Consider the following 230,686-nt stretch of genomic DNA (forward strand, 5'->3'; position numbering starts at 1 on the left):
CTTTATTAAATGTACATCATAAACAAATTTTAACATATTTAAAAATTTCAGAATTGAAATTAGGTCTCTTAGTAAATTTTAACGTAGACGACATCACAAAAGGAATTTTTAGAAAAGTAAACGGATTATAGATGGTATTACATCAGCGACTATCAGCGGGGTAAAACAATAAAAATTCTTACAGATACCGCAGAGTTTCGCAGAACACAATTACAAACCATCTGCAGCTATCAGCGCCAATCAGCGGGATAAAAATATATATATCTAATATCATCTGAAGGAAACAAAGAAAATGAAACGGTTCATAGGCTTTATAAAAAAGGAATTCTACCATATTTTTAGGGATAGGCGCTCCCTGTTCATCCTTTTCGGGATGCCCATTGCCCAGATCTTACTGTTCGGTTTTGCCATTACCAATGAGATCAACAATGTGGATATTGCCATTTTGGATTCTTCCAAAGATGCCGTTACGGAAGAGATCATCCATAAAATATCCGCTTCAAAATACTTCAGTATCAAACAGTTTATTGAAAAGGAGTCGGATATTGAAGGCATTTTTAAACAGGGCAAGGTAAAGGCCATCTTGAATTTTGAAAAGGACTTTAGCAAGAACCTGGTCAAAGACCACAAGGCCACGATACAGATCATAACCGACGCCACCGACCCCAATACGGCTAACACCATTGCCAATTTTGTGAACGCCATTCTTCAGAAATACCAAAAATCCTTGAACGAGAATCTGGTGGTCGCCTATCAAATCGTGCCCGAATCGCGAATGGTCTATAATCCGGAATTAAAAAGCGTCTACATGTTCGTGCCCGGGGTAATGACCATTATTTTGATGCTGGTTTCCGCGATGATGACGTCCATTTCCATCACTAGGGAAAAGGAAATGGGAACTATGGAAATCCTCTTGGTCTCCCCTTTAAAACCTATTCAGGTGATTGTGGGCAAGGTGTTTCCCTATATTTTCCTATCGATAATCAATGCGGTCGTAATCGTGGTATTGAGTATTTTTATTTTTAAAATGCCGGTACAGGGAAGCCTGTTTTTATTGGCATTGGAGAGTATCTTGTTTATCGTATCGGCCTTGGCCTTGGGAATTTTGATCTCTACGGTTTCGGCCACGCAGCAAACGGCCATGATGATTTCCTTAATGGGACTCATGCTTCCGGTAATACTGTTATCGGGCTTTATCTTTCCCATTTCCAGTATGCCCGTACCGCTTCAACTGATCAGTAATATCATTCCCGCCAAATGGTTTATCATCATCATTAAGGGCATTATGCTCAAAGGGGTCGGCCTGGAGTTTATATGGAAGGAAACCTTGATCTTATTGGGCATGACCGTCTTCTTCATTGCCCTGAGCGTAAGGAAATATAAAATCAGGCTAGCGTAATGAAGACCATCCTATACATCATACAAAAAGAGTTCAAGCAAATCTTTAGGAACAAGGGGATGCTTCCCATCATTTTTGTCTTGCCCCTCCTCCAGCTCATTATTTTATCGAATGCGGCCACATTTGAAGTCCAACACATCAAATTCGGCTATATCGATGGCGACCACAGTGCTACATCCAGGGCCTTGGTCGAAAAGTTCGATGCCTCGTCCTATTTTGAGGTGTTGACCGATTTTCCTTCGGAGGTCCAGGCCAGTGCGGCCATGTTAAGGGGAGAGGTCGATGTTGTGCTAAACATCCCCCCCTATTTTGAACGCGATCTACAAAAGGACAAACACCAAAGCCTAGGGGTAACCATCAATGCCATCGACGGCGCTGCGGCCGGTGTCGAGAACGTATATGTTACCCAGATCATCCAAGGTTTCAATCAAGGGCTAAGGGTCGATTTACAACAAATTACGGACCAACAGGTACAGGCCATGGCCATTGAAACGATCCCCTTGTTCTGGTACAACGAGACCTTGAACTATAAAACCTTTATGGTACCGGGCATATTGGTCTTACTGGTCACCATGATTACGCTCTTTCTCTCGGGAATGAACATTGTACGGGAAAAGGAAATCGGTACATTGGAGCAAATCAATGTGACCCCGATCAAAAAAAGACAGTTTATCATTGGTAAGCTCTTTCCCTTTTGGGTGATAGGCATGGGCTTGTTGACCATTGGGTTGATCATCGCCAAACTTATTTTTGATGTGCCCATTCTAGGAAGTTTGCCCCTTATGTACCTCTATACCTCCATCTATATTTTGGTGGTGCTGGGGATCGGACTGTTCATTTCAAACTATACGGATACCCAACAACAGGCCATGTTTATCGCTTGGTTTTTTACGGTGATCTTTATTTTGATGAGCGGATTGTTTACGCCCATTGAAAGCATGCCGAAATGGGCCCAGGTGCTTACGGAGTTCAATCCCATCAAATACTTTGTGGAAGTTATGCGAATGGTGATGCTGAAGGGCTCGGGATTTATGGATATTCTTCCCCAATTATCAAAAACCCTGCTCTATGCCTTAATCATGAACGGATTGGCCGTTTGGAGCTATAGGAAAACATCGTGAATGGCTGCATGCCCAGGCTACAGTACCGTCTCATCGTTCAGCCAACGTTGCAAAAGGCCTTCGTTATGCGAAATGGCAACCAAGTAAAACGTATCGAATTTTTTAAATACCCGCGATTCTTTAAGGGGCTCCATACAGACCGATACCGGGGCCAGATAATTGGAATGGATCAGGAACAGCTCCCCTTCCTGTTTTAAGAGGTAGCCTACATGGCCCTCATCAAAACCTATAAAGTAGAGTCCCTCTTGGGTCAGGCGATTGATCTCTTCATGGGCTTCTTCCGGGGTTTCCTATACGATCTTGTCGATGGCCGAACCGCAACTGATCATTTTGGCCTCGTCAATAGGTGATTTTTAGCGACAATGTTATGGGTTTACCCCTCATTTTTCAAGATTGTGTTCACATTGAATGGGCCGGTTTACCCCGATACTTGTTTAGCGTGACGCTATTCGACATACGAATACCTACAAAGGTAGCACAAATTAGGAATGCTTCACCCTAGTACCATCAGTGGCTAGGAGTATAAAAGCGGACACCTTATGCATGGTACCGTACTATGGAAGGACAAAGATAGGAAAGAGGGACGGATGTAATCGGGGCTCCCATTCGGCGGTAAAAAATCCAGCCCCAGTATTCTTCGGGGCCGGATGTTAATAGACTTTTTAAATGGCTTCCTTGGCCGTAGGATGCCCTTGCAATGGTTTTTCCTTTGCCCGTTTTTCCAAGCGTAGCCCGAACAAGGGGCGTAAAACCGCAATTCTCCGGATCAAAAACTCGTATAGGATAAAACAGGTTATAAAGGTAAATACGGTAATGGCTATGAACTGTAAAAAGGGATGTATATCCAAGGGCAGTATCAGCCAAGCCCCCAAATACAGCACGAACATATGGATGATATATACCGGGTAGGCCGCCTTGCTCAAATAGGCCAACAGTCGGCTGGGCTTGTTAAGGTATTGGAACGCGAGTCCGAAAATACCAAATATCCAACAGCTCGATTCCAAGGCCATTAAATAGCCGGGGGCTTCCATAGCATATTCGATATAGCGTAGGGCATAGAGTGCGGTCGCGATGGCCAAATAGGCCCATTTCCATTTTTTAAGCGTAGTCCAGAACGGACCTCCGATATAAACGAACAGGTATCCGAAAAAGAAGGCCAGAGCCCCTAAAAAGAAACCGTGCCAGGTTTCGGCATAGAGGGAGTAGATCTGCGGCTTTACCCAAATCGCCTCCAACACAAAGAAAAGGGAGACGGTCAAAGGTCCGACCGCGGTACCCATCAACTTTTCCAATAGTTTTTTAAGTCTTGCCCCATGATGTTTCAATACAAGAAAAACAGGTAGAAAAATAAGGACATACGCAAAAATATTGCCCAAAAACCACAGGTGGCCCGTATGGGGGTAGTAAGTCAACGGCTGCTTGTAGAACGCTTGAAAAAGATACATGTGCAGGGGCGAAATGGCGATGATGCCGAACAGGAAAGGCACAAGGATGCGCTGGCTACGTTCCCCGATCAGTTGTTTCCAGTTGCGCTTCCGCATGGCGAAAAAGAGTCCCATTCCCGATACAAAAAATAGAATCGGAATGCGCCATACATTTAGCATGGTCATGGGAATCCACAATCCCTCAAGTGCATTTTCGCTGCGCACGAAGCCAACGAACATGGCCCAAGGCTGAAAAACGATGGCGATATGGTAGATCAATAGCAAGGCTATGGCAATGACCCGTAGCCAGTCTATATCGTAACGTCGAACTGTTTTCATGACTGTCGTTTTTTGAATTGTTATTTCTTATTGTAGCATTATGGCGATAACGGGACGAGCCTTTTCAACCTCGGCCAAGTTTAAATCCAATCCAATAGGCCCCAATTGCTGTTGCATCATTTCATAGATGGGCTTCATGTCCTCAAAAGGTCCGGAGACCGTTTCCCGGGCGGTGGCCCCATAGTTGTTCTTTACCGTTTTGTCGGCCTTGGCATCTATAAGTAATTGTACTAGTTCTACCCTGCCGAAAAATGCGGCTACATGAAGGGCGGTGGAACCGTCGTTGTTTTTTACTTCCAGATCGGCACCGGCATCGATAAGGGCCGCGGCAATCTCGGACTTATCAAAAGTTATGGCCGACATTAGAGGAGTAGCACCACTTAGGGCATCTTTTTCGTTAAGGTCGGTGCCGGCTTCAATATGCTGTTTAACGGCTTCGAGGTTACCGGTTACCACCGCTTGTGTTAGGGGAATCTCGGGTGCGCTTACTTGATTGTCGGTCTTCTGCTTTTGTTGTCCACAGGCGGTAAAGCATAGGGCAATAATAAGGAGTACATAGCTCATTTGTTTTGCGGGACGGTTTTCTTGTTTTCTCATGGTTTTACTTTTTTGTGTTTTGACTATTAATTTGATATTTCAAAGGTCCCCCGAAGGTTGACGCAGCACTAATCACCTATGGGGCAATCTATATAAGCCTTGCGGAGATGATAAAAATTATGGTGCAGGCATATAAATTATGACGCAACTCCCCTATTTTTATCTTGGGGAGTATTCGTTTATATTTGTTAAAACCAGTGGGCAGCCACCAAAAAAACACCATGCCGAACCCGTCAAAAGGAAGTCCGTTTACCGACCAGGCCGAAGCCTTGATCCTAGCCCATTTAAGCGATGAGCATTTTGGGGTATCGGAATTGGCAGGGGCCATGCACATGAGCCGCTCCAACCTTTTGCGGAAATGCAAAAAGCAGACCCAGCTTTCGGCGAGTCAGTTTATTCGACAGGTTCGCCTAAAACAGGCCATGGAGCTTTTAAAGGATTCCGATCTTACGGTTTCGGAGGTTTCCCACCAGGTAGGTTTTGGTAGCACCTCCTATTTTATTAAATGTTTTAGGGAACATTATGGGTATCCGCCCGGCGAAACGGGAAAACAAGTTGAGAAGGAGATGGAAGAAACTAAGCCCATTGTTCCCAAGGAAGCCACAGTAGAAACCCTTCCTTTTCCAAAACGCTACCAATGGCCCTTGGCGGTGGTGTTTTTGTTGTTGCTAATAGGTTTTTTTATTTGGAAGCCCTTCTCCCCTACTTCAAAGGCTCCCGAGAAAGCCGATATTGAAAAATCCATTGCGGTACTTCCCTTTAAAAATGAAAGCAACGACGCCACCAACCTCTATTTTGTAAACGGTTTGATGGAAGCGGCTTTGGGCAACCTTCAAAAAATTGAGGATTTAAGGGTCATCAGCCGTACTTCTGTAGAAAAATACAGGAACTCCGACAAGAACATACAGGAAATTGCGACCGATCTGGGTGTCAATTATATTGTGGAGGGAAGTGGACAGAAAGTGGGCGATCAGGTGCTGTTGAACATACAGTTGATAGATGCCGCTACCGATTCGCGTATCTGGGGACAGCAATTTAGCCACGAGGTATTGGATATCTTTGCCCTGCAAAACGAAGTGGCGAAGAAGATAGCCCATGCCGTTGAGGCCAATGTGACTCCTTCCGAATTGGAGCAAATAGACAAAAAACCTACCGATAACCTATTGGCCTATGATTACTACCTCAAGGCACAAGGGCCATTTTTGTCGAGAACGGAAGAAGGCTTGCAAGAAGCTATTCCATTATTCGAAAAAGCCCTGGAAGAGGATGCCGAATTTGCCTTGGTCTATGCCGATCTGGCCATTGCCTATTATTATTTGGACCTGTTCAAAAAGGAGAAAAAATACACGGAACAAATTAACAATTATGCCGATAAGGCCCTACTCTACGACCCTAAGCTTGCCGAGAGCCTTATGGCCAAAGCCCTTTACTATCAACATACCGGCGATTATCGTTTGGCTGTGCCCCACCTTCAAAAAGCCTTGGAATACAACCCGAATTCTTCATCGGTCGTACAAATGCTGGCACTTTTGTATTCCAATTTCATCCCGGATACCGGAAAGTACCTGGAGTATGCCTTAAAGGGGGTACAATTGGATATTGCCGCCAATGACTCCATAGCCAAGAGTTATATCTATTTAAATTTGGGCAATGCCTTTGTCCAATCGGGTTTTGTGGATGAAGCCCTGGGCTATATTGACAAGTCCCTTGAACTTGATCCACAGAATTACTACGCGCCCTACGTAAAGGCCTATATTCTGTATGCGAGGGATAAGGATTTGCAACAGACCTTGACCCGGATAAAAAGGGAATTGCAAAAAGATACTACCCGTCTTGATATCTTACAGGAAACCGCCAAATTGCATTACTTTAAAAGGGAATACGACAGTGCCTACCACTATTACAGACAATTTGATGAAATTAGAAGGACGAAGGGCTTGGAGGTCTATCCCCAAGAAGATATCAAACTTGCCTTGGTATACGAAAAGATGGGATTTTCCAAGGAGGCCGACCGCTTGTTCGCGTCGTATGCGGATTATTGCGAACGCGACCAATCCATATATAAACCGGCCAGTATGGCGGTAAAGTACGCCAATGAGGGAAAATTGGATCTGGCCATAGCACAATTAAAGGAATTTGCCACAAAGAACCATTTTCAGTATTGGATTCTCTTGTTCATGAAATTGGATCCGGCCATGGAGCCTTTGCAAAAACACCCTGAATTTGAGTCCGTGACACAAAAAATCGAGGACCGGTTTTGGGAAAACCACCACCGACTACAAGAAACCTTGGAGGAGAAGGATTTGCTTTAGGCCATAATTAGGATTTCCCATCGTGCCAATCATTAACCTTTAATGAAAAAAGATCGCAAAAAAGGATAGCAACTTGGTCTCTCAATCCGCCCTTGTTTGCTTTTAAGAGGATATTTTTTTCTACGGAGATCTTAAATTGCTAGGTAAGGAAGAAAAAAAATGAGACCGATGAAAGAAGGATCAAAACGGGTACTTTACACATTGAGCCGTACTATAAAGTACAAAGATAGGCAAGACCGAGGGTTTTTATTAGGGATGCTTTTTTGTGTTTAGTAAATAGGAACTTTTTAAAGTGGGATAAAACTGTTGGGTAAGTCAACATAGTTTTTTTATAGACTGCTCATTTTGGGATAAACGTAGAGCCCCTCATGGGGCTCTACGTTACTAATATACTTATAGTTTAGGTTAGATGGAAAAAGTTACCCTAATGTTGTATCTACTTAGGGCTTCTTCTGAATTATAGGTCATCGAAGCCAATAAACGGTTTGCTGCAGGTCTACTGAAGTCAACACGACGGGTCAATTTGATAGGGACTCTACGGACGCCGGTTACAGGAACGGTCTCGCCTGAGGCCGATATAGTGGTTCCGCCTTCCGAAAAGACCCTTGCAAATGGGGACGCCTCCTCGCTTATATTGTTAATAGGTCTAGCCCCCGAGATTTGCTCTCGATTTACAATAACCTCATCGTAGGCCAAAAGATCGGCATCGGCGATATGCCTAAAGGCCGCAATCAAAAAAGGAGATACGAAACCTAAGCCAATCGCAGTGTTGTCTTGGTTACCTTCACTATGAAAAGCAATGGATTGATTGCTTTCCCACGTCTTGTAATTTTTATCCGTGATTTTTTTCAATTGACGGACTCCATCTATTTCTAAAAGCATGATTCGGAGTTTTACCTCAGAGGAACTACTTTCCGTGGTACTTAAAAACAACTCATCGGGACGGAATACATCTCCACTATCAACTTCGCCCCTTACGTAATTAAAGGTGTCGATTAATTCTCCGGAAGCATTATCTATCACCGCAATTAGTAATTGAATCTCGTCTGAGTGACGCTTTCTTCTTAGCCTTCTCCTCCTTTTTGAAAATCCGGAAGTACTTTCTTCCTCACATCGTAATTCGCTTAATCTGATTCCAATTCCCATAACATATGATTTAGTTAAACATTATTTAGAGGTTTTATGGGAGGAAAGAAGAAAGGTTAACGTTGTTTTGTAAGAATATTCTTTTTTATTTAAAAGATAAAACTATTGTCTTAGGGAATGGGCTTCAAAGAAGGTAAGCTTCGATATTACGGGCTGTATGGTAATTTGTCTGTGTAATGGGCCTTGACGTGGCCCGCTTCTCCGTAGAAATAAGTAGTCGAGGCATTCCTTTCGTTTATGTAAAAGTCTATATGTTTTTCCCATATCTTCTTCATAGTCTATAATATTATTTATTTTTGCGGCTTGCAATGAAAAACATTAAGCACATTATTGCCCTATTTTATGTGGCCTTGATTCTTCTGTTCAAGGTAGCGGGCTTGCATGCGCTTACCCATCATATTGATGATTCCGATGCCCAACATTGTGAGGTGTGTCATATCACCTCAGCGGTCAATTTTACGCCTCTTATAGAAGCTGAACCTCCCGTTTTACCGCAGACGGAATTCTATCTGTTTGAAAAGAAACTTACGAACAAGGCACCAGACCTTGTTTTTAAAGACAGGCTCTTAGCCAGTAATCGCTTTACCAGGCCTCCTCCACGATTCTAGTCGTCCTTATTTTAACACTATTAGGTTTATAGGATACTTATGTCCTGTTGCTATATCGTTTCCGTTTTTTGCAATACGTCATTTGCAAAGGAAGATGGTACATAAGCTCATAATAGGAATTTAAAAATAGGGACTCCCCCCTATTCTAGGGTGGTTCTTCAACTATTGTAACAATGTCTGTTCTCTGTATCGATTACGGTAGAATACGCACGTGCGATAAATTTCAGCATCAATTTTTAATTCATATTACTTATGTTAAAAGCATTGAACATTACCAAATCCTACAACGAAAAAATGGCTTTAAAAGACGTTTCTTTTGAAGTTTCCAAAGGAGAAATATTCTGTCTCTTAGGTCAAAATGGCGCAGGGAAGACCACGACCATCAATATCTTTTTGGGCTTTATTAAAAAGGATGGTGGCAAGGCCTTTGTGGCCGATAAGGAGGTCGGCAAGGACGACACCAACCAACTCACGGCCTATATCCCCGAAACGGTACAGTTGTACGGTAACCTCAGCGGGGTAGAAAACCTGGATTTCTTTAGTCGTTTGGCCGGTTTTGAGTATACCACGGCCGAATTGGAAGCCTTTTTGTCCAAAACGGGATTGCAAGAAGATGCACAGCATAAACGGCTATCGTCTTACTCCAAAGGAATGCGGCAAAAAGTGGGTATTGCCATTGCACTGGCCAAAAATGCAGAGGTCATTTTTATGGACGAACCCACTTCGGGCCTAGACCCCAAAGCCACTGCGGAATTCACCAAAATCTGTAAGGAACTTGCCGCTATGGGCAAGGTCATCTTTATGGCGACCCACGATATTTTTAATGCCGTCGAATTGGGTAACACCATTGGCATTATGAAAGAAGGGGTCTTGGCCCAGCAACTAAAGGCCAGTGAAATCGACGCGAACGAATTAAAACAACTTTACCTAGAAACAATTTAGAATAGATGAACCACTATATAAAAATTATACTAACACTCTTACTGTGTAACACAACATTTGCCCAAATCTCCGTAAAGGGCAAAGTTGTTGATAGCCAGGGGATACCCGTTTACGGGGCCTCCATTTTATATTCCAATAGCACCGCGGCCAACAAGGATGGTGTTATCACCGAAGAAGAAGGGAATTTTACTTTAGAACTAGAGGAAACCGGCAACTATCAATTTACGGTAAGTTATATTGGTATGGAATCCATCACGTTTCAGAAATCCCTCGATCAGATAAAAGACTATGATTTAGGCGTGCTAAAACTGCAAGAGAAAGTAGAACGCCTGCAATCGGTCGAAGTTGTTGGTAGGGCGAGAACCGATTACACTAGCGACTATTCCTTTTCCGCAACTAAAATTGCTATTCTGAACAAGGATTTGCCCCAGGCTATTTCTTCGGTAACCAAAGAGCTTATTGCCGATAGGCAGGCTTTTAAACTAGCTGACGCCGTTAAAGTAGTGAGCGGGGTAACCCCTTCCAGTATTTACAACCAATACAATATTAGGGGGATTAGTCAGAATGAAGAAGGGCAGATCATTAACGGACTCCGGACTCGGCAGTTCTATTTTTTACAACCATTAACTTCAAATATTGAAAAGGTAGAGGTCATAAAAGGGCCCGCAAGTGCCAGTTTTGCCAGTGTAGACCCCGGCGGAAGTATAAATATGGTAACTAAAAAACCATTGAAAGAAAACAAAAAAGAGGTGTCTTTTGCCGTAAGCAGTTTTAGTACCCTTCGTGGAGCCTTAGATTTTACAGGACCGTTAAATGAAGACAAGACATTACTCTACCGCTTTAATGCGGCTTATGAAGAGGCCGGTTCTTACAGGGACTTGATAAAGAACAAGTCTATTTTAATTTCACCTTCTTTTAGCTATTTGCCCAATGATAAGACCGCCATTAACGTAGAGATGATCTACAATGATATGAACGGCTTTTTAGATCGTGGACAACCTATTTTTGGTGCTATTGATGGTGTTACTTCCTTGACCAGTACCCCTATTGGCCTCAACCTTGGGGCTACCAATGATTTTTTCAATTCGAAAGAATTGATCCTTACCGGAAATCTATCCCATAAATTCTCCGAAGCCATTAGTTTCAATACTTCCTATATGAAACAGACGTGGAAGGAAGATTTGGAGGAACACCGTACGATTTCAACCTTTGCCGTAGATATCGACAATAATACCATTCCTAGTTTGGCCGCCATGCGCTTTGTACAGCGAAAACAAGATTGGATGGTAGATAACCTGAACGCTTATTTCAATTTTGACTTTAAGACAGGGGATTTATCGCACAAATTGTTAGTGGGATACGATTTACATTACTGGAAAAAACAAGTGGGAGGGGGACAAAATTCCGCAAGGGGCTACCTCCTGAAAGACGGTACGATTACCAATTCTTTTGATGTAGGCAATGCCGAAGCCTACCAAACCATTACCTATAACGGACTGACCTTGCCAAAACCTAACGTAGCCCATTTTAACTTGGAAAATCCCGATTATGCTATCAAAATCACCGAGGATTACACGTTCAATTCCCGCTTTGCCATTCCTCCTGCGCTGACTACCAGCAACGCCGTTTATATTCAAGAGCAGCTAAAATGGAAAAGAATCAGCCTGATTCTTGGCTTACGGAACGAGTGGTTCGAAGATATTACCAATTACAATACGAATAAGGAACTGTCTTTTACCAATAATAAAGTGATTCCGAGAATAGGACTGACATACGAAGTAAACGATAATGTGAATGTTTACGGGACCTATTTGGAGGGGTTTCAGCCGCAATCCAATACAGTTACCCTACTGCCCAGTACGGGGCAGTTCTTTTGGGCGGATGAATCCGCTTCCCAATTCGACCCATTACTTTCCGACCTGACCGAATTTGGGATAAAGGCAGATTTATTCAAAAAGCGGATAAAGGTAAATATGGCGGTGTATGAAATCAACCAAAAGAATATTTTAATGAGCGCCAACGATCCTGAAAACCCGGATTTACTTACCCAACGTGGTGCGGACCGTAGCCGGGGATTTGAAATGGATATTGCGGGATATCTTTTGCCCAATTGGCAGATAAATGCTTCATACAGCTATATAGATGCTGAAATTGTTAGTGATGCCAATGCGGCGTTAATTGGTGAACGAAAAGAAAATACACCAAGAAACAGTGCCAACCTATGGACGCGTTACAACTTTGATCAAGGTAGTTTTTTTAATGATTGGGGCGTCGGTTTTGGCCTACAGTCCCAAGGCAGTAAAATACCTTGGTTTACTAGGGCTTTTGAAGTTCCGGGCTTTACCATTTTTGATGCGGCCATTTACTACACTCCTGCGGCCAGCAACCTACAGATCGCCTTGAATGCAGGAAATATTCTTGATAAGACCTATTGGCTGGGGGCGCAAACCTACTTAAGGTTGTTTCCCGGGGCTCCCCGTAATTTCACTTTGTCGGCAACTTATAAATTTTAAGTATGAGAAAAAATGTAATCTATTTATTGGCAGGCCAATTATGGAAAAATGCCTTTAGGTCAAAAGTGATGTTGATAGCATCGGTTTTAATAGGGATTCTGTTATTTTTTTCGGCCTATAGCGGTGGGGAAAATTATCACGACCAAAACGATACACGCGGATCGATGCAACACGAGGTTCAAGAGAGCTGGGAAAACAATCCCGACAAGCATCCGCACAGAATGGCCCATTACGGTTCTTTTGCCTTTAGGGTCAAACATATACTTAGTGTTTTCGACCTAGGCATGGAGAATTTTGTGGGCAATGCTGTTTTCTTGGAGGCCCATAAGCAAAACACCGTAAACTTTTCAGAGGCTAGTATGTCTACGGGTTTGTTACGGTTTGGAGAAGTCAGCTTGGCCATGTTGTTAAAAGTAATCGTACCGCTTTTGATTTTTTATTTGGGTTTTCATACCATAGCCCAAGAACGCGAAAACGGCACCTTAAAATTACTGATCGGCCAAGGTATTCGCAGAAAGGAAATTGTCTTTGGCAAATGGTTGGGCCTTTGGAGTTTGTCCATGATTTTTCTCATGGCTGTTTTTCTGGTATTGTTGTTTTTCGTCGTATTGGAATCGCACGATGGTCTTTCGGGCAATAGTTTGTACCGGTATCTCGTGCTCTTAATTTCCTATTCGTTGTTTTTTGCCATATTGTGCGCTATTACCATTTTGGTTTCCGCCTTTAGCAAGACGGCCAAGGGGGCATTGGTAAAACTCTTGGGCATTTGGTTGCTTTTTGTGATCATTGTTCCCAAATCTTTACAGGCCATGGGCTACTACCTCTACCCCACTCCTTCTAAAATAGAAATGGAAACGGCCGTAGAACAGGATTTAATAGAACTAGGGGATAGTCATAATCCTGACGACCCACATTTTAAGGCCTTAAAAGATTCTGTGCTCTTGGCCAATAAGGTAGACGATGTAGCGGATCTTCCCTTTAACTATGGCGGTTTTGTAATGGCCAAGGGTGAGGCTTTGAGTGCTGCAGTATATCAAAAGCATCAAAGACAACTGTATCGGGTGTACGGAAAACAGAACAACGTAGAACGATATTCCGCTTTCGTAAACCCGTACACCGCTATAAAAAACTTGTCCATGGCCTTTTCGGGAACCGATTTTCAATCCTTTCTTCATTTTAAAGGGCAAGCGGAAGCATATCGATACAAATTGGCCCAAGAGATGAACCGTTTGCAGATGGATCTAATTCCTAATAAAGGTAAAGCAGGGCCTGATACCATTTCCAGCGATTATTGGAAAAGTTTCCCCCCTTTCGAATACGATTTCTTAAGTATTCCCGAAGTGTTCAATAATGAATTGATTTCCTTGATGGCGCTACTATTGTGGGGTGTCTTGGCCATTTTCGGACTGTTGAGATTATCCACTAACTTAAAAGCCATCTAGATGTATAGTTTATTGTTTAAATCATTCTTTCGAACGAAAATATTCTTGGTAAGTCTGGTTTTGTTGATGACCGTAGGGCTCATTGGCATTTTAATAGGCAAGCAGTACTTGGTAAAACAAGAAAAAAGTATTGTTGCCGCCCAAAAATTTCAAGAAGAAAGTATTGCGAAAAATGTAGCTTACCATAGTGATGACCTTGGATTACTCTTGTATTACTTGCGGTTTACCTTGGTGAAGAAACCCGAGAATATAAACGCCATTTCCATTGGGCAGAGCGATGTAAACCCACTTTTACAGGCGGTAACCATTCGTGCTTTGGAAGGGCAGAAATACGACACCGATTTTGAAAACCCGTCTTTATTGATGTCGGGTAACCTGGATCTGGGATTTGTTATTATTTACCTCTTCCCCTTGGTTTTGATCGCTATGACCTTCAATTTGTATTCGGAAGAAAAAGAATTGGGGACATGGCGTATTTTAGCGGCACAAACTTCCGGGAAAGCGAGTTTTCTATTTAAAAAGCTCTTTGTAAGGGTGCTCTTTGTTTTTGCTATTTTAATACTTCTTATGTTTATGGCAAGCGCTATCTTACAAATACCAATGGACCAATATTTTTGGGCCCTATTTCTACAAAGTACCTTGTATTTGTTATTTTGGAGTGCGTTGTGTTTTTGGATGGTTTCCCTTTTAAAAAACTCTAGCTTCAACGCCCTGGCCTTGGTTTCCATTTGGGTGGTGCTTACCATTTTGTTTCCCGCGGTGGTCAACAACTATGTCATCAATAAATATCAGGTGCCGGAAGCATTGGATGCCATGGTGGAACAGCGGGATGGATATCATGAAAAATGGGATTTGGAAAAAAGCGCTACTATGGACGGTTTTTTTGAAGCCTATCCGCAGTTTAAGAAATACCCCGTTCCCGAAGATGAATTTTCGTGGCTTTGGTATTATGGCATGCAGCATATGGGCGATATGGCCGCAGGGGAAACTAGCAAGGAAATGACGGAAAAGGTGATGCTCCGAAACACTGTGAGCGAGAAAGTGGCCCTGTTCGTACCCACCATGCATGCCCAGTTAAGTTTTAATACTTTGGCAGGAACGGATATGGTTAGCCATTTGGGCTTCTTAAAAAAGCTTACGGAATTTCACGAAGATTTACGCTTGGATTTTTACCCCAAAATCTTTGGGAATAAACCCGCGGATCAGGTCGACTGGAAGAATTATCAGGTGAAGTTTTACACCTTGGAACGGGAAGTGGATTGGACCTACCTAATGCTTCCTACCCTGCTGATTACCTTGGTAATCGGGGGCTTTGGCGTTTTGAACCTTCGAAAACTTTAAAAAAAAAGGGCTGGAATTCACTTCCGGCCCTTCTTTTTTTACAGAGGTCTATTTCCTTATGAAAAGGCATTGTAGCCAACACTTTATAAGGTCAAACTTTATAAATCATCTTGGTAATCTTCCTCTTGTTCGATTCAATGACCATGATGTATGTTCCCGTATCGAGTTGGCCTAGGTCAATGCTCGGTGTTTTTGTACTGGTATCCGGCACCCAACTTTTAACGCGATATCCCATCATACTGTATATGGAAATGTTCTTGGTGCCAGCATCAATTCCTTCGAGGTACAAAATGTCGTCTAGCACCGGATTCGGATATACTTTAACCTCGGTATCACGGCTATCACTAGGGTTTTGAAGGCTTAGTTGTGCTTCGTTCGCCGAGGTACCGACCTGTTGGTGGTTTCCTGTTCCGGATGGGGTGCCTATTCGTTGGCTTGATACTTTAAAATCGTCAAAATAGGCGTAGACATCCTTTGTGGGCTGAAAGCTTTCATCAGAGCCCCCAAAGAAAGAAGACAAATAAAAGGAGTTTAAGCCTATATCGCCTTCCCCTACTTGTCGGAAATCTTCAACATTGGTTATCTCTAAAGCTAACTGTCCGTTTAACCAGCCTCGCATAATACCATCTTGCTTTCCGGGCGTGTTTAATTTGTAATACATTTCTATATGCTGCCAAGCGCCCTTCGTAAACCTGACCTGATCGGCTTGTGGCCCTCCATTAGGTTCCTCTATAGGGTCTGTTAGGCTCCAGTTAATGGAAGCCTTGTAGTCAGGTCGCGTCGGTTTTGTATTGTAGTGCACATAGGTTTCAACGAGTCCGTTTTTACGCCACATCAGTCGTAGGGACATATTCCTGTCTTTGGTTTGATATGATAGTCCCGGTAACTTCCCCCCGGCCCTAAATTCAAAATCCGACGGAAAATAGACCTTGTAACTCATATACAGTTCATCGTGAAACTGTCCGTCGTTGAAGTAGACCTTGGTATGGATACCGCTTTCACCGGTCTTTACCTGTCCTTTAGGGTATTTGACCTTTAGCGTTTTTCCCTGGTCGGGAAAACTTTCTATGGAAACACGACCTTCATCTGCGCCTTTGCAAAACGAAACCCCTAAGGCATCCTTCATTTGGTTTTTGTCATATGGCCCGGTGGGCAGTTCGTCAAAATTGAAATGATATACATCTGCTGTTTGGGCTTTTGTTTTTGTCACCGTGAATAGCACAAAAACAAAACATAGTGATACTATTGATAATTTTCTTTTCATAAGAATGTCATTATTATTTTAAGATTTGGGCCTATTTAACACTGAAGGGCATGGTTCTTACGGTCGAGCCATTCTCTACACGTAAGAAATAGATCCCTTGATCAATACCGCCAACATTAAATTTAAACGTGCTTCCCTCGATGCTCGCCTCTTCCTTTTTCAGGATAGTACCTTGGAGGTCCATTAGCGATATTACCGTTTGGTCGGAGTTTAGATTGGCAAGCGTCAATTCCCCATGGGTAACGGGGTTGGGATAGAGTTTTATGCTAGGGTCTGCATTTACGGTCTTACTGACCTGAACCTGATTTGCCGCACCACAACTTGGGGCTTGTTCTTCATTACTACAGTATATGGTATAGCTTCCGGATTTTGAGACCATTACAAAATTGCCCTGGTCATCGGCTACCCAATATTCCCCGTCGAGTCCGGGAAATCCCGAGCCTGAAATGCTAAGCTCGGGTCGCTCGCTGTTAAAGCTTGCCTTGCTCTTGTCCCTAAGGTCGATGTAAGAGGATGGCTGCCCGTTATGGGTATTCATTGAAAAAGCATAGAGCCCGTTGGCACTGGGTATCCATTTGATCTTAAGCTTTTTAATGTTCGAGGCGTCGGGGCCGCCCGAGCCTAAAACATAGACCTTGTTAAAGGTTATACCATCGTATTGGGGCAGGACATTGGGACTAGGGGTTCCAAAAGCGCAGTCGGCAAGACCGTCGGTATCACCGTCAATCACCACGAGCCGTACCGTTGACGATCTTGTGCTATTGTTCTCGTTATCGATCGCCACGGCCGTAAGATCATAAGTTCCCACGGCTATTTGGTTTATGGTGTAGTTGTAGGGAAAGGAAGGGTCTTCCCCTAGTTTAAGGCTACCGTTGTAAAACTCCACTTTGCTAATGGAGCCATCGGGGTCATTTGCCGACGCGCTGATCTGTAGATCGCTTCCCGCATTTGCCTGGGCATTATTGTTGGGAGAAGTAATGCTTACGGAAGGAGAGGTATGGCCCCCATCATCGGAACAGGGAACAATATTCCAGCTCGGACAAGATTGGGTTACAAACGCTAAGGTGCCATCCGAAACGGGAAAATCATCCGTGTTGGGGTTTCGGGTATTATTCCATACGTGGATTTCCGAAGGGGCGCCTTGTTTCTTTCTAACGGTATTGATACTGTTGCCCCTACTTCCCAAATTAAAAGTATTATTAAAAACGGCGTTTCTAAAACCTGTGTTGTAGCCGGTACCTCGATCTAGAAAATCAATACAGGCATTGATAAGCTCGGAGCCGTCTAGGTTGAAGGTGTTGTTATATACAAAGGCATAAGCGCCTTTTAAATCGATAAAGGCATCGGCACTATTACTGTCCTCCCCTGCTATTCCTTCCGCAGAAAAGGTGTTGTTTCGAATGATGGTGTTTTTTGTGCCTTCTTTTACGTCTACCCCTTCTGCCGCTACATTCGGACCTACGGTACAGAATTCTATGGTATTGTTATTACAATCGGGACTATAGGGCTTATTGGGTTGGTCCTCGGTTTTATGTTGGCTCTTGTCCGAACCGACATAAAGACCTTCCCCGAAGCCCGGTTTGTTAAGTCCGGTATTATAGACTTGACAGCCGGTGACCAAATTATTGCTCGAGCCGTCCCTCAGGTGAATACCTTCTTCGCCGATATCGTGTACCGAAACGTTTTCGATCCTACTATTGCTTGAGTGATCGAGGACCAATCCCTTGGAACCCTCTTCAAGTTCCAAATCCTTGATAATCCAATGGTCGCCCAAAATGCGCATGACATAGCCATCGTAAATACCGTTAGGTCCTTTGAGCACCGGCCTATTGCTGGCACTTGCCCCCCTAATGATTATAGGCTGCAAAGCCGTACCGTTGCGATCGGATGAAAACCTTGCGGCCTTTCCATCGCTACTTAAATCGAGTTTGTCTAAGGCGGTATACGTACCTGCGGCAATGACAATTTCATCTCCGGGCGATGCATTTGTCATCGCATTGAGAATGCAGTCGACCGTATTGCAGTGTATCACTTTAGAGGCCGTTTCAGGCGAGTTAAAGGAGTAGCTTGTTTGAGCAAAGAGGGCGAGTAAAAGGCAAAGTGCTTTTAAAAAATTTGAATAAGGTACATAAGTGTTCATAGAGTGTAGATTTGGGATAAAAACTAGTAGTGAATTTTTACAATAAGGTTATGGGATAAAATTCATATGTAATATAAAGCCTACAAATATAAAAGTTATTTCTTGTTTGGGAATAAGGTCTTAGAAAATTGAGAAGCGTTCGTACTTGAGATATCTGTACGAGAGTATCTTAGAAAATACATGGAAGGATATCTAAGGACTTTTCGCTGATAGCTCCTATAGGGAGCTCAAGGGAATTCGGTCTTAAGGGATGGACTAGTGTAAAGCAGGGAGAATGCTTGATCTATCTGTATTTTCGACCAACGAAAAAAGGCACAATAATGTGCCTTTGGTGTTTTTGTTTGAAGTTATCTTAGAACAGGATGGGGTTCTGATTTTACCCCATTACAGAAAATAGCGTAAGATGCCGTTTTCGATTTTGGCAACGACCACGTTGTCTTTGATATCTATTCGGTCAACACGGCTTCCGGCTTTTAGGTCTTCATTCCAGGTAAGTCCACCGTCAGTGGTCTTATAAATCGTATTTCCTGAAAACGACCATCCAATTTTAGTGTCTAAAAACACGAAGTTCGTGTTGGGCAGTAAAGTCTCTACGGTATCCCATGTAAATCCGCCATCGGTTGTTTTTCGCAAACGGAAGGGGGAATAGATATCGTAATAGGTTAACATAAATCCATTTTTAGAATCGATAAATTGAATTTTACGTACGGTGGTTTTTCCGTCTTCATCGAAAGTAAGTTCGAGGTCGTTCCATGTGGTACCACCATCGTGGGTAAACAACAATGAAGGTTTTAGTCCGTACGTAGTATTGCCGCCACCGGCCCAGAAATGCTCATCGTCTAAACGAAAACCGGTACGGATGGTCAGGTACTCATAATCGGGATCATAGACCACATCAAAGTTTTCCCCATCGGTAGTTTTATATACTGTTTTCGAGCCCGTTATAAACATTCCGGTCTGTAGGTCGTCGCTCACGCTTATTGCCGCTATATTGCTGTTTGATTTGTCGGTAGTGGTAAAGAGAACCTCTTCCTTTTCATTGACACTTCCACCAGCGGGTATTTTTAAAAGACGTAGGCTTTCGGCCCAGCCTTCATCGGTAGAGGTCGCTTGAAAGACATTGGAAAAACCTTGGTAGGCCCAGCGTTTAAATGTGAGTCCCCCATCTAGACTTCGCCATGTGGTTCTTGTGTTGTTGTTAGAACCACTTATGAGTCCGTAATATAATCTGTCGGGAGAAACCAATTGTGAGGTCCATATGGTTGCATTTGGCAAAGCTCCTTCTAATTTGGTCAGGGCCCATTCTCCGGGCACTTTGGCCAGTACGCCAATATTCCCTTCATAGGCATTGGCTACTTCTGAAACCACCTTGCGATCTTTCATATTGATCTCTAACTTGGGAATGCCATTTTCGACCAAAGGCAATTTGACCTGAATGGAGGTTTTACTGGTGGATACGATTTCTGAAGCTACACCATCAAAAAGAACTTCAACATCACTGCTGTTTTCAACAAAATTGCTTCCGGTGATCTCTACGATGTCGCCGTTATAACCAAAGTCTTGGGAATAAGATTGAACATTGGCAACTTCGAGCTCGGGATCGGTAGTCGGTTCATCTGTTGGCGAGTCGTTTTCAGAGCAGGCTAAAAGTGAAAGAAACAGGCTTACGGAAAAGAATAACTTGAAAGAATTATAATACATAGTACGGGGTTTAAGAGGGCTTAACGTCAAATCCAATGATTTCGTGTGCCTTCGCATTTGAAATTGCAGCCTTCCTTAAAACGAAAGAAAGGCCGCGCTAAGATTTTGATATAGGTTTTTTGAACAGACTTGCTTTTCTAGGAACAATCCATAGAAGGCTTTTATTTTTTCTTTTTCTTCTTTTTCTTCTCTGGGCTCAAGGTTTCTTGGCAGAGGGCGGTATCGATCTTTTCTCCGCTAGGCTTATAACAATGAACGGGTTTTTTGCGCTTTCCATAGCTGTCATAGAAAAACAGGATTCCCTTTTGGTATCCGGCCTTGCCCATATATTTTCCTGGAGGTATAATTGTTTTTCCTTCCATATCTATGATAGAACTGGTGCCATCGACATGACGAATCTTTCCGAATTTAGTCTCGTGTAATACGTAATAATCCCTAAAACCGGAGGCGATCACTTTTTTATGCTTTATAGAGAATAGCGCCATATCGTCTTTGCCCTCGGCATCTTTGCGCTTTAATAAATGGTTTTGGTTTCTATTGACGCTGTTATAGGTTTTGTATCCTTCCGATGGATCTACAATAAATGATTTGTGGGTATAATCATATATTCCGACCGACCCGTTGGAAACCAATACGGCCAATTCAGGATGGTCGTTATCAAAGTTTATTTGATCATAGAAATGGTCGAAAAGTTCTGTTTGTGCGGCTATATCAAAAAGGTTCATATGGCCATTTTCGTCATATACGATAAAGCTGGCGCCATTGTAATCTATTTTGGAATATTTAAGGGGAATAACGGTGGTGTTATTGGAATCTACGGCACCCCATTTTCCTTCTTTCTTAACAAAGAAGGTATCGGTAAACAAGATGTGTTTCGTGTGTTCTCCCAATTGCCTGAAAGTGTTGAATGGTTTTAGCGCTTCGTATGTTGCGGGGATACTCCATTTTTTGTTTGCCATATCGTAAACTCCCCATGTGTCGGTATCGGCATCGGTAGCAATGATCTTATCGTTAAAAGAGACAAAGGTGTTTACCTGTTGTACATTGGGTACTTCGTTATAGGGGAAAATACGACCGATTTTTGCGGGCAAGGTAGTCATATCCTTCACGTTCATTATTGATGTACTTCCATCTTCCTTTTTAAGAAGAAAATAATCGTTTGCTATTTGCCTTACGCTCTTGTATTTCGCTTTGAGTACAATATCACCCTTTCCGTTTATTAAACCTTCTTGTAAGGCGTATCCGCCACTTTTGCTGGCATCGGGCTTATCATAGTGAACGGTAAAATAGTCCGTATCGGTACTTAGGTAGTGATCGTAGACACGGGCCATGTTCGAGGAAAAGTAGTAATCGCCCGTGGCTCCTATCTCTGTTTGAACGGGCTCACCCATGGCATTAAAGGACTTAATGTTGATATACCTTTGTTCTTCTTTTTTACCGATATCATTTGTACCGGTCACGGGTTGGCCTATAAAGAATATTTTGGACGAGGACATATCGGTCTTAAAATCGTATAGCTGATCTAAGATGTTTCCGGAGGCATCCATAAAGGTTGACTTGTCATCTTTACTGACGTTCAAATAGCCATTTATAAAATAGAGTCCGTTGTTGTCAAAATTGTTGTCCTTTGCCTTTTGAAGCAATTCATCCGACGCCGTATCATAGGTTTTGTCGATAAGCACATACTCTTCTTGTGCAAAAATCGAATTTAGGAATAGGCACGAGGCAATAAGGGGGAGTAATTTCATTTTTTGTTGTTTAAAATTGATTTTCTTGTTTTTATAATAGATCAAGGCTTTTAGTGGCATAGGCGTTTTACGAAGCACGCCTTTTATGGCGCTGCCCTTAAATTCGTCAGGAATAAACTCGGAATTACGGTCTATATCGGTAAGCAGTGGGTGTGTTAAAAAAGGGAACGCTTGCTGTTAAAATCGCTAATTTTCTCATAATGTAAAGAGATAAAAGGTTGGGTTCCCAAGGCTGTAATTGAGAAATAGCATAACGTTAATGATACGACTATAGTATGGTCGAATGAGCTAGGACTATCGAAGTGCTATCCATCGCATATGGGGAAAAGTTTGTAAATAATTGGTTGTCTAGGCTTTAGGAATGGTTTAGGTATTTGTGGTCGTGGTCAGAGGTTTTATAAAAACCGAACCCAAGCTCTGGAAATTAACTTTTTTTTAGGGGGGCAACAGTTTTTATGACCTACTTTTGCCGGCTTAAATTAATTATCAAGAATCTCAAGAACGGAGATAGCAACCTGCATTAACGAGCAAGGTGCTAAAGAGATAAGCCAATTAGTTGGAACCAATGTTACCCCATACTTCTGCTTATCTAAAGCTGTTTCCTTTTTGAAAAGAATAAAGAGAAATGGCACATTCGAATAAGCTTACCCCCCAATTTTCGGCTTTGATCCCCTTGTTGGTCTTCGTTCTTACGTTTTTGGGCGTTGGCATCTACCAAAACGATTTCTATGCCTTACCGGCCCCGATAGCCGTTATTGCGGGCATTATCGTGGCGTTTCTTATGTTCGGCCCATCGATAAAATCAAAAATAGGCACCTTGTTAAAAGGCTGTGGCGATGAAAAAATACTGACCATGTGCCTGATCTATTTACTGGCCGGGGCTTTTGCCGCCCTTACTGAGCAAACCGGTAGTGTAGAGGTGATCGTAAACTTGGGATTGGATTTTATAGCCCTTCCGTATATCTATGTGGGGATTTTTATCATTGCCGGGTTTCTCTCGATCTCCACCGGTACTTCGGTCGGTTCCATCGTTGCCCTCGCCCCTATCGTGGTGGGTTTTGCCGAGGAAAGCAGTGCCGATCTGGCCCTTTTGTGCGGCGCCTTGTTAGGGGGGAGTATGTTCGGCGACAATTTATCGGTGATTTCGGATACGACCATTGCCGCTACACAATCCTTGGGCTGTAAGATGGGCGATAAGTTTAAACAGAACATTAAAATCGCCGTGCCCGCGGCCTTGTTCACTATCGGCATTTTACTCTTTCAAGGCTGGGATTTGGGGTCCGTAGAAACCGAAACGGCAGCCTACAGCTATTCGGTGGTTAAGATACTGCCCTATGTTTTGGTCATTGTCCTTTCCATTGCGGGCGTCAATGTTTTTGTGACCCTGCTTTTTGGGGCAATTGCAGCCGGATTTCTAGGGGTAGTTTATGGGGATTTTACCCTTATGGAATCGACAAAAATCGCCTACACCGGATTTACGAACATGACGGAAATTTTTCTATTGTCTTTGCTCACGGGAGGCTTGGCGGCCTTGGTCCAAAAAAACGGGGGAATCGATTTTCTATTGGTCCATATAAAACGGCGGATCAAAAACCAGAAAACGGCCCAACTGGGTATGGCGGCCCTAGTGGGTACGATCAATACGGCGATAGCCAATAATACCGTATCCATTATCATAGCCGGGCCCATTGCCAAATCGATTACGGATGAATACGGTTTGGACAAGAAAAAGACCGCTTCCATCTTAGATATTTTTGCCTGTATCTCACAAGGCTTCCTACCTTACGGTGCACAAGTCTTGATGATTTTAAGCTTTGCAAAAGGACAGATCGATTACCTAGACTTGGTTTTCAACACGTGGTACTTGTTACTCCTGCTTATTTATACCCTACTGTTCATCGGGCTTCTGTCTACAAGGCGTGGCTAGGCCTAGTAGATATTGGGTGATTTCCATTGAAGATTCCCCTCCTATTTTCCATTAAACTGACGTTTCATTACCATTTTCTACGAAATCGTTAGCAATAAAGAGGTGTAGGTGTTAAAACCCGTACCCCATAGCAAGAAATTTCTTTTAAAAAAGAATCTTTGTAGTACAGTTTAACCTGTGCTCTGCATGACTATGGAATGTTTTACCGTGTCGGGAAGGGGTAATTCCCATAAGCGGTAAAGGGAGATTCCAAAATATAGCTTCTGTAAGTCGGGGTTTTATAATTCTATTTAAAAACTTAAATCATTTCGTATGAAACATTTGATTACAGTATGTACAGCTGTTTTAACTAGCGCCTTATCTTTTGGACAAATGGAGGTCTCCTTAAGCTCTGGGTATGCTATCGGTAGTGCCACAATGAAACTGGGGGAACGGGTGAGTATGTCGGAAACGGAAAACTCGTACGGGAGTTACGGTGAAGGTGCCAACGTTCAAATAAGGGGAACTTACTTCTTTGACGATTCCTTTGGTGTGGATCTCGGTATTGGTTACTTGCAAGGAAGCGACCAAGACATATCCGTTGTCGATGTGTCCAATTTGCAAGTAGATGCGGTTGCCAGGGCCCGTGCCTTTGGTGCATCGGCGTCGGTAGTATACAAATTCACCAATAACGTTTATGGGCGTTTTGGGGCTTTGTTGAAATTAGGGGGGAAGACCGAAGGCGTGGTGTATCAAAAATCGGTTTTTAACAATGATGAAGCCAGTGCCCTAGGTGTACCGGAGGGTTCTTATTCCGAAACCAACTATAAAGAAGATTTTCACGGAAAATTCCCTTTAGGCTTTGTCGGTGCCCTTGGTTATAAGCATGACCTTGGCTCTAATTTCAGCATTTTTCTGGAAGCGGAGTATTACGGAATCAGTTTGAAGCGAAAGGATTCTGAAATTGCGGAATTCAATACGAACGTTGTACTTCCCGATGGTACCGTAGCGGTAGAAGGACTGTATACATTGGACAACTTGCCCGAGGGCTATAACCGTAAAACGACCTATGTAGATAATCTATCGAACACCAATACCGATACTTCAAAAGAGTTGTCGCAAAAAGTACCCTATTCTTCATTCGGACTTAATTTTGGGATTACCTATAAATTTAAAGGCGGTGGAAAAAAAGAATAGCCTTGCGCAATCTTGATTTTACCGCATTAGAATACAAGGGCCTCGTTGAAATACCACTATTTCAACGGGGCTTTTTGTTTTGTGGGCAAAGCACGGCGGTCAGAAAAAGAGTTGCTTCCCACTTAAAATCCCTTAACCGTCTCACGCTCCGAAACATACAAAATCAGATGTAAAATTGTGGATATCTATTCGATTTTTTGACTTTTCGGGCCGATGCTAAACCCTATATTTGGCCTCTTTAAAACAAAAAGATATGAGTGCAACCTGGTACGAATGCAAGATTAAATACAAAAAAATAGATGAAGCTTCAGGCATGCTAAAGATAAAAACGGAACCGTTTTTAGTGGATGCCATTTCGTATACCGAAGCAGAAAGTAGGATAACCGAGGAAATGTCGGCCTATTTGAGCGATAGCGAAGAAATCAAGATCACGAATATCAAAGTGGCCAATTATGCCGAAATACACCCTTTCGAGAATTCAGACCGTTGGTTTAAATCCAAGGTGTCTTTGGTAGCCTTTGACGAGGAAAGCGGTAAGGAACGCAAAACCAACATGTATCTCTTGGTACAGGCCAACGATGTAAAGGAAGCCTATGACAATACCGTTACGGTAATGAAGGATACTATGGGCGATTACACCATTCCCGCTATCTCAGAATCCCCTATTATGGACGTATTCCCCTATTTCTCTGGGGAAGAGGATGAAATGGACCGTTTGGAGAAATTTACCCAGTTGAAAAACTCCGTACCTGCGACCAATGAAATGGACGAGGAACTGGAGATGGCCGATGTGCTATCGAGCGAGGAAGAATAAGCCTCTATATACAATGCAACAAAGAGACCGCCTAAAGCTTTAGGACGGTCTTTTTGTTTTTATATTACCTTTCTACCATAGTGGCTAAGGTGATTGGTTGAATCCGTTTGACTAGATTTTAGTTTTTTAATTTTTCCATTAACCATAAAGGATTCTTGTTAAAAGCTTTCCAATGGTCATTTAGGGTATTGAACAAGGTATTTAGGTCTGTTCCATATGCATCGTATAGAACCGTATCTTCCTTAAGGGTAAGAATGTAATCCATAAGTTCGTAGCAGAGGGTAAACTGTCCACAGGCAATAAGGGTGTCCATTCTGTTTTTTGCCACATCTTCTTTGCTCCACCATAAGGTAGTCGGCATTTCGGAGGCCGTTAGGCTTACACTCTTTAATATATGGCTTGGTAAGGGTTTTATTTTTTTATTTAAACTTGAACAATCGTTATTATAGGGAGTTTTCTGGCCGTTTAGTTTATAGATTGTTGCGGTGATACGTTTGTTTTCTAACGAATCTTTTGAGTAGAAAAGATCATAGTTCAAACGCCGCATCTGCTTTAAGAACACCTCGTTGATCATTTTGGATGCAGAGCTGATCCGTTCAGACAGCATACGTTGTACCAAACTGATATCTAGTTTTTGAAAAGTGAGCACATCATCCAGTAGCGATTCTGGTACGTTTTTGTTGAATAGGGCTTTCAATCTTGAAAGCGTAAAGCTTTTGATTATAAAAGCCACAACCCCCAAAATACTCAGGGTTATTCCCATACCTAGAATGATACTTCCCAGGATATACATTCCGGTCCAGGCCCTTTCTTCAATTTGAAAAAAAGAGTTGGCCATAATCATTATAAGGCCTATTAAAAGTATGATCAGATAAAGGGGCTTAACTGTAAAATATTGCAAGACTTTGTTTATGGTCCGTTGTACCGTAGAACTTTTCCCTATTTCAGAGGTCTCTTGCTGCCATGGTGGCATCTTATAACTGCCTACATCGTTTACGATAATTAGGTTCAAGCTGTTTTTCATCCTCTCGTTTATAAGCATCATACTGCCGATACCTTGATTGTCTGCAATTCCTCCATCCATAATTCCGACCCCATCAATAAAGGTGTCTAAACCTTTTAGGTTTTTATATTTGGGGGAAGCATGGTCTTGAACATAGTCATCGGGAAAAACCATAGGTTCAAAGCCTACGGGAAAACAAGAGGAAGAGGCAATAACATCACCCAATACGATTTCGTTTCTCAGGGGATTGATTTGTTTTTGATATTTTTTATAAAGAGGGGTATTGCCAAAGTAACCTTCGTTCTGAAATCGATAGGTCAGTCCGAACGAAAAATCGGTGGCATTGAAGCAGACTTGGTCTAATTGTTTGATCTCTGACTTCTTGAAGAGTTTCATTGTTCCCTCGAATACCGGCATGTTGGCATAGGTGAGGGCAAAGGAATTAATTAGGGAGCGTTTTTTGTAAGGATTGGTTTTCCAAACCGTATCGTTTTCTAATTTTGCAACGGCATTTTCAAGTAGTTTGTCATTCTCGGGAATGAAAGTTTGGTAAAACCTGTTGAAAAAAGATTCGAACCTATAGTCGTCGTCTTGTAAGGCTTTAGAAAAACCCACACCCAATAAAGTGCCGCCACTTACCGTACTCAGAGCCTTGACCGATTCTAAGAGAGTTTTATGATTATAGGATACCTGTTCTAGATAAGAAACTATGCCAAGGGCAAAGAAGGTGGCCCTATAACCGCCTCCGCTAAAGCAAAGTCCGATGTTTTCAAAAGGTTTCAACTGTTTCGACATGTCAAGTGATTTGTGTAAATGGTTTTAAGGTGGCTGAGGGAAGCTAATACCTTTGTCTTAAAATTTGTCCGTCGTTTTTAAAATTACCTCTGGGCTATTTGTTTTGGGTAAATAAATAGTAAACCGAGATGTTTACATTAGTTATTGTTCATTTTAAGGTTTAGCAAGTATATATTTAAGTTCTATACCCTAGGGAACCATAGCCAAATTGGAGGGAATAAAAGGAGGGACATAGTCTGAGCGATGGTTAAAGATATAAAAAATGAATAGTTGTAGGAAAATAATGTGACCTTTTCGTGTGGCTAAAACGGATATTAGTAAGACTTTCATCTACCTATTTTATATAAAAAGAGTCCGCTGTATAAAATGAAATATACGGCGGACCCCTTAATTATGCCTGAAAGTTCTATTTTTTTATAAACCTACCGGAGTAACGTTGACCACCATCTTGTATGGTGTAAAAGTACACGACTTCCGATTTTAAATGCGATACATCTAACGGTGTATTTTTATAGATGGTATTCATTATTAATTGTCCATCTATGGTGTATATGGTCAAGTTATGGTTGTCATCCGAGAGATTTTTAAAAGACAAAGTCTCTTTAACGGGGTTGGGGTATACGGAAATGATATTTTCCTTACTTTCTTCTATCTGAAAAGTGGAAACGTCCGATGTTTTAGCGGAGTTGGGCTGTGGGTCTGTTGCTACATACCAACCACTACCTCGGGTAGATGCGTAATACTTTCCTGGAATGGTATAGTCTATAGCTATATCGTTAACCCGGTCCGATTGTCCATTCCCTTTGTTTATTTTTATCCACGTATTACCGCCATCTTTAGATAGGTAGGTCCCTGCATTTCTAAAGTCTACTTTTGAATTGGCCAAAGTAGAGAGCAAAATTACATCAGTGTTATATTTGGCAACCTCTACCCGGTTTACCCAAGGATAATCAAATTTTTTGGTCCAAGTCCTCATATTGTTAGTACTTACCCATAATCCTCCTTCATTGGCAGGAGAATTAATAAAACCGGCGGTTATGTATACTTTTCCATCTTTGTCAAAATGAATATCGTTTATTCCACTTGTACCTGAAATACTACTGGTAGAAGCCACTTTAGACCAAGACCTTCCTTTGTTTACGGTCTTGTAAAGCCCTCCGTTGTTACCAACTACCGTAGCATACAAGGTATTGGATGAATTAGGGTCGAACGCCAGTCTAGATACATCTAAACTCGCCGGAAGCCCATTGTTCACCTTAGACCACGTTTTTCCTTTATCGGTAGACTTATGAACTCCCCAACCCGTCACGCTATCGCCGACCCATTCTAATTTTGTGGATGAGCGCGGTACGCAAAAATACATAGTGTTAGGGTCGTTGGGGTCGAACAGTAAACTTAGTTGATGTACAGATTGGTCTCCTTTGGCAGGCGGCCAAGGTTTGGGAATAGGTGTGCCCCACTCTACAAAAGTAGCACCGTTATTGGTCGACCTATAGATTTTACCCCCACCGTGTTGCCTGAAGAAAAGGGCATAATGAATGTTGGTATTGGTAGGGTGTATGGCATAGCTACTTAAAGAAACTTCATTGGGGGGCAATAAGTTTTTGTACTTAGCAGCTTGGGCACCAGGTCTAATCGTAGCACCTCCATTGCTTGTGATCCATAAGCCGTTCTCTCCGCCGGCACAAAAGACCTTATTGGAAATCAGTGGATGTTGGTAGAATCCGTGTCCCGGAACATTACTGTTACCCGCACCGACAAAAGTGTTGGAATTCGTGCCTACTTCTTCATCGTCAATATCGACCCAAGTTTTTCCCTTATCATAAGACATTAACGATATCTTGGCGAGTTGGGTGTGCAAAATTGTGCCATTGGCATTGAACTTGATAAAATTGCACCCTTTGCGGTCGTAGGTGTCGCGGTTTTCCCAACGTTTCAAATACTTGAAATTAACATTGGTGCCCATAGGGTTTCCTCGTCTGGTCCAATAATTTACGTGGGGCCCTGAATTCCAGTTTTTACCATTCCTGAAAATCACATTCCAATTTTCTCCGCCATTGGAGGTGCTATAGATAGACCCTGGTTTAAAATTTATTTCAGAAAAGTTGGAATACTCATTGGCCAAATAGATATTATCGGGATTGTTGGGGTCTACCTCAATTTGATTGAACCGAATGGTTATACTTGTTGGCAAATCGGGGTATTTGGAAGCGGCCTCACTGTCGGAAATCCCAAAATAATGACCTACATTATGATAGAATTGCTTTTTTACTTGTGAATCGGAACCCAATACTTTCATATTGATAGCTAGATTTCCGTCAATATTTGTCCAGCTCTCTCCCCTATCGGTACTTTTAAAAACACCGCCTTTAGAATCTACTATCGATTTACCCGAACCGGATACTTTCCAAGTAACATTTACCAGAGCGTACAATGTTACTTTGTTATTCGATTTATTGTGGTGGATATCAAAAGATCGGAAAACATCATGGTCAAGGCCATTTGTTTTTTGAACCCAAGTATTACCTCCGTTTGTACTTTTATAAAAACCGTAATTGGTAGTGGCGTAGACAATATTCGTATTTACTGGGTCAACTACGATAGATTCAATTTCTGCCTTAGGGTTCAAACCCGAATTTTTGAGCTTCCAAGTAGCTCCCCTATCGGTACTTCTCCAAATTTTCCCTTGGCTATTTGCATCTACTAAGATACCGTGTGGTCGGGCTTTGGTAAAACTGATCCGACCCATATCCCGCATTCGACCACCCCCAACGTACCAAATTGCATCGTCTTTTGGGTTTACCGCAACACAGGAAAGATATGATCTTCCAAAAGTACTTAACGATGACTTTTGCTTGGTCCAGGTTTTTCCTTTGTCCCAAGTTTGAAATATTCCTAGGTTTTTCTTGTCCGTGCAAAAACCACGATTGGGTGATTGACGTGAAAAATCAAAGGAGGTAGCATCTAAAGGACCTCGCATACCCGTCTTGTGACCAGGACCGTCTTCGTCCATTATGGTTTCATAGGTAAGACCTTTATCGGTAGATCTATATGAATTACCCATATTCGGACCAATAAATAATACATTGGGATCGGTAGGGTGCCAAAAGGCTGATTTATTATTACCGCTCATACCGGGTCCAAATTGAATCCATTTGATACTGTTGTCGGAAACAATATCTTTTGTTTTGATGTCTTCAAAAAATGTGGATGAAGCAGCTGAACTTTTAAGGGCCTGATCTTCCTTTGTGGCTAGGCCTATTTCCTGCCCGTGGCAGAAAATGGTCGACACCAGGAATAGAACAGAATACAGATAAAATTTAATCATAGTAGGTATTAATTTAAGTGATAAATAAATATGGGGCTATCCCAAACTTTATTTTAAAATGATTGTGCTGGTTTTGAAATGGGATTGAGTAATAAATTTATTTGTAGTAAAAAACTTATTTATAATTAGGGGTAAACTTACAAATAAGTATTTATATATGAATATTTTTAAAGAAAATTTAAATTCTTGCCGCTATTTCTGAGATTCACAAGGAGTTGAAAGGTTGCTTCTAAAGAAAGAAAATCTCCATTATGCAGGTTGAAGCCATTTCGATTCTAAGCAAAACCTTACCTTCAGGCTATAGTGAAAATATAAATCGGATAAAATTGTCCTTTTTGTTATTTTGTATTACTTTCGTTCCGTAAATGAACGATATGTGTTTAATGTTTTCTACTGGTTTTTACAGGGGTTACAGGGTTAAACATATGATAAGCAGTGTTTTGCGTTGTGGTAGCCTCCTTTGTTTGACCTGTACCTACCCTAGCCAACCCGGTATTTTGTCGATAGGTTGTATTTTTTCTTTTTTTAGGAAACTACTAAATGTAGAATTGTGCGAATGGTATAATGCAAAAAGAGAGCATTTATCGACGGACTAGTTTGCTTGATTAAAATTTATATATAAAAAAGAGAAAAAGACCTTTTTGTAATTTTTAATGGAAAAAGAAGTAGATCTTTCAAATGTAAGTATCGGTATGGCAATGCAAATCGCTGATTATGAATCTCTCACAGCTTAAGAATATAAACATCGAAAGGCTTAGGACGCTAAGCTTATCACCTATCAATATATAGAACTATGAATAAAGCATCTTTAATCGAAAACATAAGCTATCAAGACCACCACAGTCCTACAGTAACGGTCTTACTTAAAACCCCTAGTACCAAAGAAGTTAGGATCCTTATGAAGAAGGGACAATTCATGAAGGAGCACAAGGCCCCCTACCCCATAGTCATAGAACTGTTTGAAGGGGAAGTCGACTTTGGCATTAAAGGCGAGAGGCAGCTCCTTAAACGGGGCGATATGATCGCATTGGACGCCAACGTACCCCATGATCTGGATTGTATTTCAGATTGCATCGTACGCTTGTCCATTTCGGTACTTGATACAGTAGAACGCGTTAATAAAGTTTCCCAATAAAATTTACACGATGAAAAAAGTTTGGATTGCATTTGCCAGTGTGGTAATACTCTCGTTTATAGTGCTTATTTGGGTAGGAACGGAAGTCTATCAAAAACAACCTCCCATACCGGAGTTGGTACGGGTGAAAGATACGGGCGAAACCGTATATACAAAGGAGGACATTCAGATCGGACAAAATGTTTGGGAGTCCATCGGCGGTATGGAAGTTGGCTCCATTTGGGGACACGGTAGTTATGTCGCCCCCGATTGGACGGCCGATTGGATACACAAAGAGGCGGTATTTTTACTGGAATACTGGTCCGAAACCGATTTTAACCGCCCCTATGACAGTTTGGATGTCGAGAACAAGGCGGCCATAAAAGCCCGTCTGATCAAAGATATCAAGACCAATACCTTTGATGAAGCCAACTATACCCTGACCCTATCAAAGGAGCGATGGGCGGCCATTAAGGCCAATGTGCAGCATTATACCGCTATTTTCTCCGAAGGAAAGGAAGAGTATGCCATCCCGAAAGGGGCCTTGACCGATCCGGTAAAATTGGAACAGTTGAACGCCTTTTTGTTCTGGACCTCTTGGGCGGCAAGTACCAACCGGCCGGGTAAGGATTACACTTATACCTCCAACTGGCCGCACGAACCCTTGATCGACAACCTTATTACCAAGGGCTCCCTGGTCTGGTCGGGACTATCTATTGTACTATTGCTCCTCTTCATCGGTATTCTTACCTACTACTATTTAAGAAACCATGAAAAAGGGGAGATCATCACCAAGCCCGACGGTGACCCCTTGACGGGAATGAAAATGTTTCCCTCGCAAAAGGCGGTACTCAAATACTTTATCGTGGTATCGCTCTTGATCGGCCTACAGGTGCTTCTGGGGATCTTAACCGTACATTATACGGTAGAGGGACAGGCCTTCTTCGGTTTTGACCTGGCCCATTATCTGCCCTATTCGATTACCCGTACCTGGCATACCCAATTGGCGGTGTTCTGGATAGCGGCCACTTGGTTGGCGACAGGATTGTTTTTGGCACCGATGATCTCGGGTAAGGAAATGAAATACCAGGTATTCGGTATCAATTTTCTGTTCATCGCCTTGCTTGTCATTGTTTTGGGGTCTATGCTGGGCGAATGGCTCGGGGTACACCAATTCCTGGACCTGACCACCAACTTCTTTTTTGGCCACCAAGGCTACGAATACATGGATCTTGGGCGCTTTTGGCAGATATTCTTGGGGATAGGACTCGTGCTTTGGGTCATTATGGTAAGTAGGCATATCGTATATGCCATCCGTAAGAACGACGCCTCAAAACACTTGTTGATCATTCTCTTACTCTCGGTAATGGCCATAGGTATGTTCTTTTTTTCCGGACTTATGTATGGGGAAAACAGCAGCCTACCGGTAATCAATTACTGGAGATGGTGGCTGGTCCACCTTTGGGTAGAGGGTTTCTTTGAGGTCTTTGCTACGGTGGTTATCGCCTTTATCTTTTCTAAGATGAAGATCATATCGGCAAAAACGGCAGGTCGGGTATCCGTAGCCTCGGCTTCCATTTTCTTGGCGGGAGGGATTATCGGAACCCTACATCACCTCTATTATTCGGGTACGCCTATTCAGGCCATTGCCTTGGGAGCGACCTTTAGTGCGCTTGAGGTGGTTCCCCTGACCCTAATGGGCTTTGAAATACGGGAAAACTGGAACATTCTAAAAAGCAGGTCTTGGATGCAAAAATACAAATGGCCCATATTCTTCTTTATCGCCGTGGCCTTTTGGAACTTTATCGGGGCCGGTGTTTTCGGCTTCCTTATCAACCCGCCGATTGCCCTGTACTATATCCAAGGGCTGAATACGACGGCCGTACACGCCCATACCGCCTTGTTCGGCGTATACGGTATGTTGGGCATGGGCTTCATCTTGATCTGCCTGCGGTTTTATTCCGACCGGGCCTGGGAAAGCAAAAAACTGACCCGCGCCTTCTGGCTCCTCAATATTGGATTGGTGGCCATGGTGCTTTTTAGCTTGCTTCCCATAGGGGTCATTCAGGCCTACACCTCCATAACCGAGGGCTATTCCTTTGCCCGTGATTCGGAATTGTTGTACTCACCGACCGTACAGACCTTGAAATGGTTACGAATGATCGGCGATATTATTTTCTCTGGGGGAATATTCTATTTCTGTTGGTTTACCATCTCTGAAACCCTATATAGCTTTAGAAGGAAATTGAAAAGCGAATAAGTAGGCCCATATGCTATGGTAGGCGTCCCCAAAAAAAAGCAGAAGGTCTTATCGGCCTTCTGCTTCTCTATTTTACGATAGTTTGGATGGTTATGGCGAAAGATTTCAATCTACCTTGATGATCTGTTCGGTAACGACCTTTCGGCTGGTCAGGTCACGTACCGATACCACGTAGACCCCAGAGGAGAATTGGGCCATATCGAGTTCGTAGCTGCCCTTGTCGGTAGTAAGGCTTTGTATCAGTTTCCCGCCCATATCGTTTATCTGTATGATCGATTTTGAACCGAGTCCCTCTATATAGAGTATTCCTTTGGTCGGGTTGGGGTACATTGAAATTTCGACGGCGTCAATGGGCCGGTTTTCGGTCAATACTTCGCCATTGGTATTGTAGACGACGATAACGGGAGGCCTGGCATAGGTGCCTTGCTCGGTGTCTCCGCTCTGAACGGACAGATAGAGGTTTCCGGTACTGGGGTCAAAGGCGCCCCCACCGATTTTTTTTGAGCCATTGGCCTGAAACGGGGTATTAAAAAAACCGTGATCGTAAGGTTGGGCCTCGTAGGGTTTTAAGGTGCCGTTTTTTATGGCGATCAAATCGTTCATGTCCCACAGCCAGTAATATTGGTAATTGTCCTTGGCCTCTGGGGTACAATAGCCGCCGCAAAGGTTGCCGTTGTCCTGTACGCATTTATAGCAAACACCGCTTTCGTGTCCCCCACTGCTGCCAATGGTCAAATAGGTTCGGGTGCCGGGTATGATAAAGCCATAGGTGGCCCTAGACAGGTGCGTCCATATGTCATTGGTCTTCGATTCGTTGCTGAGGTCGCTGTGCAAGGGATTCGATAAGCTAAAATCCAATAAGGTCGTCGTCTTGATCGTGCTGCTGGTGTTCAGGGCATCGGTTATATCAAAAGCAAAGGCGGAGGGCCCTACACTGGCCCTTGATATGATCGGAATGCCGCTCGAGTGCCCGGTAATATGGTCACCGCCCAAAGCTTCTTGGTAGTCTTCCGGGATTGGCGATATCCAGCCCGAGCTATGGGCAGGGGGGCTGCCTTCAAAGCGGTAATACCCGCTGACCGATGAGGTTTCCAAGGCATTGGCATCGTTTACGACCAAGGTACTTAGAGTATTGTCGGCAGGGGCGTCGTAATATTCGTAGGCATTGACGATCAGTTTGGCCTGGCCGCCCTGGTTTACGTAGTAAAGGCCTCCTACCCTATCTATTTTTTCGGGATTTCCTTCCGAGGCCTTCGATAGTACCGGGCTAAAAACCTGAATAGGCTGCTCTACCATGTTCAGCTCCGAAAGCGATTCGCTTTTTACGATTTCCGGAATAGCGTATTCGGCTACGGCCTGTTGGTGGGCATGACCGACGATAAAAAGGGAATGGTTTTCATAATTGTAGGCAATGGGCCCTTGGGAATAGTTGAGGTCCGATACACCATTGGTACTGGCCTTTATACGAAAAGCACCCTCATAGGTCAATTGTGAGATGTCGAATAAGGGAAGTTCTTCTAGGCTTTGTCCATAGCTAGGAAATAGAGAGGCGGCCAGAAGCACCCAAAAAAAACATATGGTCTTCATCTTTTTTATGGTTTTAATGAATTGGACTTAAAAAAGAGCCTCCAACTAGGGGAAACATTAAGATAACGCAAAGGATAACCGAATGTTGTTCGTGAGGTTAAGAGGATAGTATAGAGGGTATTGTGAAGTGGCGGAGGAAGGTCTTTCTGTAAACTATTAAGGGGCACTTCGGTCAAGGGCCTAAAAAAAAGCTTCCTGATATTTCAGGAAGCCAATGGCTGTTATAGATGGTGTATTTTTACAATTAAGTCTCTAAAAAAAACAGTCCTTTGTGGTTTTACAAGAGAAAGTTTATTTACCATCTTTGGGAGCATCAATACCGGTTAGTTTGCCACTATTTTGCTTCCATTCTACTTTAAAGTTTTTATTGAACTCCATAAAGATTTCCGGTTTTACCGTGCCGTGAAACTTATGGTCCGTAATTTCTACCGCATGGGTGCCGACAGATGTTACCAACTGGGCCCTCATTTTTCCCTCAGGTTGAATGATAGTAGCCTTTATCTTTCCGTTTTCGGTTACCCTTGAACGTACGTTTTCAACTGATAGTTCCGAAGGTATAAGACTGTAATAATGCGGTAAAAAGACCCAAGGATGTGCGGTTACGTTAACCTGTACACTTATTAAATTTACCCGGGTATAGTCGCTATGCGTAAGCCACCAGTTGTGCGTGGCCCCTACCTCTAGATAATCTCCTGAATAATCCATTTTGTGAAATTCCGTTTTTGCCATGATATCTTGTTTTAAGTGATTTTTAGATATAACCCATAGGGAGCGGCGGTACGGGGATGAACCTGGGCATTGTTCAAAACTCATACTGAATGTAAAAATTAATTCTTTGAAACGGACCTAGATATGTGTTAATGGTAAATTACACTGTATGAGAGGTTTATTGTAGGGGGCAAGGGGCGCTGAAATGCATATGAGCGTATGTGCGGCCTCTTTATGTGATTTATACATTCAAGATGTTTAGCTGTGTAATTTTTCTTACATATTATACATTAATGAACTTAATGTGTTGTATTTCAGCATATTTTTATACCCTAATCTTTCCCTCGGCAATTATTTTATAACCTTATAAAACACGTATTATGGAAAAGAATGTATTCAAACTAATTGGTGGGGTACTTTTAATGGTCATGTATCAGAGTTGTTGCACCCCTAGTGCCACAATCGGAAGTGTAAACAACACTTTAAGGCCACAAGAGACCAGAAATTGGTGTTGGGCCGCGGTAACGCAGATGATTGCGCAGAACGAAGGAAAAATCGTGAGCCAATGTGATTTGGCGAATCATAGGTTTAGTATGACCAATTGTTGCGATTTTGAAAATACTGGCGAAAGTTGCCCTAAAACAAACGATTGTAACAGGCCGGGATGGCTTGAACTTACCTTTGCGGGAGTAAAGTATAGTGAAGACACCACCGCTTTGAGTTGGGATAAACTGAAAAAAAGTATCTATTGCAACAAAGATGTTCTTGGTTATGCCTATGGAACACCGGGTGTAGTGGGCCATGTAGTGGCCGTGCGGGGCTATGTGAGTATAGCTGGTACCAATTATGTAGTACTCAACGATCCTTGGTCACCCTGTAATGGGACAGAACGAATGATTACCTATGAAGAATATGTAAATCCTTCAGGTACGGCCACCCATTGGAGAACTTGGTACGGTATCAGTAAAATTTGAAAACATAAAATCTAGAAAGAATGAAAACTTTAAGAACGATTATAGGTGTGGCACTGCTCTTTTTTATGGGGCAAGCTGTAGCCCAAAGCAATGATAATCTTGAACAGACGCTTGAAAAAGGAAAATCCGATTTGGTGGAAGCGCTGAAGCAAACGGGCGAGCAATTCGATTTCGGAATAGATCCAGAAGCTGTGAAAAATGCCCGGGCCGCCAGGCCCTTGGCATTCCACGAGGTAAGTTTTGACCAATTGTTGGAGTATAACCAAAACGGTATTGCGAGCGTATTAAAACCGGAACATAAAAAAATCGTTCCCTTAATGTCAAATAATATGGTAGTAACGACCATATCGATATCAAATAAGGAAGGTAAATATCAGGTAACGGATCTGATCAACCATCAATATGAGAACGATTTGAACCAATTGCCCGCCGAATTAAGGGAGAATAATTTTGAAAATCTAAAGGTGGTTTATGTACCCAACCTGAATACCACGGTCTATTCCATAAACGGAAAGAGCTATACCGATTATGGCGATCGTAGTTTACGGCAAGGTATGGATAGTGAAGTGCTGATGCAGGAACTTAAGGTGGATGCCAAAAAATTCCAAGAGGCATATGGTACTCCCGCCAAACAAGGTAAGTTACTGAATTAACTAGGGTATAAGGCCTTCATCGAATTGAATCCCTTGAACGATGTTTTGAGGGATTTTTTGGTTTCAAGAAAGTCCCTAATGGAAATAAATACAAAAGCCTTTTAAAAAAACCAATAACTTTGTAGGTAAAACCTAGTTCAAAAAAGCCTTCAAACCATGTCGCCTAAACCCCATATTTCAGTTAACGGCCATACGCATATTCTATATCAAGAAAATGCCCTATCACAAGAAGAATTGATAAAACAGAGCCAGGCTTTCTATTCCTATCTGAACCAGAGAAGGTCGATCAGGGAATATGCAGATACCCCTGTACCCAAGGAAGTTATAGAGACCTTGATCAAGACGGCCTCTACGGCCCCATCGGGAGCGCATAAGCAACCGTGGACGTTTTGTGCGGTATCGAACCCCGATTTAAAAACAAAGATACGGGCAGCGGCCGAGGCGGAAGAAAAGGAGAGCTATGAGAGTCGAATGAGTGAGCGTTGGAAAAAGGACCTAGAACCTTTGGGAACGGATATGCACAAGCCTTTTTTGGAAGTAGCCCCATGGCTGATTATCGTTTTTAAAAAGGTACACGACTTAGATAAAAACGGTGGAAAAGTAAACAATTACTACGTAAACGAATCTGTGGGTATTGCCTGTGGCATGTTGATTACGGCCATACACAATGCTGGTTTGGTCACCTTGACCCACACCCCTAGCCCTATGAATTTTCTGGCCAAGTTGCTGAACCGCCCCAGTAATGAAAGGGCATTTTTATTGTTACCCGTAGGCTATCCAAAATCGCCTACCTATGTACCGGATATTGAACGGAAACCTTTGGATGAGGTGGCGGAGTTTTATGAGTAGTAATTTAACACAGCATAAAAAACACTGTTAATCAGTCGCCTATGATTTATGCACCACTGTTATTTAATTTTACTTTAAAAAAATCAAAAATATAATCACTTAAATTTTCAAAACTAACGCAGGGTATTTTCCCAAATACTAAGGACTTTTCTTTGAGCTCATCTACCGTAGTGCCTGCCGAATAATATACCATAGGAATATTTTTACATTCAGGTGTTGAATCTATTACTGCTACCATTATCAGTAATTCTGATTACAGCATCCGAAGAATTTAAGTTTTCAAACTCAATAAGAACTTTACTGGCATGGGCATCATAAGAATTTTTAACAAGTTCAAAAATGGCAATAAAATCATCAGTTATTAGGTCACGACCTATAATATTTTTTAAGCCAGAGCTTATTCTAAATTGTAGTTCATTGTCCATTACTTCAAAAATCTAATTTGCAAATTCAATTTGAAATAAAATTCCCCATTTTCTTGATAGATTTCACCAAATTCATGTCGAGAAGAACTTGCCGTATCAAGTTTGGTGTTATTCAGTAAATAGTCTTCAAATTCGTTTCTGTTATAAATGTGATAACACAAAACGTCTCCATTCTCTTTTACGATCAAATAACCACCAGTTGCATCATATTGGCCGGCCCATACTTTTGATGGCATCATCCCTAGTGCAACATCAGTTAGAAAACGCTTTATTTTATAATCGTAAAATTTATGTTCATTTTCAATATCGTAATTCAAAGGGTTTTTTCTGGAGATATTGTTTACTAAATCGGTTAAACGTGAATGATTTCCAGAATAAAAGTCAAAAACTATTTGTGAAAGAATATCGGGTAGTAAGCTGTCGATAAGGACAAGGTTATTTGAAAATATTTGTCGTTCTGTTTTAATAAACTCAAAGAACCCACCTTTATCATTTACTTTGGCTATTCTGTCCATTATTTTACTACGACTTGAAATAGAATTGATATATTCTATTTCATGTTCGGTAAAGGAAGTTCCTTTAATTTGAAAAACAAAATTCGTTGTTTTACCTGCGTTAAGAAGGGTGGAAGGATTTCCAAGTTGAGATTTTATGCTAAACCCTAAGGTTGGTTGTTGGTTTGTTCTTTGATCATGAATTACAATAGTAATATCTGTTTTTGCAGATGAACATGCTTTTAAAGAAATACAATTTATTTTTTGCATAAATCTCTCAATTTCAGGGACAGAAAAAGTTCTTTCTTTGTTTTCTTTAATAGCGTATAATAGATAAAGGGCTTTCTCTTTAAACTTTGAAATAGGAATTTTCAAAGTTTCTCTATTTCCCGAAACTAAGATTATTTCATCTTGAATTGAATATTCAAATTTCGCGTTGTTTTCGAATCTTAATATTTTAATAATTGGATAAACTAAGCCTTCTAATTTTTCAATGTCTTTGTCTCCTAAGAATAATTGTTTGTCTCCTAATAATTTAAAAAGAGCATAAATCTCGCTCCATTCTCCTTTGTTGCCAGTTATCATTTGAAATTAAGTTTTTCAACGATTTTTTTCGCCGTGGCTTGTATAGCTGGCACAGCAACAGAGTTGCCGAATTGTTTGTAAGCTTGAGCATCTGAAACAACTATTTTAAATTTCTCAGGAAATCCTTGTAGTCTTGCCCATTCTCTTGGTGTCATTTTTCTGATTCCTTCACGATTAACTTCTCCTGAAATATTTGTTACGGGGGTGAAATTTGTAAGTTTGTTATCAAGAATGAGGTTTCTTTCCCTGCCCATTCCGCCACAAACTACTGCATTGGCAGTGCCGTCATGTGGAATGATTTCAAAACCAAAACCATTACCCTTGCTTTCATGCCGTGCTCTATGAGCACGCAGTGTATTCATATACACATCAGATAAATAATATTTTACAGAGACTTCTTCTGGTTCAAGAATGTCTTTTATCACCTTCGTTTTATCCGTTGCTTTAGGATACTTAAATTCTTTAACATCTAAGTCACTTCTAAAACCTACGATGAAAATTCGTTCTCTATTTTGTGGAACGCCAAAATTCTTGGCATTTACGATTTCAGGTTCAGGTATGTAATAATTTAAGTCGTTTCTTAAAACATTTAGTATAGTAGCCAAGGTTCTACCTTTGTCATGACTTCTAAGTCCTTTTACATTTTCGAGAAAAATTGCTTTTGGCCTTTTCTTTCTAATGATTTCTGCAACATCATAAAACAAAGTTCCTCTTGTATCTTCAAAACCACCTCTTTTACCCGCTATAGAAAAAGCTTGGCAAGGAAACCCTGCACAAAGAATATCGAAATCACCAGGTATATAATTTTTTGTTTCCTCTTTGGTTATATCCCCAAAGGGAACCTCTCCAAAGTTGGCTTCATAAGTGATTTTTGAATATCTATCCCATTCACTAGTAAAGACACATTTGCCTCCCAAATTTTGAAGAGCTAACCTAAATCCACCTATACCTGCAAACAAATCAATAAATTTAAATTTTGGTTTCTTAGGTTCAGGAAAGGGCACATCATTCTTAAAATCGAAAAGATAATATTGAAGTGCTTCTTCAGCAACTTTGTCGGTTATCTCCTCCTTGGAGGTTTTAAGTAAAAGTATATCTTTTACAAATTCGATGGCGTCATTCTTATAAAACTGCGAAACACCGTTTTTAGAATTGTGCAAATAGTGTGTAAACGCAGCTCTTTTTGGACTTTCAGACTCTACAAGTCTTATTCGGAAGCTCTTTCCATTGACGTCTTCTGTTGTAATTCGCTCTTTAAGTTTCATTTAGAATTCAGGTATTCTTAAGTATTATGCAAATTAATAAGTTTATTATAATATATGGCAGGAGTTGGAATTTAAGTTTCAACAAAAGCATCAACAACTTCATTCTAGATATTTTTTATAAAATATAGTAATATAGCCTTAAGAAAATGTTGTTAAAGAGATTTGGCTACAGTTTCCATCTATCATTGTTTCCTTTGTCTCAAATTTCATGAATTTTGTCTACAATAATATGTAGGCTTAGGAAGTATTTGTCCAAAGGTAAAATGTTCGGGTTGAATCATGGAAATACATCTTTGTAGTGAATATATATAATTTGATAAGGAAATGATTATGGAAAGACGTAACGGAATCTAGAAAACGAGCTCATCTCTACTTCATGGGAGACCTGAGATTTGAATGGTCCGATACTTTCCCCATATTTAATCACCGCATCCTTTTTTTCCTTCGGTCGGAACGTTTTTTTTCTTTTTTAAATTCCCTCCCCATCCATAGAAATCAAACCCTAAAAAACCAATATCTTCGCGCGCTGTATGTGGATGTATCTCGGACTTTTAGCGGCCCTATTTTTAGGCTTGCACAACCTGTTGAAAAAGCATGCTGTTCAGGGCAATGAGGTTTTTCCGGTGCTCTTAGGTACCATCTCTTCGGGGTTTTTACTGCTGCTTCCTTTTTACGTGGGGTCTAAGCTGGCCCCTGGGTATATGGCCGAGATCCAATTCTTTATTACCGACATCCCTTGGAAAACCCACGGCTTTATCCTTATAAAATCCGCTATCATGGCGGCTTCATGGTTGTTGGCCTACCAAGCCTTAAAGCATTTGCCCATTACCATTGTTACGCCCATACGCTCGGCCGGTCCCTTTTTTACCTTTATCGGTGCCATTACCATTTACCAAGAAAAGCCCAACGGATGGCAATGGATCGGATTCTTTCTGATTATCTTTTCGGTATTGCTGTATTCTAGGATTGGTAAAAAGGAAGGTATCCACTTTAAAAGGAACAAATGGATATTCGCTATTATTGGCGCTACCTTTTTAGGGGCTTCCAGCGGACTGTACGATAAGTTTCTCATTCAGAGTCTCACTTTGAATCCGCAGACCCTACAGTTCTGGTTTTGTTTTTATACCATTCTTATTCTCTTGCTCATTCTGAGTATCACTTGGTTTCCGCATGCGGAAAAACGAAAGGCTTTTAAATGGCGTTGGTCTATTCCCTTGGTCGGTATGCTCTTGCAAATAGCCGATTACTTCTATTTTAAAGCCTTACAGGACCCTGATGCCTTGATTATGTTACTTTCGGCCATCAAACGGAGTCAGATCATCATTGCCGTGGTGGTAGGCGGACTCATCTTTAAAGAGCAAAACAAACGCAAGAAACTGGTGCCCCTAGCGGGTATTATGATCGGGGTTTTCTTGATTTTGTATTCGTAGCGGCATAAGCTATACGCTCAGGTGGTGGCCAAGGCCTTCCTAAGGGTCCTAAGGGTCGCCTTCAGCTTCAATTTGGCGTAAACGATACCGGCGGTTTTTCCCAAAAGGGCCGCAATGGCCAATACGGCGATTCCCTTCCACCAAGTATCGAAAAACTGTCTGTCCGTAACAAAGTAGGCGGTGGCCAAACCTATCATACTGGCAAATACGGCCATAGAACCTTCTTGGCAACCACAGGCGTAGTAGTACTTGTTCAGTTGCTTGGAATACTGTGTTGAAAGCGGCAGGTTTTCGTCCAATTGTATTTTTCTGTAAACCTGTTTTAAATTGGGATTGGTTTTCAGTTCTTCCAAACTCGCTAAGTCTTTTACGATATAGATCATCTTCTCAAGGTTATGGCAGTATGCTGTCTCTTGCCTGTTGGGTGGTGGTAATGTAGTTCCATGTAGCCTCGGCATCGTCAAGGGTAAAATTGGCCTCTCCAGATAAGAGCAGATATTCCGGTATGGCCTTGACAATTCCTCCGCCCTCTTTGGGAGTCCACATGATTAAGGCCGGGTTGTCATGGGCTTCATGGTTTAACCCGTAATAGTGACCTATTTCATGAATGGGAACGAACCTTAGGGCCACTTCGGGAAAACGGGTTCTAAAAGTAACCCCGGACGGACTAAATTCTTCCAGCTCAGGCCTGTACCAAGAGGTTAGCCCGTTAAGGCTAAGATCTCGATACCCGAAGACGGCTACGGTGGGAACGGTGCTCAAATCTTCATTTTCGACGGGCCTTCCCATTAAGGCAAATAACTCGCGTTGGGCCGTATCATCGGTGGTGTCGGATTGTAATGGAACGTGTTGCAGGGAGCTTACGACCAAATCTTTAATCGAAGGCCATGTAAAGTTCAGGCCGATTTGATACCCTTTTCTTTTAGCCAGGTCGAGATATCTTCTAAACATAGCTTTCTTAATGGGATAAACGGTAAAGGAAGGTACCGAATTGGGCCCACGACTTATAAAGTCATCGAGATCGCTCTGGCTAACTTTGGTTGATGTGCCCGTATATACGACCTCTCCATCAAAAGCCGAATAAATAAACTTACCGCTACAAATAGAGACCCTTCCTGCCAAGGCGTGTAAATTTAAAATGCCTTCATTGTGCAAGCGTCTTAAAAAATCGGAGCTTCTGATGGCCAAACGACGGGGGTCTATTGTAATGGGCACCCCAATGGGGTCGCCCCCCAAACGCGCCCTTTTCTTTGAGCGTTCCAATCTTTCAGGGTCATCTGAAAAAACTTCTTCAAGGGCCGTTTCGATTATAGTTTCAATATTGGCTTTTTCTACGAGTCCCTTAGGGCCTACGTAGAACGCCTGGCCGAGTAAGCGGGTGACCGAAGGAATCAACCTGAAAATGTTTAAAATACCAAGTCCCCCTTGTATTTTACACCAATTAAAAGTTAACAGGCCAACGATTAAATCTTTTAGTCCTTCTAAGGTGTCGGCTAGAATATCGACGATATCCTCGAGCCAATCGAATAGGCCGCTGAAAAAACCGAAAATAGCGGTAAATATCGAGCACAGCACCTTCCCGAATATACAGAACGTCCGTCCTAGCCCTTCCAATAATCGGCCTATGTCAGAAAGCATGCCTTTTAGGTCCTGCAACAATACCCCTATGAAATCAATGATATCTTCAATGGTGTCGACAATATCGTTCCAAAGGTCCCACAAGGTTTTGAAGGCCTGAAGCGGATCGGTAAAAATACATACCAGAAAGGTCACCAATCTATGAATGATTTTAAGGACGAGTTCTATCACGATTCCTATTACATGGGTCACTATTTGGCATACCAAGGTGACCACCCATTTTGTAACGGTCACCACGACCCAAGTAACCACCTTGACTACGACGACCACAATCCAACAAAACCACTTGTTACAACAGGCACACCACCATTTGCACTTTTGTCTTTTACATTTGCGCTCTTCTTGGCTCACCCATTCTTCAATGGGTTGGTTCACCTGCTCCTCTACCCATTGCCCTATGTTTTCACATACTTCCTTGGCTTCGGTAATGAATCGGGAAACCGGGGTTAAAACATTTTCGGTAATCCATGTTGATACGCTTCTACATGCCATGATCTATAATTTTTTAAGATGAATAAAATCAACAAAGCGGGAACACTTTTGTCAAACTATATGGTCAGGGGAGAAATTGGAGGGAATGGGGTGGTATCGAGCATAAACAAATCAGCTGGCCCAAACCATCAATACAAATGTATCTTGGAAGGCTATGTGGTGGTCATACAATTGTATAATCGGTAAGGTTTTGTGTCTGTTCTGTAAAATTTGGGAATTGGACGAATAGGCCACCGATAAGGGTAAATTCTATTTTAATAAGAATGCCGAAGGGTTTGAATTACAGCCTATTTTATAAATTGGGCATGAAAGGAATTTTGTGGGCCATTACGCCGAAAGAGGCGAATTCGGAAGTATTATAGAGACGCTCGTCCCTTTCTCCGGCGTACTCTCTATACTTAACCTGCCCTTGTTTTTCTTTAGGTAATCTATAGAAGCCTTTAGCCCGAACCCGGTTCCTTTTTCTTCTGATGTACCCAATTGGGTAAAGAGCTTTTCACCTTCGAATATGGTATCTATTTCTACTTTGGAAAGTCCCACTCCAGAATCTTTGATTATGGTATGTACCTCATGGCCTTCCGTTTTTAGGCAAATATTTATGCTACCTTTTTTCGGGGTGAACTTAATGGCGTTGTGCAAAACATTTCGAACAACAAAAGCATAGTTCCGCGGGTCGGCATATATGGTGCCGTTCAAATCGCCCAGGGTAAAATCTATTTGTTTTTCGAGTAGCATCGCTTCGAAGACCCCCGCGATTTGGACAATGGTTTCCTTGCCCTTGAACAGGGAAGATTTTACGGGTTTGCCTTTTATTTGGTCTTGTGACCATTGTAATAAATCGGTTAAAAATAGATCAAGGTTCGCAATGTGTTTTGACAGGCGCCCCAAATACTCTTTTTCCGTTTCCCTATCGAAGTCATTGAACGCCATAGAGTCGACCAAACCCTTTAAGGTGGCCATGGGACTCCTAATATCATGTGATATTAACGTAAACAGCTTTTTGTTAAGGATGTCTAATTCAGCGAGTTCCTGCTTCTGTTTTTTAATCTTCTTGGTATAACCTATAACCACCAAGGATATGGGGTAAGATATAATTATTGGCATTACCAGGGAAAGTGTAAGGCCATAGGCAAAATTGGCCACCTTAATAAAACATGCGGATAGCAAAAATAAAAAAACGGAAAAAAGTACACAGACAACAACTATTCTATGCGGCTTACTTAATAAGTTCTCTAATTTTTCTATCGGTCTTGACATTCTGGCATAAATTATTCACGGGCCGCTATTCTTTTATTTGGGGCTTCCCTTTTTTTTCCTCCGTCAACGAACAATTTATTCACAGGTGACCAAAGAAATATATTGAATATATAAAACGCCAAAAATGATACAATATTGGACGAAAAAATCGCATGTCTTGTAAACGGTTCATTCCCCGATTTGTAGCACAGCTTTTATACAAATTTAGGTTTCAATCGGAAAAAAAATGAGCGAAGACAAAAAAAACTGATGCGTTTGTCTATGGTTAGTAGGAAGTCCATTTGTGAAAACAAGCTCAAGTTGCTGCAAACGGTTATTTACTTTTGTAATACAATTAATTTGAGTGACGTATTTATATCATCATTATCTTCAAACTAAATGTTTTTTGATATTTCAGCATATTGCATTCCTCGTTTCTTTGGTCTTACATCAACCCCCATTTTTCTATAAAACCCAATTAAGACTTCTGGTGGAGAATAATAAGGGCTGTTAGTTAGCTCACCAAATATTTTTTTAAAACCGTTTTTCTTTGAACATAATTCAAATTCAGTTAGAACATTTGTTCCTAAGCCTTCCCTTTTTCTAAATACCCTAAAATCATAAATTTTAATACTGGTTTCTTCAAAAATGCCGTAATTCAGCAAAAATGCCCTAGATCCGTCTGAAAAATATCCGCTCACCTCTATTTTTTCTTGTTTAATGAAACGTTTAAACGTTCATTGTTATGTATAATATTTTCTATCATTTAATTGTAACCTTTTTTCTGCATAGTTATTTTTTCGTCTGCTTTTGGATCCAATCCATAAGTTCATCTTTATTTATGGCATTCCAAGTTGATTGAGTATTCTTTTTTTCTGATGGATTTTCTTCGGGTTGAAAAATAATTAATTCTGTGTTTTTATTTCCATCCAGTTCCAATTTAGCTAAAAATCCAACCATGTCTGTCGCATTATTCTCGTATAAGGTTCTTGGCGTTCTCTGGCATGCTCCTGAAAGACGGTAATTACGTTTTTTTAAGGCCGATCTTCAATTTAAAATAAGTTGTCGCCCATATTTCACTTTCCCCAATGCTTGTCCCTATCTTTGCGTTTTGGAACACATCGGATTTAGAACCTCAATTTTAGTAGATAAAGCGTATGCCCTTTAGAAAATTACATCCCCACTTGCTTGAGAATTTAGAGCGTCTGGAAATTGAAACCCCAACGCCCTTTCAAAAAAGTAGCATTCCCGTAATCAAAAGTGGTATAAATGTCTTTGCCTTCGCCAAGGAAGGCAGCGGGAAAACGACCACCTTGGTGTTGACCACCTTGCAGAAGCTAAAATGTGAGGCTGTAGGAGACGCCCCAAGGGCGGTGGTTATGGTAGAGAACAAAGAGAAGGTGTTGGAACTGTACCAAACCTTTATAGAATACACCAAATACAGCTCATTACGGGTGTATGCCAGTTACGAGCAGCTGCATATAGATGTGCAGAAGTCCGAAATATACTTGGGTATCGATATTTTGATTACCACGCCCAAAACACTTCACAACCTGTTTTTGACCAATGGGGTTAGTATTTCCGAATTGAAGATCATAAGTGTCGACGATGCCGAATTTCTATCGAACAAAAAGGAAGCTACAGGCCTGATCGCCATGGCGGCAAGCATTAAGAAAAGTCAGTTTGTAATCTATGCCGAAAAAGCCCATCCGCAGTTGAAGCGCCTAGAAAATCACTTTATGGAATACTCCCGTACCGTCACGGCCTAGACGCCAAGCTTGTTACTACCAAGAAATCGGGAAGTAGTCCTTTAGGAACTTTCCGCACCAATGCTTACCGGTATTGATACCATCAAAAAGAGGATCTACTACCCTAGCGGCGCCGTCAACAATATCCAATGGGGGTTGAAAATCATGGACTTCCTGCTTTCTTTTGGCCAATTCCGCAGGGTCTTCGTCGGTCACCCATCCCGTATCCACCGCATTCATATAAATACCGAATTTGGCCAGGTCGCCCGAAGCTGTATGGGTAAGCATGTTCAGGGCCGCTTTTGCCATATTGGTGTGGGGGTGTCGCGATTCTTTAAAAAACCGGTGGAACTTACCTTCCATGGCCGATACGTTTATAATGTGTTTTTGCCCGGTATTTTCCTTTTTCATGATTTCCGAAAGTCGGTTGCACAAGACGAAGGGCGCAACGGAATTTACCAATTGTACCTCTACCATTTCAGTAGTTTCAATAGCTCCCAATTTTAGGCGCCAGCTATTGGTCTTACGCAGGTCTACTTGTTGTAAATCGGCATCCAGTTCACTTTCGGGGAAGACCTCCTTGGTCACTAGGCTTGCGTCAAAACTATAGGGAATCTGCGACAATCTCGCGGAAGAGCGTAAACCGATGCCGGGTTCCGGACCGTGCCATGAAACGGGCATGTTCTTGTTGGAGGAAGCCGCGGAAGTAAGTTCGGTAAGTTCGCCCAGGCAACTCATATGGTCGGCCAGCACATCTTGTGCAAATTGGGGCAAGCTCTCAAAGGGCCTTTCTTCATTTAGCATAAGATGGGCATAGAAACCTGCCGGACGTCGGACGGTTTGGGCCGCATTGTTGATGAGAATATCCAGTTTTTCATAGTTCTGCTCAATGTAGTTGCAGAAGATTTCCACACTGGGGATATGCCTTAGGTCGAGTCCGTGTATTTTAAGACGATGGCCCCATTCCATAAAATCGGCCTCTTTGGAAAAACGTAAAGCAGAATCCACAGGGAAACGGGTGGTAGCGATAACGGTGGCCCCTCCACGCAAGAGCATCAGGCTGATATGGTAGCCGATCTTTAGGCGTGAACCTGTAATCACCGCCACTTGGCCCTTTACGTCGGCCGTTTGAAAGCGTTTGGCATAGTTTAGGTCTCCGCATTCGGTACACATGGTATCGTAGAAATGGTGGAGCTTGGTAAATTTGGCCTTACAGACGTAGCAATCGCGGGGCGATTCCAATTCCGGAGTATCCTTTGCCGCTAGGTCGGCCGCAGCCAGTAATTTTGGCGCCACAAACACCGAGGCCTCACGGGCGTGGCGAATACCGGTCTGGTTACGGGCGCTTTTGTCTTTGGCCGCTTGCTTGCGCTTGGCCGCTTTTTTGGCGTCTTTTTTTCTTCTGGAGAACTCTTCCCTACTCGGCCGGGATAGTTGTCCCGATACCTTTATGAGGGTGGTTCTTTGTTCTTTTGGGATTTCAAATATTTGATCGGTGTCGGCCACCAATCGTTCTAGAACGGCAATACATTTCTCTACTTCCTCTAAGCTTACTTCTGGGCTTTTTTCCAACGCTTCACTCATCCTTCCTCCTGTTTTTATCGGAATAACTGTACTCCGTAATCCTAAAATTTTATGCCGCGCGAAACTACATCTTTATTTTGAAGGCTTTATCCAAAACGCGTCTTTTATTTTATGGAGATGGAGGTGAATTCCCCGTGATGCCCCTTAATCGATGAGATAGGGGTTTTACTTTGCCGAGCCAATAAAAAAGGGCCGCTACCCTTTCATCGGTAGCCGCCCATTTAATTGCATACAGGTGTTTTATACTTACTCCATATCTATGATACCCACCACTTCATAGGCCCTCGTGCCATTTACCTGTATTTTTTCATAAAGGATGTTGGCGAACTCAAAATAGGTTTGTCCGTCTATATTTACTTTTTCATATCCATCGGGAAGCTCATATACTATGGTGCCTACTTCAGGTTCTACCACCTCGTACTCTGAATTTACTTCGGTATAAAAGGTTCCGCCCACATAAAAATATACCCGATTGTTAAAACGAATTCTTCTATAGTCTGAAGGAAGGGTTTTTATTCTAAAGCCAATTTTAGGGGCTATTACAATGTATCGTCCTCTTGATACGGTGTAAAATTTATTGTTGGAATAGTAATAGTTATTGCCCTTGTGCTTAATAACCGTTCTGTTGGGCACGGTTCTTACCGATACCACCTTCTTTTTTGGGGTTTTGTAGACCACTCTTCTGCTCGATACCCTGTTTGGGGTCGTCTTCACTACAGTTTTGGTAGTTGTGACCTTTGTTGCGGTACGCTTGCGGGTTTGTGCCGTAGCCGAAACGGTACAAGCGATTAAAAATAAAGAAGCTACTACGTATGTTTTAATGTTTGTTTTCATGATGCATAAGATTTAAAAAGTTAAACTTTTAGTATTGCGATCACTACTTTGACACTTATTTTTCTCCCTGGTTTAATTTCACATGGCTGTTTTTACCGTAAACTAGACGAAGGGATGTTTTCAATCTACGAATTGGGGGATTCTATAGATATGGAAAAACACGGTATTTTAAATTTAGGGTAGAAAAAAGGCGTATTCGAATAGAACACGCCTAGTTATACGATACTTTTCCTTCCTATTATTTCAGCAAAGCAAGAAGGCCTTGTAGTTCGGTAAGGTTAAGACTTGAATTGTTATCCGTATCCAATTGCGCAAAATTCTCTGAAACCGAACCGATAGCTTCCGTTGAGCTTATGGCTTCGTTCTTATCCGTATCCAATAGGCTAAATAAGCTGGCCACTTGTTGAACGGTCGAGTTTGAGCTCAATGAACCCAGCAGTGTCGCGGCATCCGCTACATTAGACGTGTTTACGTTCTTTACACTATTACAACTGGATAGGGCGGCCACGAGGGCTATCGATGCTATTACTTTTTTCATCATTTATGTTTAGTATTTGTTTATAGAGCCGCAAAGGTAGTCTTATAAGTTGAAGGTGAAGAAGTATATAGACCAACACCGCATTTATATCTATACAACTCTTAAAATTATAGACGAATGGGGTGTTTGCACGTATTAAATTTATAATGGTTTTGGAGTTGATTTTGGTTCTTGGCCGGCCTAGTGGAAGCCGCCATAACAAAGGCACAGTGTATGTCGGGAAGCTATTCGGGCAAAATATAGGCACAAAAAAAAGCCCATCGATTAAGATGGGCTTTTGTAAAACTTAAAGTATATGTATTAGATAACTTTTACGTTCACTGCGTTCAAACCTTTGTTGCCTTCTTGTAGATCGAATTCAACTTCATCGCCTTCGCGAATTTCGTCAACTAATCCTGAAATGTGTACAAAGTGATCTTTTTCAACGCCTTCTTCAGTGATAAAACCAAATCCTTTTGTATCATTGAAAAATTTTACTGTTCCTTTACTCATTGTAATGTAATTAAAAATTTATAGTACTTATTATTTTGCAAAGATGGCGCCAATTTTCCAACATTCAACATTTTAATTTACTTATTTTCAACTTCTTACAAAATCTATTTTTAAGTATTCATTTAATTTTGCCCCGTTTGGCTTGAATATGGACTCATTATGCCTTGATTATGGGCGGTATTCTGTGGTAAGTTGTGTTTTTGGGGAGATATCCGTAAAGTGAACTCGGTTACAATTAGGCGGTTTTTATGCCTTATCGATGACTTTTTTTCCTTCCAAAAGGAGGTTTTAGCCCTATTTCGGAAGGAAAATTTTAAAGAAAGAGGCACATCGGTGATAAATCATCAGGGCCGGAGCTTAAGTTTTATATGGAAATCGAAGGGTAATTATCGTCGTTTTACAAAATGGAAATGCGAACTTTCTTATTTTTTAGGCGGGAGTTGTTCAATGTTCCGACCAACTGATCGGCAATCGACAAGGGAACGGCTACAAAGGCACAATCTTGTTTAAGCTCGATAACACCCAACTGGTCTTTTTTGATGCCGCCTTGTTTAAAGAAGAGTCCGGCAATATCCCCTTTTGAGATCTTATCCTTTCTACCGCCAGAAATAAACAGGGTTTCCCATAATTGGGGTTTACGGGCCGCTTTTTCGCCAATAGCTATACTTTCGGTACCTTTGATGAACTCGGGTACATCTTCGTTTTTGTATTGCAAGACATAGGCCGTTCCTTTCGCATCTACACGGGCCGTTCTGCCATTACGGTGGGTAAATTCTTCCATGGCCCTTGGAAGCTCGTAATGAACGATATACTTCAACTCGGGAATATCTATTCCCCTTGCCGCCAGATCCGTAGCGATCAATATTCGGCTAGTGCCATTTCTGAACTTGATCAAAGAACGCTCCCTGTCCCTCTGTTCCATCCCCCCTGAAAAACAGGTGTATTGGATCTTATGTTTATCTAAAAACCCGCTGACACGTTCGATGCTCTCCCTAAAATTGCAAAAGATGATCCCGGGTTGGTCGCCAAGGTGCAGCAGTAGTTCGGCCAAGGTCCTCAATTTATCCTTATCCGGCGAAACCACCGTTTTAATGGTCAGTTTCGATTCTTTTTTGGCCGCTAGGTAATCAATGGTCACGGCTTGGTCCAACCGAACGAATTTAGGAATTTCAACCCCCTGTGTAGCGGAAGTAAGGATACGCTTGTTCAGATGGGGCAATTGCTTGATGATCGTACTCATTTCACCTTCAAATCCCGTTTCTAGCGATTTATCGAACTCATCCAAGACCAAGGTCTTGATATCCGTTTTAGAAAAACGGTCGCCACCAAAATGGTCGGCAATTCTTCCCGGTGTACCTATGAGGATCGCCGGTGTATGTTTTAATTCAATTTTATCCTTGGAAATAGGTCGACCGCCGTATACCGCATTCACCTTAAAACCGGAGCCCATATCACGGACTACTTGTTCGATCTGTATGGCCAGCTCGCGTGAAGGTACCAAGATCAAGGCCTGGATTTCGGTACATTCGGGATCTAGGCTGTCGATAAGGGGCAAAAGAAAGGCCAAGGTCTTGCCGGTGCCCGTTGGCGAAAGCAAAATCGTGTTGGTTGTTTTTGCAATGGTCTCTAGGGCTTCCTCTTGCATGGGGTTCAATGCGGAAATCTTGAGTTTCGCTAAAATATCCTGTTGATTACGAATGTTGTTGGCCATGGATCAGTGTTTTGAAGACGCCTCTATTTTTTGGTTGGCCGTGGTGTGGTGCATCACATGGTCGGCCAGTACTTTTTCTATCAATTCTTCCTTGGTCAAATGATGGAAAATGGTCTTTATTTTTTCTTTGGCTTCCGGGGAAACGTTTCGGTTCGGTTTGGTCTTGAAAATTTTCTTGGCCCAGAGTACCAAATTGGTTTCTTCCCTATCCTCGGCACCTTGTTTTTTAAGCTCCTTGAAAACGAGTCCCAATTCCTTTTCAAATTCCGGAATGTCTTCCCGTTCCTCTTCTTGGATAATGGTTAATGAAAGTCCCTTTGCCCCTGCCCTGGCCGTACGGCCGCTTCGGTGTACATAGGCTTCATAGGTGTCGGGCAAGTGGTAATTCACCACATAGGATATTTCCTTAACGTCAATACCACGGGCGGCCAAATCCGTCGCCACAAGAATATCGATAAACCCTTCCCTGAACTGTCCCATGATCCGATCTCGGATTCCTTGGGTGAGACTACCGTGAATTGACCCGGAAGAAAATTTATTGATGGCCAGTTTCTTCGCCAGTTTATTCACTGCCGCTTTGGTCTTGCAGAAGATGATTCCGCGCTCCCCTTCTTTGCTATTTAAAAAGTGGAGCAGCACCTCAAGTTTTTCAATAGGTTCGACTACCATATATTTATGGTCGATGCCTTGGTGGCCCATTTGTACCATATCGGCCTCTAGGTGCACTACGTGCTTCGACATATAGTTCTGTACCAATTGCTTTACCGTTCCCGGCATGGTAGCGGTAAAGAGCAATGTCCGTCTCGATTTGGGCATCTCTGCGTCTAGGGTGTCCAAGTCCGTTTTCAAGGCGGTTACCATCTCGTCGGCCTCATCTAAGACCAAGTACCTTAGTTTTTTTAGGCTAACGGCCTTCCGTTGGATCAAGTCGATCAATCGGCCAGGTGTAGCTACGACAATATGCGTTGTCTCCTTTAACCGTTCTATTTGGGGTTTTATGGGAATGCCGCCACAAACGGAAGCAATGGAGATAGCCGGACTATGGGCCGCAAAGGAAACCAGGTTCTCATAGATCTGTTGCCCCAATTCCCGTGTTGGCGATAGAATAACGGCCTGTACCTCCGTTTTATCGGTATGGATCAATTGAAGCAAGGGCAAGCCAAAAGCCGCGGTCTTACCGCTTCCCGTCTTGGCCAAGGCCACTACATCATCCTTTTGCTTTAACAGGATGGGAATGGTTTTCTTTTGGATATCGGTGGGAACGGAAATTTTTAGGTCGGCTAAACTCTCTAGCAGTTGTTCGTTGATCCCTAAAGCTGAAAATGATTTTGACATATGATAAATTTTGGCAAAGATAGGCAGGGGCGTCCGTGAATTGTGTAAAATGACGGACTATGTAATTGAAAAAAAGGGACTTAAAAGAATTAGCCCCTTTTGTAATGGTATTAAAAACAAACGCTTAAGCTTCTTGGAGCGTACGTTTAGATTTTCTGTAAATGTAGTTTGGGTAAATGCTACGTTTCGCAAAACGGTTCAATTTATGGGAATTGACCATTTTCATATAAACGGGCTTGGTAACGCCAAAGTACTCATAGGTAGTACCGTCTAAAAAGGTAATTTCCAAAACCATACCCTTGTGTATGTAATCGGCAATACCCGAATTGTTGATCGTTTCGGTATAGGCCTCTAAATTCGCCGCTATGGTCTCGGGGGCGATACTCACCAAAAAGTGGTATCCGTCGATGATAGCTCGGCTATTGACTTCGGCCTCTTCGCGTTTGGCGTCACCTTCTTGAAATTTATCCGGATGCCATTCCTTGACCAAATTGCGGTAGGTTGACTTAAGTGCCTTAAGTTCAATCTCCTTTTCAATTCCAAATAACTTCTTATACTGACCGATACGCTTCATAGACTTTTTTTTGAAGCGGCAAAGCTACGCCTTTATTTTATACCACTTAGGCTTATTCTGGCTTTTATATTTTAGTGGAAATCGACCTTTTTCCTTTTAAAAAAAAATATAGATAGAGACTAGGACGATAATGGAAGAAGTTAGGTGTTCAATGAATTGTCATTGATAAACTCCAAAAACTTGGGCTTGTACTGCTCCGAAACCGTAATCCGCTGCTCGTTGATAAGGATTTGGCTTCGTTCAATGACTTCAATATTTTTTAAGGATACAATAAATGACCGGTGTACTCTCATAAATTGGGATTTGGGTAGTTCTTCTTCGAGATTTTTTAGGCTCATCAAGGTGAGCACCGGTTTGGGGTTGTCTTTCAGCCATATCTTGATATAGTCCTTTAAGCCTTCAAAATACAGTACATCGGAGAGTTTAATGCGCAACTGCTTGTATTCCGATTTTACAAAGAGAAATTCCTTTTTATCGGAAACCGAGGTTTTGTTTTGGCCTCGAAGCAGGGTAAACCATTCCAAGGCTTTGTTCGAAGCGGTCAAAAACTCGGCATAGTCGAAAGGTTTCAGCAAATAATCCAAGGCTTCTACCTTAAAGCCTTCCAAGGCATATTGGTCAAAGGCCGTGGTAAAAATGACCCGGGTGTGTTTGGGTAGCATTTTAGAAAATTCAAGTCCTGTAAGATCCGGCATCTGTATGTCTAAAAAGAGCAGGTCTATCGTTTCGTTACGGATATATTCAACAGCTTCAATGGCGCTATTGCATTTCTTTTTCAGTAATAGATAGGGCGTTTTTTCTACATAACTCTCCACTAGGTTCAGGGCCATGGGCTCGTCGTCTACGATCATGCACTTCAGTTGTATTGCTTCCATTTAGGTTTCTATTTTTAGATGAACCCTATAAACCCCCGTTTTGAGTTCTTTTTCAAAGGTATATTTATTGGGATATAATAACTGCAAACGTTTTTCAAGATTTTGCAAACCGATGCCCGAACCACTTTTATCATTGTCCTCTTTGGGGAAATTGTGGTTCTCTATAGTAAAGTTCACCGTGTTTTTTTGTGTCGTCATATCAATCGATATGATGCTTTCCTTATTGGCGGAAACCCCGTGTTTAAAAGCATTTTCTATCAAGGATATAAATAATAGCGGGGCTATTTTTATAGGGGGGGCGCCAACGGGGAAACTCGATTCCACCTCGGTCTTGTCCGAAATCCTCAATTTCATAAGGTCGATATACTTTCTCATGAATTCAATTTCCTTGGAAAGGGGCACCAATTCCGTATTGGTTTCGTACAAAAGGTAGCGCATGAGCTTCCCTAGGCTATGAATGGTAGATTTGGCCTTTTCGGGGGAAATATCGACCAATGAATAGATATTGTTCAGCGAATTAAAAAAGAAATGTGGCTGTAATTGATAGCGCAAGTGCTGCAATTCGGTCTGTAGTTTGAAATTAATGGCCTCTTTGCGTTCCGCTTCCGTCCTCATCCATTGCTTCGTGGTTTTTATCGCAATGGAAAAAAGCACGGGCGCCGCATAGGAAATCATCTGTACATAGAGGAATAATTTTATGGGAGGTCCTTCCTTAGTGTTATCGTTCGATGGTCTTCGCGCCAGGTCCTGAAAAAAGATATCCTCTATCTGCTCCTTCAAAAACATGAAGAAGGCAATGGCCACAAGGTTGATAAGGATGAACCTAAGGGTTTTCTTGGGAAACAGGAACTTATCTATCAGAAGGAAAAAATTGAGATAGAAAATAATCGCATAAAACAACATCGGAACCAAAAAGTGGGCAATAAGCCTGTTGATATCCGGATCTTGCCCGTATGACAATATATAGGGCATACTAAACAGGACAAGCCATATCAGTAGATGCTGAAAGAATATTATTTTTTTGTTTTTATACATAACTGTTTTATTCATAGCGCAATGCGGTAATCGGGTCTAAGACCGAAGCTTTTCTTGCGGGGTACCATCCAAAAAATATACCTGTAACCGCACATACGGCAAAGGATATGATTATGGAATACAAGGCCACACTGGTGGGCCAATGTAAGAACTTTTCAATAAAAACCGTGGCCCCCAATCCTAAGATGACCCCAAGGACACCGCCGGTAATGCTGATAAGGATGGCCTCGATCAAAAATTGCATCAAAATATCGGAACCCTTACCTCCTACGGCCATTCTCAGACCGATTTCCTTGGTTCTTTCCTTTACCGATACATACATTATGTTCATAATGCCTATGCCGCCGATCAGCAATGAAATACCCGCTACGGCCACCAAAAGAATGGTCAACATTTCACTGGTGGAGCTAAAGGTAGAAATTAATTCTTCCATAGAACGTACATAAAAATCATCGTCTTCAGTGGCGGAAAGTTTGTGCTGGGCGCGTAAAATTTCGGTCACTTCCCCAACGGCATTCGGGGCGTCTTCCTCACTGATGGAAGAAGCTATGATCTGGTTTAAATGGTCAATGGCCAGAATACGCTTTTGAACCGTGGTATAAGGGGCAATGACCACATCGTCTTGATCTTGGCCAAAGGTGTTTTCGCCTTTTTCCTCCAGTACCCCGATAACCATAAAGGGAATGTTGTTAAAGCGGATCATTTGCCCGACCGGGTCGGTTCCATCTGAAAAGATGTTGTCTACTACCGTTTGCCCGATTACCGCTACTTTAGAGGCCGACTTTACTTCGGGATCGGTAAACATGCTTCCGCTTTGCAAGCCGACCACCTTAATGTCTAAATACTCGGGGTTTACCCCGTAAATTGTCGAAGGCCAGTTGTTCGATCCGTTTATGACCTGACCGCCCCCATCGACCAGGGGGGAAACATAAGTCAACAATTCGGCCTTCTCTTTAATGGCGTAATAATCATCTAGGGTAAGTGATTCCATGGCACTGGCATCTTGTCTGACCCCTCCCCGTACATCTTCTCCCGGCCGTATCGTGATCATGTTCGAGCCCATACTTGAAATCGTACTCCGAATACTTTCCTTGGAGCCTTCGCCAATGGCCAACATGGCAATTACCGAAGCCACACCAATTATGATTCCCAACATGGTCAATAAGGTCCTTAACTTGTTAAGAACAATCGCCTTATAGGCTATTTTTAATAGGTTTAATATTCTCATGATCAATGGTCTTCTTTAGGTAATTTTGCTAATTCTTCTGCTGCCGATTGTATGTTGTCGTTCAAATAATCTTGAATGATATTACCATCTTTCAATACGATAGTTCTACTACTGAAGGTGGCAATATCGGGCTCGTGGGTCACAAAGGTGATGGTGATTCCCTGCTTGTTCAGTTCTTGAAAAAGCGACATGATTTCGTAAGATGTACGGGTGTCTAAGTTTCCCGTAGCCTCATCCGCCAAGATCATGACCGGATTATTGACCAAGGAACGGGCAATGGCCACACGCTGTTGTTGTCCGCCAGAAAGCTGTGAAGGGGTATGGTGTAGCCGGTCGGCCAAACCTACCATTTCCAATGCCTTTATGGCGCGTTCACGACGTTCTTCGGTAGAGACTTTGCTATTGTACAAAAGGGGAAGTTCTACGTTCTCAATGGCCGAAGTACGCGCCAAAAGGTTGTACGATTGAAAAATAAAACCGATTTTTTCGTTACGGATGGTGGCCAGCTCGTTTCGGCTCAGGTCCTTTACTTTTACCCCGTCAATTTCATACGTACCCGATGTAGGTTGATCCAAACAGCCCAAAATATTGAGCATGGTACTTTTTCCAGAACCGCTGGACCCCATAATGGTCACGAACTCCCCTTCATTGATCGTGCACGAAATACCCTTTAAGGCATGAACCGTTTCGGTTCCCATGGTAAAGTCGCGTTTTAAATCTTGTATTTTAATGATTTCTTTGCTCATGGTTATTTCTTTTTGCCTCCTGGGCGTTTGGGCATAAATGGACTCTCTTCTGTGCCGCCTGCTGCAACACTAGACTGGGTAGTTTCAGATTTTAAACTATATACCAATTTGTCACCTTCATTGATACCACTTAAAATTTGAACGTTTACTCCGTCACTTGCACCTAGTTTCACTTCTTTTGGAGTAATAGCTCCATTAGATTCTAAAACCCAAACTTTAGTAACACCCTCTTCATCGGTTGTTCTTGGTCCATTATTGGGACGCTCTACCGTTAACTTCTCCTGCTTGTTATATGCCATCATTTCTTGTGGTGTAGGTTTAAAATTGATGGCCTTGGCTTCGACCGATAGTACATTTTTCAATTCTAAGGTGTATATGGAAATGGTGGCTGTCAGTCCCGGTTTAAGCTTCAAGTCGGGGTTGTCGGCTTTAATGACCACGGTGTAGGTAACTACATTTGAGGTTACCGTGGGGTTGAGCCTTACCTGTGTCACGATTCCGGAAAAAATTTCCCCCTGATACGCATCTACCGTAAAACTTACGCGTTGGCCTTCTTGAACCTGGCCTATATCGGCCTCGTCTACATCGGCTTCTACTTGCATTTCCCTTAGGTCTTGTGCAATGGTAAAAAGCGTGGGCGTACTATAACTTGCCGCTACCGTTTGGCCTTCGTCAATATCCCTTGACAGGACGACCCCGTCTATGGGAGAATAGATATTGGCGTATTCTAGATTGGTCTTGGCCTTTTGTAGATCCGATAAACGTTGGGTTACGTTACCTTTTGCCGTTTCGTAATTGTATACCGCATCATCGAAATCCGATTGACTAATAACCTGGTTTTCGAACAAAGTCTTTTGTCTTTCGTAGATGGTCTTGGTATAGTTTCTCTGACTGATCGCATTGTCATAGGCCGCTTGTGCCTGTACGCTAGCTGCCTTGAGATTGGTTTTGTCCAGCTCGGCAATCAGTTGTCCTTCGGTAACCACACTGTTGTAATCGACATAGATCTTTTCTACGACCCCCGATACCTGGGTACCTACTTCCACTTGGGTGATGGGTTCAATGGTACCGGTTGCCGTAACCATGGTCGTTACATCGCCTTTTTGGGCCGCTACCGTTTTTGCTTCAATTTTTACGCTATCACTCCCGTTTAGCAAGTTATATGCGACAAGGGCTATGAGAACGAAGGCAACACCGCCTATTGTGATTTTTCTTTTATTTTTCATTTGAGTTAAAGTTTAATTTCGTTTCCTTGATAGAATTGTAAGAGTTGATGGTAAAGAATATTTAGATATTTGGCCTGTAAATAGTTCTGTTGGGCATTGGTGTAGGTGTTTTGGCTGATGACCAGGTCCGTGGTGCTTAGGGCACCCAATTCGTATTTTTTCTGGGCCAAATTATAAGACTGCTCCGCCGCTTCTAAAGAGGCTTGGGCCGCAATAAGTTGCTCTTGTGACGACACGGCATTTTCATAGGCCGTTTCTACTTTTTTAATGACTTCTTTCTCTACACTTTGCTTTTGTAATTGGGCCCTTTCAATATTTATCGTAGCGGTTTTTACCGCGGCCTTGGTTTGGTTTCTATTGAAGATGGGAATGCTTAGGCTTAATCCTAATTTCTGGTTGAAGTTGACATCTAACTGATCACCAAAGGTGTTGTCGTTCAGGCTGGTGTATCCCGTTCCGAGGCTACCGACCAAGGATAAGGTGGGCAAGTAGCCCCCTTTTGCAATATCCAGTTCCTTTTCGTTTATGGCGATGTCCGCCTGACTAGCTTCCACTTCGGGTAAATACGCTAAGGCATTGGTATAAATGATCTCTTTGTTGAGTTCTAGGTTGATCAGGTCGGAGTTTTCGGCCATGGTCTCTATTTCCATAGTATCCAAAGGCGATAGTTCCAACAGTTGTTTCAGGGTTATGATGTGCTGTGCATAGTCGTTCTTTGCGGCGATCAACTGATATTTGTTGGTGGCGGCCTGACTTTGGGCCTCGGTGTAGTCGCTCAATGCGATGGAACCGGCATCTAAACGTGATTTGGCCCTTAGGACTTCTTTTTCCGATGCCTCAAGATTGTTCTCGGCAATGGTGATTCCTTCTTTACTGTAAAGTGTTTGCAAGTAGGTTTCCAAGATGCTGATTACGATACTGTTTTTGGCTTCCTCTTCCAATAGGCTACTTTGCTCCAGAAGCAATTTGTTCTGTTGGATCTGGTTATTGATCTGGTTGCCTTGGAATAAGGTCACGGAACTATTGATTCCCAAATTGGTGTTGTGGATCTGGTCAGACACATAATCACTGGTAATCGGGTCTATGGTCGTTCCGTTCGAAAATCCTTGTGAGGCGCTACCGAAAAGATTGGGCAATCGCGATGCTTTGGCCTTGCTGTAGTCTACTTCGGAAATGTTCTTGCTCAAGGTGGCATCCTTTACCGTGATATTGTTCTCTAAGGCATAGGAGATACAATCTTGTAAAGACCATACTTTGGGGGCCGTAGAAGTATCCATTTCTTGGGCAAAAGTGATCTGGGCGACTAAAAAGCTTGCCATTAGTATATATAGTTTCATTTAAGCGTGTTTTTAATTAACACTTCAAAGGTGAAACTATAAGGCTACACTATAAAAAGGAATAGAAGTCTGACCCTTTTGACTATACGAAAGCCCGAATTTTATCGATGGAATTTTTGTGATGACATCAGAAATGGAATTTAGAGTGAAGCCGGGGCTTTCTTCTTCCATGGAAAGCCCCACTGTTAAACTTCTATCAAAAAATAGTCCTTCTCCAAACCCGATGTAGTCTATTTCCTATATTTGAAGAAAGGTGTGCTAAAAGCTATATTCATGCGGAATCTGGTATTTATAATTTTCGGTTTCTATTTTTCTTCCTCCCTATATGGTCAGATAACAAGCAAAGAACAGGTTTCCCTAGATTCTTTGTTGATCACCAATTTATCGCAATACCGATTTGAGACTCCCGTGAGTATAAACGGTGAAGTTTTTAAGACAGGTTATTTTGATTACCAGTTATCTGAAAAGTTCAGCGCCGGTCTAGAACGCAATTACGCCAAGTTTGGAACGCATGAGCAAATTACGCCTTCCCTGGTTTTTAAATACGATGTAAACGAGAAGACCTATTTGTTTACGCGGGTGGGAAAGACCTACGACATCGATCAAGATAGCGGGAATTCGGAGGGGGGCTTAATCAACGTGAATTTGGGCGTTGGTTATAGAATGAAGAAAAAAAGGGTCTTGGAAGTAGGGATATTTGCCGGACAAACGAGTATACCGAGGCTTCCCCCAATAAACCAGTTTTCCTTGTCGATTCGGTTTAGGTTCTGAACCATGGTGATATAAAAAATCCGGTTACCCATGGCCACCGGATTCTCCCCTCTAGAATTATATCGGCATCATCACACTACATCGAGATGATTAATTCAAATAATTATCCACGGCCGTTGCCCTTTCCGACACATGGCTGTTCAATTCACTTATGGCCGCCTGAAAATCGGCGCTTGAATTCAAGAAACTGTATCCTTCGACTTCAGCGGTAGCATAGGGCTCTACCAAGGTGGCATAGGTTGAATATTTGGCCTGCATATTACTTACGCTAAAGATATTGTTGGCCACTTCGCGAACATAGTCGTCGTACTTGGCCTTGTAGGTGTCATCTTCGTAGAGATAACCGATCAAGGGCCATTCCGTTTCATTTAGGTCGGAGAAATCCAAGGCCAAGGCGCCTTCTTGATTTCCTCTTTGTAGGGCTTCGTTATTGTCCCACGGAATCCATGCCAGTTTTTCGGTATCGGGATTGTTGTAAAGAAAGTAGTTATGTGTCATTCTACCGTAGGTATCCCAGTTTTGAATAACCGTATTCACCGCCAGATAGTTTAAGAAGGTATCGGTGTCAAATACAGTCTCCAAATTGGCTCGCCAGGCTTCGGGGTCGCTTGTTCGGTTATCGGCGTGTAACGCGGCAAAAAGGCTTTGGATGTCGGAATAATCAGCTTCGTCTTCATTGGTTTTCTTGACAAAGACCTCTTCGGAGAAAGTGCCTTCGGCAAAACTCGCCCCATCGCCGTCAGGTTTGTACAGGTTACCGTCATTATCGCTAAACTGGGTATCGATTACGGTATCGTCTACTTCCTCTACCATGGTATATACACCAAAGTAAACAGGACCGTCGCCATGGTCAACGTATACCTCATAAATAGCGGCATGCGAACTGGCCAAACCCGCTTCCCTGAATACATCGGTAGCCACTTTTTCGCGTAACATCGATTTGTCGTTATAGTTGTTTTTAAGGCTTAGCTTTTTAAAACCGTAGAATCTTTGGTTGTCAATTTGTGGGTACTCATCTTCAAATTCGTCAAAATCGAGTTTGAACGATAGTTTTAAGATACCGTTTGACCAGCTTGATTGTAGACTTGAATTCCCTTTAAAGCGAAGGCCTACGCGATACCATTCCTTTCCATTATAGAAAACCTCGCCGGGCACGAAAATCGGGTCCTCGTCGATTTCTACCAGTCCTCCCCCACCGGGTCCTCCAGCAGGTGGGCCATTTCCGGCACCGGAGTCACCCCCAAACGCACCGTATAGGGACGTCATATCGTCAAGCATGCTTTGCCAACGTTCTTCGGTAATCACTAGGTCTAAACGTTTTACGACATTGTCGGCAAAGACTTCCTCAAAATCAGGGTCGGCCGATTTGCTGTGTGTTGCGTCGGTCCAATCCGTGGCCTCAAAATCGGTATCGGCATATTGTTCAACGTAGGCGTCTTCATCCCCTGTTTTGTCGTTGATATCTTCGGTAGTCTCCGAATCGCCGTTTGTATGGGTGACATCATCGTCTGAACAGGAAACGATAAAGGTAAGTTGCATTGCCAGTACGAGCAATAGGCTTATTTTTTTCATTTTAAATGGGTTTGAGAATTAGTATTAGGGTTCAAAGGTGCGGATTAGTAGGACTCCTATTTTCAAGATTCAGTGAATAGGCGGTTCTTTTCAGTGAATGGCAATAGAGAACCGGTAACCCATTTGAAGGAAGTGGAATTTAGGGCCGATCGGCCCGTGCAATTGAAAAAAAAAGGGACCGATTAAGGTCCCCTTGATTGTCGCTAGGTTATGGTTTCAGGGAATTATCACTCCCCTTTTGACAACGTATTTGATGTCTAGGGTGTTTTCAATGTTTTCTAGGGGATCTGTATTAAGAATGACGAGATTGGCGAGTTTTCCGCTTTCTATGGTGCCGATCTGTTTTTCCTCTCCCAAACCTTCGGCATTGACGATTGTGGCCGCCCTTAAGGCGTCTATGTTCGAGAGTCCCGCCGTGGTCAAGAGTTTGAGTTCGGTATGTAGGTTTAGGGTGCCATCTTCCGAGATCATATGGTCGGATCCTGCCCCTATTTTTACGCCCATGTCGTAGGCTATGGTAACCGCACGGAAAGCATCGACTTGGCGTAAAGCATCTTCCTCCATGTTTTTCAGGTCCTCCTTGAAGTAATAATAGACAAAGAGCGTGGCATCCAATATGCTATGGTTCTTTTTCATGGCCTCGAAAAGTTGAACCACTTCCGGAGTGTTTTCGTCCCATTTAACGGCATCTAACTTGGCTTTCCATTCCGCAGCCTTTTCGCGCGATTCAAAATCATGTCGGCCTTTGATCGGTCCTTTGGCCATTTGATATTGTATAAGCGATCCTGCGTGTGACATTACGTTGGCTCCTCCCTTCGTGATGTCCAATGGTTTTGTAGGAGGGACTACCCCATGTGCCCACACCTTTAAGTGTTGTCGCTTGGCTTCTGCAGCTACTTTTTTAAATAGATGCTTGTCTATATTCAGGTATACTTTGATTGCCGTAGCCCCTAGGCCTTTGGCTTCGGCAATCACTTGCCTTAAATCGGTGGTGTCGGTTATGGCCTTTACCCAAGGAACCTGCCCGGCAATGGCCCCTTTGGCCACATCTTGGGGACGTGGGTCTTTTGCAAAGAATTCAGGGCCTGCGATTATGGTCGAAAAGAATACGTCGGGGCCCATGTCCTCCCCTATTTTCGTATTCTTTTGTAATAGGGTGAGCATTCGTCCATCGCCCCCCATGTCGCGTACCCCGGTTATACCCGCTTTAAGGGCCTTTTGCAATTGGTCTTGGGCTTCTTTTAGCGTTCCGTGGGTGATGTGAACGTGGGCATCGATCAAACCGGGAATGATGTACTTGCCTTCTAGGTCATACACCACAGCTCCCTTTGGGGGTGTTATGGGGCGATCGTACGATAGGGCTTCTATGCGTTCACCCTTGATAAGTAAGCTGCCTTTTTTGCCGGTGTCGGAAACGGCATCGATAAGGGTCGCATTTTTTAAAACCACATACGAAACCTCTGAAGTGTCGGCTGTAGCCGGGTTTTGGGAATAGGCTATTGTCGATAGAACGAGGAAGGCGAATAAGGAGACTGTTTTTCTCATTGTAGTTGTACTAAGGTTTAATGTTTGAATATTTGGGTGAGCGCACGTTTAAAATTATCGCCCAAAACCATTTTTATATGTTCGTCTTTATAGCCTTTTTTAATAAGCCCTTCGGCAATGTCATAGATTCGAAAGGGGTGGTTCAATTTTTCAATGGTCAACAGGTAGTTTTCATTGGTGTGGCATTGATATTTGGTCGGCGCATTGTTCAAAGTGTCCTTTCGCAATTGTAGGTCACCGTAATCTTCCGTATAGAGGGCTTGGTCGCTACCTATACCTACATGTTCTATACCTACGAGCTGTGCCACATGGTCGATATGGTTCAAGAAATGCTCTATGTAGACCGGTTCCTTTTCGCTTATCATAAAACGTAAGATGGGGATGCCTATAACCCCGCCTGTTTTGGCCATGGCCTTTATAGCTTCGTCGGTTTTTGCCCTGGCCAGTCCCTTGGCAAGGGCGCGGCATGAAGCATGGGTGATAAGGGCCGGGACCCCTTCACAAGCCTCGATACCGCCAAGGGTCGTCTTGTCACCACAATGCGATAGGTCTACCCCCATTCCCACTTGGTTCATTCGACGGACGATTTGTTTTCCAAAAGAGGAAATACCACTGTCGCTATCTTCAAAAGCGCCATAGCCTAATCTGTTTTTTCCGTTATAGGTCAATTGCGATACACGTTGGCCCAGACCATAGAAGAGGTCTACATCGTCGACCGACCTAAAATGGCTGCTTTCTTGATTGGTGATCAGTAGGCCTATTTTATTTGAAGAGGAAAGCTTTTCTAGTTTTGACTTGGTGTCGATACGTTCAAAATAGTGTGGATTTGACGCGATAATACCGTTTTGGATCGCCATGAACTTGAGCATATCGTCATAGGTAGGAATCATATTGCCCCAGCCAAAAACAGTTACGCCCGCATCGCGTACAAATTGGTAATCTTCATGGGTAAACGAAGCGGGAACACTTTGCCAAAGAGTGGTCAACGATTTCCCATCTCGCTTATGGTAGTCGTCGCCAAAGGTGCTGAGCATATCTATACATGCCGTTTCTTTGATCAATCGCCTCGCCTTGACCGAATAGGCCTTGCGTTCTTTTCCTTCTTTTATGGGAAGGTAGTTTTGCTTAGGGTCGGCGGATGGGCTTGCGCTAAGGGGCAGTACCGTCATACCGGCTACAGTGGCCCCGAGATGCTTTATAAAAGTTCTGCGTTTTGATGTCATTTGGTGCTGTTTTGAGATTTTACGGCAAAATAACCTAGCATGATGCCCAAGGCGATATTCCATAAGGAAAGGAGTCCGATCTGTAGGTGCTTGGGCAATATGAAAACGGTGGTCATGGCCGGAATCCAAAACCAAACCAGCGACCACCACGCTTTTTGAAGGCTGTTCCAATCCATCTCCTTCCCCTCTATTTTGTTATCGGTAAACCTATGGAAGGTTACGAATACCGGACCGTAGATGATGTTGGCAAAGAAAGAGACCGACAGGGCATAAAAGAAACTGCCCTTGGTAATTTGAAACCACCATCCTTTTTCGATGATGGTATCAACATAGGCGAAGAAGCCAGTAAAGGCATATTTAAAAGTAATGCCAAGAAAGGCCCATACCAACACTTTTAAGAGCAGTCGCCCCGGACCGGGGCCAAAAATGTACCATTGTTTCATTCGGATGCGAACGGCGATCAGTTCACCTATCGTACCGAGAATACCGATCTGTACCGCACTGGAAAGCAGCGGATAGTTTTTTACGAAGTTCAGGTAAGTTTCAATCATATTATTAGTTGTTAAATGCAACTATTTGTGCTGTAGGGATTATCCCTTCAATTTTGTATAGCAAAGGAGTCCCGCAGCCAAGTCCTCAGAAGCGATACCCAGTGACTTGAACACCGTTTTTCTGGATGCATCGTACCGGCTGGAATCTTTCAATAGTTCCGATATATCGGCTTTTACGAAGTCAAGGGCATCATGACCGTTTTCCTTGGCCGGAAGCAACAGTTCCCCTGCCTCATTGGCCGCAGAAACCCGGTTATCTACATACACATCAGAGGTATTGATGATTTCTGAGGCAAGTTCCCTGGTGGTTGCCGTACAGGCCCCTACGGCATTAATGTGAACATGGGGTTTTAGGTAGGCGTTTTCCAATATAGGTTTCTTAGCGGCGGTAACCGTACAGATAATATCGGCGTCCATGGCCGCTTCCCTTACGGTGTCGCAGACCTTAAAATCAATTCCCTCGTATTGCTCCATATCGCCGGCAAGTCGTTCCGCACTACTCTTGTTCAGGCTCCATAGGGTAATCTTTTCGATATCGCGGATTTCAAGCATGGCCTCAATATGCTTTCTTGCCTGTACCCCACTACCAAGAATACATAAAGCCTTGGCATTAGGAATTGCCAAGTGCTTTGTGGCCAAAGCGCTTACGGCCGCTGTTCTGATTCCCGTAATACCATCGGCATCCAAACTTGTCATTAACTGTCCCGTACGCGTTTCGTAGAGATGGATAATCCCTTGGTGCGAACTGAGTCCCTTTTTATAGTTATCGGGAAAAATACTCAACACTTTGATTCCCATAACCTCATACGGGCGTATGTAGGCGGGCATCACGCCCATAACTCCACGGCTGTCATTATGTAAGGGCATGGTCGAGCGAAGCGGATTGACGATATCCGTTTCGGCATTTAAGAGAAATAATGCCTGCATAACCTCAATACACTCCGACATGGGTAAAAGCTTCTCTATTTGATCGTTGTCTATAAACATCTATTCTAAGTTCTCTATAATTTTGTGCAAAACCTGTTTAAACTGTGCCAATTCATCGGGGGCGATACCATTTTCAGATAGTTCCGTTATCGTATTGGCAATGCTTAAGGCCTTGTTTTCAAGGGCCTTTCCTTGTTTTGTCAAAAATATTTGTTTGTTGCGCTTGTCCTCATCGAGGCAGCGTCTTATGAGCAATCCTTTTTTTTCCAAAGTATCCAGCTGGCGGGTCATGGTACTTTTTTCTTTCTTTGACCGTTTGGCCAGCTCCTGTTGGTTGATACCATCCTCTTTCCATAAATAGAATAAAATCCGCCATTGTTCAATGGTGATTCCAACGCCGTTTTCCTGAAAGGCGCGTTGTAAATGCGCCGATAGAAGGCGTTCTGTGGCACTTATGAGTCGCGAGGAGGAGTTGAACTGTTCCGTTTTGATGACTTTTAAATTTGATTAATTGCAATATGCAACTATTTTTTTGAAATAGCCAAGAATTTGGGTCCGCTTTTGCTAGCTTCAAGCTTAAAAGGATTTGGAGAAATAGAGTCCTAGTGTCCTATCAGTATAACGAGGAATAAGGCTTACCTTTTTCCATTTTAAAAAGGGATTCCATTGAAAGAGATAATCAAAATGATAAACGAGTCGGGTTACTAGAATACCAATTCCCGCCCCGGCCAATACATCCGATAGGTAATGTTTGTTATTGGCCAATCGTAAACCTCCCGTAAGGCTAGCAAATCCATAGCCACTATAGGCCAGGTATCGATTGGTGTCTTTGTATTCTTCGTAGACTGCCGCACCTGAGGCAAAGGAGATGGAGGTATGTCCGGAAGGAAAGGCATTTTCGTTGGAACCATCGGGTCTGAGTTTGTACACCGAATTTTTTATGGCCCTGGTGAACACATCGGTCAAAATCATGGAAACGGCCAGGTTTTTGGCCTGGTCGAACCAGTGGTGCCTCGCCTTGACGCCGGCTACGTTCGCAATAACCAGTGTAGCTACGGGGGCATATCTCGAAAAATCGTCAATATGCGTGCGAAAGTCGTTACCTACCCCATCAACGATGGTGGTGTTCAGGCTTTGCTCCCATCCGCTATCGGATAAGAGGATACCGGTAGTAAGAAGCGATAGGGGTAAAATACTTTTTTTGACCAGGTTTGTTCGGGGGCGTATCTCGGTACTATCACTTTGTGCGAACAGGTTACCCAAGGTAAAACATATAAGGATCAGGCTTATTCTTTTTATCATATTCCGATGTTGTTCGGCCAACTGTTTTATCCTTCCGAAAATAAAATCCCATTAAGGCCAAACACTTCAGCTGCATTACAATATAGTAAATGTTTTGATGTAGTTGGAATTTGCTTTCGCGGGATGTCTCCTGATCAGGCAGTTTTCAACGGCTTAGGATGCCCCCTTCATAAGGTGCGATCCATCGAAAAATGGAAAATATACATACTATTCATTTTAAAAAGGAGTTTCCATTGGTGTAAACCGCTATTTTCTATATACATGAGAAACCTGACAACTTACCTGCTGCTTTTCGTGGTACTTTCACTGGCCGGATGTAAAAAAGATGTTCTAGACCTAGGAGGAGCGACTTCCAATTATGGGGCCGATTCCGAGGATTTAGACGACCAAGGCCTGCCCAAGCTAACATTCAAAGTTGAATTGCCGCGTATTGCCGACACCAAGGAATATACGATAGACTTGGAGCAGTGGGATATTCCAAATGACGGAACCGCCCCCCTTAAAACCACGGCAAATCTGCAGGCCGCTATCGATTGGGCACACGACGAAGGATATGGTCGCGTAATCTTGCCTAAAGGCCACTATCTGGTCGGGGAAGAGAAAAACGATATATACCAAGGCGGAATTGAAATTCATGGGAACACGGAGTTCGTATTTAGTGAAGGTGCCATTTTGGAAATCGATACCAATGACAAGTGGAACTATTGTGTAATTAGTTTAGATGGCGATAATATAATAATCAGGGACGGTATTGTTCAAGGAGACCGGGATACCCATGTTTTTACCCCACGGGAGAGCGACGGAAATACTGCTCATGACGAGGGCCACGGTATTTGTGTTTGGAACGACAGTAATATTGTTCTTGTAGATCATATGATTATCAGAAATACCACAGGCGACGGTTCCCTAGTATTGGAGGCTACCGATGTTACATTTACCAACAATGATATTTATAATAACAGAAGGCAGGGAATTTCTATTGTGGGCGGTACACGCGTTACGATTAGCGACAATGAAATTCATCATATAAAGGGAACGAGCCCGCAATTTGGTATCGATATTGAAGGTGCCGGCCGTGTAGATGAAGATATCTTGATCCAAAACAACTATTTCCATCATAATACGGGAGGTGATATTGTAAATACAAGTGGCAAAAATGTCTATATATTGGATAACGTTATGGAGCAAGGGGAAGGAAGCACCTATGTAGACGGCCCCATTGTAAGCTGGCACAAAACGCATAATATCATAGCCCGAAATACCATTACCATGGTCGATGGCTCGGTCAATGGCCGCTTGGGCTATATACAGTATTCAGGTGGCGGGGACAAAGGGCATAACCGTGCGACCTATGTTCATGACAATGTTTGTAACAGCTGTGGAATGTATATGTACAAAAGTTCGGATGCCGATGTAAGGCGCAATAAATTCTACGGTTATTTTATGTCGTTTACCGATTTTGACAATGCGATATTGGTCGATAATTTAGTGACCTACTCCGAAGCGCATCCCAACCTCAGGTACTGCTGGTCTTACCGTTTTAACAATGTTACGGGTATGGCCGAAGGCAATTACTTGGGCGATGAGCTTCAAGACCTTCCCCTATCGAAGACCGAACCCTATACCATGCAGTGTGTATTGGACGGTTGGTAAAAAAAATAAGGCAAAAACGTATTGTTATTGCCCTATTCAACTAAACAACTCACTATTATGAATAGTTATTCCTCTACCAATTGATAGGTGTGTATCCAGTCTATTTTCATGGTGTTGATATTGTTGTTCGACAGGTGTTCCTTTTTAGCAAGTCCCCCTAGCCAATCGGCATCAACCGTCCATAGGTCCCATATGATATTTAGCTCACGGGTAAAATCACGCGCCGAAACCACGCTTCCGGCCGGTTCGCCATCTAAATAAAACTGAATGTGCGTGGCGTCTTTCCACCAAACGCCAAAGGTGTGGTATTCCTCGTTCCAAGCTACACCCTTAAGGGGGTTGGCATCGGAGAGTTCTCGATTGTCAAAATTGCCCTTATTACGCTTGGTATCATCATTGATTACGTGAAAATATTGCGAGTTCATTTGCCAAGGGAAATCGGGCTGACAGTTACATGAAGGGTTGGAGTTATTTTCTATAACGTCAATTTCATTACGGTTGGAAATATTCCCGTTGTTCAACCAAAAGGTGTTATAAGCCGAAATATGGGCCCCTTTAATACGGCTTACGGTATACATGGGGTAATTGATTTGGGCCTTCGACTTAACGCGAGAGGTTTCGAACCAACGCTCGGGGTCGTTGCCCAAGGTGGCTTTGATCCATAGTTTACCCTCGCTAACCCCGGAGTTTTCAGCCTTCATTTGTACGGGTACACCATAGTTCCAAAGCGATTTGGTCCATTTGGTAGTGTCGAAACCATCGTTGAACTCATCGGAAAGTTGTGATATTTTTACCCATTTCATGCCTTGGGGTGCCGGAGGTGGGGTTTTTCCGGTAAAATCATAGGCCACGTCCGTAGTAATAGTTTCTTCCTTGTCCGTTTCTTCATCGGGGTCGGTCGGGGTCAATTCTTCTTCGTTCGGCAGTTTTCCTTCCGACTTTTGAATTTCAGATTCCGGTATGGATTCTTTTTCCAGTTCGGTGTCTATATCGTTCTTACAGGCGAGACAAAATAGACTTGCTGTGAAAACAGCCATTTTAGTTAAGTTCATGGGGGTGAATTTTATAGGTTCATCCTGCAAAACTAAAATTTGTAAGGTTTTTATTGCAAAAACAGGACTCACAAAAAACTTGACAAGCGCAGAAAATGACTCTACATTATCTCTATGTTGGTTTGTAAAATATAGGTTTTCTGCAAGTTCACTTCAGCCTATCGACCTGTCTAAAATTTTTGAAATGGTATCCCTTGATTTTTTGGGTTTTACTATTCCATTCTTGTTAAGTAAGTTTTTTTGTGAAAACCACTTTTCCCTCCCTTTGTGTATGTGTCTTAAATATAGTGGGTTACTATGGTTTTGGTATAATTCTAGTTTAATAAAGCATTTCTTCTTTTTTGACTTACATTTTATTAACCTCTTAAATTTTTGGGGCTTGTGAATTCTAATATGTTTGTTATCAGAAGTTTATGAGAAAGAGGAGGAACGGTATAGGAGTGTTACTTGGAATTGACCCCTATCGGAAAGGGATGTTAAAGGTAAAATAATGCATAAGTGTATTAATTAACTTCTATATAAGTAAGAAAATACTCTATAGATTGCGGAATTATTAACCTTAAATTCTTACAATGAAATTACAATTTAAACCTGTTTATTTAGCGTTAATTGCCATTATGGCGATAGGATGCACCAAAGAAGTAACGGAAAACGAAACCTCCGAAATATCGGAAGTTCCTACTGAATTGAGGGCTGCTGCCTCTTCATTTTACACCCCACCGGGTCCGAATGTGCGCGCCCATAAAAAAAACTTGGTCACGGATTACGGTGTGAACCACCGTGATCAAAACGATGATAGCAGCAAACTAAACCTTGCCATCAAAGATTTATCCGATACCGGTGGTATATTGACCCTTCCTAAGGGGAAGTACTATTTGACCAAAATTAGAATGCGATCTAATGTCCATCTTGAAATAGAAAAGGGAACGGTAATCTATCCGAGCAAGGGATTGGCTTCCGCCAAAAACCACAGAATCTTTGATTTTGCCAGCAAAACGGGAGAGAAAATTGAAAACGCCAGCGTTAGTGGTAAAGGCGGTAAGTTTATAGTGGACTTAAGAGGAAACAGTTCTAAAAACCAGATTGTAGCCGATGTTGGTAACGTAACCAACTTTAAGCTATCAGATTTTACGATCAAGGATGAAAAAACCGTCTTTGCCTCGATATTGGTCAGCTTTACCGGTAAAGCAGGCAATGCTTGGCCCCATAAGGGCATTATTCAGAATATAAATCAGACAAATGCCCATACGGGATATGGACTCATACAGGCGTACGCGGCCGATAATATAATGTTTAACAACCTAAGTTGCACGGGAGGGGTGACCTTGCGTTTGGAAACCGATAACCTTGCTATGAAAACCGCTAAAAAAGGAGGGGTAAGGGATATTTTCGCCACAAAGATCAAGAATACCAATGGCTTGACCCCGGTAATGTTCTCTCCCCATTTTATGGAAAACGGTAAAGTGACCATAGATGACGTAACTGCCATCGGTTGTGCATATGCCGTACGTGTTGAGCACGGTTTTATAGAGATTTTTGATAAGGAAAACAGGGCAAGTGCCGACGCTTTCAAGAACTATATTGAAGGTATTCTAGGTGCCGGGTCGGTAGAAGTCGTTTATCGACGTAATAACGGGCGAACATGGGCCGCACGTATAGCGAACGAATTTAACGAAGCGGCGTACAACCACTCCAATCCTGCGGTTAGCGGTATCAAACCTGGGAAATTCGCCACTTCTAAGGTAAGCAATGTTAAGGTGACCTATAGGAGGACCGGTGCTAAACTTAAACAGGCATTTTTAGCCTATTTACCCTGCTCGGAACGTTCTAAGGTTTGTCGGCCAGGTCCAGGTGGTTTTGAGTATAATGGACCTTCCTTGGGAGTTACCATCGATAACACGAAAAGGGATAACAGCCTTGGCAATTATAACGTCAATGTGAGCACCTCCAGTGTTCAGGGTTTTCCTAATAACTACGTTTTAAACGTAAAGTATAATACCCCTAAAGTATGTAGCCAAAATCTAGGCGGTATTACTTCGTGTAACTGATTGCGTAAATAGGTGTAAAAAAAAAGCAGCTGTCCCTTACTACGGGCAGTTGCTTTTGTGTTTTTAAGAAGTTATGCCGTGATTTATTGGCGACTTTTGATAAAGGCTTGTATTTCTTTCGGGGTAAATATCGGATTGGCCCCTTCCCTACCGGCTACCATAGCTCCTATGGCACAGGCGAAATCTATGGTCTTTTGTGGGTCTTCCGCTTTTATTAAGCCATTGGTCAATGATGCCAAAAAAGAATCGCCGGCCCCTACGGTATCCACAACTTCTATGGGGTAGCCCTTATTCTCGTAAAAGTTATCCCCGTAGTACAAAATAGCTCCATGCGCCCCACGTGTTACACAGATAGATTTTGTATCGGTAAGTTCTGCTATAAAACTAATGTTCCCTTCCAAAGAATTTGATTTGGAGCCGAGTTCTTGACCGATTTCCAAAATCTCATCGTCGTTGAATTTAATAAAATCGGCCTCTTTCATCAAGTGGCCCAGAACTTCCATGTTATAATAGGGTGCCCTGAGGTTTACATCAAAAATCTTATACTTTGCTAATTTTAATAACTCGTAAAGTGTATGTTTAGATCCTTCGTCACGAGCTACTAAACTCCCATAAATAAAGGCATCGGCCTTTTGGGTCGCTTTTATCGCCCTGTCATCTATTTGGATATGGTCCCAAGCCCTGGGAAATGCAATGTCATAGGAAGCGGAACCGTTTTGGGACAAGGTTACCTGTACTATTCCGGTGTTCAATTCTCGATCTACTTGTAAGTTTTCGGTGTTGATCCCTTTTTCTATGATACTTTTCTCTATCTCCTTGCCTTTTTTGTCCTCACCTATCCTACTGATGATCGACACCTGGTTATCTAAGGAATGCAAGCGTAACGCTACGTTCAAGGGGGCTCCCCCTATTTTTTCGTGTGTGGGAAAAACATCCCATAAAACTTCGCCAAAACAGACTATATTTTTCATTTAATTGTTGTTCTCATGGTTATAGTTTATAGCGATCACACATTTTTCCACACCTTGGTCTATGATGTTTTTATAGGCCTGGGTGTATGCCACTACAAAGTTTGAATCATTTTTAAGTTTTCCGAATACCGATTCTATTTCCAAAAAGGCTTTCGGGTTTTCTATCGCGGCCGTGGCTTTTTCACTTAGCAAGGAAGCCATGGCGTCCTTGATATTCAAGGTATGGCCTTGTTCATCTTTCCCCAAGCTATAGATTGCCCAAGCCGCAATGACAAAGGCAGCGAGCTTTACGGGGCCGTTTTCCGCTAATTGGGCATTTACGGTAGGTAAAATAAATATAGGTATCTTGGCGGAACTTTCAGAGCAGATTCTATCGATTTGATCCTTTATATTGATATTTCCAAACCTTTCCAACAAGGATTGCTTGTAGTCATTTAAATCGATGCCTTCCAAATCGCCTAAAACGGGACTCACTTCGACATCCATATAGTGGTTTAAAAAGCTTCTTACGTTCGGGTTGTTCACCGCTTCATCTATGGTGTCATACCCTAGTAGCGCACCTAGAATGCCCAGTACGGAATGCCCGGCGTTCAGAAGGCTCAGTTTCATTTTTTCGTAAGGTTCGACATTGCTTACAAATTGCGCCCCTACGGTTTCCCATGCCGGCCTTCCCTCAATAAAATTATCTTCTATGACCCATTGTTTAAAAGGTTCACATACTACGGGCCAGGCATCTTCAACACCGGTAGTTTCCCTTAAGTTTATAATATCGGCTTTTGAGGTCGCCGGGGTTATTCTGTCGACCATGGCATTTGGAAAAGACACATGGCTTTCTATCCATGCCACCAAATCAGGTGCTGCGATGGAAACATAACTGAGTAACATTCTTTTGGACATATGGCCATTTCCCTGAATGTTGTCACAAGATTGAATGGTGCATCCTTTGAGACCTCTATCCTTTCTAAGCTTTAAAGCTTGGGTGAGGTAACCAAAAATGGTCTTAGGCTTGTTGGGATGTTTTAGGTCGTGCTGGATCAAGGGGTTGTCAAAGTCGAAGTCCTTCGTGGCCTCGTTATAGTTATACCCCCCTTCGGTAATGGTCAAGGTGATAATTTTTACATCGGCACTAGCCATTTTTTCAATAACCTTTAAGGGGGCTTCCGGAGCGAACAAATATTCAACGATGGAGCCGATGACCTGTGGGGTGTGGGTGCCGTCCAGTTCCTTGACGATCAGGGTATACAAGCCGTCCTGTTCTTTTAGGGTATTGTAGATCTTAGCGTCGAAATCCAAAAGGGCTATGCCGCATATCCCCCAATCCGTGACGGATTCGTCATGTAGTAGTTGATCGGTATAAAAAGCTTCATGCGCCCGGTGAAACCCACCGATACCCACGTGTACGATGCCCGTTTTAAGCTTAGATCGGTTGTATTGTGGAATTGAAACGCTTTCTGAAATGTGGGAAAGATTACTACTGTTTAATTTATAATTTTTCATGGAAGGTCTTTGTTTATTTATTCTCAAATCGTTGAAGCAATACGGCGAAAATGATAATCCCTCCTTTTACGACTTGCTGTGGATATGAAGGCACGTTTAAAAGATTTAGGATGTTACTGATCAAGCCTAAGATCAATACCCCCATCAAGGTATTGATGGCCGTACCCCTACCGCCATTTAAACTGGCGCCGCCAATTACTACGGCCGCAATGGCATCCAGTTCCCAGGCCATGCCCATATTGGGTGAGCCTAGATTGGTTCTCGAAGCTACTATGATGGCCGAAATGGCCGCCAAGGCCCCGGAAATGGCATAGACCAAAAATTTGTACTTATTTACCTTGATTCCCGAGAGTCGCGAGGCTTCCTCGTTGCTTCCTATGGCAATGACGATTCTTCCAAAAACATTGTGACGGAGCATGACCATGGCCAAAATCACGATTATAAAGAACACGATGGCAATATTGGGTATGCCCAAAAAGGAATTATTGGCAAAATCCGACATAAACAAACCGCCATAGGTCTTGAAAGTTACGGGAGAGCCTTTAGAGTAAATAAAGCCCATTCCCCGTGCTACGGTCATTAAAGCCAAGGTTGCGATAAAGGGCGCCATTTTTTGATAAGCCACCAAATAGCCGGAAACACTGCCCAGGCCAAATCCGATGGCTATGGTAATAAGAATGGCCAAGGGCAGGGCGAAAATATTAACGAGAATGGCAAACGTCACCGCCAATAGGGCCACCATGGAACCTACGGACAAATCTATTCCGCCGGTCAAGATGACGATCAACATGCCGATACTTATAATGCCGATACCCGATACCTGCTTTAAAAGGTTACTTAGGTTCACCGAGGTAAAGAACACATCTGAAATAATCGCGGAAAACAGCACCAACAACAAGAAGATGAATATGGTGTTGTATTTTATTAAGAACTTAAGCACACCGCCCGGGCTGCTCAGTTGTTGTTTTAAAGTTAAAGCCATCGTTTAAGTTTTTTGAGTTAATTTTTTAGTGGTTTTCCAATTGCGTAACGAAGTATGTTTTCTTCGGAAAATTTCTCTTTGGGCAGTTCCCCATAGATCGTTCCTTTGTACATCACCAAAATTCTATCGGCAATACCCATTATTTCGGGCATATCCGATGAGATGACCACAACGCCGACGCCTCTTTTGGCCACTTCGTTGATCAGGTTGTAGATTTCTACTTTCGCACCAACATCGACGCCTCGGGTAGGCTCATCTATGATGATAACCTTGCTGTCTATACTCAGCCACTTGGCCAAGGCCACTTTTTGTTGGTTTCCCCCACTTAGGTTTTCGACCGGTACCCCAGAATTAGGCGTTTTGATGTTGAGTTTTTCTATTAACTCCTGAACCTTGGCGTATTCTTTTTCGACATTGATAAAGCCGAACCGGTTTGAAATGGACTTAAAATTGGTCACACTGATGTTCTTTCGGATGGAAAGCGGTAAGAACACGCCCTCTTCCTTTCTGTCTTCACAGACTAGGCCTATTTCTTGTTTGACCGCATCGGCAGGGGATTTGGTTTGAATTTCCTTTCCGTTCAAAAAGATGCTTCCGGATTTCTTTTTGTCCGCTCCGAAGATCAATTTTGCGGTTTCTGTCCTTCCGCTTCCCCCTAGTCCTGCAATACCTAGTACTTCTCCAGGCTTTACGGAAAAGGAAACATTGTGTACTAGGGTGTTTTTCGCCGTCAAACCCTTGACCTCAAAAATGGCTTCGTCCCCTACCCTTATGTCCCTTGGCGGGAACATATCTTTTAATTCCCTACCGATCATCAATCGAATTACGGCATCGGCATCGGTTTCGGAAACGGGCATACTTCCCGTATCTACACCATCCTTAAGCACGGTTACGGTGTCGGCTATTTTAAAAATCTCTTCAAGGTGATGCGAAATGTAAATGATGGAAATGCCCCGCTCCCTAAGCTTGAACAAATTGTCAAAGAGCTTTTGGGTGTCGGTGGGATCAAATACCGTGGTGGGCTCATCTAAAACCAAAACCTTGGTGTCTTCTGAAATTGCCTTGGCGATCTCTACCACTTGTTTTTGTACAATACTCAAGTTTCTTACCGTGGCCGAGGCATCGATATCAAAACCTAAGGAGTTAATCAATTCTTGGGCATCCTTGGTTATTTCCTTCCAGTTCATCCAAAATTTACTGGCCCCCAGCTTATGCAGGTATATGTTTTCCGCAACGGAGAGGTCGTTGATCAACGATAGTTCTTGATAGACCACGCTAATACCCATGACCCGGCCTTCATGGGTGTTTTTAGGATGTATTTCCTCGCCATTGAGCAATACGCGACCGGTATCCCTTTGGTGTACCCCGCTTAATATTTTCATCAAAGTGGATTTCCCCGCTCCGTTTTCGCCAAGTAAGGCATGGATTTCACCATGCTTTACCCTTAAATTCACGTCCTTCAGCACTGAAACGATTCCGAAACTTTTGGATATTCCGGTCATTTCAAGTCTATACTCGCTTTGTGTATTTTGCATATCGGCCATTATAAGGGGTTAAAACAACGCATCTGGATTGTAATACTGTGCAGCGTTTTCTTTGGTGATAAGCAAAGGGGCGGTAAACGATGTTTTAGAAAAGTCACGCTTACCGTTCATGTATTGGATCGCATAAGTGACGGCGTTTTTTCCTATTTGAACAGGACTGTTCATAGCGGTACAGCCATAGAAGTCGGTATCCATGATGTACTTAATGGCCTCTTTTTGTCCGTCGGCACCGGCAACAATTAGGATGTCATCTGTTTTTCCTGCCTGGGCAATGGCTTTTATAGCACCGAGTACACAAACATCTGACTCGGTAATAACCACATTGATGTCTGGGTGGGCCACCAAAATATCTTCCATGGCCTTTAGCCCTCCTGCATAAGACCATTCCGTATACATTTGGGTTTTAACGTTTAAATCGATGTAGCCCAAACTTCTTAGCTGTTCTTCGGCTATACCTTGTAAGAGTCCTTGTTTTCGCGTTCTTCCTACCGGATTTCCGGCGTTGCCGCTAAGTAGGGCAATGTTCATTTTTTTACTCCCGAATTTTTTGGCCAACCACTCTCCCGCTAGGGCACCGTTCGCCAAATTATTGGACTGGATCGTGGTCACATATTCGGCGGAAGGGTCGATTGAGCTATCTATTATAAAAACGGGGATGCCGGCGGCCTTCGCCAATTTGGTGACCCCTACCAAGGCATCGGGGTCTTTAGGGTTCAAGAGCAAGGCGTCTACCCCCTTTGTAATCAAATCTTCCACGGCCGATACCTGTTTGCTGATATCGTCTTGCCCGTCGGCGGACAAAAAGGTCATTCCGTTTTTTTCCGTGGTTTCTTGAATGCTCTTTAAGAGGGCCTGATAGTAAGGCGCATTTAAAGTAGGACTGCAATAGCCAATGGTTTTTCCCGAAAGATCGATGGCACTTTCTATCAGTCCATCTTCGTTCAATTCACCCTTTGGGGTGTTATCGGACTTTTCAATGGGTTCGGCGCAAGCCAGGGCATTGAGTAAAATGCTAGATGCCACAAATAACCTTAGCAGGTGTTTTATGGGCAGATGTTTGTTGAGTTTCATTTGGATTTAAGTTTTCGTTGCGTAAAGTTTTCTGATAGCTATAGGGTCATAATGTCTAATTGTAAAACGGTTAGTTCCTTTTCAGGATTCCACATGGCCATTACTTCAATGGGCAGCGCATACGTACCAAAGGCAAGTGTTCTAGTAAAGGTAGCCCCTACGTTTATGATATTGCCCGAATTTGTAGTGTAAAATGTCTTGTTGGTAAGGAAGGACCATGCCCCACCGGCAAAAAGGGATAAAGAGGAATTTTTGTTTTCCCACACCTTACCGCTAACTTCAAAATAGTGGGTCCACGAATTTTTTAGGGTTCCTTCGTTCTGCAGTTCGTAATCTCCGGAGCCCCCGTTGATAATGGTCGCAAAATAGAATAAGGCGTCCGGAATCGGATGGTACCCCAAGCTTAGGTCTACGAAATTGTAACCTTGGGTTTTGCCATACCCCCAATAGTGCGGGTCATCGCCCCTCTCCTCTACTTCCGTATAGTTGTTGTGCGATACCGCTTTAACAAAAAACGAATCGGAAAAGCGATACTTTGAATAAATCGAAGCCTCCTTGTAATAGGCGGGCACATTTTCTTCCGTATCGGTATGGATTACATCGACCGTTGAAAAACTGGCCCCTCCCCATAAACCGAAAGTAAATTTTGTGTTTTCGGAGTTGTACTCGATGTGGCTCGCCAGTACGGCACCCGGATGAACCACGGAGCCATGCCAGGTATGCATATTTTTTAAATGCGCCCCGATATGGAAGGGTTTGTATTCGACTTCCCTTATTTCTTCCTGTGCGGAAGTTGTATTCAGCACTCCAAAAACAAAACAGCTATACAAACATAAATCCTGAAAACAGCCTCTTTGTTTTTTAGAAGGTAGATCCGTGCGATACTTCTGTATGGGGTTTTTGGTTTTTTTCAAGATCACAGTTTTTAAATGCTCTGAAATAAACAAACGTCATTTGTACGTTTAATTTTTCAAATGTAAATAAATAGATTTATAACATCCTAATGTTTTGTCAAAAAAAACTTGTAAAACATTGTTATTTCAGCGTGTTAGGAGGTTTTTTTATGCGTATTTGGAAAAACGAATAGATGTTGTTTTATAACGTATGAAGTACGTTTATGCTTAATTTTCTTATATTCACCCCAAATATTGTAAATACCTATTTTCGTAATTGGACATACTTATGGAACCCGAAAAAATATTGAATATATCCGTTGATTGTGTGGTTTTCGGATATGATATAAACACCAAATCCTTAAATGTTTTATTGATCAAACGATTTTTGGAACGGAACGAAGAGGTTTTGGTAAACGATTATGTGCTGACGGGCTATCACGTGTATCAAAATGAAACCCTTGATGAAACGGCAACTAGGGTTTTAAAGGAATTGACTGGTTTGACCGACCAGTACAAAAAGCAGTTTAAGGCCTTTGGAAACCCAGATCGATTAACGAACGAGAAAGACCTTGTCTGGATTCAGAATGAAGGATTCCATTCAAGAACCATTACCATTGCGTATTACTTTTTGTTGAAAACGGACGATGTTGACCTAAAGAACAATAAATACCAGGCCAAGTGGTTTCCTGTCAACGATTTGCCCCAACTCGGATTTGATCACGAAAAAATCATATTGGAGGCTTACGAAGACCTTAAGACAAAATGCCTGTCGGAGCCTATTATATTTAAGCTCCTCCCCGATAAGTTTACCATTAACGAGGTTCAGGACCTCTACCAATCGATATTGGGGATAGAAATCGATAATAGAAATTTCAGAAGGAAGCTAATTAAGAAAAAATACATCATAGCCCTAGACGAAAAGCAGGTTGGGGTTTCTAAAAGACCTGCCCAACTGTACATGTTCAGCCTAGATCTGTACGAAAAGATGTTCAAGAAGAATTACCTGATAAATATTTAATTCCAGTACCTATATCCTTTTTGGGAATTTCAGAGTTTTTGAACCTGTATCTGGTATGATTCTTTGGCCCAAGACACAAAATCGTTTGCATTTTCGAAGATCGAACCGGGTACGGTGTAGTACGAGGGTAATGGGGTGTTGGTTTTAAATATGGTAATGGGAGCTTCTCCCGCCGCTATATATTTTGACTGGTTGCTAGGGGCTACTTTAAGGGCCACGGTATTGTTATAGACCAGGCCGAACATGAGGCCTTCGTAAAATAAGCCCACACCACCGAACATTCTTTTGGTGTAGACGCCTTCCCATTGGGCCAATTGGTCTAAAACATAGGCTAAGAAGCCTTCGGTTACCTTCATGTGAAAAAAATTATGTATCTGGGTTTTCCAGGGCGACCCTGATCTGTTCACTATCCCAGTGGCTATCGAACTCGACAATCCCACGTTTAAAGTCCTGTTCCAATAATTTTTCTTGTTGTTCGAGTTCTTTCCGCGCCTTGAAAATATAATTATCGTCGCCTATTTGACCTTCTTTGGCCAGACGCCTCAGGCTATCTTCGTCATATTTGATAAAGTTCTGGGCTTGGCGTTGTAAGGTGTATTTTCTAAAGCCCATTTGACTAAGGACCTCACTTGCCAATTTTAGGGAAGTTTCAAGCGACTCCCTATAAATATGATCTATTTCCATATTTAGAAACTCGTAGGCTACGTATCTGTTTTTAGCGCGGACCATGATTTTTACCTGTGGATATTTGTCCTTTACCGTCTTGGCCAATTGTTTGATGACATCGGGGTTGTCCATGGCACAAATTAGAATATTGGCCTCGGCTATACCGGCAGATTCAAGTAGGTCGGTTCTAGTGGCATCGCCGTAATAGACCTCAAAACCCATTTTACGCAAAAAATCGACACGATTGGAGTCGTGGTCCAAGATAGTGGCCTCTACGCCATGGGTACGCAGAAATCGACCCACAGTGCTTCCAAAATGTCCGAACCCTACTAAAATTACTTTTTGCGATTTGGCAATGTGGTCCATAGGCCTTTTGATGGATTCCTTGGTGCCCAAACGCGGTAACAGCAGACGTTCGTTTACCATACCAATGATCGGGGTAAAGGTCATGGTCAATGCCGTAACCACCAACATCATATCCATTTGGTCCTGTTCCAAAATGTTCAATTGAAATGCGAAGGATAGCAGAACAAAGGCGAACTCTCCTATTTGAGCGAGTCCGAAAGTCAACAGTAATTTCTGGTTCAATTTTAATTTGAATACCGAGCCCGTAATAAAGAGCACCAATGCTTTTAGCACTATAACGGCGAGTAAAATGCCCCCAACGGTCAATGGGCTGTTCGCAATCACGATAAAATTAATGGAAGCGCCTACGGCCATAAAGAACAGTCCTAAGAGCAGGTTTTTAAAAGGTTCGAGGGTGCTTTCCAATTCGTGTTTGAATTCACTGTTCGACAAGACTACTCCACCAAGGAAGGCCCCTAGGGCAGGACTCAAGCCGACCAGTTCCATTAAAAAGGAAATACCGAAGACGATAAGCAGGGCGGCGGCAATCAATAATTCCCTAACACCTGTCTTGGCTACTTTTCGCAACATAGGTACTATAAGGTACTTTCCCGCCACCACAATGACTACTACCGATACCAAAATCGCGAGGGTCTGTAGGCCCAGAGGGAGGTTTTGAAGCAGATTGGCGTGTTCATTACCGTGTTCAATCGCGGGTTCATCCGTATTGGCCAACAAGGGTAAGGCCCCGAGCATGAAAATCACGATAATATCCTGGAACAACAATATGGAAAATGAAGATTGTCCGAAATTGGTATTCAGCAGGCCTTTTTCCTTTATGGTCTGTAGGGCAATGGCGGTGGAGGACAAGGCCGTGGCCATTGCCAATGTCAAGGCCACGGTTTTATCGAATCCAAATAGAATAAAAAGAAAATAAGAAAGCAGCATGGTGGCCGCTACCTGAAGCCCTCCCATACCGACTATGGTTTTTCGCATTTTCCAGAAATTCTTGGGTTCAATTTCCAGACCGATCAAGAACAACATCATCACTACGCCAAATTCGGCAAAGTGAAGAATGTCATCGCCTTCGTTCCCAATAAATCCCAATACATAGGGACCGATCAATACCCCGGCCAACAAATAGCCTAATACCGAACTAAGTCCCAGTCGTTTGGCGATAGAAACACAAATAATAGCGCCCAATAAAAAGACTATGGCTTCAAAAAGAATACTTCCTGTCATATCTTATCTGTTGTTTGTAATTGGGGAATATCGTTTATAAAGGAAAAGCCTCGAACATCGGTCCGCTTTAGATTTTGTTGCAATACATCCAATAAGCTATCGTATTGCTCGGCATAGGTGTGTAACTCTTCAATTTCTATTTTATGTGTGCCCATAACGGCAAAAGGTGGAAGATACTGCATACCGCACAAATTAGCCGTTTGTTCAAAAGGTCGCAAGAACTCGGTTACCGAATAACTGTTGCTTCCTTGTGAGCAGTAAAGTTCCCTGCTGCCTCCGGTAGTAATAACGTTCAAGCATTTTTTAGACTGTAGGGCCGTGCCATTTGGCCCGTAGGCCCATCCGAATTCCAAGACCACATCTATCCATTGCTTCATTAAAGGTGGGCAACTGTACCAATAAAATGGGTGATGGAAGATAATTATATCGTGTGCACTCATCAGCGCTTTTTCGGCCTCTACATCTATATTAAAGTCGGGGTAGCGTTCATATAAGTCGTGAAACGTTACCCCCTCTTTATCTTTAATCTTATCGACTAAAATGGCATTCGCCCTAGATTTTTCAAACTTAGGGTGAGAAAATAAAACCAATATATTTTTCATATTGCGAATTTAGTCGAAAGTACCATGCAATTAAAAGTTGTCATTTTTTTTTACACAAAAAATACATTCTATTTTAGGTGTAAACGATTCTATTTTAGTACTATCGAGCTACTTAATTCAATTAATTTTTCAATTTTTTTTGCATCATATGCATCGGGGTGTGCTTGTGCATAACTGCCTTTGTCATTATCGAAATAGGACTTGGTCTTAGCCCTGTCCGTCATCGCCAGATCGTATAGGATATTGACACCTTTTTCTGCGGGCGACCAGTGTTGTCCGTAGGCTTCGTTCGCCATTTTGGTATTTAGCAAAGAACCTGGATTCACCGCTACCACAAGAATATTTGGCTCTTTTTGGGCTAAATCAAAACTCCACATGGTCAATGCCAACTTGCTCTGGGCATAGGCTTCATTGGTTCCTAGGTTATCTCGACCCTGCAAGGCTTCCAAGGAAACGGAAGTTTGGGCGGCGGAACTCAGGTTTACAATTCTAGGTGCATCTGCTTTTTTTAATAATGGCAAAACTGCATTGGTGAATTGATACGGGGCTAAATAATTAACGACTAATCGAACATCTACTCCGTTTTCAGCGGTATCCGTATGAGTTTTTAATAGACCTGCATTGTTCACTAAAACATCGATTTTCGGCATTTGTTCGGTGACTTTCGATGCCATTTTTTTTACATCGGCTAAATCTGAAAAATCCGCTAGAAAACCCATGATATTTTCATTGCCCGATTCCTCTTTTATTTCAGTTAAAACGGCATTTAATTTTGCTTCGCTTCTACCATGAACGGCTACAAAATGTCCTTCCTTTGCCAAACGCAAGGCTAGTAATTTTCCTATACCATCTGTACTTCCTGTTATTAAAATATGTTTCATTGTATTTTTTTTTATGTTGATGAAAACTGGCAACACCAATATTGCCAGTTTTTTAATTTTATTGGCACCACCAAGGGTATAATACTCCGAGGCTTGCCTCGAATTTAATAGTTTGTTTCCTTTGAATTCCTTATGGGCTTGACCTGAGGTGTTTTACTTTTTGTCTTAAATAAATAATAAGCTACGCTTACTGTTTTAAAACGGCGCAACGGTATCTTTAGGACCATCAGGCAAGCTCCAGCGTTGGCGAGGCGTAACACTTTCAAAAGCATCATTTTTGATGGTGTCACCGCTACTATTTCCGTAACTACTTGTATTACCACGTGGTATTTGCATACGGTCTCCGTATAACCAAACCACTAAGTTACTACGTTGTCCGCTTGTAATTGGGTGTGTTGCGTGGGGTACATTGCCTCTGTGAATTATGGCCTTTCCTGGTTCAAAAATAGCTTGTACCGTTTTTCCTGAAGCTTTATCATAAAAATCAACCTCAGATCCTGTAAACTTTTCATCTGGTAAGTTGATGTTGATATTTAAGGTAGCTGCCGAGGCATCCGTATGGGCATGCAAATCCTTGTCTTTATCTGGATTGTACTGGATTGAGAAACCAAAAGTCTGATTGTCATAACCATAAGTTCCTAATAACAAACGAGCTATCGGACGCATATAACGATCCATGATGTCATTATAAAAAGCCTGAAAGTTAGGTGCTGCAAGGTGCCCTTCCGAACGTGGATCTAACATCATTCCGTAACGGTTTAACTGTATACCGTAAGGCGCACGTTTTGGTACTCTTGAATTTGCAACAGCTTCTAAATAGTTGCGAAAATCCGTTAAGCGATCCAAATCAAAAAACTGGGCGGAGTATACACCAGGAATTATTTCTTCCCATAAATCGGCAACGGCGGATTCTTTTTCCGGGTTTTCCCATGCCTCGTTGACCGCTTGTCGCAAACGGGGATCAAGAAGCGTTTCATTAAGAATTGGTAAATTATCCTTGTTTTCCATTTCCCATTCAACCCATGCTTCTTCGAGTAAATTTCGGTTACTGTTCCAGAATTGTGAGACAGAGGCTTCACGTATTAAGGAAGCTTCACGGGAAGGTAAAGTAAGTGCACGGGCTTGTGCGAGTGCATTTTTATCTGTTGTTGTTTTCATTGTTTATTTTTTTAGCTTGATACTTGTATTGTACTTGTTATTAAAACAAAATTAAGTGCAGACACCGCTTGACCTTTGGTAACAAAAAAGGTAGTTTCAGTAAAAAACAAGGCCGATCGACTGGATATGAAGAATACCGCAAAAGAGGTATTCAACACTACCGACCAATAGTAAGGGTGCATTGCAAATCCCTATTGTTTTCAGTTTTCCACTACTATTTTACCAATAGCTTTGCCACTTTGTAAATGTGCGTAAGCCTCACCCACTTGTTCCAATGAAAATCGGTTTTCATCGACTATCGGGGTTAAATGTCCCTCGTTGGAAATTTCGGCCAAACGTTGTAAAACATCCCCGTGTACGTCCCTTTTAAAGTTGTGCAACATGGGGATCAGCATAAACACTACGTGCAATGTTGCCCCTTTAAAGTGAAGCGGCGTTAAATCTAGCTCACATAAGGAAACCGTAGTGGAAATATGTCCGTTTAGGGCAACCGCCTCAATGGAATTGGTAAGGTTTGCGCCACCGACCGTATCAAAAACCACATCAAAACCACCATCGGTGTATTTAGCCGTATAATCCGTTACTTTTTCCGTAGTAAAATCAATAAAGGTCGCTCCAAATTTTTCAACGATCGCTTTTTGCCTGTCTCCGGTACCTGTCGCATATACTTCCGCTCCAAAATATTTGGCCAATTGCATGGCCAAGTGACCGACACCGCCGGAACCACCGTGAACCAATACTTTCTGACCGGCCTTTACCCCTGCCCTTGTCAATCCTTCGTAAGCGGTAATCGCTACCAAGGGCAAGGCTGCCGTTTCACGCATACTCAGTCTTTTTGGTTTGTGACCGATTAAATTGCTATCGGCAAGAATATATTCGGTCAAGCTTCCTGGTAAATCGGCCAATCCACCTGCGCAACCATAGACTTCATCACCTACTTTAAAACCTTCGACCCCATCGCCGACGGCGGCTACGGTTCCTGCAAAATCCATTCCCAATAAAGCGGGTATAGCGGGAGACAATGGCAAATCGGAGCCCATGTTCTTAATCATCGTGTCTATCGTATTTACACTAGATGCCGCTATCTTTACCAATACGTGGTTGGCCTTTACTTCCGGTTTATCAATTTCCGAAACCTCGAATTTTGCATTTTCTCCATAATTGTTCAATAACATTGCTTTCATATCAATCTCTATTTTTATTTAATTGTTATTCTTGTTCTATTAATTTACTTCTTGAATATCCATCACCATTTGTTCCCAGTTCTTTTGGTTGTTATGGTCAAACTGAGCGCCATTTTCATCGGCATAGGTGAATCTTTTTATTGCAGGCGTTTTGCTTGTTGTTTGAAACAATTGGTAGGCTTCCTCTTTTAAAGCCTCTTTGATCGGTAAGTCTATGGATGCATAAACCGCACGTTTGCTAGCTGCAATAGAATCTGCCGGAAATTTAGAAATGCGTTCAGCCAAGGCATCTACATAAGGTCCTATTTCATCTGCATTCAATGCCTTGTTAATGGTTCCGAATTTTTCAGCTTCGTCCGCATCCCAATCTTTGGCACCTAAAATAATTTCCAGTGCTTTGCCTAAACCGGTTTGTCTAGCCATACGGGAGGCGCCACCACCACAGGGTAAAATGCCCATGCCTACTTCCATTTGCATAAACTTGGTTTTTCCCCTCGCAGCAAAACGCATGTCCAATGCCAATGCCATTTCGTGTCCGCCACCACGTGCAAAACCTTCAATTTTTGCGATGGTTGCTTGCGGAACCTTGCTCAATCTTTCTAAAACAGACTGTAGGTCCAAAAGCTGTACTTCCTTTCTTGGTACGGCTTCTGTAGACATGTCCCTAAGCAAGTTGGTATCGTAATGACACACCCAATATCCTGGATTTGAAGATTCAAAAACGACTACTTTTATGCTTCTATCACGTTCTAAGCGTAAGCAAAGACTGCTTAAGTCTGCCAGCATTTCTTGCCCTTGTACGTTTACAGGACCATAGTTTATGCTCACTGTTAAAATTCCGTCTTTTTGTTCTGCCGTAAATGTTTGAAAATTCTTGTAGTCCATCATCTTGGGTTTTAGGTTATCTAGTGTTCTGTTATAATTACAGGACAAAGTTACCTAGGTACCCAAGCTTTATTTTGGTAGAAAAACCAGAGGTATTGGTAAAAAATAAGGTTTTTGGTAATAACTTAGGCTAGATGGGCTTTAAATGCACTCAAACTGATGCCTTTGTAGGTTTTAAAGATTTTGTTTAAATGGCTAGAATCTGTAAAACCAAGATCGATAGCAATTTCCGAATCTTGTGCATCGGTGTACTTTAATCGGGTCTCTACCAATTTTAATTTGTAGTTGATGATGTACTTTTTTAAGGATACATCCGTATGTTTTTTAAAGTATTCGCTGATGTAATTGTCGGCCATGTGAAATTCTTCGGCCAAGCTCTTGGTAGTGAGTAATTCGGAATGGTAAATATTAGTGTGAATGTAGTTGATGATTTGCTGAATCTTGGATGATTTTACTGCTTTTACGGTCTCCGAAGTATTGATAAACTGAATGTTTCGAGCAATAAGATGCAGTATGACGGACAAGGAATTTTGAATGATAAAATTATCGAAGGTCTGCTCTCTCATATATTCAATGGCAACCATATTGATTAAGGATACCAAGTGCGACCTGTCCGATTCGGTTTCGAACTGCATTTCACGCAGTTCGTGACTTTCGCTATTGAGGATTTCCTCGATTTTTCGAAACCAATTGTTAACGGGCAGTGTTTCGTTCCGAGTAGATGTATTTCTAAAGAAGCTTTTTAAAAACTTAACAGCAATAGTAGTAGTGGCGGTTTCAGGGGTAACGATATAAATATCGTCAGGTATAAAAACAAATACACTATTGGCGGTGTAGGGCACGGTTTTACCATTGATTTTTATAGTTCCCGTTCCCTTTTCAAAATATAGGATTTCAAAAAAACGAATGGTCGTGTATTTGCAAAATTCAAAGAAAGTCTGTTCTTCGTATTTTGCAATTACAATATTTTCAATGATAGTACGTGCCATAATCGATTCTTTTCAGTGCATTGTAAAGCGCGACTAATCTTCCGGCGGATGACCGTGAATTTGTTCAAATACGGTATCAAAATGTTCTCGAAGATAGGCATTAAGCTTTTTCTGATAATCTAGTTTTAGCCAACTTATAAAATTATAGGTACTTTTACTGATACACTTGCCATAGACTTGTATCCTATTGTCAATATCTTCTTTCAGTAACTTTGCCAACGCAAGGGCATCATACACATCTTCACTGTTTTCTATGCAAATATAGGCATGTTGTTCAATGGATTTTTCCAATACCACTTTAGACGATTCCCCGCTAAAGGTTGCTTCCTTGTATATAGCTTTAATATCCAGATAAGTATCCTTAGATTTAGAGAACTCAGACCGAATGTCCTCGGCCAACTCATGCTTAAAGGTACTTTCGATATCTTCATCGTCTTTAATACGGTCTATGTAGAAATTCGGGGATTTGAAAATCGCCTCCCAATCTAAGTCCGCTCCCCAAGGACCAAAACGATAGATGTTATTGCCAAGATCGATAACGGTAAATTTAGATTTGTTGTTCAAGACCCGTGATCCCCTACCGATCATTTGGTAGTACAAGGTCAAGGACTTTGTGGCCCGGTTCAGGATGATGGTATCTATGGTGGGTTCATCAAAACCGGTGGTCAGGATACTTACCGAGGTGAGTATGGCGTCCGGAGTTTCATGAAACCACTTTAAAATATGTTTTCGTTGTTTTTTTGTAGCGGTATTGTCTAAATGCATAATGGGCAAGCCTGCACTGTTAAAGGTGTGGTACACCTGGATAGACGTTTCTATACCGTTGTTGAATATCAGTGTTTTTTTGCCCTTGGAATGTGTCGTATAAGCTTCCAGTAACTTATTTAACATGGACGGACTGGTATACAGGTCCGAAGAAGATTTAACCGTATAATCCCCATTGGAACCTACCTCCAAAGAAGTTAGCCCCATATCATACTGGTAGGTTTCGGCTCTGGCCAGAAAATCATTTTTTATTAAATTCTCTATGGATTCCCCAGGAATCAACTCATCGTAGTTGCGGTTCATGGGTAAGTCCTTATTGGAACTTAAGGGGGTGGCGGTAACTCCAAGAATAAAGGAGTTTTCGAAAAACTTGAACAGTTTTGTAAAGGAATTGTAATGGGCCTCATCTATAATGACCAAACCAACGTCGGAGATATCCAATATACCATCATTAAGCCTGTTGTTCAGTGTTTCTACCATGGCCACATAGCAACTGTAGCGTTCATGGTCATCTAAATTAGCTTTGCTATCGACTACTTTATTGACCACCCCAAAACTGGTAAGCATTTTAGAAGTCTGGTTGCAGAGCTCTACTCGGTGTGTCATGACCAAGACCTTTTTCGAATGGTTTTTAAGGTATTGCCGGACTATTTCAGAAAAAATTACGGTCTTTCCGCCACCAGTCGGTAATTGGTATAATAAGTGGTAGTCATCTCTTTCATTGTCGAACTTTTCAAATATTTGATTAATGGCCCCTTGCTGGTAGCTGTAAAGTTCTTTGTCCGTTTTCTTTTCTTGTAGTTCAAATTGAGTCTCTGGCATGTTATCTTTTTCTGTAATCTGCAAAGGTAATACCTTCAATAAGTTATTACTAATGTATTGAAAGGCTTTCCGGAATAATTCCTCTCGATTTTTTACAAATGATATCCATTGCGGGATATTTATCGTAGCACATTCAAGGACTTACCCACAAAAATATGCGTTTCCTCGGTAGTGGGATACTTGCACTGGATGATCTTACTTAAAACAGAAGAAACCACAACATATTGTGGCCTCTTCCTTATACTGAACCGATAACAACCGAATAAATGCTATTTACCAATATTTCTAAATAATCCTTTGTTTTTGTTTTCAGTGGGAAGCTGTTTACACTTCCTTTTGGCAGAACATTTTTAGTATTATTGGAGACTGTGAATTTATCGAAAAGAAACACCCGTTGCTAAAGGTTTAAACCTGAAAATATAAAAGGGCCGGGTCGCTATGCTTGTCCCCTTATTAAAAGCGGCGCCTCTATTTACCTGTGCAGCGGATACGTACATATATCCATCTACATGGTTGTAGCTTACGCCATCGGGCCATACCATATTTTCGTCCTGTATCATGGTTTTTACACTACGGTCTTTGGCCATGACCACGGCAACACTTTTGGTTTCCAGCGCAGTTAAATAAAGGTTTCCTTCTTTGTCGATGGACATTCCGCCATTGTTGGGTTTGTCGGAATAGGTTTCTATTCTACTGTTCAAATCGGCATCGGTCAGGGCTTCGTTGACCAAATCCACGGTTTTGATACGGTAGATTTTTGGTCCGTTCAAAGGTCCGTAGTAGATATATTCAAAGTTAGCATCGGCAGTAATTCCGTCATTTCCAATCAACAAATCCTTTCCATTTACTGCCAGATGCTTGCCATTGATTACGGTAGGCGTATTTTCAGGTTTCGTGGTACGCGTACCCTCGAGAACACGACGTGTCTTTCCGGTCTTCATATCAACAATAATAAAGGCAGCTTTGCTCCCATCACCCCCATTGCCAATACCTTCATCGGCGATGATAAAATAACCGTGCTTGGTATCCACTACCATATCGTTGGGTTGCGAAATGGATGGTACACTGGATTTTGGCAGGTAGTAAATGCGCTCCAAGGCATCGGTTTTGGTGTTCCAGCCTACAATTTTTGGCGTTACATTGTCGCGTTGGGCCATATCGATCATCCAAACAACCCCGTTTTCATCATTACGGATACCCAAAACATTGCTCAAATAATTGTCATCCGTAGCTCTTGGGGTGTTCCATTCCAAATTTGGGAAGGCTGTGGTCGTATTTGTATTTTTATCGAACTTGACCACTCGAATTTCTGGTGCAAAAAAGGGGTGGTGACTGTATACCAATTGCCCATCGTGGGTAAAGGCAATATTGCCTACCGCTTGGTCTACCGTGGCATAGGTTTCCGCATCTGCCAAGGTTTTTTGGGCTTGCACGACCATGACCGAAGTAAATAAACTCAATAGTAAACTTGTCTTTTTCATCTTACTTTACCTCAAAATTACCATTACTTCGTATGTAAATAACCGTTTCCTTAGTTGTGGAAATGAAGGCCTTGGCATTTTCTTCAGCCCCGAAATAAGAACCTGGTTCTAAGACATTTTCAGCATCCTTTTTGGAAAATTGATGTGTTACCTTGCCAGAGATAACCACCGCCCTGAAATTCGGACTCAAGTTTTTTATGCTTCCGTTAAAACCGGCCGGTAGTTTTAAAAGTGTCGCACGCAATTGGTTTTCATCGTGACTCCCCCATAAAAAGGCGGTTTCTACATTGCTCTTATCTGCCACCCATTCAATATCGTTGGCATGTAACCAAACCATATTCGATTGATCTACATTCACGGAGCGTTCCCCATTGTCAAAAGCTTCTGAAGTCGGTTTTACTAAATAGGGCCCCTCTTGAATGTCTAAGAACGCCATATTCTCCTCCCCATCAGCCGCGGTGATATGTGCTTCGCCTGCAGGTTGTTGCCAATACGAACCCGCTGGCAACCATTGTTTTTCGGCTTTTTCATCATCGTTATGCAACAATCCTTGTATAACCACACCACGATAAGTAATGTTGTGAATGTGCGGTGGCGACGAAAATCCTTTGTTGAATTTTACTAAAAATCCTGCGGGTTCGTTTTTGGTACGGTCGCCCCAAAGTTTTCCTGCGGCCGGACTTTGATCACCTCGTAGCGGATTTAACCATCCCCATTCTACTTTGTCCGCCGTAACCACCTCGTTTTGCGATTTTACAGGGTCAGTGGTCGGTGTTTGGGCGCTTGTATAGGCTGTTGTTGCTATGGCCCATGCCAGTAGTAGTTGTTTTTTCATTTTGATTTTTTTACTATTCTAACTAGTTCTCTGTTTATATGCCAGTCCTATTCGCTTTTCTTTAAATAATCGGGTAATTCCTTACTCAGCCAATCTTGACGTACCGGAACGTGAACATCTAAGTCCACCGTCTTTTCCAATGCCCAAAATTCATGTGGAACGTTTTCTGGAAAGACAATAACCTCTCCACCGGAAACAATAACAAATTTCTCTTTGCCGTCTATTATGGTCTTGATTTTTACCTTTCCGGACATGATATAGGTGATCTGCTCATTAGGGTGTTGGTGCCAAGGAATATGCGCGCCTTCTTCTAAATCGAAAATGGTCATTTGTCCTTTTTCGCCGTGAAACCACTTGCGCTTTATTCCCTCGCCAATAGTCTCCGATTCCATTTCATCAAAATTGAAATGTTGCACTTTTGAAGTGGCCACGGAATCAATGGTGTTTACTTGGGCATATACTGTGTTGCTTGCAAATAGGGCGATTACAGCAAGTGCTGTTAGTGTATTTTTCATTCTAGATATTGATTAAATTAAAATTGTCAATTAAAGTGATATTTGTTGTTTTACTATGTTCACTTAAATCAACATCTTTATAGTATGTCATTTGATTTAAAATCCTTCCAAAACAATCTTCCCCTTTGCTTTTCCCGTTTCCAGGAAGGCGTGGGCCTTTCTGAGGTTCTCGGCATTTATGGTTCCGAAATTCTCCCCTAAAGTGGTCTTAATCGTTTTGCTATCGATCAACTCGGAAACCTTGTTAAGAATGTTGTGTTGCTCGATCATATCCTCTGTCTGGAACATAGAGCGGGTAAACATTAACTCAATGTGAGTCGACACGGCCTTACCTTTAAAAGGCATTACGTTCAATGATTTCGGGTCATCAATAAACCCGAATTTCCCTTGGGGCTTGATCAACTTGGCAATTTCCTCAACATGTTGTTCCGTCGCATTTAGACTCACAACATATTCTGGTGCAGGTAGACCGTATTTCTCGAACTCTTCACTTAATTTATTCCTATGGTTAATAACCGAGTCGGCACCCAATTCCTTTAACCAAGCCGTAGTTTCCTCACGGGAAGCCGTAGCAATGATATTCAGTTTGGTCAATTTTTTGGCCAATTGCACCAAAATGGACCCCACACCACCGGCAGCACCTATGACTAAAATGGACTCGCTAGCATCGTTTTTGGCGACTTCCAATCTATCGAACAACATTTCCCAGGCCGTAAGCGAAGTCAAGGGTAAGGCAGCTGCTTCCGCATAAGACAAGCTCGCTGGTTTTTTGCCCACGATACGCTCATCTACCACTTGAAACTGCGCATAGCTTCCTTGTCTTGTAAAATCGCCTGCATACCAAACTTCATCACCAATCTTAAAGAGGCTAACATCCTCTCCTACCTCTTTAACGACACCGGCGGCATCCCAACCGATAACCTTCCAATCATCACCTTGTACAGGCATTCCGGCCCGTACTTTGTAATCGGCTGGGTTTACCGAAATTGCTTTTATCTCCACCAATATATCTTTGCCAGTAACCTTGGGCATGGCCAATTCTACGTCTTGTAATGATTTTACATCCTCAATGGGGAGGTTCTCTTTGTATCCTATTGCTTTCATTTTATATTTTTTTAAGGATGATAGAATTACTTCCAAGTAACGATATCATCAAAATTTCTTCTCGATTTTTTAAATTCCGGATCGGCTTTTCTATAACCGAAAGCGACCATAAATGATAGACCGTATTTATCGGTATCCACACCAAATTTTTCTTTTAATAAAGCCTCTGCTTTTTCTTGGTGGAAACCTTCTATAGGGCAACTGTCTATACCCGTTAAGGCGGCGGAAGTCATCATATTTCCCAAGGCGATATAGGTTTGCTTCGAGGCCCAGTCAAACAACTTTTTATCGTTGTCAAGATTAAAATCCCGCTCCTGAAATTCCCTATACAACCTATCATACGTCTCGATTACATCCTCGGGCAGTTGCTTTACATCTTTCATCATGTGCGTAATGTATTCCGAATCGTGCTTTACCATAGGGGCCTTCATGGCCAAACCCAATACAAAGTGGCTGGCGGTATCTAATTTTAGGGGGGCTCCCCAGGCTACGGGTTTTAATAGCTCCCGTAATTCCTTGTCTTGAACGACTATAAAATGCCAAGGTTCAAAACCAAAGGAACTTGGTGATAAATGTGCGGTCTCCAAGATGAATTTCATATCCTCTTCCGAAATGGTTTTGGTAGGGTCGAACTCCTTGGTAGCATGCCTATATTTAAATGCATTGATAATTTCTTCCTTTGCGATGTTCGGTGTATTCATTTGTATGTCTTTAAAAAGTTATTTTCTTAAGTTGGGACAAAGGTAGGTGTACAGCTAGGCTGCTTTAGGGTAAGAAAAAAGGAGATATAGGTACAAATAGAGGTTTTTTAGCTTTGAATCCTCGTTTTTTACCTGTTCTCGCTAAAAAAACGGAAGATTGTTCCTTCTTTGGAACGGAAAAGAAGGTCTTAGGCCTTTATAAGTACAAAACGAAGGGTTAGCCAACCCATCTAAATGTGAGATTGATCCTAGGTGGGATTTGTCGTGAGGTTTTTGGGACTTTGTGTTTCCAGTTTTCTTGCGTTGCTCCCTGCATGAGAAGTAGGCTTCCATGGGCCAAGGGTATATCGAGGCGTTTGAAGTCTTTTTGGGTAGTATGTTTTAGTTGGAAAGGCCTTGTGGCTCCAAAAGTAACGGAAGCAATGACGGTGTTTTTACGTTGGGCACCTTTATAATCTTGGTGCCAGTCTACACTGTCTTTACCATCTCTGTAGTAATTCAGTAGGCAACGTGTAAAATTTACATGAACTTCCTGCTCTATGCGCTCTTTAATAAAAAGCAAATCAGCATTCCATACATGCATTTTACTTTTTGTATTCGTGTACTGAATATCCTTGCTGACGTCACCATACCAAGCGGTCAATCGAGGGTAGTCTACATTTTTACCATGAATGGTAATTTGCTCTTGTTGCCAAGGAGTGTGTTTTAATAAGTTGTTGAATAGCCTATTGCTTTCTTCTAAACTGAAGAAATTCTCGAATAGAATAACATCGGCTCCTGGTAGATCAAATTCCGTTTTACGGACTTCATTTGTTGAAAATAAGTCCCCTTGATTAAATAAATCCATCTCTTCCTTCTTAAACCATTCTTATTTAAACCAAACTAAGAACCCAGATCTACCAGCAGCTTTTTATGTTAGCCACTGCTTTACAGAATAGACCGGATCAACCCGCCTTCAACCCTAATGGATGCCCCATTGGTGGCCGAGGCCAAATCACTGCAATAATAGGCTATGGTATTGGCGACTTCATCGACCGAGGCAAAGCGTCCGATCAAGGATGTTGGGCGCATGTTTTTAAAGAAGTTTTCTTCGACCACTTCCTCCGAAACATTCTCGGCCTTGGCCAAATCTTGGATAAAACCACTCACACCCTTTGATTTTGTTGGTCCCGGCAAAATGGAATTCACCGTAACATTAGTGCCTTTGGTCAATTCCGCCAATCCCCTACTAACGGCCAATTGCGCCGTTTTTGTCATACCGTAGTGAATCATTTCATCGGGAATGAATACCGCCGATTCGCTGGAAATAAAAATAACCCTGCCCCAGTTTTTCTTCAGCATTTTCGGAAAATAATGACGCGCCAAACGGATGCCGCTCATGACATTGACCTCAAAAAAACGAAACCAGTCCTCATCGGGAATATCGGCAAATGCCTTAGGTTCAAAAATACCTGTGTTGTTTATAAGGATATCCACTTCGGGAACTTCCTTTAGCAGTCTGTCAATATCCTCAACTTTAGAAAAATCCGCTGCAACCCCGGATACGTTATTGTTTTGGGTACTTGCCTTTAATTTTTTTACCGTGGCATCTACCGTTTCTTGTTTTCTTCCGTTTATGATTATGGTAGCTCCTTCCTTTAAGAGCTGCTCCGCTGTTGCATAGCCAATACCAGCCGTAGAACCGCTGATAAAGGCAGTCTTATCTTTAATTTTTAAATCCATTTCTCTTCTCTTTTAAAAATTATTTACTGGCTGTTTCAAGTAATTCCAGGTCTTCAGCATCCAAATTCAATTTAGGCGCATCGAACAAGGTTTGTAATTGGGCTTTACTTGTGGCACTTACGATGGGTGCTGCAACATGTGGTTGGGCCATTAGCCAGGCCAAGGCTACCGTTGCCGGCTTGCTGTTGTGTTTTTCCGAAACGGTATCGAGGGCCTTGATGATTTCCATACCTTTTGGGGTTAAATATTGCTTTACACTACCCCCGCGAACACTCTTGTTCAAATCATCTTCGGAACGGTATTTACCGGTCAAGAATCCACTTGCCAAAGAAAAATAGGTCATTACACTTAGTCCGTGTTCTTCAACAACACCGGCATATTTGGTTTCGTAACCTTCGCGCTCCACCAAGTTGTAATGCGGTTGCAAGGCCACGTATTTGGGAAGGTTGTTCACTTCTGAAACCTTAAGGGACTCAAGCAATCTTTCGGGCGATAGATTGGAGGCTGCAATATGGCGTACTTTGCCTGCCTTTATGATTTCGTCGTAGGCGGACAGCGTTTCTTCCACAGGGGTAACATCATCGTCAAAATGGGTGTAGTACAAGTCTATATAATCGGTCTGAAGGCGTTGTAAGGACTCGTCCACCGATTTTAAAATGTGTTTTTTACTAATATCGTTGGGATGTTCCTTGGTCTCGGAACCTACTTTGGTGGCGATGACCAGCTGGTCACGGTTGCTACGGGATTTCATCCATTTTCCGATTATGGTTTCGGACTGGCCTCCTACCTCGTTCACCCACCAGCTGTAGGTATCCGCGGTGTCGATAAAATTAAAGCCCGCATCGGTAAAGGCATCTAAAATTTCAAAGGATTGCTTTTCGTCCAATGTCCAACCAAAGACATTGCCACCAAAATTGATGCGGGCCACTTCTAGGTCGGTATTTCCTATATTTACTTTTTTCATTTTTTTTGATTTACTTTAAATGTGACCGTAAGAACCAAGCTGTTTTTTCGTGGTCTTCCAATAACCCAGTGATAAAATCGCTTGTTCCCAAATCTTTGTACTTATCGGCAAAGGGAACAATGTTTTCCCGTAAGTGAATACATAGGGTTTCGTGGTCTTCAAGCAGTTCCTTGATAAAACCTAGGGGGCTATTGTCATTATGGTTTTTTTCGGTCAAATGGGTCAAGGCCAAAAAATCCTTTAGGGTGGCCGGGGCATAATGTCCCAAACTGCGTATACGTTCGGCTACGCGATCTATGGTTTCCGACAGCTGCTCGTACTGTCCTTCAAAAAACTTATGTTTATCGTAAAAATCCGCCCCTTCTACGTTCCAATGCGCGTTTCTGGTTTTGGTGTACAATACGTATTCGTCCGCCAGCAGTTTGGTCAATTCATCGGCTACGGCCTGTCTGTTTTCTTCTGAAATACCGATATTCGTTTTCATGTCCTTAATATTCTATGGTGTTAAAAAAAACACACGCATGGGCTGCGTGTGCTGTTTGTTATCAGTTTATTATTTCTGTCATTTCGTTCAAGGTGAATTCTTCTATTTTGCCTTCGGTGACCTTTAGGTAATGAGCCAATTGTTCATTTTCCATATGGGCCTGCCACAACTCGCGGTTTACCCATCTTTCAAAAAACAGAAAGAAATCGGGGTTTTCGTTGTCTTGGTGTAGGTCGTAACAGATATTACCTTCTTCTGCCCTCGTGCTGTCCAATAACTTTAGCAATTCGGCCTTTACAAATTCCCTGTGCCCTTCTTTTACCACAATTTTGGCGACTATGGTCAAATACGATTTTTTCATGTTGTTTTTCTTTAGTGATATGTATAGTTGTTAATTCGGTTTTGCCTACATATACAGGCTCGTTTTTTTTTGATATTCAAGATTTAGAGGGCCCTGCGTAATACATAAACCGTTCCTTTTTGATTTGCTGCCATTCCGTCTGAACATAGCTTTAAACGGTACTCGTCTATGTCGTCTTTATAAAAACTTCCGGTTCATATCGTATTGATTGGTAAAAGAAATTTTTAAAAGCTAAGCTCGGCACTGACTTTATGCCATACAAAGATAAGGTAGGCTTATAGCACGTTTGGTGTATAAAAAATGGATGTTTTTGTACAAATGAAGGTTTGTGAAAAGAAAAAGCCCAAAACAGAAATGATCTGTTTTGGGCCATAGGTATGAAATAGGGAGATTTACTCCGAGATAACGATTTTTTGTTTTACCGTCTCACCGCTTGCTTTGGTGATTTCCAATATATAGATGCCCTTTTTTAGGGAAGAAACATCGATTTTTTGATCGATCACATCCTTTCTTAACATAACCCAACCTTTTAGGTTGTACACTCTGGCCTCAACATAATCGGATTGCGAGATATTCAATACATCCGTTGCAGGAATGGGATAGACCTGTAGTTTTTCCGTAGCTTGGTCTTGACGCTCATAACTAGCGGGTTTTTCTACTGATGATGTAGTTTCTGCACTATTGGCGGCACTTGCGTTCACCGGTTTGTAAACCCGGATCCAGTCTACCAATAAGTTGTTGTTATAAAAATCGGACAGCTCTTCGGTTGTGGCAGATCGGTAAGCCTCAGCCTGCCAACTTTGGTCTTCTACATTAATGATGATATCCATCTCTTTATTAAATTTCCTACCATTGTTCAAGTAGTTAAAGGGGTCGATAACGCTAATGTTCGACTTGTTTTTGGCGTCGCTTAAGCTAGATGCTATTTTCATTTTTTGATAGCCATTTTCCTTGATCAGCTGGCCGTTTATCCCTGTACTCGTAACACCGGCCGGGTAAGTGTATTGCCATGTACCATCTGGCAACCTTGTCTGTATGGCGTCATTGTCCAATACCCGTACCATTTGTCCGTCTACAAAATACTCCAGTCGCGTTGGGGATACCCAGTTCACCCCGATCCTGATGGTTTTACCTCCCCATTGGGTCACGCCGTTTTTGCTCCACCAGCTATTAAGGTCGGCGGGTTGATAATCCTTAAAATTAGGAGGTCTTATAAAAACATGGTGGCTCAAGTGGATCTTAGACGCAAAATAACTGTTCCTGTCGTCGTTTCCAGGGCCTCCATAGCATTCTATAATATCGATTTCCTGGGTGTCATCAGGACTCAATAGCCAAATATCTGAGGCCAGGGTAGAATTCATGACTTTCACCCTTGCCTCTACGAATACTGGGTATTTTACCCGAGTTTTATTGGTAATACAACCAGCCCTGGTCTCGGGTCTGCTTATGGTAGTATTGTTCGATCCGGTAAAGGATTTCGTAGCTCCCGGAACCCTAGATGCCCAAATGTTCAAGTTTCCTCCAGAAACGGCTACATGGTTTTGCATCCATTTGGTCGGACCGGGGCCTTCAAAATTATTGGGCTGCCCATTGGGTAGGTTGTGATATTTGTTATACCATTTCATGTTTCCATTGGGCCCAAAATCCACCACATTGTTGGTAGGATTAAAGGTGTAATTGAAATCGTCACTGGCGGCAGTTTGCAGTTTCCATGTTTTGCCGGCCCCTGCATTGGCCGGTACGGGTATGTTGTCCCAGTCATACTGTCCGTGGGACGTAAAAAATTGTAAAAATGCAAAAATTGCAAGTAGGATACTTCTTTTCATTTGAATTTGATTTTAGGGTTCTTAAAAAAATTAACACGTCCAAATTAATCTTTAGGACGTATAATTAAATGAATGCGACTTGACAAAAACTAAACATGGCTTTTGTGGTCGATAAACAGAAGTTGCATTTTATCGATGGGTCGATGAATTATATAGGCTTAACACGGGAAATGAGAAAATAATTATTTTACATTAATATTTTAATTCCTACAATTAAAAACGTTTTTACCTATAAAATAACAAAATTTAGTTTTATGCTTTTAGATTCTTTTTGGGGTGAAAAAGCCGTAAAAAAGGGGTGAAAATGACCTAAATAAGCATCATTTTGGTGTAGCTGTTAAGCCCATAATCTCGAGGTAGTTTTAATGGGGATTTCAGAAAAAAAATCTAGAGATGGAAATTCGTTTTGCTGTTTCGTCTTAGCTATTTATTGTATGAAAATAGGATGTTTATGTATAATAAGAGGTTTTTGGGCTTGAATACGCCGCTTATACTATTATTTTTTTTAATTTTACCGAATGATTTTGAATAAATCAAACAGATATGCAAGTTTTAGAAGCACATAAACCTTTTGAAATACAAGAAATAGAATTGACGGATTGGAAGCAGCGTCCTGTCAAGAACAATTTTTTTGAATTGGTCTTGATTAAGGAAGGTTCGGGTACCCAGTGTATCAATTACAATCACTATCCTTATACAAAGGACAGTGTCTTTTTGCTTCCTCCTTTAAAGTGTCATTCTTTTGCTATTACTAGGCCGACGCGATTTGTTTTTTTAAAATTCACCGATTCTTTCTTTAAAAAGGGAAGTCGTGGTATGCATATTGACCGGAACGAGTGGTTTAATGAGGCCGCCTATATTCTTTCGAACTACAATCAATTGCCTGGTGATATCATAAAGACCGATCTCGACCGACAGCACCTTCAGAACCTGGTAACCATGATTTTACAAGAATCGCGGAGCTATGAACGGGAATCGGTTCAGCTTATAACCAGTCTTATGACCAGTATATTGGAGCTTTTGATCCGCAACATTAAAAAGGGGAGTTATTTCGAGATGGCGCAAAAGGTGAGCGACGAGCGCATCACCAAAATGTTGGCCTATATCAATGAGCATATCGATAAGCCGGAACTATTGAAAATCGACAACCTGGCGAAGACTTTTATGATGTCGCCCACCTATGTGAGCGAATATTTTAGGAAGCAAGTAAAAATATCCCTCCGCGAGTATATTATCAAGGCTAAGCTTAAGTTGGTGGAAATACGCTTATTGAACTCCGATTTCACCCTCTCCGAGATTGCCGACGACCTAGGGTTTACCGATGTAAGCCACCTGTCGAAAACCTTTAAGCGTTATGCGGGTACTTCGATTCGGGAATTCAAGAACAATGGGGAATATATGGTCTTAAAGAGAAACTCCTGTGCAGCTCCAGCTCAGGTGTAGTTCAAAATGAACTTTCAGCGGAAGTCATTCTTTTTGTTCATATAGCTTTTTTTCCAAATGATGCTGGAACCCATGCTGGGGTATTGGTTAGAATCGACTTCTTTGCCTTCTATCAGGCTGTCAAGGGCATTACATAAATCTTGGCCCGTGGCTTTTGCAATGCAGGGACGGGTCATGTCGAACCTTCCCGAGTAGGCGCATTCCATGTTGTGGTCGAAAACAAAAAAATCAGGGGTGCTCTGTGCTTCGTAGGTAAGGGCGGCATTCTGGTGCTCGTCGTAAAGGTAGGGAAAAGGGTAACTGTGGTATTCCGCAATTTGCTTCATAAATACCGGGGCGTCTTTAGGGCTTTGTTCAACGTCATTACTGCTGATCGCAATAAATGTAACGCCTAATTCTTGGTATTTGTTGGCGATTTCTACCAATTTCGGATTGATGTGTTGTACAAAGGGGCAATGGTTACAAAGAAAAACAATGACCGTGGCTATGTCGGATTTGATGTCGCACAGGCTTATAAAATTATTGGAAACGGTATCGCGCAACCTAAAATTAGGGGCTTTCGTACCTAATTCCATCATACTTGATAGTACAAATGCCATAAATATAATTTACCATCGTCCTTGTTGGTGGCAAGCACGAATATTTAAACTTCTAGAACTACTCTTCTCTCGTCAATATTTCTGTAAGATTGCTTATTTACCGCGTAATCTATCTCCCTTTCATTGCTTGTTTAAAACAGGGGGTTGTTTGCTGGTAAAGCAATAATGTCACTACAGTAAATTAAAAGGATTTTATGGTAACAAAAAAGGAATTTTCATTAAAATTTTAAGTATTCTATGCTATTCTACCGCTATTTATGCGCAAAAAGGACAAATAAATACACATATTTATTATAAATACAATTATTTGTCCTTTTTTTATACAAAAAAATAACAATATTAACATTTTTGACTAAATAGAGTAAACAATGTATATTTCTTACTCTATTTTACAAGGTATTTTCTTGCGGATTTTCCTTGTCCTTCCACTGAGATCTATATTTTTTTAAGAATTCTTTTTGCCTGTTTTCCATTTGTTTGTGCCAGGTATCTAAATCGAAAAAGTCTTTGCCAAAGGGACTTTCAAAAAAGTCGTCGTTAAAAAAATGCTTGGTAAACAATGAGTCCGGTCCGAAAACATCTTCAAAGCCCTTTTTATTAAAATGTGAAAATCTACTGTAGAATTTTGAGCGCATTTGTTGAAGGGTACTATCCTTGTCAAGGTCCGCCAAGTCTTCAAAATTTCCGGAAGACCATGAGTAGATGGAGTCGAAACGGATCAGGTTGCCGTTTTCGTCAAATTCCTTGTTCACTTTCCATGTGCCCTTGGGCTCCTCGTTTATTTGTTTTTCCACTTCTTTGTGTTCCGCGATGTCCTTGCTTTCTTGGGCATTACAACCTAGGTTCAAGAGGGACAATAGCAAGAAAAAAGGTAATGTTCTCATGACTTATTAATTTAAGGTTTTGTATTCGGAAAATAAGCGGACCATGGTTTAGGTCCGCTTACATCATTATTTTTCTGTTCTATGCAATAGCAATACGTTTTGGCGGTTTCTTCTTGGCCTCTTCTTTTTTCGGCAAGTATACGCTGAGTATACCTTCTTGGTAGTTGGCCTTTATTTTGCTATCGTCAACCGTTTCAGGAAGCGTAAAGCTCCGTTTGAAAGATGAATAGCCAAATTCCCTTCGGGTGTACTTTTCGTCCTTGGCTTCATTCTCTTCGGTAATCTCCGCTGAAATGGACAATACCTGGTTGTCTAGGTCAATATGGAAATTCGATTTATTGAGTCCGGGTACGGCCATGTCCACCGAAAAGGCATCGGGGGTCTCCTTGATGTTTACCATAGGCAAGCTTATTCCCGTGTTGAAGTTTTGTGAAAATACCGATGGCCAATCTCGCGTGAACAGATCGTCTACCCAAGATGAGAGCATGGGGTAAGTTGATAAACTAGTTGAATTTGTCCTTGTCAAACCTCCTTTTTCAGGAGCATTTTTAACCAAAGTGCTCATAATAAATTAGATTTAAGTTAAACAATAAATTCACCGAAATGCCCGCAAAAAAAATACCACAATACGCCTTAAAACCTACTGTGGTATACTTTTAAAACTTTTTAAGAAAAAGGGTTAAAAAAGCGTTAGGAAAACACATCTGAAAATGTCATTTTGGCAATGTAAATTGACACTTTTTCAAGGGGTTAGCACTGTGGTAGACTGTCATCTTTTCAGTGTGTTTCTCCCTTTAGGGGGCTTACATGGTTTACTTGGTGTAGAATTTGAAACAACTTGGGGTGTTCAAACTCTAATTTAGGGTTCCATATCATGGTCAATTGGGCCTTTTGAGGTGTATCGGACAATTCGTGAAAGTCTATGGGTAAATGGAGTCCCCTTATCGATGACATAGGCTCCAACGACACCCCCATGCCTGCTTCGATCAATCGAATACTGGTACTTACCGAATCGGTTTCATGCACTACATTGGGTATAAAACCTGCACCGGTGCAAATCGACTCTATAATATTTACATAGTTGGGGCCATCGGTCTTTGAAGGAAAGATAAAAGGCTCTTTGGTGAATGTGGCAAAGCCATTCTTTTGCAATCGCTCCATATCAAAGCCCTTGGGTACCAACACGGCATAATTATCGATATGTAATACCTTGCTTTTTAATCCCACCGGCACCAAGGGGTTGGTGGCAAAACCGATATCGAGTTCCCCCGATTGTAGGCGTATATATTGGTCGCGGTTGTTGAGTTCCTTTAAAATGGTCTTGATGTTCGGAAGGTTTTGACGGATGTCTATTAGGATTTCGGGGAGTATGGACTGCATTACCGAATGGGTAAAGCCAATTTTCAGTTCCCCGGCTTCCCCCTTGTGGATTTGGTTCGTTCTCTTAATGATAAATTCATACTGAAGTAGGAGCTTTTCCATTTCCGGAATAAAATACCTTCCGGCCTCCGTCAACTCAACATTCCGCTTGTTCCGTTTGAACAAGGGGGTGTTGATGCCTTCTTCCAATTGCTTGATCTTACGGCTAAGGGCCGGTTGTACAATATGTAAGGCCTCGGCGGTTTTAGTGAAATTCAGTTTTTTTGAAAGCAATATGGCACTACGTATGTGTTGCAGATCCATTTTAGTAATACATATTTGTTATTAGTTTATCAAAATTAAGTATTTATTTTTATTAATAAGGATGTCTAGCTTTGTGATGCTTAGGAAGATGTAGAATTTAAAAAAGCACCCCATGAAGAAAGACAATAGAATATCCAAGGTTTACGAAGCGGAACGATTTAGGGAAATGGGGAAAGAACTTATCGATGTTCTGGCCGACCATTTGGGAGGCCTTCATAACCAAGATACCAAAACTGTTTACCCCGATAATGCTCCCGAAGACGAGCTGCAGTTTTGGGAAAGGGATCTAGGGCGTCCATCGGATCCTATGTCGACCCTCAAAACGATTATCGATCGCTCGCAACAAACCCAGCACCCCAAGTATATGGGGCACCAAACAGCGGTTCCGGCACCAATAACAGCCCTTACGGGTATGGTAACCGACCTTTTGAACAATAGTTCGGGGGTTTATGAAATGGGACCGGTTTCCAATGCCATGGAGCGCGTCGTTACGGACTTTACCGCAAATAAAGTGGGGTATCCCAAGACGGCATCGGGCCTTATGACCTCGGGAGGAAGCCTAGGGAACCTTACCGCCCTATTAGCTGCCAGAAAAGACCGGGCGCCCCACAATGTTTGGGAAGAAGGCCACAACGGAAAATTAGCGGTAATGGTCTCCGAAGAGGCCCATTATTGTATTGACAGGGCCGCCCGAATTATGGGGCTAGGCAATAAGGGAATTATTAAAGTGCCGGTAGATGATCGGTTTAAGATCCGCACCGACCTACTCCCCCACTATTTGGAAAAGGCCAAGGAGGACGGACTCCATGTGTTTTGCATTATTGGCTGCGCTGGCTCTACGGCTACGGGTTCTTACGATGATCTTGAGGCCTTGGCGGAATTTAGCCGAGCCCATAAACTCTGGTTACATGTTGATGGGGCCCATGGAGGGGCGGTGGTGTTTTCCGATAAATACAAGTCCTTGGTCAGGGGAATCGAAAAAGCGGACTCCGTAGTCATTGATTTCCATAAGATGTTGATGACCCCTGTTCTGAGTACGGCCCTCTTATTTAAGGAGGGAAATAAAATTTATAGGACCTTTATGCAAAGGGCGCAATATTTATGGGATTCACCGGAATCTGAAGAATGGTACAATTCGGCGAAAAGGACTTTTGAATGTAGCAAGCCGTTTCTCTCGGCAAAGGTTTATATGATTCTAAAGACCTGTGGCAACGATATTTTTGAAAAAAATGTAGACCGCCTCTACGATTCGGCCCAGCTATTGGCACAAATGGTCAAGGAGAAATTTGGGATGGAGCTGCTGCACGAACCTGAATCGAATATTGTCAATTTTAGGTATACGCCCCATAAGAATATGCCTACCGATAAATTGAACCAGTTGAATACCGAAATCAGGAAGCGTTTGGTGTCCTCTGGAAATTTTTATATCGTGCAGACGACCATAGGGGGTCAACGGACCCTAAGGTGCTCTATTATGAACCCTTTGACCACGCAGGCGGATTTTGTGGACTTGCTCGATGAGATTGAAAAACAAGGGGCTTCCATCTTGGGTGCGGAGCTGGTCTTGGGCCCATAGGGACGCTTTTCTAACCGCTATAAATAGAGTGGTCGGTCGATTTATGTACAAATCGGTAAAGTGTAGCGAAATTCAACTTGGAATATGATAGTTTTGCAGCCTGACAAAATCGCTTGCCGCATGAAACTAGCATTAATCATAGGTGCCGCCCTCCTTTTCTTTAGTGTTTCCAACGCCCAGTTGGTGAATATTGAGTCCAAACGTATGCAAAAAGACTCGGTGCGTTTTGCCCTGAAAAGCGACCTGCTCTTTAATTATACGGACAATAATGGGGCCTATATCCTTCAGATAGGATCCAATCTTACCACCCAATTGAAATCTAGGGATTTGAAAAAAATCCTTTTCTTCATCGGGAACTACAACCTTATACGGAGTAAGGACGAGGATTTTCAGAATTCCTATTTCTTCCACCTACGGTATAACCATAAACTGACCGATTTGTTTAGGCTCGAAGGTTTTGTCCAAAACCAAAACAATACCTTGTTATCTATACGGAACAGAAACCTGGTCGGTGCCGGGCTTCGTTTAAAATTAATTTCGAAAGAAAATGCAAAGGTCTATTTTGGTAATGCCTATATGTACGAAATAGAAGTGCAAAAAGATACGGACGAACAATTCTATAACCATAGGAACAGCAGCTACCTATCGGCTACCTACGCCTTTTCGAAGACGCGTTTGGATTTTACAGGGACCGTATACTTCCAGCCCTTGTATCGCTATATAGCCAACCATCGTATACTTGGTCAACTAAAGGCGGAAATGCCCCTAACGGGTCATCTTAGCCTTTCTGCCTTGTACAACTATTCCTTTAGTAGTTTTTCTGCCTCTTCGCAAAGCGATCGTTCGTCCAATCTGAAATTAGGACTTACCTTTTCCATTTAAAGAAACAAGAAATTTATCGCGTGGCCAGTACCCTGCTCATCTCTTCCCCTATCTTAAGAAGGCCGTTACGCTCTTCTTCCGTAAAATCATAGGGTACGGGCTTGGCAATACCCAAGGTGCCGTATAACTTCCCGTCCAATAACATAGGGGCGGCAATGGAACCTTCTACTTTGGTTTCTTTGGCGGCAGGACGCGCTACGCCTGAGCTATCGGTCTGTAAATTGCACATCTCTACGGCCTCCTTGCGCTCCGCTGCAATACCGGCCATACCTTTTCCGATCGGAATGGTGGATAACTTGGGTATCAAAAAGGGAGGAATGCCCTTATGGGCCTGCAATTGCAATAAAGAAGTGTCTTGGTCTAAAAAGTGAATGGTTCCCGTAGTGCAGTCAAAACCGCTGATAATGTCTTCCAAAAGTTGCTGCCAATTAGGCTCGGGCTGTTTCAATTTTTCTAAAACGGTGGCTAGGGTCAATCCTTCCTTATGTTCCATAGTAATAGTATTTACGGTATAAAATCGGTTAGGTCTAATGTGAATACGGGCTTCCAGATATATGGATCGTCCCTATACCTACAAATTTACTAAAGTAATCGGTAGTTAGGCCTACTCTATTCCGACAGAAAAACTAAACCTTTGTTAAAAAAGAATGAACGTTCATTTTTTGTCTTTACCTTTGTATCATAATTTAGGACCATGACAACATTAACAAAGAGTCAAATTAAAAGAAAGGCGTTGGTAGAAGCCACCATTGAACTGGTGAACAATAGTGGTTTCCACGCGGCGCCCATGTCGAAAATAGCAAAAATGGCCAATGTGTCCCCTGCTACTATTTACCTCTATTTTGAGAACAAGCAAGATTTGGTCAATAAGGTGTATATAGAAGTAAAGGCGGCCTTTACGGAATATGCCTTTGCTACCTACGACCCCAAAATGGATGTTGAAAAGGGCTTTGAGATCATTTGGAAACGCATAGCCGATTTTAAACTTAAGGAATGCGAGGAAGCCATGTTCTTGGCACAGTGTGATAATACCCCCATCATTGACGAACCGAGCCGTCAGGAAGGTATTAAACATTTACAGCCCCTATTGGACCTATGGGAACGCGGAAGGAAAGAGGGAAGGATAAAACCATTGTCCGATTACATATTGTACGCCTATGCCATTAACCCCCTATCCTTTTTAATGATCATGCAAAAAAGGGGGGCGTTTCAATTGGACGAAGACCATTTGGAAGAAGCCTACCAATCGGCTTGGAGCAGTATTAAAAAATAAACAGATCATCATTAAGCAATAAATATATATGGAATTACTCGATAAATTAAACTGGAGATACGCAGCTAAGGCGATGAATGGAGAGACCGTACCACAGGAGAAAGTGGACCGTATACTTGAGGCGGCCCGCCTCGCTCCTACCTCTAGTGGTTTGCAACCTTTTGAAATCATAGTGGTTACGAATCAAGAATTAAAGGAAAAGATAAAAGCGGTAGCATGGAACCAGTCGGTGGTCACCGATTCATCCCATTTGTTGGTTTTTGCGGCCTGGGACAACTATACCGAAGAGCGCATCAATAAAATGTTCGACCTTACCAATGAGATTCGTGGCTTTACGAACGAAGGTTGGGAAAATTATAGACAACAATTATTGGGGATGTATCCACAGCGTGATCCCGAGGTAAACTTTCAACATGCCGCACGCCAAGCCTACATCGCATTTTCACAAGCGATTGCCGCTGCCGCCTTTGAAGGGGTAGATTCTACACCGATGGAAGGTTTTGACCCAGATGCGGTAGATGAAATCCTCGATTTAAGATCAAAAGGCTTACGCAGTTGTGTGTTATTGCCTATCGGTTATAGGGATACAAATAACGATTGGTTGGTAAACTTGGTAAAAGTGAGGAAAAGTACTGAAGACCTGGTTACCGTACTCGATTAAAAAAAACAAGAAAATGAAAACAATCCTATTAAAGAACAGGCCTAAGGGAAGACCAAGGGTCTCCGATTTTGAGTTTATTGAAAGTGAGGCCCCTTCGGAAATAAAAGAGGGCCAAATGCTTTTGGAAACCGCTTATGTTTCCGTAGATCCATATTTAAGGGGAAAGATGAACGATGTAAAGTCGTACACCCCTCCTTTTGAATTGAACAAGCCCATTCATTCAGGAATTGTAGCCAAGGTAGTGGCCTCTAAACATGCCGATTACAAACCAGGGGATTATGTAGCGGGAATGTTGGATTGGAAAACCCAGCAAGTTTCCAATGGTGAAGGTTTGACCAAAGTAGACGAGACCAAGGCGCCCCTAAGTGCATACTTGGGCATTTTGGGGATGACGGGACTTACCGCTTATTTGGGACTTACCGAAATAGGGAAACCCAAGAAGGGTGAAACCTTGGTGGTTTCCGGGGCTGCAGGTGCCGTAGGAAGCGTTGTTGGTCAAATTGGTAAGATACTCGGACTTAAGGTTATTGGTATTGCCGGCAGTGATGAAAAGGTAGACTTGCTAAAATCGAAATTCGGTTTTGACGAGGGAATCAATTATAACACTACCGATGATATGACGGCAGCTATTAAAAAAGCGGCGCCGAAGGGGGTTGATATTTACTTTGACAACGTGGGCGGACCTATTTCAGATGCGGTCTTGTTCAACATCAACCAGTTTGCGCGACTGATCATTTGCGGGGCCATTTCAGTGTATAACAATACCGAACTGCCCAAGAGTGTAAGTGTTCAGCCGTTTTTGGTCAAGAACAGTGCCTTAATGCAAGGTTTTATCGTCTTTAATTACCATGAAAAATATCCTGAAGCCCTAAAACAATTATCTGCTTGGTTGGCCGAAGGAAAACTGACCTATAGCGAAACTATAGTAGAAGGTTTTGAAAACATTCCCCAAGCATTTATCGACTTGTTCGATGGAAAGAATAAAGGAAAGATGGTCGTTAAAATCTAACGATCGCAAACCACAAAAGTAAAAACGCTATGAACAATTTTAAATTTAAAAATCCTACCAAAATTATATTTGGGAAAGATACGATCCATAAAATAACAGAGGAAATTCCTTCCGAAGCCAAAATATTAATGCTCTATGGCGGGGGGAGCATCAAAAAGAACGGGGTTTACGAACAGGTGAAGACGGCCTTGGCCAAGGCGGATGTCGTTGAGTTCGGTGGTATTCCTGCCAACCCTGAGTACGCCGTACTTATGGATGCCTTAAAGGTAATCAAGGAAGAAAACATTACATACCTACTAGCTGTCGGCGGAGGTTCGGTTATTGACGGAACCAAGTTTTTATCTGCTGCAGCAGTGTATGAAGGCGAAGAGCCATGGGACTTTGTAAGGAAAAGAGAGCCTATTCAAAAAGGAATGCCTTTTGGTACGGTGTTGACCCTGCCGGCTACCGGTTCGGAAATGAACTCGGGAACGGTAATCTCTAGAAAGGAAACCCAAGAGAAGTTGTCTTTTGGTGGTCCTGCCCTATTCCCACAGTTTTCGGTATTGGATCCACAGGTAATTACCTCCATTCCACAAAGACAATTGGTAAACGGTATTACCGATGCCCTTACCCATGTTCTCGAGCAGTATATGACCTATCCTGCAGGGGGACTTCTACAAGACCGTTTCGCGGAAAGTATCTTGCAGACCTTGATCGAGATTGCTCCTAGGGTAATTAAAGACCCGAGTGATTACGAGGCCGCGGCCAACTTTATGTGGAGCTGTACCATGGCGCTTAACGGACTTATTCAACAAGGGGTTCCCGGTGACTGGGCGGTACATATGATGGGGCACGAGCTTACGGCAATGTACGGCATCGATCACGCGAGGACGTTAGCGGTTGTAGCCCCAAGTCATTATAAGTACAACTTTGAGGCCAAGAAGGAAAAATTGGCCCAATATGGTGAGCGTGTTTGGAACATCACCGAAGGTAGTATCGATGATAAGGCCTATGCGGCCATAGAAAAAACCGAAGCCTTCTTTAAGGGCTTGGGTATCGATACCAAATTATCGGACTATACTTCTGAATACGAAGGTACGGCCGAAACAATAGCACAACGTTTTACCGATCGCGGATGGAAAGGTCTTGGCGAACGTCAGGCCTTGACACCTCAAGATGCTGAGAAGATCGTAAAAATGGCATATTAACCCTAAAAATTAAAAGATGAAAATATTATTTGTTTTAACCTCTCATGACAAATTGGGAGACACAGGAAAAAAAACAGGATTTTGGGTAGAGGAATTCGCAAATCCATATTACACCTTGCTTGACAAAGGGGCCGATATTACGCTGGCGAGCCCTAAGGGCGGTGCCGCCCCAATTGACCCGAGCAGCGACACGCCCGATGCCAGTACCAAGGATACCGAACGCTTTAATAATGATCCGGTAGCCCAGGAAAAAATCAAAAACACAAAAGTATTGGCCGATATGAAGACCGACGATTTCGATGCGGTTTTTTATCCTGGAGGTCACGGTCCGTTATGGGATTTGGCTACCGATGCAAATTCCAAGGCCTTGATCGAGAAGTTCAATGCACAGAACAAGCCTATAGCCTTCGTATGTCACGCCCCCGCCGCCTTAAAAGAGGTAAAGGGTACGGATGGAAACTTCTTGGTAAAAGGCAAAACGGTCACAGGATTTTCCAATACCGAAGAAGAAGCCGTACAATTGACGAATGTAGTGCCATTTTTGGTCGAAGATGCCTTAAAGGCCAACGGAGGAATATATTCTAGAGGGGAAGATTGGACCGCCTATGCTTTGCAAGACGGAAACCTGATTACAGGGCAAAACCCTGCCTCATCGGAATTGGTGGCCGAAAAACTATTGGCCAGTATTAACTAATTGTAGTTCCCCCTTTTTTGCAAAAGGCTTACCATTTTTACTGGTAGGCCTTTTTTTATCTTTAATACTTACCTTATTTGATGACGGTTGCTTCCAATTCGATTTTTAAGGTTTCAAACAGGCGTTTTACTTCCAAAACAGTACTTGCTTGTTGTATGTTATGCCTTGTAATCCAATTTTGAAATATATCAAAGCAGCTAAAAAATTGATCGGTAGATGTAGTGTAGATATTTAATCTAACGATGTTCTTACATTCAAATCCGGCCTCTTCTACGATTTTTTCCAAATTTTGAATCGCCTTTATCAATTGGGTTTCCATATTCCCGGTACTGGATTTCCCGTGGGCGTCAATTGCGGTCTGGCCCGATATATAAAGCGTTGCGCTTGGATGGATGACTTCAACGGCCTGTACATAACTCCTGTCGTTTTGCCATTGCCATGGGTTGATACTGTTTTTTTCCATTTGTTTTTGATGTTGTGCAACTATTGACATGAGAGCCGATAGCGCGATGGTTAAGATTCTTTTTTATAAGTCACAGGTTCTATTCGAACGTGTCTTACAAAGGTTTGAACTTTAGCATCGTTTAGTGTGTGACAAACATCACAGTTATGAAAAATCACAAAACGGTTAAGATGACAATCTGCTTAGGGTTTCCCGAGATACGCCCAAGTAGGAAGCCAAAAGGGTTTTAGGTAGCCGCTGAAACAAAGACGGATGTTCTTTTAAGAGCTGCTCGTATCTTTCTTTGGCGCTTGAAGTTAGAAAGGATAAAATCCTTTTTTGGGAAGCGATATGGCCCGCATTGGATTTCTTAAGAAAGAAATGTTCCATTTTGGAAAAATCGGCGGCGAGTTTGTTGTAGTTTTCGAGTGAAATGCCAAGTACATGGGTGTCTTCGATACATTGTAATGATAGCTGTGCCTTGCTCTGGGCAAAGTAGGCGGCAAAATCGCTTTCCCACCAATTTTCCATGGCAAAGGAGGCTATATGTTGCTTTCCGTCGGCATCATCATAAATCAATTTTAGAAGTCCGGAAATAACAAAATAGCAATACTTTACCGGCTCTCCCCTTCGGATAAGAAAATCATGTTTTCTATAGGCCTTTTTAGAAAAGTGTGACAGCACAAAGGCGTACTCCTCATCGTTTAAGGCAACCACTTCCTCTATATGTTTTCTAAGCTGATGACTCATCCAATCGTTTTTATAGCCTTATAGGGCGGCGAAAAATCCGTTAACTTTTTGAAATCGATTTTTTACACCTTATTAAAAACATAGGCTGATTTTCATCTACAGCAACAATTTCTGTGAGTCCAAATTCGGCAAATTCGGTTTCTACGGCTTCCCTATCGTAATAATATATACGGACACCTCGGTGAAACTCAAATCGGTCTTTCCCTACTTTTTTTCCTTTTCCGTAATTGGGTGCTTCTTTGGTGATGGCCGTGAAGACCATCGTTCCGTTATCGCTCAGTTGCCCATAGCAATCTTGAATAAGTTTGGCCCGTTCATTTGCGTTTAATAAATGGATCAGGGCATGACAAAAAATGCCGTCATACTTTAGGTCGTCAAAAGGCATGTCGCTTACGGAACCGTGATATATGGGCATTGTTTCGCCGTAGTGCTTCCTGGCCAATTCAATAGCGGTTTTCGATATTTCTATGCCAGTGACCTGTATACCTTTCGATTTGAAAATTTCCGCATTCCGACCATAACCGATACCCGGGATGAGTACATTTTTAACCGATGGCCCTTTAAAAAAATCTAGGGCCAACAAAGCGGACTTAGCAGGTTCAAAGCCCCACATTTCTTGTTTGTCTAAAAAATTATCTTCCCAAAACTCAGACATAGTTTTTCCCTTTTTTATCTACAAATGTTATCCCTGATAGGTTCGCAAAGAATACCCTCGTTTCTAATTACATCCATTATTTGCTCCGTACGTATAGGGCTTCCTTCAAAGCGAAGAACGGTATGCCCGCAGGGATAAGACCGTCCCGTTTCATCCATGTCATAATGGATTTTTAAATGCTCAAATTCCCTTTTAAGCCGTTTTACCGTTCTTTTGGCCTGTAAACTTTTTTCAATATTCGTAATTAAGACTTCAACCACAGCATCTTATTTTAATTTATTTAAAAATCTCTCTTCCCTTGGCTCCAAGTTTGCCATGGCTCCGGCCATGATTCCTGTAGCAACCGCACTGGCAATGGAGCGTATTTGTGTACTATTGTCCCCACAGGCGAACAATCCATTGGACTTAGTTTTTTGCATGGCATCTACTTGTATTAAACCTTGTTCGCTAATCGATCCGTTCAATTGGGCGGGTATATCGGAATGTTGTGTGAATGGGAGACAGGCATGGATAGCGTCAAAATTTTCGGCTGATTTATTTCCCTTTAGGGCTACATCATTAATAAAGGAAACGGTCTCGTACCCTAATACTTGCGATTTGGCCTTTTTCAGTATTTCACTTGGCTTTATGCCATTAGGCGTTATAAAGTAATGGGCATGCGGTGTTTGCCTATTGTACGGAAGACCTCCGTCAATAATAAGCATACGTCGCAATGAAGGTCCTAAAGTTATGGTTGCTAGAAGCCCGGCATAACTTCCTCCTATTATTACATCAAAAATTTCCTGTTTATCCATAAGGGCCTATATTAATGCGATTATATCGCATTAATCGCGTTTTGCAAATATAGAAGATTTTTGTATTATTGCAATTAAATCGCATTAATTTTTCTGGTGTGATGCTAAACGATATGAAAAGAAGAAATACTCCCACGAAGCAAGCGGTACTTTCGGTTTTGAGCTCCAGTACCAAGGCCATGAGTCCTGATGCCATTAAGAAGAAAATAGATGTTTCCATCGATAGGGCCACTATTTATCGGGTATTGAACCGTTTTTGTGACGACGGGGTCTTACATCGGGTCGTAGCCGACGATGGAAAGCAATATTTCGCCATGTGCCAAAAGTGTGATGAAAATGAAAAACCTTTGCAGCATTTTCACTTTAGGTGTACCCATTGCGAGACCATAGAATGCTTGCCCCTTCCCGTAAACTACACCATAGCCAAGGGCTATGAAGTAAAAAATGTGAATTGTGTACTTATTGGGGTTTGTAAAGATTGCGCTTAAATTTTAAGAGTGTATTCCCTTCCTTCGAAGTTTCCTTTTGAGTCGTATGATGCCCCCTGCAATAAGTGCCGGTACACCAGTAAGTACGGTAACCTTGACCAAGGGCAATACATATCTCATCCAACTCATTCCCGGTCCTCCGGGCTCTTGTCCTGAGTTGTTTTCCGCACTTGTCCTTAAACCTTCGGCCCATTGGCTGAATTCAAATAGATATACTGTTAAAGACAGAACAACACTTAGACTGATCAAGAGGAGCAGCTGGAGCATGCGTTTTGATATGATGGCCCCCACTTCGGTCAAATGGTGTAAATCGGACTTGAATTTAAACTTGCTGAGAGCGCCGAGGATCCATCGCCAGTGTAAGGCGATATGAACACCGAAGACAAGCATAAAGAGGGTGGCGCTAAGGTTGTGGATCTTGGTCCAAAACGGGTCGGCTTCAAAATGGATTCCAAAAACGGGCAAAGCGGCCTCTGAAATAACGATACCGGAAACCGTAATGACAATCATAAAGACATAGAGGGTCCAGTTTAGGATATAATCGAATCGGGTTTTATTGGATTCCCTTTGAAAGAATTTTTTAGAATTCGTAGCGATCCAATCCCAATTAATAATGAGGTGTATAAAAAATGGGAGGATGATGATAAAACTGGCCCATTCATGAATGGCTATTCCGGTAGTTTGGGGAATAAGGACCAAGACCATTAATATAAAGAAGAACAAATCGACATAAATCCGCACCTTCGATGTTTTCTTATTTTTGGGGACTTCACTCATCTGTCTGTCGTTAAAACTTGATGTTAAAAAATTAAGGGGGCTTATTCCAGTCCCTTTTTGTCGGGGTTCCAAAAAGGTTTGGTCTTGATTAGCTTCGTATCCCAATTCAATTCCTTTCTAAAGTATTGGTTCAAGGCGACACACAGCCTACTGTCGCCCGCAATATAGACCATCTTTCTGCCCTGCATTTTTTTTAGTAAGGGCCTTAGTTCGGTCAAGACCTCTTCTACGGGATTTTCGGGCATTTCGTAAAAGCCAAAGGGCGTACTTCCATCAATATCGGGAAACATCTCGCCCGGGTCGTGATTATAAATAATGCTTTCCACTTGCTTTTCCTCGGGCAAATGTCGTTTTATCACATAGAGATGCGATAAAGCCGATAGATCGCCGATCATCAAGTAACTGTCGGCACTATCGTCTAAAAGAAAATTTCCCTTTTTCCACTTGAAGTGCACCTCGGTATCCGTTTGGCAAGTTTCCGCCCACATAGCCCCTATGCCCTTGCTATGGGTGGCAATGGCCAAGTCTATGGTCTCGTTTTCCCTGTCAATGGCCCAAACGCTATAACTTCTTACCTTATCCTTTAAGGCAATTTCCTCTTGGCCGATACCGACCCCTAGCCTTATAAAATATCCGGGGGTAAAATCAACGTCTTTAATGTGTTTGCTTTTTATTCGGATTTTATAAACCGATTCGGAGAGCTTCGATTTTTCTACAACCTTTCCTTTCTCCAGTATTTTTTTGATGAGGGTCTCAACTATTCCCATTTGGTTCTTTTTCTAAATTAAATACGCAGAGGTAAATCACTTTATTACAGCTTTTTAAGGCTTTTTTTTGGTGATTTACTCCTGCCAACTAGCTGCGAACTTCCTTTAAAAGTCCTAAAAAGACCGATGCGGCCTCCTCTATTGGACGGTATTTTAAGGTTAAAGTTTAATCGGCCACCCCTAATTTTCAGATGGGTTTCGTTTTAAAACCGGAATGCCCATGAGAGAGGACTCCCTGACCTTCGCTATGGGTTAGGCTATTCTTTGTAAGTTACGCTTTGCCATATGAAATCAACGATAGGCGAAGGATTTTTTAAGGAATGGGGATGATGGCCTACCCCTTTTTTTTCGATGAGTTCAATTTGGCCACCTGCTTCTTTGAAGTTCTTGGCAAGCAGGGCCGTATTTTCTTCGAAAGGCACTACTACATCGGCATCTCCATAGACATGCAATACCGGAATACCTGCTTTGGCCACCTTTACACTATTGTTTATGGGGATATCATCAAAGTCTTTGATCGAATCGGCATCGAGGCCATAGGCTTCCAGACAGCGTTTCCAGGCTTGGGGACTCCCCTCTCCGCTAAACATGCCTCCTGGCCAGCTTTTGATATCGCAGACCGGGGCATCGGCGTAAATGGCGAATACCTTGTCGGTGTTTTGAGAGGCCCAATTATAGACGATCAATCCCCCTCGGCTCATTCCCTCTAAAACCACCTTTTTATGGAGTCCGTATTCCGAAGTGCAAAACGTATAGAAGTCGTTCCACAGGTCCACGGCCGTCTTGCTCCCAAATAAATCGGACACATCAACATATACCACGTGAAAGCCTTTTTCCAAAAGGGCTTTGTCTACTTGCGGTTCATGGCCCCAGAACCTTGCTCTCCAAATCCAATAACGGTTGGTGTTTCCCGTGTTGGGAAAGACTATTTTGGCCTCGTGCCCTTGAAACGAGAATTCCTTGACCTTGTATTCCGTAAAAATGGGATCTTGGCCATATGTACTTAAGGAAAGGAATAGGCTAATGAATATTAGGATCTGGCTTAGGCTGTTTTTCATCTATCTTGGTTTTGGTATATGCGCCCGTGCGGTTAAACGTCTTAGGTGCTCCGTCTGTTTCCTTCGTAGGGCTATGGGTACAAGTTAAATAAATTGTTGGGATCTTAGCCACTTGGAATTTAAAATACAGCTTATAAGGCAGGGAAGGCTATTCAAATAAAAGGCCCCGAAATGGGACCTTTATCTATGTTTTAAGATAGATTAAATGTATTAAGTGTGGCTGTCTTTACCTAGGTTTTGCCCCGCCCCTATTCACAATGGGCGCTCCTTGGGTTTTTTAATGAGGCACATTTGAACAAATATTTGGACTGCGGGTAACCTGGGGTGGGATTATCGGTTACGGCCAAGGGTTCCAATGCTTGCCCCTCGTAACTGGGCATGGTTATTTGCTCTGAGGAGCCGTTGCCCAGGGCGACTTTCTTTCCTTCTGGGTTTCCGTTAAAGCTGTAATCGATCATAGCATCTAAAAGCCTGTAAATGCCATAATAATCATAGGCATCATAGGCCGACTTCGTATTGGGCAGATTGTGTTCGGCCGAATAGGTGTAGTCGTTCAAAACACTGCTTTTGATCAAGATAAAGTCCTTTTCCGAATCGGCTATGTTGATGTTCTTGAAAATATCAATGGCCATTCTATGGTCGTTGGTTACATCATCGTCATAGACCTGTGTAATGAGTTTTGTGTTCGATGGAAAATTGTCTAGCTGGGTATCGGAGAGTTGGTAGGAAAACCATTGGGCCATGGCAAAAATAAACCTGCCGTTTTCGCCCCAGCCTTCTTCTACAAAACCTTTGTAGGCCAGGCTAAATGATGCGCCCCCGCCAAAGGAGTGTCCCATAAAACCGACTTTTTCCGTATCGATAATATCGGGATAATCGGTTGCGGCCTTTTTAAAACTTTCCCATAAGGTCTCATAGCGTTCGTCTACCGATACCCCGGTCGTAGGATAGGGAGCGAAGACCACGGCATATCCCTTTTTGGCTATAAACTCATAAAGTCCGATGTTGTATTCACTTTCCTCACCTCCGTAAGGGTGCGAATAGAAGATGGTAGGTAAAGCTTCAGTGGCTTCTTGGGGATAGAATATTTCTACATTTTTTCCTTCGTAGAGGGGACTTTCAAATGAGGTTTTTATCACGGTATAAGAGCCATCACTCCCATAGCCGTCCAAAGGTTTGGCGATGGGGCCTTGAAGTTCGTTTTCAACAGTTGGTAAGGTTGGAAGGGAATCTTCAATGGCATCTTCGGAACAAGCGGTCACGATTAATAAGGCGAATAAGGCCTGGGCAATGGCTTTCATGTACAATTTTTATAAATGATTGGATTATTGCCAACGTTTTAGCGAGGGTAATTATTATGTAGACGGATAGGAATCCCATGTCTCTGACTCCATAATAGAAAAGTGTAGGAAGTACGAAGGTAAGGGGTGAGATCCCCCGCCCTACGGCTCCTTCTTCTAAGAGGGATTTATTTTTGGCGGTTTTTTAAATGATACACTCGTGTTAGTTGGCAAGTGGGGCACATTAATCCCTAATCCTAACCAATAAGATGGCGTCTTTGTCGATTTCGTTGACCGCTTGTTCAAAGGTCTTTATTTCCGAACGCTGTTTTTCGAAAAGGTTTTCATTTAATTGATGTAAGTTGTCGGTATCGGCCTTGCGCAGGTCTTCGTCTGTAATATTCAGGTGTTTTAATTGCTCTGCGAGTTTCTTGGCGGTCGGGTAATTGATCAAAATAGGATGTTCGTCCCGTGTCCCGAATTTTTGGCGGGCCTCTTCGGTCAAACTATTCGTTATGTGTATTCCTTTTTGCTTGAGAAAATTTTGAAGGTCATCGAACATTAAAAAGGCTCGATCGTTCAATGCGCCGACCAAGCTTGTTTTCGAATTCAAGAAATCTTTATAATTATCGACAACAATTTCCTCATTAACTGTCCAAAACAATTTCTTCTTCTTTTTTGTAACCACCTTGTATTCGGCAGCTTCTACAAGCTCGTTCAGGTAGGAACTGTGAAGAAGTCTAAACTCGGCCGAAGGGTCGGCGGCTTTAGCGGGTTTGTTGGTGGCGGACTTTGGTCGGGCGTACTTTTTTGCTTCGTAGTTTTGCGCAAACTTTCCTGATGTTCTTCTAATCATAACAAAGGGCGTTTCTATCGTAAATTAGATTTATTTTCGGAAATCACCATCGCTATACCCTAGGTTTTTTCAACAGGAAAAAAGGAATTTACGAAAATCATCCCTCGAATATGATTGATGCGATAAGTAGAGGGCTCACCATGGCGGGCCATCTTCCACCTTGCCCCTCCTCCGAAATGGGTACGGGACGCTCGCTCCAGCTGAAGATGTGATTTACCTTTGCTAGCTGTGCTTGTTATTCCCGTAGTTTATTTTTAATACTTTCTGAAATGTCTTTTAATTTATATATGGGTAGTATTTCGCTTTTGTGTTCGGAGTATATATTTGAGACTTTTTCAACATCTATACAACCAATGATTTTGGCAAAATCGTATTCGCCAAGTGCCGTCTCTGCAATTCTAATGATAGAAGATTTAAAAGCATCATCATTGATAAATTTTTTATCGCTTACATAGAACATGGTTTCCAAATAAGAGCCATTTCCACCACATGGATTTTCCATGTAGGTAAAAAATACATCTTTTTCGGTAAGTACAAAATCGTCAAGTCTGTAGTTAAATTTAGAAATGTCCCGAGCTTGTATAAAGGGTATAATTTTCCAGTTTTCTATCGTATGGGCGCTATTTACCAGGGCGATTACAGCGTCAAATTCTTCTATATTCCCTTCAGCCGTTATTAATAGATCATATGGTTTTTCTCCCCCCATTCTAAACCAAATGTTTTCATTGTATACGTGCAATTTTTCCTCAAAAACGTTCATTGCTTCATCAATTTCGCTTTGATGTAGTGAATTCAAATTGGCCAAAGTATACTCGTATTTCGCTTTGTTGCTATTGAACCAATTCCAAAATTGAGATGATCTGTTGTCTATATTCATTGCATTTTTTATCATGACGGCCAAGCCTTACATACCATTGGGGGCGATATTGTTTCCCCTTAAAACGACCAAGATAATAAATCCCTAATGTTTTATATGATGCGTGATTCTAGGGAAGATATCCCTTACTCTTCGGACAAGTCCTTTCAAGGGGCGGTATGATTGCTTATAATCCCAAAGAACGAATTTGTGGAAAGGATTATTGCACCATTAAGGGCGAAATAAGACAGAGCATATATAGGTTGGTTTGCTTTGTTATGGAGGAGGGCATATAAGGCCAGGTATCCATTAGGGAGCTATGACTTATGTACCGTGTGACCAAGCAATGGATGGGTTATTGCCCACAAGGACTAAGATGGGAAATCACCTATTTGTTAGTTGGTTTCGTAGAACTTCCGTCGTGTTATGATTCTTTTATACTATCAGATCAAGCCTAGATAAATCGCATGTTTTGTGAGTCCCGCAAGGTTTTTGGCATCTAATTTTAACAATAAGTTTTTGCGATAAGTCTCAACGGTGTGTTTGCTTATAAAGAGTTTATCGGCAATTTCATTAGTAGTGTATTCTCGGGCTATCAATTTTAAAACCTGTAATTCTCTTGTACTTAAATGCGACTGCTTGGTTTCTTGTACGGTAAATAGGCTTTCTTTGTAGGCTTTGACTATGGAGTCGGAAAAATAGCTTTTACCCTCTAGGATTGTTTTTACAGCTTTTAACAGTTCGGCCTTTGAAGCATTTTTTTGTACATAGCCGTCTACTCCATTTTGTTTGAGTTGATGAAACATACTCGGATTATTGTGCATGCTTACCATAAGCATTTTGACCTGTGGAAAATCTTTTTTGATACAACGACTCAATTCGATGCCATTCATTTCTGGCATGGTTATATCTGAAATCATTAAATCGATATGGTCGGTGTGTTTTAAAAATTTTAGAACCGTTTTAGGCTTGTCGGTTTTTAGAACAATATCAATAGAATTTATATCTTCAAAAATACTCGTTAAACCGTCAATAAACATTTTGTGGTCATCAACTATGATTATCTTATGTGTCATGCAGCAGTTTTTTTTATGGGAATTATGATGTTCACAAGCATACCGTGGTTGTGCTGGGAGTCTATTGTGGTGGTGCCCCCTAGTGAGTTGACACGCTCGTTTATATTACGCAGCCCGATGCCGTTTTTGTTTTGGTCATAGACAAAACCTCTGCCATTATCTTCAAATAAGAGATTGATCATATCGGCATGCGCGTTTAATTGAATTTCAATAGATGAAGCCTCGGCGTGTTTTATGGTGTTGTTGATCAGTTCTTGGAGTATTTTGTAAAGATTTGTTTGTATGACATTGCTTACCTCATTAATTAAGGTTTCGTTGAAAAAGGAAATATCAATATTTATATGGGTAGAAGTGGCTATCTTTTTAAGGTAGTTTTTAACCAACTGAACAAACTCGTCGTTCTCAATTTTTTCTAAAAGTAAATCATGGGAAATATGACGTACCTGGTTGTAGGTCTCGTCCAGATGATGCACGATGCTTAAAAGTTTTGGTTCCTTTGAGGAAAGATGGTCTAATTGCAGTTTTATTCCTGCCAAACTTCCTCCTACGGCATCGTGCAATTCTTGGGCGATACGCTTTCTTTCCTTTTCCTGGCCTTCTATGGAAGCTCGAATGCTTTTTAATTCTTGTTCCTTTTTAAGGGTCAGGATTTGTTTGGCGTTTAATTCTTCTTGTTTTTTGGCCAGGGCCCTTTGGGTTTTTAGTTTTTGATAATATACTATGAGTAAAATGCCCAGGGGAATACTGAAAACGATAAATCCTATGAGGTAGGCATTTTTTAGTTGTTGCGATTTACTGGCTTCCGCTTCGGCAAGTTCCCTGCTTTTCTTTAATAAGATGATTTTGTTTTCGTTTTCACTTCTATCTTTTTGTAATTGAAGAATGGTGTTTTGATGTTGTGAGGCCTCAAGCTCTTTTTCTAGGTTCAAGGCCTTTAAGGCCTTTTCCTTTTGGGAAATTTCCAATTCGTTCTTTTTCTTTTGAAGTTTTAAAAATTCGATTTCCTGTTGTTTCTCTTTGGTCTCATAGGCGATTTTTAATTCTTCGAACTGCTTGTTTTTTTCGATATTGAAAACACTGTCCTTAAAGGCGTTAACTTTCTTTAGATAGATAATACTTTTTTCATAATTGCCCATGTTTTCATAAACCGAGGCATAGGTGTCGTATAAGCTTAATTGGTAGTTGACCGAAGGCTCCTTATTTAAAAAAACGGCCGCTTGATCCAAATAAGGTAAGGCCTTAAAGGCCTGTTTTGTTTTATTATAGGCAATGGCCAAATACAATAAAGACGAGGTAGTGAGAAATTGGGCGCCTATTTCTTCAGAAAGCTCGATTGTTTTTTCATAATATTCTATGGCCTTTTTATAGTTGTTCGCTTCAAAAAAAATATTGGCATAACCGATATAGATATGGCATAAAGCCATATTGTTCTTATTTTTTAGAGCTAGTTTTTCGGCTTTATCATATTGTTGTTTCGCTTGGGTGTTTCTATCGGTCTCTAAATATACCTCCCCAAGATTAATGTACTTGCCCAACTGTAAATGCTCGTTCAAATATTGATCGGTGGTTTGGTGGAAGTATTTTTCAGCTTCAAGATAATTTCTTTTTTCCATTAGTAACACACCTATTTGGTGGAGTACGGTCGCTTTACTTCTTGCCGAGTATTTTTCGGAAAAACTTAGTGCCTTTTGATAGTTTTTCATGGCAAGCAAAGATTTCCCCTTGCCTTTATAGACATCTCCCAAAACACGATAATTATTGGCGTGAAATTTAATTTTGGTTGTGTCGTCGCAGGTTTCGATCAGGGGGATGTTTTCTTCTAAAACGGCGACTGCTTTCGATAGGTTGCCCTGACTGTTTAAGGCTACACCTTTGGCATATTTGATCTGTATGAGCAGTTCCTTTTCGGGATGTAGGGCAGCCGCGGAATCAAGGGCCTTTATACCATCGTCGTAGTTTTGTTCCTTGTCGATTAGGGTAAGTCCTTTTTTAAACCAGGTTAGCGCCTCTGTAGGTTCTTGTGCCCAACAAAGTTGTACCAATAAAAGCATTAGTAGGGTTAAGCGTATATTTTTAAATGGTTGTAACAAGAAATGGGAGGGTTTTTATAACATCCTTTATATAATAAAACACCAAAATATAAAAAATGTTATTATTCATTTGAGGTATAGGCTCTTTCAGCTTTAAAGGTATGTTGGGACGAAACTTTCGTTATAGCCGGTTATTTTTTTAGGTAGGACCTTTACCGCGATTTTTACGATTATCGGAGGAGGTATCCGATTCCATATGTTCGATTAAATTTAGAATCTCCAAATTGTTTTCATGATTGAGTTTTCCGTAGAAGCGCATTTCGTCCTTTCTGTTTTCTGGTCGATATAGCAGAGTTTTGCGGTCTATTCGTTTTAATTTCGTAAAGGGAATTACCTCCTTGCTAGAAGTTGGGACAATGTTGATTATAGAATCCTCTTCCATCCATTTGATCTCAAAATAGCGGTTTGTGGCTTTGTTTTGAATGTGGCCTGTACCATTTTTGTTGAGATGCAATATCACTTGCGTTATCGCCCCTTCCATATAATTATATGTCGTGTACGTAATCTGCTTTTCCGCCGCTTGTATTTGACTTATCAGGTCATTTTCTTTTGTGTAACTTTCATGTTGTTCGGGAGAAAGACCTTCTTGCCTATGGGATGTATTTAGGTTAGTTTGACCTTGTAGAAAAGAAAATCGTTTACAGGAAGCAAGTACCGTGAAGCAGAGAACCGTGAAGCAGAGAACCGTGATATGTAAATGAAGTACTTTCAAATGTATTTTACTTTTTATAAATGCTTTATGATACCAATAGCGGAACAACCCTTATACAGAACAAAAGGGTCGGCGAAATGGTCAAATTTATATCGACCATTTCCTTTGTTTCAGTAGTGTTGGAATTGTTTCGGTCCCATATGGGATGAACGCAACAAATCGGAAAAAGCCAAGAACTACTAGTTTACTCAGGGGCTTCATTGGATTGTTTTTTTACAAAATTAGGCTGGTTTGCAAGATGGGAAATCCCTGTTTTCAGGTATTTTTTAATGTGGTTTAAAGGACTTTACTGGGGGTTTCCAATGGCCCATTGGGCTTTTTCAATCCATGAATTGTAGTCGTGTACGGACTTTTTAGGAATACTAAAGCTGGGGTTTCCTTTCGTTTTTGTAATGCCCCTACCCTGTTTATAGTTTACGATGTACCGTGTGCATTTGTAGACTGTATCCAGTTTTTTATAATTTAAGCCAGTTGGGCTCTGGGAGAAGTTTTCTTCAACCTCAATAATTTTAATGGGTACTAAGTTTTCCAAATATAAGGTGGTTTTGATACGGCCATAAGAAAGTCCCATTTCTTCCACAATTTTAACGATATCATTTTGTCGGTGCCAAACCTTTAAACCATAGCCGCCATCTAAATTTCCTTTAGATCCATTAGAAATTGTTATTGTTAATGTGGTGTCGGTTTTTATACGATTGACTTTCTTATTGATTTCCTCTAACATCACGTCTTGCCCCAAAGCGCTAATGCTCGTAAGAAGTATCAAGGCGCTAAAAATTTTATTTATCATTATTAAAATAGGCTTTCCATTAATAAAAAAACGCCCCTGTATAGGTGAGATTCGACCTGTCTATTTTCCCTAAAAGGTGTTGGTCGCAAACTTAGTTTGGGGCCGAATATAAAATATCCCTGTTTTTGGGGAATTTATCCTATAAATAAGACAGGATATTTGGCATTCATTTAAACTCGGAATTTTATTAAAAATCCAACTAATGAATACACTTTATATCATATTTGTTTCCATAGGGCTACTATACTCTTTATACAGTGCCATTATTTACAATAAACGAAGGTTGGAAGATAAAAAAACGACAAAAGAAGCCTTGGCCACCCTGGTTTACCATAGGGAATTGACAGAGGAAGAACGCAGTCTTTTAGATGAGTTACGAAAAGAAGAAGAATTTAAAAAAACACATAAGCGAATAGATGATAAAGTCTATTTGATCAAGGGAGCGTATAAAAGACACGGTATCGAAACACGCTATAATACTATGAAAAGCTAATTCCTATCATAAAATAAAACCGGTCTAGACCTATTAAATTTTTTGACTCTTAATTAAATATTATGAATATAGATAAAAGAAAGCGATTACACGACAAAAAATATAGCATAATTGGTAAACTAACTTATGAAGAGATAATTAACTATTTTATAGAAAGTGAGAATGAAGCTCTTAAATATCAATTTCAAGGTCATTTTTACCCGATGTGGCATTATGAAATTAAAGATGTGTTATCAAAGGCTTTAAAAGGTATGGAAGCCGAAAAAATGATTGATGCTTACTTTCATTTAACGAGATTAAATAAATTTATAAAAGTGAAAGAAAAAAACTACTCTTATTTATTAAAGGGTGTTGAGAAGGGCTTACATTTATTAGGGAAAGGGTATTATATAAGCGAATCAGACCCAAGTGCTTTATTTCTTCTATTTGGAGTTATGAATAGTAATGATTCAGCTAAATTATATGATACAAGCCACACCGAGTATTTGAATGCTTTTCGGTTTTATAGAAAAATTAATTCGTACATGTGTTACCATAGTTTGCGAAAAAAGTTAAAACCTGAATTATACTTAAAAGATTCACTACTCTTAAAAAGAGCGCAAAAAATGACTTCTTTTTTTAATAATTTTGATTTTAATACCGCGGGAGTATTGGTGTTATTATTAGCCGATACTTCAATGTCATCAAAACAAGCGCTTTTAAAGTATCATACTACAGATTTAGATAGAAATATTGTTTGGCTTCTTGGAAGTTTTTATAAAGATTTTAATACTACCAAAGCCAATAAACAACTTTTAAAGGACTTGTATGATCATTATCCTTCAGAATGGGTAGATGACTATGAATATCATTACTAAAAGAATGATATAGATATTCAATTATTCACCAAAAATAAAGAGACGTGTGAAAGTCAAACAATATATGGTATAATTTATAAAACGTCTGTACGCTTTTTTTTGTAATAAGAGTAAAAACATGTACTATTAATTGAACTTCAAAGAAGTTTATAATGGCATTGATATTCTCTAGCCAATAGCTTCTAGTAAACATAGATAAGTCACTTAATTCCATTTCTGGTTTAGTAAAAAAAAAAAATCCTGATATAGGGCGAATTACATTAAAATTAATAAAGAAACGAAAACTAAAACCCCTGAAAACAGGGAGTGCCCCTCTCTTTAACATTTATAAGTTTGTGCTAATAACACAAACCTACATCTAATGAAGAAACTAAACACATTAATTTATGTTGCTTTGGCAATTCACCTTGTTTTATTACTTCTTATTGGTATTGAAGGAAGTAACGATGAAGGTGCAATAAAATTTTTAGCAATATTTATTTCAATTCCTGTCTCTATAAATTGTATTGGCTTTTGTTTACTGCAATTTACCAGTAACTCTAAGTTAGGAGCCAATGTTTTTATGTACTCAAGCTACGTTTTTGTGCCAATAGGGTTAATTGGGGTAGCAGGAGCAAAAAAAATATTGGACGATATAAACAAAAAATCAATTACCAATGAAAACCTATAAGATCAAAGAAAAATTGCAAAAAAAACTCTATGGTAGCTATTATTGTTATAGGAGGCATTTTATTGATGTTTTTTATAGCTACAGGCTACATATTATTGCCTATTGTACCTTTATTTATACTATTGATTTTTTTATATTACTGGCATAGAAAAAATGATGTTCTTACTTTTGATACACACCACCTAGAATTTAAATTTACCCCACTTCAAAGTAAAAGGTTCGTAAAATATAAAACGATAATAGACCTTAAATATAACTCCAAAAAAAAAGTAGTACTTCTTATTACTGAAAAGAAAAAAGTGAAGCTTCCTGTAGGTGGCATAGAAGATCAAGATGCAGAAGAAATTATCTCCTTTTTAAAAAAACAAGTGCAGCAAAATAATATAGCCGTTTAAAAAAAATCTATGAAAAAATTATTTTTAGTATCCATTGTAATGTGCTTTTTTTTAGTGTCACAAGCACAAATCAATGAAATTGGTAAACACGACTTGGAAGAACTTACAGAAAAAATTTTTAAAAAGCATTATAAAGAAAACTATACTGCTCATCAAGTGAGAAAATCTAAAAGTCTTTTAGATAGTATCTTTCTTCATACAAACACTTCTCATAGTATAGAAATAAAAGCAGACTACACAACTAAGACACCAAGTATTAAAACGGTAGTTTCTAAAGATAGTAATGTACGGGTAGTTACGGCCTACCCAAGCAACCTACCCGAAATAAAGATTGTTCAATATTCGAAGAACAAAAAACAGTTGTTTCTTTTTTCAGATTATGTAGTACAATTAAAATTAGAAGGTGAGGTAAGAATACAAATTGATGCTATTTACAATTTAAGTGACGATACATATTTATTTAGCTGTACCCGTTTTGGGTTTTGGACCAATTCAGAAGATGTGCATGCTTTTACGGTTAATCTAATATCAGGTAGTTTTAATTCAAATACCAACATGGTTTTTTCTGAAAAATTGGAAACGTTTTACCCTCAACTTCCTCCTGAAATTGATACCAAACCTTATTTTAAAATAATCTTCAATAAAGAAGATAAGATACTTACAACCCCTATTCATAAAGATGGAGAAATAAAGGGAATACATCTATACAAATACGACAATGTAAAAAAAGAATTTACATCATTGGGCAAAGAAGAAGCTCCCTTAACGCAAAAATAATGTAAAACAGTTATGAAATCATTTTCCTTAAGCTGTCTATTTTTAGTTTTAACTCTTGTGGGATGTAAAAAGACAGTCCCTGTTGATGAGTATTCAAAATTATATAAGGAAGCAACACATAAATTTCCCAATACGGTAACTAAAAAGGAACATGCTACGGGATTGGAATTAAACATCCCTTTTCATTACAATATTGAAAATGTAACTGCTCAGTTTAAAGAAGAGTTAAGAACAAACATCACGCCTTCTGAAATTTTTAAATTAGAATCAAACCTAACAAACTTTAACGGTTTTGGTGGACGTGTTTATTTAATTGAAAACAGTCAAGCCGATGTAGTTTCAATGGATAAAATATTGAAAAAATATTCATCCCAAATAAAACATATAGTATATCAAGATGCGGAAAGTATCATTTTTTATGATCGATATATGGTCTATACAACGGTCTTTTTTCATTATATAGAAAAAGAAAGGGTTCACATTATTTTTGAAAGTACCAATGTTAGTCAGGGAAATAGTGTATATATTGACGAAAAAGGTGATTCACCATTGTTGTCACAAGCAATGTACGATTTACAGGTTGCTAAAACACTGGTAGAAGAAAGACCTAAGATAAAATTAGATACGGTATCCTGGAAAACATTTAAAAACAACCTAACAGGTAAGCAACGTCAGGCATATAAAGATGTAGCCTCACAAATAATAAAAGTTGCTGATACCATAGCTTTAAATACGGCTGATGAAAGTCCTTATGGCGAGATCCTTCCTTATGTAGGAATAATCAAGGTTCAAGACAAAAGCCCTTTGCTAACAATTTTCAATACAACAAGCTCTGAAAAAGAGATAACCCGATTACTTTCAAAAGAGATTGAAGCTATTGATCATTATACAACTAGAGAATATAAGGTGTTGTTGTTGAATAGAGATAAAAATGCCTTGGTTTTGGCTTTAGAACCCATCTATTTAACAGCACAAAGTGATTACGTTCACGTTTCTATTAATTTGTATACCAATAAGAAAGGAGAGCAATTTTTATTATATGTTTTTCCTGAAGATGAAGCCATGGCTTATTTCTATTCAAAATTTTTAGCTACAATCAAAAATACGAGTGAAGAAGTATGATCAGCACTGTTTGATATAGAGTACAAAGTTACCAATGAAGTGAAATAATATAATAGCCAACTTCATTATAAAATGAATACAAAGAAAATAGACCTAAACTAATCGTCACAAAAGCTATAATTTTTTTGGGTGGATTAACAGGGTTTAGAAACGATTGTATTTGTTTTCTACGAGCTCTTGCTTTTTGAATTTGTTGTTTACGATTTTTTTCTTGCTAGATAATGTCATTTTTTCTGTATCAATTTCTAACTGTGTTAAATGTCTGTTATCTATTCTGCCACAGCTGTTTTAATAGCTTTTGGAGTGTATTTGGGTTTTTCGTGAAGTATGGTTATTAGTTCTCTATTAGAGTACTCTTTATATAACTTTTGTAATTCATTCATAACTATTTAATATAAAAGCTTATTTAAAACTCTTTGGGTAGCGATTAATTTGTAGGTCGTTAATGGTAGCATTTTCCCATTGCTTGATATTTAACCCTAAAGCGGTGTTAATTTGTTTTAGCTTTTCGAGTCCTTCCATTTGATTGTCCTTAGGGCAAGGAAACCCGAACTCGAATACCAATTGTCCTTGTTGGTAAAACCCAAAGAGATACATGGTGTGATTGGAATTTACCCAGTAAACCACCGCTTTGTATTGGTCATTTTTTTCATATAAACGGGTTTCATATAAGTAGGCCCTATAGGTTTCGTTTAAGGCGTCAGCACCGGAGAAAATTACATTGCCGCTCTCCCTATAATAATCTTTTAAGAACAATTCCTGTGGTTGATACAATAGCATGCCGTACATAAAGGATTCTCCCCAAACGGAATCTTTGAATATTACGGATTGCTCATCGTATACAGGAGGGTTTTCTTCGTTTGTTTTTTTAAAATCCTTGAATTTTCCCATAAAGGGAAAAACTTGGTCTAGATTGGTAAAAACATAGGCATCGTCATCGTTATCAATACTCCATTCGTTATCAAAAGGCGCTTTTCGCAACCACGCTTTTAAGTTTTTATTGGTAAGTTGGGCCACATCATCGTCCCATTCCAAAGGTTTCTTGGGGTTACATGAGATAAAGGAAAGCGTTGTAACAAATAGGAAGAAAAACATTTTGGTTTTCATGGGTAGGTATTTTTATTCGTTAATAAATTAGGGTCTCGGAGCCCCCTTTTTATTTATAGGAAATTGGCTTTCATGTTTTTTAGGAAGTGGTTTTTAATAGCTCTTCCTTGATGGCGCGTCTGTCGTTTTTATGGAATTCCTTAAGGGGAAGCTTGATTGTTTTAGAGGTTTTCGTAGTAAAAACAAATTTTTTGCCCTTTTCCGTAAAATAGGTATCCTTTAAATCGCTATACCGCACCATACGCTTGGCCTGTATGGGGCTCAGGCTAAATTCTAAATGATCTTCGTCCAGAATTAAGGCCTTATGATTCTGTTGCCAAAAATATCTAAAGATTAAAACCAGAAGCGGCGGAATCAGTATAGGGTTGATGCTTCCGGTCTTTTTAAAAAACATAAACGAGATACCTATAACGACTACAATGGCAACAAGTATGATTTTGTTGGTGTTCGGGTTGAGTTTATATACTTTCATTATAATTTGTGGTTTGTTCGATAAGTTTATTGGATGCCAAAATTCCGATTAGCCCGGCGGGGATAAATAATTTTTTTAATTGTCATGGTATTCTAGTTTTTGGTGAACCCAGTTTTTAAAGTGCGAATCGTTGACATTCATAATTTCGCTTCCGGTTTTGGGTATGGTGACATGAAATGTAGCGCTTACCCATTTTTGAAAATCGGGGTTTATACTTTCATCATCGTCATCACTGTTCCATTCCTCAGCCGTTTTTGTCATATCTGCACTGCCTATTTCCGAATAGCCTATGGCCAGCATACGCAAAAAATCGACAAAAGAATCGGCCAATATGTAGAGGGCATCTCCTTCGGAGCCTAGATGCACAATTTTTTGATGGCCATCGTCATCTGCCCATAAGGCGTAGAGCGAACCATCGGGTCCTGTTCCAAAAACACCGAATCGGTCAGATACATCTTCGGAATCGAACCACGAACCTATACTCTCGCCATCATCTGCCATTAACTCAAAGCCACCGCTGATGGGATAATCGTTTTCATCGATCCAGTCGCATAATAGTTTTAATGCTTTTGGCACTGATAGGGTTTTGGGAATGCCATTTTTAATTTCTGAAAAAGTTCTCATGTCATTAATTTGAATTGTGAAGAGCCAAAATTATGAGCGGACAAGATGGTATTTATCCCCAAAAACAGGGATTTCGTTGAAGTGGTTGTTGTAAAAGAAAAAGAGGGTTATAGTACTTGATACCGTTGAAAGCGGCTTTGTAAATAGTTTTTTGTTTCCCGGTCTCTATACAATCATCAATTTTTATGGAAGTTAGTAGCACAGGATATTTGATTTATAGTTCAGAAAGTAAATGGTCTACAATGTTCTTTATATTTGGATCTTTATATGAGTGCAATTAAACTAGCGTACTCATGATTTTTGTATAACTTATATTTGAAGCATCACCTAAACAGAATTTTCCATGTACCCATCGTAGGGTGTTATAATCGTTTTGCCCTAACCAAAGTTCACCGTCTTCCCACCATTCAAAAATACTATCATCAGTACAGGAATGAAATTCTAAAACGGCTTCATATCTAAAATTATTAGCTACAGTATATAGATCTAGTAATTCGTTAATAATCATTTTATTAACTCCAAAAGCAATTGCGCGATATTTGAGAGCTTCTAACTCTTTTTGTGTAGCTGGAATCAAGGCGCTTCTGTGTTTTTTAGGAAGTGTGTGCAACAATGCCTTTATTTCATCTTGGTTGTTAGTCGTTTTCATAACTCATGTGTTCGCCAAAAGTGTCAGCACAGGGTTTTAACCATTGCTGCATTTTAGAGTTCTTTTTTAAATACTGTTTTGGTTCTATTCCTATTGTGCTTATATCAATATGGCGTATAAATTTTACATCGAGTGCTGATTCTAAAGCAGGGATTATAAGCGGAAATTTAGTATAAGATGCTAGTTTTGGCCACGGTATTAGTCTGCGATATTTAAGCTGTTGTGATTCTACCGTTAGTCCACTTTGTCGCCATTGCGCTATAAAAAGTCGGTCTTTTCGTTCTAGTTGTGCTATCCAATCTCCTGTAATGCGCATGCTTAATGTAAGTTTTAAATCTTCAGGTTTTAATTGGTTACGGCTGTAAAGCCAATGTTCTATATTTACCGTGCTCATGGTGAGTGTCATGCCCCAATATTCCTTACTGTATTTAAGGTTTAAGGATGAAAGCCAGTTTTTTAAAGATTCTTTATTCATTAGTTCTATAGTTTATTTTTTTCTTTAAATATATGGTGTCAAGATTACGGGAAGCACCTTTTTTAGTGCCGCCACCTCGGGGATTGATAAATGAAATATAGGTGGTTTTATAGCCTTCTTTTTTTACAGGGATGTTATATGCAATAGGAGGAGCTTCCATAATGAATAATTCTGAAAGTAAAAATTGGTTGTAGCGTTTTTCTGGAAGATAAAAATACCCACTACTATCGGTTGTTGTTTCCCCAATGGAACAATTTACAATAGGGTGTTTTTGGATATTGACTACGGTTCCATAGAGTGCATGTTGTTCTAATCTAGATATGCAACTAGAGAGTGTTACTAAAAGTACGGCTATGGTGATTGTTTTGTTGCTAGTCATTTGTCACAGTTGTTATTTTCGAGGGTTCTAATCACTATTATCTAAAAATACCTTTATCAGCCTCTATATAGTTGCATATTTTTTCAAAGTTTGGCCACTGTTGCACTTTACCCTCATTATCCGTCATGCTTTCTATCAATTCGGGTTGAATGACCTCCGAATAGGGAAAGGCCTTTTGGTCTTGCCAATGGCAGTTTTTGTCCACTTTATATTCGGGTATTTCAAATCCCCAATAATCATGGGTAAGCAACAAATGGGCGAATTGTTTTTGGGCCCTTATGCGCCCGTGATTGTAGTGGGCTATAAAGCTATTGGCTACGTGAATGGTTTTGGCTACATAAATGTCGCTACCGGAACAAATGAAATTTTCCACCTCTAGGTTTCCCATTACGACCAAGGAAGTGTTGATATCTATTTCTGCATCTATGATCAAATGGTCTACGCTAAGGTTACCCTTGACCACCATGCTGTTTTCCGAAATAGAAGACAGGTCCAGTTGCTCTAAATTCAGATCGTGATCGTAATAGAGTGCCGTGGGTTCGGGCACTTGAAACGCTTGCTCACTTGTGGGCATTGTTTCTAGGTATGCCTCGGGAAGCAAGCCCTTCAATTCACCGAGCATATCTTCTTGCTCCTTTTTTGCTTTAGGGCTATTGCTGTATTTGTACTCTTCAATTAACCTGAGTGTGGGGAAGTCGGGAATCTCCTCCGATAGTTTTATAAGGCTCTTTGTTGTCATGGGCGGTATGGGGTATACGTTTTTCGATTCGTTTAATTAGAGCAGTTACCATCGATTATATCCTGTAAGATGGGATTGTATGCGTTCCCTTGGGTAATAAAACTAATGGTTTCGACATTTTCGGCAAGGCAATTGCCCAAGGCACAAAAGTCGCTTAAATTGGAATTGAGATATATTTTGATTTCAGAACTATGGGAAAGGCCTTCAAGGGCACTAATATCCGTTAGGCTGTTATTGTTCGTGAGTAAGAGCTCTTGGACTTTATTTAAGCTGTTGAATCCCTCTAAATTCCCCAGCGCAGGGTTGTTCATTACAGACAGTTGTACACCCACCGTTTCTAAATTTAACAGACCTGATAGGTCATTAAGAGTGGGGTTATCGTTAATGTTTAAAGCTTCCGAAAGTTCGGTTAAATTTTCAAGTCCGTTTAAAGAGGTCAACTCGGGGTTATTGCTAATTTGCAAATTATTTAGGCTTGCAATGCGCTCCAATCCCTCAAGGGAGGTCAACACATCGTTATAACTGATAAGGATGCTGCCCTCTACTTCTTTTAGATGGGCCAATGCGCTTAAATCTTCAACATTTTCCGTATAATGAACGACCAGATTACCACCTATTGTTTTGTAATTCTGTATGCTGGGGTCATCCAAATCCGCTTGGGAACGAATCTCCAAATCCCCGTCTAAAAAGGTGCTTTCAGCAGTGGTATCATCGTCCGTATTACAAGAAAGGAAAGTGAAAATGGTTACCAGTAAAAGTCGGGACTTTGTCATTTTTATGGTTTTTGGTTTTTTCAAAAGTAATGTGGCCGTATGGCGCAAAGCTCCCTGAAAACAGGGATATTGCTTTTTTGGGCAATGCCCGATGCCATGACGCTTTGCGGACTATCGATTATCGAATAAATCAATTTGTAAAAGATCACTTCCCCTTACTTTTAAATCATAGCCCAGTCTATAAGACAAAATACGTTCGCCATAATCTTTGTACAGTTTTGGAACAATCTCGGCACCAAATAAAAGTTCCTGATTTTCGTTGTAGGCTTTTAAGGTAACGGTACCGTTCTGTTTACTTAATTGGGCATATTTCTCCGAAGGAAACCTACGGGAGGTTTTTAGCCAAACGGTGCCCTCTTGCAACTCACCATTATTGAAAACGGCTTTGTACTTGGGCTTGTTGTTGCTATACTGCACCACTTCGCCCTGCAATTCGCGGTATGCCTCAGTGTAGGTAAGCAGGCGTTTACCCTCTAGATCAAAAACCTCTTTCTTTTGGGTGTGTTCATTGAGATAGGTGGTAACGGTTTTAATGTTTTGGTAATTGTTTTGAAACTTAATTTCGGTCAGCCTGGTGTCTTTAACGATGCTTCCGTCTTTATATATTTTTTCGTTGCCATACGAGTCGACCAAAACACCGTCGTAGGGCTCGTTGTTTTTATATAGCAGACGATAGGTTTTACCGGTATTTTTATCGTAAGATGTGGCATAGCCTTCGCGTTTGCCATCCTTATACAAGACTTTCGATATCTCCTTTCCGGTTTTGTCATATGTAATGGTATAGCCATCTTTTACACCATTTTTGTAGTTCTTCTCTAAGGTCTTGGTATTCTTTGCCTCGTAGGATGTACGGATGCCCGTCCATTTTATAAAGGTACCGTGCTTTTTATCGTTGAGATACTGTCCTTCTTCCTTAATGGTTGTTCCATTCCCGGCGTAACGTATATACTTCCCGTGTCTTTTTCCCTCTTTAACCTCGTATTTTCTATAGCTGTTCTTGTCGTACACTACACCAGACCACGGTTTTCCGTTTTTAAAAACAGCCTTGCCGATCAGGGTGCCTTGTTCAGAGTAAAATGCCGATTCGCCATTGGCATTGATAACTTCGCGAAGCACGTTCTTATGGCCTTTTATGCTCCTGTCATACTCCATCCGGTAGTCTTTACGGCTTACGAGTTCGCCATTTTTTTGGGTGGATATTTCCTTAATCGCATCGGATTGGGAATGATACTCATAAAAAGTACCTGTCTGGGTCGTATAATCGAACTCTGAAATTTGTTCGCCTTTTTCGTTGAAGAAGACACCCTTTTCCTTCTCTTCGGTTTCCGGATTATAGAATAGCTCGGATCGTTTGTTTCCGTTGCTAAAATAGAAGGTGTGCTTTATGGGTTTTTCCTTTTCATTGTATATAATGTCTTGCCTGAAGCAATTGTCATCCCTATAATTAAATAAGGTTTTTTTGGTCTTTTTGTAGTTGTTGAAGGTGGTCTTCTCCTCGATTCTGTTTTTATGGTCGTGGAACAACATGGTCCCTTCCACGGGAATCGGGCGATATGACCCATTCTCCAGTTTGTCTGGAACCCCCATATCTTTGCTAGTGGCTACCTTTAATGTTGCAATCGGTTTTCCTATGGTATCGTAGTATGTGATGATAGAGTCTTTTAATGCGGCAAATGTCTTTTTGGAATTAAGGTAAGGATAAAGGGCTTTTGTAATAATGCTGTTTTTATAGGAGACAATTTGGTTCCTATCATTTCGAAGTGTACCATTTAACACCCCGTTTTTTTGGGTAAACTCCCCTAGTTTTTTACCATCATCGGTATAGGAGACGGTTTTTACAATTTTATTATGGTCGTAAAATCGCTCACGTATGAGAATGGAGTACGTATTGAAATCTTTACTATTGACCAGGTTCTCGGCCTCGTAAGTTTCAATTCTTTTAACGGTTCTTTCGTCGGTGTAAAATTTAAAGAGCTTACCGTGGTATATCGATAATTGATCAAGTTCGCCCTTATACTGCAAGGTCCCTATCACTTTGCCCTTTTCGTCAAAGTAGGTCTTCATTTTTTGTATAGTATCAAAACTACTACGTTGTTGTCCGTTGGGGTAATAGGCGTAAGCATACCATTCAAAGCCATCTTTGATTCTCGCAATTCGCTTAGGGCGCATGGGCATCTTGTAATAGCTTACCGAGGTGCCGTAGTCATTGCCAAAGTCCAATGCATGGTAGGTACCCAATAACTTTCCTTCGGTATCATAGAACAGCTTTTTGTAAACGCTGCCCTGCTTATAGAAATATTCCTCGCGGGCACCCTTTTTGTCGGTATCGTAAATAATTTCCTTTATTGGGGAATTGTCCTTGTAGGCAACTTCCCGTATATGGTAGATGCAATTTTCTTTTGGTGTTTCTTTGGTTTCGGGGATGTCTTTTTTATGGGTATTCTTTTTACATGTATCGTACTTATAGTAAGTACATAGGCCGTTTAATTTATTGTTTGTATAAGTTTCGGTTTGCATTGCTTTACCATCCCTACGGTACCAAGTGGCCTTTCCTTCGAGGATCACGCTGTCCTTAAATTTGGAAAGACCGGTCATTTGCAGGGTACCGTTCAGGTAATAGTCGTTAATGCGATAAAGGCTAGAGGTTTCCTTCTTAACCGGCGGCCTGTAATAATGTGCGTTGTCTTTGGTGGTTTTGTTCCAATTATGGTCAAACCATAGGGTGTCTTGTTGGGCCAAAGCGTTTATGGAAAAAGACGCTATTAAAAGAAGCGTTGTATATAATTTCATGGAGTTGGTATTAATGGTATTCGTTTTTTATAAACTATCATCTGGGTATAGGGCATCGTACAGTTCGTTAAAGAGGTGTACGGACCAAAAATAACGTTCGGGCTGATTGCCTAGAATAAGTTCCATTTCTTCATTTTCTTTAGAAAAGTAGACCAAGTAGTCTTTCTGATACGATTTATAATAAAATATATCCAGTCCTACTTTTATACCAAGCATAGGCAATATCTCCTGTTTAAGGTTTTCTTGATTTATATGGCGCACATGGTACACAAAGGGTTTTGTGGGAAAGGGGTGCTCGTCATCATAAGAAGAAGAACTAAAACGCATGTCGCTTACAATTTGACGTAATTTTTTATAGTCTATCTGTGGGAAATAAAACATTGTGTTCTCAATACTGCTCAAGGTGCGTTCCCATAGCTTCTGTAAAGGGTCATCGGGTTTTAAAAGCAGGGTGTCGTTTGTGCTGTTATTTAAAAAATAATCTCGGGTATTTAGTGGTTTTGATTTATAATGGATATAAAGTTGTTCCGGGGCTGTATCGTTCCACAAAAAAGAGCATTCTTCATCAGGGTTGTTTATTGCTATCAAGTAATTTTGTGTTTTTTTCCCAAAAAGACGTTTAAGGATATTTTTATGTTCATCTTTTTTCTCTTTAAGAATCTCTACATATTCTTCCAGATTATTGTAAAGCCAATAGGTGGTGCAGTCCTGTAACAAGTCGCTGTTCAATATCTTAAAAAAGTTCTTGGAATTTATGTAGCGGTCTGTAAAACAAACAGGGGTTTCAGGTCTTTTTTTTCGTATAGCAAAGGGAGCAGTTCAAAAGCATCCTTTATAGGTATGCTGGGGTCTGCAATAGTATCGGAAACCTTAAAATAAGAATTGTTCAAGCATAGTTTTTGTAATTCTTTAAGGTCGTTGAATGCTACTGGCAAGAACACTAGGTTATCGCCGTCGATATCGATAATCAAAACCTTTTGTTGGTGTTTTTCAAATAGCCCATTAAGATAATTATAACGCGCTACTTCGTCGGTTTCGAGTTCTTCGTTGGTGTGGTCATAGGGAACTTCAATGTGATGGAAAAATTTATAAATGTCCAAAGCATCATACATATCAAAACAATAGTCGTTCACATATACCAACTCCAATTCGTCTAGTTTATCGATGATGAAAAGGGTGATTCTGTCTTGAGGGGTTAGTTTTTTCTCAGGATACAGCTTTTCAAAGTCAATTTTTTTTTCAAGATAAAAGACGTCTTCGAGTTCGGCTTTTAATTCGGGGTTAAAATGTGATTTAAAAAGTAGTTCACAGATGCGTGTTAATGTGTTTAACGACTGCTCTTTGAGGTTCATATGAGTAGGTGTTGTTAATTTGAACCACAAAAATGATATATAGGCCAAGAGGATTTATCCCTATTTTCAGGGAAATATCAGCCTTTTATGAGGTAGATTGGCAATTGGGGCAGTATGGGATAAATCCTGGGTGCGCCCCTCATGGGGGGGGTATTGGGGGACGTTTTCATGTGATCGGTACGAGCAGTACGCCCCAGTCAGTTTGGGGATGTGTTGGAATTGGGAACGTCCCCACCCTGCCCCCTTCAAAGGAGGGATTGTTGTGAGACCTTTTTATGTATGGTTAGCCAACATATTTTTTTAGTATAAGGGCAGCACAATGTCCTCCAAATCCAAAACTGTTACTCAAGGCGTAATTAATATCTTTAGATGTTTTTTTACCGAGGGATAAGTTCAGTTTTTTTGATATGTTTTCATCTACTTCGGTGGTGTTTATCGTCGGGGGAATCAAAGCTTTTTTTACCGATAAACAAGTGGAAATGGCCTCTATAGCCCCTGTTCCCCCCAATAAATGTCCTGTCATAGATTTAGTCGCACTAATTTGAATTTTATCGAGATTTGAATCAAATAGCCTTTCGATGGCTTTAATTTCAGACAAGTCTCCTAAACCTGTAGATGTGGCGTGCGCATTTATATAATTAATTTCTTTTGGCGTAATATTCGCTTCGCTTATTCCGTTTTGCATGGCTAAAAATCCTCCAAGTCCTTCAGGGTGTGTGCCGGTAATATGATAGGCATCTGAACTTTCCCCACCTCCAACAACTTCGGCATAAATTTTGGCATTTCTCCTTATCGCGGAATCCAAACTTTCTATGATTAAGGCTCCAGCTCCTTCACCAACAACAAAGCCATCCCTCTTTTTATCAAATGGTTTTGAGGCGGAACTATAATCTTCATTGTTGGTGGACATGGCCTTCATTGCGTTGAACCCTCCAATTGAAGCCTCTGTAATTGGAGCTTCCGAGCCACCTGCGATAATGATATCTGCCTTTCCTAATCGGATATAGTTAAAAGCTTGAATTATACTTTGAGTTGATGAAGCACAGGCCGTTACCGGACAATAGTTTACACCTCTTAATCCGTTATTGATTGAAATGGTTCCCGATAAACCATTAGAAATTATTTTGGTTATAAAAAATGGATTAAACCGAGGGGTAAAATGGTTATTGGTATAATCGATTATTTCCTTTTCAAAAGTTTCAAAGCCACCGATTCCGCTAGAGAATATCACACCAATTCTATTCGTGTCCAATTTTGAAAATTCCAGTTCAGCATCTTTGATAGCCTCTTCTGACGCGATTAGTCCGTATTGACTAAACCTATCGAGCTTTCTAGCTTCCTTGCGGTCAAAATAGTTCAAAGCATCATAGTCCTTTATTTCACAAGCAAATTGGGTTTTGAATTTGTTCGCATCGAAACGTGTTATTTTGTTCGCCCCTGAAACCCCTTTCAATAAATTATCCCAATACTCTTTTACGTTTTTACCAATAGGCGTAATGGCTCCCAGTCCTGTTATTACTACTCTTTTCATCATTGTATATTTTGCATATACCGTAAGGTATATGACGGGTTAAATTTTTTTTACTCTTGTTTTAATTGAAGAATTTCTGTTTCGAGATATTCTATATTGTTTAATAATATTTCTGGTTTGTCCAGTGTTTTGGCCAGTAAGATGCTACCCTCGATCATAGAAATCATTCGGTATGAAAATTGGTTGGCGTCTATTTCTTTAAGTTCCTTTTTATTGATTCCATCCTCTAAAATGGAAGTGACGTTATGGTGCCAATTGTGAATGGTTTTTACGACTTCCTTATTCAATAGATCATTTCCGTCATCTGAATCTACAGCCGTATTCAATATGGCACAACCACCGTTTTTAAAAATCGGTTTAAAGGCTGTTTTGTAATGGTTTAAGAAAGCGATTAATTTATCTGTCGCCTTGTTTTCTTGTTCAATTTTATCTAGTATTTGTCTCGTCTGGAATTTATAGTTGTACCGAAAAGCTTCTAGCGCAACCTCGTTCTTATCTTTAAAGTTACCGTAAATACTGCCCTTTGTTAATCCCGTAGCTTTGGTTAAATCGGACAAATACGTTCCCGTATATCCCTTTTTATTGAATATAGAGGCGGTTTTCTCAATTATTAATTGCCGGGTTTTTTCCGATCGTACCATATTGCTAATATACTCTACGGTATATGGATAGGCAAATTTTTATTTCGATTTTGTTTCTTCAGCTTTTGAGGGACGTGTTTTTTGTCCCTGTTGGCTAAGGGCCTAATTAACGGTTTATGCTTTTTTAGAGATTATCTATTTTTTTGTTCAGCAGTTCAAAATCAGGTTCTAAGAAAGGAAGGGCGAATAGATTTATAGAGAACATCTTGTTCTTCTTGTGGAATAAGATAAAGTAACCAAATTTGCGGTTATCCGAAAAAATTTCATAGGTCACATAATTTGTAGAATTTATGGTAATGTTATCGACTTTAGTATAATCTAGTTCCTTAGAATCTAATAACTCTACGGTTTGGTCCATAACAAAAGCCATAAAATGATTTTCTTCTACATCTAAAGGAAAGGCCGTGGTTTTATTATATAAGCCTAAGACGCCTTTATTCGTTATCTGTTCTGCCTGTAACTCGTAAGTAATTATATCATCATCTTCAACAAACTTTTTAAATTCAGATTTGACCTCTGTAAAATATTGGTCAATTTGTTCTTCGGTGTAGAGATCGCTTAACCGTATGACTTGGTCGATATCTTTTTCGGTTGTGGGTATTTCTTTCTTTTCCGCATGGCAAGAAATCAGAAGTAGGACCACAAAAATCAGCGGGTATATGTTTATTATATGTTTTTTCAATGTGTGTAGACCTATGGTGATATCGAGGGCCGGACCAAAGGAAAGTGTATCTGACCTCTATGGTTCTTAAACGTTTTATATTTTTCCTTTCAAGGACTTCAGCCGGTTCAATTCGTCAAATTCCGCTACAACCACTTTACCATTTCTCATTCCTTCAACCTTATCTTCTGAAATAGCTAATTGAAACTCTCGGTCGATCAGATAATTCATAAAGGCGCTTTTATGGTTCAATTCCATTCCACTTATTAATTGAGGGAAGCAGCTCATTATTTTTTCAAAATTGTTTTTGTCAATACCGGGTATTTTATCGTCATCTATGGTTACAACAAGGCTTCCTTGCCCATAATTGGCACAGTAATAGCTTTTTGAGCCAAACAAGCCACAAACCATCATACCAATTTTGTGTTCAAAGCCTTCCTCCACATTAAAATGGGGATCGGTCAATTCTTTAATATGCTTCTCTTCCCCTATGGCCTTAAGCTGCTTGGATTGAATTAACAGGTTTTCAGGCATTCCGCTTTGTGTATTGGCCCAAGCCCACATCCAAGAGTTATCGTTAAAAGAAAGCGAACCGATTATTTGAATGGGAAAAGCTAGGGAATCAAACATGATTTTTCCCTTTCCCATATCAAGCTCCCAAGCTTTTGAACCGATTACATCTCCGAAAATCATTTGTTTTTCAAAGGATAGTCCCGCATTTTGACCAACAGCTTCCTCAAAATTTTTGTAATCGTTTTTTTTAAGTACTTTGAATGTGGAAGAATCAATTTTAGGATTCCCTTTCTGTTTCTTTCCTCCAAAGAGGTTGTCTAATATTCCCATAGCGAAAGCTTTCTGTTTGTTTTATTAACCCAAGGTGCTTTGGATTTATTGTTCCGGTATCAAGCTCTCTATTAAATATTTTGGTTTAAACTCAGATAAACTCATGAAATTTTCAAATGTCAAAGTTTGGTAATCCTTAATCCCTGTTTTTTATCGGAATTGATAGCGAAAACTTTTGAGCGGCATTTTGGACAATAGATATCTTGAGTAAAATAGGAATCAGGATTTTGCCTGTCCGCAACGAGTCCGATCAACCTTTGAATAGTAGGGCCTGTTTTTAGTGTTTTATCTTTTTCATTCGCTTCGGATACTATTTCGGCTATAGGCTTCCAGGCTTCGTTTTGTAAGCCACAAAAATATGTGACTACCATACCATCGTTTGAACTGTAAATATATTCCCCATAGTTGAAATCCGATAATAACGGGGCATCAAATTTATGTCCTTAACCAGGTTGGGTGCAATTTGCCTCAAATGTAGCTATATACTAAAACCGCTGGCAATTTTACGATAATTCGCTTAATGTTGTAAGATTTTATTTAAATAAAAAACAGCTGTTCAATCCAGCTATTCTATTCTATATCACTAATTTTCATTACCTTAAGTAAAAATTATATAAAATTTGAATGATTGGGTGTAGCTAAAAACAATTCGAAGTCACAGAAAGAGTATCAGAAAATGTTCATAGACCAGGCCTCTACTGCAATGGCTATGGTCGATAATGACATGTGCTACATTGCAGCGTCTCGATCATGGATAAAAGATTATGGCTTGGAAGGAATTGAAATAATAGGCCGTTCGCACTATGAAATCTTTCCTGAAATAGGTGAAGACTGGAAAGCTATACACAAAAGATGCCTAAACGGTGCTACGGATATTTGTGAAGAAACGGCTTTTAAGCGTAAAAATGGTTCCATACAATGGATCTATTGGGATGTTCGCCCTTGGTTTATATCAGAGGACAAAATTGGCGGAATTTTAATACATACCGGCGATGTTACACGTCGAAAGGAAAAAGAGCTGGAAAAAGCCAGAATTGATGACATACTTGAAAAAACAAATGAAATTGCGCGAATCGGGGCTTGGGAGCTAAACCTTGTAACAAAAGAGGTGTATTGGAATAAGATAACTCGTGAAATACACGAGGTTTCAGAAGATTTTACACCCATTTTTGATAGTGGGGTCAATTTTTTTAAGGAAGGAGAGAGTAGGGATAAATTACTAAAAGCGTTTGAACGTGCCGAGGAAGACGGCACTCATTTTAATCTAGAATTAGAAATTATTACCGCCAAGGGAAATGTATGTTGGACTAGGGTGGTAGGAAGGGCAGAATACTTGAATGGAAAACGGACCAGGCTTTTTGGAATAATACAAGACATTAATAAAACCAAACTTGCCGAACAGCAATTAAACAAGGCCCATTCTGAATTGCAGGCTATATTCGATTCTAAATCGATTATGATCGTATCAACGGATAAGGATGGTGTTATTAACCGTTTTAATCAGGGTGCCGAGGCTTTATTGGGCTATTCTGCGGCTGAAATGGCAGGAAAAGAAAAGCCTAGATTATACATTAACGAAGAAGAAATCATAAAATTCAAAAATGATATTGCAGTACTTAATGGAAGGGACCCGGCCACCTTTGATCATTATGTGAATTTTTCTAAAATAGAGTTGAACGACACTCGTGAATGGACCTATTATAAAAAAGATGGTTCGCCCGTTTACGTAATCTCTACGATTACGGGTATTAAAAATAACGCGAATGCGAATGAAGGATTTATTGCAATCTCAAAAGATATTTCTAAAATAAAGTACGTTGAGAATGAATTACTGAAAAAAAATCAGCTGTTAAATTTTGCGGAACAGATTTCAATGATGGCCAGTTGGAAATGGGATACAGTTGCCGATAAAGTGAAATGGTCACAAAATTTCTATAAAATTTTAGAGCTTGATGAAGACATATCCGACCTTAATTTTAATTCGTATTACAGGTTTGTTCATCCTGAGGATATAAAAATTGTCGATCAACATTTTGAGAACGTAGAAAACGATAAAAAGTGGGAAAGTTTTACACATCGTATAATAACAAGCTCGGGTAAGGTCAAAACCATTCAGCTTTTTGGGGAAGTTTTTACAAACAAAAAGGGGCAGATTATTGAAATGATCGGCACTTGCCAAGATGTTACCGAAATTAAAATGGAGGAAAAGAAGTTCAGAGGGCTTCTAGAATCGGCTCCTGACGCCATGGTTATCGTAAATGACAAGGGGGTAATACAACTGATCAATAAACAATCGGAAAAATTATTCGGATATACCCCGGCTGAATTAGTTGATAAACCCGTAGAAATCTTAATACCCACTAGATTTTATCATAAACATTTAGACCACAGAAATAGTTTTTTCCATTCCCCGATATCTCGAGAAATGGGGCATGGCAAAGAGTTGTACGCCTTAAAAAAAAATGGGGAAGAAATACCCATTCAAATAAGTTTGAGTCCACTTCACACAGAAGAGGGTTTGTTGGTTTCTGCTGCTATACGTGATATTACAAAGCAGAAATTAGCCGAACAAAAAATTAATGACGCAAAAAATAATTTAGAACTCGTAGCTCAAACACTGTCCGATCAAAACAAGCAGCTTGCAGATTTCACCCATATAACCTCGCACAATTTAAGGGCTCCGGTGGCCAACCTTAACGCCTTACTTCAAATATATGATAAGTCAGAAAATGTAGCGGACCGTAAAGATATATTTAGCAAGTTTAAAATAGTTGTTCAGCATCTTACCTTAACGCTTGATACCTTGGTCGATGCATTAAAAACAAAGATTAGTGATTCTGGGGAAGATCTTGAAGATATCGATTTTGCCGAGGTGCTATTAAATACCAAAGAAATACTTAGTGGAGCCATATTAAAGTCCGGCGCCATAATCAAAGGCAACTTTTCCAAGGTTTCTACCATTCCCTATAAGAGAATTTACATGGAAAGCATTTTCCTGAATTTGATCGGAAATGCGATCAAATATAAATCTGAAGACCGCCTACCGGAAATACGTATCACAACAGGGATTGAAAACGGAAAAACCATACTTAAGTTCCATGACAACGGGCTCGGTATTGATTTAGAGCAACACGGGCATAAATTATTTGGATTGAATAAGGTTTTTCACAGGCACCCTGATGCAAAAGGTGTAGGCTTGTTTTTGACAAGAACGCAGATTGAAGCCATGGGCGGCGTTATCTCCGCATCTAGTACGGTTGATGTAGGAACAACGTTCACTATACATTTCAAATAGTTTTTGCCCCTAACACGGTCTTTCTAGCAAAGGCTGCTTCGGCTTTAAGCGGAACTTCCATAGATGCCGCCTTCATCAACATGGGGACGGGGTTCATTTCCCCTGAAAATATTTTAAACAAATTACCGTTTATAGCCTCATAAAGTAATCCTTGGTTTTTTGTAAATGTTATATCCGTTCTGTGCCCATATTCCCTATAGTGCGTAACTAAGCTTGAGTTAAAGCATAGGCCTTATGGGATCCGGGGTGAACATCTTTTTTCCCACTAAAATTAGAGGATTGGTTTAGGCTGGTAAATTAATTATAAGATTAAAAGAAAAATCCTATTTCACATATTGCCATCAAGTTTCGTATAAATATGCATTGCCAAGGGGGCGACACTGGCCCTAGCGGGTGAACCATTTCTCGATTCCCCCCGCTTTTTTTAGCTGCGGAAAAAGGAAGCAAGTCTACCCGTCCCCCCTACCCGCCTTTACCGTGTCTCCTATCTATTAACGCCTAAATTTGCTATGTGCGGTGCCATTTCCGCCTAATTAAAATAAAATCATGAACACAAAATACTACACCCTTTGCCTTTTAGTTTTTACCCTATTCTTTCAAACCGAAATAAACGCCCAAAATGATACCATCTATTACGATCACAATTGGGGCGAAACCACAAAATCAAATGCCAGTTTCTACAGGCCCTTGCCCTTAAAGCAAGACGGGAATAGATATTTGGTAAAGGACTATTATATCGATGGCACCTTGCAATTTGAGGGATGGGAGCTAAGGATGGATTCTACGGAAACGGCCGCTTTGGGCGCCAATACTTATTACGATGGCACCGTAGTGTGGTATTATCCCAATGGTCATAAAAAAGCAATGATTACCTATAAAAACCAAAAAGAGAACGGAGCGATCATCTCTTATTATAAAAATGATGCCGTAAAAAGGGATGTCGAAGTTTTGAACGGCGAATGGCAATCCTCCAAATCCTATGATAAAGAAGGTAAATTATTGACCACATTGCACTATAAAGATGGCAGGCCAAACGAAGGGGTCAGTGAGTGTTTTATAAGTTATAAGGAGGGAAATAGAACAGGAGAACAATTGTATTATGAAAATACCAAAATACTGGCCTATGAACGCATTTGCCCGGAAAAAGGTTGTTATGATGAAAACACAGAGATCTTTTACGACAAAGCCGGAAGGGTGATCCAAAAAAACAACTGCATGGACGAAGAAGTTGTGGATGGCGCGGTCATAAGCTTTTTCAAAGGAGATCGGTGTGGATATGTAAAAGGGATACAATCCATTACAAAAGTTGAATATGGAGGCTTTAACGGCCCCTATACGCGGTATGACAACAATGGTGAAGTAATGTATTCCGGAGTCTACAAAGACAACCAACCTTACGAAGGTACTTTTGAGACGGAAGACGAGGACAATCTTACCTATGTCACAACCTATACCCAGGGGACCAAAAATGGAAAGGAATCGGTATGGAACAAGGGAAAGAAAATTGCCGAAGGATTTTATAAAGAAGGCCTAAAACAGGACGGGACTTTCGTTGAAAAAAGACAGTTTACCGGTTGGTCTAAAATCCCCATTATTGTGAATTTAAAAGAGGGCAAGGAAGAAGGTCAACAAAAATTCTATAATGTCGCCAGGGATATGACCATAGGGTACTACCATGCCAAAGCGGGAATAAAAGAGGGGGCCTATGCCGCTTTTTATTATGACGGGGAAGTACTTGCAGAGGCTACCTATAAAGACGGAAAACCATTTGAAGGTACAGTCTTGTTCAATGACGAATACCGTGCTTATAAAAATGGGGTACGGATTAGGGAAAATGTAGTGATAGACAGTGAAGAACAAGAGCGCTTACAAGCCTTTTCTAAAGGTTCCGATACGGTGGAAGGCGGGTATAACATGGGCGGTTTTGAAATGGCAAGTTCCATTGTCTTTTTAGACACCCACCAGTTTTTCTTCTCACTAAGTGTGGGCAGTATGGATCTGGTTATGTACGGAGCCTATCATTTAAAGAACGGATCCTTGAAACTACAGGTGCCCCAAGAACAAAAACAGGCCTTCGCAGTCTATGGCAGAAAAGATGAGACCCTAAAAGACACCATTCACATTCAGTATTACAATTACAATTCTCCCAGTAAACCCTTACTGCAATTGAACAAGCAATGGTATGCCTTGGACGATGAGCCCCAGGAAGCAATGGAAAACTATTCCCATAGTTATGAAACTTTTCAGGTAGACGTAAAGAAACCCACCTCCTTAAAATTAGGTATCAAAACCAGGGATGGTCAGTCCAACATACTGCATAGCATACTTGAAGCTGAAACCCTTCCCGCGTACAACGATTTTATCATAGCCTATAATGTAACTAGCGATGAAATCAGGAAATTTGAGAACGCTGAATTTACCTTCAAGGGCGAAAACTTAATCGTTGAAGGTAAGGAAAAAAAGAAACTGCTCCTTAGCCCCGAAGATAAAGAAGATGTGTTGGACTATATTATAGAGAACAGGGGCTTTCCGGCTGCCATAAAGAACAATACCTATAAAAAAATAAAGCTGAAGGATAAAATCGTTGACAAAAAAATAAAAAAGTACACCAACCTCATTAAAATCGAAGAATAGGTTTCGTATATAGTTCGCTCTATGTTCATTCCCCAATAAGTAGTTTAGCCTTTATACATATCTCGGTTAATTGATGCTACTTTTCGAAACATGTCCATCGGACTATTATAAGCTATGGATTCATATCTTTTTTCCTTATTGTAATATTCAAAATACTTCGCCAATAGTAGGGACAGTTCCAGTCCTTCATTTGGCGAGTTCGGATACCTTCCCATATTTGACACTTCTCCACAGGCGTCTATGAAGCCCTTGCCTATTAGGGTGTAATATTGATAAAATAGCTTCAAAAGCCTACTACATCGATAAGATTATTCTTTAATAATACTGTGGGAAAATATATACAAATAACAGCTTTGTTCAGTTTTTGTTGAGCTGGCAAAACCAAGAAAACAGACACGGAATTATATATTTGGCGGTGATTCATCTTTTTGTTTGTTGAATTCATTTTTATTAACCCCTAAAATCATATTATCATGAAAAAAAATTATTTTTTATTGTATTTTATTTTTCTTTTGTGTGGCTCTATCGCTGCACAGGACTGGAACGGAATTCCTGTACCTGCCAATCCCGGAAATGGTATGACTTGGCAATTACAGGATAATGTTTCGGATAGTTTTAATTACGTAAGTAGTGAAGGAAATAGGCCTGCTGCCTTTACTAGTAAATGGAAACCTTCCTATATCAATGGATGGACTGGCCCTGGATCAACAATTTTTAATGCACCGCAGGCATGGACCAATGGTTCTCAATTGGCCATTCAAGCACAACCAGCAGGGAATGGAAAATCTTACAACGGAATTATCAGCTCCAAAAATAAGATTCAGTACCCGGTATATATGGAAATTAAGGCCAAGATAATGGACCAGGTACTAGCAAATGCTTTCTGGACCTTGACTGACGACGAGACTCAGGAAATTGATATTATGGAAGGCTATGGCAGTGATCGGGGGGGTACTTGGTTCGCCCAAAGAATGCATTTGAGCCACCATACATTTATTCGTAACCCCTTTACGGATTATCAGCCTATGGGAGACGCTACATGGTATTACAACGGAGGTACACCATGGCGTTCAGCATATCACCGTTATGGATGTTATTGGAAAGATCCATTTACATTGGAATATTATATTGACGGGGTAAAGGTTAGAACGGTCACAAGAGACGAAATAGATCCTAACAATCATCTCGGTGGAACAGGGTTAAATCAGGCAACAAATATTATTATTGATTGCGAAAATCAAACAGATTGGAGGCCTGCGGCTACTCAAGAAGAACTGGCCGATGATAGCAAAAATATCTTCTGGGTCGATTGGATACGTGTGTACAAGCCTGTTGCGGTAAGTGGAGGTGGAAACAACGGTAACGACAGTGCCACTGAATTTCAATATGATTTAGGAACGGACACCTCGGCTGTATGGCCAGGGTATACACGGGTTTCCAACACCACTAGGGCTGGTAATTTTGGATGGGCGAACACCAATGACATCGGATCAAGAGATCGTGGGGCTTCTAACGGAAGGAATAATATAAACCGTGATATTAATTTTAGTTCACAAACGAGGTTCTTCACTCAAGACCTATCCAATGGCACTTATAACGTATTGATCACTTTTGGGGACACCTATGCCCGAAAAAATATGAATGTCGCGGCCGAAGGGCAAAATAAATTAACAAACATAAACACCAATGCTGGGCAATATGTTAATAGGTCATTTGACGTAAATGTCAACGACGGAAAACTAGATTTGCGATTTTCAGTTGGTAATGGCGGCGATGTGTGGTCTATTACAAGAATCTGGATTAGAAAAGTGACGAGCAACAGCGCTAATTTGTTAGCGGCAAAAGGATTAACATTGGAAGACCCTGTGGAAACTACCGAAGTTTTATATCCTAACCCCGCAAAAACAGATGATTTTGTGACTGTTCCTAATAGTGAAATTGGAAGTAGTATAATCATCTATAATAGTGTAGGTCAAGTGGTTAAAAAAGTAAGTGTGGTTTCCGAAAATCAGAAAATATCACTAGAAGGATTTGCTAAAGGAATGTACTTTATCAATTCCAATGGTCAGAGTACAAAACTTATTGTCCAATAAACACAATAACAATTGTCAATTAAACGACAAAGGCGCTCTGATGATACAGAAAGGCCTTTGTCGTTTTTTAAGTTACTTTAGAAACCAAGATAAATTTTTAGGTGCTATTGTTAGCTTTCCCTAACTAGAATATAATCTGTGTTTCTAGGCTTCTTTCACCCGCTGTAAACCGCTTCTTTTTTGTGCTATGTCGGCACATGGTTTATGCCTTGTTTACCGGGTAAATTATGTACTTTTCTTTTTGAAGCTTACTTTTAGTACGGTATACTGTTCGTGAAATAAGAATATAGACACCAGAAGAAAAGGTAGCCCGGACCAGAAGGCCCATTTATGAAAATCGGTATGAGGTAGACTGGGATATGCCAAGTATCTAAATGAAAGATAGAGTAAAAGCACACCCAAAATACCAATTGTGTTTTTGGCAATGGTCTTTTTAATTACGAGACGTAACACGATAAGTAACTTGCCTAAAATAGCGGTTATTGTAGCCATCAGTAAGATATGGGAAAAAGCATCCGAAAACTTATTACCCATGGAGACCCCCCACCCTCTATCCTAATAAAGTCGATTTTTCGTCAGTTATTGATTTACCAAAGTAAAGGCTCCATTCTTCACATGAGGGTTGCTTCACGAATAATCATTTTCAGTTTTTCCATAATTTGATATTTTATCAATTCTACAAGCACTATTGCTAATGCGAAGAACAGAAACTTACTGAGGTCAAACAGATAGCTGGTTACTACATCTACTTTGTTACATAGGCTCTTAGATATTTTTAGAAAGGCAAATCTTCCCAATCTGCCGATTCAGTTTCTTCTTTTTTATTTTCTTGTTTTAAAGTCTTTTCAACGGATTCGATAAATTTTATCGAGTTAGTTACGTTGTTAAAAATCAAGACACTTTCAGAATAATTGAGAATTGAATTATCGTGTGCAAAACTTTTATTATTCCTTATGTCATTAAATGCTTCAATGACGTGAATTGAATACTTTAGAATTCTCTCAGTCATCTTAGATTCAATTTTGTCGTGTGAAACAATAAATTTTACATATTTTCCAAAAATTGCGTTTAAAGATTCATCTTTTTTAATCTCAATTGTATGGTTCTCGCAAAGCTGTCTTATGTATTTCATAACATAAGTATGCAACCTGTCTAAAGCTGCTTCGGGTTCATTTTTATCAATACTTTCTCGGATTGATTTTGCAAGCAAAGAGAAATCTTTGTCATTTTCTTTCTCCTTAATAACTTCAATTTCTTCAACTATTTTTTCTTCTTTCAGTCTTTTAGCAATCTTTAAACACTCTGTATATATATTTTTGTCTCGTTCAAAATCAAATCCATTCTCATTTGCTATTGCTTTTGTGTGCCAATAGTCCAAAAGAGCAGTTAGCAATTGTCCAACTTTATAGCTTGGTTCTTCTGTGAAAAAAGCTCTTAATCTATTTGCTTTTGAGCCACTTGCATAAAAATACTTGTCGTCATAAATATTTACTTTAATACTGTCATAAATAAATGATTGGAAAGTATTATTGGAAAAATCCATTACGTAGCCGGTTGGCATATCAAATAATTTTTCAATTAGAAACTTCTCTTTGTAATCTAATTCAGCCAATATTTATTCGTTTTTTTAAATTACACCCAACAATGGGATAGAGTCATTAATGCTATCCTTCTTATAGCACGCGCGCAACTATATCTTTTTTCTAAACCTCTAATTTAACATCTTTGCGAATACCTGCCTTACAGATTTACGTAATGCAATGGTTATTATTGTTATAAGCAGGGGTTTATCATTTATTTTCTTTTCCGTCAATAAAAATTGAGATTATTAATCCTAATCCTATAATCACGTCTACCACATTCCAAATTTGTCTACCTAATGCAATTTTAAAAAATGGTTGAAAAAGTAAAGCCAAAGCACCAAAAATATACATCTCTTTTTCCTTCCCATTTCGATGTGATTCATAAGCTAAATATCCAAAACCAACAAGACCTGCGAACCTAACAAATTGATAATAACCATAGGGTAAATCAGCAAGACAGGTGAATAATAAAATTGATAAAATTATTTTTATAGTGTTTGACATTAATTTTTTTTTAAGTATTTACCTGCGACTATTTCCTCCACCAAGAATACCAAACCCTATAAAAATAAAACTAATCCACCACCAAATACTGTATGCTGTCGTTGAATTCGGTGCTTTACAATACACATCATCAGCAAACCAACTTACGACCCAATTCGGAATAACAAAGATTCCGTGCCAAATTCCAGAATACCAAGAATAGGTTTTCTCTGGATCAATATTGCATATTTTAGTTGCTAATAAACAGAATGTCAAGAATATTCCAAGGTAGAAAACAATGGAACCAATTGTCATTAACAGGCTCAAATTTTCTTCCTTTTCTTCAAACATTTCTATTCCTGCTCCAACTGATAAGGAAGCAGCAAATCCGATTGTCAAACAAGTGAGTAAAATAGCGAATAATACTCCAAAATTATCTTCGTAGGCGTCAGTCAGTGTCCAATAGTAAAGAATTTTTGAAATCCCCAAAAGAACGCTTATTGTCAAAATAGAATAAAAAGCAAAATTTCTACTTGGTGATATTTTAGCAGATAACCAAGTAATTCCTCCCGGTAATAATTGGAATAATCCGACAGTCATACCACCAAAAAATATCAATAAGATAATTATCCAAAATTTACTTAGACTCATTAATCCAAATAATGAAATTGGTATTAATGAATAAACTAAAAAAATAATCAGATAAATTATTGGAATGAAAATGATATACCTTATTGCTTTCATATTTGAGTTTGGTTCAAATTGTAATCTAAAAAAGTATATACGATGTTTCTATAACTTTGTAAAGAATGTTTCTATATCGTACCTACTTGTGGCTAACAACGGGATATAGCTATTAATGCTATCCTTCTTATAGCACTCGCGCAACTATATCTTTTTTCTAAACCTCTAATTTAACATCTTTGCGAATACCTGCCTTACGGATTTACGTAAGGTTTTTTAGAAAGTTTTTGACAAGTTATTCGTAAGTCTGCGTAGGGTCTGTGTTTTGGGGCTTCTTGTACTTGCTGTAAACCGTTTCTTTTCTCTGCTATGTCGGCACATCCCCATGATAAGAAATTCCTCACCTTTGAATGGGTTTGTTGGCCTGGAAAGGACATCCCCTACCCTGGGCGCCCTTCAAAGCCTAGTACTGAGCCTTCCGCAGTGGAAATTTATTGCAAGGCATTTTTATTTACGCGGAGCGAACAGCAGGCTTGTACCGGTTGGGTCGGTGTGTGGGCACTGTCGATTTCCACCCCATCGCATACGGAGCTATTTCAGGACTTATTTTTTCTGGTAGTAATACAAACGAGTGAGCCCGCTAATCCAGCCGGCAGGGTGGTGAATTCCGCCTTCATCGCCGAAAACCGTAGGTAGATCGGTTTCTTTTTTAGGTTTACTCAGTTTAAACTGACCATCGGCCTCAAAGCCGTTGGTTATGGTGCCGGTCATGGCATCCCAATCCGCTTTGGAACGGTTTCCTATTCCAACGATCATACTTGCCGAAAAGTCTTCCGTATTATCATGGAAGCCCGAATGAAGTCCCGTTATCCACTGTAAATTACCAAGGGCGATTTCAATAAACCTATCGTCGTCATATAGGTTATAAAACTCCATGGCGAGGCCTGCGGCATAGCCGAAGATTTTATTATGTCCGTGGTACCATCCGCTCCAGTTCAATAATCCCTCGTTTTTGTAGTATCCGGCGGGGAGTATTTTAAAAGGGTTTTGATGGGTGGCCGGCAGAAAGTAGTTAAAAGCGAAACTATCGACACAGGTTTTCCAACTCACCGCATTCGGGTGATCGCCCCATAGATCCATCATCTCTATTAACGGAATCAAGTAATGGGGAAAGTGTCCGCCTTGGTTATAGGCCTTATAATTGGCATTCCATGCACCGCAGTGTATATCGGCTTTTTCGGTAAAATCATAGGAGTCGTAGGTGTAGAAATGACCGTAAAGGCCATCTTCGGCCCGGTCTTTCGGCACTTGTCTTTTTATGATTTTTGAAGCATAGTCAACGGCTTTGTCTTTATACTCCGATTCTCCGCACTTGTATAGTTCGAGCGAGGCCCACATCATCATGACCAAATCCCTGGTCATCCATTCCTTGGGCGGTCTTTTCATGCCGTAAGGCGCGCCGTGGGTGATGGCGAAATTATCGGTATTGTCCCAATGAAGCACGGGGCCATACTCTGAAATCCATTGATATGATTTTAAGGAGCGGGCTTTATATGCATTGGCAAGCGAAGGGTTTTTAGCCCGTATCAAACGCGATATTTTGGCCAATATCATGGCCGTTTTGGCCACATTTCCGGTCACGACCTTTAAATTCTCCCGGGCTTCATGAATGACGGCACCTTCCTTGAAGCCCAGCTCTTGCGCCTTGTCTTGACACAGGGCAACGTAATTCGCCCCCACTATCAATTGTTCGTGTATTTCCGCTTTGTGCGCCTGGGATAGGTGGCCTTTGTCCAATTCCAATAGGTCACATAAGGCGTTTAACATAATGATATGGCTGCTTACCTCTTGTAAGGGACTGCCACAATCTTTCCACCCCCCTTCAGGTTGATAGCTCAGGCTATCGCGTATATGTAAGTGCGATAACGCGGTTGCATACCAAGTTTCGTCCCAGAGCTGTTTTTTGCCTATGGTAATGGGTAATTCCTTTTTACTTTCGAATATAGGTTTATTATGGTCCCTAATTTCCAAAACATAGGCACCGGCCGTTTTACAAGCTGAAAAATCGACTTTCCACCAGAATTTATTCCACTTTTTGGTAGATTTCCCAATCTTGCCTTTAAGCACCTTTTTATGGTCTGAGGCCCTTTTTAATATAAAGGTGGCATCGGCACTCAAAAATGTAGAATCGGTATTTTGAATCATGGCATTTTTGGGCATATGGCTGTCGTATCCTACCTGCGAATAGGTTAATAAGGTGTAATCGTATGGCTTTTGGGAAAAACCAAAAATCGATATCAATAAAAAAAGGAGGCTGAGTATGTACTTCATTTTCAATTTGTATTCGGGCATTACGCCCTTGTGGGTTGTTATTTTTTGGTCCGAAATGATGCGGTCTTGTATATGGGCCTACTATGGGAGGGGACTGTAAATTACATTTCGGCGTCGGCCAACTTCTTGGTATCGACATACTGTTGAAAGGCGGTAATCTTTCCTTTATCGTTAAGTGTCCATAAATGTGCGGCCTGGGCATTATAGCTTTTTCCACTAGCCTTTACCTTGGCGTCGTACCTTAAAATAGCTAAGGCCCTGTTATCGCTGATACCATGGATTTTTACGAAGTGCTCGTGCTTGGCTCCAAGGCGTGCAAATACGCCTTCTAAGATCGAATCTGGACCTATATAGGGGTTTCCGTCCGCAAGTGCATTGCCCTCGGCTTCCTTCCATTCGATTTTTGCGTGCATCAAGCCCGGAACAGTGGGCATATCGCCGGTAGCAAAAGCCTTGTACAAGGTGTCAATGGTTTGAATGTTCTGTTTTGTTCCCATATTTTTGGTTTTAGTTGGTCTTAATTTTAAGATAAGTGAGCTTGAACAATGAAAGTCAACAATGAAAAATGGGTATCGCTACTATATAGTTATAGGCGCTAAAGCAATAAATCCCCTAAAGGAAGCTGGCCAAGGGGTATCTCTTTTAGAGGAAAGATTATGGATTCTAAGTTTCGGCATTCGCTCCCACTATTTTCTTCTATAAGGATGTTATATGGTACGGGGTGCCTATGTGTTCAACTTGCTTTTTAATCGCGATTTTCCATTTTCATCCCATTCGTTTTTTAGAATGCTCAATAAAACGGAGTCGGTTCGTCCTATTCCGTTCGTTGCCGGAAAAATTCCCCGCATGATGCCTTCCTTTTTACAGCCTACGCTTTCCATTGCCGCAATGCTTATTTTGTTTTCGATATAGGCTCCTAGCCCAATTCTCTCAGCTCCCATTTTTTCAAAGGCGAATTCAAACAACAGATATTTGCAATGTTTGTTTAGACCCGTTCCCCTGAACGCTTTTCCGTACCAAGTATAACCTAACCGGATGGCTTTCAGACTAGGGCTTATTTCACAATATCTGGTGCTTCCGGCAAATTGATTCGCGATTTTGTCAAAAACGATAAAAGGGTACTCCTTCCCTATCTTTCGGTTGTCAATGGCCGATTGGATGTATTGGGTCAGGTTTTCAATTCCGTCCCCTTTTACGAAAGAGTATTTCCAAATATCGGCTTCGTTGGCGATCTCAATTAAGTCGTTGACGTGCTCGGTCTTAAGGGGACTTAATTTGACAAAGTCGTCTTCTAAAATGTAGTTGTCCTTACAGTCGAAATTCAGCATTTGCTTTATTTTTATTCATTGTGGCCATGGCCTAATTATCATGTGCCGCTTTTTTTATTTTGTATTCAAATTGTAAAACCCTCAAATTCCACAAGGTCAAGGTCTGGGTAGCGGTAATTCTTTGATGTTCACTTCGTACTACAAGCTTGTCTTTAAATGAGGAAATGAACTTGGTCCATAATTGTCCCTTTGCGTCTTCCAGCAAAAAGTAAAATCCGCTATCCCCTATTCGATGTCCGGCGGAATCGAGTATGAGTTCACCGTTTCTTCCGACCTTAGGGGTTAAAATGACGGTAGCATTGCCATTGGGTAAAGGAAAAACCGCCTTGATGCCTGTCTGCCCCGATGGTAGGGTACAGGTTTCATAAACCCCCGAATACACGATTTGATCTGTTGACTTAAAGGTTCGGAGCCAGACCGTTCTTTTGACTTCATTTGTTTTGGGGTCTACTAGTTGAATTATTTCACTTGTCAATCCTGAGGGGTCCTTTATGTTTTTTATCGGGATGTTTAGTTGTTCTATCCTTTTGCTGAACAGTATGTTTAGTAAAACGCCGAAGCCCTTAAAAAACGGATTCCATTTTACTTTTAACCGAAGGTCGTAATCAGATGTATTTTGATAAAAGTCAATCACATCTTTAGATAAGGCGTTTAATTCATTGGAAGACAGCTTGAGTTGGTCGATCGATTGAATCAATCCCTTATTTCTTTTCCCATGATCCACATGTAAACCTTCTTTTTGGGCCAGGTAGTCGATAAATTTTAAACCAATACCATTGGTGCCGCCAAAAGGACCTAAGAGCCATTGGTGTTCGGTCGTATCTATTTTCTTTCCAAAAAGAATAACCCACTGCTGCGTGATTCGATCTTGTAGACTTTGTTTTTTATGTGCTATTCCCATATCTACCGAAACCCTTATGCGATGGGAATAAAATTTGATTGCCCTTTCCACTCGCCGAATTCGGCCAAAGGCTTAAACCTTAAAGTAGTAAACTCATAATGAAAGTTCTTTCTTTCTCTTTCTTTCATGGCGGCGGAATGTCTTTGAGGTTTTTCTACCGCACTATGACCATGGACCATATCGGTCATTTCTTTTTCCGTTTTCCAAATCGAAAAAGTCGAGACGGTATTGGGAAAATTGATAGACGCTAATGAAAGTACCGTACCCGGGTGGTCTCTCACCAGTTTTTCTACAGGTCTTCCCCAATGAATGAACCTCGGAAGCGCCAATGGCTTCATTCGTGCTATGGTGACTGCGACTACGGGCGCATTAGAACTCTTTAGTTGCGCTCTGTGCTTTGGTATTTCAAACCCGCTAAACTTCCCCCACTCCCTAATAAAGGACAGGCGCACGTGCCAAGCTTTAGCGAGCCTACGTCCAAAACGGTCTTCTTTCAAATAGTTTTCAAGGGCCCTTTCGTTTTCCCATTGCATAAAAACGGCCACTTGCCCGGGTAAGATTCGAGATGTGGATAAGATAGGAGCGCCCAGGGTCATTGCCGTCATGTATTCCGAGTGGATCAGCCCTTTCGTATTCTTGGCAATCGGATTCGAGAATATGCCTTTCATCGCATCGAAAAAGGGAAGTTTTACTAAATGATACGAGAATAGGCTCACTTTGACTTTATTTGAATTCGTAGTTCTATGCTGTTTTCAAATCACATACCAGGGGGTATAGTCATTGATGCTATTCTACTTATAGCAACTAAGGTAGTAAATCTCTCCTAACCTATAGCTGGCATTGGGATACTTGTGTGTATGTCCCCTTCAAAGGGGGATTTTATTTGGGTTTTGTAGGGCTTTGATTCTTTCTGCTCAGGATGCCTATTTGGTGTGGGACCAACGTTCCCCATCGAAGCCGGAATGCCTTATTTTTTATTGGACATTGTCATTTGATAAAGGTCAAAGCCTTTTGCCCAAAAATCCTTTTCGGTTTTTTCAAGTTCGAATCCCATTTTTTCGTAAAACTTATGGGCCAATTGCGTGGTTCGAACGACGACTAGTTCAATATTTCCCCTCTCTTTTAAATGATGGAGCCGGTGCTGTGTCAGCTTTCTTCCTACTCCTTTTCCTTGGGAGTTTGGGGCGATGATATCCCACGAAATTCGGGCAAGTTTTAATTTGGGGAAGTAATTGATTCCTCCCGCTCCAATAATGCGGGCATCCTCTTCATAGACAAAGTAATCTTCCACTTCGTAGTCAAGATAGTTTACGAAATCAGCTTCTTCGGAAGGAGCAAAATAAGCAGGCGTATTCTTTCGCAGTAATTCGATGATTTTCGGTTTATCCTTATTTGAATATTTCCTGATCATTATGTACGTTGTCGTTTGTTCAAATGACTGCAGCAATACTATACGATTTCGTCGCGTTGAAGTGAAAATATGTTTTCCCCTATTTCGTTAAACTTCTCAATCACCGAATCACTGCCATGGTCCATAATTTCTTTTCTTTCCCTTTCGGATATGGGAACCATCCATAGGAAATTGATTTTTGAGCCACGATAGTCCTCTAGTTCTGTTTTGGGGAGGATATCCAATCTATTGGTGAGCCAAACAAAATTGAATATTGATGAATTAAAAGACTTAAAATTGATGGTATGTCCTTCACCTAAAAACGTAATGTGGTCCCAAGGGATTGAAGATTGGGCACTTATCCACCGGGCTATTTCCTGCAATTCATCATTGGAAAAACCGGAATTCAATATAATTCCGAGTTCGATGCGATTCGACTCAAATCGGTCTTCAAAGTACATCTCGACCAAGGGCATGGGAACTAAGGAAAGTCCGACTGTCGCAAAGACCGTTTTTGACTCGCCTGCTCTTAAATAGAGTCCCTTAGGCGGCCATTCGTTACCATCTATGGCGTAATACTTGTCGTGCTTCCCAAACGATTCGTCGTAGGAGCCCAATATCAAGGGTTGTTGAATTTGAAAAGGATTCAATTCATTGCTCCAAGAATCCCAATAGGCCTTAGATCGTTGTATTCTGTCTAAAAATTCATTTGATTTTGTCAACTCCCAAGCCAAATCCCCTTGTCCGATACAATCCCTTGCATATCCATAAAAGCCATTTTGTCCTCCCCAACTTGGGATGATGGCAATTACTTCGCCATTAGCTAAAAGACTTGCGGCATCCCCCTCTTCCGTCCAAATAATTTCTAGATCATTTGGGTTCAATTTCCCCTGTCCTTCCTTGAACTTACAAAATTGTTCGGGCAGCATGGGGGGAATGCCCTTATCCATTAATTTTTCTTCCAATTCCGCCGGGGCTTTTTTTAGATTTCTAACCCAGCAAGATTTTACCCCAAAATTTGTTTTTTCATCTCCCCATAAATAAAAGTAGACGACTCGGTTGTCTTGTTCCACAAATGCCTTGATTGGGCAAGAAGGTGATGCTTCCTCGATAAGGACTTCTGCTTCTTGAAATTCTTCTTCTTCGGATGAGAACATATTTTTTAGGAAACCCATGTTTTAGTGTTTTGGTCGAGTTGGTTAAAGAAAGGATAGGATTATCGATGCCATCCTAAATTGATAACGTCAAAAATACGCATCTCATATATCGCTGTGCGGATACCATGAGTATGAGCCTTGCCTTAATCGGGGAATACCTATCCCGCCCTAGGGGCATCCCCCTTCAAAAAGGGGGATTTTATCGGGAGTTGAACTACTCGGCACTTGCGAGTTGTCCGCTATCCCCGGCATAGGTCACCCTATAAATGGCATCGCCAAAATCATCGGAAATCAGAAGGGAGCCGTCTTTAAGGAACAGTACATCTACGGGCCTTCCGAAGGCTTCTTGGCTTTCTTCGTCCAACCAGCCGTCTATAAAGGTTTCATAAGCTACCGCCTCATTGTTTTCGATTTTTACCAAAGAAATCCTATAGCCAGATTTTTTAGAGCGGTTCCACGAACCGTGTTCGGCGATAAAGGCGTATTTCTTATATTTTTCGGGAAACATATCGCCGGTATAAAACTTTATGCCCAAGGGGGCAACATGGGCTCCTAAGGTCTGAACGGGCGCTACAAAATCGGAGCACGGGCGTTGGTCTCCGAACTCGGGGTCCTTGATGGTGCCACCATGGCAAAACGGATAGCCGTAGTGCTGTCCGGCCTCCGTGACCCGGTTCAATTCACAGGGAGGGATATCATCGCCCATCATATCCCTGCCATTATCGGTAAAATACATTTCCTTGGTCTCTGGGTGCCACGTAAAACCTACGGTATTACGAACGCCCCTGGCATAGATCTCGCGGTTGCTTCCATCGGGGTCCATACGGCTAATGGTGGCAAAACGCTCATCGACCATGGTAGAATCACAAATGTTACAGGGAGCGCCTACAGGAACGTACAACTTGTCATCGGGACCGAAGGCGATGTACTTCCATCCGTGATGAAAGGCGCCGGGAAAATCGTCGTATACGAGCTTGGGTTCGGGCACACTGTCTAAATTGGCCTCAATATTGTCATAACGGAAGAGTTTGCTCACATCGGCCACATAAAGCGAGCCATTTCTAAAAGCGATTCCGTTGGGTGAATCAAAAATGGTATCCAGCTCAATCACTCTGTCCGCCTTAAAATCCTTATCACGGTCTTGAATGGCATATACCCTTTTGTCGTTTCGAGTGCCTACGAACAGGGTTCCGTCATCACCCATGGCCATAGAGCGTGCACCATCGATACTGTCGGCGAATACCTCTATCTTAAATCCGTCGGGTAAGTTCAGGCGGTCAATGGGGAGTTGTGACTTGGCTTCGTCGTAGCTTACCGCCGGTTCTTTTTCTTCGGTTTTTTCCTTTTTGTCGTTACAGGCCGTAAAGCCAACCCATATCAGGGTGGCTGCAATTGTTTTTAGGGTAAGGTTTTTCATGTGTTTGTCGTTAGAGGTATTTTTGTAAATTTTCTTTAAAGAACGTAGCACTATCGGCAATACTCTGCATATCGTTGCGGGCAAAGTTCCCGCCTTGCTCAATATAATAATACGCTAGGGCATCATGGTCGATTTGCGACAGCATTTTTACGTAGTCAATGGAGCCATTGCCCAGTTCGGTATAGTCTCGGTTCACTTTATCCATATCCTTGATATGCCACATGGCATAGCGCCCCGGGTGTTTGGCAATAAGCTCTTGTGGGGTGCTGTTTGACGAATGTACCACCCAATACATATCCATCTGCAACTTGACCAAATCAGGATCGGTTTCCCTTAAGATAATATCATAAACGGTTTGTCCGTTGTGGTCGGTAAATTCAAAATCGTGATTGTGATAGGCAAAGCCCAAGCCTGCCGCCTTCACCTGTTCTCCCATCCAGTTCAGTTTGCCGCTTAGTGCCTTAAAATTTTCAAGGGTCCTAAACTCGGGAGCCAACCAAGGCCAGGTAATATAGGGTTTGTTCAGGATCTGGGCCCCTTGGATACAGGCGTCTAAATAGGCTTTTAGTTCGTCATCGGGTTTGTCAAAATAAGACGAAAAATTATAATGCCCGCTAGAGACGGTCAGGTCAAGATCATCCAAAATCTGTTTGAACTCCCCTGCCCTATACCCGTAATACCCGATTCGGTCTGGGTCAAAACCATAGATCTCAAGGTCTTCATAGCCCATGGCCTTTGCTTTTTTAAGGCTCTCTATAGGGGCTTTCGCCATGGCATCGCGAATGGTAAACAGCTGTAGGCCCATTTTGAACTTGGGTTCACGGGCCAAGGGAAATTTGGTAATGGGCAGTAGGGTTGCAGCCGATGCCCATGTACTCTGTTTAATAAAATCTCTTCGTTCCATTATTGGCGATATCTCATTCAAAAAAAAGGGTCTGCCCGCTAAGGCAAACCCGAATATATTACAAACTTTTGGGACAACGAAAATTTATACGATTTATGAAACCGATTCCAGTGCTTTCCCGATTAGGGTATCGCCTTCGAGAATTTCAATGGTGGCATTGGTAAGGTCGTCATCGTGAAGGGCACGGACCAAGGTCTGGGCTACGTCGTCCCTGCTAATGGAGCCGGATTGGCCTAAGCTCGACGCGGCCTTGATCTTTCCACTTCCCTTGTCATTGGTCAGAGAACCGGGGCGTACGATGGCATAGGTAAGCTTGCTTTCCTTTAAATACGCATCGGCGTTGTGCTTGGCCTTAAGGTATTCCTTGAGGTCGCTTGCCTGTTCGGGCTTATCGGCTCCCATGGAGCTCAACATCACGAATTTTTTCAAATGGACGGATTTTGAGGCATCTACCAGTTTGTTGGCACCCTCTTCGTCCACTTCCTTGACTTTCTTCCCCCCTGAGCCGGCGGCGAATATTATCTTATCGATATCCTTTACCGTATGCGATATGTCGCCTTCCAAGTCGCCCAAGACCGTGGCAATGTTGTCTTGTTCAAATTGAACCTGTTGCGATGCCTTCCGCACCATGGCCACTGGGGTAAAATATTGTGATTCGTTGAGTAAGGCTACTATCTTTTTTCCTGTGGTACCGTTGGCACCCGCTACTAATACATTTTCCATTTCATCGTTTTTTTCTTCCTACGAATTTACGCCTAAGCCATGGTGCGGCTTGATCCAGAATGATTCCTTTTTGCCTCAAAAGCATATCCGATGTGCTTCCTTACCTTTGCGGCATAATTTTTTTTTGAATGGCCCATCAACATTATAAGATATATAAGCCGTTCGGACTCATCAGTCAGATGGGGTCGAACAATGTAAGGGAGAAACGTAGCAAGCGCTTTATAAGCGAACTGTATGATTTTGTAGAAGGAAGTATGGCCATAGGACGGTTGGACGAAAAATCGGAGGGACTTCTTTTAATGACTACGGACGGAAAATTGAGCGATACGGTGAACCGGTCGGGAATAGAAAAGGAATATTATGCCCAATTGGACGGTCGCATTAGTCCGGAAGCCATAGAAAAACTTCAGCAAGGCGTCGAAATCGGTATTGCGGGTAAAAAATACCGTACTAAACCCTGTGCGGCGCGATTGATAAACGAGGATCCTGGATTTCCTAAGGCCCACCCCTTATTGCGTGTGGGGACGCATCGGCCTAATTCTTGGTTGTCGGTGACCTTAACGGAAGGTAAATTTCGGCAAGTACGAAAAATGACGGCAGCGGTAGGCTTTCCTACCTTGCGATTGGTGCGGGTGCGTATCGGGTCGGTGACCTTGGAAGGGATGAATCCGTCCGACGTTATCGATTTTCCGGATATGCCTGCGGCATTACATCTCAAATGATCGAATTACTCGGTCAGTTTCTGAATTGGGGTAAGTGCCACTTTTCTAAATTCTACCTCAGAACCTTCGGCCTGTAGGGCAATTTGTCCACTCTGGGCGGTAGCGTCATAGCCATGGTTGACCATATCGCCGTTTACCCAAACCTTGATTTCGTTTTTTAGGCATTCTATGGTCATATGGTTCCACTCCCCTACGGGTTTTTCCGAACCATCGGTCAGGTTGACAATGCGTCGTTTCTTTCCTTCGGTAATACCCCACTCTTCTTTTGGTCCGCGTCGGGCCACCATATCATCTACCTCGATATCTTCTACAATACACCAAAAATCACCGGCATTCTCGTGCATCATCTGCACCTCAATGGATTTGGGGAACATCTTATAAAGGGAGCGTGGCGTAGAGGCAAAGACCAAGACACCACAATTGCCCGGTTCCCCCGCAAAACGATACTCAAGGTCAAGGCGGAAGTCCTCGTACGAAGCATCCGTAATAATATGGCCTGCGGGCGTTCCCAAACTGACCAACATGCCGTCCCTCACAATAAAGGGGTTTCTGGCATCGGTGCTGTCCATGGCCGGTACATCAATGTGCCATCCGCTTAAGTCCTTGCCATTGAACAGGTTCTTGGCAGAGGGCGTACATGAACATAGGGTAGCAAAAGCTAGAGAAAAAACTAAAATGAATTTTTTCATAGACGTAGAAAACGGACATAGCATGCTGCCCTAGTTATTAAGATTGTATTATTTGAAAACGGCCGTTTAAATTTTCTTTACGCGAACGGCGTTCATGCCCTTCATTCCCTTTTCAAGTTCAAAGGCTACCTTATCGTTCTCATCGATTTCATCGATAAGGCCACTAACGTGAACAAAGTATTTTTCTTGATTTTCAGAATCGATAATAAAACCGAAGCCTTTGGAGAAATCGAAATAAGAAACCTTTCCGTTACGAACGGGGTCAAATTCCTCTTCTTCACCTTCCACTTTCTTGGGAATGCCCAATACGATATCTTCGGCATCGACCTGAACTTTTTGGGATGGGTCTGGTGGAGTATCTACAAGGTTACCATTATGGTCAACGTAGGCAAAAGGAATTCCTTCGCCTCCTTCTTTAGCAGCAGCTTTTCGAGCTTCTTTCTTCTTTTGTTTTTCTTCTCGTCTTTTTAGACGTTTCTTCTCTTTTTCAGTCTTATTATAGGTTTGCTGCGATTTTGCCATTCGGTATTTTTCTTGTTTTAAAATTAGGAGGATAAGATAGGCATTTATTTTGATTTTATTATGATTTTAGGGCAAAGAAATTCCATCGCCGGAGATGCTCGCCCCATTTTATATTTTAGAAGGTAATGTATTTGTTTACAGGGTTGTACGTAAAATTATTCTACAAATAGAAATGGTATTTTCATTCTGGTTTTCTCATGAATGAAAACTAAGGGGCCATATTTGCTGGGAAAGAGGTCAAAACCCGAAAGCCTTGGCTTAAGATTCGTTCATTGTAATGGATAAAAAGGACTCCTTTCCGGGGTTGTGGGGTTTTGTGGTTTTCCAAAAGGGATAAAAGCAACTTTAGTTCCCTTTGTATATATCTTTTAGCTACATCCTTAATTGGGTTTTGTTTCCATAGGGAAGCAAAAGAAAAGCCCTTATCCGAAAAAGATAAGGGCTTTTTTATAGCTCTATTTGTGAGTATTAATCTTTTAATGAAATGGTTTCCTTGGTACCATCGGGATAAATGAGTTCACCTACATCATCACATTCACCGTTACCGAAATCAACATCTACGGTCAATCCATTTTTTGTTAGCTCCATAAGACCTTTTCCTATGTAATCACATCCAAACTCGGCTTCAAGGTCAGAGGTGATATTAACGGAATAGGTATTGCCATCGGCTTTTACGACCCATTCCCCATCAATTGTAAGTTTTCCGGTTCCGAATTCCTCTCCCAATATGATGGTGGATATCTTGTTTCCTTTTTCGCTAATTACAGAATCGTCGGCCAGGGTCAATGACATATCGCTCACCACATTGAATACAATTGTATTTTCTTCCTCGGCATCAAGGGAGATACTTCGGGTACCATCTAATTCGATGTCACCGACAATCAAATTATCATAGCTTACGCTATAGGTATAGGAGTCGTCTTGTCCGCCATAGGTTACGGTCAATGAACCACTAAGCACTTCCCCGTCGTCTTCAACCTTACATTGGTCAAAGGAGACCGTAAAGCCTGTGTTGGTATACTCGGCTTCATAGCAGCTGTTGTCTTTGGCCGATTTTCCCGATTGGCGATTCGTAAAAAGGTCTTGTATCACGGTATCCGCAGCGCTGGTCATTTGATCGGTTTCCAGAACGGTCTTGATTTCGGTCTGATCTACCTTTTGGTCTTGTTCGTCATTTAGTGTGCCTTCATCATCATTAGAACAACTAAAGGCCAAAAAGGCAACGGCGCCATATAAGGCGAAAGGTTTCATTTTATTGAATAAATAACTCATGTTCATAATTTTTGGGTTACGCACTAAAAACGCAATCTTCTGTGTTTTAGTATGATTCCGGCCGTTTTTCAGATGAAAGGCCAAAAAAATAGTGTCAACTGTATCCTTCATTAGTTTTAACGGAAGCTGGGAATCGAAGCCTGTATTTATTCTTAGTAAAATAATTGAAAAATCGTATACGATTCCTATATTTACGGAATGGGAATGAGCATTATACTACGTGATAAGGTAAGGGAACATCTTTTAAGGCAAATGCAAAAGGGCCACTTGCAGCCCGGACAAGGGATCAACCTGGCCGCCTTGGCGCGAAAACTCAAGGTGAGCGTAACCCCTATTCGCGAGGCCTTGACCCAATTACAGCAATCGCATATCGTACGGGCCATTCCCAACCGCGGATTCGTAATTGCGGCCGTAAACCCCGAAGAGGCCAAGAACCTTTACGAGCTGGTTGCCCATTTGGAAGTTCTTGCCTTGGAAGAGTCGACCTTTGACGAAGCCGCAATTTCCAAACTCAAAAAGCAAAGGGACCTTATCGCCAAGGCCGAGAATGCCCTAGAGCGGGTCAATGCCTATATGGAATTTCATCGCCTGCTTACTTCGAACTATAAAAATCCCGTGTTTCAACAAATACTCAAGGACCTCAAAACCCGTGTTTTTTTCTACGAACGCGCCTTTATGTCTAACGATTCCTTTCACTACAATTCCAACGACCAGCACGACGCCATAATTTCGGCTATTGAGGACGATAATATTCCCTCGGCCGCACTGGTTCTAAAAATGAATTGGATGCTCATAAAAAGCTATATCGAAAAGCAGCTTGTGGTGTTGTAGATTCTTCAACAAAAATTAGTAAACCCTTGGTTTTTTTGCAGTGATTTTGTGCTCTTGCGTCATTATTCGTATCGATATCGCACAAAATGTTGCGTACCTTTATGTTGTTCATTTTCAATGCTTCGGTTAAATAATCACAAAGTTTTTGTAAAATGAATTACGGATCGAAAATACAGATATACATTTGATCTATAATTCGATTGAAAAACGAAAAACAAGACAACAATTTTTAAACAAAGGCGTTTTAACGATACCTAAAAAAACAATAAGATGGGTTACTTATCTCCACAAATCGAAGTTTTGGCCAAAAAGAAAAAACGAGAAGAAAAATCATTGGTAAAGAAGGAATACTCTTGCGGTATTTTTCAAGACTACGGTGATTTGAACCAAGATACCGAACGTATAAAGAACTAGTAGCTACTAGTTTTTTAACAGGGTTCGGGCTACTTCCAAAACAGTTTTCGCCTCTAGGTCCGGTGTGCCGTCCAAGGGATAGACGGCGTGCCCCTCACGGCCAACGAAAGCGGTTTGTAAGCCTGCCCTTTTGGCCCCCAAAATATCCCATCCGTGGGCAGCGACCATCATGGTGCTTTCTGCCGGGACCTTCATGGTCTCGAGAACCGCCTTATAAGGGGCGGCCCCAGGTTTGTAACGCCTTACGACTTCCACAGAAACAATAGCGTCAAAATAATCGGCAAGACCCGCAAATTGCAATTGTGCGTTTAAAAGTTTTCCGTTGCTATTTGATAAGGCCGCGAGTTTGATATGGGCCTCTTTCAACATTTTCAAGCCTTCCTTTACATCTTCGTGCGCAGGCAAGTTCTTTATATTTTCCAGAATGGCATCCAAGCGATTTTCCGATAAGTTTTTACCGAATTTCTGCAGGGTCATCTTAAGGGTGGCTTTCCCAATAGTGCCGAAATCTACATAGTTTCCAGTTAAAGTTTCACTTAAGGAATAATGCAGTAAAGTTCTAAACCACAACGAAAAGGCATATTCGGAGTTTAGGGATGTGTTGATAGCATTTTCCAGAGGCCCCATATCTAAAAGGGTCTCGTTTACATCGAAAATTACTAGCTCGGGTTGCTCTATTTTTGCCGACATTTTAGCTGCAGTTCAGTGGCTTTTTTTTTGAACATCGGTAATAAAACGGCGAAGATTCTCGGGAAGGTTCGATTCGTTGAATTGTGACTCGTAGACTTCCTTGCCATCGCTGAACTTTACCGTGTAGGTAAATCCGTCCCTTAAATGGCTATGGTCTTCGTGTGTAACACTGAGGGCTTCGAGCATGTTCTTTTCCACTTCTTTATCGAGTTTCAATTCCCCTTCAAATTGTTTGGGAATACCCGTAAAACCTCCTTCTATGTTGATCTGATATTTCATTAGGCTACAATTGGGGTTAGACCTACTTGTGAAAAGCTATTACCTATAGCTTCAATTGCCTTTTCGGACACCTTGTTTTCCGAGATAAGTTCTTCTGCGGTACGGATCAAGGTTTCTACCATATCGTTAAAATCGGCCGTGCGCCAGAGCGATTTTAAGGTTTCGAACCATATCAGGGCACAGTCGTCTATACCGATTTCAAGACAGCAGAGATAAAAGGCCTTGTTGGGAATGCCCGAATTGATATGTACACCCTGGTTGTCTCCACTTCCATTATAGTAGTTGTCCATATGGTCGGGCTGGGTATCGAAATCGTTGGCCGTTCCCGGAGCCTTCATAGAGCGGATGGCAAGGCCGGGAAATCCCTCAGTAACCACACTGTCCCCGATAAGCCAATCGGCCTCTGAAATATCTTGCTTCAGGTATTTCTGTTTAATGATGGTGCCAAATACATCGGAAAAATGTTCATTGAGTGCCCCGGGCTGGCTTTGGTATTCCAAATTGGCCAAAAATTGTGTCACTCCATGGGTCAGTTCATGGGCCACAACATCAATGGCGCTGGCAAAATCGGTAAATTCCTTACCGTCTCCATCACCATAGGTCATTTCGTCGCCGTCCCAATAGGCATTGTTATAGCCCTCGCCATAATGAACGTTGGAAATAATGTCCAGACCGTTCCCATCAATGGAATTGAGGCCAAAAGTGTCTTTGAAATAATCACGAACAAAACCTGATGTCTCATAGGCCTTATTTACACTTGAGTCTGCTACGGCTTCCTGTCCCTCTTTGCGCACGAGTTCCAGACGTTGTTCGAATTGGTTCTTAGAGTCGTAGATAAAGCGCTCGCCCTTCCCCTCTTCCGGCTTGCGCAATAAGAGATTGTTAAGGCTGTTCCTTCTTCGTTCCGCAATCCTACCCGTATCGTTCAAAGCTCTCTTACAGCTGTTGTTGCCGTGTTTGGCCAGTTTTTCGAGCAAATAGGGAGGTACAATATAGCATTGGGCATGGGTACACATAAAAAAATGGGGTTTCTGATTTACGATGTAATTTCGTACGTTTTCAGCTTACCTCCAAAAATTAAGCGTTAAGTTTTTCCCTTAAACAGGAAATGAAAAAGTTTATTCTTTGGGGAACAAATTTTTATCCAAGCCCGGTACCAGGGCGAGGGCATTCTTATAATACACCTTCTTCAACACCTCGTCGGGAAGATCGAGTCCGTACATAGCCCAAAAGGCGTGGTATTTTTTATAATAGGGAAAATATTCGTCATTCGATTCCAAGACCCTAAAATAGGTAGGGAACTCCTCGGGTTTCCAGCTGTCTTTCCCGAATAGGATACGGTCTTGATACTTGATGAAAAATTGCCGTGCGTTTTGCGGCTGTCGCCCCAGTTCGGCGATTACCGCGGCTATACCCACATACATATTGGGGATTTCATCGAGAAAGCGGCCCAATTGTTCTAAGTTATTGGCATACCAACCCATATGGGCATTGATAAACTTTGTATTCGGGTGTTTTTTGAACATGCGGTGCTGTTCGTCTATAATCTGCTGCCAAGGAGCCGGATCGGTATCGCTCCGTTTCCTACGGGGATGGGTCTTTAGTTCCAACCAGCGCTCGTTGTCGGCATCCATAGCGTCCCAAAAGGATTTTGGGTCGGCGGAATGTATCAACACAGGCACCCCCAGTTCGCCGCATTTGGCCCAAATGGGATCAAGACGTTCATCGTCTACCGCCAGCCGCTTTCCTTCATGATCTACGTTTCGTAATCCCAGACTCTTAAAGACTTTTAGGCCCTTGGCCCCATTTTTAATATCGGCTTCCAACTGGGCCACGGCCTTTTCCGTCCAGCCCGGCTTTCCTGCCCCATCAAAGTCGACGTTGGCAAATACCACGAATCGATTCGGATAGTTTTGGGCTATGTTATCTACGCTTTCGGCCAAGCCACTGCCCGAACCTCCGCTTAGGTTGACCATAACGGCCTCGTTGAGGGCATCCATATCGGCTACCAAGCTTTTCAGGCGCGAAGCCCCCATGTTTCGCTGGTGGCTGTGAATGTCGACAAAGGGATATTTTGCCTTGCTTATTTTATGCCCGGGAACCACTAAGGTAGATTTGGGGTTGTAGTCTTCAAAACTCATTTCTTGAGCCCATAGACCCGTGCAGGCCAAGAGCAAAAATGCGATGCTAGTGTTCAGTTTCATTTTTATGCTTTAGTCGTTCGTAATCTTCGCTCGTATCGATATCAATAATGTTCTGTCCCGCAGAAAGCCTAATAACTTGGTTTTCTTCTTCTTGCAAGAGCTGCTTGGCTCCAAAATCCTTATTCAATTTTAAGAGGGCCTCAAAATACGGCTTGGGAAAAAGTGCGGGTACCCCTGCCCTATGCTTATACGTCGTGGCGATAATTTTGTCCTTATGCCGTATGGAATGATCGATCAAGAGATTGAGGTAGCTTTCTTTGATCAAAGGTTGGTCGGCCAGCATGATCAATATACCCTCGATGTCCTTGTCCGAAGCCATCAAGGATGCCGCTCCGTGTGCTATGGAACTCCCCATTCCCGATTCCCAGGCCGTATTTTCCGTAAAGGCAAAGGCTTCTGTTGTCTCGGTGCGTATCTTTTTGGCATTCGCCCCTAAAACCGTCAGTGCCCGTATGGCCTTCGACGCTTTTGCGGTGCGTATGGCGTGGCCCAAGAGCGTAGTGTCGTGCCAAGGAAGTAGCTGTTTCGGTTTTCCCATACGTGAAGATGATCCTGCGGCCAAAATCAATATTGCAATACGATGTGGAGCACTTTTCATTAGGTATGTATTCTTCCTAATTTGTTTTTGAGCATGATGGCTTCCTTACCCCGGGTTACAGATAGTATTTCCGATAGAATGGCCAGGGCGATTTCTTGTGCCGTTTCCGCTCCTATATCTAGACCGGCAGGACCATGTATCGTATCAAAAAAGGTATCCGATACTTCGGGGTAATGCTCTATAAACTCGTTCAATAGTTTCTCCCTTCGCTTGGCCGGACCGAGCAATCCCAAGTATACGGGTTTCGATTCCCTTATCGCTAACAAATACTTTAGGTCGCGAACGTAACTATGTGTCATTAAAACGATTGCGGTTTGTTCGTCGATAGTATCGAGGGATAGCATTTCGGGTTCCTCGCTAAGAAAAAGGTCGGCCCCGGGAAAATCGTTGATGTTCTTTTCCTCCGCTGCGGAAGCTACGATAGTCACTTCCCAGCCCGTTAAGGAAGCAAGGGAACACAATTGTACCGCATCGTGTTCCGCACCGATAATAATCAGTTTAAAACAGGGATCCATTTGTTGCTCGAATACAGGGAGGTCATCGGATGGGGCAACCTTGGGCCTTAGCCCAATTCTATTTTTTCCGAAAACAAAGAACGAAGCCAAGGCTGCATGGCTTCCTTCCTTTTTCTTGTAGAAAGAACGAATGGTAAACTGTTCCCTATGCCTTACGGACAGCTCAAAGGCCTCGATCAAAGATGTACTTGGGGCGAAAGGTTCTATTAAAATATAGAGAATGCCTTCACAGCCCAATCGGTAACGACCATCATAGATCATCATTTTGGCTACCTCGTCATTAAAAACGCCATGGGCCTGTCTAAAGATTTCCTTTTCGACACAGCCACCACTGACCGCCCCGACCATTTTACCGTCTTCACGTATGAGCATACGTACTCCTGGTCGGCGATATGAAGAGCCTTCTAAAGCAACGACCGTCGCGAGGACGGTCTTTTGCTTCTTTTCTTTGGCGAGCTTATAGGCCCTGATAATGTTTTTTAGTTCATGCGTCATACAAATCGGAATCGCTTAAGTACAATCGGTCTTACATAATAGGAACGCTCCTCTGAGGGCTATCCCAGTATTTCTTCTTGTTTGGCTTGCCACAACTCTTCCTGCTCTATAAAAGGTTGTTTGTAGACCCGCTTGCCGGTGGCCGCTTTTAGGGCGTTGGCTACCGCACCACCTGCCGGTGGCAAAGTGGGTTCGCCCAAACCGGTAGGCGATAGTTCGTTTTGTACCAGGTAGGTTTCTACGGCGGCCGCATCTTTCATTCGGCCCAAACGGTACTTGTCAAAATTCTTTGCGGTAGGCTGGCCGTTTTCGAAACCGAAACTACCGTACATACTGTGTCCGATACCGTCTACGATACCTCCCTCTATTTGGTTCAGGGCACCCAAAGGATTGATGACAATGCCACAATCGACCACACAGGTTACCTTTTTGACCACGGGAAGGCCTTTTTCAATAACCACATCGGCTACTTCCGCCACATGGGTATTATGGCAATAATAGGCAACAAAGCCTTGATATGTTCCTTGGGGCTGTTTTCCCCAGCCGGACTTATCGACGGCCATTTTTATCACATTTTGCATACGTTCCGGGGAATATTGTATCCGCTCGTCCGTAGTGCCTTTTACTTTTTCCAATAAATCTAAGCGTAGTTTGATCTTGTCCACTTCCATTGCTTCGGCAAGTTCATCAAAGAAGCTCTGTTCGGCATAGGCCAAGAAATTGGTATACGGCGCACGCCATGCTCCCGTAGTAATATTGCTTTTATAGTTGGCCACGTCGACCTGGTAGTTTTCAACCGCACCGGCCGGAAAGAAATTCGGGATCAATCCGTACATGTTTCCGTTGATGGCGGCCTCCTTTAGCTGGTAGCCTGTTAATTGTCCATCCTTGATGGCCGCTTTGATCCTGTATTTTATGGAAGGCCTATATACCCCGGTAGACATATCGTCTTCACGGGAAGATACCATTTTTACGGGCTTTCTGATAGCATCACTGATCTCTGCCGCTTCATAAACGAAGTCCCCATACAGCCTTCTTCCAAAACCACCGCCCATACGGGTCATTTCCAAATGGATATCGGCCACATCGCGCCCTAAAAGTTCGGCGACGGTATTTGCTGCATCTTCAGGGGTTTGCACCGGTCCTACCAAATGAATTTTCTCATCGGTTACATGGGCGAAAAAATTCATGGGTTCCATACAGTTGTGCGGAAGGAAGGGAGATTCGTAGGTACGCTCCAATACTTTATCGGCCTGGGCGAATGCCTTGTTGACATCGCCATCCTTTCTCATGGTTACAAAATCTTTACCATCTAAAAGGGCATTGAGCTTTTCGTCATGAAACTCGGTACTTTCAAGAGGGCTTGCATCGGACCAAGTGGCCTTGATGGCTTTTTTACCCTTGAAGGCATCCCAAGTTGTCTTTGCCAAAACGACCACCTTTCCACTCCCGCTTAATTGGGCGGTCCAGTTTACTTTGTCCTTTTCCAACAAAGCCTTGGCCTTATCACCAATTTGAATGACGTCGATTACCCCAGGTATGGCTTTGGCCTCTGTGGCATCAAAGGAAACCAATTCCTGTCCGAATGCCGGTGGCCTGAGTACAGTGGCATAGACCATGCCCTCTACCTTATAATCCATACCGTACAAAGGCTGTCCGGTAATAATTTTATCGATATCGACATTGCGTTGATCGGTGCCTATTATTTTATAGTCCTTGGGTTCTTTTAAGGTAACGTTTTCAGGAACCTCCAAAGCTGCTGCCTCTTCGACCACATCGCCATAACTTAGGGTTTCCCCGACCTTATTCGTAATGACTCCTTCGCTAACGGACAATTCTGAAGCATCTACCCCCCAACGTGCCGCTGCGGCGTTCACCAACATCTGCTTGGCGGTAGCCCCTGTTTGGCGTAAGGCATCCCACCCGAAGCGAATGGACTGGCTGCCCCCTGCGATTTGTCTGGTGTAATTTTTTGTATCGAGTACGCCTTGTTGAACATATACATTGTCCCAAGCCACATCTAGTTCTTCGGCAATGATCATGGGCATAGCCGTTTTTACCCCTTGTCCGATTTCAGGATTGGGCGAAAAAATGGTCACTGCCCCATTTTTGGCAATTTTTATAAAGGCATTGAAATCGTTGTAATTTAAATCCGCTAAATCGACCGGAGGTTTAACATCCGATTTGCAAGCGGTAAAAAGATTGAAGCCTATCAGGAGTCCCCCGCTCGCTAACGACGAGGTGCGTAAAAAGTTTCTTCGACTAAAAGGTATGGATGGTGTTGACATGAGCTGTAAATTATAGAATTAAAGCTTTTTTTGGTAATCAAAAGCCTAATGGTATGTTTTGTTAAGCCATTTTTTCGGCCGCTACGCCCACCGCTTTCTTTATACGGTTATATGCGGAACATCTACAAATGTTACCGTTCATGGCATCGGAAATTTCTTCTTCCGTAGGGCTGGGGTTCTTTGCCAAAAAAGCCGAGGCGGTCATCATTTGACCTGCCTGACAGTATCCGCATTGGGGTACGTCAACTTCTTTCCAAGCCTGTTGTACGGGGTGCGAACCGTCTTCTGAAAGCCCTTCGATAGTAGTAATCGACATGCCTGCGGCCGACGCCACGGGCAAAGAACAACTTCTGGTGGCATTGCCTTCCACATGTACCGTACAGGCGCCGCATTGGGCTATTCCGCAACCAAATTTAGTGCCGACCATGTTTAAATGGTCTCTCAAGACCCATAATAGCGGAGTGTCTTCACTTGCCTCTACCGTGTGTTCTTTTCCGTTAACCGTTAGTTGATACGTTGGCATAAATATCGTTTTAGTTTAATGTTTTGTATAAGAGTTATACAAGGTATTAAAAAATTAAGATTTCTTTTTGGTTTTAACAATTTCTTTGGTGTTACAGCAGGCAATGCGCTTCGATGTAAAATGAAGAAAACCGAGGCCATCCCCCGTAAAAATAATTCTTAAAAATTAGTGAACTAATTTCGAAATATCCATTTCAAGCCTTAATTTTAGGGCCTTAACAATCTTTAACATATTTTTTCAACTTCACAATACTTTAAAACTAAAATCAACGTTGTGATGGTTGAACGTAAAATCCACGAAAATGAATTCCTCCTCAAAACTACTTTTGTTTTTTTTCTCCATTATTCTATTTGCTTCTTGCGGAAATGCCGATGACGATGTGAACTATGCCTTAAATACAGGTGATGGACTAGGAAAAGGGCAACCCGTTGACAAATGTTTGGATCTAGGTGACAACGAACTCGTCCTTTCCATACAAGACCAATATACTACCGCCCCCGGTAAGGTTTCTATTTTCTTTAAAGTATCGAATAGTGAAGGGAGTCCTGTTTCAGGATTGACCGCTGACCAGTTTACGATTTACGAACAAGGAAGAAACGACGATTGTTTCAATACCATTTCCCCTTCGGAATCGCAAGCCCGTATTTCTCCCAATGAGCAAATATTTTCGAGCAACACCCTTTTAATACTCGATTTAAGTAATAGTGTATTGAGCGAGAGTGTCGATGAACTAAAAGCGGCGAGTATCAGTTTTATCGATGCCGTAATGCCGGCTACCTCACAAGAGTCATATAAAATGGCGATTTATTGGTTTGATGGGGAAGACATATTACATGAACTAACTCCTTTGACTTCCGACAAATCGGACTTGACCGCTGCAATCGAGACGATTAACAAGGATATCAGTAGCGATGTGTCAACCGACCTTTACGGTGCTGTCATTAAAGCTACCGATAAAGCGAGCGACCTTTTGAAGGATAGTACAAAAGGCGATAAGATCGGTGCTGCTTCCGTAGTAATCTTTACCGATGGTACCGACCAGGCTTCACGCTATGCTAAAGATGCCGCACAGAAAAAAGTAGATACGGCCGATCCGAACATTTCCTTCTTTACCATAGGTTTGGGAAGCGAGATCGATACACAGGTCTTGAGCGACCTCGGAAAGAACTCTAGTGAATTTGCTGCCAATAAAGACGAATTGGAAGATACTTTCAATAGGATTTCTGAAATCGTTTCCGAGCGGGCCAACAGTTTTTACCTCTTCGAGTACTGCAGCCCTAAAAGGGGTGGTGACAACAATTTGGCCATTCAAGTAAAAAATGGCAGTTTACAAGGTGCCGTTCAGACCAAATTTAGCGCAGAAGGCTTTACAGGAGGCTGTGAATAATCGCCAATCTCGATAAAACAGTAAAAAAGACGCCCATTTTAGGCGTCTTTTTTTTTGCTTTTTTACAAAAGCCTTAATCCTTCAATAACAAAGGGTTGCGCCGCCTTTTATCGGGTTTATCCACCCCTTCGTCTAGAATGTTGCCCCCCGGTAAAGATCCAATTGCGGACCTATTCCGTATTATAGTAGTGAATCAATATACTTTTATATCAAAACGTTTTAAAATGAAAAAATCGATTATCCTAAGTACGCTTGCCGTTACCCTAATGGCATCTTGTGTTTCTAAGAAAAAATACGTTGCTCTTGAAAACAACTTGTCAGAAACGCAAAGCGCATTGACAAAGACCCAAGTTGAAAAGGAAGAACTTGAAGGTAAAATGTCTAAGATAGAAGCTCGTGTAACCGAGTATAACGAAAAGATCAATTCTTTAAAGGAAATCAACGATAGTCAAATGACTTCTGTTGACGATGTTGCCGTAATGAGCAACAACACCAAAGCGAAGATGAGATCAACACTTGCCAAAGTGGATCCCGCTAAACTTGCCGAAGCAAAAACTTTGCAAGATTCAATGAACTTGGCCATTTCTTACAACCTTAAGAAATCTATCTCAGACGACGACGACGATGTAGATGTGAACATCGACAAGACCGTTGTTATGATCAACATTTCCGATAAGCTTCTTTTTAACAGTGGTAGCTACCGCGTGAGCAGCAAAGCCAACAAGATTCTTGAAAAATTGGCACAGGTAATCAACTCTGAGCCAAGCATGGAAGTTATGGTCGAAGGTCACACCGATTCAAGAAGCATCAGCACTGAAATGTTCCGTGATAACTGGGACTTGAGCGTTAAGCGTGCTACCAGTGTCGTTCAGATCCTTCAGAACAAGTACAATGTTGATCCTACTAAAATGATCGCTGCCGGTAGAAGTAGCTATTTACCTTTGGTAGATAACGACACTAAAGAAAACCGTGCGAAGAACAGACGTACTAAAATCGTTATCATTCCGAACTTGAACAAGTTTTTCGCCCTTTTGGATGCGGAAACCCTATAAAGCATAGTTGTATTTGCCGGCGTTTCGTCCCGGCCATTGCACAACAGTTAAAAAGGAAGAACTTACCGTTCTTCCTTTTTTTGTGCGATTCAACGAATTAAAACAATATTAGGTGGGGTTTTCTTCTACTTCGCTGTTCAAAGAGAACACGAGTACCCCATATTAGAAAATGAAAACCTACATCCAGAACAAATGCTATGCTAAATGGCAAAATTTTAGAACACATGGATGTATTAACAGTTATTATTCAGAACACCGCTTTAAACGGAATGCCTAAATGGTACCAGGCCTTGACCCTTACATTGTTTGCTATCATTGCAACCTTGGCAATTTCAATGTATTTTAGAATAGCCCTTCAGGCTTCAGAGATGTCTGAAATGGCCATGAGGTTCGGTTACTAAGCGCGAACACCACTTATCGATAAATCATCGCATTCCTGAAATTCGTTTTCTTATCGGCCTCAAGGTCGATCAAGAAACCGTTGATTATGGCATGCGTGATTTTTCTATCTTTTTTTAAGAGGAAGGTAGGGTTGAGGCCGATTTCTATTGAAAACTCGGGCAACTTATACCGCTTTCCGATGATATGTATGGGGAAGGGAGAAGACAGTTTCGACGATGGAATGTTTTCTACCCGTACATAGGTGTATCCTGATTTTAACAAGGAAGTGATATCAAGGGCGGCCAGATCGTTCAATGTATTCACCAGCTTAGGATATACCTTGCCCGGAACAATGGTATGCCCCGAAGCATCAAGGGTTTCGTATCCATAATAGGTAGAGAGGTCACCTTGGTCTAGGATGCGGCTGCTGTACCAAAAATCGTTATGGTCTTTTTTGTCTACCTCTAGGCGGTTGATACCGATATCCAAGATATAGTTTTTACCCAAAAGCGGATAGGTGGCATTGGCTATTTTCAAATCAAAAAGCTTCCGGTCGTTTTCGGGTATTTCCTCGTATTCCTCCAAGGCGATATCCTTATAATTTTCCTTTGCAATGGTAGATATGGCGGAAAGGATCGAAACATAGTTCAGTTTTCTTATTTCCTGCTTCTCCACATCGTTATGATATCCTCCTGACTCTATTAAAATGGCACTTGTGCCCCACTTTTGGATATTATCGCCGAAAGCCCTTGGTTCAAAATCGTCATTGTATCGCCCAACCTGGCCCGGAGCGTATTTTTGAATAATCTTGTTCATAAAGACAATGACCTTCATGGCGTTGCCCCGTACTTCATTGATATCTTTTTCGTAATTGTATGCCGGGGCCAAGTATGAGATGGTGGCCGGTTTTTCGGTTCTTTCGGCATTGTAATAGGTACTTTGGTCATGTAGGTTGAAGCCAAAATCGGCATCTAGACTATCACGTACCCTTTTCAAGGTCTGGCCCTCGGGTGACTGTAAACGCAATGCATCACGGTTGACATCGATGCCCAAGCGGTTTCTTCGTTGAAAGACCTCTGCCCCATCAGGGTTTAACATGGGTAAAAAATGCAAGGTGCAGTTGGCCAAGATTTGCTGTTTTTCTGCAGCGAAATCATCGCTCTTGAAAAAATTAAGTATATCGAAAATAGCTTGTGTAGCGGTAGGTTCGTCACCGTGCATTTGTGACCACAAAAATACATCGGTCGGTCCCTCCCCTAGGCTGATGAGCGACAATGAACGGCCCTCGATGGACTTGCCGACTTGGGTTACCTTAAATTTAGGGTGGTTTTTGTACTGTTCGATTAAGGGTTGTAGCTCATGGTGCTTTATACGTCTTTTTTGAAGTAAGGGCTCTTTGTACGTTTCATAGGTTTCGTAAAGTTGGGTAGTCAGATCCGTTTGCTGTGCATGGGTATATAGGCAGACAAAAAGAATAAGGGCGGAAATCGGTATTCTCATGGGGTCATCGGTTTTTTTGGTATGGGGGCAAAATTAAGATTTTTGGTGGCTCGTCGAACCTTGCCCATAAAATCTTCGCCCGGGTCGGTCTTTTGGGTACGGTAGCCTTTGTCCTTTTCCAACCATAGTGGGTGGTTCTCAAAATAGGTGTATTCATAATGGCCGATCAGATAATCGATGGCATATTTGTCGGCTAGGTAATTTACCAGTTCGATATTCGATTTTAGTTGGGCCTCGGTCAAGGGCATGGCTTCGGTGCCCCCAACATTTTCTATGCCTATAGCGCAATGGTTGAGACCAATAACATGTCGGGCCATAGTAGTCTCTGGCAATAGGCGATAAATGCTACCATCGCGGTCTACCATAAACTGGGAAGAAACGTTTAATCCGCTTACATCCTTAATATCGGGCCGCCAATTGGGCAAGGTCGGAGGATTAAAGGCTTCGAAGGCTTCTTCTAAGGTGGGTATGACGGTCCAATGTAATACGATTATTCGCGGAATTATGGTCGGTGTCTCCTTTTCCATACCATAGCGGTCCCGAAGGTATTCTAGGCTTAGTTGTTTTCGGGTTTCGTCAAAGACAATGGGTTTATCTATAATTTCAGGAAGCTGTACCGTTTCCTTTACCGGCTTGCACTGCAAAAAGAGCAGGCAGCTGAAAATAGCCAGATATAGGCTGTACTTTTTGGTCATTCGTTATCGATGTTGGTTTCCCGTTTGACACGGTATTTGATCTTTAATTTTTTTCGGCCCCATTTTCTAGCTTTTGCAATATCGGTACCCATATAAATATCGATTTTGTTTCTCCAACGGCTGTGCATTTTGTCCATTACGGTATAAAACCCATCGAGGCCTTGTATTTTCACGTGGCTCCCTTGTTCCAATCCCAAGTCTAGCAGGTCTCGAGAAACCGCTATTGCCTTCATTCCGGGGAGCAAGGTGTCGCCCCAAGCAGCCACGCTTGGCTCTTGGTCCGTTTGCCAATGAACGGAATTGTAGGCCGAGACGTTCACAACCTTGGTTTTCCAAATGCAACCATCATCCTCATCCTTGTCTTTTTCAGCACAAGAATGGCACAAATAGCAGCACAATAAAAGTAGGGTGATCTTTTTGTCCATAGCCGTAAGCTTTCCCTTAAAGCTACATAATTTTCAAGATACAGGATACGGAATCGGTTCTCCTTTGTAAAAGGCAATAATGTTGCGGGCCGCAAAAACCGACATTTGACGCCGTGCCTCTAGGGTGGCCGAACCAATGTGCGGGGTTACGGCAACCTGTTCCATTGAGAGCAGCGGGTTATCGGCTTTCATGGGTTCGGGGTCGGTAACATCAAGTCCCGCCCCCCATATCTCACCGTGCCGCAAAGCCGCTATCAAATCGGTTTCGTTATGTACCTGTCCCCTTGCAGTATTTACGAAAATGGCGGACGATTTCATTTTTTTAAAGGCGTTGGCATCAAACTTGTGTTTTGTATCAGGGGTAAGTGCACAGTGTACGGAAATGATATCGCTTTGCTCCAAAAGGTCGTTAAAAGAAACTTTTTTGGCCTGTAATTCTTCCTCAGCTTCCCTATTGGTCGAACGGTTGCAGTAGCGTACTTCCATGCCGTAGGCCCCCTTACAACGGCGGGCAAATTCGAGTCCTATCCGCCCCAACCCGAAAATTCCGACTGTTTTGTTTTTTAGTTCGATTCCCAAATGGGCCTGGGGCCTAAAATGCCGCCATTCATCTTTGGCTATGGTCTTGTGCATATAGAACATCTTTCTCGATACGGCCAAGACAAGGGCAAAGGCAATATCGGCCGTTGCATCGGTCATGGAGTTTGGTGCATTGGCAATGGGAATGCCCAGGCGTTTGGCCTCTACAATATCGATGTTGTCATAGCCTGCTGCATATTGGGAAATGATTTTAAGATGCTTGTTCGCCTTTAAGAATTCGGCATCTAGTTTATAATTGTTCGTGCTTAAAAGGGCATCGTGTTGCGCTGCGGCTTTATAAAGCTCTTCTTTGGTCATCGGTAGGTCTTTGGTCCATTTGGTCACCTTCAGTCCTTCCTTTTTCAATAAATCGATCCCGGTATCGGGTATATTTAGCGGTACAAGTATTTTCATGGTAAGCAATTTATAAAATCTAATAGACGGTTGTACAAATTCATTTACTTTTACATTTTTTCTGGTGTACTTTTTATTTCAAAACTCCCGAGAACATTATGAAAACTTTCAAACGTATCCTTCTAATTTTATTCGTTATTCTTTCCGTGGCCGTATACTTTAATTTTCCCAAACTCAATTTTATTTCCGGCTACGCCGCTAAAAACATGGCTTCTACGGTCTTTTTGACCGAACGCGGGGCCCGATCGGTTGAATTGAACGATAACGACGTGCCTTTAATAAACCTGGCCGACGTGGAAACCGATGGTAAGAGTGCTTCCGCTTCGGTATTCGGACTCATGGAGCGTAAAGCCGTGTGTCATGAAGGACTGGGCTGTACTTTGATCAATGAAAATTATGACCCTAATATTCCAATTCCCGTTCCGGTGCGGGCCGAACCGAAGTCCGATTTGGTTTTTCCTTACGGTGACAAGGAAGCCAAAGACACGGTTTTTGACCATATAGATTATGACCGTTTGCAAAAAGCCATAGATTGGGCCTTTAGTGATAACGAGGAGAAAAAGACCAGGACGGTACTTGTAGCCTATAAAAACCATATTGTCGGTGAGAAGTATTTAGATGGTTTTACCAAGGATACGCCAATTTTGGGCTGGAGTATGACCAAGAGTGTACTTGCCACCTTATATGGTATTCTTGAATACCAAGGGAAAATAGACCTGAACCAAGCCGTTCTTTTGGAAGGATGGGAAAAGGATGAAAGAAAACATATTACCCTGAACCATCTCTTGCGTATGCAAAGCGGACTTGCTTGGGAAGAAGACTATACCTCCATTTCAGATGTAACCCGTATGCTTTTTATGGATGCCGATATGACCAAGGCCCAAGGCGAAAAGGAGGCCATTGCGGCACCTACGGAAATATGGAACTATTCCTCGGGAACATCCAACCTTTTATCGGGCATTTTAAGAAAACGGTTTAAAACCCATCAAGAGTATATCAATTTCCCATACGAAGCACTTATCGATAAGATAGGAATGAGCAGTATGTTGATTGAAACCGATATGAAAGGTAATTTTGTAGGATCTTCATATGCCTGGGCCACCACCCGTGATTGGGCCAAATTCGGACTACTATATTTGAACAAGGGGAACTGGAACGGCGAACGGCTTTTTGATTCTTCTTGGGTCGATTATGTATCCAAACCCACTTTACATTCCGATGGCACCTACGGAGCGCATTTTTGGCTTAATGCCAACGGAAAATACCCAGATGTACCCAAGGATCTCTACTCTGCCAATGGCTACCAAGGACAGCGGGTATTTATTATTCCCTCAAAAGATTTGGTAGTGGTCCGCACCGGCCTTGCCGAAGAACCCGATTTTGATATCAATCTCTTTTTAAAAAATATCTTGGCTTCCTTTCAATAATACGGCAGGTTCTACACGTACGAAAGCCGTACGAAAAAACTTAAATATCTTTTTGTGCTAGTTACACAACAATTTTGCCTTGGCTCGCAACAATAGTTATGATGTGATAAGGCTTCAGTGTATGTTTACAGTGTAATAAAAACGAAAGTAAATTTTTTCATTTTCATATAGTGTTCTCGACGAAAGAGCCTTTTCCTTCTAGGATGGGCTCTTTCTGGTTTTATATTGTTCGAGAAAATGCTTTGCCCGAAAATAGTGACCGTTCTTTCTATTTTTTGCGATCAAGGAATATACTTGTTCTTTCCGAAATTGGGCTTGCGTTTTTCGAGAAAGGCGTTTCTACCTTCCTTGGCTTCTTCGGTTCCGTAGGCCAAGCGTGTAGCCTCACCGGCAAACACTTGCTGCCCAACCATACCGTCATCCGTAAGGTTCATGGCAAATTTTAGCATTTTTATGGAAGTGGGCGATTTTTCAAGAATCTCTTGGGCCCATTGATAAGCGGTATCCTCTAATTCATCATGAGGGATTACGGCATTGACCATTCCCATTTCGTAGGCTTCTTGGGCCGAGTAGTTCCGGCCCAAGAAAAAGATTTCACGGGCCTTTTTTTGTCCCACCATTTTGGCAAGGTAGGCCGAACCGTAGCCTCCGTCAAAACTGGTTACATCGGCATCGGTCTGTTTAAAAATGGCATGTTCCTTACTGGCCAAGGTCAAATCGCAAACGACATGGAGGCTGTGCCCCCCACCCACGGCCCAACCGGGTACAACGGCAATCACTGCTTTGGGCATAAAACGTATTTGGCGCTGTACTTCAAGGATATTTAAACGGTGCATACCGTCTTCCCCGACATAACCTTGCTCTCCCCTAGCCCTTTGGTCGCCTCCACTACAAAATGAATAGACCCCATCTTTGGTAGAAGGCCCTTCGGCCGATAATAAGACAACTCCGATCGAGGTGTCTTCCTGGGCGTCATAAAAGGCTTTGTACAGTTCACTTGTCGTCTTTGGCCTGAACGCATTGCGCACATTCGGGCGGTTGAAGGCTATTCGGGCTACGCCGTTACACTTTTTATAGGTGATATCTTCGAATTCTATCGCTGTTTTCCAGTCCGGTTTTTGCATAATCATAATTTAAACATTGCAAAGTAAAGCAATTTGAAAAAACAATGCGATATAACGGAGGTTTGTCGCTATTAAAATAATGAAAAAAGAAGCGGGTATTAAGGTGGTTCTAAAATATAGCCCCTCCATTCGTTCAATTCAAACATATAATGGCAAAGCAGAAGCGCCATTAGTCGTTTTTTTGTGTTTTGATAGAATAAATCCCCTAATTTACAGTGAATTAGGCTAAATTGATTTATTTTCGTAGTAAAGCATAGCACATGAACCATTGATTTGTATTTCCCTATTCTTAAGATTTACTGTACTTGACAGCGATCTTATTCTTGTTAAATAAGTGTAAAATTCTTTTTGATGTGTATTAAAGATCGTCCCATAGAAAATATAGACAATAGAATTGCTGATTTAAATGTGATTGCCAGGATAGGTTACTGGGAGTTCGATGTCGATTCAGCAAGGTATCGCCTAGACAAAGTATCGTATGATATTCTACAGCTGCCCTACGGTGCGGCCCTAGAAGATCGAGAAACGGAAACTTATTGTCAAAATAAAGAGGAATGGGCGCTTGTAAATGATCTCATTGCCAACACGGCAAAACAGAAAAAACCGTTTCATCACGAGGTGGAATTGGAGCTTCCCGATGGCCATCATATATGGCTTTTATTAATAGGAAAAATAAACCATGATGCCGATGGAAACATAAAGGTATCGGGTATGATGCAAGACATTACGCACAGAAAAGAGTTCGAGACAGAATTGACCCAGAAGAACGAGCTTTTGAACTTTACGGAGAACAAAGCCGCTCTAGGGCATTGGAAATGGGACTTAAAAACCGATTTAGTCAATTGTTCAAAAAATATTGCTCGCATAATCGGCGTTGAATACGGCACTGTTATTACTATCGAAGAATTGATCAATGGGGTGCACCCAGAAGATTTTGAACTGGTACGAGATCACATGGCGAATGCCGTAAAGACCAAATCTTTTGACCCCTTGTTTCACCGGTTTCTTTTAGACGATGGCTCTGAACGTATTATCGAAGTTTTGGGCGAAGCCGTTCTCGATGATTCGGGCGAATTAGTGAGTTTTATATGTAGTTCTCAAGATATTACGACCCGAAAGCAATTTGAAAATGAACTCATTAAAAAGAATCAATTATTCGTGGTGGCCCAACAAAGGGCCAAGTTTGGGTACTGGCAGTGGGACCCTAAGACTGATTCCGTAAGCTGTTCGGAAAATATGTCGCGCCTCTTACGAATTGAGGAAAATACCATTTTTCCGATAAAGGACCTTATAAAGGATGTGCACCCCAAAGATATGGACTACGTGCGCTCTTGTCTGGACAACATTGTAAAGACCAAGATTTTTAATGGTTTTAGCCATCGTATAGTTCTAAACGATGAGATTCGATACGTTAAGGTGTATGGGAAGGTCAATACGGACCTAAACGATGAAATTCTAAATATTCTGGGGGTTTCCCAAGATGTTACGGAACAAAAAAAGTCTGAAAATGAACTTCTTAGCAGGAATCAACTCTTAGGCTTTGCCGAGCAAATTTCAAAAATCGGCAATTGGCAATGGAATATGACCACCAATATTATAAAATGGTCGACCAATCTTTATCGCATTTTTGAAATTGAAGAAAACAGTGAAATTCATTTCGACACCTATTTTGGCTATGTTCACCCAGATGATAAGGAAATGGTTAGGGCTAGGATCAATTCCCTTGCAGAGAACAAGAACTTTGAAAGTGTAATACATCGGATTGTATTGGATAACGGAACCATTAAGGTCGTAGAGCTATTGGCGACCGTAAATCTTGATGATTCCAATAATATAATCGAAATGTTGGGCACGCTACAAGATGTAAGCGAACAACGTTCAGAAGAGATAAAATTCAAGGGGTTGCTGGAGTCTGCGCCTAATGCCACCCTTATCGTAGCCGAGGGCGATACAATACAAATGATCAATAAGCAGGCGGAACACTTGTTCGGTTATTCCCCAGAAGAGCTCCTAGGGAAAAAACTTGGAATTCTTGTCCCCTCTAGGTTTGAAGAACAACGGATTCCGCAACAAAAAAAGTTTTTGGAGAATCCGGTAGTGCAAGAGATGGATTTGGGAGAGGACTTCTTTATGAAGCATAAATCGGGAAAGGAAATTCCAGTGAAGGTTACCCTGGGCCTTTTGGAAATCGACAAAGGAATGTTGATATCTATGGCCGTTCGGGATATCACTACCGAGAAACTGGCGGAACGTAAAATATTAAAGGCCAAGGAAGATTTGGAAACCTTGACGCGTGAGCTTACCGCGCAAAACCTTCAATTGGCCGATTTTACCCAAATTACCTCGCATAACCTACGTGCTCCGGTCAGCAATTTGAATTCGCTTTTAGACATCTATAAGATGATGGACGATGAAGAAGAACGCAAAGAGCTTTTTAAAAAATTTGAAACGGTTATTGCCCATCTGACTTTGACATTGAATACATTGATAAATGCACTTTCCACTAAAAGTAGTACCTCGGTAGAGTGCCATGAAGTTTCTTTTAGCGAAACCTTTAAGAAAACCAAGGAAATTCTTACGGCCGAAATCACCAGGACCAAGGCTATTGTTAAAAGTGATTTTTCAAAAGTGGATGTCATTCAATACCACAATATATATTTAGAAAGTATTTTTCAAAACTTAATAGGGAATGCCTTAAAGTACAAGTCGCCAAAGCGTATTCCCCAGATAGAGGTCAGTTCCGAAATCCATAAAGGGAAAGTTCTGTTAAAATTTAAGGATAACGGGTTGGGAATTGACCTAGCTAGACACGGGAACAAAATATTCGGATTGAACAAAGTGTTTCACAACCATCCGGATGCTAAGGGCATCGGACTCTTTATGACCAAGACCCAGGTCGAATCTATGGGAGGTAAAATATCAGTATTAAGCAAGGTCGACGAAGGCTCTACTTTTATAATATCCTTTAAATAATATCATATGGAACCATCTTTTCATCTGGGTATTATCGATGACGACGAGATTTATGGTTATGCTACTATTCAATACGTAAATTTTTTGGGGCTCATGGTACATAAGGGCTCGGTTTATTCAAATGGAGACGCTTTGTCCTTTATTTCAGAAAACCTAGATAAGCCTATCCTACGCTTGTTAACTATATTTTCAAGCCATTATATAGTGATGTACCCAAAGGCATCGTTAAGGAGCCTTGTTAAACCAGAAATTAAATGACGGCCAGCGTTAGTAATCCATTAAGTTTTTTCGCTAATTACAAAGAAGTTTATAATATTCATATGGTTTTTCTGTTAAATAATAGTTTCAAGTTTGTTCTAAATGGGGATGAAAAATCATAAAAATATTATCGATTCCGACACCATGAATGTCATTCATGAAAGGCTAAGGATGGGCACGTGGAAATTGAATGTGGCTACCGGGGAATATACCCTCGACGACGTCACTTGCGATATACTGCAGATTCCCCATGACACTGTCCTGAAAAGAGGGGTAAAACCCCCAATGCATCGACCTGACTCTACAGGGCTCCAAATAGAAGAAGGATTGAAGGGGCTCATAAATTCAGGTACGCCTTTTGATCATGAACTAGAATTTACGACCCCAAAAGGAAACCCGAGATGGCTACATGTTATTGCCACCCGTAAAATGGAAAATGGTAAATGCATTGTGGTTACAGGAATCATTCAAGACATTACCACAAGAAAACAAACTGAAAACAATCTTTTTCAGCATAATAAGTTATTAAATCTCGCCCAAAAAAAAGCACGATTGGGCCATTGGAACTGGGATATCAGAACGAATACCTTCAGCTGTTCCGAAAATATGAGCCGTATCATCGGTTTTGAAGTAGATGCTTGCGTGTCAATGAGCAATATTATGGATAAGGTACATCCCGACGACCGGACTTATGTAAGCGCCTTATTGACCAATTGTATCAAAAACAAGGAATTTCAAAATTTTACACACAGAATCCTGCGTGATGATGGTGGCACACAAACCATTCAGGTTTCTGGAGATGTTCATGTAGACGACAAGGGAGAAATAGTCAATGTTTTGGGGATTTCACAAGACATTACCGATTATAAGAAAATTGAAGAGGAATTGGTTAAAAAGAACGAGCTCTTAATCTTTGCGGAACAAAAGGCATTATTGGGGCACTGGGAGTGGAACATTATTACGGATGAAGTTTTTTGGTCTTCCAACCTCTATTATCTTTTTAAGCAAGAAGAAAACACAAAACTGGAGTTCAACACCTACTACAGCTATGTACATGTAGAGGACCAAGCAATAGTTTCGGCCCACTTTGGGAAAGCCATTGAAGAGAAACACTTTGAAAAAATCATACACCGGATTGTTTTAAATGACGGTACCTTAAAATGGATTTTGTTATTGGGTGAGGTCATTGTAAACGAACAGAATGAAATAATTAAGCTGATTGGAACTTGCCAAGATGTGACCGAGCAACAGATGCAAGAGATCAAGTTTAAAGGATTGGTCGAATCTGCCCCAAGTGCTACGCTTATTATAAATAAAGAAGGCATTATACAAATGGTCAATAAACAGGCCGAAAGCTTATTCGGCTACACTCCCGAAGAGTTAGTCGAAAAATCTGTCGAGATGCTTATACCTTCTAGGTTTGAAGAAAAGAGGGCCCCACATCGTGAAAAGTTTCTGGCCAACCCTAAAATTCAGAAAATCGATATAGGGGAAGACTTTTATATGATCCATAAATCGGGAAGGGAAATTCCGGTAAAAGTAACACTTGGACCTTTACATATAGAAGAGGGATTGCTTATATCTATGGCCATACGTGACACGACCGCCCAAAAAATGGCCGAAAGGAAAATTTTAAAGGCCAAGGAAGATTTGGAAATCCTTACCAAGGAGTTGACCGCACAAAACCATCAACTAGCGGATTTTACGCAGATTACCTCTCACAACTTGCGGGCACCGGTAAGTAATTTGAACTCACTTTTGGAAATTTATAAACTGATGGACGATGAGGAAGAGCGAAAAGAGTTGTTCGAAAAATTTGAAATTGTAATCGGGCACCTTACCTTAACGCTTAATACCTTGGTGGAGGCCTTGTCGGTAAAAAACCACACTTCAATTGAGAGAAGTGAGATTTTCCTTAGTGAAACCTTACACAAAACGAGGGAGATATTCACGGCTGAAATCAGCAGGACCAAGGCAGTTGTTAAAGGTGATTTTTCAGAGGTCGATTCTGTTCACTACAATAAAATTTATTTAGAGAGCATTTTTCAAAACTTAATAGGAAACGCTTTAAAATATAGGTCGTCAGAACGTGCGCCCCTGATAGAAATAAGTTCTGAAATCCATAATGGAAACGTATTGTTGAAGTTTAAGGATAATGGTTTAGGAATCGATTTGAACAGGCACGGCCATAAAATGTTCGGATTGAACAAAGTTTTCCACAACCACCCCGAAGCAAAAGGCATCGGTTTATTTATGACCAAGACCCAGGTGGAAGCCATGGGCGGAAAAATAGCAGTATCAAGTAAAGTCAATGAAGGCTCAACTTTTAGCATAACCTTATAATTAATCAATTTCGCATGCAATCACCTTTTCACCTGTGCATTATCGATGATGACGATATTTATCGTTTCACGATCATTCAATCCGCAAAATTCTTAGAAATAGAACACAAAACTTCGGTCTTTGTCAATGGTGAGGACGCTTTGAACTTTATTTTGGAAAACCAAAACAATCCGGCCGCCCTCCCCGACATTATACTTTTAGATATTGATATGCCCGTTATGGACGGGTTTCAATTTTTAGAGGAATACAAGGCCATAGACCCGAAAATAAATAGAGATATAAAGATTTATATGGTCTCTTCCTCGGTCGACCCCGAAGATATTGCCAAGGCGAAATCCTATTCTATGGTAGTGGACTATATTTCCAAACCTTTGACCCCGGAGAATCTTAAGCAGTTGGTTGCCGATATTTGAAAAAGTTAGGGCTCAAAAAAACGTAAGGACTTTTAGTTTTTGGTATTCTTCTCCTCAATCCATTTAGAAAGGTACTTTGTGGCCTGCATGGTTTGGTGAAGCAATAGTGCGCCTATAAAATTTTTGCGTCTATGCGCTTTTAAATTACGGACCAATCCATCAATTTTCTCCTTCAATCGCTTTTCTAGCACATGACGATCATAGCTTGTATCGACAATGGCGAGGCCATTGTTCTGTGCTTTCGTCCATTCTTCTTTATTGTGGTACAATCGTAAGGCCGCTCTGGCAAAGTCTTCGGCCGTATTGGCAATGGCCCCGCTCCAGGGCATTTCGGCGTGCATACCTTCGACTCCGATATTGGTAGTGACGCTCGGGGTTCCATTTTGCATGGCCGAGGTCAGTTTTCCCTTTATACCCGCGCCAAAACGCAAAGGCGCCAGATTAAGGCGGGCCTTACCTAAGACCTTGTTCGCATCTTCGGCCCAGCCTTTTATGTGGAACCCTTGGTCAGGTCGGTGTAGCTCTTGTATATGTTGTGGTAGATAGGCGCCATAAACCGATAATTGGGCATCGGGAAGCCCTTTTCGTATTAGTGGCCAAATCTCTTGGGAGAGGTAAAGCAGGGCGTCTACATTTGGGGCATGCCTACCATTACCAATACAGACAAAACCCGACCTTTGGTCAAAGGCGGGCCAATGGCCTTGTTTCTCATTATCGATAGGGTCTAGCAAAAATGGGAGGTGCACTAAGAGATCCTCGTCTATGGCTAATTGTTTCGTCAAGAGTTCCATCTCGAAAGTCGAAACCATTAATGAAAGATCGGAGCGGTAAATACTTGCCACTTCACGCTTGGTCACATCGCTTTGCTGCCAGTCTTCCAGTGAAAATGACATATGTTTCTTGTGGGCCGTTTCCCGAGCTTTCCGAAGCGAATGCAAATCTTCGGTATCAAGTATCCTAATAGCGTTCGGTAAGCTTTCGGCTATTCGCCACCCGAACTGTTCTTCGGTCAAAAAACGGTCGAAAATAACAATGTCGGGGTTTAGTTCTTTTATGGAGAGGTCGAAACCGGAATCGTTCAAGGTGATGGGCATCGATTCAATGGCCAATGCCTTTAAATCTAGGGATAGCCCTGTTTGGCTCGCCGTACTGGCAAAAACAATGCGATAGCCCCCTTCCTTAAAAAAACGCAGTAATTCCAGCATACGGTTTCCTGCTGCCGTAGAAGCGGGTTCGGGCCAGGTAAAACCAATAATCAAAAGTATGTCTTGCTTCACCTTGTAGTAATACATTTATCGGCTCGGTCGAATTTCCAATACCCTTACATCTTGGCTGCGAACATACGGGAAATACTCGAACGTAATTTACGTTCGTAGTCTTCTTCAAGCCATTCCTTATAGTTCTTGGTATTGTTCATGATACAGTAGGAATATTGTCGTACGCGATAGGCAATCTCCTCCTTGAGCTCTTTGGCCAAGATACGGGCGTCGAAAACATCCTCCGAATTCTCTACACAAATCTGGGCGTGTTGCTCTATACTGCGCTCCAATACAATTTTAGACTTCAGGCCTTGGGCAAAAACCTTTTTATATTCTTCCTTGATGTTAAACTCGATATTGGAAGATTTCTTGAATTTTTCACGAAGGGCCGGGGGCATTTCATAAACAAATTCTTTTTCGATTTCCTCGTCATTCTTGATGTTCTCAAGGTAGAAATCAGGAAAATGAAAGATTTCCTGCCAATCTATAGGGGCGTCCCACAATCCGAAACGTGCTACATTGTTTCCGAGGTCCACTACGGTAAATTCACTCTTGTTCGGAAGTATTCGAGAACCACGACCGATCATTTGAAAGTATAACGTTAGGGAACGGGTGGCCCTGTTGAGAATAATGGTCTCTACCGAAGGTTCGTCAAAACCGGTGGTAAGGATACTGACCGAGGTCAGAATGGCGTCAGGGGTGTTGGAAAACCACTCTAGTATTTCCTTTCGTTCCGAGGCCGTATTTTTATTATCTAAGTGACGGATATTGTAGCCGGCTTTTTTAAAGGTTTCGTATACGTAACGGGAGGTGTTGATACCGTTGTTGAAAATCAGTGTCTTTGTACCATCGGCAATCTCCTTATAGGCCGATAAGAGCTTGCCCAACATGCTTTGGTTGCTGTAGAGCTCATCGGAAGACTTAACGGTGTAGTCACCACTGATACCCAGTTTTAGGCTTTGTAGGCTTACATCGTAATTGTACATATTGGCCTTGGCCAAAAACTTTTTTTTAATCAGCGACCCTATAGATTCGCCCACGATCAACTTTTGATAGTTGTCTTTCATGGGCAATTTGATGTTGGAGCTTAAGGGTGTTGCAGTAACCCCGAGAATGGTCGAGTTTTTGAAGAACTTAAACAATTTTCGGAAGGAGTTGTAATGCGCCTCATCGATGATGACCAGACCAATATCCTTGATTTCGACCTTTTCTTCCTGCAGCCTATTGTTCAAGGTTTCCACCATGGCCACAAAACACATATAGGTATCTTGGTCGGTAAGCTCCTTCACCTCACTATTGATGATTTTGTTCTTTACACCGAAGCTATTGAGCATACGGGAAGTTTGGGTGCTCAATTCTATACGGTGCGTAAGTACGACCACTTTTTTACCCGTTTTTTCAATATAACGACGGGCTATTTCAGAAAAAACAACGGTTTTACCACCACCTGTTGGCAGTTGGTATAGTAGATTGCCCTTTTCTTCTGGATCCTCAAGATGCTTGAAAATGGTCTTCAGATCTTCGATCTGATAATCGTATAGTTGCTTTTCGGTAGTATCTTTTTTTAACTCCAAGTAGGGTCTAAAATTTAGTGTTCATGTATTGTAAGAAGGTGGGGCTTCCCGATTTTCTCAATTTTACAAAATTAAAGGAAATTTGTCCTCTTCTGAAATTAAATCTGGGGAAATCGACAAAAGCATTGCTCAGGCCCCGTTATACTTGGGCCAAAAGCATGTCTTTCTATTTTTGGCCAAAGAGAAAAATGTTCAAGGTCAATATCCTTTTTCCATGACCACTTCGTTCAATAAATCCCTTTTCGTCAGTAGCCTATCATAATTTTCGAGGATTTGGGGCACTACGGAACCGGTGTCGGAAACACTGGCATAATGTGGGGTCATCTGTATTTTTTCATGTTTCCAAAAAGGATGTTCTTTTGGTAAAGGCTCTTCGTGGTAAACATCCAAACCGGCACCGGAAAGGTGTCCCGTGTCCAACATTTCGATCAAGTCTTCGTCAACCAAGTGGCCACCACGTGCCACGTTTATGACAAAAGCGCCCTTAGGAAGTTTTAAAAACAGTTCTTTGTTCAAAATTCCGGTGGTTTCTTGGGTCAGGGGCAATAGACAAACGGCGATCTGTGTGGTTTTTAAAAAATCGATCAGGCCATTGTCACCTACAAAGCAATCGACACCCGCTATATCTTTTTTAGAGCTGGCCCAGCCCTGAACCTTAAAGCCGTATTTGACCAAATCCGTGGCCAATTCCCGCCCTAGGGCACCAAGCCCCAGAATACCGACCCTAAAATCGGAAATCCTTCGATATTGTATAGGTTGCCATATTCCTTTTATTTGGTTGATTTTATACTGGTCTAGGTTTTTCAAATGACTTAGGATGACCGCAAGAACGTGTTCTGACATATCCTTGGCCAACATATCGTCTACCACACGGGTTATGGGCAAGTTCTTGGGCGCCGCCCCATCTTCGAAAATAAAGTCCACCCCTGCCCCACTGGAAGCGATGAGCTCTAGGTTGGGATAATGGGCCAATGCCCCTTTGGGGTGCTTCCAGACCAAGGCCATTTTTATTTTTTCCTTAGGGTGGTCTTCCAAATAACTATATACCTCGAGTTCGGGTCGTTGCGCCAAGAGGGCCTTTTTCCAAAGTTCAATCTTGTCGTCTTGTCTGATGATTACTATTGCCATATTTAATCTATGATATCTAGGGCTCGGGAAAAGCCCTCGCCGAATTGCCAATTTTGGTCTTGTGTTGTGGTGTAAACTTTTATAATTCTTTCCTTGTATTCGGCCAACAGCCCATTGATCGATATAAACCTGAGCGCCTCGGTAAACGAGTTCATCATGCTTTTGTAAAAAGCATCGGGCAGGTTATGGTCTTTTTCGAATACTTGGGCTATCTCCAAATTGTAAAGCATGACGTCTGCAACAAGATGTGGGGCCACACCGAGTTTTATAAAGTGCTTTATAAATTTCTGGGCGACTGAGCGTCTTGCCCTAGGGCGTCTTCGCTTTACGGGAAAATACTCATTACTGATTTTGGTCTTTGCTTCTTGAACGAGCTTGTCTTCCTTTGGGTTGAAGATAAAGTTGTAGTACTCCTTAACCTCGGGAAAGCGCTCGTATAGGTCGAGCAATTGCTCTTCAATGGCCCCTTTATCTATTTCCGAAAGGTATTTCTTTAGCTTTCGCTTGCTCATTTTTCTACTATTTGTCCTCAAAAATAGCGGAATGCGTCAAATCCTCCTAGATTCGTACCTGAAATCTTAAACTTCTCATAAATTATGTATAAGAATACTCACAAGTCTTTGGATAATAGATAATAAAAATGTATACTGTATGCTTGTAGCAATCCTAAACATACTAGATACATGAGGCAACTAAAGATTATCAAGCAAGTAACCAATCGGGAATCAAAATCATTGGATAAGTACTTGCAAGATATCAGTAAAATTGATCTGATCAACGCGTCTGAGGAAGTAGAACTCGCACAAAGAATCCGTGCCGGGGACCAAGTGGCCCTAGAAAAATTAACTACCGCCAACTTACGCTTTGTAGTCTCCGTGGCCAAACAATATCAGAACCAAGGCCTGAAACTACCCGATTTGATCAATGAAGGAAACCTTGGCCTGGTAAAAGCGGCTAAGCGTTTCGACGAAACCCGCGGTTTCAAATTTATATCATATGCCGTTTGGTGGATTCGCCAATCTATTCTTCAAGCCCTTGCCGAACAATCACGTGTGGTACGACTGCCTTTGAACAAAATTGGATCTATCAATAAAATCAAAAAAACCTTTTCTTACTTGGAGCAGGCCCATGAGCGCCCACCCTCTGCCGAAGAAATAGCCAAAGAGCTAGAGATGACGGTCAGTGAGGTCAAGCAATCGATGAAAAATTCAGGGAGACACGTTTCTATGGATGCACCCCTTAGGGAAGGTGAAGACTCAAACCTCTATGATGTACTTCGTAGTGGAGAGTCTCCTAGACCGGATAAGATATTAATGCAGCAGTCTTTGAATACAGAGATCAACCGTGCTTTAGAGACCTTGTCTCCAAGAGAAGCGGATGTGGTTAAATTGTATTACGGTATCGGGGATCAACAATCTATGACTTTAGCCGAAATAGGACAGACTTTTGACCTTACCAGGGAAAGAGTTCGTCAAATTCGTGAGAAGGCCATTAGAAAATTGCGCCATAACTCAAGAAGTAAACTTTTAAAGACCTATTTGGGATAGCCCTAAACGGATATAAATAAAAAAGCCCTGACGTTAATACGCCAGGGCTTTTTTGTACAACTAATAATTCACTTATAGACTAAGAATAATTTAGTTTGTTGATTTGTTCGCTATTTAAGATTTCATTTAAGTTTTCAATGAAACTCATGTAAGCTGCGTTGTCTGGGTTTTGATTTGCCATAGTTGTAGGTTTTAAAGGTTGCAATGATTGGGGGTAGATTACATATAATCTAATTCTACCAATTCGTTTAAGCTCAAAATTTCGTTAAGGTCTTGAAGGAATGATAGGTATTCTTCTCCGTAGGTATCGTAAAGCATTTTTCTATAGGTTAAGTTACTATTTTGATTTGGTGTCTTAATTACTACGATGTAAACATATTCATAAACTCATGTGATTACAACAAAATGTGGTGTAAGGAAAGAAAAATGTTGTAAAAGTTGTTAATCATGTAAAGATCGGCCTTTTTTGATACCAAAAATACCGCGATATGTACCGATAAAACATCGCACTTTATCTATTACTGCTTAAAAATCAATGCCTTGCAAATGAAGAACCCCTTTGTTTACGGCTACTCCAAGCATTTCTGGGCTATTATGTGCTATTGTTGTGATTTGTTCCGCCTATTTCAAAAACCATTTTGGGCAAAGCTATTCAAATACCAATGTCTATAGGCGAGAGTAATGTAATGAACGGGGTTTCTATTGGGTAGTTAACTTAGGAAGTTGTACAATTTGTTGCTAATGAGGAAATCTATAAGGTATGCAATGGGATAAGTGTAAATCATAATCCTTTAAAACTTCACTTCGTAGGTAAGGCCTGCGGAAATGCCATAGAAGAACTTACCGGAGTCAAATATCAATTCTTGCCGGGTTGCCCCAATGTTCGCGGTGTAGATGTTGGGACTCTTCTTTCCCGTAAATTGATATTCCAAACTTAAACGTTGCGACTCTACGTACAAAAGGGTTTCTGCCAAAAGTTCCCCTCCATAGGTCAATTGCTGAAGTTCGGGCGAATAGCCCATACCGACGGTCAGGCCGATATAGTTCACGGCATCCTTAAGATACTTTCGCACCAGTAGATTTCCCGAGTAGCTGGTCAGATTGTCCGATCCGGGCGTGATATAAGACCGTAAGGAAAAATAATAGTTGCCCGTGTAGTAACCTAATGAATTGGTGATTATGGAAACCTTGGTGGTTTCAAAATCGATATACCTTCCGCCGGCCGAGAATTCGAAAGCTGCGGGCAGGTTTGCATATAGGTCACCCCCTACCCTGTGTTTTGGATAGATCGAGGCATTGGAGTACCCGTAGTTCAAATAGGCATAGAATCGCTTTGAAATTTTAGGATAAAAGTCCACTTCGTACTGGACCCCATATGTTCCCAGGCGATTGCTGTAATTTATTCTAGGGATGATACTGCCCAAAGGGGTCTGTCTTTTATAGGAAAGACTTGAATAGTACATGGGGTCGTATCGTTGATCGTAAACGACGGCAAGATTTCGCAGTGAAATACTATTGTTCAAGGCAGGTTCTCCTTCGGGGGATTTGGTAGCAAGCATATCAAGGACTTCCTTTTGGGGTACAGTGGTGCTATCATTTTTGTAAGACTCCATTTCCCCGTATTCGGTACGGGCCAGTCCTTCTTCGGCAATGGTCTTTAGACGCTTTACTTCGGGGTCGTCTTTTAAAAAAATCAAGGCTTTGTTCGCCAAGCCTACTGCCGTGGCGTGGTTTTTTGCATAAAGTTCATTTTTTACGGCGGCGATCCAAACATCCCTATCCTTTCTTTCCGAAGAGGTAATGATATTGAACTCTTCCCTTGCCCTATCGTATTCACCACTCCAACTATAGGTACTGGCCAATAAGGAGCGCGCACTGTGGTCTTTGCTATCCGGTTTGACCAATTCGGTCAATATGGCATTGGCCGATTTATAATCACCTTCAAAAGCCAAATTACGCGCCTCTGCCAAACGCACCTCATCCATTTCCGCAGCGCCCCTTTCCTGGCATTGTACGGAGAGGGCCGTGAAAATGCACAGCACAAATAGATATGTGATTTTAAGCTTCATTCTAGTTCAAACGTATTTACAAGGGTCTAGGTATCAGACCTGTTCTTTTTTTTCATGGCTGCTGCCATTCCCTTCTTCTGGGCCTGCCGGCGTGCCCGTTCTATTTTATCCTCTATTTCATGGGCGCTAGAGCTGTTCCGTTCTACTTGGTCAATAAGTTCCATGGCTTCTTTTGAGCGTTCTGACCAGAAATACACATCGAAAAGGGCCGAATACGAATCAATGTAATTCGGGTTCATTTTTATACAGTCCTTCAATATTTCAATAGACGTATCGTAGTTTCCCATCCAAACATTGACCCTGCCCGTTAAAATCTTGGTATCAATATGGCTCGGGGCTTCAGAAAGGATGTAGCGACTGAGTAAAAGCGATTTTTTATATTCCCGCTCAAAGGCCAATTCACGTGCTATCATATAGACCTTGTCAAAATTTTGCCCGTTATACACGCTGTTGATCCATATGATTTCCGAATCGGTGAATTTTTCCTTTTTCACCGAAAAAATGGCAAGGCTATCGGGAATGATCTTGTCCTTATTGGTCACATAGGCATTCATTGATTTAAAGGCCTTTAACTTGGCCTCACTCTTAGATCCGCCAAAAGCCGAACTTAAATCCATGTTTTCGTCCAGTTCATAAATCGATCCATCGGAGTATAGTTTTTCCCCATCAACAAACTCTTTTAACTCGTTTTTGTTACGCATTAAGGGAATCTGTTTTTTTGATCTGAATTTCTCCGACATATCCAAGGCATCCCCCATCCACGCTACTTTTTTTGGCATTTTAAGCTCGTAATTCGCTTCAAGAAGGGCCAATAAGGTCGGGGTAACGTCAAAATGTGAATTGAGGGCGCTTATTTTTTTGGTTTGCTTCAAAAGCGGACTGAACATGATCAAGGGTACGTGAAAACGGCTCAGGTTATTGCGCTGGGGTATCGGAATCAGTCTATGGTCTCCCGTAATAATAAAAATGGTGTTGTCGTAGTTCGGTTGTTGCTTATACGCTTCAAAGACATATTTTAAGGCATCATCGGTGTAAAGTAAGGTAGCGAAGACATTGTCGTTCTTTTCGATCACCTTTTTGGTCTTTCGGTCATAATCCTTTTCAGAGAGGATTTGGCCCACTTTGGCCTCGTAGAAGTCCTGTCGGGGAGGAATAAAGGGTTCGTGGGTGCTAATGGTCATATACACCTCCATACGAGGCTGTTGGGCTTCACGCGGTAGACTCATGCTCTTTTTAAAAAGTTCTTTGTCAGGATAGCCCCAAGAGGCCCCTGCCGCATCTTCGGCCTGCATTTGATAATTCTTCCCGAACCCTGACTTATCGAGTATAAAATCTAGGTTTTCACTGCTTAAAAATCGGTCAACATTATCAAAAGAGCTGTTGGTTCCTTGGTAAAAGGAAGTATGGTACCCATTGTTTTTTAAAATACTGAACAAGGTGAGTTTGTTCGGGTATTTTTCAAGTTCCATAAATCCGCTTTTTCCAAAGGGAAGCGACCCTAAAAGTGAGGGTAAAACCCCAAAGGTACGGCCGGTATTGCTCAAGCAATTTTCCCAATACAGGGATTTGTGGGTCAGTGAATCTAAAAAAGGGGTAAAACCTCCATACTCGGCGCCTTCCCCAACAAAATCCCTACCAAGACCTTCGACCATAATAAATACAATGTTGGGTTTGTTTTCCTTGAGTTGAAAATACTCGCCCAAAACATTGGGAACGGGCTTCGATTTGATCAAGGGGTACTCAACGTCGGAGTTATAGGAAGTGTCTTCCGTAGAAGAGTCATAAAGGTTGAGTGCCAGATATTGGGTTTTGTTATGGTCTATAGGTTTTCCCTCAATAAACAGGGTAGCAATGAACATGCTGATCAAAATAATGGTAAAGGGGTACATTTTACTAATGTGGTGGTAATGCTTGGAGCTCACCTTGTACAAGCCGAAGAACATCCCTACAATGCCTATAAAGCCCAAGGGCAGCACCCATGATATACCGCCCGAATTGGCTATGGTCATTTGAATATCCTCAAAACTATAGCCCAAGAGGTCGGAACCCAAGGGCACCAAGGCTGTACAAAAATAACTGATCAGCATGGCTTCGATCATCAATAGTAAGAGTAGCACAACAAAGACCAGGTTGAAGCCATAACGCGGACGCAAGTTTTCCCAAAAATTAAACGGAAAGGCCAATAGTACCCCTACCAAGGAGGAGTAGCCTATTTGGTGAACAAGGGCAATAAAGAAACTGGTGCCGAAAATCACATCTACAACCCCCTTGAAATACAAGGTGGCATATTGGTAAACCGTAAGCACCAACAGACTACCGAAGAAAGAAATAATCAATCTCGTGTAATGTTTTAAGGTATATCTGTCTATCGTACTCGTATTCATCTTTTAGATCAAGCGGCTTTGGCAAAGCCTTTTCGAACCTGGGAACCCCAGCCCGATTTAATTTTAAACAGTTTTTTATAATTGCCCCGCACGGCCGACCATACTACGATCGGGTGGAACAGTATCGGTTCGATAAGGGCACAAAACATAAGTGTTAGAATGTCCTTCGTTTTTTTGTACTCATTGTAGCTATAGACATCCCAAAGAATGGCATAGAACGAAAACATGACGGAGAAGAGATAAACCATTGCCGTTATAGCGATAAAAAACTCCCAGTTTAAAATGCCTAGATACATGAAGGTTACAATGGTAAAAAAGCCAAAAAATTCCATAAGGGGAGCTAGCCATTCATAGAAAAACCAGTAGGGATAACTTAAGAGTCCCAATCGCCCGTATTTCGAATTAAAGAACATATCCTTATGCTTGAACAAGGTCTCGAGGTTACCCCTGGCCCATCGGTCTCTTTGGTTGACGAGTATCTTTAGGTCTTCCGGAACTTCCGTCCAACACAAGGGATCGGGAATGTATTCTATGGTGTAAGGTTCTTTACGGTCGTGCATATACCTACGCATCTTAAAGACGATTTCCATATCCTCCCCGACCGTTCCCGTATCATATCCGCCAACGGCCAAGGCTATTTCCCGGTCAAAAAAACCAAAGGCCCCTGAAATGATCAATAGGCTATCGATGCTTCCCCAGGCCATTCGTCCTAAAATAAAGGAGCGGGTATATTCCAATAGTTGAAAGCGGGCCAACCAATTTGTCGGTAGGCGTATTTCTTCAAGTTGCCCTCCTTCTATCACACAGGAATTGGCGACACGTATTACACCTCCGACAGCAATGACCCGTTTTTCGGAACGTTGGTAAAATGATTTTACAACATGTAGCAAGGCATCGGGCAGCAAAAGGCAATCGACGTCAATGCAACCGACATAACGATTGGTTGAAAGTGCCATACCCGTATTCAGGGCATCGGACTTTCCTCCGTTTTCCTTGTCTATGACCGTGAGTTTTGAAAATGCCCTGTGGGGAGATTTGTAGATACCTCGAATCGGCTTGTGTTTCCAGTTGGGGTCGATTTTTTGGTCGACCTTGACCAGGTCGTAGGCATCGATCATCTTTTGAAGGGTATCGTCTTTGCTACCATCGTTAACGACCATGACCTCGTAATTGACATAGCGAAGCGACATGAGCGAACGAATGTTTTCCACAATGGTAAGTCCTTCGTTATAAGCCGGTGCAATAATGGTTATACTCGGGGCTAAAGGCGAGGCCATAACTTTTGATAGGCTGCCAAAACTGTTTTTCTTTCGGTAGTGGATGGAGTTTCTGGTGGACAGATACCCCATGATCGAGAATAAGGTGAATAGGGTGACCGTAAACATCAAGAAAACGATGTTTATATAGTCTAGGACCATATGGAAGAAGGCACTATCCATGCAATTTCCCTATAATCTTTTTAGGAAACTCTATGATGGAATCGAAGAAAGATCCCTCGTCCGAAACGACTTCGCTCCCGTTTACTTCTATGTTCAGTGTTTTCTCGTCGTATTTTTTGTCAAGCACCTCGGTATCGGCAAGTTCAAATTCAAAATCGAGAAGCTCGGGGTTTTCGGTCGTTGTAGGTACCGTATGCGGCTTAGGCTTCGATTTTGCAGTTGCCGTCGGGGCAATCGGTTCCAATGAAGAAAGGTCAATTGGCAGCTCCGCTACCGGTTTTGGTGCTGCCGGTTTTTCGAACTCACTTTTTTTTGAAACTTTTTCGATGAGAAGTTTTAAGGCGTGTTGGGCCTTTTTACGGATTTTAGGGTCGGGGTCCTCCAATAAGCCATCGAGAAAATCGATTTCCTTTTCATCACCGACCGAAACTATTTCCCCTAAAAGCACGAGTTTCGATTCTTGGTCTATATTTTTGAACAGGTCGGCAAATATGCTGAAACTAGGAAGTTGAACCGCCCGATCTTCTTCCTTTGCTTTCGTCGGGTTTAAATTCTTGGTATACGAAAATTGGTCGATCAAGCCGCGAATGCGATGCTTGATGAACGATTCGCTTTCCTCTGCCAAGAGTTCGCGCAATAGGGGAATTTCCCTGTGGTCGCCCATTTCTTCCAAATCATCAAGGAGTCCCATCATATACGCCTCATGGGCATCATAATATACAGGTTCAGGAATTAAATCGGCAAAAGGTTTTTCTTCTTTTGCGGGGGAAATGACCTCGTAGTCTACTTCTATTTCCCGAAGCTCGTTAAGGGCCAATAGCCAGGTCATGACATCTTCGTTTTCGGTTGCTATGGGGTCGGGCTCTGCTTCCGGGAAAGTCTGCTTCGCAGTTTCGTTCAGAAAGGGCGTTAGGTTTTCGACATGTTCAAAATTGACTTCAAAATCGGAAAGCGTATAACCTTCCAAACTTTCAATTTTTTGAGCACCTTCATTGGCCTGAGCGGCAATGTCGTCGGCAGTTTCCGATTCGTTATCGGTAACTATGGGCAAAAATCCAAATTCGTTTATTTCCTTTTTCAAGGCATTGTTTTCCATCTGGGGCGTAATTGCTGTAGCATCCTCCTCTACCACCAAAGGAAGGAAGTCGATTTGGGAAATATCGAATCGGGGCGTTTCTGTTTCCGACGGTTCTTCTTGTGGTTTGGTAAAGGCTACTTCTTCAAATTGTACTTCCATACGGTGAAGTTTTTCCTTGTTTTTTTTTGAGTCGGACATGCTTGTATTTTTAATAGGTGGGTTAATGTCGGTTGTAGGCGCTACGACTATGGGAAGGAAATCATAATCGAGCGACTTTCCTTCGGGGTCGATTTCGGTAGATGCCTCTTTTTTCTTGGGATATGGAAGGGTTAGCGCATCGATTACCTCAATACTTAAAATAGCCTGGTCTTCATCTGCCCCGTTCAATGGAACCTTGGGGGTAGTCGGTATCGCCTCCTCCATTGGGATGTTTTCCGGTGTATTAGCACCCGCTTCTAGGATGTCACTTGCTCGTAGTGGCATCGTTTCCAAAATCGGCTCCACATGGTTTTCCATGGGTAGTTCCTCAACTTTTATATGGTCTGAAAAAGGTGTCGCCTCTACTTCCTCAGTTTGGGGAATTTCTTTAGTGGTTCGAGTCGACGTTACTTCCGTGACAGGCTCTTTATAACTTTCTGTTTTTTCTATATCCTTCGTAGGCATTACCGATTCGGGCGAAATGGTATTAATGGCGGTCAGGGCCTTGCTTGAAACGGAGAAATTGGACTCGTTTTCTTCCACCATCCTTAAAAATTCGATGTCGTCGGTACTTCCCAACTCGGCAATGGTGCCTAAAATCGCAATCTTGGTATCGGTGGCACATTTATTAAAAACCGATTTTAGGACAGGAATGGCCTCTACTACATAAAATTCTTTGATGCAGGCAATGGCCTCTTCCTTTATTTGTTGGTTTTTGTGCTTGACCAGTTCTATGAGCGAGGCATTGGCATCGTTCTGATTGTAATACTTAATAAGCCTAAGGGCAAAGAGTACTACGTGTTTGTTCTTAGAGGTCAACCACACCCTGAACTTAGGAGGAACAAAACCTTTTTGGTTTCGTATGACATCTAAGAGTTTGAGTTGTTGCCATTCCGATATTTTATAGCGGGTGGTATCAAGAAAATAGTTGATGCCTTCAGGTTTTAGGGTTACTGTGGCAATTTCCGCTTGCTTTCTTATGGTGCTGTTCTTATGGTTGATAAACTTGGTAATAAAACCATAGGCCGATTCTACCTGCATTTGGGTGAGTTCAAGAATGCCTTTCGAGATAACTTCCCAACGCCAGCTCTGAAGTTTTTCAAAGGCGTCTTTTTCGAGTCCGAGGTTTTGGTAGAGTTCAAAAAGTCGGGTTTGGGTATCGCCGGAAACATCTTTTCTTAAGTCAAGCAAGATTTCCACCAGAACCTTTCGGTTGAAAGGTGTTTTGAGCAATTCCCGAATTTCTAGTTTTGAGGAGATATAGCTCGATTTCTCGGTAACATCGTCACTATCGTCGTAGAACAAGAATTCGCTGATCATGGCCGAGAGTTCCCTTTTTCGCTGTTTGGTGATGGAAGCGGTGGCCGATATTTTATTCCTTACGACAAATACCGAGATAAAATATACTATAGCTAGGCCCACGAACACAATAGATAGGTTCCACAACAACTCCGTATCGATTTTTGGGGCTGTTATGTTGGCAAGGTGATAATATGTAATTTTTTTTAACAAATTAGATTTTGTTCAGTTCGCGGGCTACTCGAACCAAGAGTTCTGAAGGACTCACCGGTTTTGATATAAAATCGTTGGCCCCCAACTCGAATGCGTTCAGAACATTTTCTTCGTTACCCGCAGAAGAGATTATGATAATCGGTACTTGTGATTTTAATTCATGGCGCACAAAACTGATCAGTTCAATACCTGAGAAATATGGCATCATAATGTCACTTACGATGATGTCTGGCGTATTTTCCAACAAATACTCCTTGACCATTTTTCCATTGGTCCTATGGTTAACTTCATAACCGCCTTTCTTTAGGCGAAAATTCAATAGCGAGGCCAATAGTTCGTCGTCTTCGGCCAGCAATAATGTTTTCTTGTTCATGGCGGGCCTTAATGGTTCGTTAGTTCCGAATAGGCTCTATCTAAGGCATTTTTGACCTTTGGGAATTCGTCGTTAAAACAGTTGCACAAAAATTCGAGATGTTTGGGGTCTTTGTCCAGTTTACATCCCTTCTGTATTTGAACGACGATGTCGTGCAGGCTTTGGGTACGCATCATGGCCAGGCCAGCCTTGACCTTATGTGCGGCCAAATCTAGTTTTTCAAAATCATTGCTTTTCAAATGGATTTTGGCGGCTCCCATGAATTCAAGGGCGTTTGACGTAAACAGGGTAATCAATTCTTGTAGTAAATCCATTTCTCCCATACACTCTTTGAGAATGAGCGATAGGTCGATCTCAGGCTCGGTCTTGATTGCTTCCGAGGTTCCATTTAGGATCAATACATCTTTTTTGTCCATAGTTGTTTCAATTTTCAGCTCTTTTAAGACATCACCGTAAGATTTGTAATGCTCGATAATGGCATCATAGATGTCTATATCTATTTCTGCATAGGCATCTTCAAAGCTTTTGGTTCGCTGGTCCAACATATCCTCTTGACAGTTTGGGTCGGCATCGATAAAGTTCTCCTTAGACTTAAAGATAATCTCCAAAAGGTTCTTTTTAAAGTTCTGGAAAGATGATTTTAGAAGGAAAGCCTCATCGGAAGTCAATTTTTCAACAGAAAAGTCATTGAGAAGCGACTCTAAATCCGTCAATTGGAAAAGTAGGTTTTTCGTTTTCAATTTTGGTTATTTAGGTTAGTAAGTGTGGGACTGATTTATATTATTCTTTACATCAATTCTTTAGGGCTACAATTTTTGTTTTATACTATCTATAGTAAAATTCCTTATTTGACACAGTGCGCACAACAAAATGTTCCCTATAGCCCGATAAATGTTGTCAAAGTGCTTAAATTGTAGGTTTAAAACATATTTCATGAAGTATTTCGTCTATTTATTTAGCATTCTAACGTTTACAGCCTGTAAAGAAAACAAACCGAAAGTGGAAGAAAGCACAGATCAAAAAGCCAAAAGGATACATAAAAAAATAATTGCGATAGATACGCATAACGATATCAATATCAACAACTTCAGTGATAGTATAAACTACACCCAACGATTAGACACGCAGATAAACCTGCCCAAGATGGACGAAGGAGGCTTAGATGTCACTTGGCTTATTGTTTACACAGGGCAAGATACGCTGAGCGATGAAGGTTTTGCTAAGGCCAAAGAGAATGCCATGTCAAAATTTAAGGCCATTCATCGGCTTTGTGAGGATATCGCCCCCGATCAAATAGAATTGGCCTTGAATTCGGATGACGTAAGACGAATTCACCAAGCCAAAAAGAAGGTCGCCATGATAGGTGTTGAAAACGCCTACCCAATGGGAGAAGACCTTTCCAACTTTAAAAAGTACTACGACCTTGGGGCACGCTATATTTCATTATCGCATAATGGACACAGTCAATTTAGTGATTCCAATACTGGGGAAAAGGACAATGTATGGCTACATAATGGTTTAAGTGATTTAGGTCAAGAAGCTGTAAAAGAAATGAATAGGCTTGGAATAATGATTGATGTATCCCATCCTTCCAAGGAAGCCATGAAGCAGATGATCGCCCTTTCCAAAGCGCCGATCATAGCTTCGCATTCTTCGGCAAGGGCCTTGTGCGACCATAGTAGAAACCTTGATGACGAGCAGCTCAAGTTGATGAAAGAAAACGGAGGGGTGGTACAAGCCGTTGCCTTCAGTTCTTATTTGAACACTAAAAAAGATAAAGCCTACAATGCCTATATCAAAACAATTTTAGAGAAGGTAGCCGATTCTATGGGACTGGAATGGTATTCGCGAGATCAATTCCCCTCTTTGACCGATGCACAGAAAGAAACCTTTATGAAAAACTATCCCAAAGTCAAAAAAATCGGGATTTCCATGGTGGAGAAAATTCCGGGTGCGCCCAAAATGGTAGATGTTTCCGATTTTGTAGACCACATAGACTACATGGTCGATCTCATAGGAATCGACCATGTAGGCATTAGTTCCGACTTTGACGGCGGAGGTGGTATCAAAGGATGGTCCGATGCTTCGGAAACCTTCAATGTTACGCTTGAACTCGTAAAACGCGGCTATACCGAGGAAGAGATTGCAAAACTATGGGGAGAGAACCTCTTACGTGTACTTGATGAAGTTCAGGCGGTAGCGGCCGAACTACAGAAGTCTTAGTCTTCCGATGCCAAACGGTCCCTGACGTATTCCACCTTTGTCTTCCCGTGTGGGGTAGGTTTTCCGTCGGGGCCAAGGTTGACCATGATGATGTTATCAACGGTTACAATGGTTTCGCGTGTCATTTTATTGCGCACCTCACAATTTAATGTCAATGAAGTTTTTCCGAATTTTACGACTTCGATGCCTATTTCAATAATATCGCCCTTAACGGCGGTGCTCATAAAGTTGATTTCCGACATATATTTGGTAACCACTTTCTTGTTCTCTAACTGAATAATGCTGTAGAGGGCGGCCTCTTCATCGATCCAAGCCAATACACGACCCCCGAAAAGCGTTTCGTTAGCGTTTAAATCCCCAGGTTTTACCCACTTTCTAGTATGAAATCTCATGACATTAATTGTTTAAATATGTTGAATTTTTGTGTAAAATTAGAAAAGTCTAAACTGTTAAAATAGTTTGCCGGACGAATCTTCGAGCGATTTGGGGATATGGAGGTCTGTACCCCATTTTTTGTTCAATTTGTCAATAAACGAGGCTGATAATAATGGGGATTCCACTTCCATATTTTGGTGTACGAAAAAATGGATGTTTTGCAGTCCTTGGTTTTTCCATTGGTCCAATCGTGCGATCCAATCGTTTAGCCGTTCGTAATCCGTAGGATGGTTGGCCCCCACATAACGCACAAAGGCCTCGCTATTGGTCAAACGCATATGTAACATATCACGTCTGCCCGCAGTATCTACCAGAATATTGGATATGTTGTTCTCTTCTAAGAGGTGGTAGAGTTCTTGGCTCACCTTTTCGTCATTGAACCAGTCGGTATGCCTAAACTCTATGGCCAAAGGAAACTCCTTGGGCCAGTATTCAACAAAGCGCACTACCCTATCCCAATTCTTAGGCCCAAAATTATCGTGCATCTGTAAAAATATGGTCCCTAATTTTTCCTTAAGGTTGGCCGTAACCTCTAAGTAGCGGTCCACTATAGGAAAAGCGGCATCGTTCAATCTTCGCAAGTGACTGATGTCCCTTGAAATTTTAGGAAAAAACCTAAAGCCTTCCGGAGTCTTGTCATACCATTTTTGATATTGTTCCGCGGGAAATATCCTGTAGAAGGTAGCATTGAGTTCTATGCTGTTGAACTGGGAACTATAGTAAACCAACTCGTCTTTCGTCCCCCTAGGATAGAAGTTTTTTAGGTCTTGTCGGTTCCATTTGGCGCATCCTATCGAAATGTTCAAGCGGGTCGACCCCTTGGTTCCGTTCAAGACAACGGCTGTGTCAGGGTGGTCTTTAGGTAGAGTGAAATCGATGATTTCAGGATGGTCTACTTTTCCAAATTTCATTTGAAAATGATTTAAAAAGCAATGTTATACTACAGGAAAAATCAAAATTAAGCTTGGTCGAATCGGTCAAACCAAGGTCGACACGGTTCAGGACCAAACAAAAAAGCGGCTATCGAAGTAGCCGCTTTTGTACATATATAAAAAATTACTTCAAGGCCTTCTTTTTGATATAACCGGCAAGGTTCTTGGCCAGCTTGGCGTAGCATTCCGAAATTCGGTAGCCACTGTTGTAATCGTTGCCCATGGCGCCGTATCCTTGAACGTCCTTATAGGTTCCTTCCAATAAAATATTGCTGGGGTTTGCGGTTTCATATATTGTTATGGTCGCATCGATTTCGGCATTTTTCCGAACTACACCTACGTTATAACCTGCATAGATTTTAGTGGAATGGATTTTCATAGTGTAATCGGCGGGGTCTTTGGATACAACGACCTCCCCATCTTCAAAACGCTTGTTGAAAGACTCAATGAACTTCGGCTCATAGCGCTCTTCGCGATCGGCAAACCAAGATTTTTTAAATTCCTCGCCCTTGCCGGCCTCTTTTTCTTCCCGCTTGGCCATCTTATCGGCTAAAAAATCCTCTTCCGAATCATATTTGGGAATTTGGACGTCACTGTAGTCAAATTCCAAGGTATAGGTCGAAATGTCCTTTAGGTTCTTGATGTCCCCCTTGTTTATTTTCATCTTTTGGGCATAGGTAGTGGCGGTAACTACCAATAATGCCAATACTAAATGTCTGCGCATCTCAATACTCGTTATTATGGTTAATGTTAATATTTCTTACAAGATACAAAGGTTTCGATGATGTGCAAATTTTGTAGTCGCTTAGCAAACCATAATAAAGATTTTCCGCCTTTAAAATTCAACCACTGCCCTTTTAAAACGCCGCTTCGTCTAGCAGGTTATTTTTAAATATGGAGTCTTTAATGATAGATAATAACTGTTTATTTTTTAATAGGTTAAAAGCTTTATATAAAGTGATAGATTAATTTTTTATATAGACAGTTTTCTTGTTCAAGAACTCTTTGATACCGTGGGAAGACAGTTCTCTTCCGTATCCGGAAATCTTCACCCCGCCAAAGGGCAGCCTTGGGTCGCTTTTAACCAATTCGTTTACAAACACGGCCCCTTCATTGAACTTGCCGATCAGTTCTTTTACGCGATTTTTATCCTCGGTAAAAATACTTACCCCGAGTCCGAATTCGGATCGGTTGGAAAGTTCAACAGCTTCTTCATCAGATTGAAATGTGGTAATCCCTATAACAGGTCCAAAGGTTTCTTCTTTAAAAACGGGCATATCGGCCGTGACCTCGGATAAAATGGTCGGCTCAAAATAGGTTCCTTTTCTATGGCCTCCTAGAATAAGCTTAGCTCCCATTTCAATAGAAGCCTTCACTTGTTGTTCAAGTTCTTGGGCCAAATCTTCACGGGCCATTACCCCAATATAGGTTTGTTCGTCCAGTGGATTCCCCGATTTGAGTCCTTTTACCTTATCCATAAACTTTTGGGTAAAGCTATCCGCTACGGATTCGTGCACAAGAAGACGTTTACCGGCAATACAACTTTGGCCCGTATTCTGAAATCTGGCATTTACGCATGTCGTTACACTTTGATCTAGATCGGCATCGTCAAAAATGATCAAACCATTGCTTCCTCCCAGTTCCAAGACCGTCTTTTTTATATTGGCCCCTGCTATGGAGGCTACAGAAGCCCCGGCAGGCTTGCTTCCCGTTAAGGTAACCGCTTGTACGATATCGTTCTCTATCACCGATTTGATCTGCTCACTGTCCAATATCAAATTTTGAAAGCATCCTTTGGGAAAACCAGCCTTCTCAAAGACTTCTTGGATCATTTCGGCCGACTGCATAACGTTAGAGGCATGTTTGAGCACGCCTACATTACCGGCCATAAGGTTGGGTGCGGCAAAGCGAAATACTTGCCAAAAAGGGTAGTTCCATGGCATTATGGCCAATATCACGCCCAAAGGTTGGTATTTTACATAGCTGCTGGCCGCATCGGTTTCTATGATTTCATCCCTTAGTTGGTGTTCCGCATGTTCGGCATAGTATTCACATACCCAAGCGCATTTTTCTACCTCGGCAAGGGATTGCGAAATCGGTTTTCCCATTTCGAGGGTGATTATCTCAGCGTATCGCTTTTTGTTCTGCCGCAATTGTTCCGCCGCTTTGTGCATTAGGCGCGACCGCTCTTCAAATGAGGTCTCTTTCCATTCGAGGTAACGTTGATGTGATACTTTAAGCCTTGATTCTAAATCATTTTCGGTCAAGGTGTTAAATTCGAACAACTTCTTCCCGTTGTAAGGGTTTATTGACTGTTTCATTTTCGTTGTTTTTCTCCGGTAAGCATTATCCATATCATTATTCAGGATACAAAATAACACATAAACGGGCTGTTCATAACCTCGTTAAAAACTAATTTTGTCTTAAAATAACCAAGGAGCCTTAATGTCTATCTTTATAAAAAGCTACATCATGAGCGACCGATCCGATAGTCTATCCAGCATCCGTACTGAAATTCAATCTGCCAAGGTTACCGATGGCATGAGTGAAAACGAGCGATTTCAAAACCTGACCCTAAGGCCCATTATCAAGTTTCAGAATGACCTTTTAGTTGCGGTCTTTAAAAACTACATCAAAAAACACAAAAACGCATTTTACGAGCTTTCCCTCGAAAAACGTTTTGATTACATTGAGAACGCGATCCAAAAAGACATTAAATTTCGGAATTCGTTGAAGGGTATGGTCATAGGCCATTTTACCCTTAGCGAGTACGAGATTTATACACAAAACTCATCCGCATTGAACAAACGTATGATGAACATGGTCATAACACGGCTAAAAGACCATATACAGCTGTTCGAAGCCCCTGTTTTAGTCCAATAGGGACTCACCGTTCAAGTTGGTCGTAAGTACATCGCTCATATAGTCGAAAAAAGGACGTATGGCTCTGTAAGCCTCATCTATCTCATGGACGAAGTTGGGCGATAACACTTGCTCGTCGGTAAATTTTCTAACAAAAACGTATTGTTTTTTCTTAATGAGGTCAATATCGGTATGTGTCTTATCGAAGCCTTTGGGAGCCGTTTTTACTTCATCGCCCCCTAGCGCTCCCCATATCTTTTTAAAACCGGACTCCGCCATAATCTCGCGTATTTCCGAAGCATCTTGTTCAAATTCCTTTCTAATGCGTAGTAGGTCTTCTTTATTAGGGGCCCAAAAGCCTGCAGCCACAAAAGACTCCCCTGGTTTTATATGTAAGTAATAGCCCCCACGTCGTTGTGCCCCTAAACGGGAAAAAGAACCGGCAAAATGGGCTTTATAGGGAGTTTTGTTCTTAGAAAATCGAACGTCCCTGTAGATTCTGAACATCTTGACCTTTTCTATTTCATCATGCAGCCTGAGCCGGTTGCCTACCTCTTCGTAGAAAACTTTGACTTGGGCTTCATGGGTTTTAAACTCTTTTTTATTTTCGCCAAACCATTCGCGATTATTGTTCTTTTCGAGCCGACTTAAAAAAATGAGCGTCTCTTTCGTAATTATGGGATCTAACATACGACCTAAATGTTGTTATTTTAGATAAAGTTAACCATTTAACGAAATCGGCTTTTAGATTTATGAGTAATTTAGCCCTTTCAGCAATTGTATATGAAACATACTTCGATCATTGACAAAATCAATAGGCATAAAAAACAGCCTAACCTGCGTTACAAACTCAAAGAGAAGGTTGAAGAGTTTACCAACCTTCTTTTCTATACCCTTTTTGATATCGATACTCCGGTAGAGAAGAACCTTGACAAGCTCGAGCTTCTTTTTGACGAAGTAGTCGACCTTGCGTGCTGGGACTCCAATAGACCTTGTAAAAAGATTTGGGAAAATTACGTTGAAAAACTCCCAAGTATACTGCAGCACCTTAACCTCGATGCTGAAGCTACGGTAAATTGCGACCCAGCCTCATTATCGGTTGAAGAGGTCTATATGGCCTACCCGGGCTTTTATGCCATTGCCATTTATCGCTTGGCCCATGAACTCTATAATGAAGGTTTTCCTTTGGTGCCACGGCTTATGACGGAATATGCACATCGGCAGACCGGGGTGGACATTAATCCGGGAGCCCAAATCGGAAATTCCTTTCATATTGACCATGGTACGGGCGTAGTCATCGGGGAAACCGCCATTATCAAAGACCACGTAAAAATATATCAAGGGGTGACTTTGGGAGGTTTGTACGTTGCCAAACATTTACAGAGTACCAAACGGCATCCTACCATTGAAAATAACGTTACCATATATGCCAACGCCACGATTTTAGGTGGTGAAACCGTAATCGGGGAAAATTCCATTATTGGCGGTAATGCTTGGTTGACCGCATCGGTACCACCTAATTCAACTGTTTTTCATACCCCGGAAATTAAAATAAAAACACTTCCCCATGTCTCATAATATTTTAGACCTTATCGGCAATACGCCAATGGTTGAATCTAAGGTTTTGAACAAAAACCCGAACGTTAAGCTGTTCTTTAAACTGGAAGGAAATAACCCTGGAGGAAGCGTAAAAGACCGCGCCGCCTTGAATATGATCAAAAACGGACTCGAGCGGGGCGATTTTGACAAAAACTCGAAGCTTATTGAAGCAACTAGTGGCAATACTGGTATTGCCCTAGCTATGATTGCCGGTATTTTTGGGTTGGACATTGAGCTTGTCATGTCGGAGAAAAGCACTATAGAACGGGTAAAGACCATGCGGGCCTATGGCGCCAAAGTAACCTTGACCCCGGCCGAAGTCGGTATAGAAGGGGCCCGTGATTATGCCGAGGCAAAAGTGAAGAACGAAGGCTATGTGATGATCGACCAGTTTGCCAATAATGACAATTGGAAAGCGCATTACCAGAGTACAGGTCCTGAAATTTGGAAGGATACCCAAGGCGAAATAACACATTTTGTATCGGCCATGGGAACGACGGGTACCATTATGGGGACTTCTACTTACTTAAAGGAACAGAGTCAATCGGTTACCATCGTAGGGGTGCAACCTACCGATAACTCGAGTATACCCGGTATTCGTAAATGGCCTCAAGAATATTTGCCAAAAATTTTCAATTCAAAAAAAATAGATCAGACCTTAGAGGTAAGTGAAGACGATGCGCGGGAAATGGCCCGCAGGTTGGCCAAGGAGGAAGGGATATTGGCCGGTATGAGCAGCGGTGGAGCGGCAGCGGCGGCTTTGCGCTTGGCCGAAACCCTAGAAAGCGGGGTCATTGTTTCCATTGTCTGTGACCGGGGCGACCGCTACCTTTCGTCGGACCTGTTCGCATAGGGTTTTAGTTCAGTATTTTGTCCATTCCCTCCTTAAAGGTCTTGAAGTCCTGAAGATAATTGTGGCCTCCTTCCACAATGGTCAGGAGTTCTTTATTCTCTCCGGGAATGGCTTCGTATAGTTTTTGGGCCGATTCATAAGGGATGACCGAATCTTCTTTACCGTGGAAAATATAAATGGGACAGTCGATTTTTTTGACATACTCATTTGAAGGAAACCGGAAATTCGAAAGCCAATCGATAGGTAAAAAAGGAAATCGGTGTTTTCCCAAGGCCACGGCACTATAGAACGGGGATTCCAATATTAATTTTTTGGGTTCGTTCTTCGAGGCGAGCCAGGTAGCTATACCGGTGCCAAATGAGCGTCCGTATACCAGAATATCCTCTTCGTCGTACTTCTCGCGGATATAGTCGTAAAACATCTGAGCATCGTCATAGAGGGCTTGTTCACTGACTTCTCCCGTACTTTTTCCATAAGTCCTATAGTCGACCAAAACCGATTCGTATCCTTTCCTAGAGAAGAGGTTGGCCACATGGCCAAGGTGTGAAATATTGCCCGAATTGCCGTGAAAATAAAGTACTACACCCTTAGCCTCAGGTTGTTTGATGTGCACGGCGTTAAGCTTGGCCCCATCATTGGCCGTAAGATAGAACTCCTCGAAATCTTGACAAAAATCGTAAGTGTGTGAAAGTGGCATTTTAGAGGGAAAGAACACGAGTCGCTCTTGGTAGGTATAAGCTAGAACGGCGATCAAGACATATAGAAATACAAGTATCAATCCCCATTTTTTCAATCTTCGCATGAAGTACTAGGTTTGGTGAGTGTTATTTTTTTTGGAAAAATACAAATAAGAAGGCAAAACCGCTAAACCCTATCACAACCAATTCTTCCTCTTAAAATAAATTATCATACCTATAAAAAGAGCGATCATGACGCCCCATACGTAATAGTATCCATTTTTGTAATGCAGTTCGGGCATATGGTCAAAGTTCATACCATAGATACCGGCAATAAAGGTCAAGGGGATAAAAATGGAAGCCATAATGGTCAGTACCTTCATCACCTCGTTCATTTTATTGCTCATATTGCTCATGTACATTTCCATAAGGCTCATCGACATTTCCCTATATATTTGAATACTTTCGTTTATTTCCAACGAATGGTCAAGGGCATCGCGAAGAAAAACCTTGGTGTCTTTGGTGATAAGTGGATTTTCGGTATCGATCAAGCGACTGACCAACTCTTTAACGGGAAAGATCCAACGTCGTATCCGCAACACCTCCTTTTTAATCATTTGGATTTCATGGGCGATTTCGGGAGTGGGGTTGTCATAGACCACTTCTTCCAACTCCTCTAGTTTATGGTTCAAATGTTCGAGCACCACAAAATAATGGTCTACAATAGCGTCGATTAGGGCAAAAAACAGATAATCGGCCCCTCGTGTTCTTATACGGCCCGACTTATTCATGATACGTTGCCTTACCCCTTTAAACACATCGTCATCCAATTCTTGAAAAACGAGCACACAGCTTTCCAATAAGACCATAGCTACATGTTCGTATACGATTTCTTGCTCTTTGTTGATGTACAACATTTTGAAAACCCCGAAAATATAATCCTCGTATTCATCAATTTTGGGCCGTTGATGGGTATCTACGACATCTTCCAATACCAGGGGATTGAGTCCAAAACGTTTTCCTATTTTATCGATAAAACCTTCATCGCTGATTCCGACGATGTCGATCCATGATATTTCCGGCAGTTCTTTATGGGCGACAATGGCATCGATATCTCCTGGAAGCTGTTCGCTTATGGTATTCTCATTGTATTTCAAAATGTTCACTACGCTGACTCCTCCTTCCCTACGCCCCATATAGGTAATGGTGCCCGGGGCTTTGCCCATTTTTTTCTGAAATTTAGATGCTTTTTTAGGAAGTATTTTTTCTAATCTTTTTCGTCTGGCCATAAACAGCGTAATTTTTATAAATATAGTAAGAAGAGGCCAACTAGTTTTTTTGATCGGAAAAATGTAGCTCATGAAGCAGCAAACCTGAGCCAGGGGCCACATAAGTAAGCTTCATGGTAGTTTCCGCCCGTAGGGAATCTTGGAGGTCGGCCATAGACAGCTCCCCTTTTCCCAACTGGATCAAAGCGCCCATGATCATGCGTATCTGATAGCGCATAAAGCCCTCTCCTTTTACGTGCAGGGCATAGCTTTCCTTAGGAAAAAAATTGGCCTTCAATACCTCGTTCGGTTTGAGTTCGCATGAATTAATGGTACGGAATGTGGTAGTGCCCTCTTGAAGGCGGGCGGTATAGGTCTTAAAATCATGGCTTCCTTCAAAAAGCTTGGCCGCCTTGATCATCACATCAATGTCCAAGGGCTGCAATATATTGGCCAAAAAGGGCGCACAGAAAGGATGGTTTTTTTCGCCATGGGAAAAGAGGTAAATGTATTCTTTTTGTTTTGCGTCTTGTATGATGTTAAAGACCTTATCCACCTCCTTAATGCTCAAGGCCCGGATGTCAGGCGGAAGGTTCTCGTTAAAAAAGTTAAGGAAGTCATTGAGGTTCTCAAGGGCCTGATCATCTACAAACAGTTCAAAAGCCATATTCAAGGCAGATACCTTTGCGTCGGTACGACCGGCACCCAATATCTTAAAAGAGCGGTCGGCCAAAACAAACTTTAGGGTTTTGCCCAGCATTCCCTCTATGGTTTTCTGTCTTGGTTGTTTTTGCCATCCACTATAGCGAAAACCGAGATACTGAATACGTAGCAAATAGCAATAACGTTGTTTTTGCATGAATTTTCTCTTTAGGGCCAAGCTACTATTTTTTTTGTATTTTGTAGAGAATAACCTTCTAAACCCAATCGATATGACTTCTCAAAGTAGAACAAAGCCACCTGTGTGGTTTTGGATTGTAGGTGTTGTCGCTTTATTGTGGAATCTAATCGGTGTAGCGGCATACTTGGCCGATGCCCTTATGAGCGTTGACCAACTAAACCAATTTACCCAAGAACAAAGATTGTTGTACGAATCGAGACCGATTTGGGTAACGGCTGCCTATGCCTTTGCCGTCTGGGCCGGTACCCTCGGCTGTATAGCATTGCTTTTTAGAAAGAAATGGGCTTATACCGCCTTTTTAGTTTCTTTAATAGGGGTGCTTGTGCAAAACATATATCAATTTTTCTTGAGCGATACCCTTCAAGTAATGGGCGAAGGAGCCTTGACTTTAGCCCTTATGGTGATTATCATAAGTATTGCTCTGCTATTTTTTGCGAAATTCAGTTCTACTAAAGCTTGGATCTCCTAATATTGTCTTACTGAATCGCTTGAGTGGAATACAATGCATTTCAGTTCGGGTTTGATGCCCTAGAGCAGGTAAATTAGGCTTTCACAAATAGCTCAACAAGGTATACTGTAGTTCAACGATTATTTTAAATAAACTGACAAAAAGGACGTTTTTTAGTCAGCTAAATCAATCCCTCACTCCTGGAAAACAACATTTTATGAAGTTTATTTTAAAAATATTGCCTTGGAAAAAGACAATAAACGTGTCGATCGCGGTGATAGCACTACTCATTATTTTTAGTTTTTACGGGCTTTATACCAATTCCTTTTATCTGTTAAAACCTAACAACTACATTTTCCCCCTATTGAGCCTGACCCATTTGACATTTCTATATGTGCTTTGGTTCAAAATCAAGGAAGATGAGTTGACGGACCCACAAATGCGCAATATTGAATACATTCTTTACGTAGTTTTTGCCGTATACGTCTTTAAGACTTTTGAATCCTTATTTATCTTAATAAGCTATTCCGAATTTCAGAACCATATTATCCCTGCCAGTTTCTTTCCTTTGGGTATCCTTATTTTCTTGCTACACGTGGCTCTTTTGGGGCTTACCTTGCTAGCCATAAAATATAGAAAAGACCTGGTCGGCGATTATAAATTTGATGATATGAACCAACATATCGATTCTTGGGAATGACCTCCTTCCCTTTCAAACAATAAAACCCCGTTGAAAAACGGGGTTTATTTTTTTATAAGGCTTTCCCTATCTGGTAACGCTTCCCGAAGGAAAGCTACCATCTACATTAGGGGCAATTTCCTGAACTCCCATGGCATCAGCGGCCACCATGCCTACCAAAGGCTTCAAGGTAAATGGGGCGGCACTATTGTCTGGAAAAGGTTCGATGCTGATTACCGCAACCTTACCCCTTACATCCGTTGGAAAAACCAAGGGTGACGGCGCATTGACCAAAAGGTCTTCACCGGGAAAGCTTGGGCCAGGGTTGCTTCCACTGAACGGGGCTTGCTCATCGGCCGCATCCGTTGCGGTAAAGGTTCCCGTAGTGACCGGAACACCGTCGATGACTACCCATCCTTCGTACTTCCAGCCTGCTTCAAGTTCTGGTAATTTTAGTCCGGCTACTGCGCTTCCCGAGCTGTTGTCCAAAAACCAGATGCCACTGTATTTTTCCTCATCGGCCCCTGTACCCGTTGGTGCGGCTATGATAAACTTCCCTTCGATATCATCAAAGGACGGAGCTACGGTACCCGTACCCAAATTGGCGGTATCACCGTTAAAATCCCCTACGAAGATCTTGGTGTCGGCAGGTGCGGTCGATGGATCCGGATTCGGTTCTATGGACAATACAAAACTTGTAGCGCTGTTCAATATTTCAGCTTCCATTTCAAATTCGGTAGCGGAAAGCTTTCCCGAGTCATCTACCGAAAATGTACCTGTTGAAACAGGGGCTCCGTTTACAATGACCCAACCTTCATATAGATAGTCATCTCCCAAATTTTCCAACCCTGTCAAATTCAGGTTTAAGGAAGACGCCTCGGGTAGCATCACCGTATCATCATCGTCATCACTACACGAAACAACCAATAGCCCGAAGAGCGCAATGAAGAGTCCTGCTTTAATTTTACAATTTTTCATTTTTTTAAGTTTTTAGATTATGGGTCAAAATAAAGGGAGGAGTATAACAAGAGTATCACAGAAACATAAACTTTCAATAACCGCGGTATCACGCCAGTGTTAATTGCCTAGCAATTAGGCTTCCTCAACCTATATAAAGGGACTCATTCTAAAAAAAATGTAAAGAAATGGTATAGTATTACGACCAAACTCCAATATAGAATGAAATACCCCCTGTACTTTCTCCCCAAAAGGTATGGCCCGTTAAGCAATCATTGTTTGGCAACCTGTTGATTATCAGTTTAAAATGCAATACGTGCAGCTAGTAGCCCTAGCCTTGCCGTTTATCTGTTTTAAATGGGGTTGTGATGATTATGTGATACTTTTTGATTTCATTCGTAAGCTGTATGATGAAAGAAATATTGATTATTGAAGATGATCCAGAAATCATCAAACTCTTGGAAATCCACCTTACGGATCTTATTTATAAGACCTCGAAAGCCATGGATGGTGCGGAAGGACTGAAAATGGCCTTGGAAAATAACTATGATCTTATATTGTTGGATTTAACCCTTCCCAGTATGGATGGAGTTGAAATATGCAAGAGTTTACGGGCCGAAAAGAACACGCCGATTATAATGCTTACGGCGAAGTCGGAAGAAATTGACCGTGTTTTAGGCTTAGAGATCGGGGCCGACGACTACATTACCAAACCCTTTAGCATACGGGAACTATTGGCGCGTATCAAGGCGGTATTGCGCCGCACGGATGCCCAGGAAGCCCAAGCCGACAATACGGCGACCATTTCTTGTGAAGGACTTTTTATAGACATAGACAAAAGAAAGGTGATTCTGAACGATACCAAGGTGGAACTTTCCCCAAAAGAATTTGAGCTTTTGGTCTTAATGGCCTCTAATCCGGGGCGTAACTATACCCGAACCCAATTATTGAATATGATATGGGGCTATAATTTTGAAGGATACGAACATACGGTAAACTCACATATCAACCGATTACGGGCCAAGATAGAATCGGATATGGCCAATCCCGTGTATATATTAACGACTTGGGGCGTAGGCTATAAGTTTAATGAAGATATCACTTTATGAGTCAAAATGAAAAGACCTTGACGCCCAAGCTGATCAAAAAACTTTGGTTGGCCTTTGTACTCCTTGTTTTGTTGATGGGGTCCTCCTATATATTTATCACGGGCTATTTTGCCAATAAATATAGCCAAGAAACCACACAACGCCTTAATGCCGACGTGGCCCATCATGTAATTGCCGAAAAATTTAAGGATGCCTCCCCCTTTCTTGAAGACGGCAGCGTAAATAAGCCCTTATTCGGTGACCTGATGCACGATATGATGGCCGTTAACCAAAGTATCGAGGTCTATTTATTGAATGAAGCCGGCGATGTTCTGTATTCGGTCGTTTTAGACCATGGGGATAAAAGTTCCATAAAAACGGTTTCCTTGGCCCCTATTCAATCGTTCATTAAAAATAAAGGGGAACGTTTTGTTTTAGGCGATGACCCTAGAAACCCCGGGGAACAAAAGATTTTTTCGGCGGCCCCCTACTCCGTCGATGGTCGTAACGGATATATCTATATCGTGCTGGCCGGAAAGAAATTTCAAGAAATTAGCGATAACCTTATGGGTCAGTATTTTGCCAAACTCGGTATCGGGGCTACCTTTCTTACCATGCTCTTTTCATTGGTCATCGGCCTTATGGCCATTTGGTTTTTGACCAAAAACCTAAGGTTGATTACACAGACCGTACGCAAATTTCACGATGGTGACCTCGAAGCCCGAATTGCCAATCCGCAAGATTCTGATATTGAGGTGTTCGCCAAATCGTTCAATGAAATGGCCGATAGTATTGTGGGCAATATGGATAAAATGAAATCGGTAGACCACTTGCGCAGGGAACTCATTGCCAATGTGTCCCATGACCTTAGAACGCCCTTGGCCATTCTAAAAGGATATATAGAGACCTTACAGATAAAAAACGACACCCTTTCCGAAGAACAAAAAGAAGAGTACTTGCAGATTACACATGACAATGTGGACAAGCTTTCGAATTTGGTAAACCAACTCTTTGAATATTCAAAACTAGAGGCGGAACAGGTTACCCCTGTAAAAGAACCCTTTTCCATTACAGAGCTCTCACACGACCTGATCGCTAAATTCAGGGTGCTTGCCGAACAAAAGCAAATAGAACTTCAATTGGACAACCCCAAAGAGAACTGTATGGTCTTTGCCGATGTAAGCCTTGTGGAAAGGGCCTTGCAGAACCTAATAGAGAATGCCCTAAAATATACCGAAGCCAATGGTAAGGTGACCCTATCCTTACAGAAAAAAGGAAAAAACGTAGAGATAAATATTACCGATACCGGAACAGGCATACCCGTGAACGAGCAACCCTTTATATTCGACCGCTATAAGCAAGTGGATAAAAGTGCCAAAAAACATGGCGTCGGACTAGGTTTGGCCATAGTCAAAAAGATAATGGACCTACATGATACTACCATTACGGTTTTGAGCAAACCCAAGGAAGGGAGTTCATTTATCTTCAACCTACCGGCCTACCAAATATAGAAAAGGCCTAGAGCGTATAAAGCTTAGGCCTTTTTTAGTATAATCTTGTCTCGGTTCAATCCTTATTGGAAAATGACGCCCAAATCGCCCCCATCGGTAGCTTTTCCCTTTAGGGGGGAATCTGCACTTAAGGTATATGACGATTCATCGGAGAACCTAGGGTCTAGGTCCCATTGGTTTTCCACCAAGTATTTCTGGTCTCCCGTTACCACGAGTTTCTCGGAATTGCTCAAGGCGTTATTCCGGACTTTTACGATAGGTTCCCCAACTACCAAGTGCATTTGAATCGCCTTACTGTCCCTAAAAATATTGTTTTTGATATCGATTTCCTGTACGCCGTAGAGTGAGATGGCCGACTTGTATTTATTTTTCTTGCCGAACCCGACCTTATCGAATACATTGTGGTCGACTTCTAGAAAAGGTCCGAAGGTACTTTCGTCCTTACCGCCTCTATACAATCGCAATGCCGCTCCTTGTAGTTCACTGATGATATTGTTCTTCATGATGACGTACTCTACATTATAGGCCCCGATATCATCGGTTTCGGTGTCTAGTGCGGCAATGCTTCCCGTAATTTTTCTGAAGGTCGAATTTTTGATGCTAATGGTATCGGCAAAAGTGCCCTTTGAAACCCTTAACACATCAAAAGAATGGTTGACGACCATATCTTTGAACTCACATTTATCGATAAACAACTTATAGTTTTCTATCATTGAGTTTTTACTCGTGCTTATGACGGAATTACCCGCGTAATCAGGGGATTTTGCGCCGTCAAAGCTTATGTTCTCCAAAGACAGGCTTCCTCCATCTTGGATCTCGAAGGCCATCATTCTTTCAAAGAGGATATTGGCCTTTTCTTTTCCTTCCGTTTTAACGGAAAGGGGGTGGTCTATTTTTACGGCCTTGGTCAACAAATAGGTGCCGCCTTCTTCCAAAACCATGATATCTCCTGCCTCGGACTTCTTTACTTCATCATATAAGGTGTTGATTCCCGCTTTTACCTTGATCGTTTTACCAGAGTTCAGGGCAACGGTTTTGTCTTCCTTGGAATACCAAGTTACGCCTGTATTTTCCTTAGTGGCGATATTCGGACTTATGCTTATCTTATGCTTTATTTTTTTTGAGGTAGGAATCAAGAAGCCTTGCTCGTTTTTTACCAATTGAATATCGGCCTTTACAAAGCCTTTTTCAATAGTGGTTTCAGAATTCTTTCCGAGGATATTGTTTTTAAAGCTAATTCCACTAATGTCATCGTTAATGGTGAAGATATCCTTCTTGGTATCGTTATAAATGATATTCCTTGAAAATTCGGAAGTTCTCGGAGCTTGACTCCTTTCTTCGTCGCTACCGGCGCCAAAAAGGATATTTTCACAATTCACAAAAGTGTTGTTGTTTACTTTTGAATCGATTACCGGAACATAACGGTTTGGCGGGGAATCGGGTACGCCGTTCATCATAACGAAGGCGCCTCTAAAACGATATCCCGTTAGCCCTATGTGGTAATTGTTAATGACCGTCTGACTTTCATTAATTACCCGAACCCCGCCTGTACTGGGCTTACCGTTGCCGATAAAAACATTGCCGTCGACCAGGGTTTCATTACCATGACGCATGGTTAAGGTTCCCGTGCACTCAAAGAAGGTGTTATACTTAAAAGTGTTCTGGCAAGACTTGTTCGAGATGATCTCGTGTTCGCCATTGCAGCGGTCGAAGTAATTGGACGCTACCAAAGTGTTGGAATTTTCCATGGCATGATGGCTGGTTCCAATTCGTAAGGTTTCGCCGCCATTATTTCCATAGGTGGGGCGTGGACCAAAATAATTATGGTCTATTTTATGGTTGTTCTCCCTGCTATCTTCTGTGTCGAGGCCGACGATCATGGTGACGCCCAGGTTCTTTTTTCCCACAATATGGTTGTGGTCAATACGGTTGTTTTTACCATAAATGGTTATCCAGTAATCCTGTACCTGACGCTCGGGGTTGTTGAAATTGTCAATAACACATTCCGTCAAGCGGCTATGGTTGGCCATTTTATCGCGGTCCTTCCTAAAGGAAATCACCGCATTGGTCGGTGTATGTCCGTTTTTAAAGACCAGACCTTTTACGATCAAATAGTTACCGGCAATCCTAAGGTTCGATTCGCCTTCCAAGGTCACCTTCCCTTTTTCTTCTACCGTAAGGGTAATAGGCTTTTCCGCCGTACCTTCCGCTTCAAATAGAAGTTCGGAGTCTTTCCATATACCCTTGGCAAGAACAATACTATCGCCCGGTTGTACGGTTCTGAGCGCTTTATTAAATTCCGCTACGTTCTTGACCGTACTTTTTTGTTGTGCCGTTACAAAAGAGAACGTACCGATAAGAAAAATAAAAGAAAGAAAATGGTGTAAGTGTCTCATATATTTAAATTGGTTAACCAGTTTGGTTTACCAAAAATACATATTATTACAGAACAGGCAAATATTTAACACAAAATCGGGGTTTAATCTATAGAACACGCCGCTTAAATCGTATCAATCCAATACGAAGGCATTTGCTTTACGCGGGATCATTGGGCTTCTGGAGCGCTTCCACCGCCAAGCGTCGCTTCTTTGAACCATACCTCGGCATAGCTTCCATTGGCGTATTGCTTGGCAATGTCCCCATCATAAACGTCGGCCCCCGTACTCCAAACCAGATTATCCTCTGGGGATTTTCCGTTGGTTTGATTGTAGGCTCCTAGCTTAAAGTATTGTATTTCCCCGGCATAGGCATTTTCACGCTCGATACCGTCACGACCTATTGAAGCATACAGCGTCTTTATCTGTTGGGGTATATCGGACTTCTTGGTAAAATCGGATTTTAATAAGTTTTTGGTGAATGTAACGGTCTCGTGGCCTTCACTTGAAAAAGTGAGGTACATGATACCTTCATATACGTTGATTTCATAACTGAACTCCTCCCCCAAGGCTATACCGTCTTCCGGTTCTTCGGGGAATGAGGTAGCCGTTGGGCCAACAACCGACATATCGTATCCCCAAACTGCCGTGGAGTAATCCCATCTTTTTGAATTATCTCCCTTGGTGTTAATTTCGTAATTCCAAAAAACGGACCCTTTTGTATGACCTGGAAATTTTTTGTAAAAGATTTTTATCGGTTCGTTTTCGTGTCCTTCATCACTGTGAATTTGGCCGACCACGACAGCGTATGACGCGGCAACCCTAGCATCGCCCGAAGTGGAGACGTGTTGAACCTTTAAGCTTGCATTCAACTTCCCTCCTGTTTCGGGTATCCAGTGTTTTTTCTGCCCTAATTCCGTTCTGGTATTACTTGAGGTCCTTGAGGTTATGCCCGAATTCGGTGTTTTGAATACTACCCAATCCGTGTCATTTTCGCGTTCGACATAAAAAAAGTCTTCCTTCGCGTAATTCACGAGGTCTTCTTTATGGGTACCATCGCCTAAGAGGATTTTCCACTCATCCATTTGAGGGATAACCTCACTTGGGTATTTGATGGTGTTTTCCATTGCAACGGCCGATTCCGATGCGCTGTCCGTTGTGGCCTTAGGTTTGTCTTTACAGGCGAAAAGGAGTAATACGGTAACTGTAGCTAATACTGTTTTTTTCATTTTTGGCTTGTATGGTTTAATACATCAATTTGAGTGGGAGGTTTTCTTCAACGATCAGCTCCCCTGAATTTGTTATTTCATTGTCGGAATGTATGTTGTTCTTTGCTCCCCACAGGCGGGCCACATACTTGACTTGGTTGTCAAGGAATTTGTTTCCGGAAAGGTTTACGTTTATAATACCATAGGTATTAAGCAAAATTTCGCTTTCTTCCTTCGCCCCGCACCGAGTGAAGCTGCTGTTGGTCACGACCAGATTTCCTCCCACGGTCGATTCATCATAGCCACCTCTGTAATAATCGATTACGTTTTTATTGACGCCTTCAAAGTGGCAGTTGTCGATATATATGTTTTCGGCATTATATTCGCCTTTGTCATCGGTCTCTTCAGAAAGCTCCAAACCATTGGCACAATCGGTAATTGTGGTAGATTTCAGTTGAATGTATTCAGAGAAGGAATATTTGTAAGCCTTGAGCACATAGTCAAAACCCGATATTTCAGAATCTACGACCGTTAGGTTATATAGACTGGACATATGGTTTTTCAAACTGGCAAATGCATATTGGGCTTTTTCCCCTTTAAGGATAAGCCCTTTTAAGGTCAGTTGTCCTTTGGGGTTCATTTCAAATGCCGGGGTCTTTGGGGCACCGTTGTAAAAAATGGAAGCCTTCTTATGGATATCGGCCGACTGTATGGTCAAGCGCTTATCGATTTTCAACGGGGTTTTAAGCTTGTATTTACTAGCGGTCAAACGAATGGTATCCCCATTTTTTGCTTTTTGCACCGCACTGATCAATTGGGAGGTTGAACGTACGGAATAGGTTTTGGAAACCTCCTTTTTATCGGCATTTAAAGGAAACCAATCCGGACCGTATTGGGAGATGTCCATAAGGTTCGGCTTTTGGACCGGGACTTTGACAATAGCGCCGACCGCGTTTTGGTCCGTCCTGGAATTCCCAAAAAGGTCAGTGGTAATCTGATCAAATTCAAAACCGTGGTATAGCGCAGAACCTGACAGGTCACTCGTAGGAATTAGCACATTTTCTTCCAATTCTGAAAGGGAAAAATCCTTGGTTTCGATCCCTGGGAGTGTTTGAAATGAAAGCCCTTGATTATTTATAAGGTTGTTTCTAAAGCGTATTCCATCTAGGGAATCGTGGGCAACGACAGGTTGTTTATCTCCCTTGTCACTATAGATAAGGTTATTGGCCACTATGGTTCGAATCGGGCGTTCAGACCTGATTTCCGAGGCAGGAAGAATATCTCTTTGATCCACATTGGAACCGACCCCGAACTGCAAAGGCGAGATGCAATTGACCCATGTGTTATGGGCCACTACTACATCGGTAACCTGTATATACCTGTTAAGGGGTGATTTTGGAATACCGTTCATAACGGCAAGTGGACTCCTAAAGGTTTTTCCTTTTAGGTTATAGAAATAATTATTGGTGACCCAATGACCTGTTCCGATCAACCTAACCCCGCCGATCTGTTCAGAGTTTGTATCTCCTATAAAATAATTACCGTCTATGATACAGTAATTGCCATGTCTTGTTACCAATGAGCCCTCGCTTTTATAAAAGACATTGTTCCTGAACTCATTGAAATTTGATTTGCTTGAAATGATTTCTACCTCTCCATTGCACCTATCGAAGAAATTATGGGCAACCAAGGTGTAGCTGGGGGTCATGGAAGTATAACTGTTCCCTAGTTGTATGGTTTCGGCACTAGGCCCGCCCTTTGGGGGTCTTGGCCCAAAATAGTTGTTATTGATTTTATGGTAATTCTTTATGTTCTTGTTTCCGGCCAAATCAATCCTGACCGTAGGACCTCTATTGGACTTCCCGGCGATGTAGCAATGATCCAGCTGGTTATGCCTTCCCTTGAACAATACCCAAAGGTCGGTCTCGTTTCTTTGGGCCTTATTGAAATCTAAGATGACGGAGTTGGTCACCCGGGAGTGGTTGGCCACTGTATCTTCGCTAATGGCAAATTCAATGACCGCATTAGAGGGCGATGCGCCATTAATGAAGTACAAACCGTTGACCACTAGGTATTCTCCTCCCAATTTTAGGTCCGATTTTCCTCCAATAAGGACTTTACCGGGTGTTTCCGCCTTGAGCGTTATAGGCTGCCCCTCTTTTCCATATCCTAAAAATCGGATTTGAACATCCTTCCAATCTCCATTGGCCATGATGATTTCGTCTCCAGGATTTGCCTGATCTATGGCCTTATTCAATTCTGTGATATTCTTTACGTAAATCTCTTTATCGTTCGGGTTATCGATAAAGGAAAACAAGGAAAGTACCACACTTAATACTAATAAACTGGCTTTTGTCATGTTACTTACTGATAGGATTTGTTTCGTTTTTGTGTGCCCTTGCCCCCGAACCAAGGTCGAGTACAAATGAACGGCACGAATAGCATTTACATAGTGGCGTAAATCGGACTTTTGACTTCTCTTATGATAAAAGCATAAAGTGCATGACTAGGACACTAGCGTTGATCGCTTTAATTGGTTTACCAAACTGGTTTACCAAATATAGTTGTTTTATTATTTAAAACAAATTGTTTCACCCTTAACAGTCTTATTGGGGTCTATTTTTTCTCTTGATTGCTCTATGACCGAAGGCAACAATCGTAGCTTCTATAAAGGTAATAGTACATTCATCTAAGAGAGATAACACTTGGTCTAAACTTCAAAATATTTTGTCAAACCGATAGTTTTTTAAGTCTAACTAAAAATTCCCCGCTATGAAGTTTAAATATTTCTTTTTAATCTGCCTTTCCCTAGTAATTTTTAACGCCTGTTCCGATGACGATGTACAAATTGATCCACCAGAACAGGACACAGGGCAGCCTCAGGAGGAAGTGCCGAATGAAGAGGAAGAAGGGTCAGGAAATACTGCTCCCGCCGAATTCAGTCTTGCAGGCTTGGAAGACGGTGCATCGGACATAGACTTACATCCGGTTTTAAGCTGGACCGCCACTACCGATACGGACGGCGATGAGATTACCTATACCCTACTTTTGGACACCAATGAATCTCCCGAAACCCTATTGGCCGAAAACCTTTCGGTTACCGAGTTTACCATAGCCGAAGGTCTAGATCGAAATAAAGTATACTATTGGAAAGTAATCGCTAGCGACGGCAAGGGGGGCGAAACGGAGAGTAGCGAGACTTTTAGCTTTACCACCAAAGGATTTTCATTTGCCGATTCGGCCTTAACTACTAATGTAGGCTTCGGGGCAAGAAGAAACCATAGTATTACCGAGTTCAACGGGAAACTATGGATGATAGGCGGTAGGGAC

At 41.7% G+C, this 230,686-nt stretch carries 216 protein-coding genes and 1 riboswitch (2 of these 217 cut by a window edge); of the genes, 63 read left to right on the plus strand and 153 right to left on the minus strand.

All coding sequences use genetic code 11. The features are described 5' to 3' along the window. From BW980_RS11260 to BW980_RS11270, 3 genes are all read left to right on the plus strand, one after another. On the plus strand, positions 1–131 hold the end of the coding sequence (locus BW980_RS11260; RefSeq protein WP_076455308.1) for a GxxExxY protein. It extends 256 nt beyond the left edge of the window; only the last 131 of its 387 coding nucleotides appear in the window; the start codon falls outside the window, past its left edge; its stop codon occupies positions 129–131. Between the two features lie 161 nt (positions 132–292). Next, positions 293–1,399 carry an ABC transporter permease gene (locus tag BW980_RS11265; RefSeq protein ID WP_076455309.1) on the plus strand — a complete coding sequence of 369 codons (1,107 nt, stop codon included), beginning with the start codon at positions 293–295 and terminating at the stop codon, positions 1,397–1,399. Then, complete coding sequence (locus BW980_RS11270; RefSeq protein WP_076455310.1) at positions 1,399–2,520, plus strand: ABC transporter permease; 1,122 nt, start codon at positions 1,399–1,401, stop codon at positions 2,518–2,520. Before BW980_RS11265 ends, BW980_RS11270 begins: the two co-directional genes overlap by 1 nt. 662 nt (positions 2,521–3,182) lie before the next feature. Here the strand turns inward: BW980_RS11270 and BW980_RS11275 are convergent. Together BW980_RS11275 and BW980_RS11280 are read right to left on the minus strand one after the other, a co-directional pair. Then, positions 3,183–4,283 (minus strand): acyltransferase family protein, encoded by a 1,101-nt coding sequence (locus BW980_RS11275; protein WP_076455311.1) that lies wholly within the window; start codon positions 4,281–4,283, stop codon positions 3,183–3,185. 27 nt (positions 4,284–4,310) lie between these two features. Next, complete coding sequence (locus tag BW980_RS11280; protein ID WP_076455312.1) at positions 4,311–4,880, minus strand: ankyrin repeat domain-containing protein; 570 nt, start codon at positions 4,878–4,880, stop codon at positions 4,311–4,313. Between the two features lie 221 nt (positions 4,881–5,101). Between BW980_RS11280 and BW980_RS11285 the strand changes: the two genes are divergently transcribed. After that, positions 5,102–7,192, plus strand: coding sequence for a helix-turn-helix domain-containing protein (locus BW980_RS11285; RefSeq protein ID WP_076455313.1), 2,091 nt, complete (start codon positions 5,102–5,104; stop codon positions 7,190–7,192). 405 nt (positions 7,193–7,597) lie between these two features. Here BW980_RS11285 and BW980_RS11290 read toward each other — a convergent pair whose 3' ends face one another. After that, positions 7,598–8,338 carry a hypothetical protein gene (locus BW980_RS11290; RefSeq protein ID WP_076455314.1) on the minus strand — a complete coding sequence of 247 codons (741 nt, stop codon included), beginning with the start codon at positions 8,336–8,338 and terminating at the stop codon, positions 7,598–7,600. A gap of 308 nt (positions 8,339–8,646) precedes the next feature. Between BW980_RS11290 and BW980_RS11295 the strand changes: the two genes are divergently transcribed. From BW980_RS11295 to BW980_RS11315, 5 genes are all read left to right on the plus strand, one after another. Then, positions 8,647–8,946 carry a hypothetical protein gene (locus BW980_RS11295; protein ID WP_076455315.1) on the plus strand — a complete coding sequence of 100 codons (300 nt, stop codon included), beginning with the start codon at positions 8,647–8,649 and terminating at the stop codon, positions 8,944–8,946. A gap of 252 nt (positions 8,947–9,198) precedes the next feature. Continuing rightward, the gene (locus BW980_RS11300) at positions 9,199–9,888 is read left to right on the plus strand and encodes an ABC transporter ATP-binding protein (protein WP_076455316.1); all 690 of its coding nucleotides are present in this window, start codon (positions 9,199–9,201) and stop codon (positions 9,886–9,888) included. A 5-nt stretch (positions 9,889–9,893) separates the two neighbouring features. Beyond that, positions 9,894–12,401, plus strand: coding sequence for a TonB-dependent receptor (locus BW980_RS11305; protein WP_076455317.1), 2,508 nt, complete (start codon positions 9,894–9,896; stop codon positions 12,399–12,401). A gap of 2 nt (positions 12,402–12,403) precedes the next feature. Next, the gene (locus tag BW980_RS11310) at positions 12,404–13,843 is read left to right on the plus strand and encodes an ABC transporter permease (protein ID WP_076455318.1); all 1,440 of its coding nucleotides are present in this window, start codon (positions 12,404–12,406) and stop codon (positions 13,841–13,843) included. Beyond that, on the plus strand, positions 13,844–15,184 hold the full coding sequence (locus BW980_RS11315) for a DUF3526 domain-containing protein (RefSeq protein ID WP_076455319.1): 1,341 nt from the start codon (positions 13,844–13,846) through the stop codon (positions 15,182–15,184). Between the two features lie 91 nt (positions 15,185–15,275). Here BW980_RS11315 and BW980_RS11320 read toward each other — a convergent pair whose 3' ends face one another. From BW980_RS11320 to BW980_RS11335, 4 genes are all read right to left on the minus strand, one after another. Then, positions 15,276–16,448, minus strand: coding sequence for a polysaccharide lyase (locus BW980_RS11320; RefSeq protein WP_083690456.1), 1,173 nt, complete (start codon positions 16,446–16,448; stop codon positions 15,276–15,278). 31 nt (positions 16,449–16,479) lie between these two features. Further along, the gene (locus BW980_RS11325; RefSeq protein ID WP_076455321.1) at positions 16,480–18,588 is read right to left on the minus strand and encodes an Ig-like domain-containing protein; all 2,109 of its coding nucleotides are present in this window, start codon (positions 18,586–18,588) and stop codon (positions 16,480–16,482) included. A 384-nt stretch (positions 18,589–18,972) separates the two neighbouring features. Continuing rightward, on the minus strand, positions 18,973–20,289 hold the full coding sequence (locus BW980_RS11330; protein WP_076455322.1) for an IPT/TIG domain-containing protein: 1,317 nt from the start codon (positions 20,287–20,289) through the stop codon (positions 18,973–18,975). A gap of 161 nt (positions 20,290–20,450) precedes the next feature. Beyond that, positions 20,451–22,037, minus strand: a complete 1,587-nt coding sequence (locus tag BW980_RS11335; RefSeq protein WP_175609881.1) for a WG repeat-containing protein — start codon at positions 22,035–22,037, stop codon at positions 20,451–20,453. Between the two features lie 478 nt (positions 22,038–22,515). Continuing rightward, positions 22,516–22,613, plus strand: a riboswitch (SAM-I-IV-variant riboswitch). 49 nt (positions 22,614–22,662) lie between these two features. On the opposite strand from BW980_RS11335, the gene BW980_RS11340 reads away from it, so the two are divergent. The 3 genes from BW980_RS11340 to BW980_RS11350 all read left to right on the plus strand — a co-directional run bounded on the left by BW980_RS11340 (position 22,663) and on the right by BW980_RS11350 (position 25,954). Next, entirely contained in the window at positions 22,663–23,964 is a 1,302-nt protein-coding gene (locus tag BW980_RS11340) for a Na+/H+ antiporter NhaC family protein (protein WP_076455324.1), read from the plus strand. Positions 23,965–24,276: 312 nt separating this feature from the next. Continuing rightward, the gene (locus BW980_RS11345; protein ID WP_076455325.1) at positions 24,277–25,140 is read left to right on the plus strand and encodes an outer membrane beta-barrel protein; all 864 of its coding nucleotides are present in this window, start codon (positions 24,277–24,279) and stop codon (positions 25,138–25,140) included. A gap of 253 nt (positions 25,141–25,393) precedes the next feature. Next, positions 25,394–25,954 carry a DUF4494 domain-containing protein gene (locus BW980_RS11350; RefSeq protein WP_076455583.1) on the plus strand — a complete coding sequence of 187 codons (561 nt, stop codon included), beginning with the start codon at positions 25,394–25,396 and terminating at the stop codon, positions 25,952–25,954. Positions 25,955–26,072: 118 nt separating this feature from the next. On the opposite strand, the gene BW980_RS11355 is transcribed toward BW980_RS11350, so the two are convergent. After that, the gene (locus tag BW980_RS11355; protein ID WP_076455326.1) at positions 26,073–27,752 is read right to left on the minus strand and encodes a patatin-like phospholipase family protein; all 1,680 of its coding nucleotides are present in this window, start codon (positions 27,750–27,752) and stop codon (positions 26,073–26,075) included. A 406-nt stretch (positions 27,753–28,158) separates the two neighbouring features. Further along, a complete protein-coding gene (locus tag BW980_RS11360; protein ID WP_076455327.1) occupies positions 28,159–31,080 on the minus strand; it encodes a VPS10 domain-containing protein in 2,922 nt (973 codons plus the stop codon). 793 nt (positions 31,081–31,873) lie between these two features. Here BW980_RS11360 and BW980_RS11365 point away from each other — a divergent pair. Both BW980_RS11365 and BW980_RS11370 read left to right on the plus strand, forming a co-directional pair. Beyond that, a complete protein-coding gene (locus tag BW980_RS11365; RefSeq protein WP_076455328.1) occupies positions 31,874–32,215 on the plus strand; it encodes a cupin domain-containing protein in 342 nt (113 codons plus the stop codon). Positions 32,216–32,225: 10 nt separating this feature from the next. Then, positions 32,226–34,454 (plus strand): nitric-oxide reductase large subunit, encoded by a 2,229-nt coding sequence (locus BW980_RS11370; protein WP_076455329.1) that lies wholly within the window; start codon positions 32,226–32,228, stop codon positions 34,452–34,454. Between the two features lie 105 nt (positions 34,455–34,559). On the opposite strand, the gene BW980_RS11375 is transcribed toward BW980_RS11370, so the two are convergent. Together BW980_RS11375 and BW980_RS11380 are read right to left on the minus strand one after the other, a co-directional pair. Beyond that, a complete protein-coding gene (locus BW980_RS11375; protein WP_076455330.1) occupies positions 34,560–36,041 on the minus strand; it encodes a T9SS type A sorting domain-containing protein in 1,482 nt (493 codons plus the stop codon). A gap of 291 nt (positions 36,042–36,332) precedes the next feature. Further along, a complete protein-coding gene (locus BW980_RS11380) occupies positions 36,333–36,770 on the minus strand; it encodes a hypothetical protein (RefSeq protein WP_139327660.1) in 438 nt (145 codons plus the stop codon). Between the two features lie 359 nt (positions 36,771–37,129). Between BW980_RS11380 and BW980_RS11385 the strand changes: the two genes are divergently transcribed. From BW980_RS11385 to BW980_RS11395, 3 genes are all read left to right on the plus strand, one after another. Beyond that, entirely contained in the window at positions 37,130–37,723 is a 594-nt protein-coding gene (locus BW980_RS11385; protein ID WP_076455332.1) for a C39 family peptidase, read from the plus strand. 20 nt (positions 37,724–37,743) lie between these two features. Further along, positions 37,744–38,376 (plus strand): hypothetical protein, encoded by a 633-nt coding sequence (locus BW980_RS11390; RefSeq protein WP_076455333.1) that lies wholly within the window; start codon positions 37,744–37,746, stop codon positions 38,374–38,376. A 156-nt stretch (positions 38,377–38,532) separates the two neighbouring features. Further along, positions 38,533–39,225, plus strand: a complete 693-nt coding sequence (locus tag BW980_RS11395) for a nitroreductase family protein (RefSeq protein WP_076455334.1) — start codon at positions 38,533–38,535, stop codon at positions 39,223–39,225. A 46-nt stretch (positions 39,226–39,271) separates the two neighbouring features. On the opposite strand, the gene BW980_RS22325 is transcribed toward BW980_RS11395, so the two are convergent. From BW980_RS22325 to BW980_RS11410, 4 genes are read right to left on the minus strand one after another with little or no spacing between them, the layout of a single operon-like run. Next, on the minus strand, positions 39,272–39,463 hold the full coding sequence (locus BW980_RS22325; RefSeq protein ID WP_139327661.1) for a hypothetical protein: 192 nt from the start codon (positions 39,461–39,463) through the stop codon (positions 39,272–39,274). Continuing rightward, the gene (locus BW980_RS23015; protein WP_083690458.1) at positions 39,435–39,650 is read right to left on the minus strand and encodes an ATP-binding protein; all 216 of its coding nucleotides are present in this window, start codon (positions 39,648–39,650) and stop codon (positions 39,435–39,437) included. The genes BW980_RS22325 and BW980_RS23015 overlap by 29 nt, the downstream gene beginning before the upstream one ends. Then, complete coding sequence (locus BW980_RS11405; protein WP_076455335.1) at positions 39,650–40,729, minus strand: HpaII family restriction endonuclease; 1,080 nt, start codon at positions 40,727–40,729, stop codon at positions 39,650–39,652. Before BW980_RS11405 ends, BW980_RS23015 begins: the two co-directional genes overlap by 1 nt. Continuing rightward, positions 40,726–41,994 carry a DNA cytosine methyltransferase gene (locus tag BW980_RS11410; RefSeq protein WP_076455336.1) on the minus strand — a complete coding sequence of 423 codons (1,269 nt, stop codon included), beginning with the start codon at positions 41,992–41,994 and terminating at the stop codon, positions 40,726–40,728. Before BW980_RS11410 ends, BW980_RS11405 begins: the two co-directional genes overlap by 4 nt. 530 nt (positions 41,995–42,524) lie before the next feature. Between BW980_RS11410 and BW980_RS11415 the strand changes: the two genes are divergently transcribed. Then, positions 42,525–43,424 (plus strand): EamA family transporter, encoded by a 900-nt coding sequence (locus BW980_RS11415; protein WP_076455337.1) that lies wholly within the window; start codon positions 42,525–42,527, stop codon positions 43,422–43,424. A 17-nt stretch (positions 43,425–43,441) separates the two neighbouring features. Here BW980_RS11415 and BW980_RS11420 read toward each other — a convergent pair whose 3' ends face one another. Together BW980_RS11420 and BW980_RS11425 are read right to left on the minus strand one after the other, a co-directional pair. Then, complete coding sequence (locus BW980_RS11420; RefSeq protein WP_076455338.1) at positions 43,442–43,807, minus strand: hypothetical protein; 366 nt, start codon at positions 43,805–43,807, stop codon at positions 43,442–43,444. A 10-nt stretch (positions 43,808–43,817) separates the two neighbouring features. Beyond that, positions 43,818–45,554: a phage tail protein gene (locus tag BW980_RS11425; protein ID WP_076455339.1), complete on the minus strand. Its 1,737-nt coding sequence runs from the start codon at positions 45,552–45,554 to the stop codon at positions 43,818–43,820. An 18-nt stretch (positions 45,555–45,572) separates the two neighbouring features. On the opposite strand from BW980_RS11425, the gene BW980_RS22570 reads away from it, so the two are divergent. Further along, positions 45,573–45,740 (plus strand): hypothetical protein, encoded by a 168-nt coding sequence (locus BW980_RS22570; RefSeq protein ID WP_175609882.1) that lies wholly within the window; start codon positions 45,573–45,575, stop codon positions 45,738–45,740. Positions 45,741–45,881: 141 nt separating this feature from the next. On the opposite strand, the gene BW980_RS11430 is transcribed toward BW980_RS22570, so the two are convergent. The 3 genes from BW980_RS11430 to BW980_RS22170 all read right to left on the minus strand — a co-directional run bounded on the left by BW980_RS11430 (position 45,882) and on the right by BW980_RS22170 (position 47,750). Beyond that, the gene (locus tag BW980_RS11430; RefSeq protein ID WP_175609883.1) at positions 45,882–46,658 is read right to left on the minus strand and encodes a sensor histidine kinase; all 777 of its coding nucleotides are present in this window, start codon (positions 46,656–46,658) and stop codon (positions 45,882–45,884) included. Between the two features lie 527 nt (positions 46,659–47,185). After that, the gene (locus BW980_RS11435; RefSeq protein ID WP_139327662.1) at positions 47,186–47,491 is read right to left on the minus strand and encodes a hypothetical protein; all 306 of its coding nucleotides are present in this window, start codon (positions 47,489–47,491) and stop codon (positions 47,186–47,188) included. Positions 47,492–47,582: 91 nt separating this feature from the next. Next, positions 47,583–47,750: a hypothetical protein gene (locus tag BW980_RS22170; protein ID WP_245800038.1), complete on the minus strand. Its 168-nt coding sequence runs from the start codon at positions 47,748–47,750 to the stop codon at positions 47,583–47,585. 197 nt (positions 47,751–47,947) lie between these two features. On the opposite strand from BW980_RS22170, the gene BW980_RS11440 reads away from it, so the two are divergent. Beyond that, positions 47,948–48,559, plus strand: a complete 612-nt coding sequence (locus BW980_RS11440; protein WP_076455342.1) for a DEAD/DEAH box helicase — start codon at positions 47,948–47,950, stop codon at positions 48,557–48,559. 15 nt (positions 48,560–48,574) lie between these two features. Here the strand turns inward: BW980_RS11440 and BW980_RS11445 are convergent, their stop codons facing one another. The 13 genes from BW980_RS11445 to BW980_RS11505 all read right to left on the minus strand — a co-directional run bounded on the left by BW980_RS11445 (position 48,575) and on the right by BW980_RS11505 (position 62,053). Continuing rightward, on the minus strand, positions 48,575–50,122 hold the full coding sequence (locus BW980_RS11445; RefSeq protein ID WP_076455343.1) for an SDR family oxidoreductase: 1,548 nt from the start codon (positions 50,120–50,122) through the stop codon (positions 48,575–48,577). A gap of 246 nt (positions 50,123–50,368) precedes the next feature. Beyond that, positions 50,369–50,956, minus strand: a complete 588-nt coding sequence (locus BW980_RS11450) for a DUF6515 family protein (RefSeq protein WP_076455344.1) — start codon at positions 50,954–50,956, stop codon at positions 50,369–50,371. Between the two features lie 238 nt (positions 50,957–51,194). Continuing rightward, positions 51,195–51,494, minus strand: a complete 300-nt coding sequence (locus BW980_RS11455; RefSeq protein WP_139327663.1) for a hypothetical protein — start codon at positions 51,492–51,494, stop codon at positions 51,195–51,197. A 300-nt stretch (positions 51,495–51,794) separates the two neighbouring features. Then, on the minus strand, positions 51,795–51,986 hold the full coding sequence (locus BW980_RS11460) for a cold-shock protein (RefSeq protein ID WP_027075965.1): 192 nt from the start codon (positions 51,984–51,986) through the stop codon (positions 51,795–51,797). Between the two features lie 397 nt (positions 51,987–52,383). Next, complete coding sequence (locus BW980_RS11465; RefSeq protein WP_076455346.1) at positions 52,384–53,697, minus strand: DEAD/DEAH box helicase; 1,314 nt, start codon at positions 53,695–53,697, stop codon at positions 52,384–52,386. Between the two features lie 3 nt (positions 53,698–53,700). After that, a complete protein-coding gene (locus BW980_RS11470) occupies positions 53,701–55,032 on the minus strand; it encodes a DEAD/DEAH box helicase (RefSeq protein WP_076455347.1) in 1,332 nt (443 codons plus the stop codon). A gap of 124 nt (positions 55,033–55,156) precedes the next feature. Continuing rightward, the gene (locus tag BW980_RS11475) at positions 55,157–55,606 is read right to left on the minus strand and encodes a KTSC domain-containing protein (RefSeq protein ID WP_076455348.1); all 450 of its coding nucleotides are present in this window, start codon (positions 55,604–55,606) and stop codon (positions 55,157–55,159) included. 140 nt (positions 55,607–55,746) lie between these two features. Then, positions 55,747–56,481, minus strand: a complete 735-nt coding sequence (locus BW980_RS11480) for a LytR/AlgR family response regulator transcription factor (protein ID WP_217694801.1) — start codon at positions 56,479–56,481, stop codon at positions 55,747–55,749. Then, positions 56,482–57,516, minus strand: a complete 1,035-nt coding sequence (locus BW980_RS11485; protein WP_083690473.1) for a sensor histidine kinase — start codon at positions 57,514–57,516, stop codon at positions 56,482–56,484. Positions 57,517–57,523: 7 nt separating this feature from the next. Further along, complete coding sequence (locus tag BW980_RS11490; RefSeq protein WP_076455350.1) at positions 57,524–58,744, minus strand: ABC transporter permease; 1,221 nt, start codon at positions 58,742–58,744, stop codon at positions 57,524–57,526. Positions 58,745–58,746: 2 nt separating this feature from the next. Next, the gene (locus tag BW980_RS11495; protein ID WP_076455351.1) at positions 58,747–59,490 is read right to left on the minus strand and encodes an ABC transporter ATP-binding protein; all 744 of its coding nucleotides are present in this window, start codon (positions 59,488–59,490) and stop codon (positions 58,747–58,749) included. A 2-nt stretch (positions 59,491–59,492) separates the two neighbouring features. After that, complete coding sequence (locus BW980_RS11500; protein WP_076455352.1) at positions 59,493–60,716, minus strand: efflux RND transporter periplasmic adaptor subunit; 1,224 nt, start codon at positions 60,714–60,716, stop codon at positions 59,493–59,495. A gap of 5 nt (positions 60,717–60,721) precedes the next feature. Next, on the minus strand, positions 60,722–62,053 hold the full coding sequence (locus tag BW980_RS11505) for a TolC family protein (protein ID WP_076455353.1): 1,332 nt from the start codon (positions 62,051–62,053) through the stop codon (positions 60,722–60,724). A 273-nt stretch (positions 62,054–62,326) separates the two neighbouring features. Here BW980_RS11505 and BW980_RS11510 point away from each other — a divergent pair, with 273 nt between their 5' ends. Further along, positions 62,327–62,824 carry a hypothetical protein gene (locus tag BW980_RS11510; protein WP_076455354.1) on the plus strand — a complete coding sequence of 166 codons (498 nt, stop codon included), beginning with the start codon at positions 62,327–62,329 and terminating at the stop codon, positions 62,822–62,824. Between the two features lie 90 nt (positions 62,825–62,914). Here the strand turns inward: BW980_RS11510 and BW980_RS11515 are convergent, their stop codons facing one another. The 7 genes from BW980_RS11515 to BW980_RS11545 all read right to left on the minus strand — a co-directional run bounded on the left by BW980_RS11515 (position 62,915) and on the right by BW980_RS11545 (position 69,944). After that, a complete protein-coding gene (locus BW980_RS11515) occupies positions 62,915–64,396 on the minus strand; it encodes a CotH kinase family protein (protein ID WP_076455355.1) in 1,482 nt (493 codons plus the stop codon). A 216-nt stretch (positions 64,397–64,612) separates the two neighbouring features. Beyond that, positions 64,613–65,941, minus strand: a complete 1,329-nt coding sequence (locus tag BW980_RS11520) for an amidohydrolase family protein (RefSeq protein WP_076455356.1) — start codon at positions 65,939–65,941, stop codon at positions 64,613–64,615. A gap of 17 nt (positions 65,942–65,958) precedes the next feature. After that, positions 65,959–67,164, minus strand: a complete 1,206-nt coding sequence (locus BW980_RS11525) for a dipeptidase (RefSeq protein ID WP_076455357.1) — start codon at positions 67,162–67,164, stop codon at positions 65,959–65,961. Beyond that, positions 67,161–67,715 carry a hypothetical protein gene (locus BW980_RS11530; protein WP_076455358.1) on the minus strand — a complete coding sequence of 185 codons (555 nt, stop codon included), beginning with the start codon at positions 67,713–67,715 and terminating at the stop codon, positions 67,161–67,163. Before BW980_RS11530 ends, BW980_RS11525 begins: the two co-directional genes overlap by 4 nt. Positions 67,716–67,754: 39 nt before the next feature. Beyond that, complete coding sequence (locus BW980_RS11535) at positions 67,755–68,702, minus strand: ornithine cyclodeaminase family protein (protein ID WP_076455359.1); 948 nt, start codon at positions 68,700–68,702, stop codon at positions 67,755–67,757. Next, positions 68,703–69,134 carry a MarR family winged helix-turn-helix transcriptional regulator gene (locus tag BW980_RS22830; RefSeq protein WP_083690460.1) on the minus strand — a complete coding sequence of 144 codons (432 nt, stop codon included), beginning with the start codon at positions 69,132–69,134 and terminating at the stop codon, positions 68,703–68,705. Between the two features lie 84 nt (positions 69,135–69,218). Next, a complete protein-coding gene (locus BW980_RS11545; protein ID WP_076455585.1) occupies positions 69,219–69,944 on the minus strand; it encodes a phosphatase PAP2 family protein in 726 nt (241 codons plus the stop codon). 261 nt (positions 69,945–70,205) lie between these two features. Between BW980_RS11545 and BW980_RS11550 the strand changes: the two genes are divergently transcribed. After that, a complete protein-coding gene (locus BW980_RS11550) occupies positions 70,206–71,597 on the plus strand; it encodes a right-handed parallel beta-helix repeat-containing protein (RefSeq protein WP_076455361.1) in 1,392 nt (463 codons plus the stop codon). 65 nt (positions 71,598–71,662) lie between these two features. On the opposite strand, the gene BW980_RS11555 is transcribed toward BW980_RS11550, so the two are convergent. After that, positions 71,663–72,649, minus strand: a complete 987-nt coding sequence (locus BW980_RS11555) for a LamG domain-containing protein (RefSeq protein ID WP_076455362.1) — start codon at positions 72,647–72,649, stop codon at positions 71,663–71,665. Between the two features lie 572 nt (positions 72,650–73,221). On the opposite strand from BW980_RS11555, the gene BW980_RS11565 reads away from it, so the two are divergent. Further along, a complete protein-coding gene (locus BW980_RS11565) occupies positions 73,222–74,697 on the plus strand; it encodes a glycoside hydrolase family protein (protein WP_076455364.1) in 1,476 nt (491 codons plus the stop codon). Between the two features lie 83 nt (positions 74,698–74,780). Here the strand turns inward: BW980_RS11565 and BW980_RS11570 are convergent, their stop codons facing one another. From BW980_RS11570 to BW980_RS11595, 6 genes are read right to left on the minus strand one after another with little or no spacing between them, the layout of a single operon-like run. After that, positions 74,781–75,668, minus strand: coding sequence for a carbohydrate kinase family protein (locus BW980_RS11570; RefSeq protein WP_076455365.1), 888 nt, complete (start codon positions 75,666–75,668; stop codon positions 74,781–74,783). Next, positions 75,669–77,165, minus strand: coding sequence for a mannitol dehydrogenase family protein (locus tag BW980_RS11575; protein WP_076455366.1), 1,497 nt, complete (start codon positions 77,163–77,165; stop codon positions 75,669–75,671). It abuts the gene before it with no gap. Between the two features lie 13 nt (positions 77,166–77,178). Continuing rightward, complete coding sequence (locus BW980_RS11580; RefSeq protein WP_013995585.1) at positions 77,179–78,147, minus strand: ABC transporter permease; 969 nt, start codon at positions 78,145–78,147, stop codon at positions 77,179–77,181. 17 nt (positions 78,148–78,164) lie between these two features. After that, complete coding sequence (locus BW980_RS11585; protein ID WP_076455586.1) at positions 78,165–79,682, minus strand: sugar ABC transporter ATP-binding protein; 1,518 nt, start codon at positions 79,680–79,682, stop codon at positions 78,165–78,167. An 18-nt stretch (positions 79,683–79,700) separates the two neighbouring features. Further along, positions 79,701–80,762, minus strand: a complete 1,062-nt coding sequence (locus BW980_RS11590) for a substrate-binding domain-containing protein (RefSeq protein ID WP_076455367.1) — start codon at positions 80,760–80,762, stop codon at positions 79,701–79,703. Between the two features lie 38 nt (positions 80,763–80,800). Then, a complete protein-coding gene (locus tag BW980_RS11595) occupies positions 80,801–81,676 on the minus strand; it encodes a hypothetical protein (RefSeq protein ID WP_139327664.1) in 876 nt (291 codons plus the stop codon). Between the two features lie 268 nt (positions 81,677–81,944). On the opposite strand from BW980_RS11595, the gene BW980_RS11600 reads away from it, so the two are divergent. After that, entirely contained in the window at positions 81,945–82,676 is a 732-nt protein-coding gene (locus tag BW980_RS11600; protein ID WP_076455369.1) for an NUDIX hydrolase, read from the plus strand. Positions 82,677–82,705: 29 nt separating this feature from the next. Here BW980_RS11600 and BW980_RS11605 read toward each other — a convergent pair whose 3' ends face one another. From BW980_RS11605 to BW980_RS11700, 20 genes are all read right to left on the minus strand, one after another. After that, positions 82,706–83,032: a TfoX/Sxy family protein gene (locus tag BW980_RS11605; protein WP_076455370.1), complete on the minus strand. Its 327-nt coding sequence runs from the start codon at positions 83,030–83,032 to the stop codon at positions 82,706–82,708. A gap of 10 nt (positions 83,033–83,042) precedes the next feature. Continuing rightward, positions 83,043–84,929: a monovalent cation:proton antiporter-2 (CPA2) family protein gene (locus BW980_RS11610; RefSeq protein ID WP_076455371.1), complete on the minus strand. Its 1,887-nt coding sequence runs from the start codon at positions 84,927–84,929 to the stop codon at positions 83,043–83,045. After that, positions 84,926–85,531 carry a glutathione-regulated potassium-efflux system oxidoreductase KefF gene (kefF, locus tag BW980_RS11615; RefSeq protein ID WP_076455372.1) on the minus strand — a complete coding sequence of 202 codons (606 nt, stop codon included), beginning with the start codon at positions 85,529–85,531 and terminating at the stop codon, positions 84,926–84,928. The genes BW980_RS11610 and kefF overlap by 4 nt, the downstream gene beginning before the upstream one ends. 89 nt (positions 85,532–85,620) lie before the next feature. After that, positions 85,621–86,412, minus strand: coding sequence for an SDR family NAD(P)-dependent oxidoreductase (locus tag BW980_RS11620; protein ID WP_076455373.1), 792 nt, complete (start codon positions 86,410–86,412; stop codon positions 85,621–85,623). A gap of 195 nt (positions 86,413–86,607) precedes the next feature. After that, the gene (locus tag BW980_RS11625) at positions 86,608–87,570 is read right to left on the minus strand and encodes a 2OG-Fe(II) oxygenase (RefSeq protein ID WP_076455374.1); all 963 of its coding nucleotides are present in this window, start codon (positions 87,568–87,570) and stop codon (positions 86,608–86,610) included. 200 nt (positions 87,571–87,770) lie between these two features. Beyond that, positions 87,771–88,754, minus strand: coding sequence for a zinc-dependent alcohol dehydrogenase family protein (locus tag BW980_RS11630; RefSeq protein WP_076455375.1), 984 nt, complete (start codon positions 88,752–88,754; stop codon positions 87,771–87,773). Between the two features lie 39 nt (positions 88,755–88,793). Then, entirely contained in the window at positions 88,794–89,639 is an 846-nt protein-coding gene (locus BW980_RS11635) for an enoyl-CoA hydratase/isomerase family protein (RefSeq protein ID WP_076455376.1), read from the minus strand. A gap of 125 nt (positions 89,640–89,764) precedes the next feature. Beyond that, positions 89,765–90,628, minus strand: coding sequence for an AraC family transcriptional regulator (locus tag BW980_RS11640; protein ID WP_076455377.1), 864 nt, complete (start codon positions 90,626–90,628; stop codon positions 89,765–89,767). A 33-nt stretch (positions 90,629–90,661) separates the two neighbouring features. Further along, on the minus strand, positions 90,662–92,215 hold the full coding sequence (locus BW980_RS11645; RefSeq protein ID WP_076455378.1) for a DEAD/DEAH box helicase: 1,554 nt from the start codon (positions 92,213–92,215) through the stop codon (positions 90,662–90,664). A gap of 374 nt (positions 92,216–92,589) precedes the next feature. Next, positions 92,590–93,696, minus strand: coding sequence for an L-dopachrome tautomerase-related protein (locus tag BW980_RS11650; protein WP_076455379.1), 1,107 nt, complete (start codon positions 93,694–93,696; stop codon positions 92,590–92,592). Position 93,697: 1 nt separating this feature from the next. Beyond that, on the minus strand, positions 93,698–94,531 hold the full coding sequence (locus BW980_RS11655) for a DUF4437 domain-containing protein (RefSeq protein ID WP_076455380.1): 834 nt from the start codon (positions 94,529–94,531) through the stop codon (positions 93,698–93,700). Between the two features lie 47 nt (positions 94,532–94,578). Beyond that, the gene (locus tag BW980_RS11660) at positions 94,579–95,046 is read right to left on the minus strand and encodes a cupin domain-containing protein (protein WP_076455381.1); all 468 of its coding nucleotides are present in this window, start codon (positions 95,044–95,046) and stop codon (positions 94,579–94,581) included. A gap of 96 nt (positions 95,047–95,142) precedes the next feature. Then, on the minus strand, positions 95,143–96,150 hold the full coding sequence (locus BW980_RS11665) for a zinc-binding alcohol dehydrogenase family protein (RefSeq protein WP_076455587.1): 1,008 nt from the start codon (positions 96,148–96,150) through the stop codon (positions 95,143–95,145). Positions 96,151–96,176: 26 nt separating this feature from the next. Further along, positions 96,177–96,851, minus strand: coding sequence for an NAD(P)H-dependent oxidoreductase (locus BW980_RS11670; RefSeq protein ID WP_076455382.1), 675 nt, complete (start codon positions 96,849–96,851; stop codon positions 96,177–96,179). A 217-nt stretch (positions 96,852–97,068) separates the two neighbouring features. Then, on the minus strand, positions 97,069–97,698 hold the full coding sequence (locus BW980_RS11675; RefSeq protein WP_076455383.1) for an alpha-ketoglutarate-dependent dioxygenase AlkB family protein: 630 nt from the start codon (positions 97,696–97,698) through the stop codon (positions 97,069–97,071). Between the two features lie 80 nt (positions 97,699–97,778). Further along, entirely contained in the window at positions 97,779–98,573 is a 795-nt protein-coding gene (locus BW980_RS11680; RefSeq protein ID WP_076455384.1) for an SDR family NAD(P)-dependent oxidoreductase, read from the minus strand. 19 nt (positions 98,574–98,592) lie between these two features. Then, positions 98,593–99,537, minus strand: a complete 945-nt coding sequence (locus BW980_RS11685; RefSeq protein ID WP_076455385.1) for an aldo/keto reductase — start codon at positions 99,535–99,537, stop codon at positions 98,593–98,595. A gap of 10 nt (positions 99,538–99,547) precedes the next feature. Further along, a complete protein-coding gene (locus BW980_RS11690) occupies positions 99,548–100,021 on the minus strand; it encodes a Dps family protein (protein ID WP_076455386.1) in 474 nt (157 codons plus the stop codon). 61 nt (positions 100,022–100,082) lie between these two features. Next, positions 100,083–100,382 (minus strand): putative quinol monooxygenase, encoded by a 300-nt coding sequence (locus BW980_RS11695; RefSeq protein WP_076455387.1) that lies wholly within the window; start codon positions 100,380–100,382, stop codon positions 100,083–100,085. 392 nt (positions 100,383–100,774) lie between these two features. Continuing rightward, the gene (locus BW980_RS11700; RefSeq protein WP_076455388.1) at positions 100,775–102,208 is read right to left on the minus strand and encodes a T9SS type A sorting domain-containing protein; all 1,434 of its coding nucleotides are present in this window, start codon (positions 102,206–102,208) and stop codon (positions 100,775–100,777) included. A gap of 543 nt (positions 102,209–102,751) precedes the next feature. Between BW980_RS11700 and BW980_RS11705 the strand changes: the two genes are divergently transcribed. Then, on the plus strand, positions 102,752–103,651 hold the full coding sequence (locus BW980_RS11705; RefSeq protein ID WP_076455389.1) for an AraC family transcriptional regulator: 900 nt from the start codon (positions 102,752–102,754) through the stop codon (positions 103,649–103,651). 14 nt (positions 103,652–103,665) lie between these two features. On the opposite strand, the gene BW980_RS11710 is transcribed toward BW980_RS11705, so the two are convergent. The 4 genes from BW980_RS11710 to BW980_RS11725 form a co-directional block, all read right to left on the minus strand. After that, a complete protein-coding gene (locus BW980_RS11710; RefSeq protein WP_076455390.1) occupies positions 103,666–104,250 on the minus strand; it encodes a thioredoxin family protein in 585 nt (194 codons plus the stop codon). Positions 104,251–104,639: 389 nt separating this feature from the next. Next, positions 104,640–105,134 (minus strand): hypothetical protein, encoded by a 495-nt coding sequence (locus BW980_RS11715; RefSeq protein ID WP_076455391.1) that lies wholly within the window; start codon positions 105,132–105,134, stop codon positions 104,640–104,642. Positions 105,135–105,213: 79 nt separating this feature from the next. Next, complete coding sequence (locus tag BW980_RS11720; RefSeq protein WP_076455392.1) at positions 105,214–105,699, minus strand: Hsp20/alpha crystallin family protein; 486 nt, start codon at positions 105,697–105,699, stop codon at positions 105,214–105,216. A gap of 212 nt (positions 105,700–105,911) precedes the next feature. Next, positions 105,912–106,817 (minus strand): LysR substrate-binding domain-containing protein, encoded by a 906-nt coding sequence (locus tag BW980_RS11725; RefSeq protein ID WP_076455393.1) that lies wholly within the window; start codon positions 106,815–106,817, stop codon positions 105,912–105,914. Positions 106,818–106,929: 112 nt separating this feature from the next. Here BW980_RS11725 and BW980_RS11730 point away from each other — a divergent pair, with 112 nt between their 5' ends. Together BW980_RS11730 and BW980_RS11735 are read left to right on the plus strand one after the other, a co-directional pair. After that, positions 106,930–108,393, plus strand: a complete 1,464-nt coding sequence (locus BW980_RS11730) for a pyridoxal phosphate-dependent decarboxylase family protein (RefSeq protein ID WP_076455394.1) — start codon at positions 106,930–106,932, stop codon at positions 108,391–108,393. Positions 108,394–108,513: 120 nt separating this feature from the next. Beyond that, positions 108,514–109,275 carry a DUF481 domain-containing protein gene (locus BW980_RS11735; RefSeq protein ID WP_076455395.1) on the plus strand — a complete coding sequence of 254 codons (762 nt, stop codon included), beginning with the start codon at positions 108,514–108,516 and terminating at the stop codon, positions 109,273–109,275. 13 nt (positions 109,276–109,288) lie between these two features. On the opposite strand, the gene BW980_RS11740 is transcribed toward BW980_RS11735, so the two are convergent. Then, entirely contained in the window at positions 109,289–109,768 is a 480-nt protein-coding gene (locus BW980_RS11740; protein ID WP_076455396.1) for a GAF domain-containing protein, read from the minus strand. A gap of 201 nt (positions 109,769–109,969) precedes the next feature. Between BW980_RS11740 and BW980_RS11745 the strand changes: the two genes are divergently transcribed. From BW980_RS11745 to BW980_RS11765, 5 genes are read left to right on the plus strand one after another with little or no spacing between them, the layout of a single operon-like run. Next, the gene (locus BW980_RS11745) at positions 109,970–110,548 is read left to right on the plus strand and encodes a TetR/AcrR family transcriptional regulator (RefSeq protein WP_076455397.1); all 579 of its coding nucleotides are present in this window, start codon (positions 109,970–109,972) and stop codon (positions 110,546–110,548) included. A gap of 28 nt (positions 110,549–110,576) precedes the next feature. Beyond that, the gene (locus BW980_RS11750) at positions 110,577–111,209 is read left to right on the plus strand and encodes a nitroreductase family protein (protein WP_076455398.1); all 633 of its coding nucleotides are present in this window, start codon (positions 110,577–110,579) and stop codon (positions 111,207–111,209) included. A gap of 13 nt (positions 111,210–111,222) precedes the next feature. Next, positions 111,223–112,218, plus strand: a complete 996-nt coding sequence (locus BW980_RS11755; RefSeq protein ID WP_076455399.1) for an NADP-dependent oxidoreductase — start codon at positions 111,223–111,225, stop codon at positions 112,216–112,218. Positions 112,219–112,247: 29 nt separating this feature from the next. Further along, positions 112,248–113,408 carry an iron-containing alcohol dehydrogenase gene (locus BW980_RS11760; protein WP_076455400.1) on the plus strand — a complete coding sequence of 387 codons (1,161 nt, stop codon included), beginning with the start codon at positions 112,248–112,250 and terminating at the stop codon, positions 113,406–113,408. A gap of 16 nt (positions 113,409–113,424) precedes the next feature. Beyond that, positions 113,425–114,102: a type 1 glutamine amidotransferase domain-containing protein gene (locus BW980_RS11765; RefSeq protein WP_076455401.1), complete on the plus strand. Its 678-nt coding sequence runs from the start codon at positions 113,425–113,427 to the stop codon at positions 114,100–114,102. A gap of 73 nt (positions 114,103–114,175) precedes the next feature. On the opposite strand, the gene BW980_RS11770 is transcribed toward BW980_RS11765, so the two are convergent. The 5 genes from BW980_RS11770 to BW980_RS11790 all read right to left on the minus strand — a co-directional run bounded on the left by BW980_RS11770 (position 114,176) and on the right by BW980_RS11790 (position 116,743). Next, a complete protein-coding gene (locus BW980_RS11770) occupies positions 114,176–114,565 on the minus strand; it encodes a RidA family protein (protein WP_076455588.1) in 390 nt (129 codons plus the stop codon). Positions 114,566–114,730: 165 nt separating this feature from the next. After that, positions 114,731–115,294, minus strand: coding sequence for a Crp/Fnr family transcriptional regulator (locus tag BW980_RS11775; RefSeq protein WP_076455402.1), 564 nt, complete (start codon positions 115,292–115,294; stop codon positions 114,731–114,733). Between the two features lie 40 nt (positions 115,295–115,334). Continuing rightward, complete coding sequence (locus tag BW980_RS11780; protein WP_076455403.1) at positions 115,335–115,949, minus strand: class I SAM-dependent methyltransferase; 615 nt, start codon at positions 115,947–115,949, stop codon at positions 115,335–115,337. 14 nt (positions 115,950–115,963) lie between these two features. Next, complete coding sequence (locus tag BW980_RS11785) at positions 115,964–116,209, minus strand: hypothetical protein (RefSeq protein WP_076455404.1); 246 nt, start codon at positions 116,207–116,209, stop codon at positions 115,964–115,966. A 6-nt stretch (positions 116,210–116,215) separates the two neighbouring features. After that, complete coding sequence (locus BW980_RS11790; protein WP_076455405.1) at positions 116,216–116,743, minus strand: NAD(P)/FAD-dependent oxidoreductase; 528 nt, start codon at positions 116,741–116,743, stop codon at positions 116,216–116,218. A gap of 113 nt (positions 116,744–116,856) precedes the next feature. On the opposite strand from BW980_RS11790, the gene BW980_RS11795 reads away from it, so the two are divergent. Next, positions 116,857–117,231: a Fur family transcriptional regulator gene (locus tag BW980_RS11795; protein WP_076455589.1), complete on the plus strand. Its 375-nt coding sequence runs from the start codon at positions 116,857–116,859 to the stop codon at positions 117,229–117,231. 3 nt (positions 117,232–117,234) lie between these two features. Here BW980_RS11795 and BW980_RS11800 read toward each other — a convergent pair whose 3' ends face one another. From BW980_RS11800 to BW980_RS11845, 10 genes are all read right to left on the minus strand, one after another. After that, the gene (locus tag BW980_RS11800) at positions 117,235–118,008 is read right to left on the minus strand and encodes a DUF4405 domain-containing protein (RefSeq protein WP_076455406.1); all 774 of its coding nucleotides are present in this window, start codon (positions 118,006–118,008) and stop codon (positions 117,235–117,237) included. 41 nt (positions 118,009–118,049) lie between these two features. Further along, positions 118,050–118,775, minus strand: a complete 726-nt coding sequence (locus tag BW980_RS11805; RefSeq protein ID WP_076455407.1) for a siderophore-interacting protein — start codon at positions 118,773–118,775, stop codon at positions 118,050–118,052. Positions 118,776–119,032: 257 nt separating this feature from the next. Beyond that, positions 119,033–119,833, minus strand: a complete 801-nt coding sequence (locus BW980_RS11810; protein ID WP_076455408.1) for an alpha/beta hydrolase family protein — start codon at positions 119,831–119,833, stop codon at positions 119,033–119,035. Positions 119,834–120,081: 248 nt separating this feature from the next. After that, a complete protein-coding gene (locus BW980_RS11815) occupies positions 120,082–121,134 on the minus strand; it encodes an alpha/beta hydrolase (protein ID WP_076455409.1) in 1,053 nt (350 codons plus the stop codon). A 223-nt stretch (positions 121,135–121,357) separates the two neighbouring features. Beyond that, the gene (locus BW980_RS11820) at positions 121,358–121,969 is read right to left on the minus strand and encodes a hypothetical protein (protein WP_076455410.1); all 612 of its coding nucleotides are present in this window, start codon (positions 121,967–121,969) and stop codon (positions 121,358–121,360) included. Positions 121,970–122,204: 235 nt separating this feature from the next. Beyond that, positions 122,205–122,861, minus strand: coding sequence for a hypothetical protein (locus BW980_RS11825; protein WP_076455411.1), 657 nt, complete (start codon positions 122,859–122,861; stop codon positions 122,205–122,207). A gap of 407 nt (positions 122,862–123,268) precedes the next feature. After that, a complete protein-coding gene (locus BW980_RS11830; protein WP_076455412.1) occupies positions 123,269–123,901 on the minus strand; it encodes a response regulator in 633 nt (210 codons plus the stop codon). Continuing rightward, positions 123,898–125,952 carry a tetratricopeptide repeat-containing sensor histidine kinase gene (locus BW980_RS11835; RefSeq protein WP_076455413.1) on the minus strand — a complete coding sequence of 685 codons (2,055 nt, stop codon included), beginning with the start codon at positions 125,950–125,952 and terminating at the stop codon, positions 123,898–123,900. The genes BW980_RS11830 and BW980_RS11835 overlap by 4 nt, the downstream gene beginning before the upstream one ends. A 178-nt stretch (positions 125,953–126,130) precedes the next feature. Continuing rightward, positions 126,131–126,703, minus strand: a complete 573-nt coding sequence (locus tag BW980_RS11840) for a hypothetical protein (protein ID WP_076455414.1) — start codon at positions 126,701–126,703, stop codon at positions 126,131–126,133. A 286-nt stretch (positions 126,704–126,989) separates the two neighbouring features. Continuing rightward, positions 126,990–127,493, minus strand: coding sequence for a hypothetical protein (locus tag BW980_RS11845; protein ID WP_076455415.1), 504 nt, complete (start codon positions 127,491–127,493; stop codon positions 126,990–126,992). A 202-nt stretch (positions 127,494–127,695) separates the two neighbouring features. On the opposite strand from BW980_RS11845, the gene BW980_RS11850 reads away from it, so the two are divergent. The 6 genes from BW980_RS11850 (at position 127,696) to BW980_RS11880 (ending at position 131,807) form a co-directional block, all read left to right on the plus strand. Next, entirely contained in the window at positions 127,696–127,986 is a 291-nt protein-coding gene (locus BW980_RS11850) for a hypothetical protein (protein WP_076455416.1), read from the plus strand. Between the two features lie 62 nt (positions 127,987–128,048). Beyond that, on the plus strand, positions 128,049–128,843 hold the full coding sequence (locus BW980_RS11855) for a hypothetical protein (protein WP_076455417.1): 795 nt from the start codon (positions 128,049–128,051) through the stop codon (positions 128,841–128,843). Between the two features lie 361 nt (positions 128,844–129,204). Continuing rightward, positions 129,205–129,513: a hypothetical protein gene (locus BW980_RS11865; RefSeq protein WP_076455419.1), complete on the plus strand. Its 309-nt coding sequence runs from the start codon at positions 129,205–129,207 to the stop codon at positions 129,511–129,513. Beyond that, positions 129,510–129,908 (plus strand): hypothetical protein, encoded by a 399-nt coding sequence (locus BW980_RS11870; RefSeq protein WP_394333497.1) that lies wholly within the window; start codon positions 129,510–129,512, stop codon positions 129,906–129,908. Before BW980_RS11865 ends, BW980_RS11870 begins: the two co-directional genes overlap by 4 nt. 9 nt (positions 129,909–129,917) lie before the next feature. Beyond that, a complete protein-coding gene (locus tag BW980_RS11875; protein ID WP_139327665.1) occupies positions 129,918–130,685 on the plus strand; it encodes a hypothetical protein in 768 nt (255 codons plus the stop codon). 12 nt (positions 130,686–130,697) lie between these two features. Further along, positions 130,698–131,807: a hypothetical protein gene (locus BW980_RS11880; RefSeq protein WP_139327666.1), complete on the plus strand. Its 1,110-nt coding sequence runs from the start codon at positions 130,698–130,700 to the stop codon at positions 131,805–131,807. Between the two features lie 402 nt (positions 131,808–132,209). On the opposite strand, the gene BW980_RS11885 is transcribed toward BW980_RS11880, so the two are convergent. The 15 genes from BW980_RS11885 to BW980_RS11955 all read right to left on the minus strand — a co-directional run bounded on the left by BW980_RS11885 (position 132,210) and on the right by BW980_RS11955 (position 144,843). After that, the gene (locus tag BW980_RS11885; protein ID WP_076455423.1) at positions 132,210–132,914 is read right to left on the minus strand and encodes a hypothetical protein; all 705 of its coding nucleotides are present in this window, start codon (positions 132,912–132,914) and stop codon (positions 132,210–132,212) included. A gap of 79 nt (positions 132,915–132,993) precedes the next feature. Next, entirely contained in the window at positions 132,994–133,386 is a 393-nt protein-coding gene (locus BW980_RS11890; RefSeq protein ID WP_076455424.1) for a hypothetical protein, read from the minus strand. Between the two features lie 75 nt (positions 133,387–133,461). After that, the gene (locus tag BW980_RS11895; protein ID WP_076455425.1) at positions 133,462–134,010 is read right to left on the minus strand and encodes an SMI1/KNR4 family protein; all 549 of its coding nucleotides are present in this window, start codon (positions 134,008–134,010) and stop codon (positions 133,462–133,464) included. 277 nt (positions 134,011–134,287) lie between these two features. Then, positions 134,288–134,659 (minus strand): hypothetical protein, encoded by a 372-nt coding sequence (locus tag BW980_RS11900; protein WP_076455426.1) that lies wholly within the window; start codon positions 134,657–134,659, stop codon positions 134,288–134,290. Beyond that, positions 134,646–135,134: a hypothetical protein gene (locus BW980_RS11905; RefSeq protein ID WP_076455427.1), complete on the minus strand. Its 489-nt coding sequence runs from the start codon at positions 135,132–135,134 to the stop codon at positions 134,646–134,648. The genes BW980_RS11900 and BW980_RS11905 overlap by 14 nt, the downstream gene beginning before the upstream one ends. Further along, positions 135,127–135,513, minus strand: coding sequence for a carboxypeptidase regulatory-like domain-containing protein (locus tag BW980_RS11910; RefSeq protein ID WP_076455428.1), 387 nt, complete (start codon positions 135,511–135,513; stop codon positions 135,127–135,129). Before BW980_RS11910 ends, BW980_RS11905 begins: the two co-directional genes overlap by 8 nt. 37 nt (positions 135,514–135,550) lie before the next feature. Further along, a complete protein-coding gene (locus BW980_RS11915) occupies positions 135,551–136,252 on the minus strand; it encodes a hypothetical protein (RefSeq protein ID WP_076455429.1) in 702 nt (233 codons plus the stop codon). A gap of 32 nt (positions 136,253–136,284) precedes the next feature. Beyond that, entirely contained in the window at positions 136,285–137,025 is a 741-nt protein-coding gene (locus BW980_RS11920; protein WP_076455430.1) for a receptor L domain-containing protein, read from the minus strand. A gap of 111 nt (positions 137,026–137,136) precedes the next feature. Beyond that, positions 137,137–139,815, minus strand: coding sequence for a toxin-antitoxin system YwqK family antitoxin (locus BW980_RS11925; protein ID WP_076455431.1), 2,679 nt, complete (start codon positions 139,813–139,815; stop codon positions 137,137–137,139). Between the two features lie 27 nt (positions 139,816–139,842). Next, positions 139,843–140,403: a hypothetical protein gene (locus BW980_RS11930; RefSeq protein ID WP_139327667.1), complete on the minus strand. Its 561-nt coding sequence runs from the start codon at positions 140,401–140,403 to the stop codon at positions 139,843–139,845. Between the two features lie 164 nt (positions 140,404–140,567). Beyond that, complete coding sequence (locus tag BW980_RS11935) at positions 140,568–141,167, minus strand: hypothetical protein (RefSeq protein WP_076455433.1); 600 nt, start codon at positions 141,165–141,167, stop codon at positions 140,568–140,570. A gap of 283 nt (positions 141,168–141,450) precedes the next feature. Next, a complete protein-coding gene (gene fabF / locus BW980_RS11940) occupies positions 141,451–142,698 on the minus strand; it encodes a beta-ketoacyl-ACP synthase II (RefSeq protein WP_175609884.1) in 1,248 nt (415 codons plus the stop codon). Between the two features lie 50 nt (positions 142,699–142,748). Further along, positions 142,749–143,339 carry a TetR/AcrR family transcriptional regulator gene (locus BW980_RS11945; protein ID WP_076455435.1) on the minus strand — a complete coding sequence of 197 codons (591 nt, stop codon included), beginning with the start codon at positions 143,337–143,339 and terminating at the stop codon, positions 142,749–142,751. 124 nt (positions 143,340–143,463) lie between these two features. After that, a complete protein-coding gene (locus tag BW980_RS11950; protein ID WP_175609885.1) occupies positions 143,464–143,982 on the minus strand; it encodes a hypothetical protein in 519 nt (172 codons plus the stop codon). Between the two features lie 114 nt (positions 143,983–144,096). Continuing rightward, positions 144,097–144,843, minus strand: coding sequence for a DUF6882 domain-containing protein (locus tag BW980_RS11955; protein WP_076455437.1), 747 nt, complete (start codon positions 144,841–144,843; stop codon positions 144,097–144,099). Positions 144,844–145,471: 628 nt separating this feature from the next. On the opposite strand from BW980_RS11955, the gene BW980_RS11965 reads away from it, so the two are divergent. The 3 genes from BW980_RS11965 (at position 145,472) to agaA (ending at position 152,865) form a co-directional block, all read left to right on the plus strand. Then, the gene (locus tag BW980_RS11965) at positions 145,472–148,138 is read left to right on the plus strand and encodes a PAS domain-containing sensor histidine kinase (protein ID WP_076455439.1); all 2,667 of its coding nucleotides are present in this window, start codon (positions 145,472–145,474) and stop codon (positions 148,136–148,138) included. 546 nt (positions 148,139–148,684) lie between these two features. Continuing rightward, positions 148,685–150,772 (plus strand): toxin-antitoxin system YwqK family antitoxin, encoded by a 2,088-nt coding sequence (locus BW980_RS11970; RefSeq protein ID WP_076455440.1) that lies wholly within the window; start codon positions 148,685–148,687, stop codon positions 150,770–150,772. A gap of 473 nt (positions 150,773–151,245) precedes the next feature. Beyond that, entirely contained in the window at positions 151,246–152,865 is a 1,620-nt protein-coding gene (gene agaA / locus BW980_RS11980; RefSeq protein ID WP_076455442.1) for a beta-agarase AgaA, read from the plus strand. A 775-nt stretch (positions 152,866–153,640) separates the two neighbouring features. Here agaA and BW980_RS11990 read toward each other — a convergent pair. From BW980_RS11990 to BW980_RS12050, 13 genes are all read right to left on the minus strand, one after another. Further along, on the minus strand, positions 153,641–154,477 hold the full coding sequence (locus BW980_RS11990; RefSeq protein ID WP_076455444.1) for an abortive infection family protein: 837 nt from the start codon (positions 154,475–154,477) through the stop codon (positions 153,641–153,643). Between the two features lie 178 nt (positions 154,478–154,655). Further along, entirely contained in the window at positions 154,656–154,952 is a 297-nt protein-coding gene (locus tag BW980_RS11995; RefSeq protein WP_076455445.1) for a DUF6804 family protein, read from the minus strand. Positions 154,953–154,970: 18 nt separating this feature from the next. Further along, positions 154,971–155,675 carry a hypothetical protein gene (locus tag BW980_RS12000; protein WP_076455446.1) on the minus strand — a complete coding sequence of 235 codons (705 nt, stop codon included), beginning with the start codon at positions 155,673–155,675 and terminating at the stop codon, positions 154,971–154,973. A gap of 543 nt (positions 155,676–156,218) precedes the next feature. After that, positions 156,219–157,946: a cellulase N-terminal Ig-like domain-containing protein gene (locus tag BW980_RS12005; RefSeq protein ID WP_175609886.1), complete on the minus strand. Its 1,728-nt coding sequence runs from the start codon at positions 157,944–157,946 to the stop codon at positions 156,219–156,221. A 101-nt stretch (positions 157,947–158,047) separates the two neighbouring features. After that, positions 158,048–158,443: a nuclear transport factor 2 family protein gene (locus BW980_RS12010; protein WP_076455448.1), complete on the minus strand. Its 396-nt coding sequence runs from the start codon at positions 158,441–158,443 to the stop codon at positions 158,048–158,050. Between the two features lie 228 nt (positions 158,444–158,671). Then, positions 158,672–159,274: a GNAT family N-acetyltransferase gene (locus BW980_RS12015; RefSeq protein ID WP_076455449.1), complete on the minus strand. Its 603-nt coding sequence runs from the start codon at positions 159,272–159,274 to the stop codon at positions 158,672–158,674. Between the two features lie 31 nt (positions 159,275–159,305). Beyond that, positions 159,306–160,175, minus strand: coding sequence for a hypothetical protein (locus BW980_RS12020; protein ID WP_076455590.1), 870 nt, complete (start codon positions 160,173–160,175; stop codon positions 159,306–159,308). Between the two features lie 14 nt (positions 160,176–160,189). Further along, on the minus strand, positions 160,190–160,891 hold the full coding sequence (locus tag BW980_RS12025) for a hypothetical protein (protein WP_076455450.1): 702 nt from the start codon (positions 160,889–160,891) through the stop codon (positions 160,190–160,192). A gap of 251 nt (positions 160,892–161,142) precedes the next feature. Then, complete coding sequence (locus BW980_RS12030) at positions 161,143–161,586, minus strand: GNAT family N-acetyltransferase (RefSeq protein WP_076455451.1); 444 nt, start codon at positions 161,584–161,586, stop codon at positions 161,143–161,145. A 38-nt stretch (positions 161,587–161,624) separates the two neighbouring features. Next, positions 161,625–162,740: a suppressor of fused domain protein gene (locus tag BW980_RS12035; RefSeq protein WP_076455452.1), complete on the minus strand. Its 1,116-nt coding sequence runs from the start codon at positions 162,738–162,740 to the stop codon at positions 161,625–161,627. Between the two features lie 196 nt (positions 162,741–162,936). After that, positions 162,937–164,139, minus strand: coding sequence for a PQQ-dependent sugar dehydrogenase (locus tag BW980_RS12040; protein ID WP_076455591.1), 1,203 nt, complete (start codon positions 164,137–164,139; stop codon positions 162,937–162,939). Positions 164,140–164,149: 10 nt separating this feature from the next. Further along, a complete protein-coding gene (locus BW980_RS12045) occupies positions 164,150–165,043 on the minus strand; it encodes a sugar phosphate isomerase/epimerase family protein (RefSeq protein ID WP_076455453.1) in 894 nt (297 codons plus the stop codon). Positions 165,044–165,136: 93 nt separating this feature from the next. Next, complete coding sequence (locus BW980_RS12050) at positions 165,137–165,766, minus strand: SDR family oxidoreductase (protein ID WP_076455454.1); 630 nt, start codon at positions 165,764–165,766, stop codon at positions 165,137–165,139. A 128-nt stretch (positions 165,767–165,894) separates the two neighbouring features. Between BW980_RS12050 and BW980_RS12055 the strand changes: the two genes are divergently transcribed. After that, positions 165,895–166,488 carry a pseudouridine synthase gene (locus BW980_RS12055; RefSeq protein WP_076455455.1) on the plus strand — a complete coding sequence of 198 codons (594 nt, stop codon included), beginning with the start codon at positions 165,895–165,897 and terminating at the stop codon, positions 166,486–166,488. Between the two features lie 5 nt (positions 166,489–166,493). Here BW980_RS12055 and BW980_RS12060 read toward each other — a convergent pair whose 3' ends face one another. The 3 genes from BW980_RS12060 to BW980_RS12070 all read right to left on the minus strand — a co-directional run bounded on the left by BW980_RS12060 (position 166,494) and on the right by BW980_RS12070 (position 168,971). Further along, positions 166,494–167,177: a 3-keto-disaccharide hydrolase gene (locus BW980_RS12060; RefSeq protein WP_076455456.1), complete on the minus strand. Its 684-nt coding sequence runs from the start codon at positions 167,175–167,177 to the stop codon at positions 166,494–166,496. Positions 167,178–167,243: 66 nt separating this feature from the next. After that, positions 167,244–167,699 carry a cold-shock protein gene (locus BW980_RS12065; RefSeq protein ID WP_013995511.1) on the minus strand — a complete coding sequence of 152 codons (456 nt, stop codon included), beginning with the start codon at positions 167,697–167,699 and terminating at the stop codon, positions 167,244–167,246. A gap of 468 nt (positions 167,700–168,167) precedes the next feature. Continuing rightward, positions 168,168–168,971 (minus strand): hypothetical protein, encoded by an 804-nt coding sequence (locus BW980_RS12070; RefSeq protein WP_139327668.1) that lies wholly within the window; start codon positions 168,969–168,971, stop codon positions 168,168–168,170. Positions 168,972–169,175: 204 nt separating this feature from the next. Between BW980_RS12070 and BW980_RS12075 the strand changes: the two genes are divergently transcribed. Together BW980_RS12075 and BW980_RS22575 are read left to right on the plus strand one after the other, a co-directional pair. After that, on the plus strand, positions 169,176–169,802 hold the full coding sequence (locus tag BW980_RS12075; RefSeq protein ID WP_245800039.1) for a GntR family transcriptional regulator: 627 nt from the start codon (positions 169,176–169,178) through the stop codon (positions 169,800–169,802). A gap of 270 nt (positions 169,803–170,072) precedes the next feature. Then, a complete protein-coding gene (locus BW980_RS22575; protein WP_175609887.1) occupies positions 170,073–170,216 on the plus strand; it encodes a hypothetical protein in 144 nt (47 codons plus the stop codon). Between the two features lie 6 nt (positions 170,217–170,222). Here BW980_RS22575 and BW980_RS12080 read toward each other — a convergent pair whose 3' ends face one another. The 8 genes from BW980_RS12080 to BW980_RS12115 all read right to left on the minus strand — a co-directional run bounded on the left by BW980_RS12080 (position 170,223) and on the right by BW980_RS12115 (position 177,808). Then, positions 170,223–170,906: a haloacid dehalogenase type II gene (locus tag BW980_RS12080; protein ID WP_076455459.1), complete on the minus strand. Its 684-nt coding sequence runs from the start codon at positions 170,904–170,906 to the stop codon at positions 170,223–170,225. A gap of 12 nt (positions 170,907–170,918) precedes the next feature. Continuing rightward, positions 170,919–171,185 carry a protealysin inhibitor emfourin gene (locus BW980_RS12085; RefSeq protein ID WP_076455460.1) on the minus strand — a complete coding sequence of 89 codons (267 nt, stop codon included), beginning with the start codon at positions 171,183–171,185 and terminating at the stop codon, positions 170,919–170,921. Continuing rightward, complete coding sequence (locus BW980_RS12090) at positions 171,185–172,201, minus strand: M4 family metallopeptidase (protein ID WP_076455461.1); 1,017 nt, start codon at positions 172,199–172,201, stop codon at positions 171,185–171,187. Before BW980_RS12090 ends, BW980_RS12085 begins: the two co-directional genes overlap by 1 nt. A 102-nt stretch (positions 172,202–172,303) precedes the next feature. Beyond that, positions 172,304–173,389: an amidohydrolase family protein gene (locus BW980_RS12095; protein ID WP_076455462.1), complete on the minus strand. Its 1,086-nt coding sequence runs from the start codon at positions 173,387–173,389 to the stop codon at positions 172,304–172,306. Beyond that, positions 173,373–173,987, minus strand: a complete 615-nt coding sequence (locus BW980_RS12100) for a nucleotidyltransferase family protein (protein WP_076455463.1) — start codon at positions 173,985–173,987, stop codon at positions 173,373–173,375. Before BW980_RS12100 ends, BW980_RS12095 begins: the two co-directional genes overlap by 17 nt. Continuing rightward, the gene (locus BW980_RS12105) at positions 173,987–174,997 is read right to left on the minus strand and encodes an XdhC family protein (RefSeq protein ID WP_076455464.1); all 1,011 of its coding nucleotides are present in this window, start codon (positions 174,995–174,997) and stop codon (positions 173,987–173,989) included. Before BW980_RS12105 ends, BW980_RS12100 begins: the two co-directional genes overlap by 1 nt. 59 nt (positions 174,998–175,056) lie before the next feature. Beyond that, positions 175,057–177,285 carry a xanthine dehydrogenase family protein molybdopterin-binding subunit gene (locus BW980_RS12110; protein ID WP_076455465.1) on the minus strand — a complete coding sequence of 743 codons (2,229 nt, stop codon included), beginning with the start codon at positions 177,283–177,285 and terminating at the stop codon, positions 175,057–175,059. Positions 177,286–177,346: 61 nt separating this feature from the next. Beyond that, the gene (locus BW980_RS12115; protein WP_076455466.1) at positions 177,347–177,808 is read right to left on the minus strand and encodes a (2Fe-2S)-binding protein; all 462 of its coding nucleotides are present in this window, start codon (positions 177,806–177,808) and stop codon (positions 177,347–177,349) included. 301 nt (positions 177,809–178,109) lie between these two features. Between BW980_RS12115 and BW980_RS12120 the strand changes: the two genes are divergently transcribed. The 3 genes from BW980_RS12120 (at position 178,110) to BW980_RS22580 (ending at position 180,648) form a co-directional block, all read left to right on the plus strand. Further along, positions 178,110–179,195 carry a vWA domain-containing protein gene (locus BW980_RS12120; protein ID WP_076455467.1) on the plus strand — a complete coding sequence of 362 codons (1,086 nt, stop codon included), beginning with the start codon at positions 178,110–178,112 and terminating at the stop codon, positions 179,193–179,195. A gap of 224 nt (positions 179,196–179,419) precedes the next feature. Then, positions 179,420–180,247: an OmpA/MotB family protein gene (locus tag BW980_RS12125; RefSeq protein WP_013995497.1), complete on the plus strand. Its 828-nt coding sequence runs from the start codon at positions 179,420–179,422 to the stop codon at positions 180,245–180,247. A gap of 224 nt (positions 180,248–180,471) precedes the next feature. After that, a complete protein-coding gene (locus tag BW980_RS22580; RefSeq protein WP_158499753.1) occupies positions 180,472–180,648 on the plus strand; it encodes a hypothetical protein in 177 nt (58 codons plus the stop codon). 13 nt (positions 180,649–180,661) lie between these two features. Here the strand turns inward: BW980_RS22580 and BW980_RS12135 are convergent, their stop codons facing one another. From BW980_RS12135 to BW980_RS12150, 4 genes are read right to left on the minus strand one after another with little or no spacing between them, the layout of a single operon-like run. Next, entirely contained in the window at positions 180,662–182,128 is a 1,467-nt protein-coding gene (locus BW980_RS12135) for a M14 family metallopeptidase (RefSeq protein ID WP_076455468.1), read from the minus strand. After that, on the minus strand, positions 182,125–182,823 hold the full coding sequence (locus tag BW980_RS12140; protein WP_076455469.1) for an N-acetylmuramoyl-L-alanine amidase: 699 nt from the start codon (positions 182,821–182,823) through the stop codon (positions 182,125–182,127). The genes BW980_RS12135 and BW980_RS12140 overlap by 4 nt, the downstream gene beginning before the upstream one ends. Beyond that, positions 182,820–183,248, minus strand: coding sequence for a 3D domain-containing protein (locus BW980_RS12145; RefSeq protein WP_076455470.1), 429 nt, complete (start codon positions 183,246–183,248; stop codon positions 182,820–182,822). The genes BW980_RS12140 and BW980_RS12145 overlap by 4 nt, the downstream gene beginning before the upstream one ends. A gap of 33 nt (positions 183,249–183,281) precedes the next feature. Beyond that, positions 183,282–184,241 (minus strand): 2-hydroxyacid dehydrogenase, encoded by a 960-nt coding sequence (locus BW980_RS12150; RefSeq protein ID WP_076455471.1) that lies wholly within the window; start codon positions 184,239–184,241, stop codon positions 183,282–183,284. 98 nt (positions 184,242–184,339) lie between these two features. On the opposite strand from BW980_RS12150, the gene BW980_RS12155 reads away from it, so the two are divergent. Continuing rightward, the gene (locus BW980_RS12155; RefSeq protein WP_076455472.1) at positions 184,340–185,668 is read left to right on the plus strand and encodes a serine hydrolase domain-containing protein; all 1,329 of its coding nucleotides are present in this window, start codon (positions 184,340–184,342) and stop codon (positions 185,666–185,668) included. A gap of 281 nt (positions 185,669–185,949) precedes the next feature. On the opposite strand, the gene BW980_RS12160 is transcribed toward BW980_RS12155, so the two are convergent. Beyond that, positions 185,950–186,792, minus strand: coding sequence for a 1,4-dihydroxy-2-naphthoyl-CoA synthase (locus BW980_RS12160; protein WP_046288096.1), 843 nt, complete (start codon positions 186,790–186,792; stop codon positions 185,950–185,952). A gap of 79 nt (positions 186,793–186,871) precedes the next feature. Between BW980_RS12160 and BW980_RS22585 the strand changes: the two genes are divergently transcribed. The 4 genes from BW980_RS22585 (at position 186,872) to BW980_RS12180 (ending at position 192,779) form a co-directional block, all read left to right on the plus strand. After that, positions 186,872–187,021, plus strand: coding sequence for a hypothetical protein (locus BW980_RS22585; RefSeq protein WP_175609888.1), 150 nt, complete (start codon positions 186,872–186,874; stop codon positions 187,019–187,021). A 122-nt stretch (positions 187,022–187,143) separates the two neighbouring features. After that, a complete protein-coding gene (locus BW980_RS12165) occupies positions 187,144–189,765 on the plus strand; it encodes a PAS domain-containing sensor histidine kinase (protein WP_076455473.1) in 2,622 nt (873 codons plus the stop codon). Between the two features lie 366 nt (positions 189,766–190,131). After that, positions 190,132–192,366, plus strand: a complete 2,235-nt coding sequence (locus tag BW980_RS12175) for a PAS domain-containing sensor histidine kinase (protein ID WP_175609889.1) — start codon at positions 190,132–190,134, stop codon at positions 192,364–192,366. A gap of 14 nt (positions 192,367–192,380) precedes the next feature. Next, positions 192,381–192,779 carry a response regulator gene (locus tag BW980_RS12180; protein WP_076455476.1) on the plus strand — a complete coding sequence of 133 codons (399 nt, stop codon included), beginning with the start codon at positions 192,381–192,383 and terminating at the stop codon, positions 192,777–192,779. Positions 192,780–192,811: 32 nt separating this feature from the next. Here the strand turns inward: BW980_RS12180 and BW980_RS12185 are convergent, their stop codons facing one another. From BW980_RS12185 to BW980_RS12205, 4 genes are all read right to left on the minus strand, one after another. Then, a complete protein-coding gene (locus BW980_RS12185) occupies positions 192,812–194,056 on the minus strand; it encodes a glycosyltransferase (RefSeq protein ID WP_076455592.1) in 1,245 nt (414 codons plus the stop codon). Between the two features lie 44 nt (positions 194,057–194,100). Continuing rightward, complete coding sequence (locus BW980_RS12190; protein ID WP_076455477.1) at positions 194,101–195,612, minus strand: DEAD/DEAH box helicase; 1,512 nt, start codon at positions 195,610–195,612, stop codon at positions 194,101–194,103. 198 nt (positions 195,613–195,810) lie between these two features. Continuing rightward, complete coding sequence (locus BW980_RS12200; RefSeq protein ID WP_076455479.1) at positions 195,811–196,740, minus strand: 2-hydroxyacid dehydrogenase; 930 nt, start codon at positions 196,738–196,740, stop codon at positions 195,811–195,813. Positions 196,741–196,742: 2 nt separating this feature from the next. Further along, positions 196,743–197,252 carry a DUF6155 family protein gene (locus BW980_RS12205; RefSeq protein ID WP_076455480.1) on the minus strand — a complete coding sequence of 170 codons (510 nt, stop codon included), beginning with the start codon at positions 197,250–197,252 and terminating at the stop codon, positions 196,743–196,745. A 171-nt stretch (positions 197,253–197,423) separates the two neighbouring features. On the opposite strand from BW980_RS12205, the gene BW980_RS12210 reads away from it, so the two are divergent. Further along, on the plus strand, positions 197,424–198,287 hold the full coding sequence (locus tag BW980_RS12210; protein ID WP_013995481.1) for a sigma-70 family RNA polymerase sigma factor: 864 nt from the start codon (positions 197,424–197,426) through the stop codon (positions 198,285–198,287). A 791-nt stretch (positions 198,288–199,078) separates the two neighbouring features. Here the strand turns inward: BW980_RS12210 and BW980_RS12215 are convergent. From BW980_RS12215 to BW980_RS12240, 6 genes are read right to left on the minus strand one after another with little or no spacing between them, the layout of a single operon-like run. Next, positions 199,079–200,356 (minus strand): YaiO family outer membrane beta-barrel protein, encoded by a 1,278-nt coding sequence (locus BW980_RS12215; protein ID WP_076455481.1) that lies wholly within the window; start codon positions 200,354–200,356, stop codon positions 199,079–199,081. Between the two features lie 26 nt (positions 200,357–200,382). Continuing rightward, entirely contained in the window at positions 200,383–202,740 is a 2,358-nt protein-coding gene (locus BW980_RS12220) for an LTA synthase family protein (protein WP_076455482.1), read from the minus strand. A gap of 8 nt (positions 202,741–202,748) precedes the next feature. After that, complete coding sequence (locus tag BW980_RS12225) at positions 202,749–204,179, minus strand: glycosyltransferase family 2 protein (RefSeq protein ID WP_076455483.1); 1,431 nt, start codon at positions 204,177–204,179, stop codon at positions 202,749–202,751. Beyond that, on the minus strand, positions 204,172–206,967 hold the full coding sequence (locus BW980_RS12230) for a HEAT repeat domain-containing protein (RefSeq protein WP_076455484.1): 2,796 nt from the start codon (positions 206,965–206,967) through the stop codon (positions 204,172–204,174). Before BW980_RS12230 ends, BW980_RS12225 begins: the two co-directional genes overlap by 8 nt. A gap of 1 nt (position 206,968) precedes the next feature. Beyond that, the gene (locus BW980_RS12235) at positions 206,969–207,340 is read right to left on the minus strand and encodes a response regulator (RefSeq protein WP_076455485.1); all 372 of its coding nucleotides are present in this window, start codon (positions 207,338–207,340) and stop codon (positions 206,969–206,971) included. Between the two features lie 8 nt (positions 207,341–207,348). After that, complete coding sequence (locus BW980_RS12240) at positions 207,349–208,080, minus strand: Hpt domain-containing protein (protein WP_139327669.1); 732 nt, start codon at positions 208,078–208,080, stop codon at positions 207,349–207,351. A 193-nt stretch (positions 208,081–208,273) separates the two neighbouring features. Here BW980_RS12240 and BW980_RS12245 point away from each other — a divergent pair, with 193 nt between their 5' ends. Further along, on the plus strand, positions 208,274–209,563 hold the full coding sequence (locus BW980_RS12245) for a dipeptidase (protein WP_076455487.1): 1,290 nt from the start codon (positions 208,274–208,276) through the stop codon (positions 209,561–209,563). Here the strand turns inward: BW980_RS12245 and BW980_RS12250 are convergent. The 4 genes from BW980_RS12250 to BW980_RS12265 all read right to left on the minus strand — a co-directional run bounded on the left by BW980_RS12250 (position 209,560) and on the right by BW980_RS12265 (position 213,251). Next, positions 209,560–209,955 carry an acyl-CoA thioesterase gene (locus tag BW980_RS12250; protein WP_076455488.1) on the minus strand — a complete coding sequence of 132 codons (396 nt, stop codon included), beginning with the start codon at positions 209,953–209,955 and terminating at the stop codon, positions 209,560–209,562. The genes BW980_RS12245 and BW980_RS12250 overlap by 4 nt on opposite strands. A 57-nt stretch (positions 209,956–210,012) precedes the next feature. Next, positions 210,013–210,909 carry a DUF72 domain-containing protein gene (locus BW980_RS12255; protein ID WP_076455489.1) on the minus strand — a complete coding sequence of 299 codons (897 nt, stop codon included), beginning with the start codon at positions 210,907–210,909 and terminating at the stop codon, positions 210,013–210,015. A gap of 145 nt (positions 210,910–211,054) precedes the next feature. Then, entirely contained in the window at positions 211,055–211,654 is a 600-nt protein-coding gene (locus tag BW980_RS12260; protein ID WP_076455490.1) for a hypothetical protein, read from the minus strand. 241 nt (positions 211,655–211,895) lie between these two features. Further along, positions 211,896–213,251, minus strand: coding sequence for an NAD-dependent succinate-semialdehyde dehydrogenase (locus BW980_RS12265; protein ID WP_076455593.1), 1,356 nt, complete (start codon positions 213,249–213,251; stop codon positions 211,896–211,898). Positions 213,252–213,402: 151 nt separating this feature from the next. Here BW980_RS12265 and BW980_RS12270 point away from each other — a divergent pair, with 151 nt between their 5' ends. Then, the gene (locus BW980_RS12270) at positions 213,403–213,813 is read left to right on the plus strand and encodes a glyoxalase (RefSeq protein WP_076455594.1); all 411 of its coding nucleotides are present in this window, start codon (positions 213,403–213,405) and stop codon (positions 213,811–213,813) included. Here the strand turns inward: BW980_RS12270 and BW980_RS12275 are convergent. Continuing rightward, positions 213,802–214,482 carry a DUF2461 domain-containing protein gene (locus tag BW980_RS12275; RefSeq protein WP_076455491.1) on the minus strand — a complete coding sequence of 227 codons (681 nt, stop codon included), beginning with the start codon at positions 214,480–214,482 and terminating at the stop codon, positions 213,802–213,804. The genes BW980_RS12270 and BW980_RS12275 overlap by 12 nt on opposite strands. Positions 214,483–214,575: 93 nt before the next feature. Between BW980_RS12275 and epsC the strand changes: the two genes are divergently transcribed. Together epsC and cysM are read left to right on the plus strand one after the other, a co-directional pair. Beyond that, positions 214,576–215,370, plus strand: a complete 795-nt coding sequence (epsC, locus tag BW980_RS12280) for a serine O-acetyltransferase EpsC (protein WP_076455492.1) — start codon at positions 214,576–214,578, stop codon at positions 215,368–215,370. Next, positions 215,360–216,244, plus strand: a complete 885-nt coding sequence (gene cysM / locus BW980_RS12285) for a cysteine synthase CysM (protein ID WP_076455493.1) — start codon at positions 215,360–215,362, stop codon at positions 216,242–216,244. The genes epsC and cysM overlap by 11 nt, the downstream gene beginning before the upstream one ends. 4 nt (positions 216,245–216,248) lie before the next feature. On the opposite strand, the gene BW980_RS12290 is transcribed toward cysM, so the two are convergent. The 3 genes from BW980_RS12290 to truA all read right to left on the minus strand — a co-directional run bounded on the left by BW980_RS12290 (position 216,249) and on the right by truA (position 219,048). Next, entirely contained in the window at positions 216,249–217,046 is a 798-nt protein-coding gene (locus BW980_RS12290) for an alpha/beta hydrolase (protein WP_076455494.1), read from the minus strand. Positions 217,047–217,118: 72 nt separating this feature from the next. Further along, positions 217,119–218,210, minus strand: coding sequence for a magnesium/cobalt transporter CorA (corA, locus tag BW980_RS12295; RefSeq protein WP_076455595.1), 1,092 nt, complete (start codon positions 218,208–218,210; stop codon positions 217,119–217,121). A 40-nt stretch (positions 218,211–218,250) separates the two neighbouring features. Further along, complete coding sequence (truA, locus tag BW980_RS12300; protein WP_076455495.1) at positions 218,251–219,048, minus strand: tRNA pseudouridine(38-40) synthase TruA; 798 nt, start codon at positions 219,046–219,048, stop codon at positions 218,251–218,253. A gap of 73 nt (positions 219,049–219,121) precedes the next feature. On the opposite strand from truA, the gene BW980_RS12305 reads away from it, so the two are divergent. Beyond that, complete coding sequence (locus BW980_RS12305) at positions 219,122–219,559, plus strand: hypothetical protein (protein WP_076455596.1); 438 nt, start codon at positions 219,122–219,124, stop codon at positions 219,557–219,559. 196 nt (positions 219,560–219,755) lie between these two features. Next, on the plus strand, positions 219,756–220,238 hold the full coding sequence (locus BW980_RS12310) for a hypothetical protein (protein WP_076455496.1): 483 nt from the start codon (positions 219,756–219,758) through the stop codon (positions 220,236–220,238). 66 nt (positions 220,239–220,304) lie between these two features. Here BW980_RS12310 and BW980_RS12315 read toward each other — a convergent pair whose 3' ends face one another. Beyond that, positions 220,305–221,195, minus strand: coding sequence for an anti-sigma factor (locus BW980_RS12315; RefSeq protein ID WP_076455497.1), 891 nt, complete (start codon positions 221,193–221,195; stop codon positions 220,305–220,307). Positions 221,196–221,584: 389 nt separating this feature from the next. On the opposite strand from BW980_RS12315, the gene BW980_RS12320 reads away from it, so the two are divergent. Beyond that, complete coding sequence (locus BW980_RS12320) at positions 221,585–222,283, plus strand: response regulator (RefSeq protein ID WP_076455597.1); 699 nt, start codon at positions 221,585–221,587, stop codon at positions 222,281–222,283. Continuing rightward, positions 222,280–223,773 (plus strand): sensor histidine kinase, encoded by a 1,494-nt coding sequence (locus BW980_RS12325; protein ID WP_076455498.1) that lies wholly within the window; start codon positions 222,280–222,282, stop codon positions 223,771–223,773. The genes BW980_RS12320 and BW980_RS12325 overlap by 4 nt, the downstream gene beginning before the upstream one ends. A 62-nt stretch (positions 223,774–223,835) precedes the next feature. Here BW980_RS12325 and BW980_RS12330 read toward each other — a convergent pair whose 3' ends face one another. The 3 genes from BW980_RS12330 to BW980_RS12340 all read right to left on the minus strand — a co-directional run bounded on the left by BW980_RS12330 (position 223,836) and on the right by BW980_RS12340 (position 229,715). After that, positions 223,836–226,169 (minus strand): chondroitinase-B domain-containing protein, encoded by a 2,334-nt coding sequence (locus BW980_RS12330; RefSeq protein WP_076455499.1) that lies wholly within the window; start codon positions 226,167–226,169, stop codon positions 223,836–223,838. A 149-nt stretch (positions 226,170–226,318) separates the two neighbouring features. Next, positions 226,319–227,377, minus strand: coding sequence for a polysaccharide lyase family 7 protein (locus tag BW980_RS12335; protein ID WP_076455500.1), 1,059 nt, complete (start codon positions 227,375–227,377; stop codon positions 226,319–226,321). Between the two features lie 16 nt (positions 227,378–227,393). Continuing rightward, positions 227,394–229,715 (minus strand): chondroitinase-B domain-containing protein, encoded by a 2,322-nt coding sequence (locus BW980_RS12340; RefSeq protein WP_076455501.1) that lies wholly within the window; start codon positions 229,713–229,715, stop codon positions 227,394–227,396. Between the two features lie 413 nt (positions 229,716–230,128). Here BW980_RS12340 and BW980_RS12345 point away from each other — a divergent pair, with 413 nt between their 5' ends. Beyond that, positions 230,129–230,686, plus strand: partial view of a Kelch repeat-containing protein gene (locus BW980_RS12345; RefSeq protein ID WP_076455502.1) — the 5' portion only. Its footprint extends 807 nt past the window's final position; the window shows 558 of its 1,365 coding nt (coding positions 1–558); it begins with the start codon at positions 230,129–230,131; the stop codon falls past the right edge of the window.

The sequence above is a fragment of the Zobellia uliginosa genome, assembly GCF_900156625.1.
In the GTDB taxonomy this organism is placed as follows: domain Bacteria; phylum Bacteroidota; class Bacteroidia; order Flavobacteriales; family Flavobacteriaceae; genus Zobellia; species Zobellia uliginosa.

Bases quoted from the DNA above. Each gene is read 5' to 3' on its own strand.
- BW980_RS11265 (WP_076455309.1), top strand. From the start codon at position 293: ATGAAACGGTTCATAGGCTTTATAAAAAAGGAATTCTACCATATTTTT.
- BW980_RS11270 (WP_076455310.1), top strand. From the start codon at position 1,399: ATGAAGACCATCCTATACATCATACAAAAAGAGTTCAAGCAAATCTTT.
- BW980_RS11275 (WP_076455311.1), bottom strand. From the start codon at position 4,283: ATGAAAACAGTTCGACGTTACGATATAGACTGGCTACGGGTCATTGCC.
- BW980_RS11280 (WP_076455312.1), bottom strand. From the start codon at position 4,880: ATGAGAAAACAAGAAAACCGTCCCGCAAAACAAATGAGCTATGTACTC.
- BW980_RS11285 (WP_076455313.1), top strand. From the start codon at position 5,102: ATGCCGAACCCGTCAAAAGGAAGTCCGTTTACCGACCAGGCCGAAGCC.
- BW980_RS11290 (WP_076455314.1), bottom strand. From the start codon at position 8,338: ATGGGAATTGGAATCAGATTAAGCGAATTACGATGTGAGGAAGAAAGT.
- BW980_RS11295 (WP_076455315.1), top strand. From the start codon at position 8,647: ATGAAAAACATTAAGCACATTATTGCCCTATTTTATGTGGCCTTGATT.
- BW980_RS11300 (WP_076455316.1), top strand. From the start codon at position 9,199: ATGTTAAAAGCATTGAACATTACCAAATCCTACAACGAAAAAATGGCT.
- BW980_RS11305 (WP_076455317.1), top strand. From the start codon at position 9,894: ATGAACCACTATATAAAAATTATACTAACACTCTTACTGTGTAACACA.
- BW980_RS11310 (WP_076455318.1), top strand. From the start codon at position 12,404: ATGAGAAAAAATGTAATCTATTTATTGGCAGGCCAATTATGGAAAAAT.
- BW980_RS11315 (WP_076455319.1), top strand. From the start codon at position 13,844: ATGTATAGTTTATTGTTTAAATCATTCTTTCGAACGAAAATATTCTTG.
- BW980_RS11320 (WP_083690456.1), bottom strand. From the start codon at position 16,448: ATGAAAAGAAAATTATCAATAGTATCACTATGTTTTGTTTTTGTGCTA.
- BW980_RS11325 (WP_076455321.1), bottom strand. From the start codon at position 18,588: ATGAACACTTATGTACCTTATTCAAATTTTTTAAAAGCACTTTGCCTT.
- BW980_RS11330 (WP_076455322.1), bottom strand. From the start codon at position 20,289: ATGTATTATAATTCTTTCAAGTTATTCTTTTCCGTAAGCCTGTTTCTT.
- BW980_RS11335 (WP_175609881.1), bottom strand. From the start codon at position 22,037: ATGAAATTACTCCCCCTTATTGCCTCGTGCCTATTCCTAAATTCGATT.
- BW980_RS11340 (WP_076455324.1), top strand. From the start codon at position 22,663: ATGGCACATTCGAATAAGCTTACCCCCCAATTTTCGGCTTTGATCCCC.
- BW980_RS11345 (WP_076455325.1), top strand. From the start codon at position 24,277: ATGAAACATTTGATTACAGTATGTACAGCTGTTTTAACTAGCGCCTTA.
- BW980_RS11350 (WP_076455583.1), top strand. From the start codon at position 25,394: ATGAGTGCAACCTGGTACGAATGCAAGATTAAATACAAAAAAATAGAT.
- BW980_RS11355 (WP_076455326.1), bottom strand. From the start codon at position 27,752: ATGTCGAAACAGTTGAAACCTTTTGAAAACATCGGACTTTGCTTTAGC.
- BW980_RS11360 (WP_076455327.1), bottom strand. From the start codon at position 31,080: ATGATTAAATTTTATCTGTATTCTGTTCTATTCCTGGTGTCGACCATT.
- BW980_RS11365 (WP_076455328.1), top strand. From the start codon at position 31,874: ATGAATAAAGCATCTTTAATCGAAAACATAAGCTATCAAGACCACCAC.
- BW980_RS11370 (WP_076455329.1), top strand. From the start codon at position 32,226: ATGAAAAAAGTTTGGATTGCATTTGCCAGTGTGGTAATACTCTCGTTT.
- BW980_RS11375 (WP_076455330.1), bottom strand. From the start codon at position 36,041: ATGAAGACCATATGTTTTTTTTGGGTGCTTCTGGCCGCCTCTCTATTT.
- BW980_RS11380 (WP_139327660.1), bottom strand. From the start codon at position 36,770: ATGGCAAAAACGGAATTTCACAAAATGGATTATTCAGGAGATTATCTA.
- BW980_RS11385 (WP_076455332.1), top strand. From the start codon at position 37,130: ATGGAAAAGAATGTATTCAAACTAATTGGTGGGGTACTTTTAATGGTC.
- BW980_RS11390 (WP_076455333.1), top strand. From the start codon at position 37,744: ATGAAAACTTTAAGAACGATTATAGGTGTGGCACTGCTCTTTTTTATG.
- BW980_RS11395 (WP_076455334.1), top strand. From the start codon at position 38,533: ATGTCGCCTAAACCCCATATTTCAGTTAACGGCCATACGCATATTCTA.
- BW980_RS22325 (WP_139327661.1), bottom strand. From the start codon at position 39,463: ATGGTAGCAGTAATAGATTCAACACCTGAATGTAAAAATATTCCTATG.
- BW980_RS23015 (WP_083690458.1), bottom strand. From the start codon at position 39,650: ATGGACAATGAACTACAATTTAGAATAAGCTCTGGCTTAAAAAATATT.
- BW980_RS11405 (WP_076455335.1), bottom strand. From the start codon at position 40,729: ATGATAACTGGCAACAAAGGAGAATGGAGCGAGATTTATGCTCTTTTT.
- BW980_RS11410 (WP_076455336.1), bottom strand. From the start codon at position 41,994: ATGAAACTTAAAGAGCGAATTACAACAGAAGACGTCAATGGAAAGAGC.
- BW980_RS11415 (WP_076455337.1), top strand. From the start codon at position 42,525: ATGTGGATGTATCTCGGACTTTTAGCGGCCCTATTTTTAGGCTTGCAC.
- BW980_RS11420 (WP_076455338.1), bottom strand. From the start codon at position 43,807: ATGATCTATATCGTAAAAGACTTAGCGAGTTTGGAAGAACTGAAAACC.
- BW980_RS11425 (WP_076455339.1), bottom strand. From the start codon at position 45,554: ATGGCATGTAGAAGCGTATCAACATGGATTACCGAAAATGTTTTAACC.
- BW980_RS22570 (WP_175609882.1), top strand. From the start codon at position 45,573: ATGAATAAAATCAACAAAGCGGGAACACTTTTGTCAAACTATATGGTC.
- BW980_RS11430 (WP_175609883.1), bottom strand. From the start codon at position 46,658: ATGCCAATAATTATATCTTACCCCATATCCTTGGTGGTTATAGGTTAT.
- BW980_RS22170 (WP_245800038.1), bottom strand. From the start codon at position 47,750: ATGGTTGGATTTTTAGCTAAATTGGAACTGGATGGAAATAAAAACACA.
- BW980_RS11440 (WP_076455342.1), top strand. From the start codon at position 47,948: ATGCCCTTTAGAAAATTACATCCCCACTTGCTTGAGAATTTAGAGCGT.
- BW980_RS11445 (WP_076455343.1), bottom strand. From the start codon at position 50,122: ATGAGTGAAGCGTTGGAAAAAAGCCCAGAAGTAAGCTTAGAGGAAGTA.
- BW980_RS11450 (WP_076455344.1), bottom strand. From the start codon at position 50,956: ATGAAAACAAACATTAAAACATACGTAGTAGCTTCTTTATTTTTAATC.
- BW980_RS11455 (WP_139327663.1), bottom strand. From the start codon at position 51,494: ATGAAAAAAGTAATAGCATCGATAGCCCTCGTGGCCGCCCTATCCAGT.
- BW980_RS11460 (WP_027075965.1), bottom strand. From the start codon at position 51,986: ATGAGTAAAGGAACAGTAAAATTTTTCAATGATACAAAAGGATTTGGT.
- BW980_RS11465 (WP_076455346.1), bottom strand. From the start codon at position 53,697: ATGGCCAACAACATTCGTAATCAACAGGATATTTTAGCGAAACTCAAG.
- BW980_RS11470 (WP_076455347.1), bottom strand. From the start codon at position 55,032: ATGTCAAAATCATTTTCAGCTTTAGGGATCAACGAACAACTGCTAGAG.
- BW980_RS11475 (WP_076455348.1), bottom strand. From the start codon at position 55,606: ATGAAGCGTATCGGTCAGTATAAGAAGTTATTTGGAATTGAAAAGGAG.
- BW980_RS11480 (WP_217694801.1), bottom strand. From the start codon at position 56,481: ATGGAAGCAATACAACTGAAGTGCATGATCGTAGACGACGAGCCCATG.
- BW980_RS11485 (WP_083690473.1), bottom strand. From the start codon at position 57,516: ATGTATAAAAACAAAAAAATAATATTCTTTCAGCATCTACTGATATGG.
- BW980_RS11490 (WP_076455350.1), bottom strand. From the start codon at position 58,744: ATGAGAATATTAAACCTATTAAAAATAGCCTATAAGGCGATTGTTCTT.
- BW980_RS11495 (WP_076455351.1), bottom strand. From the start codon at position 59,490: ATGAGCAAAGAAATCATTAAAATACAAGATTTAAAACGCGACTTTACC.
- BW980_RS11500 (WP_076455352.1), bottom strand. From the start codon at position 60,716: ATGAAAAATAAAAGAAAAATCACAATAGGCGGTGTTGCCTTCGTTCTC.
- BW980_RS11505 (WP_076455353.1), bottom strand. From the start codon at position 62,053: ATGAAACTATATATACTAATGGCAAGCTTTTTAGTCGCCCAGATCACT.
- BW980_RS11510 (WP_076455354.1), top strand. From the start codon at position 62,327: ATGCGGAATCTGGTATTTATAATTTTCGGTTTCTATTTTTCTTCCTCC.
- BW980_RS11515 (WP_076455355.1), bottom strand. From the start codon at position 64,396: ATGAAAAAAATAAGCCTATTGCTCGTACTGGCAATGCAACTTACCTTT.
- BW980_RS11520 (WP_076455356.1), bottom strand. From the start codon at position 65,941: ATGAGAAAAACAGTCTCCTTATTCGCCTTCCTCGTTCTATCGACAATA.
- BW980_RS11525 (WP_076455357.1), bottom strand. From the start codon at position 67,164: ATGACATCAAAACGCAGAACTTTTATAAAGCATCTCGGGGCCACTGTA.
- BW980_RS11530 (WP_076455358.1), bottom strand. From the start codon at position 67,715: ATGATTGAAACTTACCTGAACTTCGTAAAAAACTATCCGCTGCTTTCC.
- BW980_RS11535 (WP_076455359.1), bottom strand. From the start codon at position 68,702: ATGTTTATAGACAACGATCAAATAGAGAAGCTTTTACCCATGTCGGAG.
- BW980_RS11545 (WP_076455585.1), bottom strand. From the start codon at position 69,944: ATGATAAAAAGAATAAGCCTGATCCTTATATGTTTTACCTTGGGTAAC.
- BW980_RS11550 (WP_076455361.1), top strand. From the start codon at position 70,206: ATGAGAAACCTGACAACTTACCTGCTGCTTTTCGTGGTACTTTCACTG.
- BW980_RS11555 (WP_076455362.1), bottom strand. From the start codon at position 72,649: ATGAACTTAACTAAAATGGCTGTTTTCACAGCAAGTCTATTTTGTCTC.
- BW980_RS11565 (WP_076455364.1), top strand. From the start codon at position 73,222: ATGAAATTACAATTTAAACCTGTTTATTTAGCGTTAATTGCCATTATG.
- BW980_RS11570 (WP_076455365.1), bottom strand. From the start codon at position 75,668: ATGAAAAATATAGTCTGTTTTGGCGAAGTTTTATGGGATGTTTTTCCC.
- BW980_RS11575 (WP_076455366.1), bottom strand. From the start codon at position 77,165: ATGAAAAATTATAAATTAAACAGTAGTAATCTTTCCCACATTTCAGAA.
- BW980_RS11580 (WP_013995585.1), bottom strand. From the start codon at position 78,147: ATGGCTTTAACTTTAAAACAACAACTGAGCAGCCCGGGCGGTGTGCTT.
- BW980_RS11585 (WP_076455586.1), bottom strand. From the start codon at position 79,682: ATGCAAAATACACAAAGCGAGTATAGACTTGAAATGACCGGAATATCC.
- BW980_RS11590 (WP_076455367.1), bottom strand. From the start codon at position 80,762: ATGAAACTCAACAAACATCTGCCCATAAAACACCTGCTAAGGTTATTT.
- BW980_RS11600 (WP_076455369.1), top strand. From the start codon at position 81,945: ATGGAACCCGAAAAAATATTGAATATATCCGTTGATTGTGTGGTTTTC.
- BW980_RS11605 (WP_076455370.1), bottom strand. From the start codon at position 83,032: ATGAAGGTAACCGAAGGCTTCTTAGCCTATGTTTTAGACCAATTGGCC.
- BW980_RS11610 (WP_076455371.1), bottom strand. From the start codon at position 84,929: ATGACAGGAAGTATTCTTTTTGAAGCCATAGTCTTTTTATTGGGCGCT.
- kefF (WP_076455372.1), bottom strand. From the start codon at position 85,531: ATGAAAAATATATTGGTTTTATTTTCTCACCCTAAGTTTGAAAAATCT.
- BW980_RS11620 (WP_076455373.1), bottom strand. From the start codon at position 86,412: ATGAAACATATTTTAATAACAGGAAGTACAGATGGTATAGGAAAATTA.
- BW980_RS11625 (WP_076455374.1), bottom strand. From the start codon at position 87,570: ATGAAAACAACAACAGATAAAAATGCACTCGCACAAGCCCGTGCACTT.
- BW980_RS11630 (WP_076455375.1), bottom strand. From the start codon at position 88,754: ATGAAAGCAATGTTATTGAACAATTATGGAGAAAATGCAAAATTCGAG.
- BW980_RS11635 (WP_076455376.1), bottom strand. From the start codon at position 89,639: ATGGACTACAAGAATTTTCAAACATTTACGGCAGAACAAAAAGACGGA.
- BW980_RS11640 (WP_076455377.1), bottom strand. From the start codon at position 90,628: ATGGCACGTACTATCATTGAAAATATTGTAATTGCAAAATACGAAGAA.
- BW980_RS11645 (WP_076455378.1), bottom strand. From the start codon at position 92,215: ATGCCAGAGACTCAATTTGAACTACAAGAAAAGAAAACGGACAAAGAA.
- BW980_RS11650 (WP_076455379.1), bottom strand. From the start codon at position 93,696: ATGAAAAAGACAAGTTTACTATTGAGTTTATTTACTTCGGTCATGGTC.
- BW980_RS11655 (WP_076455380.1), bottom strand. From the start codon at position 94,531: ATGAAAAAACAACTACTACTGGCATGGGCCATAGCAACAACAGCCTAT.
- BW980_RS11660 (WP_076455381.1), bottom strand. From the start codon at position 95,046: ATGAAAAATACACTAACAGCACTTGCTGTAATCGCCCTATTTGCAAGC.
- BW980_RS11665 (WP_076455587.1), bottom strand. From the start codon at position 96,150: ATGAAAGCAATAGGATACAAAGAGAACCTCCCCATTGAGGATGTAAAA.
- BW980_RS11670 (WP_076455382.1), bottom strand. From the start codon at position 96,851: ATGAATACACCGAACATCGCAAAGGAAGAAATTATCAATGCATTTAAA.
- BW980_RS11675 (WP_076455383.1), bottom strand. From the start codon at position 97,698: ATGGATTTATTTAATCAAGGGGACTTATTTTCAACAAATGAAGTCCGT.
- BW980_RS11680 (WP_076455384.1), bottom strand. From the start codon at position 98,573: ATGGATTTAAAAATTAAAGATAAGACTGCCTTTATCAGCGGTTCTACG.
- BW980_RS11685 (WP_076455385.1), bottom strand. From the start codon at position 99,537: ATGAAAAAAGTAAATATAGGAAATACCGACCTAGAAGTGGCCCGCATC.
- BW980_RS11690 (WP_076455386.1), bottom strand. From the start codon at position 100,021: ATGAAAACGAATATCGGTATTTCAGAAGAAAACAGACAGGCCGTAGCC.
- BW980_RS11695 (WP_076455387.1), bottom strand. From the start codon at position 100,382: ATGAAAAAATCGTATTTGACCATAGTCGCCAAAATTGTGGTAAAAGAA.
- BW980_RS11700 (WP_076455388.1), bottom strand. From the start codon at position 102,208: ATGAAAAGAAGTATCCTACTTGCAATTTTTGCATTTTTACAATTTTTT.
- BW980_RS11705 (WP_076455389.1), top strand. From the start codon at position 102,752: ATGCAAGTTTTAGAAGCACATAAACCTTTTGAAATACAAGAAATAGAA.
- BW980_RS11710 (WP_076455390.1), bottom strand. From the start codon at position 104,250: ATGGCATTTGTACTATCAAGTATGATGGAATTAGGTACGAAAGCCCCT.
- BW980_RS11715 (WP_076455391.1), bottom strand. From the start codon at position 105,134: ATGAGAACATTACCTTTTTTCTTGCTATTGTCCCTCTTGAACCTAGGT.
- BW980_RS11720 (WP_076455392.1), bottom strand. From the start codon at position 105,699: ATGAGCACTTTGGTTAAAAATGCTCCTGAAAAAGGAGGTTTGACAAGG.
- BW980_RS11725 (WP_076455393.1), bottom strand. From the start codon at position 106,817: ATGGATCTGCAACACATACGTAGTGCCATATTGCTTTCAAAAAAACTG.
- BW980_RS11730 (WP_076455394.1), top strand. From the start codon at position 106,930: ATGAAGAAAGACAATAGAATATCCAAGGTTTACGAAGCGGAACGATTT.
- BW980_RS11735 (WP_076455395.1), top strand. From the start codon at position 108,514: ATGAAACTAGCATTAATCATAGGTGCCGCCCTCCTTTTCTTTAGTGTT.
- BW980_RS11740 (WP_076455396.1), bottom strand. From the start codon at position 109,768: ATGGAACATAAGGAAGGATTGACCCTAGCCACCGTTTTAGAAAAATTG.
- BW980_RS11745 (WP_076455397.1), top strand. From the start codon at position 109,970: ATGACAACATTAACAAAGAGTCAAATTAAAAGAAAGGCGTTGGTAGAA.
- BW980_RS11750 (WP_076455398.1), top strand. From the start codon at position 110,577: ATGGAATTACTCGATAAATTAAACTGGAGATACGCAGCTAAGGCGATG.
- BW980_RS11755 (WP_076455399.1), top strand. From the start codon at position 111,223: ATGAAAACAATCCTATTAAAGAACAGGCCTAAGGGAAGACCAAGGGTC.
- BW980_RS11760 (WP_076455400.1), top strand. From the start codon at position 112,248: ATGAACAATTTTAAATTTAAAAATCCTACCAAAATTATATTTGGGAAA.
- BW980_RS11765 (WP_076455401.1), top strand. From the start codon at position 113,425: ATGAAAATATTATTTGTTTTAACCTCTCATGACAAATTGGGAGACACA.
- BW980_RS11770 (WP_076455588.1), bottom strand. From the start codon at position 114,565: ATGGAAAAAAACAGTATCAACCCATGGCAATGGCAAAACGACAGGAGT.
- BW980_RS11775 (WP_076455402.1), bottom strand. From the start codon at position 115,294: ATGAGTCATCAGCTTAGAAAACATATAGAGGAAGTGGTTGCCTTAAAC.
- BW980_RS11780 (WP_076455403.1), bottom strand. From the start codon at position 115,949: ATGTCTGAGTTTTGGGAAGATAATTTTTTAGACAAACAAGAAATGTGG.
- BW980_RS11790 (WP_076455405.1), bottom strand. From the start codon at position 116,743: ATGGATAAACAGGAAATTTTTGATGTAATAATAGGAGGAAGTTATGCC.
- BW980_RS11795 (WP_076455589.1), top strand. From the start codon at position 116,857: ATGAAAAGAAGAAATACTCCCACGAAGCAAGCGGTACTTTCGGTTTTG.
- BW980_RS11800 (WP_076455406.1), bottom strand. From the start codon at position 118,008: ATGAGTGAAGTCCCCAAAAATAAGAAAACATCGAAGGTGCGGATTTAT.
- BW980_RS11805 (WP_076455407.1), bottom strand. From the start codon at position 118,775: ATGGGAATAGTTGAGACCCTCATCAAAAAAATACTGGAGAAAGGAAAG.
- BW980_RS11810 (WP_076455408.1), bottom strand. From the start codon at position 119,833: ATGAAAAACAGCCTAAGCCAGATCCTAATATTCATTAGCCTATTCCTT.
- BW980_RS11815 (WP_076455409.1), bottom strand. From the start codon at position 121,134: ATGAAAGCCATTGCCCAGGCCTTATTCGCCTTATTAATCGTGACCGCT.
- BW980_RS11820 (WP_076455410.1), bottom strand. From the start codon at position 121,969: ATGATTAGAAGAACATCAGGAAAGTTTGCGCAAAACTACGAAGCAAAA.
- BW980_RS11825 (WP_076455411.1), bottom strand. From the start codon at position 122,861: ATGATAAAAAATGCAATGAATATAGACAACAGATCATCTCAATTTTGG.
- BW980_RS11830 (WP_076455412.1), bottom strand. From the start codon at position 123,901: ATGACACATAAGATAATCATAGTTGATGACCACAAAATGTTTATTGAC.
- BW980_RS11835 (WP_076455413.1), bottom strand. From the start codon at position 125,952: ATGCTTTTATTGGTACAACTTTGTTGGGCACAAGAACCTACAGAGGCG.
- BW980_RS11845 (WP_076455415.1), bottom strand. From the start codon at position 127,493: ATGATAAATAAAATTTTTAGCGCCTTGATACTTCTTACGAGCATTAGC.
- BW980_RS11850 (WP_076455416.1), top strand. From the start codon at position 127,696: ATGAATACACTTTATATCATATTTGTTTCCATAGGGCTACTATACTCT.
- BW980_RS11855 (WP_076455417.1), top strand. From the start codon at position 128,049: ATGAATATAGATAAAAGAAAGCGATTACACGACAAAAAATATAGCATA.
- BW980_RS11865 (WP_076455419.1), top strand. From the start codon at position 129,205: ATGAAGAAACTAAACACATTAATTTATGTTGCTTTGGCAATTCACCTT.
- BW980_RS11875 (WP_139327665.1), top strand. From the start codon at position 129,918: ATGAAAAAATTATTTTTAGTATCCATTGTAATGTGCTTTTTTTTAGTG.
- BW980_RS11880 (WP_139327666.1), top strand. From the start codon at position 130,698: ATGAAATCATTTTCCTTAAGCTGTCTATTTTTAGTTTTAACTCTTGTG.
- BW980_RS11885 (WP_076455423.1), bottom strand. From the start codon at position 132,914: ATGAAAACCAAAATGTTTTTCTTCCTATTTGTTACAACGCTTTCCTTT.
- BW980_RS11890 (WP_076455424.1), bottom strand. From the start codon at position 133,386: ATGAAAGTATATAAACTCAACCCGAACACCAACAAAATCATACTTGTT.
- BW980_RS11895 (WP_076455425.1), bottom strand. From the start codon at position 134,010: ATGAGAACTTTTTCAGAAATTAAAAATGGCATTCCCAAAACCCTATCA.
- BW980_RS11900 (WP_076455426.1), bottom strand. From the start codon at position 134,659: ATGAAAACGACTAACAACCAAGATGAAATAAAGGCATTGTTGCACACA.
- BW980_RS11905 (WP_076455427.1), bottom strand. From the start codon at position 135,134: ATGAATAAAGAATCTTTAAAAAACTGGCTTTCATCCTTAAACCTTAAA.
- BW980_RS11910 (WP_076455428.1), bottom strand. From the start codon at position 135,513: ATGACTAGCAACAAAACAATCACCATAGCCGTACTTTTAGTAACACTC.
- BW980_RS11915 (WP_076455429.1), bottom strand. From the start codon at position 136,252: ATGACAACAAAGAGCCTTATAAAACTATCGGAGGAGATTCCCGACTTC.
- BW980_RS11920 (WP_076455430.1), bottom strand. From the start codon at position 137,025: ATGACAAAGTCCCGACTTTTACTGGTAACCATTTTCACTTTCCTTTCT.
- BW980_RS11925 (WP_076455431.1), bottom strand. From the start codon at position 139,815: ATGAAATTATATACAACGCTTCTTTTAATAGCGTCTTTTTCCATAAAC.
- BW980_RS11935 (WP_076455433.1), bottom strand. From the start codon at position 141,167: ATGAACCTCAAAGAGCAGTCGTTAAACACATTAACACGCATCTGTGAA.
- fabF (WP_175609884.1), bottom strand. From the start codon at position 142,698: ATGAAAAGAGTAGTAATAACAGGACTGGGAGCCATTACGCCTATTGGT.
- BW980_RS11945 (WP_076455435.1), bottom strand. From the start codon at position 143,339: ATGGTACGATCGGAAAAAACCCGGCAATTAATAATTGAGAAAACCGCC.
- BW980_RS11955 (WP_076455437.1), bottom strand. From the start codon at position 144,843: ATGGGAATATTAGACAACCTCTTTGGAGGAAAGAAACAGAAAGGGAAT.
- BW980_RS11970 (WP_076455440.1), top strand. From the start codon at position 148,685: ATGAACACAAAATACTACACCCTTTGCCTTTTAGTTTTTACCCTATTC.
- agaA (WP_076455442.1), top strand. From the start codon at position 151,246: ATGAAAAAAAATTATTTTTTATTGTATTTTATTTTTCTTTTGTGTGGC.
- BW980_RS11995 (WP_076455445.1), bottom strand. From the start codon at position 154,952: ATGTCAAACACTATAAAAATAATTTTATCAATTTTATTATTCACCTGT.
- BW980_RS12000 (WP_076455446.1), bottom strand. From the start codon at position 155,675: ATGAAAGCAATAAGGTATATCATTTTCATTCCAATAATTTATCTGATT.
- BW980_RS12005 (WP_175609886.1), bottom strand. From the start codon at position 157,946: ATGAAGTACATACTCAGCCTCCTTTTTTTATTGATATCGATTTTTGGT.
- BW980_RS12010 (WP_076455448.1), bottom strand. From the start codon at position 158,443: ATGGGAACAAAACAGAACATTCAAACCATTGACACCTTGTACAAGGCT.
- BW980_RS12015 (WP_076455449.1), bottom strand. From the start codon at position 159,274: ATGCTGAATTTCGACTGTAAGGACAACTACATTTTAGAAGACGACTTT.
- BW980_RS12020 (WP_076455590.1), bottom strand. From the start codon at position 160,175: ATGGGAATAGCACATAAAAAACAAAGTCTACAAGATCGAATCACGCAG.
- BW980_RS12030 (WP_076455451.1), bottom strand. From the start codon at position 161,586: ATGATCAGGAAATATTCAAATAAGGATAAACCGAAAATCATCGAATTA.
- BW980_RS12035 (WP_076455452.1), bottom strand. From the start codon at position 162,740: ATGGGTTTCCTAAAAAATATGTTCTCATCCGAAGAAGAAGAATTTCAA.
- BW980_RS12040 (WP_076455591.1), bottom strand. From the start codon at position 164,139: ATGAAAAACCTTACCCTAAAAACAATTGCAGCCACCCTGATATGGGTT.
- BW980_RS12045 (WP_076455453.1), bottom strand. From the start codon at position 165,043: ATGGAACGAAGAGATTTTATTAAACAGAGTACATGGGCATCGGCTGCA.
- BW980_RS12050 (WP_076455454.1), bottom strand. From the start codon at position 165,766: ATGGAAAATGTATTAGTAGCGGGTGCCAACGGTACCACAGGAAAAAAG.
- BW980_RS12055 (WP_076455455.1), top strand. From the start codon at position 165,895: ATGGCCCATCAACATTATAAGATATATAAGCCGTTCGGACTCATCAGT.
- BW980_RS12060 (WP_076455456.1), bottom strand. From the start codon at position 167,177: ATGAAAAAATTCATTTTAGTTTTTTCTCTAGCTTTTGCTACCCTATGT.
- BW980_RS12065 (WP_013995511.1), bottom strand. From the start codon at position 167,699: ATGGCAAAATCGCAGCAAACCTATAATAAGACTGAAAAAGAGAAGAAA.
- BW980_RS12070 (WP_139327668.1), bottom strand. From the start codon at position 168,971: ATGAGTTATTTATTCAATAAAATGAAACCTTTCGCCTTATATGGCGCC.
- BW980_RS12075 (WP_245800039.1), top strand. From the start codon at position 169,176: ATGAGCATTATACTACGTGATAAGGTAAGGGAACATCTTTTAAGGCAA.
- BW980_RS22575 (WP_175609887.1), top strand. From the start codon at position 170,073: ATGGGTTACTTATCTCCACAAATCGAAGTTTTGGCCAAAAAGAAAAAA.
- BW980_RS12080 (WP_076455459.1), bottom strand. From the start codon at position 170,906: ATGTCGGCAAAAATAGAGCAACCCGAGCTAGTAATTTTCGATGTAAAC.
- BW980_RS12085 (WP_076455460.1), bottom strand. From the start codon at position 171,185: ATGAAATATCAGATCAACATAGAAGGAGGTTTTACGGGTATTCCCAAA.
- BW980_RS12090 (WP_076455461.1), bottom strand. From the start codon at position 172,201: ATGTGTACCCATGCCCAATGCTATATTGTACCTCCCTATTTGCTCGAA.
- BW980_RS12095 (WP_076455462.1), bottom strand. From the start codon at position 173,389: ATGAAACTGAACACTAGCATCGCATTTTTGCTCTTGGCCTGCACGGGT.
- BW980_RS12100 (WP_076455463.1), bottom strand. From the start codon at position 173,987: ATGAAAAGTGCTCCACATCGTATTGCAATATTGATTTTGGCCGCAGGA.
- BW980_RS12105 (WP_076455464.1), bottom strand. From the start codon at position 174,997: ATGACGCATGAACTAAAAAACATTATCAGGGCCTATAAGCTCGCCAAA.
- BW980_RS12110 (WP_076455465.1), bottom strand. From the start codon at position 177,285: ATGTCAACACCATCCATACCTTTTAGTCGAAGAAACTTTTTACGCACC.
- BW980_RS12115 (WP_076455466.1), bottom strand. From the start codon at position 177,808: ATGCCAACGTATCAACTAACGGTTAACGGAAAAGAACACACGGTAGAG.
- BW980_RS12120 (WP_076455467.1), top strand. From the start codon at position 178,110: ATGAATTCCTCCTCAAAACTACTTTTGTTTTTTTTCTCCATTATTCTA.
- BW980_RS12125 (WP_013995497.1), top strand. From the start codon at position 179,420: ATGAAAAAATCGATTATCCTAAGTACGCTTGCCGTTACCCTAATGGCA.
- BW980_RS22580 (WP_158499753.1), top strand. From the start codon at position 180,472: ATGGATGTATTAACAGTTATTATTCAGAACACCGCTTTAAACGGAATG.
- BW980_RS12135 (WP_076455468.1), bottom strand. From the start codon at position 182,128: ATGAGAATACCGATTTCCGCCCTTATTCTTTTTGTCTGCCTATATACC.
- BW980_RS12140 (WP_076455469.1), bottom strand. From the start codon at position 182,823: ATGACCAAAAAGTACAGCCTATATCTGGCTATTTTCAGCTGCCTGCTC.
- BW980_RS12145 (WP_076455470.1), bottom strand. From the start codon at position 183,248: ATGGACAAAAAGATCACCCTACTTTTATTGTGCTGCTATTTGTGCCAT.
- BW980_RS12150 (WP_076455471.1), bottom strand. From the start codon at position 184,241: ATGAAAATACTTGTACCGCTAAATATACCCGATACCGGGATCGATTTA.
- BW980_RS12155 (WP_076455472.1), top strand. From the start codon at position 184,340: ATGAAAACTTTCAAACGTATCCTTCTAATTTTATTCGTTATTCTTTCC.
- BW980_RS12160 (WP_046288096.1), bottom strand. From the start codon at position 186,792: ATGCAAAAACCGGACTGGAAAACAGCGATAGAATTCGAAGATATCACC.
- BW980_RS22585 (WP_175609888.1), top strand. From the start codon at position 186,872: ATGAAAAAAGAAGCGGGTATTAAGGTGGTTCTAAAATATAGCCCCTCC.
- BW980_RS12165 (WP_076455473.1), top strand. From the start codon at position 187,144: ATGTGTATTAAAGATCGTCCCATAGAAAATATAGACAATAGAATTGCT.
- BW980_RS12175 (WP_175609889.1), top strand. From the start codon at position 190,132: ATGAAAAATCATAAAAATATTATCGATTCCGACACCATGAATGTCATT.
- BW980_RS12180 (WP_076455476.1), top strand. From the start codon at position 192,381: ATGCAATCACCTTTTCACCTGTGCATTATCGATGATGACGATATTTAT.
- BW980_RS12200 (WP_076455479.1), bottom strand. From the start codon at position 196,740: ATGGCAATAGTAATCATCAGACAAGACGACAAGATTGAACTTTGGAAA.
- BW980_RS12205 (WP_076455480.1), bottom strand. From the start codon at position 197,252: ATGAGCAAGCGAAAGCTAAAGAAATACCTTTCGGAAATAGATAAAGGG.
- BW980_RS12210 (WP_013995481.1), top strand. From the start codon at position 197,424: ATGAGGCAACTAAAGATTATCAAGCAAGTAACCAATCGGGAATCAAAA.
- BW980_RS12215 (WP_076455481.1), bottom strand. From the start codon at position 200,356: ATGAAGCTTAAAATCACATATCTATTTGTGCTGTGCATTTTCACGGCC.
- BW980_RS12220 (WP_076455482.1), bottom strand. From the start codon at position 202,740: ATGAATACGAGTACGATAGACAGATATACCTTAAAACATTACACGAGA.
- BW980_RS12225 (WP_076455483.1), bottom strand. From the start codon at position 204,179: ATGGATAGTGCCTTCTTCCATATGGTCCTAGACTATATAAACATCGTT.
- BW980_RS12235 (WP_076455485.1), bottom strand. From the start codon at position 207,340: ATGAACAAGAAAACATTATTGCTGGCCGAAGACGACGAACTATTGGCC.
- BW980_RS12245 (WP_076455487.1), top strand. From the start codon at position 208,274: ATGAAGTATTTCGTCTATTTATTTAGCATTCTAACGTTTACAGCCTGT.
- BW980_RS12250 (WP_076455488.1), bottom strand. From the start codon at position 209,955: ATGAGATTTCATACTAGAAAGTGGGTAAAACCTGGGGATTTAAACGCT.
- BW980_RS12255 (WP_076455489.1), bottom strand. From the start codon at position 210,909: ATGAAATTTGGAAAAGTAGACCATCCTGAAATCATCGATTTCACTCTA.
- BW980_RS12260 (WP_076455490.1), bottom strand. From the start codon at position 211,654: ATGCGCAGACATTTAGTATTGGCATTATTGGTAGTTACCGCCACTACC.
- BW980_RS12265 (WP_076455593.1), bottom strand. From the start codon at position 213,251: ATGAAACAGTCAATAAACCCTTACAACGGGAAGAAGTTGTTCGAATTT.
- BW980_RS12270 (WP_076455594.1), top strand. From the start codon at position 213,403: ATGAGCGACCGATCCGATAGTCTATCCAGCATCCGTACTGAAATTCAA.
- BW980_RS12275 (WP_076455491.1), bottom strand. From the start codon at position 214,482: ATGTTAGATCCCATAATTACGAAAGAGACGCTCATTTTTTTAAGTCGG.
- epsC (WP_076455492.1), top strand. From the start codon at position 214,576: ATGAAACATACTTCGATCATTGACAAAATCAATAGGCATAAAAAACAG.
- cysM (WP_076455493.1), top strand. From the start codon at position 215,360: ATGTCTCATAATATTTTAGACCTTATCGGCAATACGCCAATGGTTGAA.
- BW980_RS12290 (WP_076455494.1), bottom strand. From the start codon at position 217,046: ATGCGAAGATTGAAAAAATGGGGATTGATACTTGTATTTCTATATGTC.
- corA (WP_076455595.1), bottom strand. From the start codon at position 218,210: ATGGCCAGACGAAAAAGATTAGAAAAAATACTTCCTAAAAAAGCATCT.
- truA (WP_076455495.1), bottom strand. From the start codon at position 219,048: ATGCAAAAACAACGTTATTGCTATTTGCTACGTATTCAGTATCTCGGT.
- BW980_RS12305 (WP_076455596.1), top strand. From the start codon at position 219,122: ATGACTTCTCAAAGTAGAACAAAGCCACCTGTGTGGTTTTGGATTGTA.
- BW980_RS12310 (WP_076455496.1), top strand. From the start codon at position 219,756: ATGAAGTTTATTTTAAAAATATTGCCTTGGAAAAAGACAATAAACGTG.
- BW980_RS12315 (WP_076455497.1), bottom strand. From the start codon at position 221,195: ATGAAAAATTGTAAAATTAAAGCAGGACTCTTCATTGCGCTCTTCGGG.
- BW980_RS12320 (WP_076455597.1), top strand. From the start codon at position 221,585: ATGAAAGAAATATTGATTATTGAAGATGATCCAGAAATCATCAAACTC.
- BW980_RS12325 (WP_076455498.1), top strand. From the start codon at position 222,280: ATGAGTCAAAATGAAAAGACCTTGACGCCCAAGCTGATCAAAAAACTT.
- BW980_RS12330 (WP_076455499.1), bottom strand. From the start codon at position 226,169: ATGAGACACTTACACCATTTTCTTTCTTTTATTTTTCTTATCGGTACG.
- BW980_RS12335 (WP_076455500.1), bottom strand. From the start codon at position 227,377: ATGAAAAAAACAGTATTAGCTACAGTTACCGTATTACTCCTTTTCGCC.
- BW980_RS12340 (WP_076455501.1), bottom strand. From the start codon at position 229,715: ATGACAAAAGCCAGTTTATTAGTATTAAGTGTGGTACTTTCCTTGTTT.